Genomic DNA, 230,686 nt, shown 5'->3' with positions numbered 1-230,686 from the left:
CGGCCGCCGACTCGCGCCGAGCGCGGTCGGCCCCCACCGACCCCCGGTAAACCCCTACCCCCCCGTACCCCCACCCGAAGGCAGCAGCACCCCCGGCGACCCGGTCCCGCCATTGGCCGCGCCCTGGGATGTGCCCCCGGCCGCCCCATTGGTGGTCGCGCCCGCCGTACCCCCGCCGTCCGTGCCCCCGGTGGTGCCGCCGGCCGTCAGTCCGCCGATCGCGCCGTTCGTCGTACCCAGCGTCGTCACCCCGCCGATCTGGCCGCCGGGGTTGTTGCCCTTGTGGCCGTGGTGGCCGCCTTTGTTCCCGTCGTTGCCGCCATCGGCGGCGGGGCTGGCCGGCGGGCTGCTCGGCGGCGGCGTCTGACCCTTGTTCGGGATGTTCAGCGGCACGGTGACGAAGTCCAGCTTCGGCTTGCCGTCGAGGGAGGCGGTGATCGCGTCCTTCCAGATGGGCGCGGGGCCGGTGGCGCCCTGCACCTTCCCGTAGTACTGCCCGCCGATGGTCACGTCGATCATCTCCCGCTTGTGCTGCGGGTCGCCCATCCACACCGCGGCGGCCATGTTCGGCGTGTAGCCGGCGAACCACGCCGCCAGCCGGGAGTCGGTCGTACCGGTCTTTCCGGCCGTGTCCCGGTCGGTGAGACTGGCCGCCGTGCCCGTACCGTCCTCGACCACACCCTTCAGCATGGTGTTGACGGTGTCCGCGGTCTGCTGGGACATGGCCCGGTTGCAGATCGACTTCGGCACCGTCAGCGACTTGCCGGTCGCGGTCTTCACCGAGTTGATCACGACCGGCGTGCAGTAGACGCCGCGGTCGGCGAAGGCGGCGTAGGCGGCGGCCACGTTCAGCGGCGACACCTCGTTGGTGCCGAGCGTCAGGGAGGCGATCTGCTTCAGCGGCTTGCCGTCGGCCCGGACGATGCCGAGCTTGCCGGCCATGTTCACCACGGGGCACAGGCCGACGCTCTGCTCGAGCTGGAGGAAGTACGTGTTGATGGACTTCGCCAGCGCCTCGGGCATCGCGTACGGGCCGACCTCCGACTCACTCTCGTTGCCGGTCGGCTTCGGGTCGTGGACGGTCTGGCCCGAGCACGTGGTCACGTCGGGGTAGTCCATCTTGTTCGGCGCCGGGTACACCTGGTCCGGCTTGTAGCCCGCCTCCAGCGCCGCCGCGGCGGTGATCGGCTTGAACGTCGAACCGTTCTGGAAGCCGATGCCGCCACCCATGTTGGCGTTGACCGAGTAATTTATCTGGGTCTCGTTCTTGCCGAAGCCGTACGGCTTGCTCTGGCCCATCGCGACGATCTTGCCGGTGCCCGGCTCGACCAGGGTGACCGCCGCGGCGATGGTGTCGCTCTTGTAGACGTGCTTGCTGATCCCCCGGAGGACGCCGGCCTGTGCGCTGGGGTCCAGGGTGGTCTTGATCGTCAGACCACCGGTGTTCCAGAGCTTGGCGCGCGCCTCCTTGGTGGCGCCGAACGCGGCGTTCTGCAGGAAGGTCTCGCGTACGTAGTCGCAGTAGAAGCCGGCTCCGTTGACCGCGGTGATGCAGCCGTTCTTCGGGGTGCTGACCTTGAGGCCGAGCGGCGCCTTCTCGGCCGCGGCGGCCTGGGCCGGACTGATGTCCTTGAGCTGCGCCATCCGCGCGAGCACGGTGTTGCGCCGGTCGAGCGCCTTCTGCTCGTCGTCGATGGGGTCGTAGCGGCTCGGCGACTGCACCAGGCCGGCCAGCAGCGCGGCCTGGTCGAGGGTGAGGTCCTTGGCGTGCCGGCTGAAGTAGCGCTCGGAGGCGGCCTCGATGCCGTACGCCTGCTCACCGAAGAAGGTGATGTTGAGGTAGTTCTCCAGGATCTTCTTCTTGCCGAGTTCCTTCTCGACCTGTATCGCGTACTTCATCTCTTTGATCTTGCGGCCGACCGTCTGCTGGGTGGCCTGGGCGACCTTGTCGGGGTCGTCGCCGGCCTCCTCCACGAAGACGTTCTTCACGTACTGCTGGGTGAGCGTGGAGGCGCCCTGGGTGTTGCCGTCCGAGGCGTTGTTGCTCATCGCGCGCAGGATGCCCTTGACGTCGAGCGCGCCGTGCTCGTAATACCGCGCGTCCTCGATGTCGACGATGGCCTGGAGGATGTTGGGGCTCATCTGGCCGATCGGCACGACGGTACGGTCGCGCGAGTAGACCGTCGCGATCAGACCGCCCTTGGCGTCCAAGATCTTCGATGCCTGGCTGAGCGGCGGCTGCGTGAGTTCGCCCGGGAGGTCGTTGAAGCCGGCGGCGGTGCCTTTCGCGGACAGGCCGAGGGCTCCGGCGGCCGGCAGGGCTATTCCTGCCAGGACCACGCCGGCGAGCACGCTGACACCGAGGAACTTGGCGGCTTGCTGGGCCGTGGACAGCCCCCCGCCCGAACGCTTGTGAGCCATGGGAGGCAGCCTACGTTGCCATTCCCCGGACATGCGCCCAGGTGTTCACCTAGTCTGTAACAGACAGGACGCGATCGTCGTACGCGCCGCTGTCTCCCGTTGTCACTCTTGTGAGTGATGAGGGCTGTCCGAAATGCCGGCTTATCTGCCGGGCGATGTGCGGCTCTGCGCCGGTCGTCGCCGGTCGTCATCCGTCGTCGCGGTCGCCGCCACTCACTCCGGTGGGTGATCTGCCGCGTACCCATAGTCCATTCGGGCCATGCAAGATTGGGCCTGAAAGGGCTGTTGCGCCGCGCCTACCTTCCGTAACGTCCCAACTGGCAACGGTGAATATGCCGTTCGCCGCCGTGGGGGAGCCTCGATTCGGGAGAGGACGGCGCCAGCATGAGTAGCTGGGTAACCGACTGGAGCACGCAAGCCGCGTGCAGGACGACTGATCCGGACGAACTCTTCGTCCAGGGCGCGGCCCAGAACAGGGCCAAGGCGGTGTGCACCGGATGCCCGGTGCGGACCGAGTGCCTGGCAGACGCGCTCGACAATCGGGTGGAGTTCGGTGTGTGGGGGGGAATGACCGAGCGTGAACGCCGGGCGCTGCTGCGCCGCCGTCCCCTGGTGACCTCTTGGCGGAGGCTGCTGGAGACGGCACGGACGGAGTACGAGCGCAGCACGGGTTTGCTGCCGCTCGACGACGAGGACGACTACGCCGCGGCCGGCTGACCAGCCAGCCGTACGCCGATCACGCGCAGCCCGTCGAGGTCATGGACATCGCCGGGCAGCGCTGTGACGTCCACCATCGGAACCTCGGGGTGTACGGACACGAAGCGGTCCCGTGTGCGTCGTTCACGCGCGACCACCCGCATCCGTTCCGCGTGCAACCGCAGCAGTCCGGCGGCGAGCCTCTCGGTACGCGCCTGCCGGTCTCCTTCCGTACGGTCCTGGGTGTCCTGGGTGCCGTCGGCGGTACCTGAAGCAGCCTTCCCGTGCGCTTGATCGACAATGCGGGCGCCGGGAAGATTTTCTGACCGGTTGGCGGAGGGGGCGGCTGACGGGCCGGCCGGGTCCGCCTCGGACTCCGCGGCGTCCGCCCCAGACTCCGCCGCGGCTTCTGCCGCCGCCTCCGCCGCCGCCTCCTCAAGTGCCTCCGCCGCGGCCAGCGCGCGTTCCGCGGTGAGCTGGGCGGCGCCGCTGCCGTGCACCCGGTTGAGCACCAGACCGGCCAGCGGCATGTCCTCGGCGGCCAGCCGCTCCACGAAGTACGCCGCCTCGCGCAGCGCGTCCCGCTCCGGCGCGGCGACCACGAGGAAGGCCGTGCCCGGCGCCTGGAGCAGCCGGAAGGTGGCGTCCGCCCGGGTGCGGAAGCCGCCGAACATCGTGTCCATCGCCGCCACGAAGGTCTGGATGTCCCGCAGCAGGCCGGCCCCCATCACCTTGCTCAGGGTGCCGGTCATCATCGACATGCCGATGTTGAGCACCTTCACCCCGGCCCGGCCGCCCACCTTCGCCGGCGCCATCAGCAGCTTGATGAACCTGCCGTCGAGGAAGGAGCCGAGGCGCTTGGGCGCGTCGAGGAAGTCGAGCGCGCTACGGCTCGGCGGGGTGTCCACGATGATCAGGTCCCAGGCGTCCTGGGCGCGCAACTGGCCCAGCTTCTCCATCGCCATGTACTCCTGCGTGCCGGCGAATCCGGCGGACAGCGATTGGTAGAAAGGGTTCTCCAGGATCGCCCTGGCCCGTTCGGGGTCGGAGTGCTGGACCACGACCTCGTCGAACGTCCGTTTCATGTCCAGCATCATCGCGTGCAGCGAGCCGCCGGCGGAGCGATCGATTCCGGCCACCTCGCGCGGGGTGTTGTCGAGCTCGCTCAGACCCATCGACTGGGCGAGGCGCCGGGCCGGGTCGATGGTGAGGACGACGGCGACCCGGCCGCGCTCGGCCGCCCGTACCCCCAGGGCGGCGGCGGTGGTGGTCTTGCCGACGCCGCCGGAACCGCAGCACACGATGATGCGGGTCTTGGGGTCGTCGAGCAGCGGGTCGATGTCCAGCACGGGGCTCTCCAGGCTCACGGTCGGTCCTCGCCGTCGAGGTGCTCGCCGTCTCGGCCGGCGGCGTCGGGATCGCCGGTCACGGGGCCGGCGGTTGCGGGGCCGGCGGCGTCAGGATCGGGGTCCTCGGCCAGGTCGTGGAGGTCGCCGGAGTCCGCCGGGCCGCCGAGGTCCTCGAATCCGGGGCTCCCGCCGGAACCGGCCGCACCACCGGCCGGCGACGTGGGCCGGGTGAAGGTGCTCGCCTGCTTGCGCAGGCTTTCCGCGAGGCGGTAGAGGCCGCCGAGGTCCATGCCGTTGCCGAGCAGCTCCAGTTCCCGCACCGGCAGGCCGAGTCCGGCGATCTCGGCGCGCTGCTCGCGCTCGAGCACCACCCGCTCGGCGTGCTCGTGCGCCTGCTCGATCAGCGGGTCGACGAGCCGTTCGGCCACCCCGCCGCGGCGGGCGCCGCCGAGGCCGGCCTGGGAGAGCGCCTTGGCGACGGCCGTACGGCGTTTGGCCGCGGTGCCGTTGGTCTTGGCCGCGGTGCCGCGGGACCGGCCGGCCGCCTTTCCGCCGCCGCTGCTGCCAGACGTGCTAGACGTGCCAGACGTGCCCGCCGACCCGCCGGTGTCGCCGAACTCCGCCAGTTCCGCGTCTCCGAGCAGCACCGGGCGCACCATGTTGACGATCACCGCGCCCACCGGCAGACCGGCGGCCCGCAGGTCGGCCACCCCGTCCATCGTCTCCTGGACCGGCATCTCCTCAAGCAGGGTCACCAGGTGGATCGCGGTCTGCGCGGACTTCAGCACCCGCATCACCGCCTGCGCCTGGTTGTGTATGGGCCCGACCCTGGCCAGGCCCGCGACCTCGTCGTTGACGTTGAGGAAGCGGGTGATGCGGCCGGTGGGCGGGGCGTCGAGCACCACCGCGTCGTAGACCGGCCAGCCCGCCTTGTCCTTGCGCCGTACGGCCTCGCACACCTTGCCGGTGAGCAGCACGTCGCGGATGCCGGGGGCCACGGTGGTGGCGAAGTCGATCGCGCCGAACTTCTTCAGCGCCCGGCCGGCCCGGCCGAGCTTGTAGAACATGTCCAGGTAGTCGAGCATCGCCTGCTCGGCGTCGATCGCCAGGGCGTGCACCTCGCCGCCGCCGGAGGCGGAGGCGATGCGGCGCTCGGCGTACGGCAGCGCGTCGGTCTCGAAGAGCTGGGCGATGCCCTGGCGCTGCTCCACCTCGGCGAGCAGCACCCGCCGGCCCTCGGCGGCGAGGGCGAGGGCGAGGGCGGCGGCGACCGTGGTCTTACCCGTGCCGCCCTTGCCGGTCACGATGTGGAGCCTGACGGCGGATGACTGTTGAGGGCTCACCCTTGCGAGCCTAACCACTCGGCGGGCCCGCTACTCCGTTGACCGTCATGATCGGCCCCGGATGACGGGGCGGCCGGCGCCGACTGGCACGTCGTGGCGCGGCCGGTACGTCATGGCGCGGCCGGCACCGACCGGCACCGGCCGGCACGGCCTGGTATTGGCGGGTACCGGCTGGTGCTGACCGTCGGCGGCCACCGCCGGGGTTGTCCACAGGGTGGGGACAGGGGGCGGACGGGGCTGGGTCGGGAGGCACTACAGTCGGCGTATGGCGACGAAGTGGGAATACGCGACCGTGCCGCTGCTGGTGCACGCGACGAAGCAGATCCTGGACACCTGGGGCGAGGACGGCTGGGAGCTGGTGCAGGTCGTGCCGGGGCCCAACAACCCCGAGCAGTTGGTGGCGTACCTCAAGCGGGAGAAGCAGGCATGAGCGGCAAGGTGGCGGCGCGCCTCGCCGAGCTCGGCCTGACGCTGCCGGACGTGGTGCCGCCGCTGGCCGCCTATGCCCCGGCGGTACGGTCCGGGTCGCATGTCTTCACCGCGGGTCAGCTCCCCATGGTCGGCGGCAAGCTGACCGCCACCGGCAAGGTCGGCGCGGAGATCACCGCGGAGCAGGCGAAGGAGCTCGCCCGGATCTGCGCGCTCAACGCGCTGGCGGCGGTCCACTCCGTCGTCGGTGACCTCGACCGGATCGCGCGGGTCGTCAAGCTGGTCGGCTTCGTCGCCTCCACCCCCGACTTCACGGGTCAGCCCACGGTCGTCAACGGCGCGAGCGAGCTGCTCGGCGAGGTGCTGGGGGACAAGGGCGTGCACGCCCGCAGCGCGGTCGGCGTCGCCGTGCTCCCGCTGGACGCCCCGGTCGAGATCGAGATCCAGGTCGAACTGACGCCCTGACGGGCGGGCGCCTGCGGCGGGCTCCCACCGGGGTGGACGGCACCGTTCGAGGCCTCGAACAAAACCGGACGGCGCCGTAGAGTCCGGCCATGACCTCGATGAGCGGCGGGTCGCTGCCCCCGGCCTGGCCGGCCCGCATCCGCGCGCTGACCCGGGGCGAACTGACCCCGGTCCCCCCGCGCCGAGCGGCCACCGTCCTGCTCCTCCGCGACAGCGACGCGGAAGCGGTCGCCCCCGACGGCCCGGTGACCCCGAGCGGCTCGGCCCCCACCGCCGGCCCGCCAGTTCCGGCCCCGGCGGACGGCCCGATGGGTCCGCAAGCCCCGGAGCGCACGTCCCACGCCGCCGGTCCGGCCGTCTCGGGCGCCGCCGGTGGCTCGGCTGAGGCGGGCAGTCTGGGCGACGCCGGCAGGCGGGGGCCTGTGGGTAGCCCCGACTACGCCGACGGCACGGCAGATGTGGCCGCCGCCGGTGGCTCGGCTGAGGCGGGCAGTCTGGGCGGCGCCAGTAGGCGAGCGCGTGTGGGTAGCTCCGACGTTGTCGATGGCCGGGCCATCTACGAGGGCCTGGGCGGCGCCGCCGAAGCGGATGGCCGGGTCGTCTCGGCCGCCGCCGGTGGCCCGGCTGAGGTGGGCAGTCTGGGCGACGCCGGCAGTGAGGACGCGGTGGGTACCCCCGACGTCGCCGGTGGTCCGGGCGTCTCGGGTGGCGCCGATGTCGGCGGGAGCCGGGCCGGAGGGGTGGCTGTGCATTTGTTGCGGCGGCGGGCCTCGATGGCTTTTGCCGGCGGGATGTACGCCTATCCGGGGGGCGGGGTGGATCCTCGGGATGAGCGGGCGGTGGGGTGGGCCGGGCCTTCGCTCGACGTGTGGGGGGCCCTGCTCGGGGTGCCCGCCGCGCAGGCGCAGGCTGTGGTGTGCGCGGCTGTCCGGGAGACGTTCGAGGAGTCGGGCGTGCTGCTGGCCGGGCCGGACGCGGCCGGGGTCGTCGCGGACACCACCGGCGCGGACTGGGAGGCCGACCGCGTCGCCCTGGTCCGCCACGAGCTGGCCTTCGCCGACTTCCTGGCCCGCCGCGACCTCGTGCTCCGTTCCGACCTGCTCGCCCCGTGGGCACGCTGGATCACCCCCGAGTTCGAGGAGCGCCGCTACGACACCTGGTTCTTCCTCGCCCTGCTGCCGGCCGGCCAACGCACCCGGGACGTCTCCGGCGAAGCCGACCGCACCGCGTGGCTGCGCCCCGCTGACGCCGTGGCCGGCTACGACCGCGGCGAGATGCTGATGCTGCCACCCACGATCGCCACCCTCCGCGCCCTGCTGCCGTACGGCACCGCGGCCGAGGCCCTCGCCGCCGCCCCGGCCCGTGACCTCGCCCCGGTGCTCGCCCGGGCCGCTCTGGACGCGGACGGCACGGTTGTGTTGAGCTGGCCGGGTCATGACGAGTTCACCCAGGTCATCCCGGCCCGGCGGGACTCGCCCCGAGGGGAGGCCCGATGACCGCCCGGACCCCGGCGCCCGGGAGGCCGCAGACCACGATCGGCGGCCAGGCCACCGCGCGCGCCCGCTGCGTACTGGCCCCCAACCCGTCGCCGATGACGCTCGACGGCACCAACACCTGGATCGTCGCCGAACCGGACTCCCCGGTCGCCGTCGTCATCGACCCCGGCCCGCTGGACGAGGCGCATCTGGCCCAGGTGGTCGCCACCGCCGAGGAAGCGGGCCTGCGGATCGGGCTCACCCTGCTCACCCACGGCCACCCCGACCACGCCGAAGGCGCCGCCCGGTTCGCCGAGCTGACCGGTACCGCCGTCCGCGCCCTCGACCCGGCGCTGCGGCTCGGCGACGAGGGGCTGACGGCCGGGGACACGATCACCACCGGCGGCCTCGAACTGCGGGTGATCGGCACCCCCGGGCACACCGGCGACTCGCTCACCTTCCATCTGCCCGCCGACGGCGCGGTGCTGACCGGTGACACGGTGCTGGGCCGCGGTACGACCGTGGTCGCCCACCCCGACGGGCGGCTCGGCGACTACCTGGACTCGTTGCGGCGCCTGCAGGCCCTCACCGTGGACGACGGGGTGGAGACGGTGCTGCCGGGGCACGGCCCGGTGCTGGTCGACGCCCGGGGCGCCGTCGAGTTCTATCTCGCCCACCGCGCGCACCGCCTGGCGCAGGTGGAGACCGCGGTGGAGCTGGGGCTGCGGACCCCCGCCGAAGTCGTCACCCACGTCTACGCCGACGTGGACCGCGCGCTCTGGCCGGCCGCCGAGCTCTCGGTCCTCGCCCAACTCGACTACCTGCGCGAACACGGGATCATCGAAACGCCATGACCTCCAGCCCGTCCGCCCACCCGGCCCCCACGCCCGACCCGCGGCCCGCCGCGCCGCCCGCGCCGGCTGCACCGCCCGCGCCCGCCGCACCGCCGTCCCCCCTCGCCCCACCCTTCGACCCCTGGTCCCCCTCCTTCGTCGCCGACCCCTACCCCGCCTACGCGGCGCTGCGGGCGGCCGGCCGCGCGCACTTCTTCGAGCCGACCGGCCAGTGGCTGATCCCGCACTACGACGACGTGAGCGCGCTGCTGCGGGACCGCCGCCTCGGCCGTACGTACCTGCACCGCTTCAGCCACGAGGAGTTCGGCCGCCAGGCGCCGCCCGCCGCGTACGAGCCCTTCACCACCCTCAACGGCAACGGCCTGCTCGACCTGGAGGCCCCCGCGCACTCCCGGGTCCGGCGGCTGGTGGCCAAGGCGTTCACCCCGCGCACCGTGGCAGCCCTGGTGCCCACCGTGGAGCGGCTGGCCACCGAACTCGTCACCGCCTTCCACGCCGACGGCGGCGGCGACCTGCTGGCAAGGGTCGCCGAGCCGCTGCCGGTCGCGGTCATCGCCGAGATGCTGGGCATCCCGGCCGCCGACCGCCCGCTGCTGCGGCCCTGGTCGGCGGCGATCACCGGCATGTTCGAGCTGAACCCGACCCCGCGGGCCGCCGCCGCGGCGGTCCGGGCGAGCGAGGAGTTCTCCGGCTATCTGCGCGAGCTGATCGCCGTACGGCGCGCCGACCCCGGCGAGGATCTGATCAGCGCGCTGATCGCGGCCCGCGAGGACGAGGACGTGCTCAGCGAGCAGGAGATGGTCTCCACCGTCGTGCTGCTGCTCAACGCGGGCCACGAGGCCACCGTCAACACCACCACCGTCGGCTGGCTGACCCTCTTCCGCCACCCCGACCAGCTCCGGCTGCTGCACGAGGAGCCGGGCCGGCTGCGGGACGGTGTCGAGGAGATGCTGCGGTACGACACCCCGCTCCAGATGTTCGAGCGCTGGGTGCTCGACGACATCGAGGTCGGCGGCACGCTCATCCCGCGCGGCTCCGAGGTGGCGCTGCTCTTCGGCGCCGCCAACCGCGACCCGGCCCGCTTCGAGGCCCCCGACCGCTTCGACGTCACCCGCCCCGCCGAGGGCAACCGCCACCTGACCTTCGGCGCGGGACTCCACTACTGCCTGGGCGCCCCGCTGGCCCGCCTCGAACTCGCCGCCTCCTTCGGCGCCTTCCTCCGGCTGGCCCCGGGCCCGCGACTGCTCGCCGAGCCCACGTGGCGCCCCGGCTACGTCATCCGCGGCGTCGAGGAACTACGGGTCGGCTGGTGAGCAGCGGAAAGCCGGCGGCTCGCCGGCCCACGACCGGAACCGCCCGCACGACCGGAACCGTCCGCACGGCCAGAACCGCCCGGCGCACGACCGGAACCGTAGCGCCCGCCGAGCCGCTACCCGCCGGGCCGATATGCCTGGTCCGCCGCCTAGCGCGGCACCGTCAGGCGCCATGCCGAGGGCTGGACGGTCCAGGTGCGGGTACGGACCGGGCCGGTGATCGCGGAGTCCGCGCGGTAGCGGAAGTCGCGGCCGGAGACGGTGATCGTCCGGGCCCGGGTGCTCACCTGGGCCGCCGCGTCCTGGGTGCGGCGGACCGAGATCTCGGCGAGGCCGGTCGGCGCGCAGCGGACCGACACCTCGTGCACCGGCTCGTCCAGGTCGGCCAGCAGCACCCCGTCGGCCTCGACCCGCAACCGCTGGAGCCGCGGCGGCTGATGACCGTTGACCGGGATCGGCGCGGTCAGGGTGCGGACCAGCGAGCGGGCGGTCTTCTCCACCGGTGTCCACCAGTGGGCCGCGGTGTGCGAGGCGGGCAGCCCGCACGGGATGCTCAGCGCGCCCAGCACGATGCCGCCGCTGTCGTCCACCATCAGGTCCAGGTCGCGCACGATGCCGTCGAGCACCGCCCGCGCCGCGGCGGGGACTTGGCTCGGCACCCCGAGGGCCCGGGCCAGCGACGAGCGCGGGCCGATCGGCACCAGCGACACCGGCGCCTCGTGCAGCGACCGCTCGCGGTGCAGCGCCAGCACGGTGCGCAGCAGGGCCGCGTCGTCGCCGATGACGACCGGGTGCCTCTTGCCGCGGTGCGCCAGCGCCCGCTCCGCCTCCTCGGCGGACTCCGGGAAGACGATCTTCACGGAGACCGCGCCCGCGCACAGCACATCCTTGGCGATCCGGACGGATTCGCCATCGGCGGCGCGTGCCGCGGGGTCGATGACCACGAGCAGGGGATGCCCGGCCGGGGCTTGAGCCGACACCTTGGTCCTTCCTCAGGTAAAATCTCGGTGCAAGAGCCCCTTGCGCCTTTGCGTCAGGGGCTTCGTCTATTCCGGGGCAGGTTCGACGGCTCTCTGCACGTTGGACATGCCCCGCCCGGAAGGGGTGTACGCCTGTGCCCGCACTTGTGCTGCTCGGTGCTCAGTGGGGTGACGAGGGCAAGGGGAAGGCTACCGACCTGCTCGGTGGCTCTGTGGACTACGTGGTGCGTTACCAGGGCGGCAACAACGCCGGCCACACGGTCGTCGTCGGCGACCAGAAGTACGCGCTGCATCTCCTCCCCTCCGGAATCCTGTCACCGGAATGTGTCCCGGTGATCGGCAACGGTGTGGTGGTCGACCCCGCCGTCCTGCTCTCCGAGCTGAGCGGGCTGAACGAGCGCGGCGTCGACACCTCCAAGCTGTTGATCAGCGGCAACGCCCATCTGATCACGCCCTATCACCAGACCATCGACAAGGTGACCGAACGTTTCCTCGGCAAGCGCCGGATCGGCACCACCGGGCGCGGCATCGGTCCCGCCTACGCGGACAAGATCAACCGGGTCGGCGTCCGGGTGCAGGACCTCTTCGACGAGTCGATCCTCCGCCAGAAGGTCGAGGCGGCGCTCCAGGACAAGAACCAGATCCTGGTGAAGATCTTCAACCGGCGGGCGATCAGCACCGATCAGATCGTCGAGGAGTACCTCGGCTACGCGGAACAGATCAGGCCCTTCGTCAGCGACACCACCCTGGTGCTCAACAAGGCGCTCGACGAGGGCAAGGTCGTCCTCATGGAAGGCGGCCAGGGCACGCTGCTCGACGTCGACCACGGCACCTATCCCTTCGTCACCTCGTCCAACCCGACCTCCGGCGGCGCCTGCACCGGCAGCGGCATCGGCCCCACCAGGATCACCCGCGTGATCGGCATCCTCAAGGCATACACAACACGGGTCGGCTCCGGGCCCTTTCCCACCGAGCTGCTCGACGAGGACGGCGAGAAGCTGCGTACGATCGGCCATGAGTTCGGTGTGACCACTGGGCGCAACCGGCGCTGCGGCTGGTTCGACGCGGTCATCTCCCGGTACGCCACCCGGGTGAACGGCCTGACCGACTTCTTCCTCACCAAGCTGGACATCCTCACCGGCTGGGAGCAGATCCCGGTGTGCGTCGCCTACGACATCGACGGCCGCCGGGTCGAGGAACTCCCCTACAGCCAGACCGACTTCCACCACGCCAAGCCGATCTACGAGTTCCTGCCCGGCTGGTCGGAGGACATCAGCAAGGCGAAGAGCTTCGAGGACCTGCCGAAGAACGCGCAAGGCTATGTGAAGGCGCTGGAGGAGATGTCCGGGGCGCCCATCTCGGCGATCGGCGTCGGCCCCGGCCGTACGGAGACGATCGCGATCAACTCGTTCCTCTGAGGACGCGTCCGAGGGCGCCGACCGGGCGTCCGGGACCGCCGGCCCGGCGTCCGGGGCCGAGCGGTCCACCGGAAGAGGTGAGCCCTGCCCGAGCGGGCGGGGCTCACCTCTTCCGGTACGTCAACCGCTCTTCTGATACGTCAACTGGGCCCCGTTCACGCTGACCCGCCGCAGATGGGTCGAGTCCACCATCGTCAGGGTGGACGCCTGGCCGGCCGCGCAGGTGGCGGGCGGGCCGCTGGTGACCTGCGACGGGCTCAGCGTCACCGGCGGCCCCACGGTAGAGACCCGCATCGTCCAGGTGCAGCTGAACGCCTGTCCGCCGGAGCCCCAGCCGTCACCGAGCAGCTCCACCGAGCCGTCCGGGCGTACGGTCAGGGTCCTGGCGCTCCGCTCGCCCCTGTCGTCGGCGAAGGTCGTGTGCCAGGTCCCGATCATGGCGGGCGGCACGGCGCCATCGGAGGTCTGTGAGGGAGTCTGCGACGGGGTGGCCGAGCCGGTGGCCGCTGTCGCCACGGGTGCCACGGGTGCCAGGCCCGGGGAGGGCGGCCCCGATGAGCCGGTACGGTCCGTGTCGCCCGGCCGGCCCTCGTAGACGGCGACGAACGCCGTCGCGCCACCCGCGATCACCGCGAGCAGCGCCAGCACGGCGACGAGCGTCCAGCGCCGGCCCTTCCGTACCCCGCTCCCGGCACGCGGGTCGGGGTCAGGGTCGGGATCGGCCTCGGGCGGCTCCGGCTCGATGGGCCGCGCCGACAGGGGCGACACGGGCGACACATAGGTAGGGGTATAGGCCGGGTCGGCCGAGGTCCCGTCGGCGTCGGTGGACGGTATGCCACCCCGGCCCGCGCCGACCGCGCCGACCGCGCCGTTCGCGCCGGCCCTGTCGCCCGCCTCGGGCGGCAGCACCGGCAGCGAACCGGTCTCCGCCGCCTCCAGCTCCAGCAGCCGCACCACCTGCCGGCCCACCTGCGCGACGATCGCCCCCGGCAGCCACGGCTCGTCGGCTGCCGCGCCGCGCCGTACACCGGCCGCTTCGTCGGCTGCCGCGTCGCGGGCCTCCGACTCATGTGCCGCGCCCGCTTCGGCCGCCGCGCCCGCCTCGGGTGCCTCACCCAGCAGCTCCCGCACCTCCGCGAGCGACGGCCGCGCGGCCGGCTCCTTGGTCAGGCAGGCGGTCACCAGCGCGCGCAAGCCCTCCGGTACGCCGGTCAGGTCCGGTGGCTCCTGCGCGATCCGGAACATCTGCGCGTGCACCCCGCTGGCGGCGGCGCCGAAGGGTTGCAGCCCGGTGGCCGCGTAGGCGAGCACCGAGCCGAGGCAGAAGATGTCGCACGCCGGGGTGACCCGGTCGCCCCGTACCTGCTCCGGCGACATGAAGGCGGGGGAGCCGACCATCGCCCCCGTATGGGTGAGCGCGCCACCGTCGGCCACCGTCTCCAGGGCCCTGGCGATGCCGAAGTCGATGACCCGGGGACCGTCGATGGTGATCATCACATTGGACGGCTTGAGGTCCCGGTGGATCAGCCCCGCTCCGTGGATGTCGGCGAGCGCCAGTGCGAGACCCCGAGCCAGCACCCGGACGGAACGTTCCGGCAGTGGCCCGTACCCGGTCCCCACCACCTCCTGGAGCGACGGCCCCGCCACGTAGCCGGTGGCCACCCACGGCACCTCGGCCTCGGTGTCGGCGTCGAGCACCGGCGCCGTCCAGGCGCCGCCGACCCGCCGGGCGGCCAGCACCTCGCGCCGGAAGCGGCTGCGGAACTCCTCCTGCGCGGCCAGCTCAGCACGGACCAGCTTCACCGCGACCGTCCGACCGCGCTGGGAGCGGGCGAGGTAGACCCGGCCCATGCCGCCGGTGCCGAGCCGGCCGAGCAGCCGGTACTCGCCGATCCAGCGGGGGTCGTCCGCCCTCAGCTCGTCCATCGCACGCCCCGCCCCCGACTCCGCTCGCTCTTCCGGCGAACGCCCACGCGAAGAATATGCGGATGAACGCCGACCGGTCAGCCGGTCATGCCCGGCCGCGGTGGCGTCCGGATCGCGCCCCGCGCATATCCGTATGGCACTCGCCTATCGTGTGCGGGGGCCAGACGTATGTACGACAGGCGTACGGACGCCGACCCGGCCACGAGGAGACGGCATGCACGCCGGCGGAGCGCAGGTGCGACGCAGCAGCCTGCGTCAGCAGATCGCCGACGCCCTCAGGGACGAGGTGCTCACCGGACGCCTCGAAGCCGGCCGGCACTTCACCGTCAAGGAGATCGCCGAGACCTACGGGGTGTCCGCCACCCCCGTCCGGGAGGCGCTGGTCGACCTGGCGGCGCAAGGGCTCCTGGAGGTCGAGCAGCACCGCGGCTTCCAGGTGCGGCGGCTGACCGCCGCCGACTACCGCTCGCTCACCGAGGCCCGGATCTTCATCGTGGAGGCCGCCTTCCGCGGCATGGCGGAGCACGGCATGGGGGAGTTGCCGCCCGACGCCATCGCGTCGGTACGCCGCCGCGCCGAGGCCGCCTCCCGCGCCGCCAGGGCCGGGGTGCTCGACGTGCTGATCGGCTGTGACCTGCGTTTCTGGCGGGAGCTGACGGCCATCGGCGCCAACCCGCACATCTGCGAGTTCCTGGACCGGATCCGGATCCAGAGCTGGATCTACGCCGTCCCGCACCTGCGGGCGCTCGGCGAGCTGGCCGGCGTCTGCTGGGCGGGCCATGTGGCGCTCGTCGAAGCGGTCGCCGAGCGGGACACCGAAGCGGCGTACACGCTCACGCTGGAGTACAACGCCCATACCCGGGAGCTGATCGAGAAGCTCGCTCCCACGCGCTCCTGACGTGACAGCCACCGGCCAATTACGCTGTACGCCCCCGACCGGATGGAGCCTTTCGTGGCCTGCGACTTGTGGCTGGTGCCGCTCGTGGATGTGCTCTGCCACAGCCCGGAAAACCCTTTCTCCGAGGAACTCGCCCGCTACGACAAGGCGTTGAGCGACGCCGGGCAGCCGCCGATTCCCGTCTACAGCTACATGCCAGGACTGTCAGGGGACGTGGGTCCCGTCGCCTGCTTCGACTACGACGCGCTGCACTTCCTGCGCCGCGCCTATCTGCTCGGTCTCCAGGGGCTCGAAGTCACCCCCGTCGACGCGCTCGGCGGCGACTACGAGCAGCTCCTGGAGATGTTCGAGGCGACCGCACAGCACTCGCACCTGGTGTGGCACTACGACCACGCCGGCGCCTATGTGCCGCTCGACTTCCCGCACCCTGTCGTCAACGACGAGTTGCTGGAGAGCGGCGGACCGCTCGGCTCCAGCCACGGGCTGCTGCGCGAGCTCCAGTTCGTCGCCCCGGCGATCGGCATCGACCCGGCCAATCCGCCGGTCGCCCCCGCGCCGCCCGACCACCACACCACGCTCGAAGAACCCGCCCGGCTGCCGCCGACCGGCCTCACCGACAGCCCCTTCGCCCGCGAACACCACGTCTGGCTCGGCCTGCACGCGGCCGCGACACGGTCCCTGGGCCAGGGGTCGATGATCGTCTTCAGCTGAGGCCGACCGCCGCACGGGATTCGCCCGTCACCATTGCCGCCGGCCTGCCCGTCGTTCGCCCTATGCCTTGACGGGGCCCTATCGCGAAGTCTTGACGGGCCCTATCGCGGCCCGTCCGGGGGGCGCTGGCGTGGCATGTTCGGGCGGTTGTTGGGGTGGGGGAGGCGCGCCGGGATCGGCGAATCGGCGCGCGAGGGCCACCAGGCGGCGGACTGCGTACGCAGCGGACCGCCCGCCGTGCCCGCGCCGAAGTCGACCATCCAGTCGGACGTCTCCATCCGGACCAGATCGGCGATGTCCTCGCAGAAACGCCGCAGGATCGCCAGGCAGCGCTCGGCGGCCTCGGCGGCCGTCCCCTCGGTGGGGCCGAGGACTTCCCTGACACTCTCCGACGCCCAGTCGAACCGCAGCGTCTCCAGCCGGCGCTGCACCGCCTGCGCGGTCGCCACGTCCCGCATCCAGCCGGCGGTCAGCCCCAGCACCCGGTCGAAGCAGACGCACACCCCGGCGCCGAGCAGCCCGAGGAAGCCCCAGGTGGCGACGGAGTCCGCCGAGCCGGTCAACTGGATCAGCGGCAGCGCCGCGCCCCCGGCCGCCAGGACGGAGGCGGCGATCCGCAGTGCCCGCGCGCCCCGGCGCTTACGGAGCCGGTCGCGCAGATACCAGTCGGCGGTACGCAGCGCGCCGGTCTCCGCCCAGCGGTAGAGCTCCTCGAGCCGCTCGGCCGGCTCGCCCCAGTCGCCCAGCGGGAACGGCAGCGCCCGCAGATCCTGGCGCTGCTGGTGGAGCGCCCGCCGCGCGGGCTCCTCCGGCGGGGCCTCCTCGGGATGGATGTCCGGCTGGCTCACTGCACGCTCCTCGCACAACCCGCATAGATTTCTCGAACCCGTTGAACCCGTTGAAGCCGTCGAACCGGTTGACCCGTCGAACCTGGCCCGCCGGCCGGGTGCGAAGTTCCCTTCTTACCGCCGAACGGCCGGCCGTGCGGGGCGGATCGAAGGATTTACGGCCGGATGAGAGGGCGGTCAGGTAGAGCAGATATAGACCGTAGCCCCGCCGCTCGGTGAGCAGCCCCACAGATCGCCCGAATGAGTGAGCCGTGCCGAGCGATGGGTGAGCAACGCGGGAAACGGCGGGCGGTGCGCCGAGTGATCGCTCAGCGGGCGTGAGTGGGCAGCGCACGAACGGGGTCGCCGCCGCCCGCACCGGCCCGGCGGGTGGGCGCCCACTACCCTGGTGCGCGTGAAGGTCCTAGTCATCGGCGGCGGCGCCCGCGAACACGCCCTGTGCCGCTCCCTGTCCCTCGACCCCGAGGTCACCTCGCTGCACTGCGCCCCCGGCAACGCCGGAATCGCGGAGGTGGCCGAGTTGCACCCGGTCGACATCCTGGACGGCGCGTCCGTCGCCGGACTCGCCGAGTCCCTCGGCTCGGACCTCGTCATCGTGGGACCCGAGGCGCCGCTGGTCGCCGGGGTCGCCGACGCCGTACGGGCTCGCGGTATCGACTGCTTCGGCCCTAGCGGGGCCGCCGCCGCGCTGGAGGGGTCCAAGGCCTTCGCCAAGGAGGTGATGGCCGCGGCCGGGGTGCCCACCGGCCGGTCGTACGTCTGCACCACCCCCGAGGAGATCGACGAGGCGCTCGACGCCTTCGGCGCGCCCTATGTCGTCAAGGACGACGGGCTGGCGGCCGGCAAGGGCGTCGTTGTCACCGACGACCTGGCCGTCGCGCGGGCGCACGCGCTCGGCTGCGAGCAGGTGGTGATCGAGGAGTACCTCGACGGGCCCGAGGTGTCGCTCTTCGCGGTGACCGACGGCGAGACGGTCGTACCGCTCCAGCCCGCGCAGGACTTCAAGCGGGCGTTCGACGACGACCAGGGCCCCAACACCGGCGGCATGGGCGCGTACTCGCCGCTGCCGTGGGCCGACCCCGACCTCGTCGCCGAGGTCGAGCGGACCGTGCTCCAGCCGACCGTGGACGAAATGCGGCGCCGCGGCACGCCCTTCGCGGGGCTGCTCTACGCGGGCCTGGCGATCACCTCCCGCGGGGTGCGGGTCATCGAGTTCAACGCGCGCTTCGGCGACCCCGAGACGCAGGTGGTGCTGGCCCGGCTCAAGACCCCGCTGGGCGGGCTGCTGCGGGCCGCCGCGACCGGGCAGCTCGCCATCTTCCCCGCGCTGCGGTGGAGCGAGGGGGCCGCCGTCACGGTGGTCGTCGCCTCGCACAACTACCCCGACACGCCGCGCACCGGCGACCCCATCAGCGGCCTCGACGACGTCGCCGCCAAGGACGACCACGCCTACGTGCTGCACGCCGGCACCCGCCAGGACTCCACCGGCCGCGTCCTCTCCGCCGGCGGCCGCGTCCTCTCCATCACCGCGACCGGCCCCGACCTCACCAAGGCCCGCACCCGCGCGTACCGCGCCATCGCCCGCATCACCCTGCCGGGCGCCCACCACCGCACGGACATCGCCGCGGCGGCGGCGCAGGCCGCAGCGGGAGAGGCCGCAGGGGCCGCGGGGGCGGTCTGAGGGCGGGCTGATGGTAGGCGGGGGTGTCCCTGGGGCTGGGTGCCCCAGGGGCGACCGCTCGGAGCGAGGGAGCTCTGGGGCGCCGTCGAGGGTAAGGCGGGGGTGGGGGCGCCGTTGGGGGTGAGGTGCCCAGGAGTGGGCGCCGTTCGCCGGTAGGGGGCGGCCCCGGGGGAGGGGTGCCGGAGAGGGTGCCGTCGGCGGTGAGTGCGGCCCATGGGGGTGCCGTTCGCCGATGAGGGCGCCGGTGGGTGGGCACCCCCTTGGCGCATGGGTACCGCCCTGGCCCCTTATTGCCGCGCCCTCGCCTCCGGCCGCTCAGACCCGGTGTCGACGGTCGATCGTGCTCGTTCCTTCGTACCTCAGGACCTCCGCGCGTTCTCCCTTTCGACACCGGCGCGGCCTTCGGCTCGGTCGCTACCGGCGAACCGCCGGGCGCATAAGGCGCGGGTGGGTGGGAGCCGCCGAGCGCGTTGGTGCCGCCCGGGCCCTCGCCTCCGGCCGCTCAGACCCGGTGTCGACGGTCGATCGTGCTCGTTCCTTCGTACCTCAGGACCTCCGCGCGTTCTCCCTTTCGACACCGGCGCGGCCTTCGGCTCGGTCGCTACCGGCGAACCGCCGGGCGCATAAGGCGCGGGTGGGTGGGAGCCGCCGAGCGCGTTGGTGCCGCCCGGGCCCTCGCCGCCGGCCGCTCAGACCCGGTGTCGACGGTCGTTGGTGCTCGACTCCTCTCCCCCTACCTTCGGCGGGGGGACCCCCACTCAGGACCTCCGCGCGTTCTCTCCCCCAGACTCCGTCCGGGGGGACCCCCATTTCGACACCGGCGCGGCCTTCGGCTCGGTCGCTACCGGCGAACCGCCGGGCGCATAGCCCAGCCAGGGGGCGACCGGCGGCGCACGCCGTACCCCCCCACGGCGCCCACCTTCCGCCGCCGGGGAGGGAGACCACCACTCCATGGAGTGATGCGTGGGCCATATGGATGACTCCCCGGGGACGGCGGAACTATCGTGCCCCGCAGGGCGCACCGCGGGACATTGCGGCAATCAGCCGTACGGCATTGCGATGTCGGTGGGCGGTGCGACAGTGGGGTGAGGCCGTCGCCGGGGCGGTCACCGCTAGCGCAGGGGGTGAGCCGCCGATGGCCGGAGAAGTGGGAGAAGCCTTTGCGCGGGGTCGCGCCCTGGCCGTGCTGCGGGTGCGGTCCGCCGGGCTGGGGGCCGCGCTGTTGCCTGCCGCTGCCGCCGTGGTGCTGCACGCGGGGCGGGTCGGTGGGCGGATCGGCCCGGAGTGGGATGGGGTGTGCTGGGGCGTGACGGCCGCCGCGCTGGTGGTGCTCGCGGTGGCCGCCGGGGTCGGCGCGGTGATCGCGCGGGCCAGGCCGGCGGTCAGCCCGACCGTCCCGGTCCCGGAGAAGGCCGCGCCCGATCTCTACCGGCTGGTCAGAGAGCTCGCCGAGCGCCTCCAGGTGCCCGCGCCGTCGGCGATAGCCCTGACCCCGGACTGCGACAGCTGGCTGGAGGACCGCCGGCCGCCGGCCCATGACGGCGGCAGCCGCCCCGCCCCGGTGCTCGTGGTCGGCTCACCGTTCATGTGGTGGATGCGGATCGCCGAGCTGCGGGCGCTGCTCGCGCCGGTGGTGGCCGGCACCGGCGCCGCCGCCGACCGGGAGATATCCGCGGCCCGCCGCTTCGTCCGCGGGCTGGACGCCGCGGCGGCGGTGGCCGAGCAGGGCCGGCGCGGCGGACTGCTGCTGCGGCCGGTGTTCGGGCTGCTCGGCTGGGCGGTCCGGCTGATGCTGCGCTGCTGCCGTACGCGGGCGGCCGAGATGGAGCGCGGGGTGGCCGCGTCCGCCTCGGAGCGGGCGCTCGCGGTGGACTACGGGCTGCGGATCGTCGCCCAGGAGCAGGTCGGCCTCGCATACGCGGGCTGGGACCGGCTGCTGACCCGGGTGGCGCTGCCGGCCTGGCGGTCGGGGCGCTGGCCGTCGCGGCTGGACGCCGGGGTGGTCGCCGCGCTCACCGAGCTGTCCCGGCGGGACCGGCTGGCGGAGGGCTTCGAGACCCGGCTCGGCGAGCGGCCGGCCTGCGACCTGCTGGAGGAGCCCGGCACGATGGACGAGGCGGTGTCGCTGCTCGCGGCCCGGATCTTCCACGGCGGCCCGGCCCGGCCGGGTCCGGGCTGGGCGCCGGTGAGCTGGGCCCGTTACCCCGAGGAAGTGGTGGACGGGATCTGGCGGGACGAGGCGGACCGGCTGATGAGGCTGCTGGACGATGTCCGGCCGGCCACGGTCCGGGCCCGGGGCGGCCGGGTGCTGGTCGGCGGGCGGGCGGCGGGTCTCGACGAGGAGGCGGCGGGTTCGGGCGGCAGGACGCTGGGGCGGGTCATCGAGCGGCTGGCCGCGGGCGGCAGCGAGGAGCTGGCGGCGCGGCTGAGCGCGGCGGCGGAAGCGGAGGCCGAGGCGGCGGCCGGCCGGCCGGCGACGCTCGCGGTGCCCGGCGGTGAGGTGGCCGTCTGTCCGCTGCTGCCGCCCCGCTCCGGCCGTGAGCTGTTGCAAGACCATGTCACGGCGGTGGTCTGCTGCGCCGCGGTGGACACCGGCGGCGCCGCCCCCGGCCTCGACTGGCTCGACGGCCCGGCCCTGCTGGTCGGCGGCGCCCGCCGTACCGACCTGGCCTTCCCCGTCCTGCGCCTGGTGGAGAACGGCGATCCGACACCGCTGCGCGCCTGGCTCGCCGCGATGGGCATCAGCCCGGACACCCCGCTGCGGCTCACCTGACCCCGGCCCTCACGGGCGGGCGGCCCTCACGCGCGGGCGTCCCTCACCGGCAGCCGCGGGAAAGGCCGGCGGCGCCCCCACGTGCTCAAGGGGCCCCGGCCGACCAGGTGTTCCCATGCGCCGCCCTCCGCCGAACACGGCCGGAAAACGGCCTTGCCGTCTCCCGATGGTCTCTTCGTGGCAAGAAATACGCCACTAAGCGTAATCGCTCTGCCTCTTTCTGTGATGTGCTGAGGGAAGGCGACCGCGCCCCCGCACCGCGCTCCCAGCGGTCGGGGCGGGCCGCCGCACAGAGGCGGGAGGAGGCGGGGATGGGCATGGGCCAGATTCGGCGCTGGGAGTCGGGGGCGCTCGCGCACGGCGTGTCGGACCCCTTCGGGCAGGGACCGCTGCCGTGGTTGAGAGGTGAGCCGAAGTATCTCGACGATGACGGACAAGTGGTGCCGTGGTACGTCGACTTGGCCGTGAGCAGCGGAAAGGCCCCGCGCCGCTCGCGTCTGCTCGGCCCGCGGACGGCCGATGACGTGCACGGGCAGATCAAGGGCTTCGCCACCGAGGGCGGCGTCGAGCCGGGCGGCGCGATCGACTTCCGGATCACCGTGGACCCGCCGCAGGAGTTCACCGTCGACGTCTACCGGATCGGCCACTACGGCGGCGACGGCGCCGCCCAGGTCACCGCGAGCCCCCGGCTGTCCGGCATTGTCCAGCCGCTGCCGCTCGCCGCGGGCAGGACGGTTTCCTGCCACCACTGGTGGCAGTCCTGGCGGCTCCAGGTCCCGCCCTACTGGCGGACCGGCGCCTATGTGGCCGTGCTCACCACCGTCGACGGCTACCGCAGCCACATACCCTTCACCGTCCGGGACCCGGTCGACGCCCGCCCCGCCGATCTGCTGCTCCTGCTGCCCGACGTCACCTGGCAGGCGTACAACCTCTTCCCGGAGGACGGCCACACCGGCGCCAGCCTCTACCACGCCTGGGACGGCGAGGGCCGGCTGCTCGGCGAGGAGGAGGCCGCCTCGACGGTCTCCTTCGACCGCCCGTACGCGGGGGCCGGACTGCCGCTGCACATCGGCCACGCCTACGACTTCGTGCGCTTCGCCGAGCGCTACGGATACGACCTCGCCTACGCCGACGCCCGCGATCTGCACGCGGGGCGGGTGGACCCGACCCGCTACCGGGGCCTGATCTTCCCTGGCCATGACGAGTACTGGTCGGTGCCGATGCGCCGCGCCGCCGAGGCGGCCCGCGCGGCCGGCACCTCGCTGGTGTTCCTGTCCGCCAACACCATGTACTGGAAGGTGGAGCTGACCCCTTCGCCGTCCGGCGCCCCCGACCGGCTGCTGAAGTGCAGCAAGGGCCGTAAGGACGGCAGAAGCCGCAGCGCGCTCTGGCGGGACCAGGGCGAGCCGGAACAGGCGCTGCTCGGCGTGCAGTACGCGGGCCGGGTGCCGCAGCCGTCGCCGCTGGTGGTGCGGAACGCCGACCACTGGCTGTGGGAGGCGACCGGCGCCGGCGAGGGCGACCGGATCCCCGGCCTGGTGGCGGGTGAGGCCGATCACTACTACCCCCGGGTGCCGTTGCCGGAGTCCACCGAGCGCATCCTGCTCGCCCATTCGCCGTACGAGTCGGCCGACGGCCGCCGCCGCCATCAGGAGACATCGCTCTACCGGGCGCCGAGCGGCGCGTGGGTCTTCGCGGCCGGCACCTTCGCCTGGTCGCCGGCGCTCGACCGGCCGGGCCATGTGGATCGCCGGGTGCAGCGCGCCACCGCCAATCTGCTGGACCGTATCTGCAAGCGGGACTGATCCCGCGGCGCGCCCGGCGCGGGACGGGCCCGTGCGCGTCCGGCGGCCCGCTATGAGCGAGAATCGGTGGTCGAGTCACCGATTTGGGAGGACCATCCGTGTCCGGATTCGTCGAGAAGCCCGAACCCGTCCAGGTGCCGGGCCTGGTGCATCTGCACACCGGCAAGGTACGCGAGCTGTACCGGAACGGGGCCGGTGAGCTGGTGATGGTGGCCAGCGACCGCGTCTCCGCCTACGACTGGGTGCTGCCCACCGAGATCCCGGACAAGGGCCGTGTGCTGACCCAGCTCTCGCTCTGGTGGTTCGAGCTGCTGGGCGATCTGATGCCCAACCATGTGATCTCCACCGAGGTGCCCGAGGGCGCCCCCGCCGACTGGGCGGGCCGCACCATGGTGTGCAAGCCGCTGCGGATGCTCCCGGTGGAGTGCGTGGCCCGCGGCTATCTGGCCGGCTCCGGCCTGGCGGAGTACGAACGGGACCGTACGGTGTGCGGGATCGCGCTGCCCGAGGGCCTGGTGGACGGCTCCGCGCTGCCCGGTCCGATCTTCACCCCGGCGACCAAGGCGGCGGTCGGCGAGCACGACGAGAACGTGCCGTACGAGGAAGTGGCCCACCGGGTCGGTGTGGAGACCGCGGCGCACCTACGGCAGTCGACCATCGCGGTGTACTCCCGGGCGCGTGACATCGCGCACGAGCGCGGCTTCATCCTGGCGGACACCAAGTTCGAGTTCGGCTACGACGACCAGGAGACGCTCGTCCTCGCCGACGAGGTGCTGACCCCCGACTCCTCCCGCTTCTGGCCGCTCGACCAGTGGGAACCGGGCCACGCGCAGCCGGCCTTCGACAAGCAGTTCATCCGGGACTGGCTGACCTCGGACGCCTCCGGCTGGGACCGCGCGAGCGAACAGCCGCCGCCCCCGCTCCCCGAGGAGATCGTCACCCAGTCCAGGTCCCGCTACATCGAGGCGTACGAGCGCCTCACCGGCCTGCCCTGGGGGTAAGTGCCCGTCTGCCTGTCTGCCCGTCGTACGAGGCCGCCGGTCCCGGCCGTTCCCAGCCGGCGCCGGCCAACTGTCGGCCCCCGAAGATGCGGCGAAGGCCCCGGTCGTGGTGACCGGGGCCTTCGTTCTGCTGGAGCGGACGACGAGATTCGAACTCGCGACCCTCACCTTGGCAAGGTGATGCTCTACCAACTGAGCCACGTCCGCAGGGCGTGAAAACACTGTACCTGATCGTCCCGGCGGGGCAGAACCGGATTCTCCGGAGCCGGGGCCCGGGACGCCGCGGAGATCCGAACGACAGGCCCCGGGAGTACGGCGAAGGCCCCGGTCGTGGTGACCGGGGCCTTCGTTGCGCTGGAGCGGACGACGAGATTCGAACTCGCGACCCTCACCTTGGCAAGGTGATGCTCTACCAACTGAGCCACGTCCGCAGGGCTCGACCACTGCGCCGGGTCCACCGGAAACCGGTGAACCCGACAAGTGATCAGAGCGGGCGACAGGAATCGCACACTGCGCCTCCCCCCTGGAAGGGGGGCGCTCTACTACTGAGCTACGCCCGCGTGACCTCCGCTGACCTGGCCTTTCGGCCCTGCCCTCGGCGTGGTCCCCACATTAGCGGAAGACAGGGGGGCGATGTCCAATCCGCCACGGACGATGGGGCCGTGGCGGTTTCCGCGCGGGGCGGCGGACGGCCCGCCCGGTCGGCCGGGCGCGTCCGCCGACTGGTCAGCCGGCCTTGTTGAAGGCCTCGTAGACCTTCTTCGGGATGCGGCCGCGCGCCGGGACCTCGAAACCGTTCGACTGCGCCCAGGCGCGGACGGTCGCGGGGGTCGGGGCGATCGGCGTGCGCTTGTAGGCACGGCCGGAAAGGGTGCGCCGGCGGCCGGCCTCCACGTAGGGGGCGAGTTCCTTGCGCAACCGGTCCGCGTTCTTGGACGAGAGATCGATCTCGTACCACTGCCCGTCGACGCCGAATGCGATGGTTTCGGCGGCTTCGCCGCCGTCCAGGTCGTCGGCGAGTGTGACCAGTACGCGTTGCGCCATAGGGATCGGTCCTTTCTTACGCCATCGGCTCGTGGGCGCGAGGGCGGTGCGGGCGCGGTCGGGGCCGCGAGCCGTGGCGTGGCTGCGGCCGAGCCGACCAGTCGGTGTCGACAAGTTTCATTTTGGTGCGATGACGCACGTGCGCTGTCACGAAATGAGGCAGTGGGGGGATACCCGATGTCCGAGTTAATTCCCATCGCTGGGCCCCCGCAAGCCTTCTCGCACCCGGGACCCTATGTTTTCAGCCCCGGTTTTCCCATGCATTTCGTCAGCCGATACATAAACGTGATCCTCTGATCCGGTGGATCGGGCGAGGGTGATCTGGTATATCTACTCGCGTAGATTCCGCAACCCGGTACGCTGGGAGAACCTCACGCACCACACCACCGGGAGTGCCAGTGGCACGCGTCGTAGTCGACGTCATGCTCAAGCCGGAGATCCTCGACCCCCAGGGCCAGGCGGTGCAGCGCGCACTGCCGCGGCTGGGCTTCGACGGGATCTCCGACGTACGACAGGGAAAGCGCTTTGAACTGGAGGTCGACGGTCCGGTCGACGACGCGGCGCTCGCCCGCATTCGGGAGATGGCGGAAACGTTTCTCGCCAACACCGTGATCGAGGACTTCAATGTAAAGGTGGAGTCGTGACTGCACGCATTGGCGTCGTCACATTCCCGGGAACCCTCGACGATCGCGACACCCAGCGCGCGGTACGGGTCGCGGGCGCCGAACCCGTACCGCTGTGGCACCGCGACAAGGACCTCAAGCAGGTCGACGCCGTGGTGCTGCCCGGCGGGTTCAGTTACGGCGACTATCTCCGGGCCGGCGCGATCTCCCGTTTCTCCCCGGTCATGGAATCGATCATCGGACAGGCCAGGGCCGGAATGCCGGTACTGGGTATCTGCAACGGTTTCCAGGTGCTGACCGAGGCGCATCTGCTGCCGGGCGCGATGCTCCGCAACTACGACCTGCACTTCGTCTGCCGGGACCAGAAGCTGCTGGTCGAGACGAGCGCCACCGCCTGGACCGCCGACTTCGCCGCCGGGCAGCGGATCTCGATCCCGCTGAAGAACATCGACGGCCGCTACACCGCCGACGAGCGCACCCTCGACGAGCTGGAGGCCGAGGGCCGGGTGGTGTTCCGTTACGCGACCCACGGCGCCGACGGAGCTGACAGCGCTGCCGGTGCTGCCGGTGTTGCGAGCACTGACAGCTCAGCCGGCTTGCCGGCCGACGGCTTCGGCAACCCCAACGGGTCGCTGCGCGACATCGCCGGCATCAGCAACGCCGAGGGCAACGTCGTCGGCCTGATGCCGCACCCCGAGCACGCGGTCGAGTCGCTGATCGGCACCGGCCGCACCGACGGCCTGGGCTTCTTCACCTCGGTACTCAAGAAGTTGGTCAACGCCTGATGTCTCCCCTGGACACCGTCAAGCACGCCGAGCAGACCCCCGAGGCGTCGCAGCCCTGGAAGGACCTCGGTCTCAAGCAGGACGAGTACGAGCGCATCCGGGAGATCCTGGACCGCCGCCCGACCGGCGCCGAGCTGGCGATGTACTCGGTCATGTGGTCCGAGCACTGCTCGTACAAATCGAGCAAGGTGCACCTCAAGCAGTTCGGCGAGAAGGCACCGCGGACCGACGCGCTGCTCGTCGGCATCGGTGAGAACGCGGGCGTGGTCGACGTCGGCCAGGGCTACGCGGTCACCTTCAAGATCGAGTCGCACAACCACCCCTCGTACATCGAGCCCTACCAGGGCGCGGCCACCGGAGTCGGCGGCATCGTCCGCGACATCCTGGCGATGGGCGCCCGGCCGGTCGCGGTGATGGACCCGCTGCGCTTCGGCGCGGCCGACCACCCCGACACCAAGCGGGTGCTGCCCGGGGTCGTCGCGGGCGTCGGCGGCTACGGCAACTGCCTCGGCCTGCCCAACATCGGCGGCGAGGTCGTCTTCGACCCCTGCTACCAGGGAAACCCGCTGGTCAACGCGCTCTGTATCGGCGTGATGAAGCACGAGGACATCCACCTCGCCAAGGCGTCGGGTGCCGGCAACCGGGTGATCCTCTACGGCGCCAGGACCGGTGGCGACGGCATCGGCGGCGTCTCGGTGCTGGCCTCGGAGACCTTCGACGCGACCGGGCCCTCGCGGCGCCCGGCGGTCCAGGTCGGCGACCCCTTCCAGGAGAAGCTGCTCATCGAGTGCACCCTGGAGCTCTTCCGGGAGAAGCTGGTCACCGGCATCCAGGACCTCGGCGGCGCGGGCCTGTCCTGCGCCACCTCCGAGCTGGCCTCGGCCGGTTCCGGCGGTATGCGGGTCGAGCTGGACACGGTGCCGCTGCGCGACGCGACGCTCTCGCCCGAGGAGATCCTCATGAGCGAGTCGCAGGAGCGCATGTGCGCCATCGTCGAGCCGGACAAGGTCGACCGCTTCCTGGAGATCTGCGAGAAGTGGGACGTCATCGCCACCGTCATCGGTGAGGTGACCGAGGGCACCCGGCTGGAGATCTTCTGGCACGGCGAGCAGATCGTGGACGTACCGCCGCGGTCGGTCGCGCACGAGGGCCCCACCTACCAGCGTCCGTACGCCCGTCCCGCGTGGCAGGACGCCCTCCAGGCCGACGACGCGGGGAAGCTGGCCCGGCCGGCCGGCGGCGCCGAACTGCGCGAGCAGGTGCTGGCCGTGGTGGCCTCGCCGAACCAGGCGTCGAAGGCGTGGGTCACCAACCAGTACGACCGGTTCGTGCAGGGCAACACGGTGCTCGCGCAGCCCGAGGACTCCGGGATGATCCGGATCGACGAGGAGACCAACCTCGGGGTCGCGGTCGCCACCGACGGCAACGGCCGGTTCGCCAAGCTCGACCCCTACGCCGGCGCGCAGTTGGCGCTGGCGGAGGCGTATCGCAACGTGGCCGCCACCGGCGCCAAGCCGCTGGCCGTCTCCGACTGCCTCAACTTCGGCTCGCCCGAGGACCCGGCCGTCATGTGGCAGTTCGCCGAGGCCACCCGCGGTCTGGCCGACGGCTGCCTGGCGCTCGGCACCCCGGTCACCGGCGGCAATGTCTCGCTCTACAACCAGACCGGTGAGGCGGCGATCCACCCGACGCCCGTCGTCGCGGTCCTCGGCGTGATCGACGACGTGACCCGCCGCACCCCGATGGCCTTCAAGGACGAGGGGCAGCTGATCTTCCTGCTCGGCGACACCCGGGCGGAGTTCGGCGGCTCGGCCTGGTCCCAGGTCGTCCACGACCACCTCGGCGGGCTGCCCCCGGTGGTCGACCTGGACCGGGAGAAGCTGCTCGCCGAGATCCTGATCTCCGGCTCGCGGGACGGCATGATCGACGCCGCTCACGACCTGTCCGACGGCGGCCTCGTCCAGGCGGTGGCCGAGTCCTGCCTGCGGGGCGGGGTCGGCGCCCGGCTCGTCGTGCCGGACGGCCTGGACGCGTTCACCTTCCTCTTCTCGGAGTCCGCGGGCCGCGCGGTCGTGTCGGTGCCGCGCTCGGAGGAGCTGCGCTTCACCGACATGTGCGGCGCGCGCGGCCTTCCGGCGGCGCGGATCGGTGTGATCGACGGCACGGAGATCGACGTGCAGGGCGAGTTCAGCATCCCGCTGGCCGAACTGCGCGCCGCCCACGAGGCGACCATCCCGGCCCTGCTGTCCTGACCCCCGGCCCCGGCCGGCCGACTCGACGCAGGCCCGCTTCACCCGCCAAGGGCGCCCCCGGAGCACGATCCGGGGGCGCCCCGCTGTGTGATGACGTCACCTCAGGACCGCGGTGTCGGCCGACGGCCGCGCCCTGATCCATGGTTGGCTGTCCCCGCACGCGTACAACCCTATGAACAGGCAATAGCGAAGGGCCCGAGTATGTACGAGTACAAGGTCGTCACCTTCCGGGAAGCGTTGATCGGCGACGCCCTGGACGCCGGCAAGTTGGAGAAGACGCTCAACAAGCACGCCGAGGACGGCTGGGCGTTGAAGGACATCACCTCCGGCGACGTCAAGGGCCGGATAGGCCCCGGCGCCGTCGACGGCCTGCTGCTCACCTTCGAGCGGACCCGCCAGGTCTGAGCCCCGCGGCGGGCGGGCCTCGCTGTCGCAGGCACCGCATAGGCTCGGGACATGCCGCCAGGAAGCCGCCGCCCCCGCACGTACGACCCCGCCAGGACCTGGGGCGCGCTCACCGCGCAGGTCGACCACGTGCGGGTGGCGGTCCGGGGGCTGGCGGCCGAGCGGTGGGCGGCGCCGAGCGGGCTGCCGGGGTGGGACGTACGGCTGCTGGTGGTGCACATCGTGCGGCAGGTGGCGGCGCTGCGGATGATCCTGGCCGAGGATCCCGCGCCGTTCGGTACGAAGGTCATCGGCCTGGACACCTGGGCGCGCTCCACCGCGGGGATCGCCGACGAGCTGGACGCGTCCACCCGGGTGGCGGCGGAGCGGGCCGCGACCCCGGCGGACGTGCTGGCCGCGCTGGACGCGGAGGCGGAGCTGCTGCCGGACCTCCGGGCGGCGGCGCTGCGGGCCGACCGGCTGACCGCTCGCCCGTTCGGCGGCATGCGGGCCCTGGACTTCACGGTGACCCGGCTGGTGGAGCTGGTGGTGCACAGCGACGACCTGGCCCGGGCGACCGGCGTGGACGTACCGCTCGACCGGCAGGCGCTGGCCGCGGTCGTGCGGCTGCTGGCGGACGCGCTCGCCGCCAAGGCGCCGGGCAACAGCGTCGAGGTCCGGGTGCCCCCCTATGCGGCCGTGCAGTGCGTCGAGGGCCCCCGGCACACCCGCGGCACCCCGCCCAATGTGGTGGAGACCGACCCCCTGACCTGGATCCGCCTGGCCACCGGCCGCCTCTCCTGGTCCACCGCGCTGGCCACCGCCCGCGTCTCGGCCAGCGGCGAGCGCGCCGACCTGGATCCGTACCTCCCGGTGCTGGGGTGAGCGAAGCCGCGGCGGGCGGTTACGCAGGGTTTCCGGCGCCGCGCGGAAGCGCTGCGGACCGGGGCGCCCAGGCGGCCGAAACGGGCCCGCGCGGCGGCTCGCCGGGTGACCCGGGCGCACATCACATGCCCTTGTGGCACACGGGGTTACGCGCATAGACCGGGCCGCCGGGCGGTTCCCTCGTTCGGCCGATGGCCATTCCTGCCCTAGACTCGTAAATGTGCCTCGTGGTGACGGACGACTCAGCCACGACCTGCTCCCCGGTGAGAAAGGCCCCCAGGACGCTTGCGGCGTCTTCGGTGTCTGGGCCCCGGGTGAAGAGGTCGCCAAGCTCACCTATTTCGGGCTGTACGCACTGCAGCACCGCGGTCAGGAGTCCGCGGGCATCGCAGTGAGCAACGGCTCCCAAATCCTGGTCTTCAAGGACATGGGCCTGGTATCCCAGGTCTTCGACGAGACCTCCCTCGGCTCCCTGACCGGCCATATCGCCGTCGGACACGCCCGCTACTCCACCACCGGCGCCTCGGTGTGGGAGAACGCGCAGCCCACCTTCTACGCCACCGCCAACGGTTCCATCGCCCTCGGCCACAACGGCAACCTGGTCAACACCGCCGAGCTCGCCGAACTGGTCGCGGCCATGCCGCAGAGCAGCGCGGGCGGCCGGGCCACCAAGGTCGCGGCGACCAACGACACCGACCTGATCACCGCACTGCTCGCCGGGCAGGTCGACGACGACGGCACCCCGCTGTCCGTCGAGGACGCGGCCCGCAAGATCCTGCCCAAGGTCAAGGGCGCTTTCAGCCTCGTCTACATGGACGAGCACACCCTCTACGCCGCCCGCGACCCGCAGGGCATCCGCCCGCTGGTGCTCGGCCGGCTGGAGCGCGGCTGGGTGGTCGCCTCCGAGACCGCCGCCCTGGACATCTGCGGCGCCAGCTTCGTCCGGGAGATCGAGCCCGGCGAGCTGGTCGCCATCGACGAGCAGGGGCTGCGTACCTCCCGCTTCGCCGAGGCCCGCCCCAAGGGCTGCGTCTTCGAGTACGTCTATCTGGCCCGCCCCGACACCGACATAGCGGGCCGCAACGTCTACCTCTCCCGGGTCGAGATGGGCCGCAGGCTCGCCCATGAGGCCCCGGTCGACGCCGACCTGGTGATACCGACCCCCGAGTCCGGTACGCCGGCCGCCGTCGGTTACGCCGAGGCCAGCGGTATCCCGTACGGCTCGGGCCTGGTGAAGAACTCCTACGTCGGCCGGACCTTCATCCAGCCCTCGCAGACCATCAGGCAGCTCGGCATCCGGCTCAAGCTCAACCCGCTCAAGGAAGTCATCCGCGGCAAGCGGCTGGTGGTGGTGGACGACTCCATCGTCCGCGGCAACACCCAGCGCGCCCTGGTCCGGATGCTGCGCGAGGCCGGCGCCGCCGAGGTGCACGTACGGATCTCGTCGCCGCCGGTGAAGTGGCCCTGTTTCTTCGGCATAGACTTCGCCACCCGCGCGGAGCTGATCGCCAACGGGATGAGCGTGGCGGAGATCGGCACCTCGCTGGGCGCCGACTCGCTCGCGTACATCTCGCTCGACGCCATGGTGGAGGCGACCACCATCGCCAAGCCGGACCTCTGCCGGGCCTGCTTCGACGGCGAGTACCCGATGGATCTGCCCGACCCCGAGCTGCTCGGCAAGCAGCTCCTGGAGACCGAACTGGCCGGGGGCGCGGACGCCGCGGACGCGCTCCGCCGGCCGTGAGGCGGTGCGGGCGGTGAGGCGGGCCGGCGGTATCCCCATCGTTCCCCGTGACCTCGCCGTTCCCGCCGCCCCCGCCGTCCCAGTCATCATCGTGGCCACCGTCCCCGTGCATCCCCCCGTACCTCCCTCCGTGCCCGCCCCGCCGCGACCCCTGCCGGGGTCATCCGATCCCGCGGCCATCCGACACGAAAGCGTCAGCCATGCCTGAGACAACCGGTGCCAGTTACGCCGCCGCCGGCGTCGACATCGAGGCCGGCGACCTCGCCGTCAGCCTGATGAAGGAGTGGGTCCGCAAGGCCACCCGTCCCGAGGTGGTGGGCGGGATCGGCGGCTTCGCCGGGCTCTTCGACGCCTCCGCCCTCAAGCGCTACGAGCGTCCGCTGCTGGCGTCCGCCACCGACGGGGTGGGCACCAAGGTGGACATCGCCCGCCGGATGGGCGTCTACGACACCATCGGCCACGACCTGGTGGCCATGGTCGTGGACGACCTGGTGGTGTGCGGCGCGGAACCGCTCTTCATGACCGACTACATCTGTGTCGGCAAGGTCCAGCCGCTGCGGGTCGCCGCCATCGTCAAGGGCATCGCCGAGGGCTGTGTACTGGCCGGCTGCGCCCTGGTCGGCGGGGAGACCGCCGAGCACCCGGGGCTGCTGGGCGAGGACGACTTCGATGTGGCGGGCGCCGGCACCGGAGTGGTGGAGGCCGACGCGCTGTTGGGCGCGGACCGGGTCCGGCAGGGCGATGTGGTGATCGCCATCGGCTCCTCCGGACTTCACTCGAACGGGTACAGCCTGGTCCGTCATGTCTTCTTCGACCGGGCCGGCTGGGCGCTGGACCGCGAGGTGCCGGAGTTCGGCCGGACCCTGGGCGAGGAGCTGCTCGAACCCACCAGGATCTACTCGCTGGACTGCCTCGCGGTGACCCGCACCGCCGAGGTGCACGCCTTCTCGCACATCACCGGCGGCGGCCTCGCCAGCAATCTGGCCCGGGTCCTCCCCGAGGGGCTGCGCGCCGCGGTCGACCGCTCGACCTGGACGCCGGACCCGGTCTTCACCACCGTCGGCGACCTGGGCGGCGTCGCCCGGCCGGAGCTGGAGAAGACGCTGAACATGGGCGTGGGCATGATCGCCGTAGTGCCCGAGGAGTCCGTCGACGTCGCGCTCAGCGTGCTCGCCGACCGGGGCGCGGACGCCTGGGTGGCCGGCGACATCAAGGCACGCGAGAGCCACCACCCGGCCGTCGAGCTGACCGGGGACTATGCGAGCTGACGAAACCCGGTCCGGGCGGGCCCGGACCGGGTTTACACGATGTCCGCGTCGGCGGCGTCAAGCGTGACGACGCTGCGATGACGGCTGGGACTCGTCCTCGTCCTCTTCGTCATCGTCGTCGTTGTAGAGATCCGCGTACTGAGCGTACGGATCGTCGTCATCGGTCTCGTCGTCATCGTCCTCGACAGGCTCCGGATTAACCGGCCTCGACGGCGATGCGCCCAGCTCTTCGGCCAGACGGGAGAGATCTGTGCCGCCGCTGTTGTACTTCAGCTGGCGGGCGACCTTCGTCTGCTTGGCCTTGGCCCGGCCGCGCCCCATGGCTCGACCCCCTCAACGGCGGGGCTCAACGGCCCCGAGTCTTGACACGCGTTCATGAATCGGAGCGGTCTCCCGGGGGGAGACCGGTCCTTAGGCCCTCAACGGTACCTGCTTCCGAGGCCGCACGGTACGCCGCCCGCACGAAGCGCGTCGGATCCGGCACTGTTCACGGCCCTGTCCTGGCTGGTCAGGGCCGATTTTACCGGCTTCTAGCGCGAACTTGCTATCGGGTCGTGCTGTCGGTCACGCCGGGGGTCCAAACGGCTGGTCACCCGGTCACCCCGGTCGCCGGACGCAGCCAGTGCTCGGCCGGTGTACGGTCCGCGATCCGCTGCTCGGCGAGCCGGTCGGCGGCGACCGCCGGCGGCACGCCATCGGCCGCGGCCCGCTCGAAGATGGCCGCGGTGGTGTCGTAGATCTTCTCCGCCTTGGCCTTCGCCCGGTCGAATTCGAAACCGTGCAGTTCGTCGGCGACCTGGATGACACCGCCGGCGTTGACCACGTAGTCGGGCGCGTAGAGGATGCCGCGGTCGGCGAGGTCCTTCTCGACGCCCGGGTGGGCGAGCTGGTTGTTGGCCGCCCCGCAGACCACGGTCGCGGTCAGCGCGGCCACCGTCGGGTCGTCCAGGGCGCCGCCGAGCGCGCAGGGGGCGTACACGTCGAGCGGGGTGCGGACCAGCACATCAGCGTCGCGCACCGCGGTGACATCCGGGTGACGGGTGGTGATCCGGTCGACGGCGTCCTTGCGAACGTCGGTGATGACCACCTCGGCGCCGTCGTCCAGCAGGTGCTCGACGAGGTGGTGGCCGACCTTGCCGACGCCGGCGATACCGATCCGCCGGCCGCGCAGGGTGGGCTCACCCCACTGGGCCTCGGCGGCGGCCCGCATGCCCTGGAAGACGCCGAAGGCGGTGAGCACCGAGGAGTCGCCGGCGCCGCCCTGCTCGGGGGAGCGGCCGGTGGTCCAGCGGTTCTCCCGGGCGACGACGTCCATGTCCGCGACGTAGGTGCCGACGTCGCACGCGGTCACGTACCGCCCGCCGAGCGAGGCGACGAAGCGGCCGTAGGCGAGCAGCAGCTCTTCGGACCTGAGGATCTCCGGGTCACCGATGATGACGGCCTTGCCGCCGCCGTGGTCGAGACCGGCCAGCGCGTTCTTGTACGTCATGCCGCGGGCGAGGTTGAGCGCGTCCGCCACCGCCTCCTCGTCCGAGGCGTAGGGGAAGAAACGGGTACCGCCCAGGGCGGCGCCCAGGGCGGTGGAGTGGATCGCGATGACGGCCTTGAGGCCGGAGGCCCGGTCCTGGCACAGCACAACCTGCTCGTGTCCGCCCTGCTCCGATCGGAAGAGCTTGGCGAGGACACCCTCGGCCCCGACGCCTTCGTCGGGCCGGCCGGTCTGTCGTACGTCGGTCACGGTGGTGACTCCCATAGTCCGGTGGTCCCATGTGGTCCCAGAGATTCCCAGATGGTCGCTGAGGTGCGGTTCTTCCCAGCGTTTCGCAGTGCACTTGTGTCGCACCTGATCGCGCCTCCCGTAGGGGTGGCGGGCGGCGCCGATGGGCTCAGACTAGGCCCTGTCGGGCCGATCTTGGGGGGCATCCCGGGGGCGGACCGGCGCGCCACGGGCGCCGCGCGGGACGGACCGGGGACAGTGGCCGGGATCACCTCCGGGGGACCTTGCCGCGTGGGACGATCGGGGAGTCGATACGGCGGCGAGGGAGCAGGTGTGGGCGGTTCTCCTGGAGTGGTGCCGTACGCGGCGTATCTGCGGGTCTACGAGCCCCTGGCGGCCTTTCCCGAGCCCGAACGCACGCACTGGCACCGGTACGCGGCCGCGGGCGCCGTTCGCACCGCACAGGACGAACTGCGGCAGTCGCTCGCCGACCTCGTCCCGATGCCGCCGATCGCCGTACCGGTGCACGAGAGCCGGGACGCCTTCGTGGCGGTGATCGGCGGGGTGACCCACGTCTGCCCGTGGCGGACCAGGCTGCGCAGCTGGCTGGCCCTGGAGCACGCGGGGACACTGCTGCCGGAGCCGGTGTTCGACGCGATGCTGCCGCCGGTCGTACGGCTCCAGGCCGAGGCGGACCACGAGGCGTGGCGGGAGCGCAATCCGGACGCGCGGCCGTGGATCCGGTCGGCGACCTGGCATGTGCCGGTGCGCTGGTTCGCCCTCGTCGGCGAGGACGAGCGGGAGTACGAGCCGGCCGGCGCGGGCGAGTCCAAGGAGCCGCTGCTGCGGTACCGGACGCCGATGGTGCAGGCGCGGCGGCGGGTGGCGCGGGCGCTGCGGGTGCTCAAGGAGGCGCTGGACGAGGGCCCGTTGATCGACGGGCTGATCGATGTCGGGCGCTGGCTCGAGGAGTTCCATCCGCGTTCGATGGTCGAACTCGACTACGGGGGCCTGGTGCACGCGATGGGGCCCGACCGGCTGGCGGCGGACTACTCGGCTGCGGATGTGGCGGAGGGGCTCGCCGCGCTGCGCGAGGGCGACCCGGCGGCGGCCGGGGTGGCCTACGAACGGCTGACCGATCGCTGGCGGGCCGTGCGCGAACTCCAGTTCTCCAGTTAGTGGCTCGCCGATCCGCCGGGTGCGGGAGGATCCATCGGATCCGGCTGATCCCGAGGGGGCCCTTGGGCCAGGATTGGCCCAAGGGTGACGCAGAGCACATGACTTAACTCTTGTCTGCATCACCATCTGTCATGCCAAAATGGGACATCAAGTCCACCGTGGACTCGTTTCCTGGGTGGGGATGTGGCAGGTGATTGAGCTGTGACTGATCGTTACGTTGGGGTGACTGTCCGTTATGGCATGGTCCATCGGCTTCCGTCGAGGTTGAACACCTGAGAGCGCAAATCCATCGGTTTGGCCGACGAGGCTGGACGGATGGTGTAGTTGTAGTGCCGAGGACAAGCCGTTCGTCCTATTACCGACTCGGCCCGCGTCCGCCATTTCGGGCAACGCGGGTCAAGGTGCAGAATTTAGAGGAAAGAACCGCGTTGGTTCGGTTCTCTCGAGGAGGCCGCTCATGACCGCTCGCACCCCTGATGCCGAGCCGTTGCTTACCCCTGCCGAGGTCGCGACCATGTTCCGCGTCGACCCCAAGACGGTCACGCGGTGGGCCAAGGCCGGCAAGCTCACGTCCATCCGCACGCTCGGCGGCCACCGTCGGTACCGCGAGGCGGAGGTCCGCGCACTTCTGGCGGGCATTCCGCAGCAGCGGACCGAGGCCTGACAGCCCTTTTGGGCGGTTCGCGGGGCCCCCACCCCGTCTGACCGCCCGGCCCGACGGCCGGCCTGCCCCCATCAGGCACGCCGGAGGGTGAGTTCTTCAGCTTCACGGCTTTACAGCTTTACGGCTTCACTGGGACCGCATCGAACTCCGCCGGGTTCGATGCGGTCTCTTTTTTTGGGCGGTTCCGGAGGTTGGTGCGGGTTGGTGGGGGGTCGGTGCGGGTCGGCGAGGGCCGGCGAGGGCTCTGTGTGGGCGGGGCCGGGTCCTGGGGCGCCCTGCGGGGCGTGAGCGGCGGGGTCTGTGGGGTGGTGGGGGCTCCTGTTCGCCAACGCCGGAGTCGTCCCCCTGGTGGGTACCATTGCACATATTAAATCGCGACCCTTGCGGAGGGCCTCGGATTCCCCCGTTTTCGAACGAATTTCAGTGACTCCTGTCACATCTCCACGCGCTTGTGGATCTTCCGGGCGGTACGGTAATGAACTCCCGCGCGGGGTGCGGGTCCGTGGCCGGCCCCGCCTGGGTTCGCTGGGTGACGCCCCTTCAACTCTTGTCCCCAGCACGGCACTTGCGGTTTCAACCACCACCCCGCCGATCGCTCACCGTAAGGACCCCTTGGCGCCGCCAGACCCCGTCGCCGCCCCACCCGCCGCCGCAGCCCGCCACCCCGCCGCCCGGGGCATGCCGAAGGCCCGCGCCTTGCTCCCGCCGGGCGCCCCCCGGACCGGGCAGCCCGCTGCCCAGGCGCTCGGGGCACGGGGAAGTCCCGGCGCCCTGCCCACCGCGCCCCCTGAACCGCCCGCCTCGCGCCGCCCGGGGCCGCGCAGACCACTGCTCCGCTGCTCGGGGCATGCCGAGGGCCCGCAACCTGTTTGCCGCACCCCTTCAGGCCGCCCCACCTCGCGCCGCTCAGACCGCTGCCCCACCGCCCGGGGCATGCCGAGGGCCTGCACCCTTCGCCCGTGGCCCCCTGAACCGCCCGCCTCGCGCCGCCCGGGGCCGCGCACACCGCGCCCCGCCGCTCCGGGGCATGCCGAGGGCCCGCTGCCGGGGGTGGGGCGGGCCTTGGGGGAAAAGAAAAACCGTGCGGTCCTGACGGGATTTTCGTGTCTATTCGCGGCTGGCGCCGCGGGCGCGGCCTTGGTGGGGGCTGTGCATGGCGCAGCCCACTCGCGGGTGGTCGCCGCTCAGGGCATGGAGAAGGCCCGCTGCCGGGGGTGGGCTGCGGGTTGGGGGGAGGCGGGGGTGCGGTCCTGACGGGATTTTCGTGTCTATTCGCGGCTGGCGCCGCGGGCGCGGCCTTGGTGGAGGCCGGACATGCCGAAGGCCCGCTGCCGGGGGTGGGGCGGGCCTTGGTGGAAAAGAAAAACCGTGCGGTCCTGACGGGATTTGAACCCGCGGCCTCCACCTTGACAGGGTGGCGAGCACTCCAAACTGCTCCACAGGACCTTGCTTCGAGAGAGACTGTACAGCAGGTCAGGGGGTGGGGTCGAACTGGATGAAGAGGAGGCGCCTCAGGGGCGGGTGAGGGCCCACGCCTCGTCCAGCGCCTTGAAGAGCCGCTTGTCGGAGACGGGGAACGCCGTGCCCAGGGCGTGAGCGAAATAGCTGACCCGGAGTTCCTCGATCATCCAGCGGATGTCCCGGACCGCGGCCGGGAGGGGCCGGCCCGGCGGCTGCGCCGCCAGAAGATCGGCGTACTCCGCCTGGATCTCCCGCACCTTCTCCATGCGCGTGGTGTCCCGCGCCGCACCCCCCGGCATCTGCTGAAGGCGCCGGTCGATCGCCACGAGGTACCGCATCAGGTCCGGCAGCCGCTTCAGGCCCGTCCCCGTCACGAAACCGGGGTGCACGAGCGCCGCCAACTGCTCCTTGACGTCCTGGAGGTTGGGCACCAGCACCAGGCTCGTGGTGTCCTTCAGGCGCCGTTCGCAGGAGTGCCAGGCCGCCAGCACCTGCTGCACCCGCTCGACACCGCGCACCGTCAGCTCGACCAGCTCCGCCCGCACCGCCTCGTACAGCTTGCGGTACGACTCCTCGTCCCACGCGGGCCCGCCGTGCGCGGCGATCAGCCGGTCCGCCGCGGCGGTCGCGCAGTCCTCGAAGAGCGGCTGGACACCGCCGTGCGGATTCCGCGAGAGCGCCAGCTTCTGCTGGTTGGAGAGCCGGTCCGCGACGAACTTCGCCGGATTCACCGGCACATTGAGCAGAATCAGCCGCCGGGTGCCCCGCCACATCGCCTCGGCCTGCTCCGCCTCGGTGTCGAAGAGCCGCACCGCCACCGAGGCGCCCTCGTCCACCAGCGCCGGATACGCCTTGACCGGCTGCCCGGACCGCCGCGTCTCGAAGGTGCGCGGGAGGGCGCCGACCGTCCAGTCCTTGAGCCCGGTGCGCTGCTCGATGGTGGCGAGCGCGGGGTCCGAGACCCGTTCGAACGCCTTGGTGATCGCTTCCCGGGTCTTCGGCTTGAGCCGCAGCCGCAGCGCGTCCAGATCCTTGTCCTCGGCGATCTTGCGGCGCCGCTCGTCGACCACCCGGAAGGTGATCTTCAGATGCTCAGGAACCCGCCCGAGGTCGAAGTCCTCGGCGGCGACCGGCACACCGACCATCCGCTGCAACTCCCGTGCCAGCACCCACGGCAGCGGATCGGGTCCCGCCACCGCCCGGTCCAGGAACTTCTTCGCGTAGTTCGGCGCGGGCACGTAATGCCGGCGGATGGGCTTGGGCAGCGACCGGATCAGCTCGGTGACGACCTCCTCGCGCAGTCCGGGGATCTGCCAGTCGAAGCCGTCCGCGGTGACCTGGTTGAGCACCTGGAGCGGGATGTGGACGGTCACACCGTCCGCGTCCGCGCCCGGCTCGAACTGGTAGGTCACCCTGAACTTGAGCGCGCCCTGCCGCCAGGAGTCCGGGTAGTCGGCCTTGGTGACCGCCTCCGCGTTCTCGTTGATCAGCATGGACTGCTCGAAGTTGAGCAACTCCGGCTCGGTGCGCCGCCGGTCCTTCCACCACGTGTCGAAGTGGGCACCGGAGACCACGTTCTCCGGCAGCCGGGAGTCGTAGAAGTCGAAGAGCGTCTCGTCATCCACCAGGATGTCGCGGCGCCGGGCGCGGTGCTCCAACTCCTCGACCTCGCCGAGCAGTTTGCGGTTGTCGTGGAAGAACTGGTGGTGGGTGCGCCAGTCGCCCTCGACCAGGGCGTTGCGGATGAAGAGCTCGCGGGAGATCTCGGCGTCGATCCGGCCGTAGTTCACCTTGCGCTGGGCGATGAGCGGCACGCCGTAGAGCGTCACCTTCTCGTACGCCATCACGGCCGCCTGGTCCTTCTCCCAGTGCGGCTCGCTGTAGGTGCGCTTGACCAGGTGCTGGGCGAGCGGCTCGACCCACTCGGGTTCGATCCTGGCGTTGACCCGCGCCCACAGCCGGGAGGTCTCCACCAGCTCGGCCGACATGATCCAGCGCGGCGGCTTCTTGAAGAGCGCCGAGCCGGGGAAGATCGCGAACTTGGCGCTTCGGGCGCCCAGATACTCGTTCTTGTCGGTGTCCTTGAGCCCCAGATGGGACAGCAGCCCGGCCAGCAGCGAGCCGTGCACCCGCTGCGGGTCCACGGCCTGATCGGTCCGCTCGGCGTCCTTCACCGTGATGCCGAGCTGTTTGGCGACGGTCCGCAACTGGCTGTAGATGTCCTGCCATTCGCGGATCCGCAGATAGTTGAGGTACTCGCTCCTGCACATCCGGCGGAAGGCCGAGGACGACAGGTCCCGCTGCCGGTCCCGCACGTAGCCCCACAGATTGAGGAAGGCGAGGAAGTCGCTGGTCTCGTCGCGGAAGCGGGCGTGCTGCTGGTCGGCCTGCGCCTGCTTGTCGGCGGGGCGTTCGCGCGGGTCCTGGATGGACAGCGCGGCGGCGATCACCATCACCTCGCGGACACAGCCGTTGCGGTCGGCCTCGAGCACCATCCGGGCCAGCCGCGGGTCGACCGGCAACTGGGAGAGCTTGCGGCCGGTTTCGGTCAGCCGCTTGCGCGGGTCCTTCTGGAGCGGGTCGAGCGCGCCCAGCTCCTCCAGCAGTTGGATGCCGTCCTTGATGTTGCGGTTGTCCGGCGGGTCGATGAAGGGGAACTTGGCGATGTCGCCGAGGCCGGCCGCGGTCATCTGGAGGATCACCGACGCCAGGTTGGTGCGCAGGATCTCCGGGTCGGTGAACTCGGGCCGGGCGAGGAAGTCGTCCTCGTCGTAGAGCCGGATGCAGATGCCGTCGGAGGTACGGCCGCAGCGGCCCTTGCGCTGGTTGGCGCTGGCCTGGCTGATCCGCTCGATGGGCAGCCGCTGCACCTTGGTGCGGTGGCTGTAGCGGGAGATCCTGGCGGTGCCGGGGTCGATGACGTAGCGGATGCCGGGGACGGTCAGCGAGGTCTCGGCGACGTTGGTGGCCAGCACCACCCGGCGGTTGCCGTGCTGCTGGAAGACCCGGTGCTGCTCGGCCGAGGACAGGCGCGCGTAGAGCGGCAGGATCTCGGTGCTCGACCGTACGGCGCCGCCGCCGCGGGTGAGGTGCTTGTCGAGGGCGTCGGCGGTGTCGCGGATCTCCCGCTCGCCGGAGAGGAAGACCAGGATGTCGCCGGGGCCCGCCGCCTGGAGCTCGTCCACCGCGTCGCAGATGGCGCTGATCTGGTCCCGGTCGCTGTCGGCGGGGGTGTCGGCGCTGCCAGCGCCCCCACTGCCCTCGGTGACCTCTTCGAGCAGCGGCCGGTAGCGCACCTCGACCGGATACGTACGGCCGCTGACCTCGACGATCGGGGCGTCGCCGAAGTGCCGGGAGAAGCGCTGCGGGTCGATGGTCGCCGAGGTGATGACGACCTTCAGGTCCGGGCGCCGGGGCAGCAACTGGGCGAGGTAGCCGAGGATGAAGTCGATGTTGAGGCTGCGCTCATGGGCCTCGTCGATGATGATCGTGTCATAGGCGCGCAGCTCGCGGTCGGTCTGGATCTCGGCGAGCATGATGCCGTCGGTCATCAGCTTGACCAGGGTGGAGTCGCCGACCTGGTCGGTGAAGCGGACCTTCCAGCCGACCGCGCCGCCCAGCGGGGTGCGCAGCTCCTCCGCCACCCGCTCGGCGACGGTCCTGGCGGCGATCCGGCGCGGCTGGGTGTGGCCGATCAGACCGCGCACACCCCGGCCCAGCTCCAGGCAGATCTTCGGGATCTGGGTGGTCTTGCCGGAGCCGGTCTCGCCGGCGACGATCACCACCTGGTGGTCGCGGATCGCGGCCAGGATCTCGTCCTTCTTCTGGCTGACCGGGAGCTGCTCGGGGTAGCTGATCTCGGGCACGGCGGCGCGACGGGCGGCCAGCCGCACCTCGGCCCGGTCGATGTCCGCCGCGATCTCGGTGAGCACCGCCGCGTGGGCCTCGGGCTTGCGGATCCGGCGGGCGCCGTCGAGTCGGCGGCCGAGGCGCTGTTCGTCGCGCAGGGTCAGCGCGGAAAGGCGTCGGGCCAGCTCAGCGGAGGAGGGTTGGTTAGACATACGCGGTCCAGCATCGCACCCGGCGGCGCGCGGCGGCGAACCCATTTCCGAAGGCTTTGACCGGCGGGCCCTCTTTCGGGCCTTCCCATGGCCCGAGCGGCCCAACGAGCAAGACGACGTAGGGCCCGCCAAAGACGGCGGGCCCTACGTCGTGCGGTGGCTGGGGCCGGGGTCGAACCGGCGACCTACCGCTTTTCAGGCGGTCGCTCGTACCAACTGAGCTACCCAGCCGCAGCGGTCCTGACGGGATTTGAACCCGCGGCCTCCACCTTGACAGGGTGGCGAGCACTCCAAACTGCTCCACAGGACCTTGCTTGGCGCGATCCCAATTCTTGCACAGGATCCCACCTGCTCCGTACCGGTTTTCGCTGCCCCTGAGTGACCGGATGATCACGGTCAGGCAGCCCGACGTCGCTTGATCAGCGTAGCAGACCCCCGGCTTTGGCCTGGGTGTGGTCGGTGTGGGGGAGGTCTTGGGGGAGGTTGGGGGAGGTTGGGGGAGGAGGACGGTGAGGGCTTGGAAGCGTCTGTACTGGGCTTTTCGGGGAGGCGACGTTTCCCGTCGTATCGCCGAACCACGGCGAGGGGGGACAGCGCTAGCTTGGCGGCATGGACGTTCAGCGCTACGTGGCCTTCACCGTCGACCCCTCCGGCGGGAATCCCGCCGGGGTCGTACTGGACGCGGCGGGCGCCGCTGACGCCGAGTTGGCCGCCGTGGCCGCCGAAGTGGGTTACTCCGAGACCGCGTTCGTCGTGGCCAGGGCCGATGGGGAACTGGACGTCCGGTACTTCAGCCCGCTCGCCGAGGTGCCCTTCTGCGGACACGCCACCATCGCCACCGCGGTCGCGTACGCCCGGCGTTACGGCGTGGGGAAGTTGGCGATGCACACCCGGGCCGGTCTGGTGCGGGTCGGCACCGCGCTGGGGGAGGACGGGAACATCACCGCGGAGCTGGTGAGCGTAGCCCCGAGGACCGCGCCGCTCGACGCGTCCGACCTCGCCCGACTCCTCGCCGCGCTGCGGTGGTCGGCGGCCGACCTCGACCCCGCGCTGCCGCCCCGGGTCGCCTACGCGGGGGCCTGGCATCCCGTGATCGCCGTCACCAGCCGGGCCAGGCTGGCCGAACTCGACTACGACATGGCCGCGTTGGGCGAGCTGATGCGGGAGCGCGACTGGACGACCGTCGATCTGGTGCAGCGGGAGTCGGCCACCGTCTTCCACGCCCGCAACCCCTTCCCGCCCGGCGGCGTGGTGGAGGACCCCGCGACCGGAGCGGCGGCCGCGGCCTTCGGCGGATACCTGCGGGAGCTGGATCTCGTCACGCTTCCGGCGACGCTCACCGTCCACCAGGGCGACGACATGGGCCGGCCGAGTCTGATCACGGTCACCGTTCCGGCGGATCCAGGCAGCGGGATCGCGGTCCGCGGCACCGCCGTACCGCTCGACTGAGGCCCATCCGCCGGGCGTCCCTCCACGCCGGCCGCTCGCCCGGCCGGGCGCCTCCGCCCGTCCGCGTGATCCCCGTTTTCTCCGCCGGTTTGTCCCGCGCCGATGTCAGCACAGTGGAGTATTCCGGCACGAGGGCCTTTCGAATCCCACTGATCCGTTCGCGCGAGGGTTAATATGACCGGACGTATGGCGTGCCCCGTGTTCCGTATCCGGTGACCCGCGTGCAAGGGAGAAGCGCATGACCGAGCCACAGTCGGCCTCATCGTCACCGGCATCGCCCGTATCCCCGGTCCGGGCGGACCATTCCGGGGGAGTGCCCGATCTTCGGCGCACCGGAATCCATCCGGACTTCTGGTATCCGGTCGCGGTATCCGGCAGCGTGCGGAAGAAAAGCACGTTCGCGGCGAATTTCGCCGGTGAGCGGATCGCGTTGTACCGCGGCGAGAGCGGCGCGGTGCACGCGCTCGAAGACCGCTGCGCCCACCGACAGGTGCCGCTGAGTATGGGCGTTGTGGAGGGCGAGACGCTCCGCTGCTGCTACCACGCCTGGGCTTACCGCGGAAACGGCCGTATCTCGCAGATCCCATATCTGCCCAAGGGCGTCGACCGGCCGCCACGCGGTGTGCACGCCTATCCGGTCCGCGAGGCATACGGGCTGGTGTTCGTTTTCCCCGGCGACCCGGCGAAAGCGGCGACGACCCCGCTGCCCGATCTGCCGGAGTTCGCCTCTCCCCGGCACAAGACGATGACGTTCTCGCGCACGGTGCACTGTCATTACTCCTTCATGCACGAGAATCTGCTCGACATGAACCACCAGTTCCTGCACCGCGGCATCCTCGGCAAAATCCAGCCGAAGCTGCTCGGTTACGAGACCGGTCCGCAATTCGTCGAGGCCCGCTATCTCTTCACCCACGTCGGCGGGAAGAAGGACCGCGGCGCCGGAATGCTCGCCGCCGAGGGAATCGGCGGCAGCAAGTCACCGGACGTCATCACCATCCGTACCCAATACCCGTATCAGACGCTGCGATTGGTCGCCGAGGGCGCCGAGCACCCGGCCTTCTCCCTCTGGGTGGCGTACGTGCCGGAGGACGCCGAGCAGCGCACCAACCACGCCTACGGCCTGCTGATGATCGAGAAGCCCCCGATCCCGGGTGCCCTGCATATCGCCTGGCCGTTCATCCGGCGCTTCACCGAGCGGGTCTTCGCCGAGGACCGGACGGCGGTCGAGGCCGAGCAGCGGGCGTGGGACGAGCAGCGGCAGGACCGCAACCAGGAGATCTTCCCGGTCATCCGCGACGTCCGCGACGTCCTGCGCGCCAATGGCACCCCGATCCTCCCCGCCGCGGCCCTGGCCGATAGCGGCTTTTCGCGCCCTTGTCCGTAGTATCGGGAGCAGGCGAGGCGGACCCTCCGCGCGGATCGCGCAAGGTCACCGCCGGCCGTCCGCGATCGCACCGTACGGACGGTCCGGGCGGGTGCGGCCGGCCCGCCACCATGAGGACGTTTGGCCTCCGCTTTACGGAGAACGTGCAACCGCCGGGGTCGGGGTAGGCGTTGTACGTACGTAGGGCGTCAGCGGAACGGGATACGAGCGGAGCACACGCATGAGTCGGGTCAGGACCAGCATAGGCATCGCACTGTTGGCCGGTGCGGTGCTAGCCGGCACCAGTGCGTGCGGTGGGGACAAGAAGGCGAACTCGGCGTCCGCCGACGACGGGAAGGTGTCGGCGTCGGCCGGCGCCCCGGCGAAGCCGTCGGCCACCCCCAAGCCGACCCCGAAGCCGAAGCCCAAGCCGGCGATGCTGCTCGACACGATCACGCCGGCCACCGGGACCACGGTGGGCGTGGCGATGCCGGTGTCGGTGGTGTTCAGCAACCCGGTGGCCCAGTCGGCCCGGGCGGGCATCGAGCAGCACATGAAGATCAGCACGTCCGTGCCGGTGACCGGCGCGTGGCACTGGTTCAGCAGCACCCGGGTGGACTTCAGGCCCCAGACGTTCTGGAAGGCCGGCACGAAGGTCACCGTCGACGCGAACATGATCAATGTGCCGAACGGCAACGGCCGGTTCGGCGTCCACGACTACCACCACACGTTCTCGATCGGCGACGACAACGAGACCCTGGTGAACGCCAAGACGCACACCATGAAGGTCACGCACAACGGCGCGGTGATCAAGACGCTGCCGATCGACGCGGGCAGCCCCACCTGGCCGTCGTGGGACGGCACGATGGCCGTCATCGACAAGTCGGCCAAGGTCCGGATGACCTCGTGCAGCGTCGGCATCAGCTGTGACAAGGGCAGCCCCGACTACTACGACCTGACCCTGCCGTGGGATGTGCACCTGACCAATTCGGGCACGTACATCCACTACTCCACCGGTGACCCGTACCCGGGGCACAGCGTCGGCTCGCACGGTTGTGTGCACCTGTCGATGGCGGACGCCAAGTGGTACTACAACTTCGTCAAGCAGGGTGACCCGGTCACGATCACCGGCACCCCGCGCGGCAAGGCCCCCGGCGACAACGGCTACGCGGACTACAACCTGTCCTGGACGCAGTGGCTGAAGGACAGCGGCGCGGGGCAGATCACGACGGCCAGCGCGTGACGCTCGGCGCGTGAGGTTCTTGTGATGGTGTGATGACCGCACCACGACCGGCCCGGGGTACCTCCCCCGGGCCGGTTCGCGTTCCCGGCCGACGCTTTGCCGTAGCCGTAGCCGGGCCCTGCCCGTCACGGTCGAGGCCGATGTCGGACCCCGCCGGTAGCGTCTCTCCTGTTCGAGATCAGTTCGATCCGCGGGGGGATTTTGATGCGCTTCTCCAGAACCTCGGCCCTGACGGCTCTTGCCGTCCTGGCCGGGATCGCCCAGGGAGTCGGCAGTGCCGGGACAGCGTGGGCCGATGCCCCGCACCAACTCGATCTGCCCGGTTACTCGCATCTGGTGGTGGACGCCTCGCACGGCCACGTCTTCGTCAGCGGAGGTCCGGACAGCACCGATATCGCCGTCGCCGATCTCGACGGCGCCCAGGTGGGGACCGTCGATGACGAGAGCGGCGCCACCTCCATGGCGCTGTCGCCCGACGGCGGGACCCTCTATGTGGCGCTGCCCGGCAGCGACGCCGTGTCGGCGGTGGACACCGCCACCCTCACCGAGACCGCGCGCTACTCCACCGGGAGCGGTCCGCAGGACGACCCGCACTATCTGGCGTACGCGGGCGGTCTGCTCTGGTTCGGCTATGGATCCCAGGGGCAGGGCGGCATCGGCTCGATCGACGTCGAGGGACCGCGGCCGACCGTCTCGCTGGACGGCGGGCTCTGGTACGCGGCGCCGCTGCTGGCGAGCGATCCGGCGGTGCCCGGCACCCTGGTCGCGGGCGAGGTCGACACCTCCAGAGCCACGCTGAAGGTCTACGACGTCTCCTCGGGCGTCCCGGTGACCACCGCGTCCCAGGCCGACGGCGGCCCCGGCCTCGAAGACCTGGCGATCACCCCGGACGGCAAGGATGTCGTGGTGGCTGCCCACGCGCCCTACCACCAGGTGTTCAAGCTGACCGACCTGTCGCCGGACGGACAGCTCGCCACCGCGTACAGCGCCTCATCGGTGGCCGTGGCGCCCGACGGCACCATCGCCGCGGGGGTCTCGTACGCCACGCCGGACCTCTTCGTCTTCCGGCCGGGCACCACCACGCCGCTGCACAGCTTCGACGTCTCGTCCGATGACGGCTACCTCACCCTGCCCGACGCCGGACTGGCGTGGGATCCGGACGGCAGCCGGCTCTTCGGCGTCACCGACGACGCCTACAACGGCGTGGTCGAGCTGCACGTGGTCCCCGAGCCGCTCAAGGCGGCCAGCCGGCTCACCGTGCACGGCCCGGAGTACGGCTTCGGTTACCCGTATCTGCCGCTCACCCTCACCGGGCAGCTCACCTCCGACGATCCGTACGCCGCCGGGCAGGTGCTGCACGTCACCCGTACCGACCCGGCCGGCCCGGACGGCGTCCCGCTCGCGGACGTCGCCGTGGCGGCCGACGGCAGCTTCGAGGTCACCGACACGCCCACGGTGAGCGGTGATCACACCTACACGGTGACGTACGCGGGCGACTCCGGCCACGCCGAGGACACCGAGCGCGTCCTCATCCCGGTCGGCAAGGCGCCGGCCCAAGTGCCGCTCGACGGCCCCGCCGACGCGCCCCGCGGCTCCGTGGTGACGATCACCGGCTCGCTCACCTCCTCCCCCGACGCCCCCTTCGCCCCCGGCCAGAGCGTCAAGATCAGCCGGGTGGACGCCTCGGGGACGACCAGCCTGCCGGATGTCCGGGCGGCCGCCGACGGCACGTTCTCCTTCGCCGACACCCCGCAGATCGGCGGGATCAACAACTACAAGGCCGCGTACGCCGGGGATGTCAGCCATGTGGCCGCCGTCTCCAACCACGAGGTCGACGTCTCCCGCTCGGCGACGACCGTCACCGTGACCACCAACGCCACCCACTACCCCAACGGCGCCACCGCGAAGATCACCGCGCACCTCGGCACCACCTACAACGGCCGCACCCTGTCGGTCTACGCGCAGCCGGACGGCGGCATGAAGACGCTGCTGAAGACGGCCACGGTCGACGCGCACGGCAATCTGGCCGTCGGCTACCGGGTCACCGGGCGTACGGAGATATCCGCCGAGTTCACCGGCGACTACCGGTACGGACCCGCGACCGCCGCGACCACCATCTGGTAGTCGTGCATCTGGTTAGCGGCCGGCAGTCGGCTCTCGGGACGGCACCGCCGCGGGGCCGCGGATCTCCGCGGCCCCGCACCTCGGGTACGTCGGTGTCATGCCGCCGGTCGGTGCAGGTGGCGTAGCTTTCCCCGCCTGCCCGGCCGGTGCGCGGCCGCTCACCTACCATCCGCCCTATGAGGATCGGGGGACTTCTTGCGTCGCACATCGTCCATCACAGCCACCGAAGCCGCATCCACCACGGGGTGACGTCCCGCTCCGGCCGGGGCTATGGATCGAGTTCGGGGCTGGGGAGTCTCTGGCTGGGTCTGGGGATCACCGCGGTCGTGCTGGTGGTCATGATCACGCTGATCGTGGTGGTGAAGCGACGGATCTCCCGCGGGCTCCGTTCCTTCCTCCGCGACTGAGCCCGGCCGCCGCCCCGCGCGCTCGCCGCCACCCCGGGCGCCCGCCACCGGCCCGTACCGGCCGCCGAGCCCGCGCTCGCCGCCCTGCCGCGCCCCGGGCCCCGCGCGCCCGCCGCCGGTCAGCTCTCCTTGAGCCGGCTCCGGTAGGCCCGCATCGACATCCGCGAGCCGCACACCGACCCGCAGTAGAGACCGGAGGAGTTGCGGGTCTTGTCGAAGAACCCGCTGTAGCAGGTGGGGTTCTTGCACGTCTTCAGCCGGGACCAGGCCCCCCGGGCGGCGATATCGGCCACCGCCGCGAAGAGCGAGCCGAACGCGCCCGGCACCCCGGACTGGGATGGCACGAGAGTGCAGCCGTCGGCGTCGATCCGGGGGGTCAGCGGATAACGCTCGGCGGTACGCCACAGATACGCCTCGGCCTCGGCCGCCGGCCCGTCCTCGCAGCCGACATGAGATCGCAGCATCGTCACGAACGCGTCCCGCAGCTCACGCGCCGCCACCGCGTCCGCGTTGGTGGCCACCACGGCCGGGTCGGCGAGGCGGGCCGTGGTCAGCCACTCGGTCAGCCCGGCCTGGTCGCCCAGCAAATCGGGGTGCTTGTCCGTGAGCGGCCGAGTGTTGACGAAGCTCAGGATCAGGTCCGAGCTCTCGCACACACCGGGTGCGCACTGTTCCTCGTCCGCCATCCGTCCCCTCACCTCCCTCACGCCTCCGGTGCCTCTCGTGCCTTTCGTGCCCCTCGACGTATGCGTCGCAGGTGCCCGTGCGGCGATGCTACCTCACGGATCACGGTGAGGGATGTTGGCAGCAAAGTGAATACGGTCATCACATTGCCGCACCCTCAAGGCCAAAAGTTGTGATCTACGGTGCTACGCTCGCTGCATATTCATCTACAGGAGGAACCATGACCTCGGTACTCATCGTGTTGACCGGCGCCACCCGCTGGAGCCTGAAGGACGGCAGCCAGCACCCCACCGGCTTCTGGGGCGAGGAGTTCGTCGTGCCGCACCGGATCCTGGCCGGCGCCGGGACCGACCTCACCATCGCGACCCCCGGCGGGCGGGCGGCCGTCGTGGACGAGAACAGCCTCAACCCCGAGGCGAACGGCGGTGACACCGCCAAGGTGGCGGACCTGCGCGGCTACCTCGCCGAGGTGAAGGACCTGCTCGACTCCCCGGCCCGCCTGGAGGACATCGACCCCGCCGACTTCGACGCGGTCCTCATCCCCGGCGGCCATGGACCGATGCAGGACCTGGCGGTGAACGAGGATGTCGCCCGGATCCTCGCCGCGATGCTGCCCGACGCCGGCAAGGTGGTCGCGTCCCTCTGCCACGGCCCCGCGAGCTTCATGTCGGCCGGGAACCCCGACGGGAGCTGGCTCTTCAAGGGCCGCCGGCTCACCGCCTTCACCGATGAGGAGGAGCGGCAGGTGGGCCTGGACGCCAACGCGGTCTGGCTGCTCGAAGAGCGCCTGCGCCACTCGGGCGCCCAGTTCGAGTCCGGCCCCGCCTGGGCTCCCTATGTCGTGGTCGACGGCAACCTCGTCACCGGCCAGAACCCCGCTTCGGGCGAAGCCGCCGCCGAAGCTCTGCTGAAGGCGCTCGCCGCCCGCGTCTGAGGCGGCGACGCGAAGCCTCGGACGGAGGTGTGACCGGGGCAAACTGGCGCAAGGGACGTAACGGCAGCGCGCCGGCCCGAGGGCGGCGCGGAACGCGGTGGTACCCCCAACGGGATTCGAACCCGTGCTACCGCCTTGAAAGGGCGGCGTCCTGGGCCACTAGACGATGAGGGCGGGCGGCCGACCGTGGGCGCCGTCGGCGCACGTCGGGGACGCGTGAAGCATAGGGGATCGGCCGGAGGTTCGGCAAAACGGTTTCGCGGCTCCCCGGCAGGCGCCGGGCCGGGACGCCGCCCGGGCTTTGTCGGGGCATTACCGGGACAATGGTGAGGTGCTGGAGATGACCCGCGAGGAGTTCGAGGAACTGGTGGGCGAGGCGCTCGACCGGATCCCGGCCGAGCTGACCCGCCTGATGGACAACGTGGCCGTCTTCGTCGAGGACGAGCCCGCCCCCGGCGACCCCGACCTGCTGGGGCTTTACGAGGGGACGCCGTTGACGGAGCGCGGGGAGTGGTACGCCGGGGTGCTGCCCGACCGGATCACGATCTACCGCGGGCCCACCCTGCGGATGTGCGCGAGCCGGGAGGAGGCCGTCGCGGAGACGGAGATCACCGTCGTGCACGAGATCGCCCACCACTTCGGCATCGACGACGAGCGGCTGCACGGGCTGGGATACGGCTGAGGGGGCGGCCTGGGGTCCCCGCCTCGGCGGCGGGTGCCGGCCCGCCCGCCGCTCGACGCGCCGCCCCTCGTCAACCGCGCCCTCCGGTGGTCACCCGTACGCAGGTGCGACCACAGGCTTGGGCGTGTCCTGGCGGGTGGCGGCGGCGTTGGACAGCGCGAGACCGGCTGCGTACGCCCCGCGTAGGCATCCCCCACCGAGCCGCCCGAGGTCCCCGCACATGCCCGCACCGCAGAATGGCGACAGCAGTCGCAGCTCCCGTACCGCCCGAATCCGTACCGCCGGGGTCCGCTCCGCCATGCTCGTCGCCCTGGTGGCCACGGGGGTCGCCGCCTGCGTCAGCGCGGGGAGCGAGCCCGGGCCGAAGGCGCCGAGCCGTACCCCGGCCAGCGTCGGCAGCGTCGCGGACGGGTCGAGCACCGGCCGGTTCTTCCCCGCGGGTGCCCGCCCCGCCGGGAAGAACGGGATGTCGCCGTCGCCGACCGCGTCAGGTGTCCCGGCCTCGCCCGGCGCTTCCGCTTCCGCCTCGGCCAGCGCCGGCGCGACGGGGAAGCCGACCCGCCGGACCGTACCGCCGTCGCCGAGGGGCGGCGGCGCCACCGTGCCCCAGCCGACGGCTCAGGCTTCGCCCACCCAGGCGCCGCCCGCGAGCTCCGCGCCCGCGGAGCCGACCACCACCCCGCCCACCGACCCGCCGAGCCAGAGCGCCAGCCCCGACCCCGGCGGCGGTACGCCGGGTCCCGGTGCGGGCGAGGACTGAAGTTCGCCGAAACGCCTGGTCACGGGTGATCTACGGAGGTGATTGGCAAAAGTAGGACCGTATGCGTATACTGGTAGATCGTTCCTGTGTCCTGGCGCCTTAATTGATACGCGCCCCTGGCGCGTTCCTTTTCTCCTGTGGCTGACCGCATTGAGGCGGTTGTAAGCAACCTGCGGAGCTGGCGCGTGCCGTAAGTCTTCGAGAGGTTTAGCTTCCGCATGTCCCTTGACAGTGCCGACCGTTCCGCCATGCCCGTGAACGCCGCCGACGCCACCACCAGCGCTACCACCGACGCCATCGAGGCGACCGACGCCATTGAGGCGACCGATGTGATCGACGCCGCCGACGTGCTCGACCTGGCCGACGTGCTCGACCTGGGCGATGACGCGCTCGACGCCGAACTCGCCGACGCCACCACCGACGCTGAGACCGAGACCCCCGGCGTCACCTTCGCCGACCTCGGCCTGCGGGACGAGATCGTCCGCAAGCTCAGCCAGAACGGCGTGGTCACCCCCTTCCCGATCCAGGCCGCCACCATCCCGGACGCGCTGGCCGGCCGGGACATCCTGGGCCGCGGCCGTACCGGCTCCGGCAAGACCCTCGCCTTCGGTCTGCCGCTGCTGACCCTGCTCTCCGGCGGCCGTACCGAGCGCAAGCACCCCCGCGGCGTCATCCTCACCCCGACCCGCGAGCTGGCCATGCAGGTGGCCGACGCGCTCCAGCCCTACGGTGACGTGCTCGGCCTGAAGATGAAGGTCGTCTGCGGCGGCACCTCCATGCAGAACCAGATCTACGCCCTGGAGCGGGGCGTCGACGTGCTGGTCGCCACCCCGGGCCGGCTGCGCGACCTGATCAACCGGGGCGCCGCCTCGCTCGACCAGGTGCAGATCGCGGTGCTCGACGAGGCCGACCAGATGGCCGACATGGGCTTCCTGCCCGAGGTCACCGAGCTCCTCGACCTGATCCCGGCCGGTGGCCAGCGACTGCTCTTCTCCGCCACCCTGGAGAACGAGATCGACACCCTGGTCAGGCGTTACCTGGTCAAGCCGGTCACCCATGAAGTGGACGCCGCCCAGGGCGCGGTGACCACCATGAGCCACCACGTGCTGATCGTGAAGCCGAAGGACAAGGCCCCGGTCACCGCCGCCATCGCCGCCCGCAAGGGCCGCACGATCATCTTCGTCCGTACCCAGATGGGCGCGGACCGGGTGGCCGAGCAGCTCATCGAGTCCGGTGTGCGGGCCGACGCGCTGCACGGCGGGATGACCCAGGGCGCCCGCACCCGCACCCTTGAGGACTTCAAGGCGGGCCGGGTCAATGTCCTGGTCGCCACCGATGTGGCCGCCCGGGGTATCCACGTCGACAACATCGGCCTGGTGCTGAACGTGGACCCGGCCGCCGACCACAAGGACTACCTGCACCGCTCCGGCCGTACGGCCCGCGCGGGCGAGTCCGGCACGGTCGTCTCGCTGGCCCTGCCGCACCAGCGCAAGCAGATCTTCCGGCTGATGGAGGACGCGGGCGTGGACGCCTCGCGCCACATCATCGGCGGCGCGGGCGCCTTCGACGAGGATGTCTCGCGGATCACCGGCGCGCGTTCACTCACCGATGTCCAGGCCGACGCGCTCCAGAACGCCGCCGTCCAGGCCGAGCGGGAAGTCGCCGAGCTGACCCGGCAGTTGGAAAGGGTTCAGCGCCGTGCCGCCGAACTGCGGGAGGAAGCCGACCGGTTGACCGCCCGCTCGGCTCGCGAACGCGGCGAGGACCCGGAGGAGGCGGTGGCGGCGAAGGCCGCCGAGCTCGCGGCCGAGGTGGCCGCCGCTTCGGTGCCGCAGCCGCGCGAGGAGCAGCAGCCGGCGTACCAGCGCCGTGACGACCGTCCCTCGTACGGCGACCGTGACCGTGACCGCCGGGACGACCGGGGCAACTTCGACCGGCGCCGCGATGACCGGCCGTCGCACAACCGCGACGACCGGCCCGCGTACAACCGTGACGACCGTCCTTCGTACAACCGGGACGACCGCCGGGACAGCCGTCCGGCCTACAACCGTGACGACCGCCGTCCGTCCACCTCGGGTTCGTCCTACGCGGGCCGTGACGCGCGCCCGGCGTACAACCGCGATGACCGCCGTGACGCCCGGCCCGCGTACAACCGTGACGAGCGCCGCGACGCGCGTCCTTCGTACAACCGTGACGACCGCCGTCCGTCCACCTCGGGTACGTCCTCCTACGGTGGCCGCGACGACCGCCGCGACGCCCGTCCGGCCTACAACCGTGACGACCGCCGCGACAGCAGCCGCCCCTCGTACGCCAACCGGAACGACTCCCGGCCCGCGTACAACCGGAATGACGCCCGGCCCGCGTACAACCGTGACGACCGCCGGGACAGTAGCCGCCCCTCGTACGGCGACCGCGACCGTCCGGCGACGTCCTACAGCCGCGACAACGGCCCGTCCTCGTACGGCGCCGCCGCTGACCGCAAGCCGCGCTGGAAGCGCAACGGCTGACCGGTAGCACCGATTCGGGCAACGGGCCCGTGGCCTGCGGAAGTTCGCAGGCCACGGGCCCGTTTCGTCGTTCCTACGGCGCTGGGACAGCACCGGGCTGTGGCCGAAAGGACCCGAGTGCCCGACGCGGGCTCGCTCGCGGCTTCGCCGCCGCGGCCACCACCATCGCCGTGAGCCCCGGCCTCGTCCCGGCCGCCCTGTCGGGCTCCGCGCCCGCGGACACCGCTCCCGTACAGCCCGAGACCGTCGCCCCGGCGGCGCCGTGCTGCCAGCCCCGGCAGGAGGGCTGCTCACCCTCCTGGCGGCGCGGGGCACGGCGGGGGCGGCGCCTGGGGAGGGTCCCGCCGGCTGACAGCGGGGGGCGCGTGCGGACGAGGCGCTCACACCTGGCCGGGGCGCGGGGTAGTGATACGCATACGCAGAGTCCGCAGGCGAAGCCCGGGCGGGGGCATCCAGCCCGGACGGGAAACCCGGCCCCCACCGCTCTGCCCCCGACCCGCCCATCCCGCCCACCCGATACGGACTCGGCCCCACCCCCGGGTCCCAGCTATGCTGCGGTGTGCGGGCCGTTAGCTCAATTGGCAGAGCAGTGGACTTTTAATCCATTGGTTGTGGGTTCGAGTCCCACACGGCCTACCGCGTCAGCCCCCTCCGGGGGCCCCTGACCTGCGGTTATGGTGCCCCGGTAGCCTGAAGGCGGCCGGGGCACAGCCGTGTTCGGGCTCGTGCGTGAGCGCTGCGTGAGCGGGCGCGCGGCTGGTGGAGCGGCTCGTGACCTCAGCAGGGCGATGGCTCGACAGGACGTTTTCCGGTGAATCGCGGAACATTACACCAGGGAGCGGATCCACTCGACGATCGGCTACATCACGCCGTACCAGGCAAGGCTCCGCTGCCATCAACGACTGGACCTCGCGGCATAAATCGGAAGTGTCGGAACCCGAGGGGTCACTTCAGCCGGCCCCGACCCCGTATCGCACCGCGATGCCGGGTATGCCGAGATCGACCGGCGAGACTCTGGCGAGTGGGGGAGCGGAGGATGATCGGCGCGATGGGCGCCGAGGTGCTGCGGCTCGTTCCCGGCGGTGCCGCCGGTCCGAGGTCTCGGGCGTGGCATCTCACTCACCCGGGCGTCGGTCGGACCACACTCTATGCGTCCGGCCCCTGCCGGTTACGGGAGTGGCCGCCGGAGTCCCCTGAACGGCCGCGGAGGTCTTGCCCGGTTCTTCTCCCGAAGCCCGGAAGGGGCCGTCTCCCGGGCCCCGGAAGGGGTCGTCACTTCCAGTGGGGAGCGCAGAGCTGCTGCGCGACCAGGCTGTCCATGGCGTGCTCGGTCTTCAGACCCGCGAGGGTGCCGTCGCCGGTCTCCTCGACCACGACGCTCCGCTTCCCGTCGGGCGACACACCGTCGCGGGTGCTGTACCCGTTGACGTCGCCGCCGTGGCCCCAGTACCCGCCGCCGCACTTCAGCGGAATCCACATCAGGCCCAGCCCGTAGCGCGCGCCCGGCCAGACGGTGTTGAAGTCCTCGTTGACCGGCACCGTGGTCTGCATCTGCGCGAGCTGCGCGGGCGGCAGCAGCCGACCGCCCACGAGGGCCCGGTAGAACCGGGAGAGGTCGGCGGCGGTGCTGACCAGTTCGCCCGCCGCTCCACCCCGACTCATGTTCACGTCGGTGACGTTGATCGCCGGTCCGGAGCCGAAGTTCGAGTAGCCCTCCAGGTGCGGGCCGTGCAGGTAGGGGTCGTCGCCCGGCACCTTGGTGTGCCGAAGGCCGAGCGGCTCGATGATCCGCTGTTGCACCTCGTGCCCCCAGGTGTTGCCGGTGGCCCGCTGGATGATCATGCCGGCAAGGATGTAATCCGTGTTGGAGTAATGCCAGTTGGTGCCGGGCGCGAAGTACGGCTTGTGCCGCATGGCGATGGCCACGAGCTGTTCCGGATTGGTGTGCTTGAATCGGTCCGCCTGGAAGTTCGCCGTCGACGCGATCGCGGGGAGGTCGTCCGTGTAGTCGTACAACCCGCCGGTGTGCTGGAGCAGTTGCCGTACGGTGATATTGCGTCCGTCGTTCCCGTTTCCCGACACCACGCCCGGCAGCCAATGGTCCACCGTGTCGTTCAGCGACACCCGCCCCTCGCCGACGAGTTGCAGCATCACCGTGGCGACGAACGTCTTGGTCGAGCTGCCGATCCGGAACGTGTCGGCCGGGCGTACGGGTGCTCCGGTGGTGGGGTCGGCGGTTCCGGCCGTGGCGTACCGCCGTCCGCCGGGGCCGGTCGACTCGGCCAGCACGCCCACCGTGCCGGTACTCGATATCGCGTTCACCTGCCTCTGCAACGCGTTCGGCGTCCGTGCGTGTGCCGTCGACGCCTGCGCCGCGACCGGGGCGAGCGCGACACCCGCCAGTACGGCACTCGTTGTCACGACCTGAATGCACCGAAGTACGCTGCTTCGCATATCGGAGAGCCTCCTTGAAGTCCCATGGCGCGGTTGGTGTGCGCCGAGTTCCACGGTAGGAAGATCGACCACCGATCACCCTCCGGCGTCCCGGTGAATCGAGGATGGGGGTATCCCCCCAACCGCCCCGCGAGGGTGCCCTCTCGGCGCTTCGACAGGGTGGGACGGCTGGTCGGCAGTGCGCACGGAGGCGACGTCGTCTGTCCGGCATCGGCCCTTTCCTTTGCCGGCAGTCAGAAATCTCGACACGTCACTCGTGACGTCTCGTCATTCGCACACCGACAAGGAATTCCCACCTTGGAAAAGTCTCGTGTCCTGATTGTTGGCGCCGGAATCTCCGGGCTGGCGCTGGTCCGTGCCCGACCGACCGCGGGTTCGCGGTGGAGGTCGTGGAGCGCCGCGCCGATTGGCAGGCGTCGGGCGCCGGCCTGTACCTCCTGGCGAACGCGGTCCGCGCGCTCGCCGAGTTCGACGTCAGCCGGATCTGGGGCCACGGCGGCGACTGCCTGGCGATCGGCCGCAACGACCTGCATGAGGTGCTGTGTACGGCGACGGGCGGTACGGAGGTCCGTTTCAACGCCGAGGTGACCGGCGTGGACGCCGACGGGACGGTGACCTTCGCCGATTTCGCCGGACCGGTCGCCGAGTTGCTGGAGCAGGGCGCGGTCGCCTATTTCGCGGCGCTGTACGAGAGCGTCGGCGCGGACTGGACTCGCCCGCACACCGTCCTCGTCGGCGACGCCGCGCACGCCTGCTTCCCCAGCGCGACCAAGGGCGGAGCCATGGCGCTGGAGGACGCCGTGGTCCTCCAGGAACTGCTCGGCGAGAGCGAGAAGCAGGAAGTGGGGGGAGGAACGGGGGAGGGAGACCGCTTCACAGCGGCCCTCGCCGCCTTCCAGGCCCGCCGCGTGGACCGCGTCCAGTGGGTGCTGGACCAGAACCACCGCCGGGACAAGGCCCGTGATCTGCCGACTCCGCTGGGCAACCTCACCCTCCAATGCGCGGGTGAGCGGCTCTTCGAGACCACCCACGCCCCGCTGCACACCCAGCCGTAGTCAGCCGGTGCCGGTGAGCCGCCCGCCCGGGTTCGGTTGGGACGGCCGTCAAGTGACCATCGGAGCCCGGCCGTTGGCTCCGGCCGGTGCCGCCCGGGCCGATCCGCCGACCGATGTCAGGCCTGGTCTCCGCCCGGGGGCCGCCGCAGGGTGATGCCGTTGCCGGCCACGACGGCGGCTCACCCGAGCTAGTGTCCTGAGTCGCTAGTTTGCTTGCGGTTGTGGAGTGGGCCGGTGCCTGGTCCGAAGCCGTTGCCGCTGGAGCTGTCCGATCACGAACGCCGTATTTTGTGGGGCTGGTTGTGCAAGCAGACCGCCTCTCAGGCGCTGGTGTTGCGGTCGAGGATCGTGCTGGCGTGCGCGGAGGGCCTGTCGAATGCGCGGGTTGCGGATGATCTGGGTGTCTCTCGGGAGACGGTTCGTAAGTGGCGGTCCCGGTTCGACGCGGACCGGCTGGAGGGCCTGGTGGACCGGCCGCGTTCGGGGGCGCCGCGGAAGATCACGGATGAGCAGGTCGAAGCCCTGGTCGCCAGAACGCTCGGCCAGACGCCGGCGATAGGTGATTCGCACTGGTCGACGCGGTCGATGGCCCAGGCGGCCGGCATGTCGCAGTCGGCCGTCTCGCGGATCTGGCGGGCATTCGGCCTCAAGCCCCACATCGTCGAGACCTGGAAGCTGTCGACCGACCCGCAGTTCGTGACCAAGGTCCGCGACGTGGTGGGCATCTATCTGTCCCCGCCGGAGAACGCCCTGGTCCTGGCAGTGGACGAGACGTCGCAGATACAGGCCCTGGACCGGACCCAGCCCGTGCTGCCGATGTCCCCCACCGTGCCGGCAAAGATGACCCACGACTACGTCCGGCACGGCACGACCAGCCTGTTCGCCGCCCTGGACATCGCCTCCGGATCGGTCATAGCCCAGCACTAACGCCGCCACCGCCACCAGGAGTTCCTCCGCTTCCTGAAGGTCATCGACGCCGCCGTCCCCCAACACCTCGACCTCCACCTGGTCCTGGACAACTACGCCACCCACAAGACCGAGCCGGTCAAGAAATGGCTGCTGCGACACCCCCGCTTTCACCTGCACTTCACTCCCACCTCGGCATCCTGGCTCAACCTCGTCGAACGCTGGTTCGCCGAACTGACCTGCCGCAAACTCCGCCGCTCGGCCCACCGCAGCGTCACCGAACTGGAACGGGACATCCGCGGCTGGATCAACGAAGGGAACAAGAACCCCAAGCCGTTCGTCTGGACGAAGACCGCCGATGACATCCTCGACACCCTTGCCGCGTACTGCAGACGAATTAGCGACTCAGGACACCAGCCGGCTAGCGCGGGCCTTCATCGACCGCCCATGTCCCCTCGGCGCCCAGGGGATTCATATTGTCAGCGCTGGAAGAAAGAGCAAATTGATGCTTTGCCACGCAATTCTGCGCGCGCTGAACGTACGCTGCTACACGGTCTTCGATGGTGACGCCGGAATGGAGGAGCGGAAGCGAGAGGGACTGCAGCCGAACCTTGAAGATAAAGAGCTAGCAGACGCGCTGCGCAAGATCGACGGTGCCGTGCGGCGGAGCATGCTGGACAATACCAATCTGCTCGGCTACCTGGGCGGCACGCCCACCGGCACGCCAGCTGATGAGTCCACACGCGAGTACACCATCTTCCATGACCACTTGGAGGGGCACTTGACCTCTCATTGGCCAGCGTGGGTTGAACGGCAGCGGGAGATGGTCCGCGACGGAGACGGCTTCGCTGGCAAGAACGCCGCGACGTACCGCGAGGCGGCACGTACAACCACATCAGAGCCACCGCTGCTCCTCCAATCACTACTGCAGAACGTCCTGGCTCTTGCCGGATAGGTAGGCCACGAGAGTTCTGCTGGAAAGTCAGCGGCGGTACGTACCGAGTCGTCTCCCTGGCGGTACCTGCGTGAGCGATGCGTGAGCGGACGTGCTGGCACGCGGCTCTTCTCACCGGACCCGTCGACAATCTGCTGCCCTCTGAGCTGCGGCTTTCGGATGGCCGCCCACCATCCACCACCCCCTGGCATGCTCTGGCCGGGACTTTTCATCCATTGGTTGTGGGTTCGAGTCCCACACGGCCTACGGGGTCGATCCCTCTGAGGGGTCGCTGACCTGTGGTTTCGGTGCCCTGGTCGTCTTCGGATGGCCGGGGCACACCCATGCCGGGGGCACGGATGTGCTCGCGTCGCCAGGCGCCCCCGGCGAAGGGATCAGCCGTGGACGTGGGCCGTAGGGTCGTGCGCGGCTACCGGTTCGCGTCCAGGGCGCGTGCCAGCGTCGTCGCCTGGGCCGCCATCGCCCGCTTCCATGGAGTGTGGTCCTGTTCGGCGATCTCCCGCCACAGGGATGCGGTCGCCGTGCCGAACGCCGCGAGTGCTTCGGGCGGTGCGCTGCGCCACGACGGGAAGTGGCCGGCGTATTCGATCGCGGCCTCGACCAGGTGGCCGGCCTCCATAAGGCGGAGCGCCAGGGCGCCCGGGTCGATCCATGCGGCGCCGCGCGTCGGCCATGCCCAGTCGACGAGCCGGGCTTGCCCTTCGGTGATCAGGACGTTGTCCGGGGCGAAGTCCGTGTGCAGCAGAGCGTCAGCGTCGAAGTGCTGCAACGTGCCAGGTGGCGCGTACTCCGCCCAACGGTCCACGGCCCGCTTGATGTCGACGTCGGCCGGTGCCGTGATCCCTTGCAGCTCGGTGAGCGCTGCTTCCACGAGGGGCAGGTCCGGGGAGCCGGGGGTGTAGTCGGCGTGGCGGCCGTCGATCACCTCGTAGCCGAGGAGGCTCCAGCCGTCGAGTTCCAGGTGCCAGTAGAGGCGTGGGCAGGAGGAGGGCAGGTGCGCGGCCACCGCCGCCTCACGGCGCTGTGCACCCACTTGGGGATGGTCGGCCGGGATGCCCTTCACGAAGACCGGACCGCTATCCGTTTCGAGGACGGAGGCGATGCCGGAGTTCATGCCGCCGGGCGCGGTCACCGCCTGCTGGACAGTGCCGGCCTTGTCGCCGACGGCCCACCGGACCTCGGCGGGAAGCTGCTCGAAGGCGATACGGGACATGGACACGACGCGCGGTTCCTCGACTGCCTGGGGGAATGGGGTGCCGCCCAGGTCGGGGTATGACCGGGGCCGCACCCCGAAGAAAGGCTGCGAGCCGCCGGTGAGACGGGCCCGTCTCGGCTATGCCAGTGACCGGTCGGTGATGATGCTCACCCGCTCTTCGAAGACCTTCGCCGCGTCGGGGGTGAGGGTCGCCAACGCGACCATACTGCTGAGCACTACGTCGCACAGCTCGTTCTGGACGTCCTCCCACGTGTGGCTGCGTCCCTTGCGAGGGTTGGCGGAAACAGCGCCCATCGCGGCCTGTGCCACCTCGCCGACCTCCTCCTGGACCTTGAGCAGACGCAGCAGCCGCGCTTGTGCCGGCGTCGCGTTGTCCTTCTCGTCCAGCCACTGCACGAGCTGGTGGATCTTCGTCCAAATCTCGTCGTTCACGACGGTGGTGCTCCTTGCGTACGCGCGGATTCCGGATCAGGGGCGACGCTACCGAGCCCGGCGGTCACGTAGGCCGCTATCCGCTCAGCAATCACACCGGCGAGTGCGGTGGTTGTGCCGATAACGAGGAGGGGCACGCCCATGCCGCGCAGGATCACCACCACCTCCGCGTACAGTGCCGACTCGCGCGCGGGGAAGTCCGGCGTCCGGTTGAAGCGGTGGGCGGCACCGCGTGCGGCGATCCGGGCGGCGATGCTGTCCACGGGTGAGTTCGCGGATCGCGGAAGCGAGCCGGCGTACGAGTCGGGTACCGGCTTCGAGCTGGTAGCGGTCGTGATCGTCCTGGTCCGGTAGAAGATGGCCGACGTAGGGTTTGCCGGCCAGGGGCTGGCGATGCTCGGCGTTGTAGCGGGCCCGTGCTGCCTTTGCGTTGGTCTCGTGCTGGTGCGCTGACCTGCACCCTCGGGCAGCCGCGCTGCACGGCTGCCAGACCGTGATCGCCCAGAGCAGGCTGGGCCAACATCGCCGCCGCGGCCGATCACTACCGGTCACGCCCACAGCACGCCATCGCCATGCTCCGGCTCACAGCCACCAACCACCTCTGACCAACCGGGCGGTTCAAGGTGCGGCCGAGGCGGTAGATCCGCAGTCGGCCGTCGCGCCAGCACTCGGCCCGCTACCCGGCTCCGGCCGGCGTGCCCTCATCTCGATCGAGCTGGGGTGCTTGGCCGCGGTCACGCGCGCTCTCCAGGGGCGGGCGGTTGGGAGAGTTCAGGGCGGCCGGGGCCGTGACCTCGTCCGGCACGTTCAGCTTGTCCGGTCCTATGCGGGTGAGCTTGGCGGGGTTGGTGACGATGTAGACGCCGGAGACCTGGTCGCCGTCCGGGGTGAGATCCATGACCATGACCGCGTACGGGGAGTCACCGGTGAACAACACCGCGGCGTCATCGCCGTTGGCGCGGCGGTAGCGGATGTCCAGATCCTCGGTGCGCCGGGTGGCGTATCCGGCCAGCGTGCGGGCGGCCTTCTCCCGGCCGTGGACCGGGCGCACCCCGGCCGCCTGCCGCGCGCCTCCGCCGTCGATCCAGATGGTCACGTCCGGGGCGAGGATCTCCATGAGCGCGCGGATGTCGCCGCCGAGGGCGGCCGCGACGAACCGCTCGATGGCCTCCCGCCGGACGCGGGGGTGGGTGCGGTAGCGGGGGCGGCGGGCGCGGACATGGGAGCGGGCTCGGTGGGCGAGTTGACGTACGGTGGCGGGCTGCCGGTCGAGCATGCCGGCGATCTCGGTGTGGGGATAGCCGAACACCTCGTTCAGGACGAACACCGCCCGTTCCAGCGGGGTGAGGGTCTCCAGGACCACCAGCATCGCCATGGAGACCGAGTGGACGCGGACCGCGTGGTCGGCGGTGTCCGGGGCGAGGCCGGCGGTGGTGTCGGTGACCAGGGGTTCGGGCAGCCAGGGACCGACGTATGTCTCCCGGCGGGAGGCGATGGCGGTCTGCCGGGCGAGCGCGTGGTTCACCCCGATGCGTACGAGGTAGGCGCGCGGGTTGTCGATCTCCGCCAGCGGCGCCCGGCGGTTCTTGCCGGACCAGGACAGCCAGGTCTCCTGGAGCACGTCCTCGGTGTCGGCGACGCTGCCGAGCATGTTGTAGACGACGGAGAACAGCAGTTCGCGGTGGTCGACGAAGAGCCGGGTCACGGTGTGCGCCGGGCCGTCCCGCCGGTTTTCCGTACTCGGTCCGCGCGGCGCGTCCTGCGCCGGTCCTGCTCCGCCCGTCGCCGGGCTGTCCACGGGTGTGGCTGCCATGAGTTGCCCTCCTGTCACGCGCTCGCCCTTGAGAGGGACGGGGCGGCCGGAGTGTGACATCCACCCGGTGAGCGGGACACCTTGCGCGGACGCGCTCAACTCCGTTCCTCGTAGCTGATCTGGTGCTTGGCCGCGATGGGATTGATCTTGACGGGGTCCAGCCGCCCTTCGGTCAGCACAGCGGGCCCCGCCTCGATCAGGTCCTCGACATACCGCTCCCAGCCACCGGGCGAGGAGATCTGCAGAACCCGGGGCGGCGGGTCGGATGCCCTGCGCAGGGCGTGCGGGATACCGCGCGGGAGCAGCGCGAACGTCCCCTTGGGCGCCTGGTGGCTCCGGTCGTCGAACTCGATCTCGAGGACGCCGTCGAGCACGTAGACGCATTCGTCCGCGTGCCGATGGACATGCCGTGGGATGTCCTGGGCCACGGTCACCTCCAGCAGCGAGAAGCGTCCCTCGGTGTCGTCGGTCGTCGCCTTGACCGCGAACGTCGGCGGCAGCGGGATCCGCCCCGGTCTCGCAGCACCCGGCTCCAGCAGGATGAAACGGTCTTCAGCCACCGAACGCCTCCTTCCTGAGCACATCGAGAAAGCTCGGAACACCGTCCGTAGTACGGACGTCGATGAAGGCACGCACATGAAGATCGTCGACCGCCTCGCGCAGCAGCGCGTTCCCCAGATCCGCGCGCGACGTGAACCGGCCGGGCAGGCGCGAAGTGGCGACCCGGTAGTCACTGACGGCATCCGCGTCGAAGAGACCCGCGGGACGGATGACCGTCCACGCGTGATCACTGTCGCGCACGATCTCCTCCATGCGCCGCATGTCCTCGTACACCGTGCGCCCCATGGTGCGCGCGATGAACGGTTCAAGCACCTTCCGGAAGAAGAAGGTCTCGCCGGGGGCAGGCACGCCGAAGAGCACGGTTGAGCTCACGCAGACCAGGCGCCGGACGGCGTGGTTCGTCATGGCCTGCGTGATGTGGGTGATGCCCTCGGAGTACACCGTGACGGGGTTTCGGCCGTACGGCACCCCGAGCGTCGAGATCACCGCCTCCTGCCCGGCGACGGCGCGTTCCACGGCGGCCGGGTCGAGCACATCCGCGCCGGCCACCCGCAGCCGCGGATCGCTCAGCGGGAACCGCTCGGGGTGGCGTGTGACGGCGGTGACCGTGTGCCCCTCGGCGATCGCCTGCTCGGTGGCCCGTCGTCCGGTCGGTCCATTCGCCCCGAATATGACGAGTTTCACGTGTCGTCCTCTCTCCAGCGGACGACTCCGCCGGTGGGCTCGAGAGTGCACACGGCGTCGTCGTCCGGGTCGGCCTTGTCATGTGAGAGGAGCCCGACGGCGGCGGATGTGACACCCCGCACTCGGGTGAGACGTGGAACACACCTTCCGGGTGGCGGACACCTACGAGCAGGTGGCGTATCTCGGGGTCGGCGCGCCACGGAGGCGCGGCATGTCTGACAACTCGCCCTGAACCGCTCTTGTCCGTCGTCCACGACACGCTCGGCGGCGGCGCCGACGCCAGGGCTCGCCGAAGCGCATTCGCCGGCCGAAGCGTCGGGGCGGCGGACGGCGCGGTGAGGGGCAGCCCGGCCCTCGGCCGGGTCACCCTTGAGGCAGGCTCCGCTGAATCCCGACGAAGGATCGCTGCATGCGTGAGCGATGTGTGTTCGGCACGGCCTAGCGGCGGTTGCCGTGGTCAGAGAGCAAGTGGCCGGGGTTTCCGGGGGTTTTCCGGAGGTGTCCTCGCCCGTTGCTGGGCCGTTGCTTGCCCGCTGCTGGGCCGCTGCTGGGCCGAAGTGTCGGGAATCCCGCCGGCTCTCTGCCGATCGGGTCGCGCTATTCGGTCGCCCCGGTGCCCCCGGCCGGTGGGGTCAGGGGAGAACGGTGAAGGTGGCCTCGTAGATGTAGCCCGGCATGGCGGGGGTCCAGCCGAAGCCGTTCCCGACGGAGACGGTCCCGGTCTTGCCGTTGGGGTAATCGACTCCGGTCATGACGTAACTGATGGAGTAGGCGGCCGGAGCCGACCCCTCCCATTCGTAGCAGGACAGGTCCACCGGATTCTCGGCGAATTCCTCGGTCACCGAGGGGGTGTCCGTTGTGAGGTAAATGTAGCGGATGTACTGCGGAAGGACGCTGAAATCCTGGCAGATGACCTCGGACAGCCGTGTGTCGGCCGAGGCGGTCGCCGCAGGCGCCACCAGCGGGACGCTGAGGGCTGCGGCGGCGGCCAGTAAGAGGGCGGCTCTGCGCATGGTCGGCTCCCTGGAGTTATGGACGGGGTCACCATCGTCACAGTGGCGTATTGCTCGCGCACTACGCATTTGAGCCCTATTCGTGCGAGATCGCGTGCATGGCCGGATCGGTTTTGCGGTTACGTCGGACGTACGGGGCGGTTGTGGGCGCGCAGTGCACTGCTGCGGCCCAGGTGTCCTTGGGGCGTGCGGGACGGTGGCCGGTGGGCAGGGGAGAGAGTCGGGGCGAGCGGGGGGATTCCGTGGGTGACGCTGGGGCCCTCGGCGGTGACGGGGGTACGCCTCGCCAGTGATGGGCGCACGCTGATCCTTGACGCTCAGGTTCCCGCGGTGGTTCTTCCGGGCCCGGAGCACCGGCTGGACCCCGATCGTCGAAAGCGCGGCCGGCGGCTGCCGAGCGGTCCAGCGCGCGGAGCCCGCCTTCCCGACCCCGATATGTGCCTCGCTGGCTCCGCTCTCCTCCGCCCTGCACCCGCACTACCGCCCGCCTCCGCCTCCCCCCGGCGCGCAGTCCACCGCGACGGCGAACCCGTAACCCGGCTTCTGGGACGGCACCCATGGGTGGGCCCACGCCATCCGCACGTGTGGTTCCTGGCCTGTGAGGAGCCGATCACCGTCCGTACGATGGACGGGACAACAGCACGGGGTGATATCCCGCGGACGGGGAGGACGTGCCCAGCGTGGCGGTGGCCGATCGGCAGGACAGACAGCGGAGCTTAGGCCTGTGGGCGGCTGCCATCGCGGTCGCGGCCACGGTGCCCCTGGCGGTATCGCACCCGGCGGGCGACGACCGGGTGATGGGGTCGACGCAGGTCAGTGTGGCGTTCTTCGCCACCATCCTGACCGGCGAGGCCGTGATCTTCGCGTTGGCGTTCTCCGCGTCGAGTGCCTGGCCGTCGCTGCGGGAGATCGACGCCCACATCGCCTTTCGCATGTGGGTGGTGATCGGCTGGCTGGGGGCGATGCTCCTGGGCGCCGGGCTACTGGCCGGCGATCGGGCCCTGTCCACCAGCGGGGCGGTGCTGTTCCTCCTGGCCGACATGCTCGGCATCTTCTCCTTCGTCCGGCTCTTCGGTCTGGCCAGCGCGGGTGGTCGCAAGCGGCTGCTGAGCCGGGCGTTGGCACGGCGCCTGGCCGATATCCGCCGGCCGATCGCCGAGATGCCCCAACAGATCGCCGCCGACGACCTCTTGATCTCCTACATCCGCGAACTGGACGCGGCCGTGGTGGCCGACGACGGCAACGCCGTACGGGACCGCGTCGAGGAACTCACCGCGGTCCCGGCAGTCTCCCCCGGTGCGCAAGCCCGGGCCGGCCTCCATCTGGAAGTGCTGCACCGGCTCGCCAAAGCCGCCCTGTCAGGGCGGCTCGACAGCACGGTCGCGGCCACATCCGCCCAGGTGCTCGTCGACTCCCTCCTCGCCCAGGTCGAAGCCGCACGGGAACAAGGACGCGAGGGTGTCCTCACCTCCGAACAGGCCGCGGCCCTGGCCGGGCACCTCGGGCGCTATCTCGCCTGGCTGGCCGCCACCGCCTGGACCATGTCCGCGCGTCAGGTCACCACCCCGGCCGCAGCGCGCGACCTGGTGGCCTTCTGCGTCCGCGCACGCGACACCATCACCTTCACGCTGGATCCGGACCCGCCGTTCGCCGACACCGACAGCGCCCTGGGCACCGCGATCGACGGTCCGCTGGGCGTCCTGGTCTGGATCCGGCAGTTCGTCGAGTTCCACGGCTCGGCCCAGGCCAATGCCTTCTATCCGGTCTTCGAGCTGCTCACCGGGACGAAGTTCCAGGGCAACTACTGGGACGGAGCCTCGATACTCACCGAGTTGCGCGCGGCGCTGTTCGGCGCCGGGGCCGCGCTGGTGGACACTCCGCAAGCCGACCGCGCCCGGGCGGCGTTCGGCACCGTGGCAGAGTTCGACCGCACATGGACGCTGGTGTCGGTCAGCGCCCTGACAACCCTGCGGAATGCCGCCCTGCCCCACCCGCCGGCGCTGATCCGCCCCGAATTCACCCCTGACCGCCGCCTGCTGGCCGCATACGTGCGCACCTACGCCTCGCACCGGTACGTCTCCACCGCCGCCGAAGCCCACCTGGCATTGACGCGTCTGCTGGCACACAGCGAACACCCAGAATCCCCCTGGGCCCGCACCACGACGCTGCTGCGTGCGTGCAGCTACCCTGTGCCGCTGCCGCTGATCGAGCCCCGCCACCGGATCGCCGGCTGCGTCCTGGCCATGGCCTGCCGCCTGGCCCCCCTCCACCCGCAGGACAGCGCGCGCCAACTCCGTGTGTTCCTCTCGCGGCTGCCGGCCGACGTGACCGCGACCGTCCACCAACTCGCGGCGCGCACCCTGCCCCTCGGCCCTGATCAGCCTGCTTCCACCGATCCGGTGGAGGAGATCATCGCGCGGCTGGAGATCGTCAGACTCCCCACTCCCGCTGCGGCGGGGGCGGCATGACCGCTTCCCTCATCGATGCCGCCGCCTGGCGCCACGCACTGCCGCGCCAACGGAACCACCGCTTCGACCGCGTCCTGGTCGTGCAGTGCTCGGTGGACTGGCTGCGCCCCGGCCAACAGGCCCTGCGCGAGGAGATCGACGACTTCCTGCTCACCTTGTGCGCGCACCGCAGCGATCTGCGCGTCGACCGTCTCGTCCTGCACAGCCTGCCGACCGCGCACGCCGCACCGGACGGAGACCTGACCGCCCTCAACGCCGCGCATGCCGAGTGGATGTACGGTCTCAGCAGTGCCTCGATCCTCCTCGATCACCCCGCCCTGCACATTCACCGGCTGATCATCAGCGGCGACCAGGCCCGAGCGGGCGTCGACGACTTCATCGACATGCGCCGGGACGGATCCTGGATGACACCCGAACTGACCGTGCCCGTACTGGAACTGCTGTCACGGGCAAGAAGCACCACACCGCTCAGCGGATACGTCGACCTTCAGGGGCCGTTCGCGGACACGGACCCGTCGTTCTACCTGTAGGAGAAACAGCCATGCCGGACGGCCCTCTCAGTCAGACGGATCTGACGTACCTGCGGCGTGCCGTCGACGTCTCCCGCCACGCCCTGCAGGACGGCGGCAACACCCCGTTCGGTGCCCTGGTCGTGGTCGGCGGGGAGATCGTCGGCGAAGGAACCAGCTCCGTCGTCAGACTCAGCGACCCGACCGCACACGCCGAAGTGATGGCCCTGCGCGCGTCAGGGCAAGCGCTCGGGCGGCACCTGTTCGAAGATGGCGTGATGTACGCGAGCAGCGAGCCCTGCCCGATGTGCCTGGTCGCCTGCTACTGGGCCCGCATCCCCCGGCTCGTCTACGGCGCCGACAGCCGCGACGTCGCCCGGCACGGATTCGAGGACCTTCAGCTCTACCGCGAACTCACCCTGCCCCACGACCGGCGCGCCCTGCGTGAGGACGGCGCCGACGGCGCGCTCAAAGCGGACGCGGTCTCCGTACTCAAGGCGTGGTCCGACGCGCTGCCGGAACCCGTCGTCCCCAAGCTGTAGTCACCGCTCCCGCCGCCACAAGCGACGACCCGCGACCCCTCCGTGCGGAGGGTTCATGCTTGGGGACCGAGGTTCGATCAACTGGACGGGCGGCGGCGGTGTCAACGGGCTTCATAGCCTCGCGTCACGCCGCCCGGCGGCGCCGACGCAGGTGGGGTGGGTGTGTTGGATGGAGCCACCTCCTCGCGCGATCGTGCGTTCCGCCGGTCGTCCGGGGGCGGGCCCGGACGTCGGGGGGAGTGGGCCTACGGGGTGAAGGTGTAGGTGTACGTGCACAGGCTCGGCTTGATGTAGTCCGAGTGGACCGCCAACTGGGGGCAGCTGGCGACGGCGTTGTAGACCTTGTAGCTCAACGGCGGCGAGACGTAGCGCGCGAGCACGTACATGGTCGCGACATTGATCGTGTACGGCGCCCCCGAGTCGGTGAAGGAGCATCCCGACAACTCGGCGGTGAAGGTGCCGTACAACCAGCCCCTCTGGTAGCTGTCGGTCACTCCGATGGAGCACGACGACGTGGTGGCGGCCCCGGCGGCGGGAGCGGTGGCGAGGAGGCCGCCGACGAGGGCGGTGGCGGTCAACGCGGTGGCCAGGACATGGCGGGGCTGAGGTCTCACGGAGGCTCCAGGGGCTCGCGGGTGCTGGGCTCACGATTATCCGGTGGTTGCCCGTCCGGTTACAGGGCCGGATCCGGCCACAGCGGTGCCGGCGCGCCCGTCCGGGGCGCCCGGTCACCGGACCGGTCACCTCCGGGTGCCGCAGCACCAGCGCCTCCGCGTCGTCGAGCGTGTCGACCACCGCGCGGTCCGCCCGAGCACCGGACCGGTCGGTCGGCCGGCGTACGGGAGGTGGTGGGGCGTGGGCGGCGGCGCGCTGGTGGCGCGGCGCCGCATCAGGTGGCGGGGCAACCTTGGCGGCTGGGGATGGTGAATATTCGGGATTTGTCAGCCCGATAGCCCCTGGTCGCAATCAGCTTTTAACAAACAGGCGTTGACAGGTGATCATCAGGGATCGGTCAATTTGTCCAAGGCGATGACAAATTCATCGTCTGCTCGGGCGGACGGAACGATGCGGCCGAGCTGTGCACCACCCTGAGAGGCAAGACCTTTGTTCTCGTCGTCACGACACAGACCCGCGGGGAAGCGGCGGGCGATCCCCGCTGTCGTCTCCGCGTTGATCGCCGCGGCCGTGCTGGTGCTGGGACTTCAGGCCCCAGCGGCCCAGGCGGCAACCGCGAGTCAGCGGTCCGCGGGCCGGCCCGCCGCGTCCGGCGGCACCCACGCCGCCAAGGCCGGCACCCACGCCGCCAAGGCCGGCACCCCCACAGGCACCCACACCCCCACCGCCCAGGCCAACACCCCCACCGGCCGCCCCGACAGCGAGCCCGTCTGCCACGCCCCCCAACCCGGCACCTTCACCTGCTTCGCGCTCCGCCGCACCGACGTGACCGCCCACCGCGGTCTGGTGACCGGCGACACCGCGCCCGAAGGCTTCGGCGCCGGTGATCTCCAGGCCGCCTACGGCCTTCCCGCCGACGGCGGTTCGGGTCAGACCATCGCCATCGTGGACGCCTTCGACGACCCGAACGCGGCGGCGGACCTGGCGGTCTACCGGGCGCAGTACGGGCTGCCCGGCTGCGCGCAGGACACCGGCTGCTTCCGCAAGGTCGACCAGCGCGGCGGTGCCGACTACCCGACGCCGGACCCCGAGTGGTCCGGCGAGATATCGCTCGACCTGGACATGGTCTCCGCCGCCGCCCCCAACGCGCACATCCTGCTCGTCGAGGCCGACAGCAACTACCCGGACGACCTCGCCGCATCCGTCGACCAGGCGGTGGCGATGGGCGCCAAGTACGTCTCCAACTCCTATGGCGGCGACGAGGATCCGCGTGACTCGACGCTCCTCGACGCCTCCTACACCCACCCGGGCGTGGCCATCGTCGCCTCGACCGGCGACGAGTCGTACGGCGTGGAGTACCCGGCCGCCTCGCAGCATGTGACCGCGGTCGGCGGCACCTCCCTGACCAGGGACGCCGGTTCGGCCCGCGGCTGGTCGGAGTCGGCCTGGAGCGGCGCCGGTTCGGGCTGCTCGGCCTACCAGCCCAAGCCCGCCTTCCAGCACGACGGCGGCTGCGCCAACCGCACCGTGGCGGACGTCGCCGCGGTCGCCGACCCCGACACCGGTGTCTCGGTCTACCAGACCTACGGCGGCACCGGCTGGGACGTGTACGGCGGCACCAGTGCCTCGGCCCCGCTCATCGCCGGGGTGTACGCGGCGGCCGGCACCCCCACCGCGGGCACCGAGCCGAACGCGTACCCGTACCTCGCCCGCGGCTCGGGTCTGAACGACGTGACCAGCGGCAGCAACGGCACCTGCGCGGCCGGCGCCGACTACCTGTGCGACAGCGGTACGGGGTACGACGGCCCGACGGGGCTCGGCACGCCCGCCGGTGTGACCGCGTTCCGCAACCGCCCGCACGGCGTGATCAGCGGGACGGTCACCGACGCCAAGACGGGCGCGCCGATCGTCGGCGCCGCTGTTGGCGTGGACAGTGACACGGCGACCACCGACACGAGCGGCCGCTACCAACTGGTGCTGCCCACCGGGACGTACGCGGTGCTGGCGGCGGCCTTCGGCCACAAGTCGCTGAGCGCGACCGGCGTCACCCTCGCCGACGGGGCCGGCGTCCGGCAGGACTTCGCGCTGACCGCGGTCGCCACCAAGACGGTGTCCGGCACGGTCACCGACGGCTCAGGACACGGCTGGCCGCTGTACGCGAAGATCACCATCGACGGCGTGCCCGGCGGACCGCTCTGGACCGACCCGGTCACCGGCGCCTACAGCGTCGCCCTGCCCAAGGGCGCCGATTACACGCTGCACGTGACGAGCGCCTACCCCGGCTACGAGCCGGCCAGCCGGACGGTCAGCGTCGCCGCCACCGCCGTGACGGCGAACATCGCCCTGACGGTGGACGATTGGAACATCTCCGCGCCCGGCTACGCCGTCGACCAGGTCGGCCGCACCGAGACCTTCGACTCCACCACCTCCGCCCCCGCGGACTGGAGCGTTGTCAACGCCGAGGGCGACAGCACCGGTTGGGAGTTCGACGACCCGGGCGCGCGCGGCAACAACACCGGCGGTGACGGCTCCTTCGCCATCGTCGACAGCGACCACTACGGATACGGGCCCACCCAGGACTCCAGCCTGCTCAGCCCGGTCTTCGACCTGGCCGGTGACGACCACCCCGAGGTGGCCTTCGCCACCGACTACCGCGGTTCATTCGGCCAGACGGCGTCGGTCGACGTCAGCACCGACGGCGGGGCCAGTTGGGACAGCGTGTGGACGCCGCCGCCGGCCCCGATGGACCTGGCGGGACCCGCGAAGATCGAGGTCCCGCTGACGCCGTACGCGGGCCAGAAGGTCCAGGTCCGCTTCCACTACACCGGTAACTACAGCTACTGGTGGAAGATCGACGACGTCTTCGTCGGCGACCACCGCCTCAAGGCGCTGCCCGGCGGGCTGATCGCGGGCGCCGTCACCGACGCCAACACCGGCAAGGGCGTCACCGGGGTCTCACTCACCGGTGTCCCCCGTGACACGGCGACGACGGTGGCCACCCCCGACGACCCCACGGTCGCCGACGGGTTCTACTGGCTCTTCTCGCCCGCCGGGCAGCAGAAACTCACCGCCGCCAAGTACGCCTACACCACGGCCACCAAGAAGGTCACGGTGATCGGCGACTCGACCGTCGACGGATCGGTCAAGCTCAAGGCCGGCCAACTCGTGGTCACGCCAGGGGCCGTCACCGCCTCGGTCGGCTGGGGCAAGCAGGCCACCAAGACCCTGACGGTGAAGAACACCGGTGGGGCGCCCGCCACTTTGCGGCTCAAGGAGAACGCCGGCCGCACCACGATCGCCGCCTCGCAGGGCGCCGCCCTGAGCCGGGTCAAGGCGAGCGGCTGGCTGCTGTCCGCCAAGAAGGCGCCCAAGAGCGAAGGCCCCACGGTGACCCCCGCGGTCGGGGACGCCTGGCAGCCGGCCCCCGACCTGCCCGTCCCCGCCCAGGACAACGCGGTCGACAGCTTCAACGGAAAGCTCTACAGCGGTTTCGGCTTCACCGGCAGCGCCGACTCCAGCGCGCTCTACAGCTATGACCCGAAGGCGGGCGCCTGGAGCCGGTTGGCCCCCGCGACCGACACCCGGGAGGCGCCCGCCCACGGCTTCATCGACGGCAAGCTGTACGTCGTCGGCGGCTGGGCGGCGAGCGGCAACCCGGACAGCACCATGGAGGTGTACGACCCGGCCGCCAACACCTGGTCCACCGGTACGCCGAGCCCGGCCGCGTACGCCGGGGCCGGCAGCGCGGTGCTCGACGGCAAGCTCTATGTCGTCGGCGGCTGCACCGCGGGCAGTTGCGGCACCGACTCGGTGAGCGTCTACGACGCGGCGGCGGGCACCTGGTCGTTCGCGGCCGACTATCCGGTGCCGACCGCGTGGTCCTCCTGCGCGGGCATCGACGGCAAGCTCTACTGCGCCGGTGGCGCGACCGACGACGGCGACCTCTCGTCGGCGTACGTCTACGACCCCGCCGCCAACTCGTGGTCGGCGCTGCCCGATCTGCCCGAGGCGCTGTGGGGCTCCGCGTACACCTCGGCCAACGGGCTGCTGCTCATCAGCGGCGGTACGTCGGGCAACTTCGCCACCAACGAGGGTTTCGCGTACGACCCGGCCGCCAACTCCTGGTCCGCGCTGCCCAACGCGAGCCAGCCGGCCGCGCGCAGCGGTGGCGCCGCCGGCTTCTACAAGGTCGGCGGTGTGGTCAACTCGGGCGAGCCGCTTGCGACCGTCGAGCTGCTCCCCGGCTACGACCAGGTCGAGGGGGCGGACGCGAGCTGGCTGTCGGAGAGCACCCGGCAGCTCACCGTCCAGCCGGGGGCGGCGGCCACCGTCACGCTGACGCTGGACTCCTCGGTCGCCGAGGTCGGCCAGCCGGGCACGTACACGGCCGAGCTCCAGTTCAGCAATGACACGCCGTACCTGGTGGACAGCGTGCCGGTCACCCTGACCGTGGCGCCGCCGGCGAGCTGGGGCAAGCTCAGCGGCACCGTGCTGGGGTCCACGGCCGGGGTGGCCTCGCCGCTGGCGGGCGCGACCGTCGAGGTCGACTCGTGGACGGCCGAGTACACCCTGACCACCGGCAAGGACGGCGGGTACGAACTCTGGCTCGACCAGCGCAACAACCCGCTCACCGTGATCGTCGCCAAGGACGGCTACAAGCCGACGGTGGCGACCGTGAAGGTGGTGAAGGGCAAGACCGTCATCACCGACTTCACCCTGAAGAAGGCATAGCCGGGGCACCGGCGCGGCACGCCGGGGCGGGCCGTCACCACGACGGCCCGCCCCGGCGGTGTCAGGAGGAGCGGGTCGCGCGGCGGCGGGCCAGTTCCTCGTGGAAGACCCGGCCCACCAGGGGCCCGCCGTAGACGACGAAGCCGACGCCGACCAGCCAGGACTGGAGGACGAGCACGGTGCCGAAGGGTCCGTACGTCACCGCGTTCGAGGCGATCAGCGGGGAGAAGACGAGGCTGGAGAAGACGTGCAGGCCGAGCAGCCCGGCGGCGGTGGCCACCGAACTCGGCAGCAGGGCGCGCCAGCGGACCCGGCCGTTGAGCAGAAAGCGCTGCGACCACCAGAAGAAGAGCAGCGCGGTCACCGCCTCACCGGCGCCGGCGAACACCTGTACGGCATCGCTCTCGTTCTGCGCGTTGATCTTGATGGAGACGATGAGGAAGGCGATGAACATCGCCAGCCACAGCACATGGCGCCACGCGGACCGCAGACTGGCCGACGGGAGATTCCACGCCTTCTCGTAGCCGGTCTGCAATCCCGAGCCGAAGGACAGGCCGAAAACCGCGAGGACCACGAAGCCGAACACCGTGGTGCGCCGCAACGCCTCGGCCGGGCTGCCGAAAAGCTCCGCGATACGCCGGCGCGACGACGACGTGACCCCGAGCACCCGCACCAGCCACTGCCCCGCGTTCAGCCCGCTGCCCGGATCGAGGGCCGCGATGAGCAGCAGCAACGGCACCAGGGTGAGCAGCGCGAGGGCGGCGAAACCCAGCGAGCGCGACATCAGCTCCAGTTCGATGCCGCGCTGGACGACCAGCGCGACGGGCGAATCGGCCATACCGCGCCGCTTTTCGTTCCAGCGGTGCCATCGTTTCGACGCGCCAGCATATTTCCGATTCACATATCGCTTCATACCGCCCAGCGGCGCCCCGCTCCAGCACCGGGCGGCTGGCGTCGCGGGCGTCGGCCAACGGGACCGGACCGACACCCTGGGCGCCAAGCGGGTGACACGGCGGGACGAAGCGGGCACTCCGGCAGCGCCTGGGCCGCGTCGGTCCACCACCCCGCGTCCGATACGGTTTCGTCGCCTTCGACGGTGGCCGACCTCCACGGCGACCCGGCTTCCACCCGGGTCGTCAACGCCCGCGCCGTCGGCTGACCACCCTCGACCGACCCAGGAAAGCGGTGCGGAAATGGCCGAGATCGTGCTGTTCCACCATGCCCAGGGGCTGACGCCCGGCGTCGTCGCGTTCGCCGACGAGCTGCGCGGCGCCGGGCACGTCGTGCACACGCCCGACCTCTACGAGGGCCGTACCTTCGCGACCTTGGACGCGGGCGTCGCGTACGCCGGGAAGATCGGCTTCGGCGAGGTGGTCGAGCGGGGTGTCCGGGCCGCCGACGCGCTGCCCGCCGAACTGGTGTACGCCGGCTGCTCGCTCGGGGTTCTGCCGGCGCAGCGGCTGGCCCAGACCCGGGCCGGGGCTCGCGGCGCGGTGCTCCTGCACTCCTGCGTGCCGGTGACGGAGTTCTCCGCCGCCTGGCCGGCCGGGGTCCCGGTCCAGGTGCACGCGATGGACGCCGATCCGTACTTCGTGGGCGACGGCGACCTCGACGCCGCCCGCGCGCTCACCGGCGAGGCCGCCGACGGGCGGCTCTTCCTCTACCCGGGAGAGAGCCACCTCTTCGCCGACAACTCCCTCTCCTCGTACGCCCCGGAGGCCGCCGCGCTGCTGACCCGTCGGGTCATCGACTTCCTCGCCGCGCCCGGGACGGCCGGGCCGGCCTCCTGAGGCGGGCTCAAGCGGGCTCAGGCGGGCTCGGGCGGGCTCAGGCACTTTCAGGCACGGTCAGGAGCGTTCAGCGGGCGACGCGGAAGCCGATGTGCCCGGCGGCGCTGTCGGGGGTGTTGGAGCTGCGGGCGGCGACCCGGTAGCGGTTGCAGTAGGAGGCGTGGCACACGTGGGAGCCGCCCCGCATCGCGCGGGCGGTGCCGGTGGGCGGCCCGGCGGGGGACCGGCTCGGGGCGGTCCGGTGGAAGTACGGGCTGAACCAGTCGGCGCACCACTCCCAGACGTTGCCGACCATGTTGTAGAGGCCGTAGCCATTGGGGAGATGGGAGCGGACCGGCACGGTGCCGTTGGGGCTGCCGGGCTCGGGGTCGGGGAAGTCACCCCGCCAGATGGCGAGCATCTGATCGCCGTCCGGGGCGAGTTCGTCGCCCCACGGATAGCGCCTGCCGACCAGGCCGCCGCGGGCCGCGTACTCCCACTCGGCCTCGGTGGGCAGCCGGGTGCCCGACCAGGCGCAGTACGCGGCCGCGTCGTCCCAGGAGACGTGCACCGCCGGGTGGTTGAGCCAGGTGCGGTAGTGCGAGCCGGGGCCGCGCGGCGACCGCCAGCTCGCCCCGTTGACCGCACGCCACCAGGGGGCCGCGGGGACGGCGGGGGAGCGGGTGTGCAGGCCCGGCGGCAGGAACTCCTCGAAGACGAAGGAGAAACCGAGCCGTTCGGCGTCGGTCACGTACCCGGTCTCCTCGACGAAGGAGGCGAACTCGGCGTTGCTCACGGTGGTCGGCGAGATCTCGAAGGCGTCGAGTTCGACCTCGCGGACCGGGCCCTCACCGTCGGAGAGCACCCCCTCCGGATCGTCCGAGCCCATCAGGAACGTGCCGCCCGGCAGGGCGAGCAGGTCCTTGGTGGCCAGTTGGACGGCGGTGCTCACCGGCGGCGCCGCGGGGAGGGGATCGTCGAGCGATGGGTCCGTGGATCCCAGGCCGAAGTGACGGCGGAACGGACGCGGGGTGCTGGTCATGGGAGCCTTGGGTCTCCTGGGTCTGCGGGCGCTTGGGGGGATCGGGCCGGCCGGTGCTGCGGGCCGGGGATGCGCCTGCGGGCGGATGCGGGTGCGGAGGTGCCGATGACGGATTCTCGTGCGCGCGTGCCGATGAGGACAGGTGCCCAGGGGGACCCGGATCCATGCGGCCCGCCAGGTTAAATACCGGTGCCGAAATGGCGTCGGAGGCCGCCTGCGAGGCGGGTTACCGCCGGTTTTCCGAGGATGGGCGGGGGTCGGCGGATGGTCGGCGGATGGTCGGCGTGGGGCCGGTACGGGGTCGTGGGATGGCGATGGGACAGCGATGGGAGGCAGCTCTCCCTTGAGTCTCCGTCGAGCGTACCGAGCCGGGGACGGCCGCATTGGCCGGAATTGAGCGGCCGCGAAGAAGCCCGATTTCCGGATGATTCGCGAAGTTCTGAAACGGGGTCAGACCGCGTGTTAGCCTCGCTCCCCCGGTGACGGACGGCGCGGGTTTCACCGGGGGAACGGCGGGGGAAACCGGCGCCATGCGGCCTTTGGGGCGGCCGTCTCGGACAGGACCACGGGGGTGGGCGTGATGTCTTCGCACGGTGCGCCGACGCGGTGTCGGCTCGGATGACCTCGATGCCGGGTGCCCGCCGGGAGGCGGGGCGGCGGACGGGGCCGGGGACGCGGCGGGGGACGGGAACCGACGCCCCGCGGACCCGTCGGCCGCGGTGGATGAGGCTGGAGGAGGACTGGGTCCTCGTCCTGCTGGCGTTCGTCGTCGCCGTGCTCACGGTGGGCGTCGCGGTGACCGCGATCCGGACCGTGGACCAGCGGGAGAGCGCGCTGAGGGACGCGCGCGCCTCGGCCGCGCGGATCGACATCGGCGGCCTCGACGTCAAGCTCTACCAGGACCTCATCGTCATGCAGCAGAACGAGGTGGAGCTCTTCCAGCAGCGGATGGACACCTTGGGAACCGGCGCCACGGCGGTCGGACCGCACGCCGACGTCTCCACCGTCGAAGCCGATCTCGCATCGATCAGCGTCCAGTTGGGCGACCGGCCCGCCGTCCAGGACGACGTCACCCTGATCAGCCGCGAGGTGTCCCGCTACACCAACCTGATGTCCACCGCCATCGCCGACAACCGGCAGGGCCTGCCGGTCGGCGCGGGCTATCTGCGGATGGCGTCGCGCTATCTCACCCTCCAGACGCTGGCGAGCGCCGAGCGGATCCGGCAGGACGACCAGGACCGCGTCGCCGCCGACAACGCCACGGCCGCGGCCTTCCCGGTGCCACTCGCCGTCATCTGCGGGGTCGCGCTCACCGGCCTGATCGCCGCGCAGATCGTCACCGCGCGCTATACCCGCCGCCTGGTCAATCCGGGGCTGCTGCTGGCGACGCTGGCGACCGGGGCGCTCGCCGCCTGGTCGCTGACCGCGCTCTCCGTCAGCGTGCACATCGTCTCCCGGCAGGCGGCGCCGCACGCCCGGGCGGCCGGCGACATCGCGCAGGCCCGCATCCAGGCCTTCCAGGCGCATGTGGACGACCTGATCACCCGCGCCGGGCACAATGAGGACTGCCTGACCACGGTGTCGCCGCCGACGGGGGCCAGGACCACCTACGAATACCCGGTCAGATGTGCCTACCAGACCCAGGCCATGCAACTGCTCGGCGACACCTCACAGCTCACCCGACTGGACGCCGCCAAGGGAGAGTTGGACCCGGAGACGGCCCAGCAGGTCGTCTTGGCGAAGGCGCGGGCGGCGCGGTGGCTGGCGCACGAGGAGGAGTTGCCCACCCTCCAGAACCTGCCGAAGGCGCGGCCCGGCGCCGAGCAACCGCTGCGGTACGACGCGGACTTCCTCAAGCAGCTGCGCGACTTCACCAACCCCGCCACGTCGGGCGGCGGTGCCTTCGCCGCTGTCGAGGAGGACTTCAAGGCCGTGCAGAGCGCCCTCGACACGGCCACCCGCGGCGAGTGGGGGCAGTACGAGGGCCGGGGCGCGGCCGCGAGCGGCGCGCTGCACGGCCTGGTCGGCGGCGCGCTGCTGCTCGGCCTGCTGGCCGCCGCGGCGGGCACCGGCGGCATCGTACGGCGCATCGCCGAATACTGGTCGACCGGGCGGAGGAGCGCGTGAGAACCGTCAAGAACGTCAGCCCCGCCGAGCCGCCGCGGTCCGGCACCGCCGTAAAGCCCGGCAGGACCGTGAAGCCTGGCGGCTCCTGCAAGGCTGGCGGGACCGTCGAGCCCGCCGGGACCGTAAGGTCCGGCAGGAGCCTGCGGGCCGGCAGGACGGTAGAGTCCGGCGCCGCCGTAAAGTCCGGCGCCGCCGTAAAGCCCGGCGGGACCCTGAAAGCCCTCAAGACGCGCTCGCGGCTCCTGGCGGCCCTCATCGCCGTGGTCGTCGTGGCCGGGCTCGCGGGCGGTTGTGGGGCGCGGGGGACGGCCGGGGCTGGCGCCCCTACCGCGGAGGAGGTGCCCGCTCCGCTGCCCGCGACCTCCACCGCGGCCCCGGTCGGCACACCGGCCCCGGTCGAGTCCCCGGGGTGCCAGGCGAGCGAGCCGCCGATGGCGCCGATGCCGCAACCCGGCCGGATGCCCGCGAACTCCGTCATGGCGAAGATCCTCAAACGCGGCTACCTCATCGCGGGAGTCGACCAGGACTCCTACGGCTGGGGGTTTCCCAACCCGTCCCCGTCCGCCGCGCCCGGCGAGAGCTTCCAGGGCTTCGACGCCGACATGGTGCACGCCCTCGCCCACGCCGTCTTCGGCGACGCGGACGCCGTCCGCTTCGTGGCGGTGGGCCAGGACTACCGGCTCGGCGTGGCCAATCAGGGCATCGTCGACGTGGTGGCGAGCAGCATCACCATCACCTGCGACCGCAAGAAGCAGGTCGGCTTCTCGGTCAACTACATCGACGGCGGCGCGGCGTTGCTGGTGCCCCGGCAGGACACCTCCGCGAAGGTGGTCCTCGACGCGGACAACGTGCCCCACATCAAGGGGCTCGAAGGCCGCAAGGTGTGCACCGTCGGGTCCACCACCTCCGTCACCAACCTCAGCCCGCTGGCGAAGGAGGGTCGTTTCGGCATCGTGCTCGCCAACAACTGGTCGGACTGCCTGATCATGCTCCAGCAGGGCACCGTGCAGGCCTTCTCCACCGACAACACCATCCTCGGCGGCATGCAGGCCGAAGACCCCTATCTGAAGCTGGTCGACGGGCTGTTCTCCGACGAGCCGCACGGCCTCGCCTTCCCGCTCACCGACTCCGGCGGCGCGGCCAACAACCAGATCGTGGGCTTCGCCAACGGCGTCATCGCCCAAATGGAGGCGCGGTCACCGCGGGCCTCGTGGTGCCCGCAGCCCATGACGGCGAGCGACCGTAGCTGCTGGGACGCCGTCTACCGCAGGTGGGTGCAGCCCCAACTGGGCGACGCCGACCCGCCCGTCGCCTCGTACACGCGATGACGCGTCCCGGGGGAAGAGGAGGACGGCCATGACCGGTCCATGGCCCAGCCCGTTGACCTGGGAGCGGGCCACCGCGCTGGTCGAGGCCGAGACGCGGCAGATCGAGACGCGCCAGCACGCCATCCGCGAACTGCGCACCGACCACACGTTCGTGAGCCTCTCCAACGGTTCCCGGCGCGACTCCCTCGACGGGGTCACCAAACGCCGCTGGGACAGCGCCTACACCGCGCTCACCCTCGCCGAGTCCCGCTGCCGCAAGTGGAAGAACACCGTGGACAAGGCGGCGGACCTGGTCGAGCGGAACACCGCGCCGGGCCCGCCCGCCGCCAGCACGGCCCGCGCGGCACGCCAGCGACACCTGGAGCGGGTCGAGGACTTGATGTGCGGCGAGGCCATCACCCTGTCCAGGGACGAGATGCGCCCGGCGGACCGTCCCGCGCCCGGATCCCCCGCGCCGGAGCGGCGGTTCGGCCTCGCCTACGTCAAGGCTCTGATCACGGACGACCTGGACGAGGTACGGCGGCTGGTCGCGGAGGTCGCCGCCGTCTGGGACCCGCTGCTGCGGCAACTGGAGACCCTCACCAGAGGCGTGCACGACTGCGAACGGTTCCTTCCGGTGGCCGGCGGCATCGGTGACCGGGCCGCGCTGGCGGCGCTGACCGGGCGACTCGACCGGGTCCGCGCCGTGGTGGAGAACGACCCGCTGGCCACGGGGGCCGGCGGTGCGCACGAACACACGGCGCGACCGGCCGAGATCGACGCGATCAGCGGCGAACTCGACCGGATCCGCCGCCGGTTGACCGCCGCGCTCGGCCCGCGCGGCCAGCGCTCGCGCATCCTGCGCCAACGCCTCGACCTCTACCGGCGGCAGGCGCGCCACGGCGGCCACACCGACCACCCCGGACTCGGCGCGCTCTACGACGAGGCGCGGCGATTGATGCGGTCCGGCGCCGGACAGGATCTTGACGCGGTGGAGCGGGCGGTGCAGGCGTACGCCCGAGAGGTGTGGCGGCTGGACGGGCACGGGGTGGACGAGAGCGCCTACCAGCGCGGCCCCGACTCGGCCGGCCCGGATCCGGCGCGCCTGGACCGGCCGGATCCGTACCGAAAGGAACCCGAGCCGTACCGGAAGGAACCCGAGCCGCACCGCGAGGGAACCGGTCCGCACCATGAGGAACGCGGCCCGCACCACGACGGGCCCGATCCGTACCGCCGGGGAGACGAGCGATGAGAGGAGGCCGGGCGCGATGACCGCGTGTGTGCGGCCCGATTGCTCGGGCGGACAGATCGAGGCGGACGGCTTCTGCGCCACCTGCGGGCGGGCGCCGATCGCCCCCGGCCGGACGCTGGTCCTTCCGGACGCCGAGGTCGAGTGGACCAGAACGCCCTGGGACGACGGGACGGACACCGCGGTACCGCTCGCCCTGACCCTCCCGCGCGGGCCTGGCCGGGCCCTGGTCCGCGCCGCGCTCGGCTTCGGCGTGGTGGAGATCGCCGCGCTGCGCGCCCGCGACCCCGACGACATGCTGATGGACGAGGCGGAGATCGAGGAGGCGCCGCAGCGCTGCCTCAACCCGGAGTGCCCCTCGGTCCGCGCCCCCGCCGAGCGCGGCCGGGGCCCCCGGCGCGGCCGGGACCGGGCACCCGGCGCCGATCCGGGCCGCGGCCGCGCGCCCGCCCGCGGCAAGCCCGCCGGGCCGGCCGCCGGCCGCTGCCCGTACTGCGGTACGTCCTACGCCTTCCGCCGGCCGCTGCGCCCCGGCGAGATCGTCGGCCACCAGTACCGGGTGCGCGGCTGCATCGGCCGCGGCGGCCAGGGCTGGGTGTATCTGGCGAGCGACCTCAACCTGGACGACGACCCGGTCGCCATCAAGGGCCTGCGGGACACCGCGGAGCCCGGCAGCGAGGACGTGCCGGCCGAGGAACGCCGTACCCGGATCGCCGCCGAACGCCGCACCCTGATCGAGGTGAAGCACCCCGACATCGTCGACATCCGCAACTTCGTGCAGCGCCGGGACCCGGAGAGCGGCCGCTTCGACGACTACATCGTGCTGGAGTTCCTCGGCGGCGAGTCGCTGGCGCAGAAGGCCAAGCGCCGGGGCGTGCTGCCGGTCGCCGAGGCGATCGCGTACGTCCTCGCGGTGCTGCCCGCGCTCGGCTATCTGCACGACACGGGCCTGGCGTACTGCGACTTCAAGCCGGCCAACATCATGCACGTACGCGACCGGACCAAGCTGATCGACCTGGGCGGCGTACGGCCCATCGGCGGCCACTCGGTGCGGCAGTCGTGGATCACCACCGGCTTCACCGCGCCCGAGATATACCGGGGCGCGAGCCCGTCGGTCGCCTCCGACATCTACGCCGTCGGGCGGACCCTGGCCGTACTCACCGCGCTCTTCGACTACACCGGGGACCACCGGACGACCCTGCCGGCGGCCGGCGCGATCGCCGAGTTCGGCCGGTACGAGTCCTTCTACCGCTTTCTGCGCCGGGCCACCGCGACCCGTCCCGAACACCGCTTCACCTCGGTCGCGCACATGGCCGAGCAGCTCGTCGGGGTGCTGCGCGAGGTCGTCGCGCAGGACAGCGACCGGCCGCCCGCCCGGCCGTCGTCGCTCTTCAGCCAGGAGCGCGGACTCGAGGGGACCGATCCGCGGGCCCGGCTCAACCCGGTGGCCGCCGCGCTGGCCCTGCCGCTGCCGCTGGTCCAGGACTCCGACCCGGGCGCGGCATTCCTCGGCACGGTCACCGCCACCGAACCCGAGGAGCTGATCGCGGCGTTGCAAGGCGCGCCGCCCAACTCCGCTGAGGTGACGCTGCGGAGGGCGCTGGCCCAGATCGGCATCGGGCGCTTCGCCGAGGCGGCGGCCGAACTCGGCACGGTGGACCCGCGGGACTGGCGCTGGGTCTGGTACCGCGGGCTGCTCCATCTCGCGTCCGGCGAACCGGGCCGGGCCGGGCGCTGCTTCGCCGCCATACGGGACGCGCTGCCGGGTGAGCCGGCGCCGAAGCTCGCGCTCGCGGTGTGCGCCGAGTCGCTCGGCGAGACCGCGCTGGCCCGGCACTACTACCAGACGGTGTGGCGCACCGACGACGCCTTCGTGGGCGCGGCGTTCGGGGTGGCGAGGACCTATGTCACCGAGTCCAGCGGGGAGACCGATCACGCGGTCAAGGTGCTCGAATCGCTTCCCGAGACGCTCCACCACCATCTGGCCGCCCGGGTCGAGGCGTTGTATCTGCGGCTGTCGCGGACCGGCCTGGACGAAACCGGACTGCGCGCCGCGGCGTCCCGGTTACAGGATCTCGAACTCGCCGACCGCAAGGCGAAACTGGGGCTGAAGGAGGAGCAGAAGCTGGGGCTGCGGATCGAGTTGTGGAAGGCTGCCAGAAAGTGGCTCGACGACCATGGTTCACCGGCCGAACCCGGCATGCTGCTCAACATCGAGCTGACCCCCGAAGCCGTGGGCCGCGCCCTGGAACAGGACTACTTGGCGTGCCGGCCCTTCGCCAGGAACTGGCGGGGCCGCGCCGAACTGGTCAGACAAGCACACGCCGTGCGCCCCTGGACCCGCTGGTGACCCGTTCACCAGGCCGGTGGTCGACGGGTCGGCGCGCGCGGAGAGCACGTAACGGGAGGAACCCATGACGCCGGACGCGCTGCGCTTCACCGTGCGGGTCGATCACAACGAGCACATCCCGGTGGGCAGTCGCTCGGTCGGTGTGCTGCTCACGATCAGCGCGGAGGACCCCGGCACGGCGGCCGGCGACCGCCCGGTGGCGGCCGAGGTCATCGTCATCGACACGTCCGCGTCGATGACCGGCGCGAAGATCGACCGGGCCTGCCAGGCCGCGATCAGCGCCGTCGAGGTGCTGCGCGACGGCACGTACTTCGCCGTGGTGGCCGGCCAGAGCTTCGCCAGGTCCGTCTACCCGGCGCGCGGCCTGGCCGTCGCCTCCCCGGTCACCCGGGAGGAGGCGGCGCGGGCGCTGTCCCAGGTCACCGCGCGCGGCGGCACCAGCATGAGCACCTGGCTGACGCTCACCCGCGAGCTGATGGACAGCCGTCCGGACGCCGAGATACGGCACGCCATCATGCTCACCGACGGCCAGAACACCGAGGGCGAGGGCCCGCTCGCGGCCGCGCTCGAAGCGTGCAAGGGGCGGTTCGTCTGCGACTGGCGCGGCATCGGCGACGACTGGAGCTATCTCCAGCTCCGCCGGATCACCCGTGACCTGCTGGGTGACTGGAAGCCGGTGGCCGAACCCGACGAGCTGGCCCAGGACTTCCGGGCGGCGATGGCCGCCACCATGGCCAAACGGGCGGCGGGGGTGACGCTGAGCGTCTGGACGCCGGACGGCGCGAAGGTCGCCTATCTGGCGCGGGTGATGCCGGTGATCGAGGAGCTCACCGAGCTCGGGGTGGTCCGCGACGCGCACACCGAGGTGTTCCCGCTCGGGGACTGGGGGGCGCAGGTCGCCGACTACCACCTGACGATCGACGTGGGCCAGGAGGACCTCAACGTGGAGGTCGAGGGGAGGGCCAGGGCGGCCAGGATCGAGCTGGCGGTCACCCTGCCCGGCGGGGAGCGGAGCGTCGTCGCCACCGAGAGCATCGGGGTGAGCTGGACCGAGGACATCGCGCTGTCCAGCCGGATCGCGCCCCGGCTCGCCGGGTATCTCGGTCTCGAACGGCTGGCCGCCGCGGTCGACGAGGGCCTGGCCGCCTGGAAGAGCGGCGACCCGGGCGCGCGCGAGCAGCTCGGCGAGGCGGTCAGACTGGCCCACGAGCACCACCGCGAGGAGCTGCTGGAGCGGCTCTCGACGATCGTGGTGATCGAGGACCGGGCCGAGGGCCGGATCCAGCTCCGCCCGCGCGAGCAGGTGCCGCCCGGCAGCGTCAACTGGTCCAGCTACTTCGCCGGGATCTCGAAGTACGTCAAGAGCGAGGACGGGGAGGACGGGGAGGACGACGGGGCCGGTGAGCTGACCGAGGACCGGAGCGACGACAGTTGGTCGGACGCGCGCGGCTGGTCGGAGGAGCGGAGCTGGTCCGAGGACCGCGGCGGCTCCGAACTGCGCGGCGACCCGGACGACCGCCGCGGCCCCGCCCACGGCTGAGCGGGCGGCGCCTGGGTGAGCGGGGGGCGCACGGCGGGGTGGTGCGTCGCCCGACGCGGCGGGCTGCCGCGAGTGCTGCCGGTGCGGCGGGGTGCGGCGGGGGCGGTGGGCCTGAAACCTCTCCGTTGCCAGGCCCGTCGCCCCGCCGCCGGGGGGCGGGGCGTCAGCCGTCAGACAGCGGCAGCCGTCTCCGCGGCCTCGGCGGCCTCGGCGGCCTCCGGGCTCGCCGAGCCCTCCGCCCAGAGCGCGTCGATCGCCGCTTCCGCCGCCGCCAGGCTCTCCGCGGCCAGCGGGATGAGGCCCGCCATCGCCGGGTTCACCGTGGCCAGCGTGAGCTCCGCGGTGATGAAGCGCGGCTCCAGACCGGTGATGGCCAGGCCGTGCGGCAGCCAGGCCTCCGCGTGGTCCCAGCCCTCGCGCGGGGTGCCGGCGCCGTAGCCGCCGCCCCGGCTGGCGAGCACGATCAGCTCGCGGCCGGCGAAGAGTCCCTTCGAGGTCTCCGGGTCGTAGGAGAGGCCGGGGGCGATCAGGTGGTCGATCCAGGACTTGATGGTGCTCGGGGCGCCGTAGTTGTAGACGGGCAGGCCGAGCAGGACGACGTCGGCGTCCCGGATCTCGGCGGTGAGCTCCTCGGTGAGCTGCCACGAGGCGGCCTGTTCCGGGGTGTGCTGGTCCGGCGGGGTCATCCGGGCCAGACCGTTCGCCGTGTCGAGGTGCGGCACCGGGTTCGCCCCGAGGTCACGGTAGGTGACCGTGCCGCCGGGGTGGGCGGCCAGCCAGACCTTCGCGGCGCGCTCGGTCAGCTTGCGGCTCACGGATCGCTCGCCCTGAATGCTCGCATCGATGTGCAACAGATGAGGCATATGATTTGTCCTTCACAACTCGTTGGTGTTACGCCAATCATTTGTAGCATATCTATGGGCGAGACCTGCCTGGGTAGACTTCCGGAATGGACGAGATGCCCATCCTCAACCAACCGGTTCACCGTTCAGGTGCACTGCTCGAGTTCTTCGCCCGCCGCATCCGAGTGCGCTCCGAGACGGTGCTGACGCCGCTCGGGCTGCGGACACGGCACCTCCTCGCCCTCACCGTGCTCCGCGAGCACGGGGGAAGCTCGCAGCAGGCTCTGGCCGGCACGCTGGAGATGGACGGGACCAACATCGTCGGTCTGCTCAACGATCTGGAGACCGCGGGTCTGGTGGAGCGCAAGCGCGCCCCCGAGGACCGTCGCCGGCACATCGTCGAACTGACGGACGCGGGCAACAAGCTGCTGGCCAAGGCGGAGTTCGGACTCGCGGCGGCCGAGAACGAGGTGCTCTGCAATCTCGACGCGAAGCAGCGCGAGGAGCTCTACTCCCTCTTGCAGCATGCTTTCAACGGGGACGAGATGCAGGCCTGCACCGGAGCGGAGTGCTGAGCTCCGCCGGGCGGCTACCGGTGGAAAGCCACCGGTGACTTTGGGTTACGTCGCTGCGGGGGTCGGCTGCCCGGGCCGCCGGGTGGCCGCCCGCGGGGGCGGGCCACCCGGGCGGGCGCGGGACGCTCAGGCGGTGCCGGTCGCGGGCTTGGCGACGGGCGCCGCGGGAGCGGTGGTCGCCGCGCCGGATATCACGGCGGCCGGGACCTTCGCGGTGACCTGGGTACGGGTCCACATCGCGACCAGCGCCGAGGCGAGGCTGAGCACCGTGGACTGCTGCTCGGGGCTCCAGTGCAGACCGAAGCCGACGGCCAGGGCCAGCCCGGCCTGGACGAGGCCGAGCACCGCCGCGCTGATGCCGTCGTGCACGCTGACCGCCACGAGCAGGCCCGCAACCGCGGCGGCCACCGCGTTGATGACGGCCTGCTGACCGTTGGTGAGGTCGAGGCCGAAAGCGGTGGAGAGCTTCACCGCGACGGCGAAGAGGGCGAGCCAGAGTGCGGGTTCTCTGCCGAAGATCTTCATCTGAATCCGTTCCTGCCGTTTCTGCCGATCCCATGCGGCCGCAGTGCCGTTACGGCGGCCCATCGTCAACCAGACTGCCCCGGCGGCGCCTTGCTAGGCGGCCCGTCGGCAGGTCTTTCCGGCGGCGCGGATTGCGGATCGGATACGGCGGCGCCCCGGCTCGCGGTGGGCGGCGGGGCGGCGAAGCGGCGGGGCGGCGGGGCGGCGCACGGAAACCGACACGCGCCCCGCACGTACCCACCCGGTGCTCCTGACGCCCCCGGCGGCTCCGGCGCGCACGGCGGACACCCCGCACCGCTCACCGCCACTTCACCGTCCAGCAGTCGAAAAAGGAGATGCGCTGTCAGAGTCCCCTGGCATAGTCGCTGTCATGGAGACGGATTCCTTCTGGACTCTCATCACGGACTGCCGGCGACAGTCGCTCAGCGGCGAGCGGCGGGACGCCTGGCTCCGTGCCGCCCTCCGCCGCCTCTCCCCACCTGACCTCGTCACCTTCCAGGCGTCCCTCGACCTCGTCATCGGGAGAGCCTTCACCTGGAACGTCTGGGCGGCCGCCGACCGGATCTTCGGCGGCTGGTGCTCCGACGACACCTTCTGCTACTTCCAGCACTGGATGGTCGGCCTCGGCCGCCCGGCCTTCGAGGCGGCGGTCGCCGACGCCGACGTGCTCGCCTACGCGCCTGAGGTCCTGCGGCTGTCCGGCCGCCCCCGGGCCGCGTGGCCCGAGGACGCCTGGCCGCAGTGGGAGTCGCTCGGCTGGCTCGCCCCGGAGGCGTATCAGCAGCTCACCGGCGCCGGGGAGGAGAGCGGCGCGTCCTTCCGCGCCGCCGCCCGTACGCTGCTCGACTCCGCCGCGTGCCGCCCGCCCGGGCTCACCCCGGCCGGCCACCGCTGGTCGGTCCTCGACGAGCCGGAGTCGGTCCGCCGCCTTCCCCGGCTCACCGCGATGTTCCCGCTGGGCCCGGCGGACGACGCGGCGGCGTTGGTTCAGACGCCGTTGACCAGGCGGATATAGCGGACCCAGTCCCAGTTGGGACCGGGGTCGGTGTGGTCGGCGCCGGGCACCTGGGAGTGGCCGAGGATGTGATCGCGGTCCTTGGGGATGCCGTACTTGTCGCAGACGGCCGCGGTGAGGGCGGCGGAGGCGTGGTAGAGGGCGGTGGTGAAGTACGAGGGGTCGTCGACCCAGCCCTCGTGCTCGATGCCGATGCTGCGGGTGTTGTAGTCCCAGTTGCCCGCGTGCCAGGCCACGTCGTGCTCGCGGACGCACTGGGCGATGGCGCCGTCGGCCGAGCGGACGACGTAGTGCGCGGTGGCGGCGTGCTCGGGGTCCTGGAAGAGGCTGATGGTGTCGGTGAAGGTCTCCTGGGTCACATGGATCACCACCAGTTCGACCGGGTACGTCGAAGGGCGGTTGGCGGCCGTGTAGTTGGCGGTGCTGGCCGGCGCCCAGGCGGCGCCGGGGTAGTCGACCGCCGTCGCCGCGGACGCGGTGCCCGCTGCGACGGCCAGTCCGCCCGTGAGGGCCGCGCCGGCGCCGAGGGCGAGGCCGCGGCGGAGCAGGGAGCGGCGGTCGGGGTCTTCGGGGAGCGGGTGAGGCGCCGCGGCGGGGAGCGGACCGGAGGGCGCGGGACGGGCGTCGGGGTGCGCCTCGGGGTGTGTCCCGGGGTGTGTGCCGCTTCGTTGGGGTCGGTTGGCTCGTAGCATGGCGGGCTCCCGGTGGGGTCGGTCGTGGGGGTCGACTACTTGTACGGGTCCATGACAAGGGCGGAGCCTGCTCATCGTGGCGCCGGGACGCCCGGCCCGCCTAGGGCGTGTTTTAGAAGTCCCGTCTGTCTCACGGCGTCTGGCACGCACGCTCGCTGCGTTGTCGGGCTCATCCGAGTAGGCCCACTACGAGGACGACCCTCCGCCTTGCGATCGCACGCACCAGACGCCGTGAGCCCCGCCCTGCGGGCGGACGACGCTACTTCTAAAACACGCCCTAGCGATGCGCCCATGGTCAGAGGCCTGGACCTGTGGCGCCGATCGCATACGACCACCAAGCCCACCTCCTGTCGCCCCGTCACCGTGTCATTTCGTTGACATTCGCTCACTGAACGTAGCTGTCCGGTCAGCTTTACATAACAACTGACACACACTCACGTCACCGCTCGGCCACACCGAGTGCCCGCATTGCCCCGCTTGGGGGACTGATGCCGGATTGCTTCCGCAGCCCAACTCTCCGATTCGGCTTGGAAAACCTCTCCGGCTCTATTAACGTTCGATAACGCAGCGCGGTCGTCACCACCGCCGTAAGAGGCGGCACCGTGCGCTTGCCGAATCCCGTCCGCGGGAACCGGGGACCCAACACCTGGGGTGAATCGGGCAGCAGCCAGGCCCGTAGGAGACCTTCCTGCTCCGAACCCGTCAGCTAACCCGGTAGGCGAGAGGGAAGGAAAGGAGTGCGCCCACAGTGGCGTCGAACCAACCTGCCTACGCACCTGCCCGGCCCGAGAGTGGATCCGCCGGGGAGTGGGACGAGTTTCCCGCGGGCTTCCCCGTCGACTACCGGGCTGACTACCCGACAGATGGTTCGGCGGCCGGCTCGACCGAGCGGCCCGCTGCCGCCCCGCTGCCGCTGCCCCTTCCCGTCGCGGACCCCATGACCCTCACCGTGCCCGTACCCCGGCAGCGGACCCTTGCCCGTGGCTCCGCGGCCCTCGGCATAGCGGCGATGGCCGCCGTCGGGGCGGGCGGGGTGGCCGCCGCGGCGACCGGCACCGTAGCGGGACCCGGTCTCGCGCCGGCGCCGCTGCCCGTATCGGCGCCGGTCACCGTGCCGGACGCCGCGCCCGTCTCCGTACCTGATTCCGTACCGGATTTCGTGCCGCGGTCCGCGCCGCTCCCGGCGCCGGCCTCCGTACCGGAAACGCCGCCGGCGGCCCCCCGGTCCCGGCCGCAGCCGCTGCCGGAGCTGGCGCCGGTCAGCGCCCCCGCCCCCCTCAGCACTCCCGCCCCCCTCGACGCCCCCGCTTCCGACGAGCCCGCGACCGCGCTCCCCGACCCGGGCGCGGCGCTGCTGACCCGGATCGTCACCCAGGCCACCGAGGCCCGGGACGCCGTCGCCCGCGGCGAACGGGAAGCCGCCGACAAGGCCGCCGCGCAGCAGGCCGCTCGCGCCGCCGCCGAGCGGAAGGTGCGCGAGCAGGCCGCCGCCGCGAAGGCCGCCGCCGAGGCGAAGGCGAAGGCCGAGGTGGCAGCCGCCGCCCGCGCCGAGGCCGAGCGGGTCGCCCGGTTCGCCGCCTCCTACATCAAGCCGGTCTCCTGCTACACCCTCACCGCGGGCTTCGGCGAGTCCGACCCGTGGGGCAACATCCACGCCGGGCAGGACTTCAACGCCCCCACCGGCACCCCGGTCCACGCCGTCCACGGCGGTACGGTCACCTCGGCCGGCTGGGCGGGCGCGTACGGCTACCGGGTGGTCGTCGCCCTCGATGACGGTACGGAGCTGTGGTACTGCCACCTCTCCACGATGGTCGTCACCGCGGGCCGCGTCACCACGGGCGACACGATCGGCCGAGTGGGCGCGACCGGAAACGTCCCGGCGCCCCATCTCCACCTGGAGGTCCGCCCCTCGGGCGGCGACGCGGTCGACCCGCTGCCGTGGCTCGTGGCGCACGATGTGGCGGTCTGAGGCGGCGCGGTTCGCTCGATCGGGGCATCGGTTCGGCCGGTGGCCGGGCGGGGCGCCAGTGGACGCGCTACGGTGGCGGTGCGGCCGGGCGGGTCCCGGTCGTGAGGTGTACGACGGGGTGGGCGGGCAGGCGGGGTAGGACCCGATCGGCCCGTGTGACCCGTCGTCCCAAGAACGTTCCGAGGCCGCGTGTCGGGCCGGCGGGCCGCTCGCCCGAAGGTGGCCGCCCAGGCCATCCGTACGGGACGGGTACGGCTCACGGGCCCTACGAACGGCCCGGTCCGGCCCGCCGCGGCACCGTACGACCTGTGCTCAGCGGCGCGACATCCCCCATACGCCGGCGGTCCTGGCTACTCCCCCCCAGCCTGGGCCGCCGGTCCTTTTCCCGGCCGGCCGGCTACTCCCCGCCGCGCCCGGCCACGAGCCAGGACGCCGCCGCCATGCCGCCGGCCAGCGCGAACACCGCCGGCCACGAGCCGACCTTCTTGGCCAGCGGATGCGCTCCGGCGAAAGCGGCGACGTAAGCCCCGGTGAGTCCGGCCGCGGTCGCCACCCCCGCCTGCCGCTGCCAGGACCGCGCGGCCACCGCTCCGGCGGCGACCAGCGCCACCCCGCCCAGCTCCCGCCGCTTGGTCCACCGGGCCACTCCGTACCCGCCGACCAATCCGCCCGCGGCCACCAAGCTCGCCGACACCCCAGCCATCGTGTTCCTCCTTGTCAGCGCTTGTCGGCGCTCGTAAGCACCTGTCAGCGCGCGTCAGCGCGGTACGGCGCGGTGGGCTGCCCTGTGCGGCCCGGTACGCCGATCACCCCCGAGGCTAGCCCGCCGCTCTTCCCGCGGTGGGTCCGCGGTGGCTACGCGGTGCCGCCGTGGTTCAGCCGTGGCGCCGAAGCGGCGCCGCGGGCGCCCTGGGGCCCGCGGCGAGTCGTCGCCGTGCCGGAGCCGTGGCTCCTCCGGGGGGACGCGCTAGGCTCCAAACATGGACAAATGTGTCGTTGAGCGCGGTCGCTGATGGGGCGACCGGTGGCGGCCGGTCCGGCCGGGACGATGCTGGAACCGACCCCGCTGGGCGCGGCCGTGGCCCTGATCGACCGCGGCGGCAACGTGCTGGCCTGGACGGACGCCGCGCAGGCCCTCCTCGGGTACAGCTCGCGGGAGGTCGTCGGCCGCCCGGCGGAGAACCTGCTGACGCGGCACCGCACCGCCGCCGAAGTGTCGGAGGGCGCCGCGCGGGCCCGGGTGGGCGGGTCGTGGTCCGGGTCGGCCGAACTCCGCCGCAAGGACGGGCGGGCCGTTCGCGTCGCGATCCGGGCGACCCCGCTGTCCGGCGACGGCGGGGCCGACTGGTTCGTGGCGGCCACCGAGTCCGTGGCGGCCGTCCCCGCCTGGTCGCCGCAGCCGACGGTGGCCGCCGCCCTGCTGGAGCGGATCCCGATCGGGCTGTCCATCTGCGACGGCGACACCCGCTGCGTCTGGCGCAACCAGGCGACCGTGGAGTGGGACACGTCCATGGGCCGGGACCGGCTGGGACTGACGATGCGGGAGGTCTACCCCGGCTACCCCGGCCGGGAGATCGAGAGCGTGGTCCGCGGTGTGTTCGAGACCGGTGAGCCGGTGATCGAGCGGGAGTACCGGTGGATCCCGCCGGGTGCGGACGAGGAGCGGGTCTTCTCGTCCACCTACTTCCGCCTGGAGGGGGCCGAGGGGCGGCCGCTCGGGGTCTGCGCGATGGCCGCCGACATCAGTACGTCCCGGGGGCGGCGGCACTTCCTGCGGATCAACGAGGCGAGCCGGCGCATCGGCACCGCGCTCGAAGTCGGGCAGACCGCCCAGGAACTCGCCGACGTCGCCGTGCCGTTGCTCGCGGACTTCGTCATCGTCGACCTGGCGGAGTCGGCGATGATGGGCGAGGAGGAGCCCCTGGAGCGGCTCAAGTCCTCGGACGCCTGGATCCCGGTCTTCCGGCGGGCGGGCATGGCCTCGGTCCACGCGGGGATCCCGGAGGCGATCTGGCAGGTGGGCGAGGTGGTCTACGTGCCGCCTTCGTCCCCCTTCGCCCGCGCGCTGTTCTCCGGGGAGACCTATTACGAGCCGGTGCTCGACAGTTCGCCGGGCAGTTGGCTGCATCAGGACCCGGACCGGGCCCGCATCGCCGTGGCGAACCAGATCCACTCGCTGATCATCGTGCCGCTCCAGGCGCGCGGGGTGATCCTGGGCGAGGCGGTCTTCGTCCGCAACGAGAACCCGCTGGCGTTCTCCCGGGACGAACTGGTGCTGATCGAGGGGCTGGTCGGCCGGGCATCGCTGAGTCTGGACAACGCGCGGCGGTACGCGCGGGAGCGGGCGGCGGCGCTGGCCCTGCAACGCGATCTGCTGCCCCGGCACATCTCCGGCGGGGTCGCGCTCGAAGTGGCGTCGCGGTATCTGCCGGCCGACACGCACGAGGGAATCGGCGGCGACTGGTTCGATGTGATCCCGCTGTCCCGCGACCGGGTCGGCCTGGTGGTCGGCGACGTGGTCGGGCACGGCATCAACGCGGCCGCGCGGATGGGCCAACTCCGCACCGTCGTGCAGACGTTGGCGGACCTGGACCTGCCCCCCGACGTCCTGCTCGCCCGGCTGGACCGGCTCGTGCTGCGGCTGGGCGCGCAGGACAGCGGTGAGGACGGCGACCTGGACCTGCCGGCGTCGATGGTGATGGGTGGGACCTGCCTCTACGTGGTCTACGATCCCGTCACCCGGCAGTGCACGATGGCCCGCGCCGGCCATCCGCCGCCCGCGATCCTCTACCCGGACGGCGGCGTCTTCTTCCCGGAGATCCCGGCCGGGCCGCCGGTCGGACTGGGCACGATGGCCTACCAGTCCACCACGGTGGAACTGCCGGAGGGGAGCACGATCGCGCTCTACACCGACGGCCTCGTCGAAAGCCGCACCGCCGACCTCGGCAGGGGTATGGAGCGGTTGCGCGCCGCGCTGGCGGGGCCACGGGTGGCCGTGGAGGAGCTGTGCGAACGGGTGTTGACGGCGATGACCGCCCACCGGACCGCTCCGGGCCCGGAAGCCTCCCAGCAGGCCTCATCCGGCGACGACATCGCCCTCCTGCTGGCCCGCACCCGGCCGCCGATCCCCCGCCGCCCGGCCCCCGTCCCCGACGAGCCGGACGGCTTCCCCGCCGACCTCTAGTCTCGTTCGGTCTCGTTCGGTCTCGGTCCCCCCGGCCTGGCCCGGGTCCTGACGGGGTGCGGGGGCGGACTCGGGCGTCCGCCCCCCCACTTCGGTGCCGGTCCCGGCTACTGGCCGAAGACCTGGAACTCCCAGAGCGAGTAGCCGTACTGGGACGAGCGGGCGGTGCCGTACATCCGGATGTAGCGGCCGGAACCGGTGAGGTTCAGGGTCTGGGTGCCGCCGGTCGCGGTGGTGGTGGAGTAGATCGACGTCCACGTGGTGCCGTCGTTGGACGTCTGGATCTGGAACGCCTTCCCGTAGGCGGTCTCCCAGTTGAGGACGGCCTTGCAGATCGTGTGCGTCGCGCCGAGGTCCACCTGGAGCCACTGGGGATCGGAGAAGGCGGACGACCAGCGGGTGCCGTTGTCACCGTCCACCGCGCTGGACGCGGGGAAGGCGATGTTCTCCTGCGAGGAGGCCGTCGCGGTCTTGTTCAGGGCGAGATTGACGGTGCTGCCGGCGCTGCCGGTGCTGCTGCCGCAGGTGCCGCCGCCCGCGGTGACGGTCCAGGTGAAGCTGGTGGTTCCGGTGGTCCCCGCGGTGTCCTTGGCGGTGACGGTGACGGTCGAGGTGCCGGCCGCCGTCGGGGTGCCGGAGATCACGCCGGTGGTGGAGCTGATCGACAGCCCGGCGGGCAGGCCGGTCGCGCTGTAGCTGAGGGTCTGGCCCGGCGTGGAGTCGGTGGCGTGGATCTGCGTGCTCACCGCGGACCCGGTCGTGGAGCTCTGGTTGCCCGGGTTGGTGACGGTGACGGTGGGCGTGGGGGACGACCCCCCGCTGGGCGTCGTCCACAACTGGCTCGCGGCGCCGGTGCAGGTCTCGATGTCGAGCCGGGCACCGGTGTTGCCGCCCGGATCGGTCAGGCACAGGCCCGAGTTGGTGTTGACCAGTTCACCGTTGGCCTGGTGGGCCCACTTCTGCGCCCCGGTGCCGTTGCAGGCGTACCACTGGACGGTGGTGCCGCTGGCCGTTCCCGCGCTGGTCACGTCCAGACAGCCGCCCTGGACCCGTACCGTGCCGTCGGAGTACGGCGACCACTGCTGGCCCGCGCTGCCGTTGCAGCCCGCCAGACCGATCGGGTTGGCCTCGGTGTTGAGGCTGTTCTGGTTGGTCGCGCAGAGGCCGCCGGCGCCGGTGATGGTCCCGGTCGAGGTCGCCGTGCCGGTCGGCGTGGAGTTGCCGCCCTGCTCGTACACCGCCACGTAGCCGACGCTCAGCGTGCCGCCGGACGTGGTCGCCGCGGTGGGGGTGGTGGAACCCTGGATGCCGTCGGGGTAGTTCCCGCCCATGGCCAGGTCGAAGATGATGAAGAAGCCGTGGTCGATGGCCTGTTGCCAGGCCGCGGTGCCGACCGACGCCTCGGTGATGGTGCTCTCGACGGTGCCGTCCATCAGGAACTGGAGTGTCTCGGCACTGGTGTTGGTGCGGTCCACGATGACCGAGTACGTGTGGTAACCGGTCTGGCAGCTCGACCCGGTGCCAGGACAGGGGATCAGGTCGTGCCCGCTGCTGCCGGCCCCGTCGTGGAGCGTCTGGGACCCCTTGTTGAGGGCGTTGACGTCCTCCATCATGTCGATCTCACCGGACTGGGGCCAGCCGCCGCCGGTCCGCATCGTCGACCCGAGCGCCCAGAACGCCGGCCAGTAGCCGAGGCCGCCCGCCGGGTTGGGCTGCTGGAGGGAGGCGGTCATCTCCAGCTTGCCGCCGGGCGGTGCCTGGAAGTCACCCCGGGTGCTCTCGATCCGGCCCGAGGTCCAGGTCCCGCCGCTGTTGATCGCCTTGAGCGTCAGGTGGCCGTTGCCGTCCAGGTAGACATTGGAGGTCGAGTTGGTGGTGTGCTCGATCTCGCCGGTGCCGAAGCCGGATCCGATGTCGTAGAACCAGTTCGCCGAGGAGGGAGCGGACCCGGCCGAGCCCGCGAAGTTGTCCCCGAACACCGTGGTCCAGCCGGACGGCGCGGGCGGCACCGAGTCGGCGGACGCGGCCGGGGCCACCGCCAGCGTGGTGGCCGCGGCGCCGGTCAGCCCGGCGGCCAGCAGGGCGAGCGAGGTGACGACCGAACGCCCGCGCGGCCCTGCACGGCGGCTCGGGCTGCGGCGGATGATGCGCGGTATGGAGAACATGAGGGTGTCCCTTCGAGTGCGCTTTCCGGTGACGGACGGGTGGCAAACGGGGTGGCAAACGGTGCCGGGTGCGAGCGGGTGAAAGCGAGTGGTGGCGTGGTGACAGTTCGTTGCGACTGGTGACGTACGATCGCGGACGGCGATCAGGGCAGGCCGGCGTCGCCTCCCGCAACGGGGAGGACCGGCCGTGGAGTTGTCGCACGGGACCTTCGGAGAGCGCTCTCAGGGAGAGGTCTACGACGCGGCACCGACCGTGTCAAGGATTAGCGCAAGGGGCGGGGCGGGCTGCTGGGGTGCCTGTGTTCCGGCTGTGGGCCGGCCCTGAGCGGGGGGTGGAAACGGCGCCGGGTCGGTGCCGGGCCCGCCCCGGATCGCCTCCGGACCCGCGCTGAATCCTTGCCGACCTGGCGGCGAACCGGCTCAGCACCCGGGCGCGCCCGAACCGCCGGCCACCGGTGGTGGGTTGCTCGCGCGGCTGCGTCGACTTCGCGCTGGGCGGTGGCCCCAGGGGGCGCTGGGGGTCCCCCAGGCGAAGCTCTGGGGGCGGAACTGTGCTGCTCAGCTACGGCGCGTCCCGCGGGTCGGCACCGGCCGGGAGCGGCTGCCTCGGTCGTATCCGGCGCTGTCGTATCCGGTCCACCGGCCGGTGGCCGGTCGCCGGATCCGCGCGGCCCGGTGGCCGGTCACTCCCGGGCGCCGGCCCGGGCTGGCTACGATCGTCGGCGTGTGCGCAAACATCATGGTCGCCGAAGACGACGCGAAACAGGCCGAACTGGTGCGCCGCTATCTGGAGCACGAGGGGCACACGGTGACGGTCGTCGAGGACGGCCGGGCGGCTCTCGACGGGGTGCGCCGCGAGGATCCCGACCTGCTCGTCCTCGACGTGATGATGCCCAAGGCCGACGGCCTCGACGTGGTGCGGATCCTGCGCGCCGAGTTCCGGGAGGTGCCGGTGCTGATCCTGACCGCCCGCAGCGCCGAGGACGATCTGCTGCTCGGCCTGGATCTGGGCGCCGACGACTACATGACCAAGCCGTTCAGCCCGCGTGAGCTGATGGCCAGGGTCCGTACGCTGCTGCGCCGGGGCCGGCGTCCGGCCGGCCCGGCTCCCGGCGGCCCGCTCGCCGCCGCCGCCGAGGACGGGACGCTGGCGGTGGGCGCGCTCAGGGTCGACCCGGCCCGGCACGAGGTGTCGGTGGCGGGGACGCCGGTGGTGTGCACACCCGGCGAGTTCCGTATCCTCGCCGCGATGGCGACCGAGCCGGACCGGGTCTTCACCCGGCAGCGGCTGCTGGCCGAACTGCACGGCTTCGAGAAGTACATCAGCGACCGGACCGTCGATGTGCACATCCTGAATCTGCGCAAGAAGATCGAGCGCGTACCGCGGCGGCCGGCCCGGCTGCTCACCGTCTTCGGCGTCGGCTACAAGCTGACGGACCCGGCGAGGAACACCGGCCATGCGTCGTCGTAGCGGGCGAACGCGGCTGCCGCTCCGCAAGAGCCTGCTCGGCCGGCTGCTGACCATCTCGGCGCTGGTGGCCTCGTGTTCGGTAGCGGCCACCGCCTGGCTCGCCGTGCAGACCACGTCCGGCGCGATCCGTCAGGAGCAGGGGCAGAATCTCACCGCCGACGCCAAGATCTACAACGCGCTCATGGGTTACGCGGCCACCCACCCGAGTTGGGACGGCGTCGGCGCCACCGTACGGAAGCTGGCGCGGCAGTCACAGCGGCGGATCGCGCTGACCACGCAGGACCGGCGGCCGATCTTCGATTCGGCGGCTGACGCTGGGGCTGATGTGGGGGCTGACGGGGGTGTCGGCTCGGGTACGGATTCGGGTGCGGATTCGGGTGCCGCGTCGGCCGGGTCGGCCGGTGGTTCGCCCGGGTCAGCCGGACCGTCCGGCTCCTCTGCTGCGTCCGCCTCGTCGGCCTCAGCCACGGGTGCGGGCTCCACCGGCGCCGTACCCGCCGACCCGCTGCCCGCGCAGCCCTCGGCGGTGGTGGATCCGCTGACCGTCGACCCCGCGCTTGAGCCCGACGCCGCCTCGGTCGGTGCGGACCGCGTCGATCCGCGCGCTGTCGGGCCGTTCCAGCTCCCCCCGAAGGAGCAGGACGACCTGAAGCAGGCCGCCGGCCGGGCGGTGGCGTGCCTCAACAGCGCGGGCATCGCGGCGGACGCGGTCCGAAGTCCCAGCGGGCGCCCGCGGATCCAGTTCGTGAGCAGCTACGCCGACCAGTACGTGGGGGACAAGTGCATGGCGGGCGAGTTGGCCGAGCCGACACCGACCGAGGAGAAGGCCCTGCGCTCCCTCGACCAGTTGGCCGACTCCTGCCTGAAACGCCAGGGCCGTAACGGGGTGAAGCTGAACGCGGACCTGTCCTGGGACCGCGGCTACGGGCGGCTGGCCGATGAGATCACCCCGACGGCCGTACCCGCGGATTCCGCGCGGACGTCCGTGCCCGACCCCGAAGTGGTCAAGAAACAGATAGCCGAGCAGCGGATGGAGGCGGACAGGAGGGCCAAACTGCAAACGGCCGCGGTCCCGATGCCCACCTCGGACACCCGGGAGCCCCGGACCGGCGCGGACGACCGGGCCGTCGCCGCCTGCGTCGACACCGCGCGCCGTGAACAGCTCACGTCCTATGTCGCCGCGCCCGCGCTGCTGTTCATCGACTCACCCGCCGCCGTCAGCGTGCCCGGATTCGATCTGTCGCCGGCCAACACCACGCGGATCGCCGGGGTCACGGCGCTCGTACTGGCCCTCACCGTCGGCGCCTCGGTGATCGCCGGGGTCCGGCTGGTCAGGCCGCTGCACGCGCTCACCGGCGCCGCGCAGCGGATGCGGGACGGCCTGGACTCGGCGCCCGTGCCGGTCGGTTCTGACAACGAGATCGGACGGCTTGCGGCGACCTTCAACGACATGGCCTCGCACCGCGCCCGGTTGGAGGAGCAGCGCAAGGTCATGGCGAGCGATGTCGCCCATGAGCTGCGGACCCCGTTGAGCAATATCCGCGGCTGGCTGGAGGCGGCGCAGGACGGCCTGGCCGAGCCGGACCCGGCGTTCCTCTCGTCGCTGCTCGAGGAGGCGGTCCAGCTCCAGCACATCATCAACGACCTCCAGGACCTGGGAGCGGCCGACGCGGGCGCGCTGCGTCTGCATCCGGAGCCGGTGGACATCGGCCACCTCCTCGGCCAGGTCGCCGCAGCGCACCAGGCGACCGCCGAGGTCGCGGGTGTCACGCTGGCGGTCGCGGCCGCGGCGCCCGGGGCCCCTCGGCCGCCGCTGTTCGACGCCGATCCGGTCCGGCTGCGGCAGGCCGTCAGCAACCTGGTCTCCAACGCGATCCGCCACACCCCGGCCGGTGGCAGGGTGACGCTCCGCTCGTACGGCACCGGGGCGGGGGATGAGGTGATCGTGGAGGTGGCCGACACCGGGAGCGGTATCCCGGCGGACAGCCTGCCCCACGTGTTCGACCGCTTCTGGCGGGCGGAGAAGTCCCGTAACCGGAGCACGGGCGGCAGCGGCCTCGGCCTGGCGATCGTCCTCAAGCTCGCGGAGGCCCACGGGGGCACGGCGGGCGTGGTGAGCACGGAGGGGGAGGGGTCGGTGTTCACGGTACGGCTGCCGGTGGGGGGTGGGGGTGTGGGGCCTTCGGCTGGACCGGGTGGGAGTGTGGGGCCTTCGGCGGCTCGGGGTGGGAGTGCGGGGGCGCCGACCGCTCGGGGTAGGGGTGCGGGGGCGCCGACCGCTCGGGGTGGTGGCGCGGGGCCGGCCGCCGGGCCCCGGAGCGAACCCTGACCCGACCCGTCGCGGGCCGCCCCGGCCCGCCCTGACCCGCCCTGACGCGATGACCATGACTTCCTGACAGCTTCTTCATATGTGGTCGCCAGGCTTGGGCCATGCCCGGAACCTGGTGCGAATCGGCATCCAGGTACCACCAAGGCCGGGCCGGAACTGGAGCCATTTATGTCCCGCCATATCCGCGTGCGTCTCGCCGTTCTGACCGCCGTCGCGGCCGGCGCGATGCTCGTCCCCGCCGCCGCGGCCGTCGCCGACTCGACTCCGTCGCCGGTCCCGACGGCGACCACGGACAAGTCGCAGCAGGCGCCGAGCACGCGCGAAAAGCTCATCGCCGACAAGAGGGCGGCAGCCGCCAAGGAGGCCGCCCAGGAGAAGGCCAAGGCCGTGTCCGGCAAGACCGCTCCGCGCGGCGCCGTCGCCGCGGGTGAGGAGCCGGTCGCCCACAACGGCGGCGCGGGCGGCGCCACCGCTCTGGCCGGATCGGCCACCGGCGCGCTGCTGCTCGCGGGCGCCGGCACGTACGTGCTGCGCCGTCGCTCCGCCGTCCGACACAACGGCTGACCGCGTCCACCGTCCGACGTACCGGCTGACCGCTTACCGCGTCGGGCGTAACGGCTGAGCCCGTGCCGAGTCAGGACGTGCTGGCTGATCGCTTACCGCGTCCCGCGTGCCGGCGGAGCCGGTGCACCGTCCGAACGCGCTGGCCGGCGTGCCGGCTGACCTGGCACGGCATCCGGGCGTAACGGGCTGAGCCCGCTCACCGTCCGACGTACCGGCTGACCGCGTCCACCGTCCGACGTAACGGCTGATCGCGTACACCGTCCGGACGTGCCGACTGATCCCGCACCGCGTCCGGCGTGCCGGCCGGCCCGGCACAGCAACCGGACGTACCGGCTGATTCCGTACCGCGGCCGACCGTACAACCGTGGCGCCGCCCGCCGGCGGGCGGCGCCATCGGGTCACCACCTCGCCCTGCCCTGGAGCCCGTTGTGTTCCCAGCTCTGCGCCCCGCGCACCCTTCGGTACGGCGCTCGCGCATCCGGCCGGCCCTCGCCTGCCTCGCCCTTGCCGTACCCGCCGCCCTCACCGCGCTGGCCGGCTGCTCGTCCGCCCCCGACGCGGCCTCGGCGGCGGTCTCGGCCGCGACGAGCCCCCCGACGACTCCCCCGGCCACGTACGCTCCGGCCGCCGCCGGCACCCCCTCGCCCGGGGCGCCGAAACCGCCGCCACCCGCGCTGCCCACCAGGGTCACCATCCCCTCGGTCGGGATCTCCACCGCCCTGATGAAGCTCGGCCTCAACGTGGACGGAACCGTCGAAGTGCCGCCCGCGGACAAGGGGATGACGGCCGGCTGGTACACCGGCGCCGCGGTGCCGGGCGCGGTCGGCGCCGCCGTCATCATCGGCCACAACGACACCCGTTACGGCAGGGCCGTCTTCCACGACCTCAGGAAGATCGCCAAGGGCGCGGACATCACCGTCACCAACACCCGAGGCCAGAGCGAGCACTTCACCGTCACGGCCACCGAGAGCGTCAGCAAGAAGTCCTTCCCCACCCAGAAGGTCTACGGCCCGACCAGCCAGCACGCCCTCCGACTGATCACCTGCGACGGCGACTTCGACGCCAACGGCCACCCGGTGAACAACCTGATCGTCTACGCGACGCTGAACTGAGCAGCGCCCCGGCGGAGAAAGGCCGGGGTGCGGCCGGAGATCAGGGGCAGGCGCGTCCCGAGGGCGCTCGCCGACCGCCGGTTTCCCGGCCGGTTCGCGGTGCCGCGGAGCCGAGGAAGCAGGGGGACGTGTGAGCGGTCTGCGGGTGACCACGACAGCCGAGGTCTCGATGGAGCTGGGGACCTACGGTGCCGAGCGCCAAGAAGAGCTGCACGCAGCGCTCGACCGTCTGGCGGACGCCTCCGCGATAGGCGCCGGCACCCCGGACGGAGTCGGCTGGTACGCCGAACTGCTGCCGGGAATGGCCTTCCACTGGGTGGTCCTCGAACAACCTCGCCTGGCGATCGTCTGGCAGATAGTCCTCCGCAACTAACCCACCCCCCACCGCCCAGCCCCGCCCCCGCCGGGCCGCCCCACCGTCGGATCTTCGTGCGGGGGTGAGCGGGGTCCGGAAAGCCTCTCAGCCGGCCCGGCCCAAGGTCATGGTGCGGGATCCGGGCGTGAAGTCGCCGAAGGACTGTTGCCAGGACGCACCGGGCCAGTAGTACGTCACCAGGCCCTCGACGGGCCGGTAGTGGGCTGTGTAGAGCGTTCTCGACCCCTGCGCGTCGACGGATCGGTACAGTGGCGGCTTCAGCATCGCCGCCACGTCCGTACCCGCGGCGCGAATGGCGCGCAGCCGCTCCTGCGTCCGCGAGGCCCGCTCCTGCTCGTCGGTCACGGGCAGGTGCTGGTGATTGGCCGCGCAGGCATCCGGCGCCACCGTCGGCGACATGTCCGGCCCCAAAAACACCGTCACCGCCTTCGCCGGATCGACAAGGGTGAGGTTCTGTGGGACGGCGATCGGCAGGGACCGCAGCCTGCCGATCGCGTCATCGATGGTGTCGCACGTCTCCAGCAGGTAGCGCACCACGATGAGGATGGAAAATCCTGGTCCGTAGGCGGAACGTCCGCCCCAGGTGAGCGAGACCGCGAGACCGGCGTCGTTCATCCCGTCCTGCAAGCCCCACAGCATGTCCTGCATCCCGATCACGGGGCGCAGGAAGCAGGAGGAGACGATGGTGCCCTCGCACTGATCGGGCCGTAGGTCATAGTTGCGCAGCAGAGTGCCGTCCTGGCCGATCTGGGTGCAGGACTGGGAGAACGGCCGCAGTGCCGCGTGGGTGAGGAAGGCTTCCGCCTCGGGCCGGTCGAGTTGGCCGGCCAGGCGGTCCAGAGCCGGGACCAGTTCCGGCATGTGCGCACGGAACAGCGCCCCAACACGGGCGGCCCCGGCCGGAGTCCGGCCCTCCTCGGTCAAGAGGGCCGCCATTTCCTCCCACAGGACCCGGGCGTACGCGGCCCACCGCCCATCACCGCCGTCGCCGACCTCGATCGCCTGGAAGGTCTTGTGCTGTTCCCGCACGGCTGCCACTCCCACCGGTGAGAATCGGACGAGGTCAGGGAACCTAGCCAATTGCGCGGTGAATCACCAGGTGGCCGCCATCGACGACGGCTTGATCTAGGGGCGGCCCGAGAGAGAGCGGGGGCTTACCAGTTGACTGGGCCGGTGCGGTCGATGAAGCGGCCGGTGCCGGCGGACGGGGGTTCGGTTGCGAGGGTGACGATCGCGTCCGTGCCCTCCGTCACCGTCTGGCTGCCGTGGTGGCCGTTGAGGTCGGTCGCGGTGTAGCCGGGGTCCGCGGCGTTGACCCGGATGTCGGGGAGCGCCTTCGCGTACTGCGTGGTGAGCATCGTCACCGCGGCCTTCGAGGCGCTGTAGAGGGGCGAGACCACCTTCGACTCGACGCGGTCCGGATCGTGGGTGAGCGCGAAGGAGCCCATACCGCTGCTGACGTTGATGACCGCCGGGTGCGCCGACTTGCGGAGCAGCGGGAGGAACGCGCCGGTGACCCGGACGATGCCCACGATGTTCGTCTGGAGCACCTCGGCCGCGTCGGCGCCGGTCAGTTCCTCGGCGGGCTTCATGGGCGCGTTGATGCCGGCGTTGTTGATGAGCGTGTCGATCCGGCCCTCGTGGGCCTCGATGTCCGCGACGGCGGCCGTGACGGAGGTGTCGTCGGTCACGTCGATGCGGACGAAGCGCAGGCCGAGCGCCTCGGCGGCCGACCGGCCCCGCTCCGGGTCCCGGGCGCCGAGGACGACGGTCTGGCCGAGGTCGGTGAGGCGGCGGGCGGTCTCGTAGCCGAGGCCCTTGTTGGCCCCGGTGATGAAGGTGATGGTCATGCGTCAACCCTCGGCGCCGGCGGTACGGACAGCCAGGGACGGCTCCACGGTAGGACCCGCAGTACCACCCTGGACGGCCGGTGGCGGACGCACAATGGTCGTATGAGCACGGACGGGACCGACCTCGGCGCGACGATCCGTTCCTGGCGCGACCGGCTGACCCCCGAGGCGGTCGGCCTGCCGGCCGGGCGGGTGCGGCGCGCGGCCGGGCTGCGGCGCGAGGAGCTCGCGGAGCTGGCCGGCGTCTCGGTCGACTACCTGGTGCGCCTGGAACAGGGCCGGGCCACGACACCATCGCCGCAGGTCGCGGGGGCACTCGCTCGCGCGCTGCGGCTGACCGACGGGGAGCGCGACCACCTGTACCGGCTCGCGGGGCTCCAGCCCCCCTTCGACGGGCGGATCTGTGATCACATCCCGGCCGGCATGCGGCGCGTCCTGACCCGGCTCGGCGACGCGCCGGTCGCGGTCTTCGCCGCGGACTGGCGGCTGGTGTGGTGGAACCGCAGCTGGGCGGCGGTGCTCGGCGATCCGTCGAGGGTGGCGCCGGACGAACGCAGCCTCGTCCGCTCCCGGTTCCCCGTCGCCGGCCATCGGGGGTGGGCCGCAGACTGGCCGGTCGTCGTCGCCAACGCCGAGGCGTCGGACCGCGCGATCGTGTCGGACCTGCGCCGGGCCTCGGCGCGCTACCCGGACGACCCGCGCCTGACCGGCCTCATCCGCCGCACCCTCGACGGCAACGCCCACTTCGCCCGCATCTGGGCCGACGGCGCGGTCGGCCGCCACCCGGAGGACCGCAAGACGGTCCGGCATCCGGGCGTCGGCCCGATCACCATCGACTGCGATGTCCTCGCCGACGGCGACACCGACCTCAAGATCGTCATCTTCACGGCGGCCCCCGGCAGCGCGGACGAGTCCAAACTCGCCCGCGCCCTGACCGCGCACACCGTCCTCCCGCCCGCCCCCTGACCAGCCTCCGGCACCTCCGGCCGAACCGGCTCCCGCCGCGGCCACCGCGACCGGCCGCACCCCCGACCAGCCACCACTCCCTCCCGGAAGCGGTCGCCGAACGCGCGGCAGCGATCCGCACGCTGATCCACCACCGGGCGCGATGACTCGGGGGGACCAGATCTCCCCGCGAGGGCGCGGAAGCTCGTGGCCGGCGGGGGCTATTGGGGCCGGTCGCGGTTCGTGCGGCGGAAGGCGCGGGGTTGCTCACCGAGGAGGGTGGTGGGTAGGGCGCCGACGTGTGCAGGGGGATGCAGGGGGATGCAGGGGGATAGGGAAAGCGCAACGCTCCCCGAGCCGCGGACTTCGTCAGCCGCGCACACGGTTCTGCGCGTGCTGAGCCGGGTCCTCGGCTAGGGCACGCATGCGCTTGTAGTCCACGCACCCATCTTCCTAGAGGTGCTTGCCGTCTGCCCGTGGCGGGGCCCAGGCGTAGGGATGGGGGGCGGGGTACGGCGCGGGGCCGTAGGGCGGGGGTGGGGGGAAGAAGGGGGTGGGGGGTGGGTTGAGGGCGGTGAGGAGGGCCGGCTGGGCCCAGGACTTGCGGGACCAGAGGTGGTGGAGGAGTTCGGACTCGCGGGCGGCGAAATCTGCCGTGGGGGCGCCGCGGGTGGCGGCCGCGCGGAGGAAGGCCAGGTGGGTGGCGAAGGCGATGTAGTCGCGTACCGCCCGCGCCGCCGCCTCGCCGTGAAAGCGCCGGGTCTCGCGGCGGGCGATGCCGCGGACGCTCATGGAGCCGAGCGCCGTCGGCTCGGGGAGCGCGAGCCAGCCGGCCGCCGCGTAGACGGGCAAGTGCGTGCGGACCGTGCGCAGTTCGTTGGAGCGGGCCCAGAAGGCGACCCAGACGACCATGCCGAAGGTGGGCAGCATCACCGCCAGGTAGACCGTGAGGAAGGTCGCGGGCGAGGTGAGCGAGGAGCCGTTCCAGGCGCCGTGCAGCGTCATCGCCAGCAGCCACCCCACCAGCGGCGGCACCCAGCGCCAGCGCCAGCGTTGCCCGGGCCGGACGGTCGCCGCGATGGCGAAGCCGATGCCGGTCATCGAGGTGAAGAGGGGGTGCGCGAAAGGCGTCATCAGGACGCGTACGAAGAAGGTGCCGGCGGTCGTCGCGCCGAGCAGATGCGAGCCGAGGTCGCGGTCCTCGTTGACGGCCGTGCCGAGGTAGAGGATGTTCTCGGTGAACGCGAACCCCATCGCGGTCAGCCCGCTGAGGACGATCCCGTCCACGATCGACTCGATGGCGCGGCGCCGGAAGAGGAAGAGCAGCAGGACGGCCGCGCCCTTGGCGGTCTCCTCCACCAGGGGCGCCACGAAGGTCGCGCTCCAGTGGTCGGACTGCTTCGGCGTACCGGAGAAGGCCGAGGAGATCAGCTTCTCGCCGTACTCGTTGGCGAAGATCGCCACCAGCGTCGCCGCGCACGCGCCCCACGCGACGGCGAACACCACGTTCTGCCAGGGGCTCGGCGCGACATGGTCCAGCCACAGGAAGGCCCACAGCAGCAGCGGCACCGGCAGGATCGCCAGGACCAGGCCGATCAGGAACGGCTCGGTCCCTATGTGGTTGCGCACCAGCGCGAGGATGATCACACCGCAGACGGCGAGCGCGGTGAACAGGGCCCCGGTCCGTACGGCCTTGCTCTCCCGGAAGGAGCTGCGCGGCTTGTAGTGCCAGCTCGGGTCGACGGGGCCGGGCCGGGTGGGCAGACCGGCCGGGGGGCTCGTCGCCGGACCGGTGAGCCGGCCGCCCTGGGGGCCGATCGCCGGACCGGTGAGCGGGCGGGCCGGCAACTCGGCCGGTGCGAGGGCGACTTCCTGAGCCGCTACGGGCCCGGTCGCGTCCTCCGTTTCGCCGGCGGGGGCGACGGAGGTCGCCGTCCCATGCTCGTGGCGGGAATCGGACGAAGACGAGTACGTGGACACCTGTCGACAGTACGGGCACTCGCCGTCGGCGCGCGAGGGTACGTACGAGGTCGCCGCGGGGGCGGGCGGGGGCGGGCGGGGTACGGGCAGAGCACGCGTACACCGTGGTCAGAGCGCGGGCAGCGCGGCGGGCGGGGCGGCAGGCGGGGCGAAGAGCCTGGCGACGACCCCGGCATAAAATCCGGCAAAAAGCCCGCCGGTCAGGCGCGGGCGAAGAGCAGATCCCGTACGACGTGGCCCTTCGCCAGCCCCTGCCGCTCGAACTTGGTCATCGGCCGGAAGCCGGGCCGCGGCGCGAACCCCTCGTACTGGTTGACCAGACCCGGCGCCGCGCTGAGCACCTCCAGCATCTGCTCCGCGTACGGCTCCCAGTCGGTCGCGCAGTGCACGACCGCACCGGGCCGCAGCAGGGGGGTGACCAGGGCGAGGAAGGCGGGCTGGATCAGCCGCCGTTTGTGGTGCTTGGCCTTGGGCCAGGGGTCGGGGAAGTAGACGCGCAGGCCGGCCAGCGAGGCGGGCGGGAGCATGTCGCGCAGGAGTACGACGGCGTCGCCGTTGGCCACGCGTATGTTGGTCAGCCCCGCGCGGTCGGCGAGCGCGAGCAGATTGCCCTGGCCGGGCGTGTGGACGTCCACGGCGAGGATGCCGGTACGGGGGTCGGCGGCGGCCATCGCGGCGGTGGCGTCGCCCATGCCGAAGCCGATCTCCAGGATCACCGGGAGGCTGCGGAGGTCGGCGGAGGCCAGGGCCTGACGCTCGGCGGCCGGGTCGGGGGCGGCGTCCGCTCGGCCCTCGGTCCCACAGCCCCCGGCCCCGCGATCAGACCCGGCGAAGAGCGCCGCCAGGTCCAGCGGCTTGCCGTCCAGCTCCACGCCCCACCGCTCCCAGTGCCGCTCGATCGCGGCTGCCTGGGCCTGGGTGATACGGCCGCGCCGCGCGTGGAAGGAACGGATGCGGTGCTCACCCCGCGAACCGGCCGGGTCGGCGGCCGGACCTGCGGGGAACTTCACGGCGGCGGAGGTGGGGATGCTGGACACAGTGCCGTCGATTCTACGGTGCGGCGCGCGTGAACGGCGCGCGCGGTGGGGGCGCGCGCGGCGCACGGGGCCGCCCCGGCCCGGGGCCGCGCACCTGCCGGGGGCCGCGCACCTGCCGCCGGCTACCCCGCCCGCGCCGCCAGCGCCCGCCGGGCCACCTCCCGGCCGATCGGGAGCGCCGCCGTCGCCGCCGGGGAGGGTGCGTTCAGGACGTGGACGAAGGGTCCGGAGCCGCCGAAGAGGAAGTCGTCCACGAGGGTGCCGTCGGGCAGCACCGCCTGGGCCCGTACACCGGCCGGCGCCGGGACGAGGTCCGACGGGCGCAGGGCGGGCAGCAGGCGGCGGGCGTCGGCGGTGAAGGCGCGCTTCGACAGCGAGCGGCGGATCTCGCCGGCCTCGTGCCGCCAGTGGCGCCGGGCGATCCGCCAGGTGCCGGGGAAGGCGGCGGTGCCGGCGAGGTCGCGCAGCCGGATGTCGCGGCGCCGGTAGCCCTCGCGGGCCAGCGCGGGCACGGCGTTCGGGCCGAGGTGGACGCCGCCGTGGACGTCCCGGGTGAGGTGGACGCCGAGGAAGGGGAAATCGGGGTCGGGCACCGGATAGACCAACCCCCGCACCAGGCCGCGCCGTTCGGGCACCAGCTCGTAGAACTCGCCCCGGAACGGCAGGATCCGCATGCCGGGATCGGTGCCGGCGAGGCGGGCCACGCTGTCGCAGTGCAGACCCGCGCAGTTGATCAGTACCCGGGTGCGGTGGGGCGCGGCGGCGGGCTCGCCGGGGGCGGCCGTCGACGCGGGCCGCGCCGGGCCCTGCGACCCGACCGTACGCACGACGACCTCGGCCTCCGCCGTCTGCTCGATGGCGGTGACCCGCTCCCCGTAACGGATCGTGCCGCCCGCCCTGGTGACCAGGACGGCGAGGGCGGCGGTGAGCGCGCCGAAGTCGCAGATGCCGGTGGAGCCGACGTGGATCGCGGCCAGGCCGGCCACCTCCGGCTCGTACGCGGCGATCTGGGCCGGCCCGAGTTCGCTGACGGCCAGGCCGTGTTCGCGACCGCGCTGGACGAGCGCGTGCAGCCGGGGGAGTTCGGCGGCGGTGGTGGCGACGATCAGCTTGCCGGTGATCTCGTGCGGAACGCCGTGCTCGGCGGCGAACTTGGGCGTCTCGGCGGAACCGGCCAGCGCGTACTCGGCCTTGAGGCTGCCGGGCCGGTAGTAGATGCCGCTGTGGATGACCCCGCTGTTGCGGCCGGTCTGGTGGCGCGCGGGGGCGCGCTCCTTCTCGATGACGGTGACGGTCGCGGCGGGCTCGGCCCGGGTGAGCGCGTAGGCCGTGGCGAGGCCTACGATGCCGGCGCCGATCACGGTGAAGTCGGTGGTGGGGCTGGTCATCCTGGTGCGGCTCCTCCGTGGTCGACCGGAGGCCCATTCTCCCGCTGCGTCGGCTCCTTGTCCGTCAACTTGCCGGTCGACTCGCGCCCGGCCCCGCCCCCTGATGTCCCGGCCGCCGGCCCACCGCCCCGCTTCAGGCCGGACCCCCGCCCGCCTCAGGCCGGCGGCCCACCGCTTCAGGCTCGCGGCCCTCCGCTTCAGGCCGGCGCCGCCAGCAACGGCCGGGCCCGCTCGCGGAGTTCCAGCACGCGCGGCTCGTCGTTGTACGGCTCAAGCCGGTGCAGCAGGTCCCGTACGTACTCGGTGGTGCGGGCCGAGGAGATCCGGCCCGCGACCTCGACGGCCTTGACGCCGGCGGCGCAGCACGCGTCCAGGTTGCCCGATTCGAGTTCGGCGACGGCGGAGACCACCAGGCGCAGGCCGTGGGAGCGGACGAACTCCTCGGTGGGGCGGGCGAGCGCCTGCTCGGTGAAGCGCTGCACCTGCCGGGGCAGGCGCAGGTCGCGGTAGCACTCGGCGGCGTCGGCGGCGAGGCGGTCGTAGGAGTAGAAGCCGAGCCAGCTCGGGTCGGCGTCCCCTTCGCGGGCGCGCTCCAGCAGCGCCTCCGCTGCGGCGAGGGAGGCCCCGCAGGCCGCCGCCTCACCGGCTTTGGCGTGCGCGCGGGCCTCGACGAGGTGGAAGAAGCTCATCGTGCGGGTGGTGGCCAGGCCCCGGTTGCGTTCGAGGGCGGCCTGCGCGAGGTCCACCCCCTCGTCGGCGAAGTTGCGGTACGTGGCCTGGAGCGACATCGAGGCGAGGACGTAACCACCCAGCGGGACATCGGCGGCGGCCCTGGCGAGCCGCAGCGCCTGGATGTAATACCGCTGGGCGGCCTCCTGCTGGCCGGTGTCGAAGGCCATCCACCCGGCGAGGCGGGTGAGTTCGGCGGTGGCGCCGAAGAGCGAGCGGCCCACGTCGTCGCTGTAGGAGCCGAGCAGCAGCGGCGCCGCCTCGACCCGCAGGCACTCCGGGACCATGCCGGAACGCCAGTCGCCGCCACCGTACTTGGAGTCCCAGCGGCGCGCGTCCTCGGCGGCCTCACGCAACTTGGTCACATCGGTGTGGCCGACATGCGCCATCCCGGGGGCGGGGGCGTCCCGGGCCACCGTGGCGTCGGCGGGGGTGATCAGCCAACGGGAGGCCGGCGTGACGTAAGCGCTCACTGCGAAAGATCCGGCCAAGCTCTGCCAGATCCCCGCGCCGCCCGGGTTGCGCCGCCCGGCCAGGTCCAACCGCCACAGATCGGTGGCCGATTTCACCGCTTCGCTGACGTCCCGGGGGAAGGCGAGTCCCACCTCGGGCGCCGGATCGGCGTCGGCCAGGCCTATCTCGTGCAGCGGCACCGGACGGCCGAGCTTGCTGCCGATGGCGGCCGCGATGAGATGGGGGGCGGCGCCCTGCGGCACCATGCCCTTGGTGACCCAGCGGGCCACCGACGTCTTGTCATAACGCAGCGTCAGACCGCGTTGTGCGCCGAGGTCGTTGACCCGGCGGGCGAGTCCGGCGTTGCTGATGCCCGCCAGAGCGAGAAGGGTGCCGAGTTTCTCGTTCGGCCCGCGGTGTTCTCTGTTCACTGCGGTTCACCTCTGATGCCGCTGGGGGCAGGCCGGCCGGCCTGGTGATGACATGGGGGTCGGGGGTCGCCCTCCCCTGGAGCCCGATTCGGCCACCGCGACCACCGTGGCACGGCGGGCGCGACGGAAGGGCCGGGCAGCCGATCCGCGCGTAGATGTGCGAACCGGATGCACCCAGCGTAGTTCGCCGCCTCCCGACCGTTAAGGGGCTGGTGCCGGATGGCCGGAAACCAGTCCCTTACCGGCCAATGTGCGGGCGCTGTACAGAGGTTGTGAGGGCCGGATGTCGTCCTTGTGGCGAGCCCGGCGGGCGGTGCGGGGGACCGGTGGGGGCACGCGCACGGCTGGGCGTGTGCTCCCGGTATATGTGGCCGTGCGCCCGGCCGTGCGCTCTGGCCCGGCGGGTGCCGCCGACGCTTGCATAGTGCCCATAGGTCGGCCCGCACCCCCGGCAGGCGGCTTGCCGGGGTCGGGCGGGCCCAGGGGTTCCGCTGCCACAATCCCCGCGGGTGGCGGATCCGGCCCGGGAGGATGGGACATGCCTCCCGGGCCGTCGAACCCCTCGACGCACTTCCGTACGGCTTTCGTTGGGCTCCGATCAGGCTCCGCTCCGGTACGCCGGCCTCCCGTCGGTACTCCGGCATATCAACTGCGTAATGTGCCGCAGACTTTGGCGCGAATCAGACGTTTCGTCTCACGCGCGTTCCCCGCCCGCCTCCGGCGCGCGACCCGACACCTCTTGCTGCCCCCATGCGCCTCCTCGCGCGCTTTCACGTGGCAGCATGGTCTTCCGGGACATCAGACGTGGCGACGAGGCGGGGCGAGCGGCGATGGCGCCCGCGCACCGACTGTCCACAGCCTGTGGAGGCGGCGATGCGGTGGTTGGTGGGGTGGAGCAGTGCCACCGCGGGTTCCGTGCCCGGCTCGGGAAACCGCGCGCTCCAGCCCGTCGGCGCCCAACTCCTGTGGGACGACCCCGATCCGCTGTGGGCGGTGGGTGACTGGCGCCCCGACGAGATCCGGGTCGTGCACGCGGACCCGGCGGGGGCGCACAGCGGTCGCGCGGCGAACGGGGCGGCGGGCTACGACGGATACGGGAGCGGGTACGGGGCGTCGTCCTCGTACGGCTCGGGCTCGGGGTCCTCGTACGGCGCCGGCTCCGGCGCCGGCCCGGGTGCCGCCGGCCACGGATCCCCCGGCGGCCCCGGCTCCGACAGCTCGGGCGCCGCGGGATACGACGGCGGCGCGTACGGCGGCCCCTACGCCAACGGCCAGCCGTTCCGGCGCCCTTACGCTCGCGGCGGCTCGACCAACGGTTCGGGCGCGGCCGGTCCCGCCCGCCTCGCGGTGCTCGGCCGCTGCGGCGCCACCGACGCCGAACTGCGGCTCGGCCTCGTCGCGGCCCGCGGCGGCGCGCTGCGGCATGTGACCGCCTGGCCCGGCAGTTACACCGCCGTACTCCAACTCGGCCGCCGCATCACCGTACTGGGCGACCTCGCCGGCGCCCGGCCGGTCTTCCACACCCGCTGGGCCGGCGGTACGGCCTTCGCCACCGCCGCGCTGCCGCTCGCCGACCTGATCGAGGCCGGCCTCGACGTCACCCACCTCGCCGCCACCCTCGCCTGCCCGGACGCCCCCGAGGCGCTGGTCGACGGCACGCCCTACCTCGGGGTACGCCGGGTGCCGCCGGGCCACGCGCTGATCCTTCGCGACGGCGCCCCGGAGATCTCCAGCTACGAGCCGACCGTCTCCCTCGCCGTCGGCCACCAGCCGGCCGGCGCCGGAGACGCGGAAGCGGCCGTGGAAGGCGTACGGGACGCGCTGGTCGACGCGGTAAGGGCCCGGTTGTCGCAGCCGCGGTTCGTACCCGACGCCGATGAGGCGCCCGCGCCCGGCATCGGCGCCGACCTCTCCGGCGGCAGCGCCTCGGCGACCCTGGCGCTGCTCGCCGCGGGACTGCCCGGGATGCCCGGCACCCTGCCCGGCGCCCCCGGGTCGCTGGCCGGCGAACGACTGCTCGCCGTCACCTTCAACGACCTGGTCGGCGGCGGTTCCGGCGCCGGCCTGCCCGCCGCGCGCGAGGCCGAACTCGAACGGGCCCGCGCGATGGGCACCGACCCCCGGCTGCGGCACATCGTCGTCATCGGCGGCGAGGAGGCGCTGCCCTACGCCGAACTGACCGGCGGCGCGCTCGGCCCGCTCACCGACGAGCCGGGACTCTCCCTCGTCACCGCGGAACGCAACCGGCGGCGGCTCGCCGCGGGTGGCGCCGACCACCTCATCGGGTACGGCGCCCGCCAGGTCCTCGACGCGCACCCGGCGCGCCTCGCCGACCTGCTGATGGACCGCCGCCGGCGCAGTCTGCTGCGCCCGGTCGCCGCGCTGACCAGGGCGGACGGCGCGGTGTACGGCAACTCGCTGCTCCTGCCCTTCACCGTGCCGATCACCGTCTACCGCGCCGCCCGCCGGCTGGCCCGCACCTCTTACCGCCAGGGCGTCGAGGACGCGGCGGCCCGGCTGCTGCACCGGGACTTCGCGGAGGCGGGGCGCGAGGTCACCGGCGGGCCGCTCGGCGCGTCGCTCGCCGCCATGACCTGGGTACGGCCCGGCCCGGCGGCCCGCTGGCTCACCGGCGAGGCGCTCGCCGAGGTGTCGGTACGGCTCCAGGAAGCGGCCCGCCGCCCCTGGCCGCTCGAACGCCCCGGCGAACGGCGGGCCCGCGCCGCGCTCGCCCGGCAGGCCGCCGACTTCCGGGTACTCGAACAGGCCGCGGCCGTACCCTCGCAGCGGCTGCACGCCCCCTTCCTCGACAACCAGGTGGTCCGGGCCTCGCGCGCCCTGCCCGGCGCGCTGCGGGTACGGCCCGGCGCCCGTGCGGACGTGCTCCGCGAGGTCCTGGAGGGGGCCGGGGTGCGGCACCTGCCGCCGGGCTGGGGCGCCTCCTCCGCCTCCTGGTCGGTGGCCGGCGCCGCCGCCCGCCGGGGCCTGCGCGCCGCGCTCGATCCGCTGCTCGACCTCTTCGAGGCGCCCCTGCTCGCCGACGCCGGCCTCATCGAGGCCGGCGCCATCCGCGAGGCCCTCGAAGCCGCCGCCCGGGGGGAGCCGGTGTCGATCGAGGGCCTCGGAGAACTGGTTTCCGTGGAGCTGTGGCTGCGCCGGCTGCTCGCCCGCCGGGGCTCCTGCTGGACGGGCGGGGCGGGGGCGCCGGAGCAGCGGGCGGTGGCGTCGGGGGTGCAGCGGCTTTCGCTGTGAGGTGGGGTGAGGTGACGTGGGGCGAGGTGACGTGGGGCGGGGTGCGGTGGGGTGGGGTGCGGTGGGTCGCGCTCGGCCGGGCGGGCGGCGGTTTTGGAGTCGCGGGGCCTGGTGATCGCTGGGCGGCGGGGCGTTGTCAGTGGGGTGCCGCAGAATGGTCGGGACGGTGGGCGAGCGGGCGGTCGGGGTGGTGAGGCGGCCGTGGGCCGGGGTGTGGACCGGGGTGTGAGCCGGGCCGTGGTCGCGGCGGTGGGCGTGGCTGTGGTCGAGTTCGTGAGCAGGACGGGTGCGGAAGCGCACGAGGCGGGGCGAGGAGGAGTGCGATGACGGTATGGGATGACGTGGTGGGGCAGCCGCGGACGGTGGCCGAGCTGAGCGCTGCCGCCCAGGACGCGGATGCTCTCGTTGCGGTGACGGCTGGGGGTGGGGCTAGGACTGGGGCCGCGACCGGGGCTGTGGGTTCGGGGGAGGGGGCCGTCGGGTTCGGGGGTGCCGGCGCGTTCGGGGGGTCCGGCGGAGCCGGGGGGTCCGGCGCCGCTGACACGGCCGCGTCCCGTATGACGCACGCCTGGCTCTTCACCGGTCCGCCGGGCAGTGGCCGCTCCACCGCCGCGCGGGCCTTCGCGGCGGCCCTCCAGTGCACCAGCCCGGACAAGGCGCTCGGCGCAGCGCCCGGGTGCGGGTTCTGCGACGGCTGCCACACCGCCCTCGTCGGGACGCACGCCGACGTGGAGACCGTCCGCACCGACCTGCTCTCCATCGGCGTCAAGGAGACCCGGGAGCTGGTGCGCCGCGCCTGCCTCTCCCCGGCCGGCGGCCGCTGGCAGGTGATCCTCCTGGAGGACGCCGACCGGCTGACGGAAGGCGCGGCCAACGTGCTGCTGAAGGCGATCGAGGAGCCCGCTCCCCGTACGGTCTGGCTGCTGTGCGCCCCCTCGGTCGAGGACGCGCTGCCCACCATCCGCTCCCGCTGCCGGCTGCTGACGCTGCGGACGCCGTCGGTCGACGCGGTCGCCGACGTGCTGGTCCGCAGGGACGGCGTCGAGCCCGCGCTCGCCGCCGAGGTCGCGCGCGCCACCCAGGGCCATATCGGCCGGGCCCGCCGGCTGGCCGTCGACGCGTCCGCGCGAAGCCGGCGGGCGACCGTACTGCGGCTGCCGTTGCGCGTCGCCGACATCGGCGGTTGTCTGCGGGCGGCGCAGGAATTGGTCGACTCCGCGACCGACGACGCGAAGGCCGTGGCGGAGGGGACCGACGCCAAGGAGACCGAGGAGATGCGGGCCGCCCTGGGCGCGGCGGCGGGCGCGGGCAGCCGGATGCCGCGGGGCACCGCCGGTGTGATGAAGGAGCTGGCCGATCGGCAGAAGCGGCGCTCCACCCGTACCCAGCGGGACACCCTCGACCTCGCGCTGACCGACCTGGCCGGCTTCTACCGCGACGTGCTCGCCCTCCAGCTCGGCCGCGCCCCCGACACCGTCGCCAACGCCGAGGCGATGGACGGCATCCGCCAGATCGCCATCGCCTCCCGCCCCGAACACAGCCTGCGCCGCATAGAAGCGGTGCTCGCCTGCCGCGACGCCCTCGACCGCAACGTGGCGCCCCTCCTGGCGGTAGAGGCGATGACCCTCGCCCTCCGAGCGGGCTGACCGGCGCCGCCGGCCCGGGGGAGTTCGGGTTCGGGGCGGGCGTTTCCTCCGCGCGGAGGTAACCCATGCCCGAACCAGCTCCGGGCCGAGCCGGCGCCGGCGGCCAGGGGGCGACCCGCTAGCGGTGTCCGCGCCCCGCCTGCCGGGGGCTGGGGCCGGACTTCGGGGGACCTTGGCCGACCGGAGGGGTGCTGCTCCGGGGTGGTCCGCGCCTTTCCGGCTGGGGGTGGGGCTGCTGTTGGCCTTCGGGAGACGGGGCTGCGGGTCGCTTTGGGCCGGGAGACCTGGGCCCTCGGGGGAGTCCGGGGTCGCAGACTATTTCCGCCCGGATATCGCTGCTCGTGAGGGAGGTCGCGCCTTCCCTGCCGAGAGCCGGGCTGCTCTTGGCCTGCGTGGGGCCTTGGCTGGAGTGCCTGGCCTTCCGAGGAGTTCGGGGTCGCGGGGTCCGGTCGATCGGGGGCTCGTGGCTGGGCCGCCGGGGGCCTTGCCGGGGAGCCGGGCGGGGGTGCCCGGAGGGGGTCGGGTTGGTGCGTTTGGGTGGTCGGTGGGCGGCGGACGTAACGGCTTCCGGTCAGGCGGGGGGAGTCGTTGCAAGGTGGCGGGCAGCGTCCCCGTTTGCTCCGCCCTGTCCTCGCGGGGCCGCAGCCGTCCCGAAGGGGTCCGCCGTGGCCGACGCCGTACTCGCCCTCCTCCTGCTGCTGTCCGCGACCGCCGCCGTACGGCTCACGCTGCGGGCCCGGCGCTATTGGCGCGCGGAGCGAGCCGGCCAGGTCTACGAACTCTCCGTCGACCGCCGTGGCACCGCGCTGCGGGTGGGCGCGGCGGCGCTCGCCACGCTGGTGGCCGCGACCCTCGCCGTACCGTTCCTGCGCACCTCGCCGTTCTCCCCTTACTCCCCCTCCTCCGTCCACGCCGGCGCAACCATCACCCCCACCGCTTCGGCCGGGCACGCCGGACCACCCGCCCGGACCCTCCCGCCCATCCCGGCCACCCCGTACGCACCGCCATCGCCGACCCGCACCCCCGCGTCCACCCCGCCCCGTACCATCGGTCACCCGTCCGGTGGAACGCTGCAACTCCTTGGTGACGGCACCCGCGTATGGCTGCCGCCGTTCTACGACTCGCCGGGCGTGGCCGGCATCGCGTTCCCCGTGGTGCTGGCCCATGTGGACGGCGCCCAGGGCGATCCGGCGCTCTACGCCGGCTTCACCGCCGCCGTACGAAGCCACCTGGCGGACCCGTTCGTGCTGGTCATGCCGGCCGGCTGCGCCCGCGACCCCGGCGCGGTACTCGCCGAGGCGGCCCGCCGTTATCGCCTGCTGACCCCCGTCTCCGCCCACGGGGTGCTCGGCGTCGGCGGCCAGGCGGCCTGCGCGGTGCGGGAGGCGCTGGCCGCGCCGGGGCGTTACGGCGCCGGCGTCGGCATCTCCGGTACGTACCCGCCGCTCGCCCCCGCGACCCTGCCCCGCCACCCCCCGCTGCTGCTCGCGGTGGCCGACGGGGAGAGCGGGCCGCGTGCCTCGGCCGTCAAACTGCGCGCGGCGCTTCGCCCGCACGGCGACGACGTACGGCTGCTCGACGGCATGGGGAAGCGGCAGCAGGTGATGGGGATGGCGGCGGCGTACCTGACGGAGAAGCTGGACGGCCCGGCGAGGGTCACCCGGGCGGAGCCGGTGGCCGGTCCCGTAGCCGCCCCGGCCCCCTAGTACTGCAACGGCGTTTGGTGTGACTGGTGGCCAGGACAGTCGTTGATCCGATTATGGGTGGGGAACTCGGTGAGGTCAGGACGTGGGCAGCGGGTCTGGGCGAGTTGCACGAGCGGTTCGTGCACCGATTCGCTCGGTCGGAGCCGCGGGAGTCGGCACTGGCCTACATGCAGGGGCTGATCGCTCCGTTGGAGCGGAAAAACGGCTGGACGCTCGCGGAGGAGGCCGGCCACGCGGCTCCCGACCGCATGCACCGGCTGCTGAACCGGTGCGACTGGGACGCCGATGAGGTCCTCGACGACGTCCGCGATTACGTCGTGGAGCACCTCGGCGACCCGGACGCGGTGCTGATCGTGGACGACACCGGATTCCTGAAGAAGGGCGTCCGCTCGGCCGGCGTCCAACGCCAATATTCGGGCACCGCGGGGCGGACAGAAAATTGTCAGGTCGGTGTCTTCCTCGCCTATGCCGGAGAACGCGGCCGCACCTTGATCGACCGCCGCCTGTATCTGCCCACGTCATGGACGGACGACCGCGAACGCTGCCAGGCTGCCGGCGTCGGCGACGACGTCGCCTTCGAGACCAAAGTCGTCATCGCCAAAGCGATGGTCCGACGCGCGATCACCGAGAAGATCCCGTTCCGATGGGTGACCGCGGACGCCGCCTACGGCTTCTCCAAAGGCTGGCGGACCGAACTCGAGCAGGCTGATGTCTTCCACGTCATGGCCACCACCCGCCACGACACCGTCGTCACCCGCTGGGCCATGGACCACCCGGTCCACGACCTGTTTCCCCACCTGCCCCGGCAGAAGTGGAAACGCCGCTCCTGCGGCAACGGCGCCCACGGCCCACGCGTCTACGACTGGGCCAGGGTCGAGGTCCGTCCCTGGCACCGCGAGGACCGCCGGCACTGGGTCATCGCCCGCCGCAGCATCGCCAGGCCGCAGGAGATCTCCTACTACATCGCCTACTGCCCCGCCGAGACCACGCTCGATGAGCTGATCCGCGTCGCCGGCAGCCGGTGGGCCGTCGAGGAATGCTTCCAAACCGCCAAGCAGGAATGCGGCCTGGACGATTACCAGGTCCGCCGCTACCCCGGCTGGCACCGCCACATCACCCTCGCCATGGCAGCCCACGCCTGCCTGACCGTCCTGCGGGCCCGCGCGCTCGACACGGAGAAAGCAGAAACGGATCCTCCCAGCTCATCGGCCTGACCCTCCCCGAAATCCGGCGACTGACCACCCGCCTGACCCGGCCCCGCGCCAACCTCATCGACCACGTCCTGCACTGGTCACGCTGGCGCCGCCGACGACAATTCCAAGCCCGCATCAGCCACTACAAACGACGCGGCCACACACCACCAGAAACTGCCTACACATCAGAACAAAGACCGTTGCAGTACTAGGCCGTGTCTGACAAATCCCGCCTGCCCCGCGACGCCTGGCACGCACGCTCGCTGCGTTGTCGGAGTCGTCCGAGTAGGCCCACTACGAGGACGACCCTCCGCCTTGCGAGCGCACGCACCAGACGCCGCGGGCCCCGCCCTGCGGGCGGACGACGCTATTTGTCAGACACGGCCTAGCCACCCCTGGCCGGGTACCCCGCCCGGCCAGGTAGCCGCCGCGCACCCGTAGCCACCCCGGCCAGGTAGTCGCCGCGCACCCGTAGCCACCCCGGCCAGGTAGTCGCCGCGCACCCGTACCCCGCCCCGCCCGCGTAACGGCCCCGGTCGCCGCGACCGCCCCGCCCGCGGCGGCCCGCGCGGAAACCGCCCGCGGAAAACCGTAAACCACTCAAAAGGCGACAGCTCGGCCGATCACCGACGCCGTACGCCGGATACGCTCGCTGTCATCCGACGGGAGGACCGAGCCGCCGATGCACACGCCGAAGCGCGCCACGCACCTGCTCCGCATCCCGGCCACCGTGTTCGCGGTGACCGCGCTGCTGCTGTCCGCATGCTCATCCGGAGGGGCAGGCCACAACGCCGCGGCGTCGTCCGGCGCGCCGGACACCCTCACCTCGTCCGCCGTCACCTCGTCCGCCACCACCGGCGGCGCCGGCCCGGCCGGCACCCCGGGCGCCGCCGACCCCGACCCCGCATCCGCCACCTTGCAGCCGCTCGCCGCCGCGACCCCCGCGAACCTGGCGCCGTACTACGGACAGAAGCTGCGCTGGCACGACTGCGGCATCCCCGGCTTCGACTGCACCACCATGAAAGCCCCGCTGGACTACGCCCACCCCCGCTCCGCCGACGATCTCAAACTCGTCGTCACCCGTAAGAAGGCGGCCGGCCCCGGTAAGCGGCTCGGTTCGATGCTGGTCAACCCGGGCGGGCCCGGCGGCTCGGCCATCGACTACCTCCAGTACGCGGCGGTCGGCTACCCCGCCTCCGTCACCTCCCGCTACGACATGGTCGCCGTCGACCCCCGCGGCGTCGCCCGCAGCGAACCCGTCGAGTGCCTGAGCAACCAGCAGATGGACACCTTCACCGAGGTCGACACCACCCCGGACACCACCGCGGAGGTCGACAAACTCGTCGCCGCCGACAAGTCCTTCGACGCCGGCTGCGAGAAGCGCTCCGCCGCACTCCTCGGCCACGTCTCGACGATCGACTCGGCCCGCGACATGGACGTACTGCGCGCCCTGCTCGGCGACCAGAAGCTCACCTACGTCGGCAAGTCGTACGGCACCTTCCTCGGCGCCACCTACGCGGGCCTCTTCCCGCAGCGCGTCGGCCGGCTCGTCCTGGACGGGGCGATGGACCCCTCCGTCAGCTCCCTGGAGAGCAGCCGAGCCCAGGCGGGCGGCTTCGAGGTCGCCTTCGACGCCTTCGCCGCCGACTGCGTCAAGAAGTCCGACTGCCCGCTGGGCACCACCTCGGTGCCGGACGCGGGCAAGCGGCTCGACGCGTTCTTCCGGTCGCTCGACGCGCACCCGCTGCCCACCGGTACCTCCCGCCCGCTCACCGAATCGCTCGGCACCACCGGGGTCATCTCGGCGATGTACGACCAGTCCGCCTGGCCGTCCCTGCGCGACGCGCTGACCAGCGCGGAGAAGGGGAAGGGTGCCGACCTGCTGACGCTCTCCGACAGCTATTACGAGCGGGACGACTCGGGCAAGTACAGCAACCTCATGTTCGCCAACGCGGCCGTCAACTGCCTCGATCTGCCCCCGGCGCTCTCCTCCCCGGCGGACGTCACCCACGCCCTGGCCGCCTTCGACAAGGCATCCCCGCACTTCGGTACGACCTTGGCGTGGTCCTCCCTCACCTGCGGGTACTGGCCCCTCCCGGCCACCGGCCGCCCCGAACGCATCGAGGCGAAGGGCGCCGCCCCCATCCTCGTCGTCGGCACCACCCGCGACCCGGCCACCCCCTACGCCTGGGCCGTCTCCCTCGCCTCCCAACTCTCCTCCGGCCACCTCCTCACCTACGACGGCGACGGCCACACGGCGTACGCCCGCGGCTCTTCCTGCATCGACTCAGCGGTCAACGCGTATCTCCTCTCGGCGAAGCTCCCGCCACCGGCCAAAAAATGCGGCTAGCCCCGGCGGGGCCAGCGAGCGACCCGTCCCGTACGCCCTGACGGGGCCGAAGCAGTTGGCGGCCCGGCCGGAGCCGGGCGTGCGTCCTGTACCCCCCTGACCAGCCCTTCCCCATGATCCCGCCCGCGTCCCGACCACCCCCGCGAACCCTGTAGACTTTCCCCCGCTGCTGCTGCCACCCTGTGTCAGCACCCCAGCAAGCCGCCTTAGCTCAGTTGGCCAGAGCAACGCACTCGTAATGCGTAGGTCTCGGGTTCGAATCCCGAAGGCGGCTCCGGAAGACCCCAGGACTCACTCGCCGTGACCTGGGGTTTTTCCTTTGTGCGGTCGGCCGGGGCGACTCTTCGCGCCCCGGCGACGGCTGACGGTGGGACAGGTCGCGCCTAGGGGCTGTTCGAGGTTCGGATCTTGGTGAGGTCCGGTGGCCTGGTGGGGGTGGCTGGTAGAACTCGGGTGTGGCGCGTTTTGACGTGACGGATGCTGAATGGGCTTTGATCGAGCCGCTGTTGCCGGTGGCGGCTACCGGGCCGTTGCCGCGGCGGGTGCGGGACCAGTTCAACGGGGTGCTGTGGCGGTTTCGCACCGGCAGTGGCTGGCGTGATGTCCCGGAGCGGTACGGGCCCTGGTCCACGATCTACTCCCGGTTCAGTACCTGGGCCAAGGCCGGGGTGTTCCAGGACATGATGGACGCCTTGATCGCCGAGGCGGCCGGACGGGGGCAGGTCGGCCTGGAGCTGGTCAGCGTGGACTCCACGATCGTGCGGGCGCATCACGAATCGGCAGGTCTGGCCGTGGCCGGGGAGACCCTGGACGCCCTGGAACAGGCGCTGACCGAGGAAAAGGGGGCTCCGCCCCCGCACCAGCCGCCGGTACTGCGGGTGATCCGCAGGGGGCCGGCGCGGACACGTGTGACACGCGCGCGCCGGACCCGGAGCGGGCCGCAGCGCGACGGCGTCGCAGGGCCAGGGCTGATGCCGCCGGGCTCGGCCGGTCCAGAGGCGGACTGAGCAGCAAGATCCATGCCGCGGTCGACGCCTGCGGCCGGCCGCTGTCATTCGTGCTCACCCCCGGACAGGCCGGGGACAGCCCCCAGTTCCAGAACGTGCTGGACAAGATCCGCATCCCCGGCCCGGTCGGGCGCCCCCGCACCCGACCACAAGCCGTCGCGGCGGACAGGGCCTACTCCTCCAAGGCCAACCGGGCCTACTTACGCCGGCGTCGCATCACCGCTGTTATCCCGGAGAAGATCGACCAGCAGGCCAACCGCAAGAAGAGGGGCTCGACAGGCGGACGGCCGGTCACCTACGACAAGGAACGCTACAAACAGCGCAACACCGTCGAACGCTGCTTCCAGAAGATCAAGACCTGGCGCGGCCTGGCCACCCGCTACGACAAGTCCCCCACCAGCTACGAGGCCGGACTCCACCTCCGAGGATCGATCATGTGGTTGAAGCTCCTCACCTCAACCACATGATCCGAACCCCAAACAGGCCCTAGCGGCGGGAGTACATGGTCCCGCCGAGCGCCCAGTGTTCGCGGTCGACCTCGTCGATGATCACCCAGACGTCCTCCAGCTTGGCGTCGCAGGTGCGCACGATCGCCTCGCTCACCTCCTTGACGAGGGCTTCCTTCTGGTCGGCGGTGCGACCGGGGAACATCTGCACGCGGATCATGGGCATGTGGTTCTCCTCAAGGGGGTTGGGGATCGGTGGGTCAGCAGAGCGGAGCGACGAGGTAGGGCCTGCCGAGTCCGGCCGCGTACGCGAGCGTCTCCCAGGTGCCCGACCCGTCATCGGTGCCGGTCAGCGGGAAGCCGATGACGAGGTCGCTGTGGTCGACGAGCCAGCGGTTACGCGTGGTGAACGCGGCCGGGCCGACGCCCTCGGGGTGGTCGAGCTCGACGATCTGTTCGACGCGGCCCACGGCGCGCGCCTGCTCGATCGCCTCCCGCGCGTCCGCCGGCTGGTCGGCGCACCGTACGGGGACGGCCACGACCAGCCGGCCGGCGTCGCGACCGGCCAGGAAGCGCAACGCCGAGGTGTCGACGCCCGCCGCGCCGCCGAGCAGCCAGCCGCGCTCCGCGGCCGGTCCGTCGGCGAACGGCGCGAGCACCCGCTCGAACAGCTCGGCCAGGACGTCTCGTCGCGACTCGACCTGCCGCGTGCCGGTGATGGCGATCGTCAGGCCCCGGTGCGGGCCCCGGTGCACGGTGCGGCCCGCGCCGGTCACGCGTTCGCGTCGGTCAGGCGGCGCGGGTCGAACAGCGAGATGTCGTGGGTACTGGCGCCCTCGGTGGCCAGCTGCGCGATCACCTCGCCGAGCGCGGGGGCGAACTTGAAGGCGTGGCCCGAGGTGCCGGCGGCGACGGTGATCCGGTCGCTCTGGGCCGACGGGCCGATGATGAAGCCCAGGTCGGGCGAGTTGTCGTACATGCAGACGCGGCTGCGCAGGTAGCGGCCGGGCAGCGCCGGGATCCGCTTGGCCAGGAACTCCCGCACGGCCTCGACGTCCTGGGTGCTGACGTGGCGGTCGAGGGAGTCCGGGTCCGCGAGCTCGCCGCCGCTGTGGATGCCGGCCTTGACGCCGCCGGAGGGGCCGTCGACGGCCGGGTGGCCGTAGCCGACCGTGCCGTTCTCGCCCTCCCAGATCCAGTACGGCATCCGGCCGCTGTAGAAGTCCTCGGCCCGCGAGATCGGGTCGAACCAGAGCATCACCTTCCGCAGGACCTTGATGTGCGGCCGGAGTTCGGGGAGCAGCTGCGGGGCCCAGGCGCCGGCCGCGACCACCAGGCGGTCGGCCTCGTACACGCCGGTCTCCGTGCGCACCCGCACACCGCTGCCGGTGTCCGAGAAGTCCAGCACCTTCTCGTCGAACCGCAGGTCGGCGCCGTGCTTGCGGGCGAGGTCGAGGTGCGCGGTGACGACCTGCTCGGGACGCACGTAACCCGAGGACGGGTCCCACACGGCGACGTCGCCCGGCCCGGGCCTGAACTCCGGGAAGCGCGAGCGGATCTCGTCGCTCTCCAGGTACTCGAACTCCAGGCCCGCCTCCCGGGCCGAGGCGAGCGCGGCGGGCACGAGCGCGCCGCCGACCGGGCCGACACAGATGCCGCCGGTGCGGTGGAACAGCGTCTCGCCGCGGATCTCGCCGAGCTCGTCCCAGAGGTCGTAGGCGCGGTCGAGCAGGGGGACGTACCCGGCGCCCATGAAGTACGCCTTCCAGACCCCGCGGCTCTCGCCGTGGCTCGCACCGCGCGCGTGCGCGGGCCCGAACCGGTCGATGCCGATCACCCGGCTGCCGCGCGCGGCCAGGTGGTAGGCCGCGGCGCTGCCGAGCCCACCCAGGCCGACTACGAGGACATCAGCGGTTTCTGCCACGTTCTCTCTCACTCTCCGGTGGTGGCGGTCGGGGCGGCGGTCCTCATCAGGTGGCTGACCTCCCGGCGCAGCCCGACCGGGCTGGCGGCGAAGTGCGCGACCACCTTGTCCCTGGTGGGGTCGGCCTGTTCCTGGCTGAGCTTGAGCATCGTGTCGACCGACTCGACGGTGAAGCGGAAGGCCCCGACGCCGTCGACGATCTTGTCGAAGTAGTCGAGCGACGGGCCCGGGTCCCAGCCGAGGCCGTGCTCGGCCTCGAAGGCCGCCACCGTCCAGCGCACCACGTCGAGCGCGTCCTCCCGGGCGGGCATCGGGTGGACACGGCCGTGGACGTGGGTGGTGGCGAAGTTCCAGGTGGGGGCGGCCGGGGTCTGCTCGTAGACGGCGGCTGAGACGTAGGCGTTCGCGCCTTGGAAGACCAGGGTCGCGTGCTGCCCCTCGTACAGCGTCTCCCAGTGCGGGTTGACCCGGTTGAGGTGGCCGTAGAGCGTGACGCCGATCAGCGACTCGATCCCCTCGGGCTCGGTGGCCGGCGGGAAGATCACGGGCAGGTGCGTGGCGAACGGCGCCGCGGGTCCGTTGCTCAGCAGCAGGGCCAGCGGGTACTCGCGGATCAGCCGGACGGCTTCGGCGTCCGGGGACTGGTAGATCTTCGGAACGTACATCTCGTGCGTCTCCTTTCTCCTGGATGCCCGCCCGACCTCCCGGAAGCCGCCAGGACCCCGGTCATCGGGCGGACGCGCTGAGGGCCTGGGCGGGAACCGCGGCCGTCACGGCCGCGAGGATCTCGCCGGCGCGCACCGCGGTGACCGAGAGCAGCGTCGAGGCCAGGCCGTGGGTGTGCTCCGTCGCGCCTTGCAGGTAGATCCCGGCGCGAATCCGGTCGGTGGTGACGAACCGGTAGTCGCGGTCGAGGTGCGGGCGGGACTGGTCGTCCAGCTTGAGCTGGTCGGCCAACGACCCGAGCAGGGCGAGCGGATCGGCCGGGCGGTACCCGGTGCCGAACACGACCGCGTCCGTCTCGAACTCGGTCAGCTCCCCGGTGGGCAGGTGCTCCACGACGAGGCGTACCCCGTCGGCCTCCTGCGACAGCGAGGCGAGCCGGCTGACGTTCATCATGACCAGCCGCGGCCGGGTGCCCAGCACCTGCTCCCGATAGGACCGGGCGTACAGGTCCTGGATCAGTTCGAGGTCCACGACCGCGTAGTTGGTGTTGCGGTGGTAGTCGACCAGCCGGCGGCGGATGTGCTCGGGCGCCACGTAGTACGCGTCGACGGCGTCGGGGTCGAAGATCTGGTTCGCGAACGGGGAGTCGTCCGCCGGGCTGTACCCGTAGCGCCCGAACACCGCCCGCACCTCGGCCGCCGGGAACCTCCCGTGCAGGTGCGCCACCGCCTCGGCGGCACTCTGTCCGGCACCGACGACGGTGAGGCTGCGCGGCGCGACGGACTCGAACTCCGGTAGCCGGTGCAGCAGTTCCGAGGTGTGCCAGACCCGGTCCGACCGCTCGATGCCGTCCGGCAGCCAGGGCTGCAGGCCGGCGGCGATCACCACGTTCCGGGTGCGGTGCACCTCCTCGGCCCCGTCGCGACGCACGACGACGTCGAGCAGGTCGACGGCCCCGTCCGGGCCGGACACCGGACGGATGTCCACCACCCGCGTGCCGTAGCGCACCAGGTGTCCGACCCGCTCGGCGCACCACGCGAGGTAGTCGTGGAACTCGGTGCGCAGCGGGAACAGCGACTTCTGGTTGATGAACGCGGCGAGCCGGCCCCGGTCCCGCAGGTAGCACAGGTAGCTGTGCGGGCTGGTCGGATTCCGCATGGTGACCAGGTCCTTGAGGAACGAGACCTGCATCGTCGCCTCGTCCAGCAGCATTCCGGTGTGCCAGCCGAAGGCCGGCTGCCGCTCCAGGAACAGCGCGTCGCACCCGGCGGTCGCGCCCGCTTCGTCCAGCGCGAGCGCGACGGCCAGGTTCGACGGTCCGAATCCGACACCGACCAGGTCGAGCACCGCTTCCGGCATGGTGGGGCTCCTCTGACGAAGTGGGGAACGGGTTGTGTCCCGGCGTGTGCGATGCCTCCGTGGACCGTGGTGCAGTTGGGGCGGGACCGGGTTCATCCTTGATCGGGCCACCCGCTCAAACAAGGAGTGCTGTCGGTGATGGCCCGATCACGATCCGCTTTGGCCGGTTCGAACTCAGCCCCCGAGTGGCCTTGCCACCCTTCAGCTTGAGGGAGCACGTACACCCGGAAGGTGCCCGGGTGCGCGGGCCGCGTTGTGGACGGAGAAGCCGTACGGCGACTTGTCGCCCGCGCTACAGCAGGATCCCCGGCGCCTCCCGGGGGTCCGGGACGGCGCCGGGGAGCGCTGCTTCGAGCCGTGGTTCCAAGGGTGGTTCGAGCGGTGGGTCGAGCGCTGCTTCGGGCGGCGGGTCGGTGGGTGTTACCCGCGGCGGGAGGCCGTCACCCCTGGGTCCACTTGTAGGTGGCGATGGCGTGGGCGGCCAGCGAGTCGCTGTACCTCTCGCCGTTCCAGCTCGTGGTGAACGACTGGGTCGAGCCCGAGGTGTTGTACACGACCAGCGTGATCGAACCGTCGGGGTTCTTGAACGCCACGTTGTCCAGGTTGGCGGTGGTGGTCGAGGCGATGCGCTTGGCCCCGGGCACCACGAACTTGCTGAAGTGTCCGACCGAGTAGTAGGCCGCGTTGTAGGTGACGTTCCCGGTGCTCTGGTTGATCGTGACGAGCGGCGTGCAGCTGCTGCAACCGCCGGGAATCACCGGACCGTTGTTCTGGTCCTGGGCGATGTTCCACATCGTGGCGGCCCGTGCCCAGTTGCGGCTGCTCTGGATGAAGGTCTCGATCGCGTTCTGCGGGTCGATGCCGTCGGAGCACTCGGTCTCGTAGTTGTCCTTGGACGGCACGTCCGTGTGCATGGTGGACATGGCGCCGAGGTTGCCCGCGTAGCAGTGCCAGGAGGTGCCGGCCAGGTACCTGCCGGCGGCGGCGTCCTTGATCAGGGGCTCGGCGTAGCTGTTCAGCAGGTTGGTGTTGAAGTCGGTGCCCAGCACCTTCGGCGTCAGATTCGCCTGCGCCAGCGCCGGGCCGAGGTTGTTGGCGACGAAGCTCGCCTCGGCCGGCTCGCTGAACTCCATGCCGGGGTACGCGGTGGCGTACGTCGGCTCGTTCTGCGGGGTGATCGCGTAGATCGGGACGCCCTGGGCGTTGTAGGCCTGGAGGAACTTCACGAAGTACTGCGCCAGCGGGCCGTAGCTGGAGGAGAGCAGTGTCCCGGTGTTGTTGAGGTTGTTCATCTGGCCGTTGGCCTTCATCCAGCCCGGCGGGCTCCACGGATTGGCCATGATCTTGATGGCCGGGTTGAGCGCGGTGGCCTGCTTCAGGTCGGGGATGATGTTGGTGAGGTCGTGCGCGATCGAGAAGTTGGCGAGCGCGGGGTCGGGCCGCGTCCACTTCTGGTTGTTCGCGTTGCCGCACGTCCACAGCTGGACCAGGGTGCCGTTGGCCGTGGCCGCCCCGCTGGCGTCCAGACACAGGCCGGACTGCACCGCGGTGATGGTGCCGTTGACGTTGAGCTTCCACTTCTGGTTGTCCGCGCCGGTGCAGGTCCACAGGATCACCTTGGTACCCGGCGTGGTGCCCTGGCCGTTGGCGTCCAGGCACTTGCCGGCGATGCGCAACTCCGACGCACTGGTGTAGGAGTACTGCTGGTTGGCGTTGCCGGCCGTGCAGTCCCAGATGTACTGCTGCACACCGTTGGCGGTGTTGCCGGTGTCGTCCAGGCAGCGGCCCGAACCCACCCCGACCGTCGTGCCGGTGGAGACCGAGAGGTTGTCGTCGTACGAGTACGGCTGCGCGGTCGCCGAGAAGTCGGACGCGCCCATGGGAACGCGCAGCCAGCTGATCCCGATGCCCTGACTCGGGCTGAACAGCGCGTTCATCATGTTCGTGTGCGCGGTGCTGCTCAGCTTGGTGGACAGCAGCCAGGCCGAGGAGTCGGTCATCGCGGCGCCGAAACCGTCCATCGTCTGGTACGTCTGCGCGTCGTTGACGGTGATGGTCCCCGCCGCGGACGAGGCCGAGAAGGCGAGGTCGGGCTGCTGCGCCAGGTGCTGGCCGAGGTCCGAGGTGGTCAGCCACTTCTGGACCGGCTCATTGGCCGCCGACGCCGGAGATGCCGTCAGCGTCACCAGCGTCACGATCCCGAGCGCGCCCACCAGAAGGGCGCGGGGTGCTTTTCTTGACGACATCATGGAGCCTCTCTCGTATTCGGATGGCGGCGGGGTCCGCACGGGCCCTGCCCCGTTCGGTTGGCGGCGGGGACCGCATGGCCCTGCCCGGTTCGGTTGGCGCGGGGTCCGCACGGCCCTGCCTCGTCAGGTCCCCCCTGGCGGCGGACCGGTCGGGGAACATCGCGGCCGCGGGCCGGCGGGTCGCCGTCGCGTCAACCGGGCGCGCCCGCGCCACCCTGCGCGGCGGGTTCGCGTGCGGCGCCCGCGCTGCGGGCCGCCGTCCGTGACCCGCGCCGCAGCCGGTCGTTCCCCTTGGTGCGCGCGACGGTCAATTCCGCGCGGGGGTCGCGTCGGTTTCACCCCCGCGTTTCCCGCGGTGGGATGCGCCAGGCGTTCTGATGTTCACGCAGCTTCCTTGCGGTATGTGGGGGAGCAAGGTTTTCGGGTGAATGTTAGCGCTAACAAAATAGTCGGAGCGGATGCGGGTTTGCGACGGCGGATATGCTCCGGAACTGACTGCGGCAGCTTGCACCACCTCCTCTGTGCTGTCAATAGATCGCGCAGAGAGCCGAGTTGGCCCGTCGAACCTGCCCGTCGCGTGTGCCCGGCCTTCCGCCCGGCCGTGTCGAAGAGCGGTATCCGGCCTTTTGCCGACCGCTTTATTGACGTCGCGGGGCGGATTTGCTTATCCGGCGTTTCACGGCCCCTTTCCGGGCCGCCCGATTGCCGGATCGGGCTGGCTGCGCGAGCGGGCCTCCCCTGGCAGGACCCCTCATACGGCCCTTCTGCCGGCCCGGGGCGAAGTTGGCCTGGCCGCCGCTCATCAGCGATGCCTTGCCGCCGATGGGGCACGCCTGGGTACTGGCGGTCACCGTGTTCCCCGAGGCGGTCACGGTGATCCCCCCGCCCGCGAAGGCGGCCGGTGCGGTGAGGGGCGGGGGAATCGCGGCGGCGCTGACGGCCGGGTGACGCGATCCTTCATCCGGCCGAGAGCTGACCGATGCCTCCGTATGAGGGGGAGTTGATCCTTCGTGCGGAGGGGAGCTGACTGACCGTCACTCCGCGGCCGGTGCGGGCGGCGGGACGAGCCCGTCCGCGACGAGGCCCTCGAGCACGGCCTGCCCGAGCACCTCCGCCGCCGCCTGCGGGCGCACCATCGCGGTGAACTCCTTTATCAGGCCCGCCTCGTCGAAGTGCAGCAGGTCGATGCCGTGGAGCTCGTTGCCGCGGACGGTGGTCCGGAAGACCAGAACGGCGGACTCGGCCTCGCTCCCGTCCGCGCTGGTCTCGCAGGATCCGGTGTACGACCCGACGTATCGGAAGTCCTCGAGTGTCCGCACAAACACGCCGAACAGGCCCATGACCAGATCCCGGCCCTCGGTGGGCTGCAACCTCATGGAGCTGTAGAAGCGGATGTCCGGCGTGAGCAGCTCTTCGAAGCCGGCCAGGTCGCCCTTCTCCATGGCGGTGCGGAAGCGTTCAACGGTGGTGCTCGCGGTCATAACAGCTCCTTGTTCATAGCTCGTGGTTCCCAACTCATAGCTGGTGGTGGGTAGTTATGGAGGTGACTCGTCGAATTCGTGACCATGGCGAGGGGCCGGAACGCCAAAAGGGAAGCCGAAGAGTTGAAGAGCCGGGACGCGAGAAGGGCTGAGCTATGGCCTTACGGCAGGCGCTGCCCCAGCGGCTCCAAGCCGGGCTGACGAACCGGCGGCGCGGCCTCAGTCCTCGCCGCGCACCCGCTCGTACAGCCTGGTCATCCGCTCCCGGGTGGCCTCGTCCGACGGGGTGTACGTCACCAGTTGCGGTCCGATGCGCGGGCCCAGCCACAGCCGGGTGTACTCGAAGGTCATCAGGCCCAGGTCGCTGGTGAGGAACTTGGTGGTGGGCTGGTCCGGCTGCAGCACCTCGTGCCGGTCCCACACCTCGCAGAACTCCGGTGACTCCCGTTGCAGCCGCGCCACCAGGCCCTTCCACAGCGGGTCGGTCATGTGCTCGACCATCGCCGCGCGGTACTTCGCCACCACCTTGGTCACCGTATCGGTCACCGTCTCCTGGTCGACGAAGCCCTTGCGCCAGGCGGGGTAGAGGAAGCTGAGCACCAGGAAGTTACGGTCCTCCGGGGGGACTTGATCGAGGTCGATGATGAGATTGCCGTACGTGCGGTTGTACGCCAGCACGTCGAAGCGGCTGTTGATCACCGCGGCCGGATAGGGCTCGAGCCGGCGCAGGATCGTGTCGATCGCGGGCGAAAGCGCCGGACAGTGCGCGTCGGCATGCGGATTGGCCACACCGGCGAGCGCGAACAGATGGGTGCGCTCGGCCGAGTCGAGGAGCAGCGCCCTGGCGATCGAGTCGGCGACCTGTCCGGAGACCTGGATGTCCCGGGCCTGCTCGAGCCAGGTGTACCAGGTGACCCCGACCACGGCGAGCTGGGCGACCTCCTCGCGGCGCAGCCCCGGTGTGCGGCGCCTGCGGCCCGGCGGCAGGCCCACCTGCTCCGGGGTGATGCGCTCGCGACGGCTGCGCAGGAAGGACGCTAACTCGGCCCTGCGGGCGGCGGGTCCAGGCGCTTCGACGTCGGCACCCGGCCCGTTCCCGCTGGTCCGAGGGCTGCGCGCGGCGGCCTGGGACGCGCTCACCGGGCTGTGCGTCATCGTCGTCATACTCCCAAGGTGCCGGATGCCTCGACCCGTTGTCAGGTGTACTTCTTATACCAGGATAAAGACACGCTTAAGACACTCTGGTACCAGGCTAACGAGGCGAGGATCGTAGAGTCGTGAGTGAATCGACTGCGTCGCCCCGTCGTCCTGTCTCTCTTCCCACTACCCCTCTCCGTCCGCCCGAACGCGCCTCCGCAGCGCCCGAGTTAACCTCGCTCGGGCTGTTCACCGTGTTGCTCGGCGCCGCGTTGCCGCTTATCGACTTCTTCATTGTCAACGTCGCCCTGCCCTCCATCGACCAGGATCTCCAGGCGGGCCCCGCCCTGCTCGAACTCGTCGTCGCGGGCTACGGCGTCTCGTACGCCGTACTCCTCGTCCTGGGCGGCCGCCTCGGCGACACGGTCGGACGCCGCCGGCTCTTCCTGGCCGGCATGGCCGCCTTCGGCCTCACCTCGCTCGCCTGCGGTCTGGCCCCCGACGCCTGGACGCTGGTCGGGGCCCGGGTCGCCCAGGGCGCCGCGGCCGCGATGATGCTGCCGCAGGTGCTCGCCACCATCCAGTCCACCACCCAAGGTCCGCGCAAGGCACGGGCGATGGGCCTTTACGGTGCCACGATCGGGCTCTCGATGGTGGCCGGGCAGATCCTCGGCGGTGTACTCGTCGCGGCCGACATCGCCGGCACGAGCTGGCGTGCGGTGTTCCTGGTGAACGTGCCGGTGGCCCTGCTCGGTCTGATCCTCGCGGCGCGCTCCGTCCCGGAGACCCGCAGCGCACAGCCCGCGTCGGTGGACGTGGCGGGCACGCTGCTGCTCGCCGCCTCCCTGGTCACCCTGCTGCTGCCGCTGACCGAGGGCCGGGCGGCGGGCTGGCCGGTGTGGACCTGGGTCATGCTGGCGCTGTTCCCGGTCTCCGTGGCCGCCTTCTGCCAGGTCGAACTGCGCGCCGACCGGTCGGGCCGGACTCCGCTGGTACCACCGAGCCTGTTCCAATCGGTGTCGCTGCGTAGGGGACTTGTGCTGATCCTGCCGCTCATGCTCGGCTTCAGCGGCTTCATGTTCATCTTCGCCGTGGCGCTGCAACAGGGGCTGGGGATGGGGCCCGTCAAGGCGGGGCTCGCCCTGCTGCCGATGGCGCTGGCGTTCTTCTTCGGCTCCCTCGCGGGACCGCGGCTGACCGCACGGTTCGGCAGCCGGATCGTGTCGGTCGGCGGGCTGATCCAGGCGGTGGGCGTCGCGCTGGTCGCGGGGGCGGTCTGGCGGAACTGGCCGGGGCTCGGCATCGCGGACCTGGCCCCGGGGGTCGCGCTCGCCGGACTCGGCACGTCACTCCAACAGCCGGTGCTCTTCCGCATCGTGCTCTCGGACGTACCCGCGCACCGGGCCGGTGTGGGCAGCGGCGTGATGATCACCACCCAGCAGTCGGCCCTGGCGCTCGGGGTGGCGACGCTCGGCTCGCTCTTCCTCTCGCTGCTGCCCGGCTCGGGGATGCGGGACGCCCTGCTGATCACGCTCCTCGTCCAGCTCGGCACGATCGCGCTGACGGTGCTGCTGAGCCTGCGACTGCCGCGTATGACGGCCTGAGGGCGCGGGGCCCGCAGCCGGGCGGACAGGGTGAAGGCCCGCACTTCCTTGTGGAGTCACGGGCCTTCACCCCCTCCCGGCGTACGCGGCGACCTGGCCCGACCCCGGCACGGAGAGGGAGCCGGCCAATGTGTCAGACCAACTCGCCGCTGCGGGCTGCCAGGTGCGTGAGCTGGAGCTGGAGAAAAGATCCTGATGGGACGCCCTCGCCGCAGGGGCGCCCGGTGCGTTGATCGCCGGGGGTTTCGCCTGGCTTACCGGGTCAGCGTCGTCCGCCGTTGGGGCGCTGAGCGTTGACGGTGTGTTCCCGAACGCGGGCAGTGTCGTGCCCACCTCGCCGGCCGCCTGCCGCAAACTTCGGTTCAGGCGGCGGGCCTTCGCCCTACTGTGGCGGCATGGCGGATCGTGAAGGCGTCCGTATTGATCTCGACGGCATTCTGCGTCAGCTTGAGGCCAATGGCTTTGATGAGGTCCGGGTGGAGTTCGCTCCGGATGACGGTGGCGGTGCGGCGGCGGTCGTCGACGTGGTGCGTCAGGCGGTGAGGGTGGCCAATGACGTGGCCAATGAGGCGGCGCCGGACTCCATCTGGGGGTCCTTGCTGACAGCAAGCCTCGCGGGTTTCTCCGTGAGGCTGGGGTCGATGGAGAGTGAGGAGGCGCTGAATACCTGGCTGGAGGCGTTCGGCGGCCATGTGCGGGCGGGCGGGCTGTCGGGTGAGCTGCGGGCCACGAAGACCGTCAGGCTGCCGGCCTGGGATTCGGCTGATCCGATGATGACGGCGTACATCGCGCTGGGCGCGTTGTCCGCGCTGGGCGGTGCCGGTATGTCGGGCTGGGCCGAGCGGGCGGTGCGCTGGGCGGCCGAGGCCGGAGGGGACGCCTACGTCGGCAGTAGCGGGATGAGTCAGCTCGACGCCACCGGCGAGGTGACGGTGCACCTGGCGTCCATGCTGCACGTGGCTTCGTCCGGTGCGGTGCTGTACACGGATGAGCAGGCATCGCGGGCCGCCTTGGTTCAGATCCGCTCGGACGGTCAGGCGATCTATCAGATCCACGACGCGTCCGTCTCCCTGGCAGCTCAGGCCGACCGGGCTCGGACGGCGATCCTCGCCGAAGCGGCGTACGCGCATTACGCTTTCGTGGCGCCGACGCCGCGCCGCGCATACGGCTGGGATGCACGCGGCCGGGCCCTGCCGCCGCTACGGGAAGGGATCCCGGCCTACGCACCGCGCATGCACGCGGACCTGTGGAGCCGGTTCGTCCCGGACGTCCACTGCATCCAACTGCTCACCGACGAACACCTGGACCGGGTCACGGACCTTTCGCAGTGGACCGTGACGCACGTCGCCGACGGACGCACGCTCGTCGAGGCGCGGGATCTGGCCGAGTGGCTCCGTCCCGGCGGACCCGCGCCCTCGATCGTTGACCAGGCACGTACCGACTTCGGCCAGGCTCTGGTGCCCGCCGACGACGTCCGATAGCCGCCGCCCACCGTACCGAACCATGACCGCCGTCCTCCGGATGCCGCCGCGGTGGGGTCCTCGGCGGGGGACGGGCGGGGCAGGGGGCGGGCCGGGGCGGGGTGCTGCGTTATGGGGAGGTGCCGCTGTCGGGGCGGAGTGTGCTGACGTGCTGGGTGAGGGTGTCGATGGTCGCGGCGATGTCGGGGTGGTGGGTTCGCAGGTGGGGGTGGGCCGCGGTGAGGGGGGTGATGAGGGTGGCGGGATCGTCCGCGGCGAGGGCCTGGTCGAGCTGGTCGCGGGTGATGGCGGGGAGGTGGGGGAGCGTGGTGATCCGGGCGGCGAGGCGGCGCAGGTCGGCGGCGTTGGCGCGGGCCCAGGCGGTCACGGTCCGGTCGGCGGCGCGGCGGTCGCGGGTGGCCTGGACGCGCTGTTCTCCCGTGCTGCCGGGGGCTCCGGGGCGCACCCGCAGGTAGCGGCGTTCCGCGGCCTGGCGGCTGGCGACGCCCAGGGGCTGGGCGAGGTCGGCCCAACTGGCACCGGAGGTACGGGCGGTCTCGATCAGGCCGGGTTCCCATGCGGCGAGCTGTTCGCGCAGTTGGCGCAGCAGCAGCAGGGCGGCCAGTGCCTGGTCGGGGCCGGTCCGTGCGCTCTGGGGAGGAGGCGTGCCGACGGGTTGGCGGGCTGCGGCGAGGGCGTTGTTGATCGTGTCCAGGGCCGCCGCGGCGGCGAGGAAGGAGGCGGGGTCGTTGGGGTGGTCGGCTGTGGTCATGGGCTCCCTTTCGTGGGCGTCACCTTCCTGACGACACCGAGCTTGTCATCGGATGGATGACATGTTACAACGGTGTCCGTTGCAGCGCATTGGCAGTTTCTGCCTGATCCGACTGGAGGTGTTTCGCGATGTTGATGCGCACTGACCCGTTCCGCGAGCTCGACCGGTTCGCCCAGCAGTTGATGGGGGCACAGGGCACCTGGACCCGGCCGTCGGCGATGCCGATGGACGCCTACCGTGAAGGCGACCGGTACGTCGTGGCGTTCGATCTGCCCGGGGTGACCCCGGAGGCGATCGACATCCACGTGGAACGCAACATGCTGACGGTCAAGGCCGAGCGCCGGCCGGCCGAGCGGGCCGAGAACGCGCAGCTTGAGCTGTCCGAGCGGCCGCTGGGTGTCTTCTCCCGCCAGATCACCCTGGCCGACACCCTGGACACCGAGCACATCGAGGCGGACTACGACGCGGGTGTCCTGACCCTGCGCATCCCGATCGCCGAGCGCGCCAAGCCCCGCAAGATCTCCGTCACGGGCGCGTCGCAGCCCCAGCAGATCGCCGGCTGAAGCGGCCTTCCCGGCCCCCACCGGCCGCCGAGCCCCTCACCCGGGGCAGGTTATCTCCGCCTCGAACGCGGAAAAATCTATGGTGGCTGGAGTAGACATTGGGCCGCGGTGTGGGTATGGTTTCTCTCGTAGCCGAGATCAGCAGGGCGCGGCAGAGATGAACTGCCGGGCAGCAGTACCAGCAAGTGCAGTGCGCAGGACGGTACGGCGGTGGAGTTCCGAAGCCAGAGCGATTGCAGGACGGCGACGGGGCTGACGGCCGGACCGGGTGGCCCGCGGTGATCAGGGGCCGCCGTGAGCAGGATCGCGGTTGACGCGATGGCAGTACGTGCTAACACGTGTCAGTGCGGTCCGCGGTGATCAGCAGCGAAGTTGTGTGAGCAGCACCTCGGTAAAGGCGTCGGCTGCGGGCGCGCGTACCGGGAGGTTCGGCAGTGGGGTTCCAAGCCAGAGCGGACGCAGGACGGGCGACGGGGCTGGCTGCCGAAGAGTGGCCGCTTGTTTCGGGCCACCAGCGGTTTGCGTCACCGGCAGTACCGGCGGTGAGCAAGTCGGGCAGTACGCAGTTCATGTTTGGCAGGTAAGGCAAGTAGTCGATCCAGAGGGAAGAACGGAGGAGTCGGCGCCATCGGGATCGCCCGGGTGGATGTGTTGAACCCGGGTACCGCAGGACATCGATAGTGAGGTGGTCTCCGGTCAAGCAACCGCGATCCCCGCATTCCCGACAGTATTTCGGTCGGGTCGGCGGAAACAGTAGGCCGGCGCAGTCCTAGGGCCGGCAGATGGTGTTGCAGTTCCTTCGGGGCCCTGGTGCCGTAGCGCACCAGGGCCCCTCCACGTGTTCCACAGAGAGGTGCGATGACGGCAGAAGGCTCGTTCGGCCGACTGGATGACGACGATTTCCCCGCTTACACCATGGGCCGGGCGGCCGCGATGCTCGGCACCTCCCAGGGCTTCCTGCGCGCCCTCGGCGAAGCCCGCCTGATCACCCCGCTGCGCTCCGAGGGCGGCCACCGCCGCTACTCCCGCTACCAACTGCGCATAGCCGCCCGCGCCCGCGAACTCGTCGACCACGGCACCCCCATCGAGGCGGCCTGCCGCATCGTCATCCTCGAAGACCAACTCGACGAAGCGCAGCGCATCAACGAGGGCCTGCGCAGCGCGGCGTCCCGGCACCCGGCCGACGCCTGATCGGTCGTCTGCGGTGATCCGCCGGTGCCGGTGCCGGTGCCGGTGCCGGTGCCGGTGCCGGCGCTGTTCGCCGGCGGACGAGCGGGTGAAAACACGCCTTTCCGGGCGGGCGGGAGCAGGACGGAACCCCCCTTCCGTCGTGATCCGCGCGCCGCCCGGCAACCGCGCACGGCGGAGTCCTGCGCGGGGACCCTCATTCATCCGGATCGAGATGTATGGGACCGGCGATGAGGGGCAGTACTGGGCCTGGCAGGTCTACGAGTCGAGGAGTTGACATGACGGCATCCACTGAGCAGTTCGCAGCAGCGTCCCTTCGGCCCGCGCGGACGGAGATCACGGACCTGCCGTGGATCGAGGACGCGGGCAAGGTCGCCCCGAGCGACGCGCGAGAGCTGTCGAAGCTGTTCTTCGACCGGCTCCAGAGCCTGGAAGAGGGCACCCGGGAGTACTCCTACGCACGCGGCACCCTGATCGAGATGAACATGTCCCTGGTCCGCTTCGCCGCCCGCCGCTTCCGCGGCCGCGGACCGGAGGAGATGGAGGACATTCTCCAGGTCGGCACCGTCGGCCTGATCAAGGCCATCGACCGCTTCGACCTCAGCCGCGAGGTCGAGTTCACCACCTTCGCCGTCCCCTACATCGTCGGCGAGATGAAGCGCTTCTTCCGTGACACCTCCTGGGCGGTGCACGTACCCCGGCGCCTTCAAGAGCTGCGGGTGGAACTGGCCAAGGCCGGCGATCACCTCACGGCCGTGCTGGACACCCCGCCCACCGTCGCGGAACTGGCCGCTTACCTGGAGATCAGCGAGGAGGAGGTCATCGAGGGCCTCATCGCCGCCAACGGCTACACCGCCGGGTCCATCGACCAGCCGTCCGGCGACTCCGAGGAAGACGAAGGGCGCTCCTACGCCGACACCATCGGCGCCAAAGACCCTGCCATGGAACTCGTCGAGGACTTCCACGCCCTCGCCCCGCTGCTGGCCGAATTGACCGACCGCGAGCGGCTCCTCCTGCAAATGCGCTTCGGACAGGAGATGACCCAGGCCGAGATCGGCGCCGAACTCGGGTACTCCCAGATGCACGTCTCCCGCCTGCTGAACCGCCTGCTCGCCAAACTCCGCACCGGAATGCTCACCGAACGCTGAGCGGACGCCAGCCCAGACGTGCCTTCGCCGGATGCCGAACGTCGCTCCGACCTCGCCGCCGCCCACGTCACCGCCGACCAGCCCGCCGCCCACCACCGCGCCGCCGCGCCACCCACCGGCGGTTCGCGGGACGCGCACAGCACGGTCGAGGCCGAGTCGTACGACAGCGCCTCCGGCGCCACCACGGTCAGCGGTGACGGCGGCACGGTGGTCAAACTCAGCGGCGCCGGCAGCTATCTGGCCTCCCGCAACGTGCGGTTCGGACCCCCGGCGCCGCCGGCGTCCAGTTGCGGGTCTCCACCACCACGCCCGGCGTCAACGTCAACATCCACCTCGGCAGCGCCACCGCGAGCCCGGTCTGCACCGTTTACCCGGACGGCAACGGCACCTTCCAGCTCAAGGCGAACTCCTGCTACCCGGAACCCACGGGCGCGGCCACCATCTATCTGACCGTCACCGGCCCCGCCGTTCTCAACAGCCTCACCTTCACCCACTGAGCCGCGCTCTCCCGATTTTCGGAGCCGTGGCGGCCGTTTGTCCGGCTCCGGACCGGGAGAGCGGCACATGTCGGATCACCATCGGTGTCATTGCGGATGATTCGATATCACTGCCCCAGGACGCCCTCGAAGTACCCGAGTCGCGGGTCGTCGGGGGTACCGACGAGTAGGGCGCGGTCGAGCAGGATGTTGTTGTGCTCGCAACTCGTTTCCGGCAGCATCACGCAGGCGTGGCAGGCCGCCAGGTTGATTCCGCCGGCACCGGACGCCTCGGTCTCCATACAGAGCGGGTCCAAGGAACACCATTCGGCACGGCGAACGGCCGAACGCACCGTACGACCGAGAGCCTCCGGTTCACCTTGGGCGACCAGACCACCCAGGCTGCCCGCCGAGTCGCTCGTCGCCGTGTAGACGAGTATCCCGGCCATCTCGTCGGCGGCATACAGGCGTTCGCGCAGTGCCGCGGCGGGGTAACCCGCCTCCAGACTCCACTCGTTGATGAGAACGTGGGCCAGCGTGTGCAGCAGCACCATGCGAGGGGTTGCGGGGGAGGGTACGACCCTGCTCGGGTCATCGACCCGCTGTTCGAGCGCTCGCTGGTGGGCGCTACGCATCCGCTCGACCCGGACTGCCACCGGAGCGCTCTTCTCCCATGCGCCGAGTCGTTCCTCGTCCAATCTGAGAAAGACTCCCTCGCCCCTTACCTCCATGGCCGGGAGCCAGCGCAGGGGACGTGCCGACAGCGGCATCTCCGTGGAGTCGGTCCTCGACTCGGCATCGACGAGCCGGGTGAACGCCTTCAGGGCGCGCACCTCGCGAAGCTTCTTGACCAGCATCGGGCCGGTGACGCCGAGAGGGTCGAGCACGCTCTGTTCGCCCAGCGGGCCCTCACAGACGAACTGCTCGTTGCGGGAGTGCTCGCTCTCGTCGTTGCCCGCGCGGAGCCGCTCGTACTCCTTGTTGCGCAGGGCGCGATAGCGGACGTCGAGGACGGGGGAGGACTCGCTGCCCGGGTCCTCCAGGCGCTCCGCGTCGAGGAGCGCCATCACCTCGTCCAGCGGTACCGGGCACTCCCCCTTGAAAACGCCCCGGAGGTAGATCTCCACGTGGTCACGCTGGTCGTACGCGCGGAGCGCGTCCCAGTGCTCGGCGAGCGGGTCCGCGCGGCTGTCGCTCCAAGGTGGGATGGAGAGCGCCGACTTCAGCACCGGCTGCCAGACCGCCGACGAACCACGCTGCAACGTACGCAGCGGGAGTCTGCACTCCCGAGCGAGAGCGGACGTGCCGAGCCATGGGCGGGTGCCTCGGCACGTGAGACCGAGGTCCTTGAGCGCGCGCCTGCGGAAGGAACCTTCCATCGAGACCTCCGGGGCCCGCCCGCAGGTGCACGAGACGAGCACGGAGCGGAGTGATGAACTGCGCCCGGTTGTTCGCATCTTGAGCTTTCCTCCGCACTGTTCCGCAGTCGTGGCACCACGGTCCGCGGAGCGATGCACCCACTGCCAGTACGGAAACTCGTCGAGGTGTCCGGCCTCGCAGGCGACGACAAAACGAGAGGGGACCAGGTCGACCTCGCACGTACCGCAGACACTTCTCCCGGCAGGCGGATTGAAGTCGCGGTGCCGTTGCAGGTCGTTGCACTCGGGGCACGAGTGCATCAAGGGGAATCGCCGGACACGCAGGCCGTCCCTGCTGGTGTCGTCGCAAGCGGGTGGCAGCCGGAAATAGTCGACACCGAGTACCCGGGCCAGGCGCCGTTCGTAGATCCGCGGGGACTCGTCACGGCTCCAGCTCTGTTCGGCCTCGTCGAGGCCCGAGACGATGAAGGACTCGTGGTCGACGGCGATGAGAGAGCCCACGCCGTACGTGGTGATCGCCTGGGCGCGGCGGACCGCACCACGCCGCGGCAAGTTGTGGGCGGGGGCGGCTCCCTTCGAGCCGGTCCGGCGGCGGGCGGGGGGCGGGGTCATCGGGTTCCCTCCATGAACAGGGCGGTCTCGGCATCGACGTCGCGCAGGCTCCACAACGTGGCCCATGCCTCGGCGTCCTGGGACTCGTCGTCGTACGCCTTCAGAAGTGAAGGGATACGGCTGCTCTTCTGACGCTCGAACAGCAGGCAGTTGTGGACGTCGGCCTCCGCGCACCACCACTCGACGAACTCCTCGAAGGCCCGGGACACGGCGTCGGTCTCCTCCGGGGCGACGGCCTTCACGCGCTCCAGGAGAATCGCTCTGATACGCCCTCGGAGCACGTCTTCGTAGGACTCGACCTGGCCGGCGCCGTCGTTGGGGCGGGCGGCGGGGATCATGATGCGGGCGAGGGCGACGATCACCGCGTGCAGGCCCCGGTCGCGGGCGCGGGCGGAGAACGGGGTGACGGACGTGGACTCCACCTCGCGGTACAGGGCCGAGTGGAAATGCTGGAAGCTCTCGTAGTGGGAACGGTCCCGGGACCGCGTCGAATTGAACATGACCGCGACCAGGCCGGGGTGCGCGCGGCCGACCCGGCTGGTGGCCTGGATGTACTCGGCGGTTGTCTGCGGTTGGCCCATCACCGCCATGAGGCCGAGGCGGTCCACGTCCACGCCGACCGCGATCATGTTGGTGGCCAGGAGAACGTCCACGGTGTCGTCATCGGGCAGCCGCTTCTCGATGCGCCTGAGACGGGCGGGGATCTCGCTGGCGTCGACACGGCTCGTCAGCTCGGAGTAGTTGGCGACAGACCGGGCAGCCACTGCCTCGCGCTCCGCCAGCAGCTCCAGGTACGCCATCACGTCGTCATGGACCTGGAGTTCGGCCGCCGACAGCACCCGGAGGCTGTTGAAGTAACCGACGAGACTCCAGTACGCGTCGCGGACCTCATCATCGGCCTTCGCCTGCTTGGACCGGTGCAGCAGAGTGGCGTACGTGCGGATCAGGAGGGTGGACTGGCTGGTGCCGGGGGCCAGGAGGCCGACATAGCGGCGGCTCGCCTTTTCCTCGCGTGGTGTCTCCACCGCGAACCACGAGTCGCGGGCATCCAGTCCGGCGGGAGGAAACTGCCGAACGTCACGGGCGAAGAGGTAGCGTCCTTGATCGGCGGCGCGACGGATGGTTGCCGTGGAGGCGATCACCTTGGGGCGATCGGCGAGTGCGTCGATCGCAGTCTCATAAAGGCCGGTGAGGGTTCCCAATGGTCCGGAGATCAGGTGAAGTTCATCCTGGACGATCAGTTCCGGAGGAGGGGTGCCGCCGTCCGGGTTGTCGTCGCGGTTGAAGAGCGCGGAGGTAGCGGGACGCCAGGGCATCGACGCGAACTTGTCGACGGTGGCGATCACCAGGGTCGGCCGCGCGTCGTACACCGCCTCGTCGACCAGGTGGACGGGCAGGCCGTCCGCAAAGTCGCAGCCCGCGCCGGGGCAGCGCACACACATCCGCTTGGCGTCCTCGTCGACCTCGTAGTTCCGTGCGTCGAGACGGGTTCCGCACCAGGGGCAGGCGTGCAGTTGGACGGGATTCTCGGTGGCGAGGCGCTTGTCGAGACTCCTCCGCAACTCGTCGAGCTTCAGCCCTGCTACGGCCAGCGTGTTGGGGGTGGCCGATCGCCCCACCCACATGCCGACGGAGAACTCCTCACGGCCCAACTCGGGTGTACTGCGCCGCATGTGCTCCATGGCACAGAGCAGGATCGCGGCGCGTTCGAACTGCTGGAGGGTGAGCAGCCGCAGTGTGTACCGCATGAGGACGGTGACACCGCCGCCGTCCGCGCCCTTGCGGATACGGCGCAGGAACGATGTGAGGGCGATCAGACCGAGGTAGGCCTCCGTCTTGCCGCCACCGGTCGGGAACCACAGAAGGTCGGAGATCTGCCGGTCGGGATGTGCGCGGTCGTCGATGCCGGCCAGGCACAGGAGCACGAACGCGATCTGGAAGGGGCGCCAGCGACCGGCGGCCGGGTCGGGGGCGCCGACACGTCCGCCCTTCACCCAGGCGCTCCGGGCGCGTTGGTCGGCCATGGCCCGATTGGCGAGTCGGAAGGCCCTCATCAGATCGGGCTTGGTCCGCAGGAGCTCGATGCCCTCACAGAGACGGTCGAGCGCCTCGCGGCAGGCCGTCACCTGCTCCCGCGCGGGCTTCTCATCCCGACCGCCTGTCAGGGCGTCGGCCTCGACCGACTTGCGGTCGATCCAATGTTCGTAACCCGCAGCGAGCGCCTCCAGAGCGGACAGGACCTCGGCGTCGGACCGCTCGGCCAGTTCCAGCATGGACAGCGCCGAACTATCGATCTCCGGGTTGGAATCGGTGAGCAGCACCTCCACGGAGGGCACGAACTGGGTCCGCACCTCAGAGACGGCGGGCACTTCGACTTCCGTCATACCGATCGGCTGCGGAGTCCAGTCCCACTCGGCAGCGCAGCCGTGGCCGACCGCGAAAGTCGGGGCGTGGCGGTGCAGCAACCGACTCGTGGCCATCTCCGGGTCGTGATCGGCGGCGGGGGCGGGACGCTCGACGAACACGGTGGAGCCGTCGGCGGCCCGGACCGTCAGACCGCATTGGAACAGGGAGAAGGCGTCCTGAAGGTCCCACTCCCCGACCTTTTGCGTGTTGATCAACGTGACCGTGATCGTGACCGTGCCGTTGGCCTGGTCCAGACGCCGGACGTTGACGTGCAGCGCGGCTTCCGGGGCCGGCGTGATCACCATCCGCGGATCCGGCCGGGTCACGTCGATGGTCTGGTCAGGGAAAGCGATTTCCTTGCGTCGCCACAGCTCCCGTTGGTCGACGGTGGTACGGGCCTCGGCACGGCGGGCAGGGACACGTTTGCCTGCGGCGTCGGTGGGCTCGTAACGGGCTGCACGGGTCGAGACCACGATCGAACCGCTTATAGCCGGGCGGACTGCGAAGGTGAGGCCCATCGAGGAGGGACGCCTGTCTCCCGAGGTGCCGACATCCTGCGCGGCGCCGGACTCCTCGAAGTCCTCCCGGGCGATCAAGGGGGCGGCATCCAAGCCTTGCTGTCCGTCGGCGTCGTCGTTCTGCTGGTCCCTCGTGTCCCTGTCCGCGGCACGCGGATACAGCACACCGGTCAGATAGCGGTCGATCGGTGCATCCTGGGTGAGGATCTCATTCCGGTCCGCCGACTCGGAGTGCTCGGCAGGGCCCAGGAGTTCACGGCGGAGCCCGGCCAGAAGTTCCTCGTCCCGGACCCGGTAGTGCTCGGAGTGTCGGCCTGCCACCTGTGTCATGCTCGCTGCTCCTCGTGGTTGTCAGCTCTCCGATAACGGCCGATGCCGGTGATCCGTGGGACGATCCACACGCCTCGCTCCCCGAGACCGGCGTTGGCGCCGACGGCGGTGCTGCCTGTCACGGTCTCCAGGGTGTCGATCCGCAGGCCGTGGATCTCGTCGGGCCACCAAGGGTCCCAGGCGCGGTTCACCTTCTGCACCTGCAACAGCTCCTCGCGAAACCTCTGTGAGGCCTCGCCGATCTCCCGTCCTTCGTGCACCAGGGCGTACGGCGGGCTCTCCTGCTCGCCCATCGGCAGACTGTGACGCCTGCGCAGCAGCACCTCCTGACCGGGGCGAACCTGGTTCAGGAGATACGCCTGAGTGGCGACGGCATCCGTCGCCCGGCCGGGTGGGTCGTCCTGGCTCACGTCGCCCGGCTCCGCGACGATCCCGTACCTGTCGTACGACCGCCACGACCCGAGGTAGCGACGACCGCGGTGCCGGCCTCCCGCTCTCCTGAAGAGCGGCAGCTCGGGAGGGGCCACGTGGTAGAGGTCCTGACGGGCACGGGTCATCGCCACATACAGGGCGCACGCCTCGGCATGCAGGTCCAATTCGTTCCGGTATCGCTTGTGGAGTTCGGAGAGAGCAGGTGGTGTCAGGACGATCACCCGGTCGAACTCCAGGCCCTTGGCCCGGTGCACTGTCGAGACGACGACGTCGGACGTCTCCGGCTCGGCCGCCTCGTCGGGGAATCCGCCTTGGGCGACCGCCCGGCGCAACCCGTCCAGATCCAGCACGCCACGTCCGGCTCCGCGCGCGGCCCGACGCAGCACCGTCCACAGGGCGGTGACGTCCGGTTCGTACGGTAGCGGGATGTCCGCGAGGAGCCTACGGAACCGCTCCTCGGTGAGGGCGTTCGCCTCTGTGCGGCGCAGCAACTCGGCCACCCAGTAAGGCACTGGACGCTCCTCCAGCGGGCGTCGGAGTCGGTGGTCGATGCCGTGCGCGTGCAGCAGGTCGGAGACCACGAGGGCCTGCTGGTTGTCACGGGTGAGGATGGCGCATGTGTCGGAGAGGTCTCGGAGGCCGCCCAGGGTGAACTCGTCGTCGAGGCCGCCCATGCCGTTCGCCGGATCCAGGAGGAGGTCGCGCAGTTCCTCGTAGAGCTTTCCGACCTCGTCCGGATCGCCCGGTTGTTGGAGGCGGGGGCCGAGTGCCAGGGCGACCCGGGCCTCCGAGGTGGCGGCCCGGAAGTTCCGGGTGAGGTGCAACTCCACCAGGTCGTCGGGGTAGGAGCAGCGCAGCCATTCGAAGAAGCGGCCGGTCTCGTCAGCGCGTTCGCCCAGGTCATCGATCTGGAAGCCATAGACGGACTGGGCGGCGTCACCCACGAGGGTGAAGCCGCAACTGTCCTGGTACCGATCGAGAAGCGCCTCCACCAGCTCGCGGCGTCCACCCAGCAGATCCTGCACCTCGTCGATCACGACATGGGCCGGCGGGACCGCGTCGCCGATCTCCAGTGCGCCCACCTCGATCGCGCGGGTCGCGGTGGCGATCCGCTCGTCGAAGCCCACCGTTGCCCAGTCGGCGTCCGGATGCGCCTGGCGGAGCAACTCGTAGGCCCATCCGTCGAACGTACGGGCGCGCACTCGACGGGCTCGCTCTCCGTGCCGAGAGATTCGCTCGCGCAACTCCCGGGCGGCGGCCCGGGAGAAGGTGAGCACCAGGATCTCCACGGCCTCCAGGCCCTGTTCGGGGTCCTCATGACCACACAGCGCGTCGAGTCGGCGTACCAGGGTGTGGGTCTTTCCGGCACCGGCGCCTGCGGCGACCAGGACGCGAGCGTCCCAAGGCTGCTCGACCACGGCCAGTTGCTCGTCGGTGAGCGGGGGACTGTCGCGGTAGGCGTCGGTCACTTCCGGCTCCAGAGGTGTTCGAACTCATTGAAGGCGAGGTCGGTATCGAAGTTGGTGATGTTGTCACTGATGTTGAGGATCAGACAGCTTTCCTTGCCGCCGTTCCGTGGTCCGCGCAGTCCGCGACCGATCATCTGCTGGTACACGTTGGTGCTGTAGACCGGCCGGGCCACCACCACGGCACGCGTCGCCGGAGCGTCGAATCCCTGGGTGAGCACACCGTAGTTGGTGAGGACCCGAATACGTCCGCTTCGGAAGTTCTCGATGCGTGCACGACGGTCCTGTGCACTGGTCGTCGAGTCCACGGCTGCGGATCGGACACCCCGGTCGTTGAGCATGGCCGCCAGGTATTTGGCGTGGTCAACAGAGGTGGCGAAGAGCAACGTCGGCCAATCGTCGGGAAGGTCGGCCACCGAGTCGACGATGCGCCGACTGCGCGCGTGGTCGTCGGCGAGCCGCTGTTCGGCGGAGCGGGAGAGCATGGCCATGCGATCGGCGTGTGTCTTCTCGTCCCGTGTGAGTTCGATATGACCGCCCTCAAGGGTGCGGTGCTCGACCTGGGCGAGCATCCCCCAGTCCTGGAGGTCGCGATACGGGTCGCCCGACGGGAAGACTCCTTCGTCGAGTCGTCGATTGCCGAAGCGGCTGACCAGGCGTCGGGTCTCGGCTTCGTTGGTGTTCCGGAACGGGGTGGCGGTCAGACCGAGCAGATGCCGGCCGGTCTCGTACTGGGTGAGTCCCAACCGGCCGAGGATCTCGGTGTACCGCTTGGAGATGGCGGTGTGTGCCTCGTCCACGATCACCAGTGCGGCCTGGCGCAGCCAGATGTACTGGTCGGCACCCAGGCACCGCTCCAGCTTGGCGTCGGTGGCGATCACCAGGTGCGGGTGGTCAACGACGTTCCCGACCTCGTTGGTGCTCCATAGTCGACTGATCGTCAGTGTCCGTTCAGCGCCGACCTTGCTCCAGACGAACTTCCAGCTTTGGACGGCCTGTTCGCACAACTCCTCGGTCTGCGCGATCCACAGCAGCGGACCCTTGAGGTCACCGACACGTTTCACCCAGCGGATCACGGCCTCGGCGGCGACCCTGGTCTTGCCGGCACCGGTCGGCAGCGACAGCATGCCCCGCTGGGGCGCCAGTCGGTCGAGCATGGTGGAGATGTTCCGCACCAGGTCCTCCTGGTACTCATGGAGGCTCGGGAAGTCTCGAGGGCCCTCCACGGTCTCGAACGGGGCCGGAGAGGGGGTCCTCGAACCGGCGAACGCGACAGGCAGATTCAATTCCGAGACGAACCCGATGGCCGCCGACGAACCCCCGTACGCGACCGGGGCGTTGGGGAAGCGTGCCTGGATGTCCCGCACATGTTGCTGAAGCACCCCGTCACCGTGCGCGTTGAACGCCATCTGCGCGATCCGGAGCCCGGACGGCTCCACGCCATCGGTCGACAGCAGTTCGGCCTCCATCAATCCTTCGGGGAGGCCGGTTCGGAGTGCGTCGGCCCCGATCAGCAGCTCGATCTTGGCCACCACGTCCGCGGCCTCGCGTACCGCCTTCTGCGCTGCCTTCATCTCGCTGTCCCGAGCCATACGATCCTGGTGCTCCAGAACCGCACGGCAACCGGCTGTACCGAGGCCCAAGCCGAGTTCGCGGTCGATCAGTCGCAGCATCGGCTCCGGGTTTAGAGGAACTCGGACCTTGACCGTGCTGTCCTGGCGCACGGCGTCCAGAGGGGAGGCATGTGTGCCGTTAGGTGTCCGGGTAATCTCCTCCAGTTCGCTGCACAGTTGCACCATGCTGTTCCGGTACCCGCTGTTCAGACGCTGCCGTAGGGCAGGGAACAGCTCGACCAGCGGCACGGGGCCGCCCTCCGGCACTTCACGCGTCTCCATGCTGATCACGTCGGCATAGCGGAGCATGCCCCACTTCTCGATCATCAGCTCGGCGTCGTCGGCGGTCGGTACGAGCAGCGCAGGGAGCTCCTCGGCGCGCAGCGCCTGGTACTGAGCGGCTCCGACGGCGACCGTGATCTCACCGTCGGGCCGGGTTCCCCAGGCGTCGCCAATCCTGCAACGGGTCAGGGAGTCCTCGGGGAAGTCCGCACCGAACCGGGTCAGCATCACGTAGGTAGCGCCCACGAAGGAGTCGTCCTCACTGCGGGTCACCTCGTCGAGGAGCGTGTCCCATCGGTCGGCAGGAACTTCGTCAACGGTGGTCGGGAGTCGCAGCCTGCGGGCCTTCTCGGCAGAGATGTCGGCGACCGGCAGCACATCCCGGTAGTCCGCGAGCTGGGGCCCGACGGCCTCCTTGAGCGGCTTGATCCCCTGGGAGGTGGCGATCGTGCCGAACTTCCTCAGCATCCAGCGGATCGGTGAGGGAACGGCCTGTCGGGTGTTTGTCTGTGCGCCGATCTGGCGCGTCCAGTTGTCCACCACGGCGTCGTCGGGCAGCACTTTCAGGAAGGCGGCGCGGGATTCCTCGGAGAGGGCGCGGAAGAGGTGGAGCGGGCCGCCGATCGCGGCGCCCTCGACCTTCATCCGGTTCAGCGCGGGGCGGGGGGCGCGACTGTCCAAGCCGCGCAGGTAGGCGGCGTGGAGGGCTTCGCGGTACTCCACGAACCACGCTTCGTCTTCCTGGGGGCGGGCCCCACCGAACGGTCGTTCCTGCAGGCCGACCTGTGAGAAGAAGGGGGTGTCGTCGGAGTGGAACGCCATGTCGACTGCGATGCTTGGGTCGCGCTTCGCATCGACCACGACACCCGGCAGCATGCAGTACTCGACCGGCCGGAACCGACCGTCGGCGGTCCGCACCCGGAGCGTCGAGCGCGGAGTGGGTACCCTTTCCAGGACTTTGTGGCTCAGCCGACGCATCCCCGCCTGACGGAACAGCTCCCAGAACCGCTCCCAGTCCGAGTCGCCGTAGTGGCCGAAGCCCTGATCGAGGACGCTGACGAACCGGCCCTCGACATCGGCCTCCCGGATGCCCAGGACATTGAGCGCGTGAGCCAGCGATGGGTCCTGGGCGAGCTCGTCGACCACGTACACCAGGGCCTCGCGCAGGCCGCCCTGGTCGGCACGGCGGAACACCTTGCCGTGCACGGGTGCGACGAGACCGTGCTCCTCGGTGAGCACGACGTGGGCCTTGCGGGCCTCCTCGGCAAAGGGAGAGCCGTTCTCGACCATGTCCGCGAGGATGCGAACGGCCACTGCCGACGCCTCGGGGACGCCGCTCTCGACCAGAGCCTCCAACCATTCCCGGACATCGGTCCGCTCATGCCCGGCCGCGCTGATGATGTGCTCGACCTTTCCGGAGCGCAGGGTGTCCGCCTCGGCACTCGGGTGAAGCCAGTTCGAGGGGCGCCGGGGGCACTCATGCCACATCCGCAGCCAACGGGAGAGTTTTTTCAGGTCCTTGTCGAGGCGCGGGTGGATCCTCAGTGCCGTCGGGATGCGCAGGACGCCGTCCTGGTCGGGCAGCGACGGACGGTCCGCGATGTGGGCCCAGATCTCCCGGGTCAGGAACTCGTCGGCCCAGCTGATCGCCTCCTTGACTCTGCCGGGCAGCAGGGGGAGATAGGCGGCGGGGTCCTCCTCGGGCGCAAGAGAGTGGAGGGAGTCGACGACCAGCTTCGCCGACACCCGGATCATCTCCTGGTTGAGGGGAGAGGAGTCGAGGAGATTCTGGCGGTCCTCGTTCGTCTTCCAGGCGCCGTTGAGGATGCCGCTCAGCGACATCTCGTACTTGGTCGGGAAGAAAGACCAGAACGTGCCGCGTCCGCGCGATCGCGGGCTGACATACAGACCGCTCTCCGAGTCCTTCTCCAGGGCGGGGACGCCCCAGGCGAGGTCGAGGGAGAGCCGGCCGTGCAGTTCTCCGGCGTCTGCGCGGGCGCTCGGACCGGGTTCGTGGGTGGTGGTGAACACGCGCCACCGTTCGGTGGCGAAGGCCTTCCCGGTCCGCTCCTCGACCACGGTGTGCAAGTCGCCGGTCTGCTGGGCGGTCAGCGTCCGACGGGCCATGGGCCGTGGCCGACGGTCCTCCAGCACGACCTTCGCGACGTGCGGCGAGAAGAGTTGGAAGCCGACCGGGAATTCCTCGCGGAGCTCGCCGTGGTCCTTGGCACGTCCGCCGTGCATGTCCCGGCCCAGCCGGTCATCCGCCTTCGGGAGCAGGGGCAGGCGAACGACGGTGATGGCCCAGTTCAACAGCTCGTTCAGGACGTGATCGGAAGCGCGCTCGGCCCGCACGTCCAGAGGTCGAGCCATCCGCAGCACGGGGGCGTCGAACTCCGGACCGTAGCGCGCAGTCACGCCGGGTACGGCCTTGATCTGGTCGTACGACCAGGCGCGGTCGAATCCGAAACTTCCGGTGCTGCTGAAGAATTCCGGCGCGTCGGTCACCACGAGAACCGATTTGACGCCCACCCCGAAACGCCCGATCTGGCCGCCACGCTTCTTCGACATGCCCATCCGGAGAATTGTCTCCGTGCCTTGCGGGGTCACTGGGCTACCCTCGTTCGCGCAGTACAAGTGGGTTTCCGTGAGGACAACATAAACTCGCCCACCCGACTCGTCAGACATTTCGTCTGCCGCGTTCTGAACAAGCTCGAAAAGCTGACGATCGCCATATCCGCCCTGGGTGATACGACGCTCGCCATTGGCATGCTCGGCTACGAGACCAGGGTCCACAGCGTAAGTCTGCAGGACACGCGAGGACTGTTCGAGAACGGTTTCAACAACCGAAGAGGACGATGACGGCACTGCTTCTGCACTCCTGGGTTTCGAAGATCCGGACGAAAGAGCGAACGGCGGGCCGGCCAGCGGATCGTCGGCCGGCTCTTGTTCCTCGTGGCGCTGGGTTTTTCCATAGTGCCTTCGTGAGGCGGAGGGCTTACGGTGAAGTCTTCGGTTGTTGCAAGACTGAGACTTCGGGCCCGTGACGTGCTGAATCAACCCGGGGAAGCAGTCTCGTCCGGAACGTCTGGCAGCCCCTGGACCACCTTCGCCAGTACGGGGAACTTGTTGGTGAAGTTCTCCTCGGACAGGTTATATTCGTGAAGAATTCCCAGAACCTTGTCGTTGCTCTCCGCCGTCTTGATTGCCAGCTCGAATGCGCTCGACTCCCGAAGTGAGTCCAACGATTCACTGTCCTGCTCGTTCATCCGATCTACCCCTGTCGAGTCGCATCCTGCAGCTGCACAGGGGTGTATTTCGGGCACACGTCCCCCGTGTGAAAAGAAATTGATAAGTTGACGCCTTGAGTGAGCCTGTCTTCCCTCAAATAAAATTAGGGGATGGAGGTCTCGTGCAGCCAGTCCTTTTCGGAAGGCTTTTTTCTGTAAGCCTCTGCGGAGGTGTCGCGTGCCATGAGGGTCGGAATTTGGGCGGAGTTCTCTCCCGCCGCCCGACCTTCCCATTCTGGGTTTCGCAAGCGGGACGGGGTCCCCATCGTCAACGACCGTATCCTGAATTCGTCCGACTGTGCAATCAGAACTCCCGCCCGATTGAGACGAGTTGATGACTCGGCTTGTGGAAGTGTCCCATTTTGGGGTGAACTTGATCATTCGGAGCAAGTTGGACATCGAAGTGAACCGGCATCGGGAGATCGCGTTCGATCAACTGTTGGTTGACGCTGCCGTACTTGTCAACTTAGCCTCGTGGTCCACACCGTGCGATCGGCATGGGACGCCGAGGAGAGCAGGTGGAGCGTGGAGACAGGTGAAGAGTTCGGGCCTTGGTTGGCCCGACAGCTCAAGCTCGCAGGGAAGACGCAGGCTGAACTGGCCGACGAGCTCAGGCTGACTCGGGCCGCTGTGTCCGCGTGGATCACCGGTCGGTCGACGCCTCGCCCGACCGTCATGGCAGACATCGCCAAGGCGCTCGGCACGGATGTGGGAACGATGCACACCCGTACCACCGACACCCAAGACGGCCTCCCGGTCACCTGGTACCACCGCCCCGGCTACCCCGACGGCGGCCGTGACCTGGGCAATGCCGCAGCCTTCGCCTTCGACGCCGACGTGCAGGTTCTCGCGCGAGAGACGTGCCAGAACAGCCTGGACGAGCGGCTGACGGAGAACGGCCGTCCGGTCAAGGTCCGCTACACCCTGCACGAGCTCACCGGCGAAGCCCTGGACGCCTTCCGTGAGGCGATCCGCTGGAACGATCTCTTTCCGCACTACTCCGCCGTCTCGGAGACGGCCGGCAACCAGAAGGTCGGTCGAGTCGTGGACGCAGGTGTGCGCGACATGTACGAGAAGGGCCGCTTGGTTCTGCTGCGCATCGACGACTACAACGCCTCCGGGCTCATCGGCGACGACTACGGGAACGGCAAGTTCGCCGCCGTGGTCAGACGCCAGCTGGAGAGCCTCAAGTCCGGACCTGGTGCAGGTGGTTCGTACGGCTTGGGCAAGGCGACGCTGTGGGCCACCAGCGCCCTCGGCCTCGTGCTCATCAACTCCACCCTCTCCGTGCCGCACGAGGGACGTACCGAGCGTCGGGTCATCGGCCGTCTCGAACTGCCCTGGCGTGAGGTCGACGGTGAGTCGTACGCAGGGCCCGCCTGGTTCGGGCGCCCTGACCCTGACTCGCCCGGCGCAAGGGTAGCCCGTTCCTGGTGGGCGGACGAGGAGACCGTGGCGAGCCTTTACCTGACCCGGGAGAACGACGAACCCGGTACGTCCTTCCTCATCGTCGGTGCGCACGATGTGGCTGGCCTCGCGGCGAACTTCTCCGACCCTGACGACGTGCCCATCGGCGACGTGGAGGGCGATGAGGACACGCGCGATATCAACAGGATGCACGCGAGACTGGTCGAAGCACTGGGGCGTGACTTCTGGGCCGCGATGACCGGTGGGGGCAGCAGGCTCCCCCTCCTGGAGGTCGCCGTCCGTGCACTGCGGAACGGCAAGGAGGTGGTTGCGGAGCAACAGGTGGACCCGTCTGTCGCGCAGCCCTCCCGGACCCACGCCCTGAGGGCGTACTACGAGGGCACCACGGTGACTCGCCTCACCGAGGCCGGGCAGGTGGCATCCCGGAATGTCCCGCTGAAGCTGCCGTTGTCCGGAGGCGCCCATGGGACGTTCGGTACGCACCAAGCGGTTCTGCTCGTCACCGAGGCCGAGGGGGACAGGGACGGGGCGAAGAACCAGATGCACTCGCTGCGCGGCAACCGCATGACCGTCAAGAGAACCGTGGTTCCGAGGCTGCCGAACAGCACCAATCCTTTTCAAGCCGTTCTGCTGGTGGGGGAGGCGGCCGGAGAGACAGCCCCCTTCGCGAAGGAGGCCGAGGAGTTCCTGCGTGCGGCGGAACCTCCCGAGCACGACCGTTGGGGGCAGACGGAGGAGCTGACGCTGCGGTGGTCGCCGTCCGCGTACCGGCGGATCAACGCGCTGACCGCCGAGGCCAACAATGCGGTGAGAGAGCTTGTCGCACGGCCGAAGCGCAGCGGCGGCGAAGGCGGTGAGGCCTTGCGCAAGGCGTTGACGGTGCGGACGAGGCCCAAGGCCAAGACACCCACCGGCCCGGTGGTTCCGGTCCTGGACGGGCTCGACGCGACGGTCGGCGACGGCGGGGAGTGGCAGATCATCGGCGAAGTGAGCATCCCGCGGGGCGACGAGATCGTCCCGATGGTGCCGGTGGCCCAGCTGGACGTACGCTCGGGGGGCCGGCCCAGGCTGGACTGGGCGGAACTCGTAGGCGTCGAGGGCTGCGAAGCGGAGAATGGCACCCTGCGCTTCACACCCGGCGCGAGGCGAGCGAAGTTCCGAGGAACCACCGACGTCACCAGCCATCCGGTCAGGACCACTCTCACCCGTCTTGTTGTCGAACTCCGCGCCGGCAAGGGGGAGTGACGAGTGAAGTTCTACCCGTACAAGCGGCTCAACCGGCCGGTCACGCTCAGGGTGACCTCGGTCTCCCTCAAGCTCTCCGACGGTACCCGCGACCAGTTGGAGACAACGGCGTACTCGACCCAACAGCAGGCGGTCGCGTTCGGCATCGCGGGCCGCACGGACTGGGTGAGCGCCATGGTCGGTCTTTCGGCAACGCTGCCGCCCGGGTCGAACGCGCCGGACGCTCCTTGGTCGGATCTGTGCGTCCTCGCCGTACTGACGGACGGGGAGACCAATGTCCGTACTTCTGCGAATCTCACGCTCGTCGCGGAGGGCGGCCGGGACTGGTCCGGCTCGCTGGAGGTGTTTCGTGACGATCACCTGGGTCGGGCCTCCCTCGCCGTGTACGCAGTCGGGACGGTGGACGGGGTGCGTGGACGGTCGATCGCCGAGACCGACCGGAGCTGGATCATCGACACGGTTTCCGACGAGCCGGTCCGTGGGCTTCAACTGGACGTCCAGAAGGCGTCGTTCAAGAGAAGCTCCCGGGAGTGGCTCCAGGCTTACGCCGACGCTCCTTGGATCGTGGACACCTCGGCCAGAGTCCCCACCGTGTTCGTGAACACCGATGTCGAAGGTGTGGTCGACCTGCTGGACAGCAGTGGCTCGGATGTGGACAGCAAGGTGCGTGACCTTCTGGTCGCTCAGATGGCCACCGACGTCTGGACCGCGGTGTTTCACGGCGCCATCGGTGATCTGGAGGTGGAGCCCGGTGGCGGGCCGGTCTTCCCCACCGACTGGCAGGGTGAGGTGCTGCGGGAGATGCTCCCGGACGTAATTCCCAACGTCCATGTCGAAGAGGCCCTACGGCAGGTCCATCGCCGGCGCACCGGTGACTCGGGCTGGGTGGAACTGCAGACGCGTATCCATTACGCGGCGGTCCGCCGCGCCGATGCCACCAAGGCGCTTGCCTTTGTCATCCGCCGTCTCGAACAGATGAACCGCGAGAGTGAGACGTGATCACCCAACCGAACCACGTACCGGAGCGCCTGGGGCTGCTCGCCACCTCCGCCGTCGATCCGTTCCTCACCGAGGAACTGCTCAAGGGCGAACAGGTACACGGTGGCATCGATCTTGCCAAGGTCGTCGAGCCGCTCCCCGAAGTCGACGCCAGGTGGTGGGTCGAGCCGATCCGGAGTCTGGTGGACGACGCCATGTTCGAGTTCCGGGAGGACCGCACCCGAGCCGACGCATGGCTCGCGCCACGGCTCCATGCCACGCTGCGCCTGACGCGACGAGAAGCGGCGGACAAGCGTCTGTGGAACCACCTCGCCCTGGCCGTGGCCCCGGATTATGTGGCCTGGCGGCACCTGTCGGAGCCGACGGCGAACAGGCCGGGAAGGCGTGTCGCTGCAGAGCGCTTCCGTGGCCCCGCGGACCGTCAGTGTTTCTCCCGCCTGTGGTGGGCGGCCGAACTCTTTAGAAATGGGTCGGACTACGAGCCGGTCGAGGTCGCCTGCGGCAATCAGGACCTCATCCACACCGTTCTCCGGAGCGAATTGATCGATCACCGTCCCACCGCTCAGGCGTTGGTCCGTCTTCTGAAGACCGGACAGGTCTCCGGCGGGCGAGAGATCAACGGCCTCAGCGTCGCGATCAACGCAGCGGGAGCGACCTTGACCTACGACGTCCTCGCGCCGGACAAGCCCCGCGACCCCGCCCGTCTGCGGGACTGGATCGCGGAAGCGGAATCGGCGCCACCGGTCCAGCGGTACGAACTCCCGAACGGGCCAGACGAGGACCCTGTCTCAGAGGAGGCCGTGGCCGCGCTCACCGGCTACTTCGCGGAGCTGTTCGAGACTGCGCCGGTCAGGGGTAGGAAGAGCGGGGATTGACCTGTGCCACGCTCGGGCTACTTCGCCGACGCTTCCTTGTTCTTGCTCTTACGAGGGCGCACGGAGGAAGGGGGCGGCACCTGGTCCTTGGGGCGTGGGCACCTGTCGGTGCAGGCATCGGCGGCCCCGCAGCCGTTGCCGCGCAGCTTGGCCTGCTGTTCCTTCGTGGCCGGCTGCCACGGCTTCCTCAATGCCTCCGGGTCCGGCTTGGGGAGCCCTAGAGCAGCGCTCAGCAGGTATGTGCCGAACAAGGGCGGTACGGCGTTGCCCACTTGCTGGGACTGCGCCGTACCGGACCATGGATAGTCCGGCGGGAAGCTCTGCAACATCCCCGCCTCGTTCATGCTGAACCGCGGGCCCTCGTAGACGATTTTCTCGTCGAGGTGCTCGAAGACCACGAAGCGGGAGATGCGGCCGGTGACAGTGGTGGCCGGCTGCTGGTCGGTCCGGACTCCACGCCTCCCCGGGTTCCCGGAACTCCCGTAGTTCGAGCGGACCAGGAAGGGGGTGCGACGCCCCGGATGCGAGCCCACCGGTTTCGCGAGGGCATCCCGCATCGATCGCCAGGGCAACAGGTCCGCGTCCCTCTTCGACGTGGTGGTGTCCTCGTCGAGAGTCGGCTGATGGACCTGGTCCGCAACCTGGTCGGGTTCGCTCGTTCCGTTCTTCCGATTCCATTCCTTCGCTTCATAGGCGCGGTGGGTCGGGGCGGGAACCGAGGGACTGCCGAGCCCCTCACGCCGAGCGATCAGTACCGCGCGGGATCGTGTCTGAGGCACCCCGTAGGTCTCGGTGTCGAGGGTATCGACGACGACCCTGTACTTGGTCTTGTCTGGGAGCCCTGTCTCCTCGAGCACCTTGGCGTAGTGCTCCCAGAGCGGGGCCACCGCGGGGACCTGTTCCAGGACGATGACGTCGTAGGGGCGGTGCTCCCGACGGGGGCTCCGGGTCGCTTGGATCGCGTAACGGAGAGGTTCGAGGACCAACGCGGTGCGCGGATCGGTGAGGGTCTTCAGGTCCTCGTCGATGTCCTGGTCGGACTCACCTTCCATCAGCCTCTCGATGTACCTCTTGACCCCGTCCAAGGCTTGGCGTCCGGCACCGTGCCCGGCCACCGAGTACGTCTGGCACGGAGGGCCGCCTGCGAGCACGTTGATCTCCGGCGGTAGCGTCTCGAAGGAATTCCTGCGTACCGCGCTCACGTCGGCGTGAAGGGTGTCCAGCCCGGCCGCGTATCGCGTGAGGCACGCACTTCTGTCCCACTCGATGCCGAGACTCGGGATGTCGAGCGCGTGCCCGGCGACATCCAGCCCTCCGGGTCCTGCGAAGAGGTCCAGGACAAAGGGATTGTCGAGGATGGGCTGGTGGTGCGCCGAACTGGTCATGTGGCCGAAGTCTAGCCGGCCGCGGGGACTCCCGGATCCGCGTTCAAGGCTTCGGCGACGGCTCGTCCCAACGACTCTCCCACCGGCGGCGGGGTCGCGTGCCCGATCTGACGGTACCGGGCGGTCTTGAGTCCGGAGATCCGCCACGCTTCGGGGAAGCCTTGGAGCAGGGCGGTCTGGTCCACCGTGATCCTTACCAGGCCGTCGTCCCCGAGGGACGGATCCCACGTGAAGTCGGGGCCCGGCGGCTCGTTCCCGAACGACTTCGTGTAGACCCCCATGCGTCGCCACTTGGCCTTTGTGCCACTCGGCCCGAAGTCAGGACCTCCGTGCGTCTTGGATCCGCCCACCAAGGTCGGCGCCACACTCGTCGCCTGGGCAACCCAACGGTCGGCGTCCGGCCAGCCGCAGGAACGCATCGACGGTGACAGCGCCTCTCCGACCGATACGTGCTCGTGGACGGTGGGGCGGGGCGGTTGGAATACAGTCGCCCACTGCTCCTTCACGGCCACGAGGATGCCTTGCATCCGGTCCTGGGGCACTCCGAAGTCGGAGGCGTTCAGGATGAACCAGGTCAGCTTGTAGCCGAGGTGTTCCAGCTCTTTGTGGAGGAATTCCCTTACCGGCGCCAGGGCTTCCTGGTCGACCAAGGTGGGCACGTTCTCGATGATCAGTGCGCGTGGCTGGACGGCGTGGACCAGGTAGGCGGTCGCTTCGATGAGACGCAACTCGGTGTCCGACGACTGACGCGTCACTGTCGCACTCGACTTCACCCTGGGTAGCCCGGCGGCCAGCAGATCGACGTCGTAGACCTCAGGGTGGTCCACGGGGTCGAAGTCGAGAAGGTCCGCTTTCAGTACGTTCCAATGCGGCCGGTTGGCTTTGAGCGTGTCGCAGGCGGACGACTCGTTGTCCAGGAGGAGTCGCGGCGTGAAGCCCGCTCGCTCCAGTCCCAGAGCGAGTCCACCCGCCCCCGAGCACACGTCGACAAAGCTCAGTCCGCTCATCGATTCCTCCCCCGTCCCCGCTGGACCTTCCGCCGCTCCACCGCCGCCGCGATACGGAGAGCCACGTCATCCGGTGCTTCATGCTCCCAGAAGCGCAGTACCTCCCAGCCGGCCGCTACGAGGTGCTCGGTGGTCTCTCTATCACGCGCCATGTTGCGGTTCAACTTCTGCCGCCACCACTCTGCGTTCGACCTCGGCTGCGTTGCGTGTTCGGGGCAGCCGTGCCAGAAGCATCCGTCGATCAGGACAGCTACGTTGACCGAGGTGAACGCCACGTCGATCCGGCGCCGTGCCATGCCTGGCACCGGGTACTCCACGCGGTAGCGAAGGCCGGCCGCGTGCAGGAGGCGTCGGACCAGCAGTTCGGCAGCCGTGTCCTTGGTCGCCTGCCTACTCATGCGTGACGAGACGGAGGGCGACGACGGTTTCATTGTGTTCAAGGCGGCTGTGCCTCACGATCGTGGCTCGGTCCTGACGACAGTCGATCCGTACGGTCGAGCCGCCGGGCTACGGCTGTCGTGTCGATTCCATCACGGGGCCGAGCACTGCGGCACCGGATTCCGGCGAGCAGGCTGCGGATGAGGCTGAGGCCGTTGCGGGGTGGCTCGTGGCGGAGGAATCACTGCGGGGACGGTACGGCTGGCAGATGGGGCACCGTAGGAGGGCACCCTCGGGGCCGGGCGCGGATGCCCTGGCGATAGCCCTCGGGAACGGCGGGGCTGCTTTGCCGGTGACCTGGTCGCCCAGGGGCGGTCGCTTCCCCTGCCGGCGCCCGGCAACCTGGTTGCCCTGCCCGACACCGGAGCCGTTCACGTCGTCGTCCGATCCCGCCGACCGTCCCGGGACCGTCCGACCGCCACGTCCGCCCCGTGGACCAGATCGTCGTGATCGTGATCCTCCTGATCGCCGCCGCGCCGGCCGTGGCGGGCGTCCCCACCGCCATGACGCTCGAACTGCTCACCGGAGTTCGAGGGCGTCGAGCAGGAGGTTTCGTCCGGTGGACCCGGACCGCGTGGTCGGACACCGCCAACGACGAACGAACCGCAGCCCCGGCAGACTTCCTCCACACCTACAACGACCACCGCGGCCACACCGCAATCGCAGGCCAGCCCCCGATCAGCCGAGTCAACAACGCTGCGGGTCAACACCTAGGCCCGGTGGTCATGGGGCAGGTGGCGGGCAACGGTGTTGCCGGACTCTGCGTCTGCGGGGTGGGGGCGAGAGGCTGTGATGGTCGGGCGGGACGCTGAGCGGGGATGCGGCGGCCGGTCAGAGGCCGGCTTGGAGGCGGAGGCCGGTCAGGGTGAGGTCCAGGGCGGAGCGGAACTGGTCGGCGTCGTCGTGGCCGTCGAACTCGTCGACGATCTCGTGCACGAACGGGAAGTCGCCGGGGTCGAGTTCCCGCCAGGTCTGCGCGTAGCGGCCGAGGAACTCCTCGCGGTTCACGGCGCCGTCCAGGATCTCCTGGGGCGGCTCCTGCCCCATGTCGACCGCGGAGCCGATGACGACCCCGACGACCGCGGACACGGCGTGGAACCGCTGGCGCGCGGTGAGGTCGAGGCGGAGGGTCTGCCGGCCGAGCGTCTCGTACAGGCGCAAGGAGTTGCCCTGGACGTCGGTGTCGCGCATGAAGTAGGCGCCCAGCCAGGGCCGGGTCACGATCGCGTCGAAGAGGGTCACGGCCATCGCGCGAAGGTCGGCGATCGGGTCGTCGCTGGCCGGAAGCGCTTGGATGTCGGCCAGCGCGGCGCCGATCACGTGGTCGGTGGCGCGGTCGAGCAGTTCTTCCTTGCTCGCCACGTACCAGTAGATGCTGGCGACGCCGCCGCCGAGGCGCTGGGCGAGCGCCCGGAAGGTCAGCGCCGGCGCCCCGGCCTCGTCGAGCAGGGCCACCGCCTCGGTGAGCACGGACTCCATCGAGTGCGAGGCCCGTCGACGTCCCTCGCGCGGGCGGTCTTGCAGGCGTGCCATGGCTCACCTCTCCATCACTGCCTTGCACACTATCGAACGATGTTCTACTGTACCTCATCGTACGTTGTTCGATAGCCGAACGGCGTTCGATCGGAGGACTGTCATGACCACCACCACGCTTCAGAAGCCGACCCACACCTACCCGTCCCTGCTCGCGGCGTGGATCCCGCTGGCCGCCCTCTGCCTGGCCTTCTTCGTCGAGATGGTCGACAACACGCTGCTGTCCATCGCGCTGCCCACGATCGGCCGCGACCTCGGCAGCGGGACGACCGCGCTCCAGTGGGCCACCGGGGCGTACTCGCTGACCTTCGGCGGGCTGCTGCTCACCGCCGGGTCGATGGCCGACCGGCTCGGGCGCCGCCGGGTGCTGCTGGTGGGACTCGCCGTCTTCGGCGCGCTGAGCCTGTGCGTCATCCTCGTCACCACGGCGGGCGAGCTCATCGCCCTGCGGGCCGCGCTCGGCGTCGCCGCCGCGGCGATGGCACCGATCACCAACTCGCTGGTCTTCCGTCTCTTCGACGGCAAGGCCCTGCGGATGCGCGCCATGACGGTGATGATCGTCGTCGGCATGTCCGGCTTCGTCCTCGGCCCACTGCTCGGCGGCACCGCACTCGCCCACGTGCGGTGGGAGTGGCTGCTGGTCGTCAACGCCCCGATCGCGGCGCTCGCCTGCGTCGGCGTCCGGCTCGGCGTCCCGGCCGACCGGCCGGAGGACCTGACCGACGACGCGCTCGACCTGCCGGGCGCCGCCCTGAGCGTCAGCGCCATCGGGCTCGCCTGCTACTCGCTGACCAGCGGTGTCGACCGGGGCTGGCTCTCCGCGATCACGCTGGCGTCGATCGTGGGCGCCGTCGCGGCCGCGATCGTGTTCGTGCGGCACGAGCGGCGCAGCGCGGCGCCCATGCTGGATCTGGGCCTCTTCTCCAACGGCACCGTCCGCGGCGCCGTCATCGCGCAGGTCGGCACGTCCATAGCGATGGCCAGCGTGATGTTCGGGCTGATCCTGCACTTCCAGTACGCGTACGGATGGAGTCCGGTACGGGCCGGCCTGGCCAACCTGCCGATCATCGTGACGATGCTCGCCGCGACGCCCCTGTCCGAGTGGCTCGCCCGCCGGTTCGGCCACCGCGTCGCGTGCCTGATCGGCGCGGGCTGCCTGGCCGGCGCGCTGGCGGGGCTCTCCTGGGGCGTCGACCACGGGTACGCCGCCATCGCGGTCTGCATGGTCCTGATGACGGTGGGACTGCGGACCGTGATGACGATCTGCGCGGTCGCGCTCGTCGACGCCATGCCGGGCAACCGCACCTCCATCGGCGCGGCCCTCAACGACACCGCCCAGGAGGTCGGTTCCAGCGCGGGCACCGCCGTGGTCGGCACCCTGATCGCCGCGCTCGTCACCACCCGGCTCCCGGCCGGTACCTGGAGCGGCGACCTCGTCGCGTCGTTCTTCCACGGCGAACGGATCACCTACGCCCTCCTCGCGGCCGTCGTCGGGCTGATCGCCGCGGGTGGCGCGCTGAGCCTCACCGACTCCCGGACCATCGAGGAGCACGCGGCGGAGGAACCCGCGGCCGAGGGACCGGGCGCCGAGGAACCCGCAGCCGAGGAACCCGCGGCCGAGCAACGCGTCTGACGGCGGGGGCCGACGAGGGGGCCGCGGGTTCCCGGGACGGGCGGATCAGTCGGTGACGAGGGTGAACTTCTCCCAGGGTCCGATGGCGGTCCGGTTGGCGACCAGGGCGGCCGCGCCGGCGTTCTCCGCGGTGACGTACTGGTTGTTGGCGATCGCGAGCAGGCTCACGGTGCCGTCGGTGTTGTGGACGAGGGTGAAGGTCTGGGCGCGGCCGACGGTGGTGCTGTCGGCGATCAGCGGCGACGAACCGGCGGTGACGTAACGGCTGTTGGCGTGCGAGCGCAGGGCTGTGTTGCCGCTGCCGGCGTCGAGGAGGTCGAACTGCTCCCACTGGCCGATGGCGGTGCGGTTGGCGATGAGGGCCGCCGCGCCCGCGTTGTCGGCGGTGACGTAGTCGTTGTTGATCCCCGCGCGAAGAGTTCCGGCGGCGTCACCCTCAACCCCGCCTCCGGCAACACCGCGACCCTGACCTTCACCGCCGCCAGCGCCCGCTACGTCCGGCTGAACGTCACCGCCAACACCGGCTGGCCCGCCGCCCAGCTCGCCGAGTTCCAGGTGTTCAGCTCCTGACCCCGCCCCGGCCCCGGCCGCACCCCTGATCGCTCAGCAACCGGCTGCCGCCCCGCCCTTCGCGGTGCGGCAGCCGCGACGTTCCCGGAGGTGGCGTTGCCGGAGGTGGCGTGGCTGACCTTGGTATCGTCGGGGATCTTGGGTTGACCACTGGGGCGAACACGTCGGGCAGTGGTCTGGCGCCGCCGGATGTGAAGGATGCTCGGATGCTCACGTCGGGCGCGGCCTCGCCGCCGGATCGATGGCCGTCATCCGTCGCGGAGGCGTTCCTGATCCAGGAACGGCTCAGGGGCGCGGCGGTCCTCGACGTGCCGGGACCGTCCGTCGGCGAGGTCCGGTGGATTGCCGGTGTGGACGTGTCGTACGGCAAGGACAGCGATCAACTGGTCGCGGCGGCCGTCGTGCTCGACACGGAGACACTGGACCCGGTCGAGGTCGCGGTCGTCGACGGAGTGAGCACCTTCCCGTACACCCCCGGCCTGTTGGCGTTCCGTGAACTGCCCTCGGTGATCGAGGCGTTGGAGAAGCTGACCCGCACCCCCGACATCGTGGTGTGCGACGGCTACGGGATCGCTCACCCGAGGCGGGCGGGACTCGCCGTCCATCTGGGAGTTCTGACCGGCCTGCCCTGCTTCGGAGTCGCGAAATCCCCGTTCACCGGCACCTTTCAGCCCCCTGGACCCCGGCGTGGGGACAGCACGCCCTTGGTGGACGGTGACGATATCGTCGGCCGGGCGCTGCGGACCCAGGACGGGGTGAAACCGGTTTTCGTCTCCGTGGGCAACGCCATGGGCATCGACCGTGCCTGCGCCCACACGCTCCACCTCGCCCCGCGGTACCGACTGCCGGAGACGACGCGATGGGCCGACCGCGTCAGCCGCAGCCGGCTGCGGGAGCGGACGGGGCGGCCGACGTAGCACGCCGTCGGGCGCGCGGTTCATCTGCGAAGGCGACGTCGGTCCGGGGGCGGTTTCCGGGTGCGGGGTGGGAAGGGCAGATCAGGGGGTCTGCGGGGCACAGTCGTGGGCCTGGGTGTCGTCTTCGACGTGCCGGTGGGCCGGCCCGGCTGGCGGGGCGGGTCAGTAGTCGTAGCGGCGCCTGGGGGCGGACTGGCTGTAGACCGGTTCGTCGTCGTAGTTGCCGGAGCCGTAGTCGTAGCTGCCCGTGACGTCGAAGTCGACGCTGCTCGGGCCGCCGTACTGGCGGGCCACCCGGCTCTGGGACCGCTGCCGGCCGCGGGAACGCGACCGGGAGCGGCCGCGCGGCAGCTCCGTGGCGTTGTCGTCGAGGTAGCTGTAGGCGTCGGAGATGCTCGGGGCGGTGCTGCTGGCGCGGGTGCGGGTGCGGGAGCGGCTGACGGCCCGGCTCTGGGACCGTCGCCGGCTGCGGGAGCGGCCGCGGGGCAGTTCGGTGGCGTTGTCGTCGAGGTAGCTGTAGGCGTCGGAGATGCTCGGGGCGGTGCTGCTGGCGCGGGTGCGGGTGCGGGAGCGGCTGAGAGCACGGCTCTGTGCGCGCTGCCGGCTGCGGGAGCGGCCGCGTGACAGCTCCGAGTCGGCTACGGACGTGGCACCGCCGCCGTACGAGAAGCTGTCGGAGCCGACCGTGACGTCCCGCCCGCGGGCCAGCCTGCGGAGCTGTTCACGCTGGCTCACCGGGCCGCGTGAGCGGCTGCGGGCGCGGGAGCGGCTGCGCTGCCGGTACGAGGTGTCGAGTTCATGGGGGCTTTGACTGCGGTCGCTTCCCAGGTCGGGATAGTCGGAGAGGGCGGCCAAGCCGCCGGATCCCTGCGAACGCAGTTGGTGTGAGCGGGCGCCGAATCGCCGCATCACCCTGTCCTGTTGGGCCGCGTCGGGGTACGGCTCGCCGCGGGCGACCCGCCGTCCCGCGTAGAGGTCGGCGCGCTCCTGCGGGATCAGGGACCGCGTCGTGCGTACGCTGCCGGCCGAGTCGAAGTACGGCGACCTTCCCGAGCCGCTCAGCATCCGCTCGTAGCTGGCGTCCGACTGCCGAATGGCCGTGGTGGGGGCGGGGTTGCGGAAGCTGCGCTGGTTGGCGTACCCGATCATGTTCATGTGCATCGCGGTGGCCGGGTTGTTCGCCTCCTCCAGCGCCCTGCGCTGGGAGTCGCGGTATTCGCTCTGCCGCAGACCGGTGGTGCCGATCGCGTCGGCGGGACGCGTGCCGGTTCCGTCGTGGTCGCGGTGCTCCCGGAACGTCTCGTAGTAGGCGGGCAGGTTGTTCTCGACGTACCGGGCGGAGCCGCCGGCTTGGCCGCTCTGGCCCCTGCGCACCCCCGTACGGTTGCTGGGTGCGGCGGCGGAGTAGAGAATCGGGTGCTCGGCCTGGTGCGTCCGGTTGCCGTCGATGTCCTCGTCGTACTCGGTTTCCAGGTAATGGCGTTCACGGTTACGGGCGCCGTAGGTACCGTCCTCGTACTTGCTCTGCCGGCCGCCCGCGCGTTGCACCGTCAGGGGCGCCTGCTGCCCCCGGCTCGACAGGCTGCGGGAGACGGCGGCGTTGCCCGCGGTGCGTTGCAGGTCCAGCATCGAGGCCGCTGCGGACGACATGGCGCCGGTGGCGGGGCGGGGCCGGGCCGGAGCTGTCCTTCCCTTGGTCCTGCCTGCTTCTTCGCGTGCGTGCACCGGTCGCTCCCTGGGTCCCGCCGAAGATGATCCGATCGACGGTCGAACCTACCGCGCGGCCGGTCCGCTGCCGAGAGGTGAGCGGGCACTTCCGGCTGCCCCCGGGGGCAGCCGTGTGGGCCGGTGCGATCCTCCATGACGGCCACCCCTCGGCGGGTTGAACGTTGGGGCCAGGTGGGTCAGGCTCCGCCGGCCGGCGGGGCCGCCGCTGTGCGGTAGGGGCGGAAGAACGTACGGAGTTCCTCGGCGTACAGCTCGGGTTCCTCGAACGGGGCGAAGTGGCCGCCGCGCTCGGGTTCGTTGAGGTAGACGAGGTTCGTCGCGCGCTCCAGCCAGGCCCGCGGCGGGCGGAGGACGTCGCCCCGGAAGAGGGAGAAGCCGGAGGGCACCTCGACCCGGCGGGCCAACTGGGCCGGCGGGATCGCCGCGTTCGCCTGGTACATGCGCATCGACGAGCCGATCGTGCCGGTGAGCCAGTAGAGCGTGACGTTGGTCAGGATCTCGTCCTTGGTGAAGGCGCGTTCGATGTCGCCGCCGCAGTCGCTCCACGCGCGGAGCTTCTCGACGATCCACGCGGCGAGCCCGGCGGGGGAGTCGGTGAGCCCGACGGCGGCGGTCTGGGGCTTGGTGCGGTGCATGGCCCCGTAGCCGCCCTCGCTCGCGCCCCAGGCCGCGATGTCCGCGAACCACGCGCGCTCCTCGGGCGTGAGATCGGCCTGGTCGCCGGTGAAGAGGGGCAGGCCCGCGTCCATCCGGTGGACGGCCACGACCCGGTCGGGGTGGTCGAGCGCGAGGTAGCGGCTCACGTGGCTGCCGATGTCCCCGCCCGTCGCGCCGAACCGCGGATAGCCGAGGACGCACATCAGTTCGGCCCACAGACCGGCGACGGCGACGGAACTGAGGGGCGGGCCCGCGGGCCGGTCGGAGTACCCGTAGCCCGGCACGTCGGGCACGACCACGTCGAAGGCGTCGGCCGGGTCGGCGCCGTGCGCGCCGGGATCGGTCAGCAGCGGGACGACCTTCGAGTAGCGCCAGAAGGAGTCCGGCCAGCCGTGGTTGAGGATCAGCGGCAGGACCGGGCCGGTCGGCGCGACGGCCCTGGCGTGTACGTAGTGGATCCCCAGATCACCGAGCCGGACGCGGAAACGGGGCAGTTGGGCGAGCGCCGCCTCCTGCGCCGGCCAGTCGAACCCGTCCGCCCAGTAGGCGACGAGTTCACGCAGGTAGGCGAGGTCGGTCCCGAGCGACCACCCGGCGTCCTCGGGCGCGTCCGGCCAGCGGGTCGCGCGCAGCCGGGTCCGTAGATCATCGAGCGCCGCGGGCTCGGCCCGCGGGGTGAACGGTTCCAGGTGGGGCGGCACGTCCGGCATGGCACGCATGCTAACGCGCGGGGCCCGGCGGCCGGGCCGGGATCCGTACGGCTCGGCGCACGTGGCGCGACTGACCCGTGCGGGCGGGAAAAAAAGGGGTTGAGCGGCCGAGGACCGCGCTGATAGCTTCCAGGCGATCGTGACACCGCCCGAGGAGGTGAGACCCGTGAACGCTGTATCGACATGGGCGCTCCCCCTTTCCGTCACGGCCGGGCGGCTGACGTAACCGCCGCCGGGAGCGCCTCGACACCACGGCACTCCCGAAAGGCCTCACCCATGCACCCTCCGCGCTTCACCGCCGAGTCGTCCTCGCACGGCATCGTCGAACGCGACTTCACCGTGGACGGGATCCCCGGCGTCCTCTGGTCGCCGGCCGCCGGCGCCGATCGCGCGCCCCTGGTCCTGATGGGCCACGGCGGCGGTACACACAAGAAGGCACCGGCCATGACGGGCCGGGCGCAGCGCCTGGTGACCGGCTGCGGCTGCCACGTCGCCGTCATCGACGCGCCCGGACACGGCGACCGGCCGCGTACCGCGCACGACGAGCGGGAGATCGCCGCGCTGTACCGCGCGCGGGCGGCGGGCGAGCCGGAAGGCCCGATCGTCGTCCGCTACAACGCCCACCTGGCGGACATCGCCGTGCCCGAGTGGCGGACGACCCTGGACGCCCTCCAGGAGCTTCCGGAGATCGGCGCCGACGGGCCGGTCGGCTACTTCGGCATCAACATGGGCACCGCGATCGGGGTGCCGCTGGTGGCGGTCGAACCCAGGATCACCGCCGCGGTCTTCGGCCAGCACTGGCCGGACGCGCTGGCCGAGACGGCGCGGCGGATCACCGTGCCGATCGAGTTCGACCTGCAATGGGACGACGAGCACATCCCCCGCGAGGCGGGCCTGGCGCTCTTCGACGCCTTCGCCTCGCGGGAGAAGTCGCTGCACGCCAACGCGGGCAAGCACAAGGAACTGCCCAGGTTCGAGGCTGACAGCGCGGTCCGCTTCTTCGCCCGCCACTTCGACCGGATGACCACCTCGCGAGCCTGACGCGGGCGGTGCCGCGGCCCGGTGGCACGTAGGGGAGGGCCGGGCCTCTTACCACGGCAATGTCGCGGGTCTGGGGCTTGCTCGCGCGGGGCACACGCACATCAGTACCCATGCGGCAAGGGTCGGTTCCGCCATCAGTACGTACACCAATTTTTGGCCGATCCGCTCACCCGCGAGGGTGAAGGCAAAGAGCGGGCAGAAGTTACCACGCGCCACCGTCCCTGTCGGAAAGATCTACGCTCCTGTCGGAAACCTCTGACACCATCCCTCGGAATCCCTCGGAATCCCTCGGACCTCCACCAGCAACCGGGGCACGCGCCCGAAGCCTGCCAGCCCGGCGCGCGCCCCGCACACCCACCAAGGAGCGCACCACTCATGATCCTCATGTCACGTACCACTGACCAGTCCTCAGCCGCCGGCACCGACGAGTCCACGGACCGGTCCGCCGCCGCGACAACCCCCGACGTGGTCAGCGCGGGTGAGATCGCCCGCCAGATCCGCCGTGAGGTCGCCACCACCCTCCAGAACCTGCACGGCATCTGACCACCCCGGCACCCCCGTACCCCCACGTCACCCGAGGGCCGGCTCCGTACCCGAGGCCGTACCCGAGGCCGGGCCCAGAGCTTGGCCGCCGCGGCGCCGCCACGTTTGCCTTGGCAGGCAGCGGCGTTGTAAGACGGCGTGCTGATCAGGCACGGGGTGACGGGAGTTACGGGATGACGCGACAAGGGCTGGCTGCCCCCGGCACGTTGGGGAGTGGCGCGGGAAGTGACGCGGCTCGGGGGAAGAATCCGCTCAACGGGATACGGCCGGCGGGCTCGACGACCGCTTATCTGCGGGCGGGGGTGGAGGGGACTCTGCCTGGCCGTGGTGGGGCGGTGCTCGTTGAACTGGCCCCGGTCGGGCGGCGGTTCGCGGCCATGGTGGTCGACCTGGTGATAGCCGGGGTGAGTCTGCTCGTGCCGGCGTTCCTCGCGTCCGGGTTGCAGAGCGCCATCGCGCCGGACAGTGACGGGTTTTTCCTGCTGGGTGTGTGGCTGCTCGGCTCCGGATGGCTGGTTCTTTACGGCACGGTGTGGGTGGCGCGGTGGGGCGGGACGCCTGGTCTGCTGATGTGCGGGCTGCGGGTGGCGCGGGTGTGGGAGGGGTTCGAGCGCCCGACGTGGGCGCAGGCGTACCGGCGGGCCCGGTTCCTGGCCGTGACGGGGTGGCTGATTCCGCTGCTGAACGCGGTGGTCGTGCTGGTCAGGGTGGTGAACCTGGTCAAGGAGCGCCCGTATCACCACAGCACGTACGACACCATCGCCGGCACGGTCATCATCCGGAGTGCGCCGGCCGGCGGGTAAAGCGCGTTAAGCGCGTAAAGCGGGTAACGGGTGGGCCCGGGGCATCGGCCCGCGTCGTACGCCCGGGCAGCCAGGAGCATCTCGCCGGCGGGGCGGGACCCGGCGAGGGTGCGGGGGCTTCGGCCGGCGCGGGGGAGGTCAGGCGGTGGCGCCGTAGGTCCAGTTGCCGGCCAGGAGCGTGGCGTGGACCGGCAGGTGGCGGAGGGTGGGGGTGTCCGCGGTGAGCGGGTCGGCGTCGAGGATGACGAGGTCGGCCGGGTCGCCGACGCGGATCAGGCGGCGCCCCCGGGCCGAAGCGGCGAGGGCGGCCCGGACCGGGATCCGCTGCTCGGGGTGCCAGGCGGGGCGCTCGTCGCCGGTGCGGGCGACCGCGGCGGCTATGCCGAGCCACGGGTCCAGCGGTGACACCGGCGCGTCGGAACCCAGCTCCAACGTTGCCCCGGCGGCTAGCAGTTCGGCGAACGCGTACGCCCGGTGGGTGCGGCCCGCCCAGTAGCGGTCGGCCACGTCCCGGTCGTCCACCGCGTGAGCCGGCTGTACGCCGACGGTGACGCCGAGCGCGGCGAAGCGCGGGATGTCCTCGGGCGCGAGGAGTTGGCCGTGCTCGATCCGGCCGGGACAGCGCACCTCCTCGAAGGCGTCCAGCGCGATCTGGTTGGCCCGGTCGCCGATCGCGTGCACCGCGGGCATGATGCCGTGCGAGGCGGCCCGCCGCATCAGGGCGACAAGGTCGCCGGGGCGCACCTGCCCGAGACCGTGCGCGCCCGGCGCACCGGCGGCCGCTCCGGGATACGGGTCGTGGCACAGCGCGGTCCGGGTGTTGAGCGAGCCGTCGGTGAACAGCTTCAACGGCCCCACCGCCAGCAACCCGCCGGGTACGTCGAGCAGTTGACCCGTACGCAGCCCGCGCTCGATCGCCGCGTCCAGATACGCCGGCCGGATGGACGCGTGTACCCGCAGCGGTACGGTGCCGCCGCGCATCCGGCGGGTCCAGTCCGTGACGTTGTCGGCGTACTCGAAGTCGATGACGCCGGTGACCCCGCGCGCTGCCGCCGCCGCGCACGCCTCCCGCACCCGCTCGTCGGTCGCTTCCACCGACGCCTCGGGGAGCCGCGCCACCGCGTCGTTGGCCTCGTCCTCGCGCAGTAGCCCGGTGGGGTGGCCGCGGCGGCCTATCGCGGCGAGTCCGGCCGAGTTGGACCAGACGCAGTGCAGATCCATGCTGATGAGTACGGCGGGGCGGTCGGGGACGAGGGCGTCCAGCAGGTCCTTGTGCGGGGTGTCCGGCCACAGGCCGTCCCGGAAGCCGGCGCCGATCAGCGGCTCGCCGGGCGGCAGCAGGGCGGCGGCCCGGCCGACGGTGTCCGCCGCCGCCCGGGCCGACCCGGCGGCCGAGAGGTCGAGCCGGTGCCGCAGGCGCGCCCACTGCGTCATGTGCACGTGGGAGTCCCACAGGCCGGGGAGCAGGGTGCGGCCGTCGAGCCGCACGTCCTCGCTGGGCTTGCCCGGCTCCCCGGGCTCCCCCGACGTCCCTGACTTCCCGGACCCTTCGGGCCCGGCCGGCGCCTGCCCGGCCGGGAAGACGGCGGCGACGCGCGAGCCCTCGATGACGACGTCGCTCAACGGCCCGCCCGCGCCCAGCCGGACCTGCCGCAGCGTGATGGTCGGGGCGGTGGCTCCGGTCGCGGGAGGCGTGAGGGAGGTGGCGGACGTGGCGGGCGTACGAGGCGTGGCGGGCGTGGGGGGTGTAGCGGGTGTGGGGGGCACCGATTCCTCCGGGTCTCGATGGGAAGGCGACCGGGCTCTGGCCGCCGCGTGCGCACCGTACTGCCTTGACCGCGCGAGGTTTAGTTAGGATAACCTAACCTAACTTCGTAGGGCTGGTTCCGGAGAGGTGCACCGGTGGGAGCAGAGGTACCGCGGCCGCGGGACGTGTTGACGCGGACGGTCGGAGGGCAATGGCGCGACGTGTCCCTCGGCGCTGTGCTCGGCGCCGGGCACCAACTCGGCGAGGTCATGGTGCCGGTGCTGATCGGTGTCCTGATCGACCGCGCCGTCGCGGCGGGCGACACCGGGGCGCTGGTGCGCTGGCTGGCCGTCCTCGCCGCGGTCTACGTCGGCCTGTCCCTCAGCTTCCGGTTCGGGGCCCGGGCCGGGGAGCGGGCGTCGGAAGAGGCCGCGCACCTGCTGCGGGTGGCCGTGGTGCGGCGCGTGCTCGACCCGCGGGGCGGCGCGGACCGCGACCGGCTGCCGGGCGAGCTGGCCACCATCGCCACCGAGGACGCCAAGCGGGTCGGGGCGGTCACCATGGCCGTGACCACCGGCGTCGCGGCCCTCGTCGGGCTGGCGGTGACGGCGGTGGTGCTGCTGGTGGTCTCGGTGCCGCTCGGTCTGACGGTGCTGCTGGGATCACCCGTGCTGCTGTATCTCGGGCACCTGCTCAGCAAACCGCTCGAAGCGCGGAGCGAGGCGGAACAGGAGCAGGCGGCCCACGCCTCCGGCATAGCCGCCGACTTGGTGGCCGGGCTGCGGGTGCTCAAGGGCATCGGGGCGCAGCGCGCGGCCGTCGACCGCTACCGGACCACCAGCCGCGACTCGCTGGCCGCCACCCTCCGCGCCGCCAGGGCCGAGGCGTGGCAGAGCGGCGTGGTGCTCGCGCTGACCGGCGGCTTCATCGCGCTGGTGGCGCTGGTCGGGGGCCGGCTGGCGGTCCACGGCGAGGTCACGCTCGGCCAGTTGGTGTCGGCCGTGGGGCTGGCGCTCTTTCTGCTCGGGCCGCTTGAGGTGCTGGCGTGGGTCAACGCCGAGTTGGCGCAGGGCCGGGCGTCGGCGGCGCGGATCGCGGCGGTGCTGGGCGCGCCGGCTGGTGTCCGGGCGGCTGTCCCGGCCGGTGCCTTGGCCGGTGGCGCGGACTTGCCGGGTGCCGGCCTGCCCGGCGCCGTCCGGGGGGCGTTGCGGCTCAGCGGGGTCAGCCTGGGCGCGTTGCGGGAAGTGGACCTGGTGGTCGCGCCGGGGGAGTTGCTGGGCGTCGCCAGTACGGAACCGGCCTGCTGCGAGGCCTTGTTGCGGGTCCTGGGCCGTACCGAGGACCCCGAGGCGGGGCAAGTGGAGCTCGACGGGGTGCCGTTGTCCGCGCTCGACCCGGCTCAGGTCCGGCTGGCGGTGCTGGTCGCCTCGCACGACGCCGACCTCTTCGAGGGGACGCTGGGCGACAACGTCGGTCCCGGCGAGCACGCCGAGCGGGCGATGGCCGCGGCGGCGGCCGACGAGGTGGCCCGCGCGCTGCCGCTGGGCGCGGCCACCGGGATCGGCGACGGCGGGCGCGCGCTGTCCGGGGGGCAGCGTCAACGCGTGGCGCTGGCCCGCGCGTTGAACGCGGACCGGCCGGTGCTGGTGGTCCACGACCCGACCACCGCCGTCGACGCGGTCACCGAGGCCCGTATCGCCCGCGGTGTCCGCGACTTCCGCCAGGGCCGCACCACGCTGCTGGTCACCAACAGCCCGGCCCTGCTCGCGGTGACCGACCGCGTGATCTTCCTCGACGCCGGCCGCATCACCGCCACCGGCCCCCACACCACCCTCCTCCACGACACCCCGCCCTACCGCCGAACGGTCCTCTCATGACCCCCAACCCCCCACCCCCCGCGGACCTCCCCGACCCGAACGCCGGCCCGGACGCGGTGGCCGAAGCCGCACCCGGCGCCGAACCGGTCGCCGTCACCCCGGCTGGGGCGCGCGAGACGTCTGCTCTCGCCGAGCCGGCCTGTACGGCGGCGGCACGCGAGGCCGCACCCGGCGCCGGGCTGGCCGCCCCCACCCCGGCCGGGGTGGGCGAAGGCCCCGCGGTCGCCGAGCCCGCCGGTACGGAACCTGCGGTACGCGAAACCGGGCCCGGCGTTGGGCTGGTTGCCGTCACCCCGGCGGCGGTGGGCGGGCCCCCTGTCCTCGCCGAACCCGTCGGCAAGGATGCCGCGTTGGGCGAAACCGCACCCGGCGCGGAACCGGCCGCCGTCACCCCGGTCGCCGGAGAAAGCGGTGGTTTCGGACCCGGGGCGGGGCGGGAGCTGTTGCCGACTGCGGCGTCCGCTCGTACTTGGGCCGTGGTGCGGGAAATGCTGGGGTCCCATCGGAAGCTTGCCGTGGGCGGGGTCGGGGTGATGGTCGCCGCTACCGGCGTTGGGCTGCTGACGCAGCCGCTGCTTGGGCGGATCATCGATCTGGTCACCGAGCACCGGGCGGCCGGGGCGCTTACGTTGCCCGTGGTGCTGCTCGTACTGGTGGGCGCCGGGCAGGGGGTCGCGACGGCGTTCGGGATGTCGCTGGTGTCGAAGCTGGGCGAGACCGTACTGGCCGAGCTGCGGGAGCGGTTTCTCGAGCGGGCGCTGCTGCTGCCGCTCGACCGGCTGGAGAAGGCGGGCTCGGGGGACCTGACCGCACGGGTCACCCAGGACGTGTCCCGGGTCGCGGAGGCCGTACGGTCCGCGCTGCCCGAACTGGCCCGCTCCGGACTGGCCATCCTGCTCACGCTCGGCGCGCTCGCGCTCCTCGACTGGCGGTTCCTGCTTGCCGCACTGCTCGCGGTGCCGCTCCAGGCGCACACCGCGCGCTGGTACACCGCGCGGGCCACGCCGCTGTACGCCACGGAGCGGGTCGCCACCGGCGCCCAGCAGCAGCAGTTGCTGGACAGCATCGGCGGGGCCGCGACGGTGCGGGCGTACCGGATGGAGGCCGAGCACACCCGCCGGGTCACCGAACGCTCCCGGGCCGCGGTCGACCTGACGCTGCGCGGGGTACGGCTGGTGCTCGGCTTCTACAGCCGGCTGCACGTCGGCGAGTACACCGGGCTCGCGGCCGTGCTCGTGGTCGGCTTTCTGCTGGTCAGGGACGGATCCGCGTCGATCGGTACGGCGACGGCGGCCGCCCTCTACTTCCACAGCCTCTTCGGGCCGATCAACACCGCCCTGGTGCTGCTCGACGACGCCCAGGCCGCCTCCGCCGGGCTGGCCCGGCTGGTCGGCGTCATCGACGAGCCGGTGCCGGTTCCGGACCCGGCGCACCCGCGATCGGCGGCGCCGGGCGAGCCCGGCGGCACCGCGCCCGAGGCCCACCCGCCCATCCCGGTCGTCCCGCTCGTCACCCTCACCGGCGTCGGCCACGCCTACGCCCCCGGCCGCCCCGTGCTGCACGACGTGAACCTGGTGCTGCGCCCGAAGGAGCGCGTCGCCCTGGTCGGCGCGAGCGGCGCGGGCAAGACCACGCTGGCCAAACTCATCGCCGGCCTCCACCAGCCCACGACCGGCCGGATCGACATCGGCGGCGCGGCCCCGGTCGAGTCGGGCCGTACGGTCGCGCTGGTCACCCAGGAAGTGCACGTCTTCGCCGGCTCGCTCGCCGACAACCTGCGGCTGGCCCGGCCCGACGCCGACGAACCGGAGCTTCTCGACGCCCTGGACCGGGTCGGCGCCCTCGACTGGGCGCGGGCGCTGCCCGACGGGACCGCCACCGTGCTGGGGGACGGCGGACACCGCCTCACCCCCGACCGGGCCCAGCAACTCGCGCTGGCCCGGCTGGTGCTGGCCGATCCACCGATCGCCGTACTCGACGAGGCCACCGCGGAGGCGGGCAGCGCCGGCGCCCACCTGCTGGAGCGCGCGGCCGACCGGGCGCTCGAAGGCCGTACCGCGCTGGTGGTGGCGCACCGGCTCAGTCAGGCCGCCGCCGCCGACCGGGTGGTGGTGCTGGCGGACGGCCGGGTGGTCGAGAGCGGCACCCATGACGAACTGCGCGCCGCCGGGGGGCCGTACGCGGCCCTGTGGCGGGCCTGGTCGGACAGCCGCCGCACCGCGTGGTGAGACCCCGGCCGGACGCCGGACCCCGATCATCAGCCCCAACGAACAGAAGGATCATGTGATGTACCGCGCTCGGAGAGCCGGCCGGATCGCCGGCCTGCTCGCTTCCGTAACCCTGCTCCTCGGCGGGGTGGCCGCCTGCGGCTCGACCGATTCCCGTACCGACTCCACCACCGACTCCACCACCGGCACCGCCGGCGCCACCGCCGGCCCCTCCGACGCCGGGAAGAACCCGTCGGACGCCTTCCCCGTCACCATCGCCCACAAGTACGGCAGTACGACGATCACCTCGCAGCCCCAGCGCATCGTCACCGTCGGCCTCACCGACCAGGACGCCGTCCTGGCCCTAGGCAAGGTGCCCGTCGGGACGACCGAGTGGGTCGGCGGCTATAAGGGCGCCATCGGCCCCTGGGCGCGGGACAAGCTGGGCGGGGCCGCCGCGCCGACCGTCCTCAAGGACACCGGCACCGGACCCCAGATGGAGAAGATCGCCGCCCTGCGGCCCGACCTCATCCTCGCCGTCTACTCCGGCCTGACGAAGGACCAATACCAGACGCTGTCGAAGTTCGCCCCGGTCATCGCCCAGCCCAAGCAGTACAACGACTACGGCGTGCCCTGGCAGCAGCAGACCGAGACCATCGGCAAGGCGCTCGGCAAGGCGCAAGAGGCGGCGACCCTGGTCCAGGGCGTGGAGGCGAAGATCGACGCGGCCAAGCAGGCGCACCCGGAGTTCGCCGGCGCCACCGCCGTGATGGCCACGCCCTACGAAGGCACCTTCGTCTACGGCAGCGAGGACGTACGCTCCCGGCTGCTGACCGGCCTCGGCTTCACCCTGCCGAAAGGCCTGGACAAGGTGATCGGCGACTCCTTCGGCGCCAACATCAGCAAGGAGCGGACGGACCTGCTCGACCAGGACGTGGCGGTGTGGATCGTGCCCGACACCACCGCCGCCGTCGCCAAGCTGCACGCCGACAAGCTCTACGGCGACCTCGACGTGGTCAAGCAGGGCCGTGAGGTGTTCATCAAGGAGACCAGCGACTACGGAAACGCCGTGTCCCTGTCCACCGTGCTCAGCATCCCCTACGTCCTCGACCGGCTGGTGCCGCAGCTCGCGGCGGCGGTCGACGGCAAGACCGCGACGAAGGTGGCGCAGCCCGCCTCCTGACCCGGCGGCGACATGTGTGAGGGGGACGGCCCGCCGGGCCGTCCCCCTCACACATGTGTCTGCCCGCCGCTGTGCCGGCCGGTGCCCTCGCCGGTCAGCCGAGCAGGCTCTTGGGGCGCAGGTCCGTCCAGTTGGCCTCGACGTAGTCCAGGCACTCCTGGCGGCCGGCCGGTCCGTACGCGGTCGTCCAGCCGGCCGGCACCTCGGCGAAGTCGGGCCACAGGCTGTGCTGGCCCTCGTCGTTGACCAGGATCTGGTAGACGCCCTCGGCGTTCTCGAACGGGTTGCTCATCTCTCTCTTCCTTCCCTTCGGGGGTTCAGGTCTGCTGCGGTTCTCCAGCGGGCCGGCGTCGGCCCGCGTCGGCCCGCACAGCGCTTCCTCACCGGTGAAGCCGCCCGGCGCGAGCCACCAAGGCGCGCAGCGCCAGGAACCAGGTCCGCGCCAGGTCCCCGACCGCCTCCTCGGTCACCAGCCCGGCGGCGAAGCCCCAGTGGGCGCTCAGCTCGGGTCCTTCCGGCCGGTCCTCGGTGAGGGCGTTGACGGTCAGCGCGTGCGACATCGGCATCCCGGGGTCCGCGTCGAGGTCGGCCGCGTCGCTCTCCTCGGCGTACGACCAGTCGGCGCCCTCGGGGTGGTCGAAGCGGCCCATGTAGTTGAACTCGATCTGCGGTTCGCCGAGCCGGGCCACCCCAGGACCGGTCAGCGGGTTGAGGTGGCGCAGCAGGCCGTGGCCGACACCCGCCACGGGCAGCGCGGCCAGGTGCGCCCCGATCCGGGCGACCGCCGCGTCCAGCGCCGGGCCGCCGGCGAAGGCGTCCGCCAGATCGACGGTGCCCGGGTCGAGCCTGACCGGCACCACGCTGGTGAACCAGCCGACCGTACGGGACAGATCGGCCTCGCCGGTGGCCACCAGCTCCTCCTCCCGCCCGTGGCCCTCCAGGTCCACCAGTACGGCGTTGCCCGTGGCGGTCCCGGTCAGCCGGGGCCGCCACTGCGCGACGGCGAGCGCGAAAGCGGTCAGCAGCACGTCGTTGACGGTCGCGCCGAAAGCCGCCGGGACCCGGCTCAGCAGCGGGGCGGTGACCTCGGCCGGCAGGGTCAGCGACAGATAGCGGGTGGTTTCGACGGTGTCCCGGCTGGGGTCGAGCGGTCGGGCGAGCGGCAGGGTGGCGCCGTCGGCCAGCACCGAACGCCACAGCGGCAGTTCGTCCTCGGTGACCGGCGCGGCGGCCCGCGCGGCGAGTTGCCGCGACCAGCGCCGGAACGAGAGGTCGACGGGGGCGAGCTCGGGCGTCCGGCCGGCCGCCGCCTGCTCCCAGGCGGCGGCGAGGTCGGGCAGCAGGATCCGCCACGACACACCGTCCACGACCAGGTGGTGGACGAGCAGCAGCAGCCGCCCGGGACGCCCGGGACCCGCGTCGAACCAGACGGCCCGCACCATGGCGCCCCCGTCCGGGTCGAGTCGGTCGCGGGCGGCGGCGGCCCGCTCGGCGATGGCCGCCCGCAGGCCCGCGTCGTCCAGACCGGTCACGTCGGCCCGGCTCAGCCAGTCCGCCACGTCGACCGCGCCCGGCGGCGGCACCCGCAGCGTCCACGACTCGCCGCTCCCGCCCGCCGGGGACGCCGGGGACGCCGGGGACGCCGGGGACGGCGGGGACGGCGAGGTGGGCGCGGCGTCGAGGCGGGTGCCCTTGAGGGCGGTCGGGCCGGTGCCGTCGGACCGGTCGCGTACGAGCCGGGCCCGCAGCATGTCGTGCCGGTCGGCGACCGCCCGCAGTACGGCCAGCAGCCGGATCTCGTCCAGCGCCGCCGGGGTCCGCAGCAGGGCGGCCTGGTGGTAGCCGCCGATCGGGCCGCCGCGTTCGCGCAGCGCGTGCATGATCGGGGTGAGCGGCACGTCGCCGGTGCCGTCATCGTGGGTCCTGGTCCGTTCCGCGGCGTCCAGCGGCACGGCGACCCCGGCCAGCGCGGCGGCGTCACGGTGCTGGAAGACCTGGCGCGGGGTGATCCGCAGCCCCGCCGTGCGGGCCCGGCTGACCAGCCGCATCGCCACGATGCTGTCGCCGCCGAGGGCGAAGAAGTCGTCGTCGGCGCCGACGGCTTCCACGGGCAGCCCGAGGACGTCGGCGACGACCGCGCACAGGGCCCGTTCGGTGTCCGTCCGGGGCGGACGCCCGCCGGCGGCCGCGGTGAAGTCCGGGGCGGGCAGCGCCTTGCGGTCCAGCTTGCCGTTGGAGAGCAGCGGAAGCCGGTCGAGGACCACCACGGCGGCCGGCACCATGTACTCCGGCAGCACGCCCGCCACGTGGGCGCGCAGCGCGGCCGGGTCCGCGCCACGGCCGTCGGCGGCCACCACGTAACCGACCAGCCGCTTGACGCCCGGCCGGTCCTCGCGGGCCAGGACCACGACCTCGGCCACCGACGGATGGGCGGCCAACGCGGCCTCCACCTCGCCGAGTTCGACCCGGTAGCCGCGGATCTTGACCTGGTCGTCGGAGCGGCCCGCGTACTCCAGCAGGCCGTCCTCGGTCCAGCGGGCCAGGTCGCCGCTGCGGTACATCCGGCCGCCGGCCGGGCCGTACGGGTCGGCGACGAACCGCTCGGCGGTCAGGTCGGGGCGGCCGAGGTAGCCGCGGGCCAGTCCTGGACCGGCCAGATACAGCTCGCCGGTGACACCGGGCGGCACCGGCCGCAGCGCCGCGTCGAGCACGTAAGCGCGGGAGTTGTGCACCGGGCGCCCGATGACCGGCCGCCGGCTGTCCCGGACCCGGCCGACGAGGGCGTCCACCGTGGCCTCGGTCGGGCCGTACAGGTTGAACGCCTCGGTCGGTGCCAGGGCGCCCAGTTGGGACCAGAGGGAGTCGGGTACGGCCTCGCCGCCGACACCGACGACGGCCAGCGGGCAGTGGCCGTCGCGGATCAGGCCGGCCTCGGCCATCCGCGCCAGCAGCGACGGGGTGACCTCGATGAAGTCCAGCCGCCGGTCGCGGACGAAGGCGGCGAGCGACTCCGCGTCCCGGCGGGTCTCGTCGTCCACGATGTGCAGCGCGTGGCCGTCGAGCAGCCACAGTTGGGGCTGCCAGGACGCGTCGAAGGAGAACGACCAGGCGTGGCCGACCCGAAGATGGCGCCTGCCGGTCAGCTCCTTGGCCCGGTCGTACAGGTCGTGGCGGTGGCTGCGGAAGAGGTTGGCGAGGCCGCGATGGGTGACGACCACGCCCTTCGGTTTTCCGGTCGATCCCGAGGTGTAGATGACGTAGGCCGGGTGGTCGGGGGCGGGCGGCCGGGGTTCTCGCTGCGGCAGGTCCTCGGTCCGCTCGATCAGCAGCCGGCGGACCCCGGACCCGGCGAAGGCGGCCTCGTGCGCCGCGGTGGTGAGGATCAGCACCGGGCGGGCGTCGGCGAGCACGCCGCGCAGCCGTTCCGCGGGCAGTTCGGCGTCCAGCGGCAGACAGGCGGCGCCTGCCGCCAGCACCGCCAGGATCGCGGTGATGTGGTCGGCCGTCCGCGGCAGCGACAGCGCCACGACGCGCTCGGGCCCCGCGCCGTGGGCGGCCAGCACCCGCGCCAACCGGTCGACACGCTCGGCCAGTTCGGCGAAGGTCCGGCTGACGGCCTGGTCGGTGACGGCCGTCGCGTCGGGGGTGACCGCCGCCTGGGCGGCGAAGAGCGCCGGGACGGTGCCGGGGTCGGCGGATGCACCGGGATCACCGGGGTCAGCGGGTCCTGCGGGCAGCGCGGTGTCGTTCCAGGTGTGCAGGACGCTGTGCCGGTCGGCGGGGGTGAGGATGTCGAGGCGCCCCAACGGCAGTTCGGGGGTCGCGCACATCGCCGCGAAGAGGGCGGCCATCGAGTCGGCCAGCCGGGCGGCGGTCGCCGGGGAGAACAGGTCGGGCCTGAACTCGGCGGTCAGCCGCAGCCGTTCGGCCGGTTCCACGGCCCAGGCGAAGGGGTAGTGGGTGGAGTCCTGGTGGTCGCGGACGGTCATCGTCAGCCCGGTCGCGTCGCGGTCGTCGTCGGCGACGGGGTAGGACTCGAACACCACCAGGGTGTCGAAGAGTTCGCCGAGCCCCGCCCGGCGCTGGATGTCGGCGAGCCCGAGGTGTTGGTGGTCGATGAGCCGTGACTGCTCGTCCTGGAGCCGGTCCAGGAACGCGGCGACGGGTTCCTCGTCGCGGATCAGCACCCGCACCGGGACGGTGTTGATGAACAGGCCGATCATCGACTCGACGCCGTCGAGCTCCGGCGGACGCCCGGCGACGGTCGCCCCGAAGACCACGTCGTCACGGCCGGTGAGCCGGGACAGCAGGATCCCCCAGGCACCCTGCACCAGGGTGTTGACGGTCAGGCCGCGGCGCCGGGCGAGCGCGGTGAGCGCGTCGGTCAGCTCCGCCGCCAACTCCACGGTGTGGGTGCTCGGTACGACCGGGGCGCGGTTCGGATCCGCCGGCGCGAGGTGGGTCGGCTCGGCCAGGCCGTCGAGGGCCGCCGCCCACGCCGCCCGCGAGGCCGCGGTGTCCCGGCGGGCGAGCCAGCGCAGGTAGTCGCGGTAGGGAACGGGGACGGGGGCGGGCGGCTCGGCCCCGCCGTCGTAGAGCCGCGCCAGCTCGGCCGTCACCAGGGGTACGGACCAGCCGTCGAGCAGCAGGTGCTGGTGGGAGAGGACCAGGCGGTGCCGCCCGTCGCCGAGCCGGGCGAGCAGCAGCCGCAGCAGCGGCGGTTCGGCCGGGTCGAAGCGGCGCCGCTCCTGGCGCAGCAGCCGCTCCCATCCGGCGTCGCCGCCGGTGAGGTCGACGTGCCGCCAGGGCAGCCGCACCGACCGGGGGGCCACTGCCACCGGGCGGCCGCTGGACAGATAGCGGAAGCCTGACCTGAGGCTCTCGTGCCGGTCGAGCAGGGTCTGCCCGGCGGCGCGCAGCCGGTCGGCGTCCAGCGGTCCCTCGATGTCGTAGGAGACCTGGACGGTGTAGACGTCCGGGCCCTGGTCGCCGGAGTCGAAGGAGGCGTGGAAGAGCAGGCCGGCCTGGAGCGCCGACAGCGGCAGCAGGGCGGCGCCCGAGGTGTCGCGCAGTTCGGCCCGTTCGTCCTCGGTGAGGTCGAGCAGCCCGGCGCGCGCGTCGCGGTCGCCCCGGCCGTCGCGGCCGTCGTGCTCGGCGGTCTCGGCGGTCTCGGCGTGCTCGCCGTGGATGGCGGGCCCGGCGGCCGGGACGAAGTCCGTTGCCACCGTGGCCAGTCCGGCGGCCGTCTTGTGCCGGAAGACATCGCGCGGCGTGATCGCCAGCCCCGCCGCGCGGCTGCGGCCGACCAGTTGCAGGGCGATGATGCTGTCGCCGCCGAGGGCGAAGAAGTCGTCGCCGGGTCCGACCCGTTCCAGGCCGAGGACGGCGGCGATCAGCTCGCACAGCCGCGCCTCGCGCGGCGTCGCCGGCCGCGCCGGCGTCACCTCGGCGGCGAAGTCGGGGGCCGGCAGCGCGCGGCGGTCCAGCTTGCCGCTGGCGGTGAGCGGCAGGGCGGCCAGCACGACGACGGCGGCCGGCACCATGTGTCCCGGCAGCGCGGTGGCGGCGTGGGCGCGCAGCTCGGCCGGGTCGGGGGCCGCGCCCCCGACCGGGACCACGTACGCCACCAGGCGCTCGTCCCGCAGGACGACGGTGGCGTGGGCTACGGCCGGGTGGCCCGCCAGCGCGGCCTCGACCTCGCCGGGTTCGACCCGGAACCCGCGCAGCTTCACCTGGTCGTCCGCCCGGCCCAGGTACTCCAGCTCGCCGTGCCGCGTCCAGCGCGCCAGGTCGCCCGTCCGGTACATCCGGGTGCCGGCCGGGCCGTACGGGTCGGCGGTGAACCGCTCCGCGGTCAGCGCCGCCCGGCCCAGGTAGCCCCGGGCCAACTGGACGCCGGCCAGGTACAACTCGCCCGGCACACCGGGCGGCACCGGGCGCAGCGCGCCATCCAGCACGTAGGCGCGGGTGTTCCACACCGGGCGGCCGATGGGCGCGGCGGGCGCGCCGGGTACCACCTCGTGGGCGGTGACGTCGACGGACGCCTCGGTGGGACCGTAGAGGTTGTGCAGCCGCGCCGTGCCGAGCACCTCGTGGAAGCGGCGGGCGAGCGGGGCGGGCAGGGCCTCGCCGCTGCACATCACCCGGCGCAGCCCGGTGCGGCGGGCGCCGGCCGGTTCGTCGAGGAACGCCCGGAGCATCGAGGGCACGAAGTGCGCGGTGGTCACCGCGTGTTCGCGGATCAGGGCGGCGAGGTAGGCGGGGTCGCGGTGCCCGTCGGGCCGGGCCACCACCAGGGTCGCCCCGGTCACCAGCGGCCAGAAGAACTCCCACACGGACACGTCGAAGCTCGACACGGTCTTCTGGAGCACCCGTTCCCCGGCGGTCAGTCCGTACCGCCCCTGCATCCAGGCGATCCGGTTGACGATGCCCGCCTGCGGGACGACGACGCCCTTGGGACGGCCGGTGGAGCCCGAGGTGTAGATCACGTACGCCGGGTGGCGCGGATCGTAGGACCCGGGCAGCGGCGCCTCCGGGGTGCCGGGGCGCGCCGCACCCGCCTCGTCGACCTCCAGGCGCGGGATGCCGGGGTGCGGGAGCGCGACGCCCTCGGCGGTGACGACGCACACGGGGCGGGCGTCGGCGAGCATGAAGCCGAGGCGGGGCGCCGGGTCGCCCGGCTCCAGCGGCAGGTAGGCGCCGCCGGCCCGGTGCACCGCGAGCAGCGCGACGACCAGGGCCGCCGAGCGCGGCAGGACGACGGCGCAGGTGCGCTCCGGGCCGACCCCGGCCGCGGCCAGCGCGTGCGCCAACCGCTCGACCCGGGCGTCGAGTTCGGTGTAGCTCAGGGTGGTGCCCTCGAAGACCAGGGCGGTGGCATCGGGGGTGCGCGCGGCCTGGGCGCTGAACAGCTCCGGCAGGGTGCCGGCCGGGACCTCGTGGGCGGTGTCGTTCCACTCGGTGACGACCGTCGCCCGCTCCTCCGCGTCGAGGATGTCGAGTTGCGCCAGTGGGCGCCGCGGGTCTTCGGTGACCTGGTCGAGCAGGCTCACCAGCCGCTGTCCCAACCGCTCGGCGGTACCGCGGTCGAAGAGGTCGGCGCTGTATTCGAGCCAGCCCTGGATGCCGCCGCCCTCGCCCTGCTCCACGAAGTCGAAGCTGAGGTCGAACTTGGCGGACTCCTGGCCGACCGGTTCTGGGCGCGCGGTCAGCCCGGGGAAGGCGGGCAGGCCGGCCGGACCGGCCAGATGGACGACCATCACCTGGAACAACGGGTGCCTGGACAGGTGGCGTTCGGGATTGAGCGCCTCCACCAGCCGGTCGAACGGCAGGTCCTGGTGCTCGTACGCGGCCAGGTCGGTGGCCCGGACCCGGCGCAGCAGGGTGGCGAAGTCCGGGTCGCCGGACAGATCGGTGCGCAGCACCAGGGAGTTGACGAAGAAGCCGACGAGGTCGTCGAGTTGCTCGTCGGTGCGGCCCGAGACGGGCGCGCCGAGGGGGATGTCGTCGCCGGCGCCGAGGCGGTGCAGCAGGGCGGCCACCGCCGCCTGGAGGACCATGAACATGCTGGCGCCCTCGCGCCGGGCCAGTGCGCGCAGCGCCCGCTCCACCGCGGGCCGGACGGTGAAGCCCACGGTGCCGCCGCCGTGCGCGGGCTCCTGCGGGCGCGGCCGGTCGGTGGGCAGCGCCAGCTCCGCCGGCAGGTCACGCAGCGCCCCGGTCCAGTAGGCGAGCAGGTCGTCGCCGCTGTCCGCGAGCAGTTCGCGCTGCCACAGCGTGTAGTCGGCGTAACTCACCGGCAGCGGCGCCCAGTCGGGCGCACTTCCGGCGGTGCGGGCCGCGTAGGCCGCGCTCAGGTCGGCCAGCAGCGGCCGGTCGGACCACTCGTCGGTGGCGATGTGGTGGAGCAGGAGGAGTAGTACGTGCTCGTCGGGGCCGGCCGCGAAGAGCGTGACGCGCAACGGGAGTTCGCGGGCCAGGTCGAAGGCGTACGTGGCGGCCGCGCCGAGGTCTTCGAGGGGCGCGGTGGTGATCTCGGTACGGGCCTGCTCGGGGGTGAGGATCCGCTGGTGGGGCAGGCCGTCCTCGACGGGGAAGAGGGTGCGCAAGGTGGCGTGGCGGGTGACGAGGTCGTGCACCGCGGCCGCCAGCGCCTGCCGGTCGAGCCGGCCGGTGAGCCGCCAGGCCGCCGGGATGGTGTAGGCGGGGTGGGGGCCCTCCACCTGGTGCAGCACCCACAGCCGCGTCTGGGCGGCGGACAGCGGCAGCCGCTCCAGACCCGGCTGGCCTGGCTGGTCCGGCTGCCCGAGTCGCCCGGCCCGCCCGGCGGTGAGGGCGCGCCGGGCGGGGCCGTCCGCGTCCAGGCGGGCGGCGAGCCGGGCCACGGTGGGGGTGTCGAAGACCGCGCGCAGCGGCACCTCGGCGCCCAGGACCGTACGGATCCGGCTGATCAGCCGCATCGCGAGCAGCGAGTGGCCGCCGAGCGCGAAGAAGTCGTCGTCGATGCCGATCCCGTCGACGCCGAGCACGGCGGCGAACTGCTCGCAGAGCACCTCCTCGCGCGGGGTGCGCGGCCGGCGTCCGCCGGCCGCCGCCGCGAAGTCCGGTGCGGGCAGGGCCTCCTGGTCGAGTTTGCCGTTGACGGTACGCGGCAGCCGGTCGAGGGTGACGAAGGCCGCGGGCACCATGTGCCCGGGCAGCGCGGCCCCGGCGTGGGCGCGCAGCGCGGCGGCGTCCGGCGCGCGGCCGGACACGGGCACCACGTAAGCGACCAGCCGCGGGATGCCGGGGGAGTCCTCGCGGACCACCACCGCGGCGGCCGAGACGTCCGGGTGCGCGGTCACGACGGCCTCGGTCTCGCCCGGTTCGATCCGGAAGCCGCGCAGCTTGACCTGGTCGTCGGCCCGGCCGAGGAAGACCAGGGTGCCGTCGGGGCGGCGCCGCACCAGGTCCCCGGTGCGGTACATGCGCGCGCCGGGCGCGTCGTAGGGGCTGGCCACGAAGCGGCCGGCGGTGAGTCCGGGGCGGTTGTGGTAGCCGCGGGCGAGCCCTTCGCCGGCCAGGTAGAGCTCGCCGGGCACCCCGACGGGCGCGGGCCGCAGCCGTTCGTCCAGCACGTGGGCGCGGATGTTGTCGAGCGGGGCGGCCCAGGGCGCCCGGCCGGTGTCGCCGCCGTGCCAGCCGTAGGCGTCGACCGCGCACTCGGTGGGCCCGTACAGGTCGTGGACGGCGGTGCCGGGCAGTGCGGTGAGCCGCTGCCACAGGGCGGCCGGGGTGGCCTCGCCGCCGACGGCGATGACGGCGGGTGTGCGGCTGCCGGGCGTGAGGAAGCCGTGGTGCAGCAGTTCCCGCAGATAGCTCGGGGTGAGGTCGACGAAATCGATGGCCTGAGCGTCGAGATACGCCAGCAGCGCGGCCGGGTCCACCTGGGTGGCCTCGTCCACGACATGCAGTTCATGGCCGGCCAGCAGCCACAGCAGCGGCTCCCAGGAGCCGTCGAAGCTGAAGGAGGCCGCGTGCACGGCGCGCAGCGTGTCCCGTCCGGTGGCACGGACGGCGGGGTCGAGCAGGTCGCGGCGGTGGGCGGCGTAGAGATTGCTCAGGCCCCGGTGGGTGCCGACGACACCCTTGGGGGTGCCGGTGGAGCCGGAGGTGTAGATCGTGTACGCGGCCGACTGACTCCGATACGTGCGCGGTTCGGGGCGCGGGGCGGCCGGGAGCGGCCCGTCGAGCGCCACCGTGCCGAACGCGCTCGACGCGGGCAGCCGGCCGCCCAGGGCGGTGGTGGTCAGCACGAGCGCGGGCGCCGCGTCGGCGAGCATGAACGCCAGCCGGTGGGCGGGGAGGTCGGGGTCGAGCGGCAGATAGGCCGCGCCCGCGGTGAGCACGCCCAGCACGGCCGGCACCATCTCGTGCCGGGGCAGGGCCAGGCCGACCACCGCGCCGTCGCCGGCGCCGCGGCCCCGCAGCAGGGCCGCCACGTCGTCGACGCGGGCGGCGAGTTCGGCGAAGGTCAGCCGCCCGGCGGCGGTGACCAGGGCCGTCCGGTCGGGGTGGGCGCGCGCGGTGGCCGCGAGGATCTCCGGTACGGCGCGGGTCTCGACCGGCCGGTCGGTGGCGTTCCAGGCCCCGGCGGCGGCCGCGCGCTCGGCGGGGGTCAGCACGTCGATGGCGGCCAGCGGCAGGTCAGGGGTCGCGGCGGCCTGCCGCAGCAGCAGCACCAGGCGTTCGGCGAGGAGTCCGGCCGTGTCCGGGTCGAACAGGTCGGCGGCGTATTCGAGGAGCAGGGTGAGCCGGCCGGCCGCCTCGCCCTCGTCCACGAAGGTGAAGTCGAGGTCGAACTTGGCCGTGCCGTGCGCCAGGACGGGCCACTCGGTGGGCAGCCCGAGCAGGTCGGGGTCGCCGGCCGGGCGGAAGTGGTAGCCGAGCATCACCTGGAAGAGCGGGTTGCGCCCGGCGACGCGCGGCGGGTTGACCGCCTCGACCACCCGGTCGAAGGGCAGGTCCTGGTGTTCGTAGGCGGCCAGCGCCGACTCCCGTACCCGGCCGAGCAGTCGGCGGAAGGTGAGTCCGTCGCCGGACAGATCGGCGCGCAGCACCAGGGTGTTGACGAAGAAGCCGACCAGGTCGTCCAGCGCGCTGTCGGTACGGCCGGCGATGGGCGCGCCCAGCGGGATGTCCTCCCCGGCGCCCAGCCGGTGCAACAGGGCGGCGGTGGCCGCCTGGAGCACCATGAACATGCTGCTGCCGGTCGCCGCGGACAGCTCGCGCAGCGCCGCCGCCACCTCGCGGGGCAGCTCGCGGCTCACCGTGCCGCCGCGTCCGGTGGGCTCGGCGGGGCGCGGCCGGTCCAGCGGCAGGGCGAGTTCGTCGGGCAGGTCGCGCAGGGCGGTGGTCCAGTAGGCGCGTTGCGCCGCGCCGACCTCGTCGAGCAGCCGCTCCTGCCAGAGCGTGTAGTCGGTGTAACTCACCGGCAGCGGGGCCCAGTCGGGGGCCTTCCCGGCGGCGCGGGCCGCGTAGGCGGTGTCGAGGTCGGCGAGGAAGGGCCGGTCGGACCACTCGTCGGTGGTGATGTGGTGCAGGACGACGGCGATCACGTGGTCGGCCGGGCCGAGCCTGAACACCTCGATTCGCAGCGGCAGTTGGCGTGACAGGTCGAAGGGGCGCCGCGCCGCGACCTCGATCAGCGGCTTCAGCCCGTCCAGCGCGTCCGGGTCCTCCAGCACGCCCGTGCCGTCCGGCGCGTCCGGCCGATCCGGCGTGCGGTCGGTCACGGTGAAGTCCGGTACGGCCTCGGCGGCGGCCAGCACCCGCTGGTACGGCTCCCCTTCGTGCTCCGCGAAGACCGTCCGCAGCGCCTCGTGCCGGCCGGTCACATCGCGCAGCGCCCGGCGCAGCGCGTCCGTGTCCAGTTCACCGCGCAGCCGGAAGACCAGCGGGAAGTTGTACGCGGCCGCGCCGTCGTCGAGCCGGCCGATCAGCCAGAGCCGGCGCTGGGCCGCCGACAGCGGGATCCGGGCGGGGCGCTCGGCGGCCGGAACCGGGGTGAGGGCGGGGCGGGCGGCGCGGCCGGTGTCCGTCCGGCCGGCCAGCAGGGCGGGAGTGGGCGCCTCGAAGAGGTCACGGATGGCGAGTTCGGCGCCGAGTTCCACGCGCGCCCGGCTGACCAGCCGGGTGGCGAGCAGGGAGTGGCCGCCCAGCTCGAAGAAGTCGTCCTCGGCGCCGACCGCGGGCAGCCCGAGCACATCGGCGAAGAGCCCGCACAGAGCCTCTTCCCGCGGCGTCCGGGGGCCGCGCCCGCCGCCCAGTGCGACCGCGGGTTCGGCGTCGGGCAGCGCCCGCAGGTCCAGCTTGCCGTTGTCGTTCATGGGCAGCCGGTCGAGGGTGACGAAGGCGGCCGGCACCATGTATTCGGGCAGTTGCCGCTTGAGGTCCTCGCGCAACCGCCGGACCAGGGCGCTCGCGTCCCGCGCGCCGGCCGGGTCGTTGGCGTACGGTTCGGCGCCGCCGCCCGGAACGTAGAGGCCGGCCGTCACCCGCAGGTCGCCGGTGGGGACGAACACGGCGTCATAGGTGCCCGGTTCGCGTGACCAGGTGGTCAGCGTCCGGTAGCCGAAGGCGGCGGACAGGTCGTGCAGCGCCTCGGGGTCGACGCCCGCGGGGTCGAGCCGGCCGTCCGGGAGTGCGGTGAGCCGCAGCCGCTCCGGGCGCGCCGCGCCCAGCACTTCGGCCAGGTCGAGCCCCGCCCGCCAGCGGGTGGCCGGCGCGTCGCCGAGCGGCGCGTCCGGGGCGCCCCGGTACAGCACCGCGTCGTAGCGGTGGCGGGTCAGCTCGTTGTGGTGGCGGCCGCGCTTGGTGCGCAGATCCAGGCCGTAGCCCAGGTGCGCGAAGTAGTCCGGGTCCAGCAGGAGTTCCTTCTCAAGCCGCAGTCCGCGCTCGACCGCCCGGCCGAGTTCGGCTCCGGACAGGCCCTGCGCCAGGGCGATCTCGGTGTGGAAGGCGCGGGCCAGCCGCAGGTTGCGCACGTCGCCGACGAAGAGCGCGCCGCCCGGCGCGAGCAGGTCCATCGCACCGCGCAGCACCGTGGTGAGGTAGTCGGCGCTCGGGAAGTACTGGATGACGGAGTTGATGACGACGGTGTCGAAGTAGCCCGTGGGCAGCCCGCCGAGGTCGTCCGCCGGGCGGCAGCGCAGCTCCACCTTGGCGGCCAGCGCGGGGTCGCGGCGCAGTTCCGCGCCGATCTTGCGGATCACCGGGGCGGCGAAGTCGGTCGCCCAGTACGCCTCGGCGTCCGGCGCCAGCCGGGAGAGCAGCAGCCCGGAGCCGACACCGATCTCCAGCACCCGGCGGGGCCGCAGTTCGCGGATGCGCGCGACCGTTGCCTCCCGCCACTCGTGCATGTGGTCGAAGGGGATGGGGCGGCCGTCGTAGGAGCTGTCCCAGCCCGCGTACTCCTCGGTGAAGACGGCGGTGCCGATCTCCTCGTACTCGTCGGAGTAGATCTCCTGCCACTCCTCGACCTGCGCCCGCTCCGCGGACTCCCGCCGCGCGCCGGAGAGCCGGGCCGGTACGACATAGCCGACCAGCCGCTCCTCGCGGACCGCCACCGCGGCCTGGGACACCGCGGGATGGCGGCTGAGCGCCGCCTCGATCTCGCCCAACTCCACCCGGTAGCCGCGGATCTTGACCTGGTCGTCGGTGCGGCCGAGGAAGTCCAGGGCGCCGTCGGGGCGGCGGCGCACCAGGTCCCCGGTGCGGTACATGCGCTCGCCCGGCAGACCCGCCGGATCGGCGACGAACCGCTCGGCGGTCAGCGCGGGACGGTCGAGGTAGCCGCGGGCGAGTCCGACGCCGGCGATGTACAACTCACCGGCCACGCCCCGCGGTACGGGGCGCAGCCAGGCGTCCAGGATGTGCGCGCGGGTGCCGCGGATCGGGCGGCCGACGGTCGGGGTGGCGCTGTCGTGCGTACCGCCGCCGAGGGTGTTGATGGTGTACTCGGTGGGGCCGTACAGGTTGTAGCCGTAGGTGCCCTCGGTGTCGCGCAGCCGCGACCAGACCGTCTCGGGGACGGCCTCGCCGCCGAGCAGCACCAGCGCCGGCACATGGCCTTCGAGCAGCCCTTCCTCGATGAGGAGCCGGGCGTAGGTCGGGGTGACGTTGACGACGTCGACGCGGTGGTCCGCGCAGTACGCCACCAACGCCTCGGCGTCCCTGCGCAGTTCCTCGTCGCACACGTGCACCTCGTGGCCCTCGACCAGCCAGAGCAGTTCCTCCCAGGACATGTCGAAGGCGAAGGAGACGGTGTGCGCGATCCGCAGCCGGCGCCCGCCGGCCGCGGCGACGGCGGGCGCGAAGATCTCCTTCCGGTGGTTGAGCCGCATGTTGGTCAGCCCCCGGTAGGGCGTGACGACACCCTTGGGGCGGCCGGTCGAGCCGGAGGTGTAGATGACGTAGGCGGGGTGGTCGAGGCTGAAGCGTTCGGTGACGCGGTCGGCCGGGAGCGCGGCCAACTCGGCGATGACGGCCGGGTCGTCGAGCAGCAGCCGCGGCATGTCGCCCGCCAGGCGCGCGGAGACGGCGGCGGTGGTCAGCAGCAGCAGCGGCCGGGCGTCCGCGAGCATCAGCGCGAGACGGTCGGCGGGATGGTCCAGCTCCAGCGGCAGGTAGGCGGCGCCGGTGCGCAGCACCGCGAAGAGCGCCACCACCGTGTCGATGGACCGCGGCAGCCCGAGGGCGACGACCCGCTCCGGACCCGCGCCCCTGGCCAGCAGCAGCCGGGCGGTCCGGTTCACGGCGGCGTCGAGTTCCGCGTAGCTGAGGACGCGGTCCCCGAAGACGAGGGCGGTGGCGTCCGGGGTACGGGCGGCCTGCGCCGCGAGGAGGTCGGCGACGGTCTCCTCGGGGACGGGCACCCGGGCGGCCGTGTGCTCCCGCGCCAGCGCGGCGCGTTCGCCGGCCAGCAGCGGGTCGAGACGGCCGACCGGCGCGGTCAGGTCGTGGGAGAGGCGCTCCAGCAGATGACCGAAGCGGTCCAGCAGGCCGCCCGCCAGGTCGTGACCGATGACGTCGGCGCGGTGGGTGAGGGTGACGGTGATGCGCCGCCCCGGCGTCACGATCAGGTTGACCGGGTAGTGGGTGGCGTCGACATTGGCGACGGCGGTCACCGCGTACCGCGCGCGCAGCCGCGCCAGCCGTTCCTCGGTGTCGTTGTCACGCAGGACGAACAGCGTGTCGAACAGCCGCCGGTGGCCGGTCTCGGCCTGGAGCACACCGAGGCCCAGATACTCGTACGGCATCAGGGCCAGCCGCTCGCGCTGGATCCGGCGGAGCAGGTCGAGCACGGACTCGGCCGGGTCGTACGCGATCCGGGCCGGCACGGTGTTGAGGAACATGCCGATGACGTTCTCGACGTCGGGCACCTGGCTGGGCCGTCCGGCGACGGTCGTGCCGAACACCACGTCGGTCCGGCCGGTGGCGGCGGCGAGGGTGAGCCCCCAGGCCGCGTTGAGCAGGGTGTTGAGGGTGAGGCCATTCCCCCGGGCGGTGTCGCGGAGCCGGTCGGACAGTTCGGCGGGCAGCCGCGTGCCGATTTCTTCCGGGATGACCGGCACCAGGCCCTGCTCGACGGCGCCGGGGGCGATCAGCGTCGGCTCGGCCGGCCCGGTCAGGGCGGTGCGCCAGGCGGCGGCGGCCTCGTCGTCGTCCTGGCCGTCGAGCCAGGTCAGATAGTCGCGGTAGGAGCCGGGGCTGGGCAGCGCCGCGTCGTCGCCACCGGACGCGTACAGCGCGAAGAGCTGGTCGAGGAAGAGCCACGCCGACCAGCCGTCCCACAGGATGAGGTGCCGGCCGATCACCAGCCGGTCGCCGCGCTCGGCGCCGAGGTGTACCAGCAGCATGCGCAGCAGCGGCGGCGCCGCCAGGTCGAAGCGGCGGGTCCGCTCGGCGGCCGTCAACTCGGCCAGCCGCACGTCCTGTTCGGCGGCGGGCAGCGCGGACAGGTCCACCTCGTCGAGGGGGACCTCGGGGTCGCGGACGATGAACTGGACCGGCCGGCGCAGCCCGTCGCTGGTGAATCCGGCGCGCAGGCTGGGGTTGCGGGCCAGCAGGGTCCGGGCGGCGGCGCGCAGCCGGCCGGTGTCCACGGGTTCGGCGAGGTCGAAGGACTCGTGGACGGTGTAGACGTCGAGGGTGCCGGCGGCGGGGGAGCTGTGGGAGTCGTAGGAGTCGTAGGAGGAGTGGAAGAACAGGCCCTCCTGGAGCGGCGCGAGCGGCCAGACGTCCACCACCTCGCCGCCGCCGAGGCGGTGGATCCGGGCGGTCTCCTCGGCGGTGAGGTCCAGGGAGGGCGCGGCGGGGCGAACCGCCGGCCGGGGTACGGCGGTGGCGGCGGCAGTGGCCGCGGCTTCGGCGAGAGCGGCGGGCGTACGGTGCTCGAACACATCGCGCGGGTCGAGCCGAAGCCCCGCGGCCCGGGCCCGGCTCGACACGCTGATCGAGCTGATGCTGTCGCCGCCCAGCAGGAAGAAGTCGTCCTCGACGCCCGCCTCCGCCAGGTCGAGCACCGCCGCGAAGATCGCGGCGAGCACCCGTTCCGGCTCGGTGCGCGGGCCGCGTGACGGGGTCCGGTCCAGGTCGGGCGCTGGCAGCGCGGCGTGGTCCAGCTTGCCGCTCGGCGTGAGCGGCAGCGCCGCCAGGACGACGTAGGCGTCCGGCACCATGGGGGCGGGCAGCGCCGCCGCCATCGCCGCGCGCAGGGCCGATGTGTCGGTCAGGCCGCCGTCAGCGGCCGGCACCACATAGGCGGTCAGCCGGCCGCCGACGACGGTCACCGCCGCCTGGCCGACGGCCGGCAGACCGGCCAACGCGGCCTCGATCTCCCCCGGTTCCACCCGGTTGCCCCGCAGCTTGAGCTGCCGGTCGGTGCGGCCGAGGTATTCGACCGTGCCGTCCGCCCGGCGCCGCACCAGGTCACCGGTGCGGTACATACGGGTACCGGGCGCGCCGAACGGGTCGGCGACGAACCGCTCGGCGGTCAGCGACGGGCGGGCGTGATAGCCGCGGGCCAGTTGCACACCGGTCACGTACAGCTCGCCGGGCACGTCGGCGGGTACCGGGCGCAGGCAGCCGTCGAGCACGCGCAGCCCGGTGTTCCAGACCGGGCGGCCGATGGGCACGGGGGTGGCGGAACCGCCGTCATAGGGGTGGTGGGTGACGTCGACGGCGGCCTCGGTCGGGCCGTAGAGGTTGTGCGGGGGGACGCCGGTCAGCGCCAGCCAGCGGGCGGCGGCGGCCGCGGGCAGCGCCTCGCCGCTGCTGAACACGTGGCGCAGGGTCGCCGCCCATCCCGGGTCGCCGGTGACCGCGTCGACCCGCAGAAAGGCTTCGAGCATCGACGGTACGAAGTGCAGGGTGGTGACGGCCTGTTCGCGGACCAGCGCGGCCAGGTACGCCGGGTCGCGATGCCCGTCAGGCGCGGCCAGTACGACGGTCGCGCCCTCGATCAGCGGCCAGAAGAACTCCCAGACGCTCACGTCGAAGCTGGCCGGGGTCTTCTGGAGCACCCGGTCCGCCGGGGTCAGCCGGTATTCGCCCTGCATCCAGGCGAGGCGGTTGACGATGGCCCGGTGGGTGACGACCACGCCTTTGGGCCGGCCGCTGGAGCCGGAGGTGTAGATCAGGTACGCGGGGTGGTCGGGACCGGCCGCCGCTTCGGGGGTGGCGGGGGCGGTGGTCGGGGTGTCGGCGTCGGCCGGGGCTTCTTTGGCAGCGGTCTGGGCTTCTTTGCCGGCGGTCTCGTCGGACGGCCCGTCCATGACCAGGACCGAGAGGCCGGCCACGGCGGGGATACGGGACGCGTGCGCCGCGGTGGTGACCACCGTGCCGACACCGGAGTCGGTGAGCATGTGGGCCACCCGGTCCGCCGGGTAGTCCAGATCGACCGGCAGATACGCGGCGCCGGACCGCAGGACGCCGAGGAGGGCGACCATCAGCTCGGTGGAACGCGGCACGGCGACGGCGACGAACCGCTCAGGGCCCGCACCCCGGGCCCGCAGTCTGCGCGCCAAGGCGGCGGCGTGGTCGGCGAGTTCCCGGTAGCTGAGGGTCCGCGCGCCGAAGACCACGGCGGTGGCGTCCGGGGTACGGGCCGCCCGCTCGGCGAAGGCCGCGGTGAGCGTGGTCGCGGCGACGGGTCGGGCGGCGCCTTCGAGGTGCGCGGCGGCCCTCTCCCGCGGCGACAGCAGGTCGAGGGCGGCCACGGTGCCGGCGGGATCGTCGGCGATCGCGTGCAGGACACGGATCAGCCGGTCCGCCAACGCCCTTACGGTGGCCGCGTCGACGCGGTGCGCGTGGTGCTTGAGCCGCAGGTCGAGCCGGTGGCCGGGCTTGGCGATCAGGGCGAGCGGGTAGTGGACGGCGTCCTGGAAGGTGTGCCCGGTGATCCGTACGCCGCCGGACGGGTCGGTGAGGCCCGGTTCCGCGGGGTAGTTCTCGAACACCACGAAGGTGTCGAAGAGTTCGCCGGCGCCGGCCAGTCCGGCGACGCGCTGCACCTCGGCGAGCCCGATGTGCTGGTGGTCCAGCAGGGCGCTCTGTTCGAGCTGGAGGCGGGCGAGCAGCCCGGCGAGGGTGTCGGCCGGGTCCCAGCGCAGCCGCGTCGGAAGGGTGTTGATGAACAGCCCGACCATCGACTCGACGCCGTCGACCGCCGCGTCGCGGCCGGAGACCGTGGTGCCGAAGACCACGTCCTGACGGCCCGTCAGCCGGCCGAGCAGCAGACCCCACGCGCCCTGCACGACCGTGCCCAGGGTCAGGCCGTGCTCCCGGGCGCGGGCGGCCAGCCGCGCGGTCGCCCGCTCGGACAACGCGACCTGGACCTGGGCGGGTTCGGTCACCGCGCCGTCGGGGGTGGCGTGCGCGGGGGCGTCGACGAACCGGGTGGGCTCGTCGACACCGGCCAGCGCGGTACGCCAGGCGGCGCGGGCGGCGTCCCGGTCGGCGGCGGCGAGCCGGCGCAGATGGGCGCGGTAGGGGGTGACGTCGGGCAGGCCGACCGGGGTGTCCGCGTAGCAGGCCATCAGCTCGCGGTGCAGGATCGGCAGCGACCAGCCGTCGGCCACGATGTGGTGGAAGGTCAGCAGCAGCCGGCTGTGCCCGTCGCCGAGCCGTATCAGCGCGCAGCGCAGCAGCGGGGGTTCGGCCAGGTCGAAGCCCTGGGTGCGCTCGTCGGCCGCGACGGCGTCGGCGAGCGGGTCGCGGATGGCCGCCGCCTGGACGGAGAGGTCGACCTCGCGCCAGGGGAGTTCGAGCCCGTCGGCGATGATCTGGATCGGGCGGCCGCCGGCGAGCTGCCGGAAGCAGGCGCGCAGCGGGGCGTGCCGTGCCAGGAGGCGGCCCGCGGCGCGGCGCAGGGTGTCGCCGTCGACCGCGCCGGACAGTTCGACGGCCTGCTGGACGACGTACTCCCGCTGGTCGGAGCCGTCGACCAGGGCGTGGAAGAAGAAGCCTTCCTGGAGCGGGCTGAGCGGCAGGACGTCGGCGATGGCGACCGGGTACTCGCCCTGGAGGGCTCCTAGTTCGGCGTCGGTCAGCCGCAGCAGCGGGGCGTCGTCGTCCGGTGCCGCGGGGTCGGCGCCGGTGGTTTGCACGACGTGGGCGAGGGCGGCGACGGTGCGGTGCCGGAAGATATCGCGCGGGGTGAGGCCGAGGCCCGCCCGGCGGGCCAGGACCAGGAAGCGGATGGCGAGGATGCTGTCGCCGCCGAGCGCGAAGAAGTCGTCGTCGACGGAGACCGAGCGCAGGCCGAGCGCCTGCGCGTACAGCCCGCAGAGCACCTCCTCGCGGGCGTCGCCCGGGGGCCGCCCCGAGCTGAGGGCGGCGTAATCGGGCACGGGGAGGGCGGCGGCGTCCAGCTTGCCGCTGGCGGTGACCGGCAGCGCGTCGAGCGGCACCAGGGCGGCGGGCACCATATAAGCGGGCAACGACCCCTCGGCGTGCGCGCGCAGCGTCCGCATCAGCGCGGTGACGTCACGGAACGGCGCGGGCCGGTTGGCGTACGGGCGCCCGCCTCCGGGCCGGTACAGCGTGCCGAACGGGGTGTCGCCGAGCGCGAACACGACGTCCAGACTCCCGTCGTCGGCCCCGCCGTCCCAGGTGACGGCACACCGGTACCCCCGACGAGCGGCCAGCCCGTACAACGCCTCAGGATCAACCCCGACGCCCACCCCCGCCACCGGCCGCCCGCGGTCATCCACGTCCCTCCAAGCCGCCAGATCCTCCCCCAGCCGCCCATTCGGCACCCCCCTCACCCGCAGCCGCCCGGGCCGATCGACCCCGCCCAGCAGCCCATCCAGCCCATCCAGTGTGCTCCCGCCCGACCAGACCAGCTCCCGCTCGTCCAGGGCAGCCCCGGCGCCACCCGCATGTCCCGCGGGGGCGCCGGGTGCGTCGGGGTCCGTGCCGGTGGCCCCGGTCGGTTCTTGCTCGGGCGCTTGCGGGTGGGTGCCACCCGCATGGCCCGTCGCGCGGCCGACAGGCGGGGTCACCGGAGCGGCCCCGGACCGCTCGGCTGCCCGGGCGTCGGCGGCGTTTCCTGCGGCGCAGCCCAGCGCTTCCGGGGCCGGGCCCGCGGATTGGGCCGGGACGCGGTCGGCTGGCGCCGCGTCGGGGGTCGTCGTGCTGGGAACGGCGCCCGGGGCGGTCGGGTGGAGGATGACGTCGTAGCGGTAGCGGGTGAGTTCGTTGTGGTGGGTGCCGCGTTTGACGTGGATGGTGGGGGTGAAGGCGGGGAGGGAGGTGAAGTAGTCGGGGTCGAGAAGGAGTTCGCCTTCCCAGGTGACGGCGCGGTCGACGGCGGCGCGCAGCGCGTCCTTGTCGGCGGGCTCAGCCGCGGCGCCGCCCGTCAGGGCGACCGCCGCTCGCAGCGTCCGCAGCAGCCGGAGGTTGCGGATGTCGCCGAGGAAGAGCTTTCCGCCGGGGGCCAGCAGGGCCGCCGCCGCGTGCAGGACGTCGGTGAGATAGTCGACGCTCGGGAAGTACTGCGCGACCGAGTTGATGATCACCGTGTCGAAGTGGCCCCGGGGCAGCCCCGAAGTGTCGTGCGCCGGGCGGACGCGCAGCTCGACGCGGTCCGCGAGACCGGGGACGCCCCGGACCTGCTCCGCCAACGCGCCGATCGCCGCCGCCGAAAGGTCCGTCCCCCAGTAGCTCTCGCAGTCCGGGGCGAGCCGGGACAGCAACAGCCCACTGCCGACCCCGATCTCCAGCACCCGGCGCGGCCGCAACCCAGCGATCCGGTCCACCGTGGCCCCGCGCCACTCCCGCATGTCGGCGAGCGGGATCGGCAGCCCGTCGTACATGCTGTTCCAGCCCGCGAAGTTCTCCTGGAACCCGTCGGAGCCGGCCGCCGCGTAGAGGAGTTCGTGCAGGTCCTTCCACTCGGCGACATCCGCCTCGCGGTCGAGCGACGGGACGACGTACGCGGCGAGCCGCCGGTCGCCGGGGCGGTCCTCGCGGACCACGACGGCGGCCTGGGCGACGCCGGGGTGGGCACGCAGCACGGACTCGATCTCGCCCGGCTCGATCCGGAAGCCGCGGATCTTGACCTGGTCGTCGGCCCGGCCGAGGAACTCCAGCCGGCCGTCGGCCCGCCAACACACCAGGTCACCGGTGCGATAGAGCCGTTCGCCCGGCGCGCCGAACGGATCGGCGACGAAGCGTTCCGCGGTCAGCGCGGGCCGGCCGAGGTAGCCGCGGGCGAGCCCGGCGCCGCCGAGATAGAGCTCGCCGGGAACGCCCGCGGGCACCGGTCGCAGCCGCCCGTCGAGCACGTACGCCCGCGTACCGGGATCGGGCACGCCGATGGGCACGACGGTGCCGGGCGCGGTGTCCGGATCGCACCGCCCGAGCGTGGAGTTGGTGGTCGCCTCGGTGGGGCCGTACGCGTTGAACATCATCCGGCCGCGCGCGTACCGCCGCACGAGCTCGGGGGAGACCCGCTCGGTCCCGGCCAACAGCGTCGCCGAGGGCGGAAGCTCGACGTCATCGGGCATGGCGGCGAGCAGCGCGGGCGGCAGGATCATGAAGGTGATCCCGTTGGCCGCGGCGTAGTCGGCGAGCGGCGCGCCGGGCACGCGGCGCTCGGCGGGGACGACCACGAGCCGGCCGCCGGAGAGCAGGCCGAGGCACAGGTCCCAGAAGGCGACGTCGAAGCTGGGCGAGGCGAATTGAAGCACCCGGCTGTGGGGTCCGATGCCGAAGCGCTCGCGCTGGGTGGCGACGAGTCCGGCCACCCCGGCGTGCGACAGCACGACGCCCTTGGGCCGCCCGGTCGAGCCCGAGGTGTAGATCACGTAGGCGGCGTTGGCCGTCGACAAACCCCCGCGGTCGGGATCCTCGGCCGGGTGGCCCGCCAGTTCGGCGACGGTGCCGGGCGCGTCGAGGACCAGCAGGTCGGCGCCGGTGTCCGGCGGCAGTTCCGCGACCATCCCGGAGGTCGTGACGAGGCAGACCGGGGCCGCGTCGGCGAGGGTGTACGCGATGCGGTCGGCCGGGTAATCCGTGTCGATCGGCAGATACGCCGCACCGGACTTGAGTACGGCCACCTCGGCGACGATCAGCTCGGCGGAGCGCGGCACCGCGAGGGCCACCACGCGCTCGGGACCGGCGCCGCGGGCGACCAGCGCGTGCGCCAACCGACTTGCCCGCGCGTCGAGTTCGGCGTACGTGAGGCGGGTGTCCTCGAAGACCAGCGCGATCGCGTCCGGCCGCGTCCTGACCTGCTCGGCGAACATCTCCGGCCAGGTCGCGAGCGGCACGTCGTGCTCGGTGGCGTTCCACTCGACGAGCAGGCGGTGCCGCTCGTCGTCGCCGAGGAGCGCCAGGTCGCCGACCGGGGTCAGGGGGTGTGCCACGGCGTCGGCGAGCAGCCGCGCGTAGTGGTCCAACAGCCGGTCGACGGTGGCGGGTCGGAAGAGGCCGGGCCGGTAGGTGAGCCGCGCCCGCGCCGCCGTCGCCGCCAGGACGAGGTCGAGCGGGGCGGCGGCGCCGTCCAGGGCGCCGGGCCCGGCACCCCCAGCCACGTCGCCGCCGGGACCGCCGCCGGAGTCGCCGCCCAGGCCGCCCTCGGACCCGCCGCCGGGACCGTGGCCGAAGTCGTCCGACCCGCCACTCACCGCGCTGAACGCCGTATTGAAGAACAGCCCCCCGCCCCGCGTCGGTTCCGGCCGCAGCCTTGCCGCGAGCGCGTCGAGCGGCACCCGGCGGGCCGCCGCCGACTCGACCGCCGCGGCGACTTGGGCCCGCAGCTCGGCGAACGAAGCGGCGGGGTCGACGGTGATCCGCAGCGGCAGCCCGTCATGTCCCACGGTGATGTCGTCGGAACCGCTCGCGTAGCGGTGCAACAGCGCGACATAGGCGGCCAGTTGGGTCACGGCGTCGGTGTGGAGGGTCAGCGCCGTCCCGCGCGTCAGGAAACCGGCGAAACGGGCGTCCGCGGGCCGCGCCGGGTACGGGAAGTCGACGGGGAGCGGAGTCTCCCGCGGCAGCGGGACCAGCCGTTCCTGCCAGTAGTCCGCCACCGTCACCGCCACCGCCTTCGCCTCCGTCGCCGGCACCTCCGCCGCACGCCAAAAAGCCGAAGTACCCGAACCAGCAGAGATATCCGACACAGGGTCCGTGCCTCCCAGGACGTGCGGAACCGGCTCCGGTGAGCCGCGACCGGCCGCCATACTAAGGTAAGGATTACCTAACTAGGTAGTGCTCCTCCACGGCGGGTCCCGACAGGCCGGCGGCGGAGGTAAGGTCTGCCTAACCTCATGACGTTGACCAGGGAGACAGGCCCGTGATCCGGCAGCGAAACCTCCGCCCGGCCCTGCTCGTCGTGCTGCTCGCCGCCCTGTTGACCGTGCTGTGCCTGCTCTCCATCGCGCTGGGCGCGCTGAGCATCCCGCTGGATCAGGTCGCCGAGGCGCTGCTCGGCCACCCGCCGGGCCGGCTGGTGGACAACATCGTGTGGTCCGTCCGCGTACCGCGGACCCTCCTCGGCCTCGCGGCGGGCGCCGCCCTCGGTCTGTCAGGGGCGCTGATGCAGGCGCTGACCCGCAACCCGCTCGCCGACCCCGGGGTGCTGGGCGTCAGCGCCGGCGCCTCCTTCGGGATCGTCGTGGCCGTCGCGGTCTTCGGGGCCGGCTCGCTCTACGGCTACGTCTGGTTCGCCTTCGCCGGGGCGCTCGCCACCAGCGTGGTGGTCTTCCTGCTCGGCCGCACCGGGCGCTCGGGGGCCACCCCGGTCAAACTCGCGCTGGCCGGCGTGGCAGTGACGTTCCTGCTCTTCTCGCTCACCAACGCCATCGTGCTCACCGACCCCGACGCCCTGAACCGCTACCGCTTCTGGTCCGCCGGCACCCTCGCCGACCAGGACAGCGGGGTGGTGCTGAGCATCCTGCCCTTCCTCGCCGTCGGCGCGGTGCTCGCGCTCACCACCGCGCCCGCCCTCAACAGCCTGGCGCTCGGGGACGACGTGGCGGCCTCGCTCGGCCGGCGCACCGGCCTGGTACGGCTCCAGGGCGTGACCGCCGTGATGCTGCTCACCGGCGCGTCGGTCGCCGTCATCGGCCCGGTCGTCTTCCTCGGCCTCGTGGTGCCGCACATCGCCCGCATCCTCGCCCAGTACGCCGGGCTCGGCCCCGACCACCGCTGGCTGCTGCCGCTCTCGGCCGTCCTCGCGCCGTGCCTGCTGCTCACCGCCGACATCCTCGGCCGGGTGGTGGCCCGGCCGACGGAGATCCAGGCCGGTGTCCTCGTCGCCTTCATCGGCGGCCCGTTCTTCATCGCGCTGGTCCGCCGGCGCAAGCTGACGGAGGTGTGAACCATGACCGCGGCCCCCTCCGTACGGGACCGGCTGCCGTTCAGGACCGCCGCGCCGCCGGTCTCCGGGATCCTGCGGCCCCGGCTCATCGCGGTCTGCGCCGCCCTGACCGTCGCGGTGTTCCTGCTCTTCTGCTGGGGCGTCGCGATCGGCGACTACCGGGTGAGCCTCACCGGTGTGGTGAAGGCCCTGGCGGGCTCGGGCGATCCCGGAACGGTGCTGGTGGTAAGGCAGTTGCGGCTGCCGCGGGCGCTGACCGGGCTGCTGGTGGGCATCGCCTTCGGCATCTCGGGGGCGCTCTACCAGACCATGACCCGCAATCCGCTGGCCAGCCCGGACATGATCGGCCTCACCGAGGGCGCGGGCACCGCCGTCGTGGCGGGCATCGTGCTCGGCTGGGGCGGCGGTCTCGGCACCCAGGCGCTCGGCCTGTTCGGCGCCTTCGCCACCGCCCTGATCGTCTACGCGCTCGCGCTCAGGCACGGCGCGAGCGGCTACCGCATCATCCTGGTCGGCATCGGCGTGTCCTGGATGTGCACCAGCGCCACCGACTATCTGCTCGCCCGCGGCCAGCGGTTCGAGGCCGAGGCCGCGCTCGGCTGGCTGGTCGGGAACCTCAACGGCCGTACGTGGAGCCAGGTGACGCTGCTCGGCTCCGCGATGGCGGTGCTGGTGCCCGCGGCGCTGGCGATGAGCCGCTGGCTGCGCACCCTGCAACTCGGCGACGACGTGGCGGCGGGTCTCGGCACCCCGGTACGGTCAGCCCGGTTTCTGCTGATGCTCGTCGGTGTGGCGCTGATCGCCTTCGGTACGGCGGCGGCCGGACCGGTCGCCTTCGTGGCGCTGGCGGCGCCGCAGATCGCCCAGCGGCTGGCCGGCACCGCGTATCCGCCGCCGGCCGCCTCGGGACTCACCGGGGCGCTGGTCGTGCTCGGCTCCGACCTCATCGCACGTGAGGCGATCCCCGGCACCGAACTGCCGGTCGGCATCGTCACCGGCGTCATCGGCGCGCCGGTCCTGCTCTGGCTGCTCATCCGCGCCAACCGCGCGGGCTCAGGAGGCTGAACGCATGACGACCGCGGAACCCGACAAGCGGCCGGGCCCCGAACTGCGGGCCGAGGGCCTGCACCTCGGCTACGACCACCGGGTGGTCGTCGAGGACCTCGACCTGGTGGTGCCGCCGGGCCGGATCACCGCCATCGTCGGCGCCAACGCGTGCGGCAAGTCCACCCTGCTGCGCGCCCTGGCCCGGCTGCTGGCGCCCCGGCGGGGAAGCGTGCGGCTCGACGGGCGGGCGCTGCGGTCCATCCCCACCCGGGAGTTGGCGCAGCGGCTCGGCATCCTGCCGCAGACACCGGTGGCCCCGGAGGGCCTGACCGTCATCGACCTGGTGAGCAGGGGCCGTTCACCGCACCAGACCTGGTGGCGGCAGTGGTCGGAGTCCGATGAAGCGGCCGTCCGCGAGGCGCTGGCGGCGACCGGCCTGACCGGGCTCGCCGACCGCGCGGTGGACGAGTTGTCCGGCGGTCAGCGGCAGCGCGCCTGGATCGCCATGGCCGTCGCCCAGGGCACACCGGTGCTGCTGCTCGACGAGCCCACCACGTATCTCGACCTCGCCCACCAGATCGATGTCCTCGATCTGATCACCGACCTCAACCGGCGGGAGAACCGTACGGTGGTGATGGTGCTGCACGACCTCAACCACGCCTGCCGGTACGCCGATCACGTGATCGCCATGAAGTCCGGCCGGATCGTGGCGCAGGGCCGGCCGGCCGAGGTGATCACCGCCGCCACGGTCGAGGACGTGTTCGACCTGCGCTGCCAGGTCACCACCGACCCGGTCAGCGGCACCCCGCTGGTCATCCCCATGGGCCGGCACCACACCGGGGTGGCGGCCGGCACGGACTGACGGGCGCGGACCGACCGGCACCGGGGCGGCCCCGCCACCGCCGCCCCCACCGCCGCCCGGTACCCCGGCGGCTCGCGGTCCACCACCCGCCGCCGCCAGAGCCGCTCACCCCGGCAGCACCGTCGTCCCGCCGCCCCCCGCCCGCCCCGCCGCGGTCAGTCCCCGCAGCAGGGCGTGCGGCGCGCGCCCGTCGAGCACCCGGGCCATCCGTACCCCGGCCCGCACCGCGAGCAGGCAGCTCTCCATCTTCGGCGCCATACCCCCGCCCAACGCAGGCAGCAGCGACTCCAGTTGGTCGGCGGTGAGCCGGTCGAGCACCCGCTCGCGGCGCGGCCAGTCGGCGTAGAGACCGGGCACGTCGGTCAGCACGACCAGCGCCTCGGCGCCCAGGGCGGCGGCGAGCGCGCCGGCCGCCGCGTCCGCGTTGACGTTGTAGACCTGCCCGTCGGCGCCCCGGCCGACCGACGACACGACGGGGATGTGGCCGTTCGCCAACAGCAGGTCCACCACAGCCGTGTTGACCTCGGCCACCGCGCCCACCAGCCCGATGTCGACCGGTGCGCCGTCGACATGGGCCGGGCGCCGCACCACCGTCAGCGTGTGCGCGTCCTCGCCGGTGAGCCCGACCGCGTACGGACCATGGGCGTTGAGCAGACCGACGAGTTCGCGCTGCACCTTGCCGGCGAGCACCATGCGCACCACGTCGAGGGTTTCCGGGGTGGTGACCCGCAGCCCGGCCACGAAGACCGGTTCGATGCCGAGCCGGTCCAGTTGGGCGTCGATCTGCGGGCCGCCGCCGTGCACCACGACCATGCGCACGCCCGCCTGCCGCAGCCGTACCACGTCCTCGGCGAAGGCCCGCCGCAGCGCCTCGTCCGCCATGGCGTGTCCGCCGTACTTGGCGACGACCGTGTGCCCGCGCAGCCCGTCGAGCCGCCGGCGCGGCTCCTGGCCGGCGAGGACGGCGCTCACGGCCTGGCCGTGAGATAGCCGCCCATGGTGCGGAACCAGTCGGTCGCCGCGTACTCGGTGCCGTCCTCGGTGCGCAGCCGGCGGATGACGAGCCCGGGACGCGCGCCGTTGCGGGCGTCCGCGCCGGCCACGATGACGACCCCGTCGCCCTCCCGGATGAAGACCCGGCCCGGCGTGCCGCCGTAGTGGGCCTCGGACACGGCCGCGGCGACGATGCTGATCCGCTTCCCCCGGTGGTGGGTGAAGGCGCTGGGATACGGGTCGGACTGGGCCCTGACCAGCCGTTCCAGGTCCTCGGCCGGCCAGCTCCAGTCGATCCGGCCGTCCTCGACCGAGCGCTTGTGGAAGAAGCTGGCCCGGCCGCGGTCCTGGGCCGTCCAGCGGGCCTCGCCGGAGGCGATCAGGTCGAGCGACTCGCGGACCAGGGGCGCGATCAGATCGACCGTGCGGTGGAAGAGGTCGGTCGCGGTGTCGGCCGGCCCGACCGGCACCGACCGCTGCGACAGGATGTCGCCCGCGTCGAGTTCGGCGGTCATCCGGTGGGCGGTCACGCCGACCTCCCGCTCGCCGTTGATGAGCGCCCAGATGATCGGGGAGAAGCCCGCGTAGGCCGGCAGCAGCGAGTCGTGCACGTTGAGCGTGCCGTGCGGCGGCAGGTCGAAGATCTCCGGCGGCAGCCAGGTGCGCCAGTTGTTGGCCACGATGATGTCGGGGGCCGCCGAGCGGAGGGCGTCGATCAGTTCGCCGTCGTCGGGGCGGCTGCGCAGCAGCACCGGAACGCCGTGTTCGTCCGCCAGGTCGGCGACCGAGTCGTCCCAGATCTTTTCGTACGCGTGATCGCTCTTCGGGTGGGTGACGACGAGGACGACCTCGTGGGCGGAGTCCAGCAGTGCCTGTAGCGTGCGATGGCCCCAGGTCTGATAGCCGAACACGGCGACCCGCATGGCGGTTGTCCCTTCGACGACGTGATTGCAAGGTAAGGCTAACCTTATCTAGGATGAGCCTCGCTGAGGGAGGCGATGCGACGGTGAAAGCACCGGACAGTGGGCCGCGGATCATCCATGACGTGCTCGGAATCGGTTTCGGCCCGTCAAATCTGGCGCTCGCCATAGCCGTTGAGGAGCACAACGCGGATCAGCCGGCCGCGGGCGGGATCGACGCCCTGTTCCTGGAGCGGCAGCCGGGCTTCGGCTGGCACCGGGGCATGCTGATCGACGACGCGACGATGCAGGTGTCCTTCCTCAAGGACCTGGTCACGATGCGCAACCCGACCAGCGACTTCAGTTTCCTGTGCTTCCTGCGCGAGCGCGGCAGGATGGTGGACTTCCTCAACCAGAAGACGCTCTTCCCGCTGCGGGTGGAGTTCCACGCGTACTTCGAGTGGGCGGCGGCGCGGGTCGCGCACCTGGTCTCCTACTCCTCCGAGGTGCTGTCGGTGACACCGGTGCGCGACGAGGACGGCGGGGTCCAGCACTTCGACGTGACCTGCCGCACGCCGGGCGGCCTGTCGGCGACGGTGACCCACCGGGCGCGCAACATCAGCGTCGCGGTCGGCCTCGAACCACACCTGCCGCCGGGCACCGCGCTGTCCGAACGCGTCTGGCACAACAGCCAGTTGCTCCCCCGCGTGGCCGAACTCACCGCCGCGGGGACGCCGGTCCGCCGGGCGGTCGTGCTCGGCGCGGGGCAGAGCGCCGCGGAAGCGGTCGACTATCTGCACCGCACCTTCCCCGACGCGGAGATCTGCGGTGTCTTCGCCAAGTACGGCTACACACCGGCCGACGACAGCCCCTTCGCCAACCGGATCTTCGACCCGGAGGCGGTGGACGTCTACTTCGACTCCCCGTCCGAGGTGAAGCAGTCGCTCTTCGACTACCACCGGTCCACCAACTACTCCGTCGTCGACATGGACCTGATCGAGGCGCTGTACGCGACGGCGTACCGCGAGAAGGTGCAGGGCCGGGAACGGCTGCGCTTCCTCAACGTCTCCCGGATCCGCGAGGTGGGGATCGGGGACGAGGGGCTCGAGGTCGCGGTGGAGTTCCTGCCCACCGGTGAGCGGCAGGTGCTGGCGACGGACATCCTCGTGCACGCCACCGGCTATCGCGCGCGGGACATCGGCACGCTGCTCGGCGAGGCCGCCAAGATCTGCCTGCGCGACGACGGTGACGCGGTCCGGGTCGGCCGCGACCACCGGGTGGAGGTCACCGCCGACGTGCACGCGGGCATCTACCTCCAGGGCGGCACCGAGCACACCCACGGACTCGCCTCGACCCTGCTGTCCACCACGGCCGTGCGGGCCGGCGAGATCCGCGACTCCCTCGTCTCGCGGCTCGTCGCGAGCTGACCGCGGCTGCCCCGGCCGTCCCGGGGCGGCGTCGTCCGGTCCCGCCGGCCGGTCCGGTACCGCTTGCCCGGAGCGGGGGCGAGGCGGGGAGGTACGGTGAAGGGCGTGACGGACGAATCCACACGCGCGGCGCGACTGCTCGACGCCCAGGCCAAGGCGGCGGTGCTGTTCGGCGAGATCGAGAAGCGCCGGCTGGTCGCCGTGGGCCAGGGCGAGCGGGCGGTCAGCGACCGGATCCGCGACCTGGCCAACGAGCTGTTCGGGACCACGCACTACTGGCACAAGCGGATCGTGCGGTCCGGCCCCAACACCCTGCTGCCCTACCGGGAGAACCCGCCGGACCGGGTCATCGGCGCGGACGACATCGCCTTCGCCGACTTCGGGCCGGTCTTCGAGGAGTTCGAGGCCGACTTCGGGCGGACCTTCGTCCTCGGCGACGACCCCGTCAAGCACCGGCTGCGCGACGACCTGGCGCGTGTCTTCGCGGCCGGCCGCCGCGCCTTCGAGGCGGACCAGGGCATCACCGGCGAGCAGCTCTACGCCGAGGTGGAGCGGCTGGCGGCGGAAGCGGGCTGGCAGCTCGGCGGCTGGCACGTCGGGCATCTGGTGGGCGAGTTCCCGCCCGAGTACGCCGACTGGGAGGACGTCGAATCCCACATCGTGCCGGCCAACGACAAGCCGCTGCGCCGTACGGACGAGGCGGGACAGCTCGTGCACTGGATCCTGGAGATCCATCTCGTCGACCGCGACCGGGGCTTCGGCGGCTTCTACGAGGAACTGCTCGACCTCTGAGGCGCGCGTAGGCCGGGTGTTGTCGGTGGACGGAGGCGAGGAGCCCGGTCTCGTTGGGGGCCGGGCTCCGCACCGATCGGTCCGCCGGTCGGGAGTCGGCCGGTCAGGAGCGCGCGGACCGGCCGCGCAGGAGGGCGAACGCCGCCGCGGCCAGGCCGAGGACGCCGACGGCGAGGCCGGCGACACCGATGCGGCGGGCGGTGGAGTCGTCGGACGACGCCTTGGCGGTGGACGCGGCCGGCGCCGGGGCCGCCGGGGGCGGGGGTCAGTCGCTCGGCTGGTCCGCGGTGCGCAGGCCCGCGCTCCACTTCTCCTCGATGTTGCCGAACTTCCAGACCGCGAAGGCGATCGCCCAGGTGGCGAAGAAGAGGCCGACGATGACGTAGCCGACGATGTTGAGGTCGAGGCCGCCGACCCAGTCCCAGAAGGCGCCGTGCAGGTTCGCCTTCTCGCTGACGAGGCCGAGGAGTTCCACGGTGCCGATGATGAGCGCGACGGCGACCGACAGGCCGGTGATGGTGAGGTTGTAGTAGACCTTGCGGACGGGCTTGGAGAAGGCCCATTCGTAGGCGAAGTTCATGAACGAGCCGTCGATGGTGTCGAGCAGGCACATGCCGGCGGCGAAGAGGACCGGCAGGCAGAGGATCGCGTACCAGGGCAGTCCTGAGGCGGCGCCGGAGCCGGCCAGCACGAGCAGCGCGATCTCGGTGGCGGTGTCGAAGCCGAGGCCGAAGAGCAGGCCGATCGGGTACATCTGCCAGGGGCTGGTGACGGACTTCATCAGCCGGCCGAGGATCCGGTTCATGAAGCCGCGGTTGTTGAGCTGTTCCTCCAGCGCGGCCTCGTCGAAGTGTCCTTCGCGCATCCGGCGGAAGACCTTCCAGATCCCGGCGAGGATGAGCAGATTGACGAAGGCGATGGCGTAGAGGAACGTCCCCGAGACGGTGGTGCCGATCCAGCCGGTGACGCTGTGCAGGCCGGAGTTGTCGTCCTCGACCGGGCTGGCCAGCGACTTCACGCCCATCGAGAGCAGGAAGGCCAGGGCGAAGACGATGCTGGAGTGGCCGAGCGAGAACCAGAAACCGACCGACAGGGGCCGCTTGCCCTCACCCATCAGCTTGCGGGTGGTGTTGTCGATGGCGGCGATGTGGTCGGCGTCGAAGGCGTGCCGCATCCCGAGGGTGTAGGCGGTGACACCGATGCCGATGCCGAAGGACTTGGTGCCCAGGCTGTAGTGGTTGGGGGCGACGATCGCGACGAGGGTGAACCAGCCGATCACGTGCAGTGCCACGATGAAGGCGGCCATCCCGCCCAGGCGGCTCCATTCGGCTCTGGTCATCGCGCCGGATATCCGTCGCCAGCGGGAGCCTGCGGCCGGCTCGGCGGGTGCGGTGATGGTCATGTGGTCGTCCTTCGTCTTCGTGGCCTGGGACAAGCTAGACGCGCACTCCTACTAGTTGCAAGCTACTGGCAATAAGGGGTGCACGTCACGCACCCCCGCTGTGAACGGCGGAAACGGAGATGTGAAAAGGTGCATCCGCCGAGACAACGCGCCCCCCGGCGCGCCCCCGCCCCCACCACCGCCACGAACCGCCCCCGTCGGCGGGCTGGGTCTGCCCCCTGGGCCCGCGCCCCCCGGCGGTCGGAGCGCCGTACCGGTCAGATCTTGAAGACCTGGGGACCCGGTCCACAGAGCACGAGGAGATCGTCGGGGTCCGACGACAGGATGGTGACCGGAGCAGGCGAGGCCAAGGCGGTGGCCGCCACAATCGCGTCGATCGCGTACTTGTGGCCGTGCAGCCCTGGGGTATTGGCGTGGGGTTGGGCCGGGAGAGACCGGTGAGCGCGTAGATTCGTGCTATGGATCCGCTTTTGCCCCTTGTGGCCGATGTGAACGGGCTGGCTGTCGAGTACGTGCGGGCCGGGGAGGGGCCGACGCTGGTGCTGCTGCACGGCTACCCGCAGACCTGGTACGAGTACCGGGCGGTCGTGCCCGCGCTCGCCGAGCACTTCACGGTGATCGTGCCGGCGCTGCGGGGCGCGGGCGGGTCAGGCGCGCCCGACGGGGGTTATGACAAGAAGACGATGGCGCGGGACCTGCGCGGGCTGCTCGGCGGTCTCGGGCTGGACCGGCGGATCAACCTGGTCGGGCACGACATCGGCAGCATGGTGGCGTACGCGTACGCGGCGCAGTACCGGGACGACGTGGCCAGGCTCGTGTTGAGCGAGGCGCCGATCCCCGACGCGAGCCTCTACCAGTTCCCCACCCTCACCCCCGGCGGACCCGGCCTGTGGAACATCGGGTTCTTCAACCTCGCCAACGGGCTGCCGGAGGCGGTGATCCAGGGGCGCGAGGCGGTGTGGGTGGAGAAGTTCATCGGCTCCATGGCGGTCCAGCGGGAGCGGGCGGTCGCCCCCGACGCCGTACGCGCGTACGCCCGCGCGCTCGCCGACCCGGACCATCTGCGCGGCAGCCTCGCCTGGTTCAGGGCGCTGGCCCAGGACGTCGCCGACAACCACGGCTTCGCCGAGCGGCCCCTGCCCATGCCGGTGCTCGCCGTCGGCGCCGCGGCCAGCCTCGGCGAGGTGGTCGCCGACCAGGCGCGCCGCTACGCCACCGACGTCAGACGCGAGGTGATCGCCGACAGCGGCCACTGGATCTTCGAGGAGCACCCCGAGGAGATGACCCGCCTCCTCCTCGACTTTCTCCACTGACCCGCGCCGCGGCAGGCGTTCGCGACAACGGTCCGTACACGTAGCCGCCGGCCTCATCCGACCGGCCGTTTCGACGGTCCGGCGGGTCGCGGGGGCCGGCTCCGCGGCGGACGGGCGGTCCGCCGCGGAGCCGGGCCCGGCCGGGTCGTGCCGGGTCGGGTTGGGTTGGGTCAAGAAGGCAGGTTCCACACCTGGTTGGCGCCACCCGTGCAGTCCCAGATCTCCACCTGGGTGCCGGCCGTGGTCGACCAACCCGTGTCGTCCAGGCACTTGTTGGACTGCGGGTTGTACAACGAGCCGTTGGACTGCGGTATCCAGACCTGGGACCCGGTGCTGTTGCAGTCGTAGAGGTCCACCAGCGTGCCGTTGGCGGTGCCGCCGGCGCTCACGTCGAGGCATTTGCCCAGTACGTGCAGGGTGCTGCCGGCCTGGACGACCGTCCACTGCTGCGCGCTGCTCCCGTTGCACGTGTAGACCTGAACGGGGTTGTAGTTGGCGGTGCTCGCCGCGCGGTCGTCAAGGCAGAGGCCCGCGTAGCCGGTGATGGCGTGGCCACCGCTCGGCGGCGGAGTGGTGCCGCCCCCGCCGCTGGTGCTGTACGCGGCGACCCAGCCGACGCTCATCGTGCCGCCCGAAGTGGTGGCGGAACTGGGCGAGTTGCAGCCGCAGACACCGTTGGGGAAGCCGCCGCCCATGGCCAGGTCGAAGATGATGTTCAGGTTGTGGTCGAAGGCCTGCTGCCAGGTCGACGTGCCGATCTGGCCCTCGGTGACGGTGAAGTACGAGGCGCCGTCGAGGTAGAAGGTGATCGACTCGGCGGAGGTGTTGGTCCGGTCGAGGATCATCGAGTACGTGTGGTAGCCGGTCTGACAGCCACCGCAGCCGCGCAGCCCGCTGCCGACGCCGTTGCCCTCGTTGCAGACGCCGCCGGGGTACGTACCGCAGTGCACGGTGCCGGCCACCTGGGAGAGGGCGTTGACGTCCTCCATGATGTCGATCTCGCCGTTCTCCGGCCACTGGCCGGGGCCGAGCATCCAGAAGGCGGGCCAGTAGCCGAGCCCGTTGCCGGGGTTGGGCTGCTGGATCGACGCGGAGACCTGCAACTTGCCGCCGGCCGGGGCGCCGACGACCGCGCTCGGGGTGTGGATCCGGCCCGAGGTCCAGTTGCTGCCGCTGCCGAGGGCGGTGATGTTCAGATGACCGTTGCCGTCGAGGTGGACGTTGCTGGTCGAGTTGGTCATGGTCTCGATCTCACCGGTGCCGAAGTTCGAGCCCGGACCGGTGTCGTACGTCCACTTGGCGCCGTTCGGCGCGCTGCCGGCTCCCCCGGCGAAGTCGTCACTGAACACGGTGCTCCAGCCGGAGGGCGCGCCGGGCACGGTGACGGCGTCGGCGGCCGGCGCCTCGGTCGCCAGGACGGCGAGCGCGCCGAGCGCCACCGGCAGGGCGAGGCGGCGCCACCGCCGGATCAGCCGCGAGAGCCGCGGCAGGGGACGGCCAGGCGAGGAATGATCAGTCACGTTCAAGCTCCTGACGTTCCGTCATGACGGGTGGGGGGAGAGCGGGTGCGGCCGGTCCGGGCCGCGGGGGTCCCTTGGTGTTGAACTCTGATCGGTAGCGATTGAACTGGTGTACATGTCATGTCGTCAAGGCCTGCCCCCGCCATCGACCCGCACCTCTTGGGCGCCCCGGCTCCCAGCGCCACCCCCGACGCCACCCAGCCCCCGCGGCGCCCTCGTCCGCTCCGTCAGAGCGTGGTGTGGCCCGTGACGAGGGCGGTTGCCAGCAGGGAGAGCTGGGAGCGTTGGCCGGGGGTGAGGTGGGCGGCGAGGGCGTGAATGCGGGGGTTGCCGTCGGCCTCGATGGTGCGGGCCAGGTCGTGGCCCTGGTCGGTCAGCGCGACCAGCACCGCGCGGCCGTCGTGGGGTGAGGGGGTGCGGCGGACCAGGCCGCGGCGCTCCGCCCGGTCGACCAGACCCGTCATGCTGGATTTGTCGAGCCCGAGGTGGCGGGCGAGCTCCTGCATGCCGGGCTCGCGATCGCGCAGCACGCCGAGCAGGCGGAGCTGGATGACCGAGAGGCCGTACTCCGCGGCGAGCTTGCCCAAGGTGGCCTGCACCAGGAACGAGAGCTGGGCAAGGCCGTCCACGATCCCGAGGTCGCCGGCCTCGGCGGACGCCTCCGACGCGCCCGCTTCCTCCTCGCCGGACGCCTCCGGCGCCCCCTCCCGTACCGAAGCGCCGACGGCGGCGTCGGCGTCGGGGGCGGGGGCCGAGGCGGGAGTGGCGGCTGGACGGCGAGGCATGCCCCCATTGTACGCGAGGTAGTACGTGCCACCAATCACTTGACTTGGTACGTGGCACGAATTAATTTGGTTCGTGTCACCAACTACCTGCTTCCCGGTGCTCCGCCGACGGCCTGACCTGCCGCCCAGGACGCCCAACGCACACCCACCGAAGGAGAGTCGAGCCATGGCACACACCACCGACACCGAGGTGATCATCTGCGGCACCGGCGCGGCGGGGCTGACCCTCGCCATCGATCTCGCCCGCCGCCAGGTCGATTTCCTGCTGATCGACAAGGCCCCGCACCCCTTCATCGGCTCGCGCGGCAAGGGCATCCAGCCCCGGAGCCAGGAGCTGTTCGAGGACCTCGGGGTGCTGGACCGGCTCGTCGCCTCGGGCGGCTGGTATCCCCTTGAGCGCGTCTACGCCGAGGACGGCGGCGCGGTCGATAAAGCCGCCGTCGTGACGGCGGACCCGACACCGGCCGAGCCGTACCAACGTCCCCTGCTCGTCCCGCAGTTCCTTACCGAGCGCCGGCTGCGCGAGCGGCTTGCCGAACTCGGCCACGCCCCGCTCTACGGCCACGAACTCGTCGGCTTCGACCAGGACGCCGACGCCGTGTCCGCGCGAATCACCACCCCGGACGGGGAGTTGGCCGTCCGGGCCCGGTATCTGATCGGCGCGGACGGCGGATCGAGCTTCGTCCGCAAGAGCCTCGGCATCGACTTCCCCGGAAAGACCCTAGGGGTGCGGGCGATGGTGGCCGATGTGCTGGTCGACGGTGTCTCGGCGGACGTCTGGCACCGCTGGGGCCAGGGCAGCGCCGCGCAGATATCGCTGTGCCCGCTCTACGGCACGGACATGTTCCAGCTCCAGGGCCCGGTCCCCTTCGGCGTCGACGTCGATCTCTCGGCCGAAGGGCTCACCGCGCTGCTCCGCGAACGCACCGGCCGGCAGGACGTGGTGGTCCGCTCGGTCTCCTGGGCCTCCGCGTTCACCATGAACTCCCGGCTGGCGGCGACCTATCGGCGCGGGCGGGTGTTCCTGGCCGGCGACGCGGCGCACTGCCACCCGCCGACCGGCGGCCAGGGCCTCAACACGAGCGTCCAGGACGCGTACAACCTCGGCTGGAAGCTGGCCGCCGTGCTCGACGGCGCGCCGGAATCACTGCTCGCGACGTACGAGCAGGAGCGGCGGCCGATCGCCGAGGCGGTGCTCGGCCTCTCCGAGAAGCTGCTCGAAGCGGCCAAGAACCGCGACAACCGGCGGGGCCGCGAGGTGAGCCAGCTCGATCTCGGCTACCCGGACTCGCCGCTGTCGCTGCCCGGCGGCCCGGACGGCCGGTCGGGCGTCCTGCCCGGCGATCGCGCGCCCGACGCGCCCGTGACCGGCGCGGGCGGGCTCGGCACCCGGCTGTTCACCCTCTTCCAGGGGCCGCACTGGACGCTGCTCGGCTACGAGGTCGACGCGGCCACGGCGCCAACTCCGCGGGCGGGCCTGCGTATCCACATCGTCGGGGCCCGGGGTGACCTCGCCGACAGCGGCGGGCACGTCGGCCGCGCGTACGGGGCGGCGGCCGGGCAGTGGGTGCTCGTCCGGCCGGACGGCTACGTGGCGGCGGTCCGCGCGGCGGCGGACCTCGACGCCATCGGGACCTACCTCGACACGGTGGGCGTAGGGCCGGCGCGGCGGCGTGTTACGGGAGCGGGCGGTGACACGCCCGTACCGGCCGCGCCGGAACGCGGCGCCCCCGCCACCCGCCGCGAACACCGCGACGCCCGCGAAGCCGCCGAACGCCGCCGCGCCACCGCTGAGCGCGAGCTGCACCGCCTCCAACGCCAGGTCACCCGCGACCTGCGGGCCGTCCGCCGGGAAGCCGAAACCGCCGTGACCGCCTCCCGCGCCGAACTCGCCGTCCTCGGCGCCCAGGCCCTCGCCAAACTCGCCGCGAGCCTCCGCCTCCCGGCGGCTTCCCGGGTTCACCAGGGCAGCGGGCCGTTGACGTCGAAGTAGCCGCCGGTCGGGCCGTCGGGGGCGACCCCTGCCATCCGGACGATGATCTCCGCGCCCTCCTCAACCGTCTGCGTGCCCGTGTTGGCGTTCAGGTCGGTCCTGGTGAAGCCCGGTTCGACCACGTTGATCCGGATCCGCGGGAAGGCCTTCGCGTACTGCACGGTGACCATGTTCAGCGCGATCTTGGACGCCGGGTAGGCGACGCCCGGGTACGCGTACGTCGGCGTGCCGGGCGTGGCGACGTGGGCCAGGGAGCCGAGGCCGCTGCCCACGTTCACCACGACCGGGGCGGCGGAGCGCAGCAGCAGCGGCAGGAACGCGTGGGTGACGCGCACCACACCGAAGACGTTCGTCTCGAAGAGCGGCCGTATCGTGTCGGCGGTCTCCGCCGCCGCGTCCACCACGGACCCGTCCGGCCCGCGACCCTCGATCCCGGCGTTGTTGACCAGGACGTCGAGGCCCCCCTCGGCCTCGATGGTGGCCGCCGCCGATACCACGGACGCCTCGTCGGTGACGTCCAGCAGGACCGTACGCGCGCCGACCCGCTCGGCGGCCCGGCGGCCGCGCTCGGCGTCCCTGCTGCCGATGTAGACGGTGTGGCCAGCGGCGACGAGCCGGCGGGCGGTCTCCAGGCCGAGGCCCTTGTTGGCCCCGGTGATCAGTGTTCTGGTCGGTCCGGTGTTTCCGGCCGTGCCGGCGGCTGCGGTCAGTTCGGTGGCTCCGGTGGTGTCGGTCAGTTCATTGGTTCCGGTCGTTTTCGTCATGCCTCACAGACTCCGGCCCACCCCGTACGGCCAGCCAGTCGTCCCCTCTTCCTGGGACTGTCCGTACCAGGCTCGGCCGCGCCCGGCGAGGCACACTGGGAGCATGGCTTCGGCGGAGTTCGGCAAGGCGGTGCGCCGGTGGCGCGATCGGATCGCGCCCGACGCGGCGGGGCTGCCCGCCGACCGGCACCGGCGCGCCGCCGGGCTGCGCCGCGAGGAAGTGGCCATGCTGGCCGGCATCTCCGTCGACTACGTCACCCGCCTCGAACAGGGCCGCGCCTCCAACCCGTCCGCGCAAGTCGTCGAGGCCCTGGCCAGGGCGCTGCGGCTGTCGCGGACCGAGCGGGACCACCTCTTCCAGCTCGCCGGGCTCGCGACGCCGAGCCGGGACACCGTACCCGCGTACGTCACCCCGAGCGTGCAGCGCATGCTGGACCGGCTGGCCGGGACACCGGTCGCGGTCTACGACGCGATGTTGACGCTGCTCGTCGCCAACCCGCCGTACGCGGCGCTGATGGGCGATCCGTCCGGCTGGCGCGGCAACGAGCGCAACGCGGTGTGGCGGAACTTCACCGGTCTCGCCGGCCGGGTCCGGCATACGCCGCAGTCGCGGCGCGCGCTGGAGTCGGTGCAGGTCACCGACCTGCGCTCGGCCAGCGCCCGCTACCCCGCCGACCAGCGGCTGCGGCGGCTGATCGCCGAGCTGAACGCGACGAGTGAGCGGTTCGCCGAACTCTGGGAGTCCGGCACCGTCAGCGAGGAGCGGGCCGCCCGCAAGACCATCGAGCACCCGCACGTGGGTGCGCTGACGCTGGACTGCGACATCCTCACCGTCGCCGGCAGCGACCTGCGCGTCATCGTCTACACGGCCGAGCCCGCCACCGAGGACGCCGACCGACTCGCCCTGCTCACCGTCCTGGGCACCCAGTCCCTCGTCGGCTGACCCCCTGACCGGGTAGAGACGCGCCACCCCGCGCGCCCGTCGACCCGGGCCGGACGGTGCTGGGCCGTTCGGGTGGTAGTTGGGTTGTGTGCTGGTCTGGTGAGCTGGTGAATGGGTTACTTGGGCGGCATAGGAACCCCGGTCGGCTGCCCACCTCTCCCCGGGGGACCGGTAATCGCCGCACGTGCCGCAGGACGGCCGGCGGCGGACCGACGGGCACCTCTGGGAAGGCCGGCCACCGTGACGCCCCATGGACACACCGGACGTGAGACCCCCTCTGGACGCCCGTCGCGACCACACGGAAGTCCACGATGAGAGGCACTCATGTCCGAAGGAATCACATCGCAGTGGCGTCAGCTCATCAGGTTCCGCACCTTCGACCGTCCACAGCTCACCACGCTCGCCGACCCGGCCATCGCGGTCGGCGGCTTCCCCACCTCGGTGGCGGTCACTCCGAGCGGCCTGTCCGGCTACGTCACCAATGAGGACGACAACACCGTCAGCGTGATCAGCACCGCGACCAACACCGTCATCGCCACGATCCCGGTCGGCTCCGTACCGTTCTGGGCGGCCGTCTCCCCCGACGGCCTGTCCGTCTATGTGACCAACTCCGGCGGCAACACGGTCAGCGTGATCAGTACGGCGACCAACACCGTCACCACCACCATCCCCGTCGGGTCGGTTCCCCTCGGGATCGCCGTCGCGCCCAGCGGCCTGCTCGCTTACGTCGCCAACTCGGCCGACGGCACCGTCAGCGTGATCAGCACCGTGACCAACACGCTCACCGCCACCATCCCGGTCGGCACCGCCCCCTTCGGCGTGGCCATCGCGCCCAACGGCCTGCTCGTTTACGTGACCAACTCCGGTGGCAACACGGTCAGCGTGATCAGTACCGCGACCAACACCGTCACCGCCACCATCCCGGTCGGCACCGCCCCCTTCGGTGTGGCGGTGACCCCCGACGGCCTGTACGCCTATGTGGCAAACAACGGCGACAACACCGTCAGCGTGATCAGCACCGCGACCAACACGGTCACCGCCACCGTCCCGGTGGGTTCCGCCCCGCTCGGGGTGGCCATCGCGCCCAGCGGCCTGTCCGCCTATGTGACCAACAACGGCGACAACACGGTCAGCGTCATCGACACCACGACCCATACGATCAGCGGCTCGATCCCGGTCGGCGCCGCGCCCTTCGGGGTGGCCATCGCGCCCAGCGGCCTGTCCGCCTACGTGGCCAACAACGGCGACAACACCGTGAGCGTCACCACCACCGCGCCCTTCCCGACCACCACCGCCCTCACCTCCGCCCCCGACCCCTCGGCCCTCGGCCAGCCGAAGACGCTCACCGCCACGGTCACTCCGGTGCCCCCGGGAGGCGGCACCCCCACCGGGACCGTCAGCTTCTTCGACGGCGTCATCCTGCTCGGCGCCGGGATCCTGACCGGCGGCGTGGCGACCCTGACCACGTCCGTCCTCACCGTGGGCTCGCACCCCCTGACGGCCGTCTACACCGGTGACACGAACTTCACCGGCTCCACTTCGCCGGTGGACACCCAGACCGTCACCCAGGCCGCGACCACCACCGCCCTGACGTCGGCGCCCGACCCGTCGGTGTTCGGTCAGCCGAAGACGCTCACCGCCACCGTCACCCCGGTTCCGCCCGGACTCGGCATCCCGATCGGGACGGTCAGCTTCTTCGACGGCGCCACCTTCCTCGGCACCGGGATCGTGATCGGCGGCGTCGCGACGTTCATCACCTCGACGCTCACCGTGGGGTCGCACGCGCTGACCGCCGTGTACTCCGGTGACGTCAACTTCACCGGCTCTACGTCACCGGTGGACACCCAGACCGTCACGCAGGCGGCGACCACGACCACGCTCACCTCGGCGCCCGACCCGTCACTCTTCGGTCAGCCGAAGATCCTCACCGCCACCGTCACCCCGGTCCCGCCCGGACTCGGCCTCCCCACCGGCGCGGTCAGCTTCTTCGACGGCGCGACCCTCCTCGGCACTGGGACGCTCGTCGCCGGCATCGCCGTCCTCACCACGTCCGCCCTCGCCGTGGGGTCGCACGCGCTGACCGCCGTCTACTCCGGCAGCGGCAGCTTCACCGGGTCCACCTCGCCCGTGGACACCCAGACCGTCACGCAGGCGGCGACCGCCACCGTCCTGACCTCGGCGCCTGATCCCGCCGTCTTCGGCCAGACCAAGACCCTGACCGCCACGGTCACTCCGGTGCTCCCGGGAGGCGGCACCCCGACGGGAACGGTCAGTTTCTTCGACGGCGTCACCCTGCTCGGAACGGCGACGGTGATCGGCGGCGTGGCGACGCTGATCACGTCGGCCCTGACCGTGGGGTCGCACGCGCTGACCGCCGTCTACTCCGGCAGCGGCAGCTTCACCGCCTCCACCTCGCCGGTGGACACCCAGACCGTCACGCAGGCGGCGACCGCCACCGTCCTGACCTCGGCGCCTGATCCCGCCGTCTTCGGCCAGACCAAGACGCTCACTGCCACGGTCACTCCGGTGCTCCCGGGAGGCGGCACCCCGACGGGAACGGTCAGTTTCTTCGACGGCGTCACCCTGCTCGGAACGGCGACGGTGATCGGCGGCGTGGCGACGCTGATCACGTCGGCCCTGACCGTGGGGTCGCACGCGCTGACCGCCGTCTACTCCGGCAGCGGCAGCTTCACCGCCTCCACCTCGCCGGTGGACACCCAGACCGTCACGCAGGCGGCGACCGCCACCGTCCTGACCTCGGCGCCTGATCCCGCCGTCTTCGGCCAGACCAAGACGCTCACTGCCACGGTCACTCCGGTGCTCCCGGGAGGCGGCACCCCGACGGGAACGGTCAGTTTCTTCGACGGCGTCACCCTGCTCGGAACGGCGACGGTGATCGGCGGCGTCGCGACGCTGACCACGTCCGCCCTGACCGTGGGGTCGCACGCGCTGACCGCCGTCTACAGCGGCAGCGGCAGCTTCACCGCCTCCACCTCGCCGGTGGATGTCCAGACGGTGAGCAAGGCGAACACCACCACTTCGCTCACCTCGGCGCCGGACCCGTCGACCTTCGGCCAGCCGAAGACCCTGACCGCCACCGTGATGGCGGCGGCCCCGGCCACTGGCACCCCGATCGGGACCGTCAGCTTCTTCGACGGCGCCATCCTGCTGGGGACCGCGAGCCTTATCGGCGGTACGGCGACGCTGAACACCGCCGCCCTGACCGTGGGGTCGCATTCGCTGACGGCCGTCTACTCGGGCAGTGGCAGCTTCAACGCCTCCACGTCGCCGGTGGACGTGCAGACGGTGAGCAAGGCGAACACCACCACCGCGCTCACCTCGGCGCCCGATCCCTCCGTCTTCGGCCAGCCGAAGACACTGACCGCCACCGTCACCCCCGTACTCCCGGCCACCGGCACCCCGATCGGGACCGTCAGCTTCTTCGACGGCATCACCCTGCTGGGGACCGCGAGCCTCGTCGGCGGCGTCGCGACGCTGAACACCGCCGCACTGACCGTGGGGTCGCACTCCCTGACCGCCGTCTACTCGGGCAGTGGCAGCTTCAACCCCTCCACCTCGCCGGTGGACATCCAGACGGTAAGCAAGGCGAACACCACCACCGCCCTGACCTCCGGCCCTGACCCCTCGGCCTTCGGCCAAGCGAAAACCCTCACCGCCACGGTCGCCCCGGTGGCGCCCGGATCCGGTGCCCCGAGCGGCACGGTCAGCTTCTTCGACGGCGCCACCCTCCTCGGCACCGGCACTCTGACCGGGGGCGTGGCGACGCTGACCACCGCAGCCCTCGCCGTCGGCGCGCACGCGCTGACCGCCGTCTACAACGGCAGCGTCGGCTTCACCGCCTCCACCTCGCCGGTGGACATCCAGACGGTCAACAAGGCGAACACCACCACCGCCCTCACCTCGGCGCCCAACCCGTCCACCGTCGGCCAGCCCGTCGTCCTCACCGCCGCGGTAGCCCCGGTGGCGCCCGGATCCGGCGCCCCCACCGGCACGGTCAGTTTCTTCGACGGCGCCACCCTGCTCGGCACCGGCACTCTGACCGGCGGCGTGGCCACGCTGACCACCTCCGCCCTCGCCCTGGGCCCGCACGCGCTGACCGCCGTCTACAGCGGCAGCGCGAGCTACAACGCCTCGACGTCCCCCGCCATCACCCAGACCGTGACGAATACGTCTCCGGTGGCGACCAAACTCACCGCCACCCCGGCCAGCGCGACCATCGGGCTCGACGGACTGGCCCACATCGGCACGCTCAAGGCGACCCTCACCGTGCTGAGTTCGGGCGTACCGGTGCCCGGACAGACGATCACCTTCAAGGTGGGCACCACGACGCTGGGCACCGGAGTGACCAACGCCAGTGGTGTGGCCCAGCTCAGCAACACCACCATCAGTCCGCAAGCGATCATCCTCGCGGGCAGCCGCTTCACGGCGACCTTCGCCGGGACCGCGGGCTTCGGACCGGCCACGACCACGGCACCTCTCGTCCTCGCCTGACGAGTCCGGCACCTGACGGGGCGCGGCGCGGCGCTCCGGACGCGCAACAACATCCACCGGACCGGTTATTGACCCATTCCGGTCAGCTTCCGGTCAGCGGATCGCGCCGACCGCCTGTCATTCCTCCTTCCCCGCTCCATCAATGGGACAAATCCTCTCGGGAGAAACCATGTTGCGCACCAACAAGGGGCCGACGAAACAGATGACCTTCAGCCGCGGCTCCACGAAACCCCAGCTGCCGACCGCCAGAAGCACCAGGACCCCCCACGGCGAGCGCGGTACGCGCTCGCTCGGACCCGCGGCCGTCCTGCTCTCCGTGCTCATGGCGTTCCTGTCGTTCCTGTCGTTCCTGGCATTGGCACCGGCCGCCGCCGCGCGGGACTGGGACGATCCCGGCTGGGACCAGTGCGGCGGATGGTCGCACGGCTCGCAGTGGGACTGCTCGCGCCAGGCGTACGTGGTGAACCAGGGCGCCAACACCGTGTCCGTCATCGACACGAGCACCAACAACACGACCCGGACCATTCCGGTGGGCGCGTCCCCCTTCGGTGTGGCCGTCGACCACCCGCGTGATCGCGCCTTCGTCACCAACCACGGCGCCAACAGTGTGTCCGTCATCAACACGGACACCAACCGGGTGACCGCCACGATCCCCGTCGGCGCCGGTCCCTTCGGTGTCGCCGTCGACGAACAGCGCAGGCGTGCGTACGTGGCCAATGACACCGCCGGTACGGTCTCGGTGATCGACACGGCCGCCAACACACTGACCGACACCGTGACCACCGGCGGCAACCCGTTCGGTGTCGCGGTGGACGAGAGCAGGCGGCGGGCGTACGTCACCGACATCGCCGCCGGTACGGTCTCGGTGATCAACACCGCCACCGACCAGATCACCGCGACCATCACGGTCGGCGCCGGCCCGGTGGCGGTCGCCGTGGACGAGGACCGCGGCCGCGCCTACGTCAGCAATCAGGGGTCGGACAGCGTCTCCGTGATCAACACGGCGAGCAACACGGTGATCGCCACGATCGCGGTGCAGCCGGCGCCGTTCGGTGTCGCCCTCGATCCGCGGAACAACCGCGCGTACGTGGCGGGACAGGGCACGGACCGGCTGTCCGTGATCAACACGGCGGCCAACACCGTACTGACCACCGTCCCGGTCGGCCAGGCCCCGGTCGGTGTGGCCACCGATCCCAGCCGCGGCCGGGTCTACGTGACCAACCTGCTCTCCAACAACCTGTCGGTGGTCAACTCCAGCACCAACCAGGTGGTGTCCACCGTTCCGGTGGGCGCGGCTCCGACCGGAGTGGCGATCGACTAGCCAACACCTCTTCATACCGTCGAGCGCGGGCGACCGACGGCCGCCGCCGTTGCCACGGCGGCGGCCGTTTCCGCGGCACGGAGCAATAGGCGGCGGGATGCCGGGCAGTCGTCGCTGGAAGCTGGTAACGGGCAAAAAAGGTCATAGGCAACCGAGTTACCGGCGCGGTCCATCGGCCCCGCCGGAAGGCAGAAGGAGATCTCACCATGTGTCGTCTGTTCGGCATGAGCAGCGGTCCGCGCCGTACACACGCGACGTTCTGGCTGCTGGACGCGCCGGACAGCCTCAGCGACCAGAGCCGGCGCAACCCCGACGGCACGGGTATCGGCTACTTCGGCGCCGACGGCAAACCGGAGATCCACAAGGCGGCGATCGCCGCGTACCAGGACCGCTCCTTCGCCGAGGAGGCCAAACGTGTCGAGTCCTCGACCTTCCTCGCGCACATCCGCTTCGCCTCCACCGGCGCGCTGACCGACCGCAACACCCACCCGTTCGAGCAGGACGGCCGGGTGTTCGCGCACAACGGGGTGATCGAGGAGCTGGAAGCGCTCGACGCGGAGCTCGGCGAGGACCTGTCCCTGGTGCGGGGCGACACGGACTCCGAGCGGTTCTTCGCCCTGATCACCCGCCAGACCCGGGCGCACGGCGGCGATGTCACCGCGGGCATCCGGGACGCGGCCGGCTGGGTGGCGGCACACCTGCCCGTCTACGCCCTGAACCTGATCCTCGCCACCCCGCACGAGCTGTGGGCGCTGCGCTACCCCGACACACACGAGCTGTACGTGCTGAACCGTCCCGGCGGCGGCCGGCACGGCGACCGCCATCTCGACCACTGCGGCAGCGACGGCCATATGCGGGTCAGGTCGCAGCAGCTCGCCGCGGTCCCCGCGGTGGTGGTCGCCAGCGAACGGCTGGACGACAACCCGGACTGGCGGCTGATGGCGCCGGGCGAACTCCTCCATGTCGGCCCCGACCTCGCCGTCACCAGCCAGATCCTGCTCGACGCCGCGCCCCGCCACCCCATGTCCCTCGCCGACCTCCGCCCCGAGGCCGCCGCCTCCCAGCGGCCGAGCTGATCCCCGCTCGGCGGACGTACCGCGAAGTGCCTCTGCGGACGTACCGCGAAGTGCCTCTGCGGACGTGCCTCGGCGGACGTGCCTCAGCGGAAGTAGTGGCCCGCTTCGAGGTCGGCGATGAGTCCCGGCTGGGTCGGGTGCCAGTCGAGCAGTTCGCGGGTGAGGGCGCTCGACGTCGGGACGTCGGCGCCGAGGGCACCGCCCAGCCAGCCGAAGTGTCCGGCCGCGTCCGCCGGGGAGACGGAGACGGCCGGGACGCCGAGGTGGCGGCCGATGAGCTCGGCGATGTCCCGGGTGGGGACGCCCTCGTCATCGACCCCGTGCAGCACCGAGCCGGCCGGGGCCTTCTCCAGCGACAGCCGGAAGAGCCGGGCGGCGTCCAGACGGTGCACCGCGGGCCAGCGGCTGGATCCGTCGGCTATGTAGCCGGAGACACCCTTGTCGCGGGCGATACCGATCAGCGCCGGCACGAATCCGTGGTCGCCCTCGCCGTGCACCGTCGGGGACAGGCGGACGACGGACGAGCGGACGCCGCGCTCGGCGAAGGAGAGGGCCACGACCGCGTTGGCGGATCGGTGCGAGAAGGGTGCGTTCGGGTCGGGCGCGTCCTGCTCGGTGGCCGTCCGCCCGGACCCCGAGGTGAGCCCGAGCGTCCCGCCGGTGATGACCAGCGGCCGGTCGGTCCCCTCCAGCGCGGCGCCGAGCGTTTCGATGGCGCGCAGGTCGGCCCGCGCCGCCGCCTCGTACTGCGAGAAGTCGTGGATGTAGGCGAGGTGGATCACCCCGTCGGACGCGGCGGCGCCGGCCCGCAGGCTGTCGAGGTCGCCGAGAGCGCCGCGCTGCACCTCCGCTCCGGCCGCGGCCAGGGCGTCGGCGGAGGCGTCCGAGCGGGCGAGCCCGAGGACCTTGTGGCCGGCGTCGATGAGTTCGGGCACCACGGCGGAGCCGATGAAGCCGGACGCGCCGGTGACGAATACACGCATGGAAGAACTCCGAATTCCAGGGGGCGGACCGGGTCCGCGCGCGACAGGGCAGGCGCGCCCGGGCCGATCGATGTCAGTTACTGTCATCAACCATAGCAGTTGATGTCAGCGACTGTCATCAAGTAGGATCTCAGCCATGAGCCGATGGGAGCCAGACGCACGCGGGCGGCTCGAACAGGCCGCGCTCCAGCTCTACAGCGAGCGCGGGTTCGACCAGACCACGGTGGCGGAGATCGCCAAGCGGGCGGGGCTCACGGAGCGGACGTTCTTCCGGCATTACGCCGACAAGCGGGAGGTCCTGTTCGGGGGAGCCGGCCCGTTGCAGGAGCTGTTCGTGAGCACCCTGGCCGGCGCGCCGGAAGGCGCCACTCCCATCGAGGCGGTGGCCGAGGCCCTTGAGGCCGCCGCGGCGCCGTTCCGGGAGCGCCGCGCCTTCGCCCGGCAGCGCCAGGCCGTCATCGCCGCCAACGCGGAGCTGCGGGAGCGCGAGCTGATCAAGCTCGCGTCCTTGGCCGCGGCGCTCGCCGACACGTTGCGCCGGCGCGGTGTCGGCGAGCCGGCCGCGAGTCTGGCCGCGGAGGCGGGGATCGCCGTCTTCAAGGTGGCGTTCGAGCGGTGGACCGCCGACACCGGCCAGCACGACCTGCCGTACCACCTGCGAGAGTCGCTCGATGAGCTGAAAGCCGTGACCGCGGGCGGCTGATCCCCCCGGCCGGCCGGGCCGTCGCGTCAAGCCGCCGCGCCGCTGCCATGCCGTACAACGCACGGTTCCGCCGCCCGGCCCGAGGCCCGGCGGCGGAACCGTCCCTGCGACGAGCTACTGGTTCCAGACCTGGAACTCGGAGATCTGGCCGGCCGGCCAGCCGGTGTTGGCGGTGATGTTGAGCCGCAGATAGCGCTGGGTTGTGGCCGAGAAGGTGAGGGTGACGGTGTTGTTGGCCGACGGGTTGAAGGTGTAGGCCGCGGCGGACTTCACGGTGGTGAAGGTGCCCCCGTCCGTCGAGCCGAGCAGTGACAGCGTCTCGTCCCGGGCGCCCCAGCCGGCGGGCAGCTGGAGCACCACCCGGCTCACCGACTGCGCGGAGCCCAGATCCACCTGGACCCACTGCGGGAAGGCGTTGTTGCCGCTCTCCCAGTACGAACTCTGGTTGCCGTCGGTCACGTTGCCCGAGCCGTACACATCGGCGTGCGCGGACTCGCTGGTCGGCCGGCCCGCGGCGAGGTTGGTGCCGGCCGCGGCCGTACCGGTGCCGGTGAGCGCGACCGTGGTCGGGCTGTTGGACGCGTTGCCGGTGATCGTCAGCGACCCCGTCCTGGTACCGGAAGCGGTCGGCGTGAAGCGGACGCTGACCGTGCAGGCGGCCTTCGCGGCGATCGAGGTGCCGCAGGTGTTGGTCTGGCCGAAGTCACCGGAGGTGGCGATCGAGGTGACCGAGGCGGCGGCCGTTCCGGTGTTGGTCACCGTGACGGCCTGGGTCGCGCTGCTCGTGCCGACGCTCTGGCTGCCGAAGCTCAGCGTGGTCGGTCCCGCGGTCAGCGTCGCCGTACCGCCACCGCCGCCCGCCGCGGCGAAGCCCAGACTGTTGAGGTTCCAGCCGCCGTTGTCCTGGTTGAGCGTCAGCACCTGCTGTCCGGCCGGCAGCGTCACCTGGGCGGTCGCGGTGCCCCAGGTCTGCCAGTCGCCGGTCGCCGGGAGGTTGACCGCGCCGCTGAGGCTGGCGCCGGCCGCGTTGGACAGGTGCAGGGCGCCGGTGACCGCGCTGGGCGAGGCGACCCGCAGGCTGACGGTGTAGGTGCCCGCGGTGGCGACGTTGACGGTGTAGCGGAACCACTGACCGCCGGTGGTCCAGCCGAGGTTGTAGCCGCCGCCGGTGTCCGAGGTGGCCTCCAGGTCGACGCCGTCGGCGCGGTATCCGTTGGCGTTTCCGTTGACCGTCGAGACGTTGTAGCCGAGGCCCTGGCCGCCGATGTCGTAGTTCTCGGCCTGGACGACACCGGGGACGGCCGCGGCGGTGCCGCCGTACGGTCCCTCGACGGGACCGCCGCCGCCGGTCTGCCAACTGTTGCCGCTCGTGATGGCGGTGAAGCCGGCCGAGTTGTTGATGAACGGCTGCGCCCCGCCGGTGAGCCCGGTGACGGTGTTGCCGGTGATGGTCGCGGAGCCGGTCGGCGCGGGGTAGAACGGCGGGGCGATGACGATGCCGTTGCGCCACGGCGAGGTGACCGTGTTGTTCTGGAGCAGTGTGTTGGTGGAGGTGGAGAAACCCACCCCGTCGTACAGGGCGTTCAGCACCGTGTTGTTGGTGACCGTCACATGGTCGACCACACCGACGTTCTGGCCGTCGCCGCCGTTGCCCACCTGAAGGGCCGGCTGGCCCTGGTTGTAACCGTTGCCGCCGGAGCGGACGACGACGTTGCCGTTGACGGTGGCGGTGAGCAGATCGCTGCCGTTGACGCCGAACCGGCCGGCGCCGAGGCCGATGTAGCGGGCGGTGTCCGCGATGTAGTTGTTCTCGACGTCCTGGTTGCTGCCGCCGTAGATGCCGATGCCCTTGCCGCCCCAGGGCGCGATGACGGTGTTGTGGGTCATCGTGATGTGCGACATCGCGGTGTAGTACGTCTTGTTGCCGCTGGAGTCGGTGTTGTAGTTCACCGAGTTGATGGCCATGCCGTCGTCGCCGGTGCCGCGCACGAAGTTGTTGGTCGCGGTGATGTTGTTGCCGACGGAGTTGTTCAGCGACACGTTGTTGAGGTTGATGCCGTCGGCCCACACCGCGGTGACGCGGGCGTTCTCGACCGTGCCGCCGGTGCCGGAGGCCCAGTAGCCGGACTCGACGTGCTGGCTCCAGATCCCGTTGGCGACCCAGTTGGTCCCGGAGGTGTCCATCGCGCCGCCGCCGCCGTCGACCATCTCGCGGCTGGTGGAGTTGGAGTCGAGGTGGAAGTTCTGCACGGTGCACGAGGTGACCTCGAACAGCGCGGCGAGCGGGGTGTTGTTGGGCAGCGGGATGTCACGGTAGATCGTGCTGTACCACATGCCGGCGCCGGCGATGGTGATGCCCTGGGCCCGTATACCGGTCGTGCCCTTGAGGTAGAAGGTGCCGGCCGGGATCCACAGCACCTTGTTCTGCGACTGGGCCTGGTTGACGCAGTTCTGGATGGCGGTGGTGCTGTCGACCGCGCCGCTGTCGGCGGTTCCGTTGGTCGGGGCGTTGTCCGCCACCGCGCCGCAACTGGTGATGGAGATGGAGCCGGCGGGCTGGGTCAGCGCGGGCGGCGGATTCTCCACGTCGACGACGTCGATGTAGTAGAACGCGGCCGTGTTCGCGGCGTCCTTCTTCAGCGTGATCGTGCTGCCGGCCGCGATCGGCGAGCCGGTGACGAAGGTGTGCGCCTCGTCGAAGAACTCGCGGGGGTTGCCGTCGGCCGGGTTCTGGTCGCTGCCGTTGTAGTGGTTGCTGCCGCCCTCGTAGAACCAGCTCTGCCGCGAGTTGAGGTTCAGCGCCTGCCGGAACACCCCGTCGACGTAGAGGTCGAGGGTGGCGGTGGTGCCGCCGCCGGTCGCCGAATCCGGGATGCTCGCCCGGAGGTTGAGCGCGCTGATCGAGCCGCCGGTGGTGTTGGTCCACTGAACACCCTGGCCGGTGCCGGTGAGTTGCACATAGGCGTGCCCGGAGGCCTCCACCGCGGCGCTCGAGTACTGGGTGGTCGGCGCGGCGGTCAGCGACACGGCGGTGGCGCCGCCGCTGAGCGTGCCGGCTTCGGCCTCGTAGCTGGTGAACGGCACGGTGGCGCCGGCGCCACCGGTGGCGGCGGGCGCGGCCGTCGCCGACGACGCGGTTCGCGTCGCGCTCGCCGCCTTGACGGGCGCCGCCGTCGCGGTCGCCGCGATGACGGTCGGTACCAGGGCGGAAGCCGCCAGCATCGCCGTGACGACCAGCCCGGTCCAGGGACGTCGGGCGGCGTTCGGTAGGTGTCTCATGGGGTCCCTCCCAGGGACGAGCAGTACGCCGGGGGGAACGTAGTCGCATCGACAGCAGCGCGCAATGCTTTGATGCGGTCATGTAAATTCTTGACTTCCTGGTCGTCGCCGCCTCATGCGTCACGCCCGTTGGGGGAGTTGGGCGGCCGGCGGTCCGGCGCGGCGGGCCGCGGGGGCAGGGGCGGGCCGCCCCGCGACGGGGCGGCCGGCCCCCGACCTCCGGGGCCCACCGCCGTGTCCCGCGCGTCGCCACGACGGCTGTCCGAGGGCTTCGCCGAGCCCGGCCGAAAGGCATGGTCGGACGGCATATCCGATTGCCGGCTCACCCCGCGATCACGTTCATGTGATGGAATCGATAGGAAACGGAACTCCCGGCGCCGGTTAGAAAGTGGTCGTGCGTGGCACACTTCGACTTAGCGTGAGCACCAGGGGGGCAGCGACATGCAAGCGGAATCAGCGATCTTCGGAGTCGAGTTACGTCGGTTGCGAGTTGAGGCGGGATACTCCTTGGGGGAGTTCGCGACCTTGATCAACTATACCAAGGGTTACCTGAGCAAGGTCGAGCACGGAAAAAGAAACCCGAGCGGCGATCTCGCCCAGATCTGCGATACCGCCTTGCGGGCCGACGGCCGGCTCAGCACGCTGATATCTTCCGGCGACGCCGAGACCCCGGAAGTGACGGACTTCGGGCCCGACGCCCAGATGTCGTGGTCATGGCGCACGGATGTCGATGGGACCAGCGAGTTCATCGCTTTCGACCCCGCCACGTTCAGCGCCGGGCGGGGCCCCGTGACCGCCGTGAACTGGCTGATTACGCCGACTTTCCGGGACCATGTCGAAGTGGGGCTCGCGCTCCCGCATTTCCGCATGATGTTCCATCAGTTGCGGCGCTTGGGGCAACTGCTCGACCCCGCGGTGGTGGCCGGTCCCGCGGTCGCCGCGACGAGCGCGCTGCGCGGGATGGCCAGGACCGCCAGGCCGGCACACCGCGACGACGTGCTCCGGCTCGCCTCGCGTTTCGCCGAGTACACCGGCTGGATGGCCCAGGAGGCGGGGGACAACGCGGCGACGCTCTGGTGGACGGAGCAGGCCGTCCGGCTCGCGGCGGCCGGCGGGGACGACGAGCTGGCCGCGTACGCCCTGGTCCGCCAGGCGGAACTGGCGCTCTACGGCGGGGATTCGCTGAGCACCGTGGCCCTGGCCCGGCGGGCCGCCGAGCACGCCCGCAGCGAGCGGATCCAGGGGCTCGCCGCGCAACGCGAGGCACAGGGACACGCCCTGCTCGGCGACCGTGACGAGTGCCGTCGCGCGCTGGACCGGGGGGTCGCGCTGGCGGCCGGGAGCGCGCCGCCGGACGCCGAGGACCCGGTGCTCGGCAGCGTTCACCTGCCCGACCTCTCCGCGTTCGTGGCGGGCTGGTGCATGGACGAACTCGGTTCCCCGGGCGAAGCGGTGACCCTCTTCGGCGGCGGTCTCGACGCCATCGATCCGCAGGCGCAACGGGCTCGTGCCCGCTACGGGGCCCGGCTGGCCCTGGCGTTGGCGCATGACGGGGAGATCGAGCAGGCGTGCGCGGTCGCCGAATCCGTGGCGTCCACGGTGGCCCTCATCGACTCCGCGACCATTCGCTCCGACCTGTTGCGGCTGAGCCGCGTGCTCAATCGATGGCCGAAGAATTCCTCGGTCAGCCGCACCGTCCCGCTCATCGCGGCAAGCCTGCGTACCGGTCGCGTACGGCCGGAAAAATCCCACTGACGGTATTCGCCGACTCACCCTTTGTGTGCGCCGGATCGCGCACACCCGCCTGTACACCGGTGCGCCGCGGCGGTTTCCCGTTTCCCGGCGAAGCGGCCTCGGGCAACAGTTGACCCCTCTTCCGGCCGCTGTAATCGTCGAGTTGACGATGTGCGGTCGGACCACCGCCGCGCGCCCTCTCATTCTTTCGCGTTCCGCGACTTCCGCGCGCCTCCGAAGAAGGGCAGACACCATGACCGGAGCATTCATCAACTACCGAACCGGCGACGGAGAAAAAGAAGCGGCCTTGCTCGACGAGGTGCTGCGGCAGGAATTCGGTAACAAGAGGGTCTTCCGGGACCAGCGGGCGCTGGAGCCGGGCGAGGACTTTCCGGCGAAGCTGTGGCAGCGGCTGCGGGAAAGCAACGTCGTCCTGGTACTCGTGGGGCCGAACTGGCTCACCGCGCGCAATGAGGCGGGCGAGCTCAAATTGCTCGTCAAGGGGGACTACGTGCACGACGAGATCGCCGCCGCCCTCCAGCAGTCGCCCACCCGGGTCATCACGATCCTGCTCAACGGCACGCCGCACCTCGTGGCCGCCCAACTTCCGCCCGAGATCAAGAAGCTGGCGGACCGGCAGGTCATGTACCTGCGGACGCCGCTGGCCCATCTCGACCTTCCGCTCGTCGTCAAGGAGGTGCGCAAGTACCTGCCGCCCGCCGGCGGGAAGCGGGCCAAGGACCGCGGACCGGGCCGGGGACCGAACGGCGGCACCTCGCTCACGGGGATCAAGGGGAGCGCGGTCGTGATCGGCAATGGCAACGCAACCAACGGCAAGAATTGACGGGGAGCACGTCGTGAGCAGTGTCGATGACGAAGCCGGTGTGCCGCGCGAGCCGTCCGGCGAGGAGCCGGCCCCGGCGCGGCCGGGTCCCGGCGAGGCAACGGACCGGCCCGAGCAGCGCACGGGCGTGGCCGACGAGGTCGCGGCACCGGAGGCGCGCGCCTCGGGTACGGCGGATCCCGGGCCGACCGCCACTGCCGCCGCCGAGCGGCCGGACGATCCGCTGACCGACTCCGGCTCGGTCGCCGCCGCCGAGCGGCCGGAGCCCGAGGCGACCGATCCCGGCGAGTTCTACTCCTCCTTGCAGGAGGGCCGGGTGATCAAGCTGCGACGGACCAACGACAGCGCGATCGTCGTCGGCACCGGCAGCGCCTACAACATCGGCCAGGCGTTCATCGGCGCGGAGCGAGACGTCGATGTCCAGGCGGTGCCGTGCGAACCGCAGCTCGTCGCACGGATCGTGACGCCGCATCAGCTTGTCGACGGGGAAGGGGAGATGGAGTCGGGACTGCGCGAGGAGCATCTCGTCGTCCTGTGCGGGCAGCCGGGCAGCGGCCGCCAGTCCACCGCGATGACGCTGCTCGAGAAGGTCTGCGCCAAGGAGCGCATGGGCATCGTGCACAGCGACGCGTCGAGCATCGCGCAGGCCCTCACCGGTCGGGCGGACAGCGTGCTGACCGCCGGCCACGGTTATCTGGTGGACCTGGGCGACCAGCCGCTGAACCTCTCGACGGTCGAGACGCTCGGCCACCAGGCCAAGGCACGCCGGGCCCACCTCGTGCTGATGGCCCAGCGCGACACGGTGGATCCGGAGCAGCTCAGGCCCTACGCCTTCACCCATGTGCGGCCCGACGTGCGGGCCGTCTTCACCAGGCACCTCTCGATCGCGATGGCCGGCCGCCACCCCGGCACCTGCGGGGAGGAGGGCTGCTCGGCCGAGCAGAGCCGCGCCTTCATCGCCCGGATGCCGGACGACCCGCAGGTACGTCATGTCCTGGAGCGTGCTCCCTCGATGCGCGCGGTGGTGGACTTCGCGCTGCTGCTCGCCGCACACGCCCACTCCGGGCAGG

The 230,686-nt window shown here is 71.7% G+C and carries 158 protein-coding genes, 9 tRNA genes, 4 pseudogenes and 1 riboswitch (1 of these 172 running past the window's edge); of the genes and pseudogenes, 96 read left to right on the top strand and 75 right to left on the bottom strand.

What is annotated here, in order from left to right; translation table 11 throughout:
- Positions 1 to 54: 54 nt before the first annotated feature.
- Positions 55 to 2,421, bottom strand: coding sequence for a transglycosylase domain-containing protein (locus tag OG519_RS14535; protein ID WP_405583297.1), 2,367 nt, complete (start codon positions 2,419 to 2,421; stop codon positions 55 to 57).
- 384 nt (positions 2,422 to 2,805) lie between these two features.
- Here OG519_RS14535 and OG519_RS14530 point away from each other — a divergent pair, with 384 nt between their 5' ends.
- Entirely contained in the window at positions 2,806 to 3,138 is a 333-nt protein-coding gene (locus OG519_RS14530) for a WhiB family transcriptional regulator (RefSeq protein WP_405583296.1), read from the top strand.
- Here the strand turns inward: OG519_RS14530 and OG519_RS14525 are convergent.
- Entirely contained in the window at positions 3,120 to 4,484 is a 1,365-nt protein-coding gene (locus tag OG519_RS14525; RefSeq protein WP_405583294.1) for an ArsA family ATPase, read from the bottom strand. The two genes, OG519_RS14530 and OG519_RS14525, sit on opposite strands and share 19 nt — an antisense overlap.
- Entirely contained in the window at positions 4,481 to 5,809 is a 1,329-nt protein-coding gene (locus OG519_RS14520) for an ArsA-related P-loop ATPase (protein WP_405583292.1), read from the bottom strand. The genes OG519_RS14525 and OG519_RS14520 overlap by 4 nt, the downstream gene beginning before the upstream one ends.
- Before the next feature lie 265 nt (positions 5,810 to 6,074).
- On the opposite strand from OG519_RS14520, the gene OG519_RS14515 reads away from it, so the two are divergent.
- From OG519_RS14515 to OG519_RS14495, 5 genes are all read left to right on the top strand, one after another.
- Positions 6,075 to 6,239 (top strand): DUF4177 domain-containing protein, encoded by a 165-nt coding sequence (locus OG519_RS14515; RefSeq protein ID WP_405583290.1) that lies wholly within the window; start codon positions 6,075 to 6,077, stop codon positions 6,237 to 6,239.
- Positions 6,236 to 6,703, top strand: coding sequence for a RidA family protein (locus tag OG519_RS14510; RefSeq protein WP_405583288.1), 468 nt, complete (start codon positions 6,236 to 6,238; stop codon positions 6,701 to 6,703). Before OG519_RS14515 ends, OG519_RS14510 begins: the two co-directional genes overlap by 4 nt.
- Before the next feature lie 665 nt (positions 6,704 to 7,368).
- Positions 7,369 to 8,199 carry an NUDIX hydrolase gene (locus tag OG519_RS14505; RefSeq protein WP_405592728.1) on the top strand — a complete coding sequence of 277 codons (831 nt, stop codon included), beginning with the start codon at positions 7,369 to 7,371 and terminating at the stop codon, positions 8,197 to 8,199.
- Positions 8,196 to 9,032 carry an MBL fold metallo-hydrolase gene (locus OG519_RS14500; RefSeq protein ID WP_405583286.1) on the top strand — a complete coding sequence of 279 codons (837 nt, stop codon included), beginning with the start codon at positions 8,196 to 8,198 and terminating at the stop codon, positions 9,030 to 9,032. Before OG519_RS14505 ends, OG519_RS14500 begins: the two co-directional genes overlap by 4 nt.
- Positions 9,029 to 10,345 carry a cytochrome P450 gene (locus tag OG519_RS14495; RefSeq protein ID WP_405583285.1) on the top strand — a complete coding sequence of 439 codons (1,317 nt, stop codon included), beginning with the start codon at positions 9,029 to 9,031 and terminating at the stop codon, positions 10,343 to 10,345. Before OG519_RS14500 ends, OG519_RS14495 begins: the two co-directional genes overlap by 4 nt.
- A gap of 149 nt (positions 10,346 to 10,494) precedes the next feature.
- Here the strand turns inward: OG519_RS14495 and OG519_RS14490 are convergent, their stop codons facing one another.
- Positions 10,495 to 11,325, bottom strand: a complete 831-nt coding sequence (locus tag OG519_RS14490) for a diacylglycerol kinase family protein (protein ID WP_405583283.1) — start codon at positions 11,323 to 11,325, stop codon at positions 10,495 to 10,497.
- Between the two features lie 134 nt (positions 11,326 to 11,459).
- Here OG519_RS14490 and OG519_RS14485 point away from each other — a divergent pair, with 134 nt between their 5' ends.
- Positions 11,460 to 12,743, top strand: coding sequence for an adenylosuccinate synthase (locus tag OG519_RS14485; protein WP_405583281.1), 1,284 nt, complete (start codon positions 11,460 to 11,462; stop codon positions 12,741 to 12,743).
- A gap of 120 nt (positions 12,744 to 12,863) precedes the next feature.
- Here the strand turns inward: OG519_RS14485 and OG519_RS14480 are convergent, their stop codons facing one another.
- On the bottom strand, positions 12,864 to 14,669 hold the full coding sequence (locus OG519_RS14480) for a serine/threonine-protein kinase (protein WP_405583279.1): 1,806 nt from the start codon (positions 14,667 to 14,669) through the stop codon (positions 12,864 to 12,866).
- A gap of 214 nt (positions 14,670 to 14,883) precedes the next feature.
- On the opposite strand from OG519_RS14480, the gene OG519_RS14475 reads away from it, so the two are divergent.
- Together OG519_RS14475 and OG519_RS14470 are read left to right on the top strand one after the other, a co-directional pair.
- On the top strand, positions 14,884 to 15,567 hold the full coding sequence (locus OG519_RS14475) for a GntR family transcriptional regulator (protein WP_405583277.1): 684 nt from the start codon (positions 14,884 to 14,886) through the stop codon (positions 15,565 to 15,567).
- A 54-nt stretch (positions 15,568 to 15,621) separates the two neighbouring features.
- Positions 15,622 to 16,278, top strand: coding sequence for a hypothetical protein (locus tag OG519_RS14470; protein ID WP_405583275.1), 657 nt, complete (start codon positions 15,622 to 15,624; stop codon positions 16,276 to 16,278).
- A 101-nt stretch (positions 16,279 to 16,379) separates the two neighbouring features.
- On the opposite strand, the gene OG519_RS14465 is transcribed toward OG519_RS14470, so the two are convergent.
- Positions 16,380 to 17,126, bottom strand: coding sequence for an SLATT domain-containing protein (locus OG519_RS14465; protein WP_405583273.1), 747 nt, complete (start codon positions 17,124 to 17,126; stop codon positions 16,380 to 16,382).
- A 394-nt stretch (positions 17,127 to 17,520) separates the two neighbouring features.
- On the opposite strand from OG519_RS14465, the gene purD reads away from it, so the two are divergent.
- The 4 genes from purD to OG519_RS14445 all read left to right on the top strand — a co-directional run bounded on the left by purD (position 17,521) and on the right by OG519_RS14445 (position 24,386).
- On the top strand, positions 17,521 to 18,807 hold the full coding sequence (purD, locus tag OG519_RS14460) for a phosphoribosylamine--glycine ligase (RefSeq protein ID WP_405583271.1): 1,287 nt from the start codon (positions 17,521 to 17,523) through the stop codon (positions 18,805 to 18,807).
- A gap of 1,135 nt (positions 18,808 to 19,942) precedes the next feature.
- Positions 19,943 to 21,580, top strand: coding sequence for a hypothetical protein (locus tag OG519_RS14455; RefSeq protein WP_405583269.1), 1,638 nt, complete (start codon positions 19,943 to 19,945; stop codon positions 21,578 to 21,580).
- A 311-nt stretch (positions 21,581 to 21,891) separates the two neighbouring features.
- Positions 21,892 to 23,385 carry a N,N-dimethylformamidase beta subunit family domain-containing protein gene (locus tag OG519_RS14450; RefSeq protein WP_405583267.1) on the top strand — a complete coding sequence of 498 codons (1,494 nt, stop codon included), beginning with the start codon at positions 21,892 to 21,894 and terminating at the stop codon, positions 23,383 to 23,385.
- Positions 23,386 to 23,483: 98 nt separating this feature from the next.
- Positions 23,484 to 24,386: a phosphoribosylaminoimidazolesuccinocarboxamide synthase gene (locus tag OG519_RS14445; protein ID WP_405583265.1), complete on the top strand. Its 903-nt coding sequence runs from the start codon at positions 23,484 to 23,486 to the stop codon at positions 24,384 to 24,386.
- 131 nt (positions 24,387 to 24,517) lie between these two features.
- Here the strand turns inward: OG519_RS14445 and OG519_RS14440 are convergent.
- From OG519_RS14440 to OG519_RS14425, 4 genes are all read right to left on the bottom strand, one after another.
- Positions 24,518 to 24,593, bottom strand: a tRNA-Gly gene (locus OG519_RS14440).
- Positions 24,594 to 24,741: 148 nt separating this feature from the next.
- Positions 24,742 to 24,817, bottom strand: a tRNA-Gly gene (locus tag OG519_RS14435).
- Positions 24,818 to 24,874: 57 nt separating this feature from the next.
- Positions 24,875 to 24,946: transfer RNA gene (locus OG519_RS14430), tRNA-Gly, on the bottom strand.
- A 166-nt stretch (positions 24,947 to 25,112) separates the two neighbouring features.
- Positions 25,113 to 25,430, bottom strand: a complete 318-nt coding sequence (locus OG519_RS14425) for an Lsr2 family protein (RefSeq protein WP_093736980.1) — start codon at positions 25,428 to 25,430, stop codon at positions 25,113 to 25,115.
- Between the two features lie 398 nt (positions 25,431 to 25,828).
- On the opposite strand from OG519_RS14425, the gene purS reads away from it, so the two are divergent.
- The 7 genes from purS to purM all read left to right on the top strand — a co-directional run bounded on the left by purS (position 25,829) and on the right by purM (position 33,371).
- Entirely contained in the window at positions 25,829 to 26,074 is a 246-nt protein-coding gene (gene purS / locus OG519_RS14420) for a phosphoribosylformylglycinamidine synthase subunit PurS (protein WP_330797758.1), read from the top strand.
- On the top strand, positions 26,071 to 26,838 hold the full coding sequence (gene purQ, locus OG519_RS14415) for a phosphoribosylformylglycinamidine synthase subunit PurQ (RefSeq protein ID WP_405583262.1): 768 nt from the start codon (positions 26,071 to 26,073) through the stop codon (positions 26,836 to 26,838). Before purS ends, purQ begins: the two co-directional genes overlap by 4 nt.
- On the top strand, positions 26,838 to 29,090 hold the full coding sequence (gene purL, locus OG519_RS14410; RefSeq protein WP_405583260.1) for a phosphoribosylformylglycinamidine synthase subunit PurL: 2,253 nt from the start codon (positions 26,838 to 26,840) through the stop codon (positions 29,088 to 29,090). The genes purQ and purL overlap by 1 nt, the downstream gene beginning before the upstream one ends.
- Before the next feature lie 201 nt (positions 29,091 to 29,291).
- Positions 29,292 to 29,495, top strand: a complete 204-nt coding sequence (locus OG519_RS14405) for a DUF4177 domain-containing protein (RefSeq protein WP_405583258.1) — start codon at positions 29,292 to 29,294, stop codon at positions 29,493 to 29,495.
- A gap of 51 nt (positions 29,496 to 29,546) precedes the next feature.
- The gene (locus OG519_RS14400; RefSeq protein ID WP_405583256.1) at positions 29,547 to 30,359 is read left to right on the top strand and encodes a sterol carrier family protein; all 813 of its coding nucleotides are present in this window, start codon (positions 29,547 to 29,549) and stop codon (positions 30,357 to 30,359) included.
- A 220-nt stretch (positions 30,360 to 30,579) separates the two neighbouring features.
- Positions 30,580 to 32,103, top strand: a complete 1,524-nt coding sequence (gene purF, locus OG519_RS14395; RefSeq protein WP_405583254.1) for an amidophosphoribosyltransferase — start codon at positions 30,580 to 30,582, stop codon at positions 32,101 to 32,103.
- A gap of 200 nt (positions 32,104 to 32,303) precedes the next feature.
- Positions 32,304 to 33,371 (top strand): phosphoribosylformylglycinamidine cyclo-ligase, encoded by a 1,068-nt coding sequence (gene purM, locus OG519_RS14390; protein ID WP_405583252.1) that lies wholly within the window; start codon positions 32,304 to 32,306, stop codon positions 33,369 to 33,371.
- Between the two features lie 57 nt (positions 33,372 to 33,428).
- Here the strand turns inward: purM and OG519_RS14385 are convergent, their stop codons facing one another.
- Both OG519_RS14385 and OG519_RS14380 read right to left on the bottom strand, forming a co-directional pair.
- The gene (locus OG519_RS14385; RefSeq protein WP_405583250.1) at positions 33,429 to 33,692 is read right to left on the bottom strand and encodes a DUF3073 domain-containing protein; all 264 of its coding nucleotides are present in this window, start codon (positions 33,690 to 33,692) and stop codon (positions 33,429 to 33,431) included.
- Positions 33,693 to 33,960: 268 nt separating this feature from the next.
- Positions 33,961 to 35,124 (bottom strand): Leu/Phe/Val dehydrogenase, encoded by a 1,164-nt coding sequence (locus tag OG519_RS14380; protein ID WP_405583248.1) that lies wholly within the window; start codon positions 35,122 to 35,124, stop codon positions 33,961 to 33,963.
- A 297-nt stretch (positions 35,125 to 35,421) separates the two neighbouring features.
- Between OG519_RS14380 and OG519_RS14375 the strand changes: the two genes are divergently transcribed.
- Complete coding sequence (locus tag OG519_RS14375) at positions 35,422 to 36,267, top strand: hypothetical protein (RefSeq protein WP_405583246.1); 846 nt, start codon at positions 35,422 to 35,424, stop codon at positions 36,265 to 36,267.
- Positions 36,268 to 36,724: 457 nt separating this feature from the next.
- The gene (gene bldC / locus OG519_RS14370; protein ID WP_033321412.1) at positions 36,725 to 36,931 is read left to right on the top strand and encodes a developmental transcriptional regulator BldC; all 207 of its coding nucleotides are present in this window, start codon (positions 36,725 to 36,727) and stop codon (positions 36,929 to 36,931) included.
- Positions 36,932 to 38,302: 1,371 nt separating this feature from the next.
- Here bldC and OG519_RS14365 read toward each other — a convergent pair.
- The 4 genes from OG519_RS14365 to OG519_RS14350 form a co-directional block, all read right to left on the bottom strand.
- Positions 38,303 to 38,377 (bottom strand) — tRNA-Asp (locus OG519_RS14365).
- Positions 38,378 to 38,442: 65 nt separating this feature from the next.
- Positions 38,443 to 42,453 (bottom strand): ATP-dependent RNA helicase HrpA, encoded by a 4,011-nt coding sequence (gene hrpA, locus OG519_RS14360; RefSeq protein ID WP_405583243.1) that lies wholly within the window; start codon positions 42,451 to 42,453, stop codon positions 38,443 to 38,445.
- A gap of 157 nt (positions 42,454 to 42,610) precedes the next feature.
- Positions 42,611 to 42,684: transfer RNA gene (locus tag OG519_RS14355), tRNA-Phe, on the bottom strand.
- A gap of 4 nt (positions 42,685 to 42,688) precedes the next feature.
- A tRNA-Asp gene (locus OG519_RS14350) sits at positions 42,689 to 42,763 on the bottom strand.
- 299 nt (positions 42,764 to 43,062) lie between these two features.
- Here OG519_RS14350 and OG519_RS14345 point away from each other — a divergent pair.
- The 5 genes from OG519_RS14345 to OG519_RS14325 all read left to right on the top strand — a co-directional run bounded on the left by OG519_RS14345 (position 43,063) and on the right by OG519_RS14325 (position 49,039).
- Positions 43,063 to 43,902 carry a PhzF family phenazine biosynthesis protein gene (locus OG519_RS14345; RefSeq protein WP_405583241.1) on the top strand — a complete coding sequence of 280 codons (840 nt, stop codon included), beginning with the start codon at positions 43,063 to 43,065 and terminating at the stop codon, positions 43,900 to 43,902.
- Between the two features lie 238 nt (positions 43,903 to 44,140).
- On the top strand, positions 44,141 to 45,286 hold the full coding sequence (locus OG519_RS14340; RefSeq protein ID WP_405583239.1) for a Rieske 2Fe-2S domain-containing protein: 1,146 nt from the start codon (positions 44,141 to 44,143) through the stop codon (positions 45,284 to 45,286).
- Between the two features lie 220 nt (positions 45,287 to 45,506).
- Entirely contained in the window at positions 45,507 to 46,508 is a 1,002-nt protein-coding gene (locus OG519_RS14335; RefSeq protein ID WP_405583237.1) for an Ig-like domain-containing protein, read from the top strand.
- 204 nt (positions 46,509 to 46,712) lie between these two features.
- On the top strand, positions 46,713 to 48,632 hold the full coding sequence (locus OG519_RS14330) for an Ig-like domain repeat protein (RefSeq protein WP_405583235.1): 1,920 nt from the start codon (positions 46,713 to 46,715) through the stop codon (positions 48,630 to 48,632).
- Between the two features lie 176 nt (positions 48,633 to 48,808).
- The gene (locus OG519_RS14325; RefSeq protein ID WP_405583233.1) at positions 48,809 to 49,039 is read left to right on the top strand and encodes a hypothetical protein; all 231 of its coding nucleotides are present in this window, start codon (positions 48,809 to 48,811) and stop codon (positions 49,037 to 49,039) included.
- 119 nt (positions 49,040 to 49,158) lie between these two features.
- Here OG519_RS14325 and OG519_RS14320 read toward each other — a convergent pair whose 3' ends face one another.
- Positions 49,159 to 49,725, bottom strand: a complete 567-nt coding sequence (locus tag OG519_RS14320) for a CGNR zinc finger domain-containing protein (protein WP_405583231.1) — start codon at positions 49,723 to 49,725, stop codon at positions 49,159 to 49,161.
- 218 nt (positions 49,726 to 49,943) lie between these two features.
- On the opposite strand from OG519_RS14320, the gene OG519_RS14315 reads away from it, so the two are divergent.
- On the top strand, positions 49,944 to 50,657 hold the full coding sequence (locus OG519_RS14315) for a type 1 glutamine amidotransferase domain-containing protein (protein ID WP_405583229.1): 714 nt from the start codon (positions 49,944 to 49,946) through the stop codon (positions 50,655 to 50,657).
- 98 nt (positions 50,658 to 50,755) lie between these two features.
- On the opposite strand, the gene OG519_RS14310 is transcribed toward OG519_RS14315, so the two are convergent.
- A tRNA-Glu gene (locus OG519_RS14310) sits at positions 50,756 to 50,831 on the bottom strand.
- A 157-nt stretch (positions 50,832 to 50,988) separates the two neighbouring features.
- Here OG519_RS14310 and OG519_RS14305 point away from each other — a divergent pair.
- Complete coding sequence (locus OG519_RS14305) at positions 50,989 to 51,339, top strand: metallopeptidase family protein (RefSeq protein ID WP_405583227.1); 351 nt, start codon at positions 50,989 to 50,991, stop codon at positions 51,337 to 51,339.
- Between the two features lie 90 nt (positions 51,340 to 51,429).
- Here OG519_RS14305 and OG519_RS14300 read toward each other — a convergent pair whose 3' ends face one another.
- Both OG519_RS14300 and OG519_RS14295 read right to left on the bottom strand, forming a co-directional pair.
- The gene (locus OG519_RS14300; protein ID WP_405583225.1) at positions 51,430 to 51,939 is read right to left on the bottom strand and encodes a hypothetical protein; all 510 of its coding nucleotides are present in this window, start codon (positions 51,937 to 51,939) and stop codon (positions 51,430 to 51,432) included.
- An 18-nt stretch (positions 51,940 to 51,957) separates the two neighbouring features.
- The gene (locus OG519_RS14295; RefSeq protein WP_405583223.1) at positions 51,958 to 52,122 is read right to left on the bottom strand and encodes a hypothetical protein; all 165 of its coding nucleotides are present in this window, start codon (positions 52,120 to 52,122) and stop codon (positions 51,958 to 51,960) included.
- 225 nt (positions 52,123 to 52,347) lie between these two features.
- Between OG519_RS14295 and OG519_RS14290 the strand changes: the two genes are divergently transcribed.
- Together OG519_RS14290 and OG519_RS14285 are read left to right on the top strand one after the other, a co-directional pair.
- Positions 52,348 to 54,606, top strand: coding sequence for a DEAD/DEAH box helicase (locus OG519_RS14290; RefSeq protein WP_405583221.1), 2,259 nt, complete (start codon positions 52,348 to 52,350; stop codon positions 54,604 to 54,606).
- A gap of 563 nt (positions 54,607 to 55,169) precedes the next feature.
- Positions 55,170 to 55,242: transfer RNA gene (locus OG519_RS14285), tRNA-Lys, on the top strand.
- A 636-nt stretch (positions 55,243 to 55,878) separates the two neighbouring features.
- Here the strand turns inward: OG519_RS14285 and OG519_RS14280 are convergent.
- Positions 55,879 to 57,027, bottom strand: coding sequence for a serine hydrolase domain-containing protein (locus OG519_RS14280; protein ID WP_405583219.1), 1,149 nt, complete (start codon positions 57,025 to 57,027; stop codon positions 55,879 to 55,881).
- A gap of 422 nt (positions 57,028 to 57,449) precedes the next feature.
- Here OG519_RS14280 and OG519_RS14275 point away from each other — a divergent pair, with 422 nt between their 5' ends.
- From OG519_RS14275 to OG519_RS14265, 3 genes and pseudogenes are all read left to right on the top strand, one after another.
- Entirely contained in the window at positions 57,450 to 58,115 is a 666-nt protein-coding gene (locus tag OG519_RS14275) for a hypothetical protein (RefSeq protein WP_405583217.1), read from the top strand.
- Positions 58,116 to 58,349: 234 nt separating this feature from the next.
- A pseudogene (locus OG519_RS14270) lies at positions 58,350 to 59,408 on the top strand (IS630 family transposase); the annotation flags it as partial.
- Positions 59,380 to 59,976, top strand: a complete 597-nt coding sequence (locus OG519_RS14265) for a TOPRIM nucleotidyl transferase/hydrolase domain-containing protein (protein ID WP_405583216.1) — start codon at positions 59,380 to 59,382, stop codon at positions 59,974 to 59,976. The pseudogene OG519_RS14270 and the gene OG519_RS14265, both read left to right, overlap by 29 nt.
- Positions 59,977 to 60,385: 409 nt before the next feature.
- Here the strand turns inward: OG519_RS14265 and OG519_RS14260 are convergent, their stop codons facing one another.
- The 7 genes from OG519_RS14260 to OG519_RS14230 all read right to left on the bottom strand — a co-directional run bounded on the left by OG519_RS14260 (position 60,386) and on the right by OG519_RS14230 (position 65,695).
- Positions 60,386 to 61,189 carry an aminoglycoside phosphotransferase gene (locus OG519_RS14260; RefSeq protein ID WP_405592726.1) on the bottom strand — a complete coding sequence of 268 codons (804 nt, stop codon included), beginning with the start codon at positions 61,187 to 61,189 and terminating at the stop codon, positions 60,386 to 60,388.
- 120 nt (positions 61,190 to 61,309) lie between these two features.
- The gene (locus OG519_RS14255; RefSeq protein ID WP_405583214.1) at positions 61,310 to 61,624 is read right to left on the bottom strand and encodes a MazG-like family protein; all 315 of its coding nucleotides are present in this window, start codon (positions 61,622 to 61,624) and stop codon (positions 61,310 to 61,312) included.
- A complete protein-coding gene (locus tag OG519_RS14250) occupies positions 61,621 to 61,887 on the bottom strand; it encodes a hypothetical protein (protein ID WP_405583212.1) in 267 nt (88 codons plus the stop codon). The genes OG519_RS14255 and OG519_RS14250 overlap by 4 nt, the downstream gene beginning before the upstream one ends.
- Before the next feature lie 413 nt (positions 61,888 to 62,300).
- Positions 62,301 to 63,437: a sigma-70 family RNA polymerase sigma factor gene (locus OG519_RS14245; protein ID WP_405583210.1), complete on the bottom strand. Its 1,137-nt coding sequence runs from the start codon at positions 63,435 to 63,437 to the stop codon at positions 62,301 to 62,303.
- A 95-nt stretch (positions 63,438 to 63,532) separates the two neighbouring features.
- Positions 63,533 to 63,997, bottom strand: a complete 465-nt coding sequence (locus OG519_RS14240; protein ID WP_405583208.1) for a cupin domain-containing protein — start codon at positions 63,995 to 63,997, stop codon at positions 63,533 to 63,535.
- Positions 63,990 to 64,682: an NAD(P)-dependent oxidoreductase gene (locus tag OG519_RS14235; RefSeq protein WP_405583206.1), complete on the bottom strand. Its 693-nt coding sequence runs from the start codon at positions 64,680 to 64,682 to the stop codon at positions 63,990 to 63,992. Before OG519_RS14235 ends, OG519_RS14240 begins: the two co-directional genes overlap by 8 nt.
- A 632-nt stretch (positions 64,683 to 65,314) precedes the next feature.
- Complete coding sequence (locus OG519_RS14230; RefSeq protein ID WP_405583204.1) at positions 65,315 to 65,695, bottom strand: hypothetical protein; 381 nt, start codon at positions 65,693 to 65,695, stop codon at positions 65,315 to 65,317.
- A 797-nt stretch (positions 65,696 to 66,492) separates the two neighbouring features.
- On the opposite strand from OG519_RS14230, the gene OG519_RS14225 reads away from it, so the two are divergent.
- Genes OG519_RS14225 through OG519_RS14215 form a run of 3 tightly spaced genes read left to right on the top strand, consistent with a single transcriptional unit; the run spans position 66,493 to position 69,214 of the window.
- Entirely contained in the window at positions 66,493 to 68,163 is a 1,671-nt protein-coding gene (locus OG519_RS14225) for a hypothetical protein (protein WP_405583202.1), read from the top strand.
- The gene (locus OG519_RS14220; protein ID WP_405583200.1) at positions 68,160 to 68,693 is read left to right on the top strand and encodes a hypothetical protein; all 534 of its coding nucleotides are present in this window, start codon (positions 68,160 to 68,162) and stop codon (positions 68,691 to 68,693) included. Before OG519_RS14225 ends, OG519_RS14220 begins: the two co-directional genes overlap by 4 nt.
- An 11-nt stretch (positions 68,694 to 68,704) precedes the next feature.
- On the top strand, positions 68,705 to 69,214 hold the full coding sequence (locus OG519_RS14215; RefSeq protein WP_405583198.1) for a nucleoside deaminase: 510 nt from the start codon (positions 68,705 to 68,707) through the stop codon (positions 69,212 to 69,214).
- Positions 69,215 to 69,459: 245 nt separating this feature from the next.
- Here the strand turns inward: OG519_RS14215 and OG519_RS14210 are convergent, their stop codons facing one another.
- Positions 69,460 to 69,828, bottom strand: a complete 369-nt coding sequence (locus tag OG519_RS14210; protein ID WP_405583196.1) for a hypothetical protein — start codon at positions 69,826 to 69,828, stop codon at positions 69,460 to 69,462.
- A gap of 556 nt (positions 69,829 to 70,384) precedes the next feature.
- Between OG519_RS14210 and OG519_RS14205 the strand changes: the two genes are divergently transcribed.
- Entirely contained in the window at positions 70,385 to 74,560 is a 4,176-nt protein-coding gene (locus OG519_RS14205; protein ID WP_405583194.1) for a carboxypeptidase regulatory-like domain-containing protein, read from the top strand.
- A gap of 61 nt (positions 74,561 to 74,621) precedes the next feature.
- Here OG519_RS14205 and OG519_RS14200 read toward each other — a convergent pair whose 3' ends face one another.
- Positions 74,622 to 75,398 carry a YhjD/YihY/BrkB family envelope integrity protein gene (locus OG519_RS14200; RefSeq protein WP_405583192.1) on the bottom strand — a complete coding sequence of 259 codons (777 nt, stop codon included), beginning with the start codon at positions 75,396 to 75,398 and terminating at the stop codon, positions 74,622 to 74,624.
- Positions 75,399 to 75,753: 355 nt separating this feature from the next.
- Between OG519_RS14200 and OG519_RS14195 the strand changes: the two genes are divergently transcribed.
- A complete protein-coding gene (locus OG519_RS14195) occupies positions 75,754 to 76,350 on the top strand; it encodes a dienelactone hydrolase family protein (protein ID WP_405583190.1) in 597 nt (198 codons plus the stop codon).
- 67 nt (positions 76,351 to 76,417) lie between these two features.
- On the opposite strand, the gene OG519_RS14190 is transcribed toward OG519_RS14195, so the two are convergent.
- Positions 76,418 to 77,371: a formylglycine-generating enzyme family protein gene (locus OG519_RS14190; RefSeq protein WP_405583188.1), complete on the bottom strand. Its 954-nt coding sequence runs from the start codon at positions 77,369 to 77,371 to the stop codon at positions 76,418 to 76,420.
- Between the two features lie 723 nt (positions 77,372 to 78,094).
- On the opposite strand from OG519_RS14190, the gene OG519_RS14185 reads away from it, so the two are divergent.
- The 5 genes from OG519_RS14185 (at position 78,095) to OG519_RS14165 (ending at position 85,944) form a co-directional block, all read left to right on the top strand.
- Positions 78,095 to 79,498 (top strand): hypothetical protein, encoded by a 1,404-nt coding sequence (locus OG519_RS14185; RefSeq protein WP_405583186.1) that lies wholly within the window; start codon positions 78,095 to 78,097, stop codon positions 79,496 to 79,498.
- A 338-nt stretch (positions 79,499 to 79,836) separates the two neighbouring features.
- Positions 79,837 to 80,826, top strand: coding sequence for a transporter substrate-binding domain-containing protein (locus OG519_RS14180; protein ID WP_405583184.1), 990 nt, complete (start codon positions 79,837 to 79,839; stop codon positions 80,824 to 80,826).
- A gap of 28 nt (positions 80,827 to 80,854) precedes the next feature.
- The gene (locus tag OG519_RS14175; RefSeq protein WP_405583182.1) at positions 80,855 to 82,057 is read left to right on the top strand and encodes a hypothetical protein; all 1,203 of its coding nucleotides are present in this window, start codon (positions 80,855 to 80,857) and stop codon (positions 82,055 to 82,057) included.
- A gap of 16 nt (positions 82,058 to 82,073) precedes the next feature.
- Positions 82,074 to 84,404, top strand: coding sequence for a tetratricopeptide repeat protein (locus tag OG519_RS14170; RefSeq protein WP_405583180.1), 2,331 nt, complete (start codon positions 82,074 to 82,076; stop codon positions 84,402 to 84,404).
- A 64-nt stretch (positions 84,405 to 84,468) separates the two neighbouring features.
- Positions 84,469 to 85,944 (top strand): vWA domain-containing protein, encoded by a 1,476-nt coding sequence (locus tag OG519_RS14165; protein WP_405583178.1) that lies wholly within the window; start codon positions 84,469 to 84,471, stop codon positions 85,942 to 85,944.
- 170 nt (positions 85,945 to 86,114) lie between these two features.
- Here OG519_RS14165 and OG519_RS14160 read toward each other — a convergent pair whose 3' ends face one another.
- Positions 86,115 to 86,807 (bottom strand): FMN-dependent NADH-azoreductase, encoded by a 693-nt coding sequence (locus tag OG519_RS14160; protein WP_405583176.1) that lies wholly within the window; start codon positions 86,805 to 86,807, stop codon positions 86,115 to 86,117.
- Positions 86,808 to 86,893: 86 nt separating this feature from the next.
- Between OG519_RS14160 and OG519_RS14155 the strand changes: the two genes are divergently transcribed.
- A complete protein-coding gene (locus OG519_RS14155) occupies positions 86,894 to 87,361 on the top strand; it encodes a MarR family winged helix-turn-helix transcriptional regulator (RefSeq protein WP_405583174.1) in 468 nt (155 codons plus the stop codon).
- A 126-nt stretch (positions 87,362 to 87,487) separates the two neighbouring features.
- Here OG519_RS14155 and OG519_RS14150 read toward each other — a convergent pair whose 3' ends face one another.
- Positions 87,488 to 87,886 (bottom strand): hypothetical protein, encoded by a 399-nt coding sequence (locus OG519_RS14150; protein WP_405583172.1) that lies wholly within the window; start codon positions 87,884 to 87,886, stop codon positions 87,488 to 87,490.
- A 370-nt stretch (positions 87,887 to 88,256) separates the two neighbouring features.
- Here OG519_RS14150 and OG519_RS14145 point away from each other — a divergent pair, with 370 nt between their 5' ends.
- Positions 88,257 to 88,901, top strand: coding sequence for a DUF4240 domain-containing protein (locus OG519_RS14145; protein ID WP_405583171.1), 645 nt, complete (start codon positions 88,257 to 88,259; stop codon positions 88,899 to 88,901).
- Here the strand turns inward: OG519_RS14145 and OG519_RS14140 are convergent.
- Positions 88,874 to 89,593 (bottom strand): N-acetylmuramoyl-L-alanine amidase, encoded by a 720-nt coding sequence (locus OG519_RS14140; RefSeq protein ID WP_405583169.1) that lies wholly within the window; start codon positions 89,591 to 89,593, stop codon positions 88,874 to 88,876. The two genes, OG519_RS14145 and OG519_RS14140, sit on opposite strands and share 28 nt — an antisense overlap.
- 599 nt (positions 89,594 to 90,192) lie before the next feature.
- A riboswitch (cyclic di-AMP (ydaO/yuaA leader) is annotated at positions 90,193 to 90,329 on the top strand.
- 12 nt (positions 90,330 to 90,341) lie between these two features.
- On the opposite strand from OG519_RS14140, the gene OG519_RS14135 reads away from it, so the two are divergent.
- Positions 90,342 to 91,562, top strand: a complete 1,221-nt coding sequence (locus OG519_RS14135) for a peptidoglycan DD-metalloendopeptidase family protein (protein WP_405583167.1) — start codon at positions 90,342 to 90,344, stop codon at positions 91,560 to 91,562.
- A 397-nt stretch (positions 91,563 to 91,959) separates the two neighbouring features.
- On the opposite strand, the gene OG519_RS14130 is transcribed toward OG519_RS14135, so the two are convergent.
- On the bottom strand, positions 91,960 to 92,265 hold the full coding sequence (locus OG519_RS14130; protein ID WP_405583165.1) for a hypothetical protein: 306 nt from the start codon (positions 92,263 to 92,265) through the stop codon (positions 91,960 to 91,962).
- Positions 92,266 to 92,574: 309 nt separating this feature from the next.
- Here OG519_RS14130 and OG519_RS14125 point away from each other — a divergent pair, with 309 nt between their 5' ends.
- Positions 92,575 to 94,746, top strand: a complete 2,172-nt coding sequence (locus OG519_RS14125) for a SpoIIE family protein phosphatase (RefSeq protein ID WP_405583163.1) — start codon at positions 92,575 to 92,577, stop codon at positions 94,744 to 94,746.
- Positions 94,747 to 94,853: 107 nt separating this feature from the next.
- Here the strand turns inward: OG519_RS14125 and OG519_RS14120 are convergent, their stop codons facing one another.
- Positions 94,854 to 96,911: a discoidin domain-containing protein gene (locus OG519_RS14120; protein ID WP_405583161.1), complete on the bottom strand. Its 2,058-nt coding sequence runs from the start codon at positions 96,909 to 96,911 to the stop codon at positions 94,854 to 94,856.
- A 739-nt stretch (positions 96,912 to 97,650) separates the two neighbouring features.
- On the opposite strand from OG519_RS14120, the gene OG519_RS14115 reads away from it, so the two are divergent.
- From OG519_RS14115 to OG519_RS14095, 5 genes are all read left to right on the top strand, one after another.
- Entirely contained in the window at positions 97,651 to 98,382 is a 732-nt protein-coding gene (locus tag OG519_RS14115) for a response regulator transcription factor (protein ID WP_405592724.1), read from the top strand.
- A complete protein-coding gene (locus OG519_RS14110; RefSeq protein WP_405583159.1) occupies positions 98,369 to 100,711 on the top strand; it encodes a sensor histidine kinase in 2,343 nt (780 codons plus the stop codon). Before OG519_RS14115 ends, OG519_RS14110 begins: the two co-directional genes overlap by 14 nt.
- 186 nt (positions 100,712 to 100,897) lie before the next feature.
- Positions 100,898 to 101,275: a hypothetical protein gene (locus OG519_RS14105; RefSeq protein ID WP_405583157.1), complete on the top strand. Its 378-nt coding sequence runs from the start codon at positions 100,898 to 100,900 to the stop codon at positions 101,273 to 101,275.
- 428 nt (positions 101,276 to 101,703) lie between these two features.
- Positions 101,704 to 102,387, top strand: coding sequence for a class F sortase (locus tag OG519_RS14100; RefSeq protein WP_405583155.1), 684 nt, complete (start codon positions 101,704 to 101,706; stop codon positions 102,385 to 102,387).
- A 130-nt stretch (positions 102,388 to 102,517) separates the two neighbouring features.
- Entirely contained in the window at positions 102,518 to 102,760 is a 243-nt protein-coding gene (locus OG519_RS14095; protein ID WP_405583153.1) for a hypothetical protein, read from the top strand.
- Between the two features lie 87 nt (positions 102,761 to 102,847).
- On the opposite strand, the gene OG519_RS14090 is transcribed toward OG519_RS14095, so the two are convergent.
- Positions 102,848 to 103,792: a C45 family autoproteolytic acyltransferase/hydolase gene (locus OG519_RS14090; protein WP_405583151.1), complete on the bottom strand. Its 945-nt coding sequence runs from the start codon at positions 103,790 to 103,792 to the stop codon at positions 102,848 to 102,850.
- 125 nt (positions 103,793 to 103,917) lie between these two features.
- Positions 103,918 to 104,613: an SDR family NAD(P)-dependent oxidoreductase gene (locus OG519_RS14085; RefSeq protein WP_405583149.1), complete on the bottom strand. Its 696-nt coding sequence runs from the start codon at positions 104,611 to 104,613 to the stop codon at positions 103,918 to 103,920.
- A 102-nt stretch (positions 104,614 to 104,715) separates the two neighbouring features.
- Here OG519_RS14085 and OG519_RS14080 point away from each other — a divergent pair, with 102 nt between their 5' ends.
- A complete protein-coding gene (locus OG519_RS14080) occupies positions 104,716 to 105,579 on the top strand; it encodes a helix-turn-helix domain-containing protein (protein WP_405583147.1) in 864 nt (287 codons plus the stop codon).
- Positions 105,580 to 106,011: 432 nt separating this feature from the next.
- On the opposite strand, the gene OG519_RS14075 is transcribed toward OG519_RS14080, so the two are convergent.
- The 4 genes from OG519_RS14075 to OG519_RS14060 form a co-directional block, all read right to left on the bottom strand.
- On the bottom strand, positions 106,012 to 107,538 hold the full coding sequence (locus OG519_RS14075) for a PrsW family intramembrane metalloprotease (RefSeq protein WP_405583145.1): 1,527 nt from the start codon (positions 107,536 to 107,538) through the stop codon (positions 106,012 to 106,014).
- 200 nt (positions 107,539 to 107,738) lie between these two features.
- Positions 107,739 to 108,575: a tRNA (guanosine(46)-N7)-methyltransferase TrmB gene (gene trmB / locus OG519_RS14070; RefSeq protein WP_405583143.1), complete on the bottom strand. Its 837-nt coding sequence runs from the start codon at positions 108,573 to 108,575 to the stop codon at positions 107,739 to 107,741.
- A gap of 122 nt (positions 108,576 to 108,697) precedes the next feature.
- Positions 108,698 to 109,963, bottom strand: coding sequence for an L-2-hydroxyglutarate oxidase (gene lhgO, locus OG519_RS14065; protein WP_405583141.1), 1,266 nt, complete (start codon positions 109,961 to 109,963; stop codon positions 108,698 to 108,700).
- 197 nt (positions 109,964 to 110,160) lie between these two features.
- Positions 110,161 to 111,576: an MFS transporter gene (locus OG519_RS14060; protein ID WP_405583139.1), complete on the bottom strand. Its 1,416-nt coding sequence runs from the start codon at positions 111,574 to 111,576 to the stop codon at positions 110,161 to 110,163.
- A gap of 873 nt (positions 111,577 to 112,449) precedes the next feature.
- Here OG519_RS14060 and OG519_RS14055 point away from each other — a divergent pair.
- The 7 genes and pseudogenes from OG519_RS14055 to OG519_RS14025 all read left to right on the top strand — a co-directional run bounded on the left by OG519_RS14055 (position 112,450) and on the right by OG519_RS14025 (position 123,197).
- Positions 112,450 to 114,828 (top strand): asparagine synthase-related protein, encoded by a 2,379-nt coding sequence (locus OG519_RS14055; protein WP_405583137.1) that lies wholly within the window; start codon positions 112,450 to 112,452, stop codon positions 114,826 to 114,828.
- A gap of 323 nt (positions 114,829 to 115,151) precedes the next feature.
- A complete protein-coding gene (locus OG519_RS14050) occupies positions 115,152 to 116,474 on the top strand; it encodes a DNA polymerase III subunit delta' (RefSeq protein ID WP_405583135.1) in 1,323 nt (440 codons plus the stop codon).
- A gap of 665 nt (positions 116,475 to 117,139) precedes the next feature.
- The gene (locus OG519_RS14045) at positions 117,140 to 118,180 is read left to right on the top strand and encodes a hypothetical protein (RefSeq protein WP_405583133.1); all 1,041 of its coding nucleotides are present in this window, start codon (positions 117,140 to 117,142) and stop codon (positions 118,178 to 118,180) included.
- Between the two features lie 53 nt (positions 118,181 to 118,233).
- Positions 118,234 to 119,394, top strand: coding sequence for an IS701 family transposase (locus OG519_RS14040; protein ID WP_405583131.1), 1,161 nt, complete (start codon positions 118,234 to 118,236; stop codon positions 119,392 to 119,394).
- Between the two features lie 661 nt (positions 119,395 to 120,055).
- Positions 120,056 to 121,723, top strand: a complete 1,668-nt coding sequence (locus tag OG519_RS14035; RefSeq protein ID WP_405583129.1) for an alpha/beta hydrolase — start codon at positions 120,056 to 120,058, stop codon at positions 121,721 to 121,723.
- Between the two features lie 200 nt (positions 121,724 to 121,923).
- A tRNA-Thr gene (locus OG519_RS14030) sits at positions 121,924 to 121,997 on the top strand.
- 181 nt (positions 121,998 to 122,178) lie between these two features.
- Positions 122,179 to 123,197: pseudogene (locus tag OG519_RS14025) on the top strand (IS5 family transposase).
- A 19-nt stretch (positions 123,198 to 123,216) separates the two neighbouring features.
- On the opposite strand, the gene OG519_RS14020 reads toward OG519_RS14025, so the two are convergent.
- From OG519_RS14020 to OG519_RS13985, 8 genes are all read right to left on the bottom strand, one after another.
- A complete protein-coding gene (locus OG519_RS14020; protein ID WP_405583127.1) occupies positions 123,217 to 123,402 on the bottom strand; it encodes a 2-hydroxymuconate tautomerase in 186 nt (61 codons plus the stop codon).
- Positions 123,403 to 123,436: 34 nt separating this feature from the next.
- The gene (locus OG519_RS14015; protein WP_405583125.1) at positions 123,437 to 123,952 is read right to left on the bottom strand and encodes a hypothetical protein; all 516 of its coding nucleotides are present in this window, start codon (positions 123,950 to 123,952) and stop codon (positions 123,437 to 123,439) included.
- A complete protein-coding gene (solA, locus tag OG519_RS14010) occupies positions 123,949 to 125,100 on the bottom strand; it encodes an N-methyl-L-tryptophan oxidase (protein WP_405583123.1) in 1,152 nt (383 codons plus the stop codon). Before solA ends, OG519_RS14015 begins: the two co-directional genes overlap by 4 nt.
- A gap of 8 nt (positions 125,101 to 125,108) precedes the next feature.
- Entirely contained in the window at positions 125,109 to 125,765 is a 657-nt protein-coding gene (locus OG519_RS14005; RefSeq protein WP_405583121.1) for an FMN-binding negative transcriptional regulator, read from the bottom strand.
- Between the two features lie 61 nt (positions 125,766 to 125,826).
- Entirely contained in the window at positions 125,827 to 127,125 is a 1,299-nt protein-coding gene (locus tag OG519_RS14000; RefSeq protein WP_405583119.1) for a lysine N(6)-hydroxylase/L-ornithine N(5)-oxygenase family protein, read from the bottom strand.
- 440 nt (positions 127,126 to 127,565) lie between these two features.
- The gene (locus OG519_RS13995) at positions 127,566 to 129,374 is read right to left on the bottom strand and encodes a ricin-type beta-trefoil lectin domain protein (protein ID WP_405583117.1); all 1,809 of its coding nucleotides are present in this window, start codon (positions 129,372 to 129,374) and stop codon (positions 127,566 to 127,568) included.
- Positions 129,375 to 130,408: 1,034 nt separating this feature from the next.
- Positions 130,409 to 130,855, bottom strand: coding sequence for a nuclear transport factor 2 family protein (locus tag OG519_RS13990; protein WP_405583115.1), 447 nt, complete (start codon positions 130,853 to 130,855; stop codon positions 130,409 to 130,411).
- Positions 130,856 to 131,074: 219 nt separating this feature from the next.
- Positions 131,075 to 132,019 (bottom strand): helix-turn-helix transcriptional regulator, encoded by a 945-nt coding sequence (locus tag OG519_RS13985; RefSeq protein ID WP_405583113.1) that lies wholly within the window; start codon positions 132,017 to 132,019, stop codon positions 131,075 to 131,077.
- Between the two features lie 218 nt (positions 132,020 to 132,237).
- Here OG519_RS13985 and OG519_RS13980 point away from each other — a divergent pair, with 218 nt between their 5' ends.
- On the top strand, positions 132,238 to 133,596 hold the full coding sequence (locus tag OG519_RS13980) for an MFS transporter (RefSeq protein ID WP_405592722.1): 1,359 nt from the start codon (positions 132,238 to 132,240) through the stop codon (positions 133,594 to 133,596).
- A gap of 395 nt (positions 133,597 to 133,991) precedes the next feature.
- Positions 133,992 to 135,077: a hypothetical protein gene (locus OG519_RS13975; protein ID WP_405583111.1), complete on the top strand. Its 1,086-nt coding sequence runs from the start codon at positions 133,992 to 133,994 to the stop codon at positions 135,075 to 135,077.
- Between the two features lie 109 nt (positions 135,078 to 135,186).
- Here OG519_RS13975 and OG519_RS13970 read toward each other — a convergent pair whose 3' ends face one another.
- Positions 135,187 to 135,828 (bottom strand): type III effector protein, encoded by a 642-nt coding sequence (locus OG519_RS13970; protein ID WP_405583109.1) that lies wholly within the window; start codon positions 135,826 to 135,828, stop codon positions 135,187 to 135,189.
- Between the two features lie 128 nt (positions 135,829 to 135,956).
- Between OG519_RS13970 and OG519_RS13965 the strand changes: the two genes are divergently transcribed.
- The 4 genes from OG519_RS13965 to OG519_RS13950 all read left to right on the top strand — a co-directional run bounded on the left by OG519_RS13965 (position 135,957) and on the right by OG519_RS13950 (position 139,224).
- Entirely contained in the window at positions 135,957 to 136,391 is a 435-nt protein-coding gene (locus OG519_RS13965) for an Hsp20/alpha crystallin family protein (RefSeq protein ID WP_405583108.1), read from the top strand.
- A gap of 858 nt (positions 136,392 to 137,249) precedes the next feature.
- Positions 137,250 to 137,582 carry a MerR family transcriptional regulator gene (locus OG519_RS13960; protein WP_405583106.1) on the top strand — a complete coding sequence of 111 codons (333 nt, stop codon included), beginning with the start codon at positions 137,250 to 137,252 and terminating at the stop codon, positions 137,580 to 137,582.
- A gap of 275 nt (positions 137,583 to 137,857) precedes the next feature.
- The gene (locus OG519_RS13955) at positions 137,858 to 138,727 is read left to right on the top strand and encodes a SigB/SigF/SigG family RNA polymerase sigma factor (protein WP_405583104.1); all 870 of its coding nucleotides are present in this window, start codon (positions 137,858 to 137,860) and stop codon (positions 138,725 to 138,727) included.
- Between the two features lie 287 nt (positions 138,728 to 139,014).
- Complete coding sequence (locus tag OG519_RS13950; RefSeq protein WP_405583103.1) at positions 139,015 to 139,224, top strand: hypothetical protein; 210 nt, start codon at positions 139,015 to 139,017, stop codon at positions 139,222 to 139,224.
- Between the two features lie 107 nt (positions 139,225 to 139,331).
- Here OG519_RS13950 and drmB read toward each other — a convergent pair whose 3' ends face one another.
- From drmB to OG519_RS13925, 5 genes are all read right to left on the bottom strand, one after another.
- Positions 139,332 to 141,194, bottom strand: coding sequence for a DrmB family protein (gene drmB / locus OG519_RS13945; protein ID WP_405583101.1), 1,863 nt, complete (start codon positions 141,192 to 141,194; stop codon positions 139,332 to 139,334).
- Positions 141,191 to 144,448: a helicase-related protein gene (locus OG519_RS13940; RefSeq protein WP_405583099.1), complete on the bottom strand. Its 3,258-nt coding sequence runs from the start codon at positions 144,446 to 144,448 to the stop codon at positions 141,191 to 141,193. Before OG519_RS13940 ends, drmB begins: the two co-directional genes overlap by 4 nt.
- Positions 144,445 to 146,349, bottom strand: coding sequence for a UvrD-helicase domain-containing protein (locus OG519_RS13935; protein WP_405583097.1), 1,905 nt, complete (start codon positions 146,347 to 146,349; stop codon positions 144,445 to 144,447). Before OG519_RS13935 ends, OG519_RS13940 begins: the two co-directional genes overlap by 4 nt.
- The gene (locus OG519_RS13930; protein ID WP_405583095.1) at positions 146,346 to 151,109 is read right to left on the bottom strand and encodes a sacsin N-terminal ATP-binding-like domain-containing protein; all 4,764 of its coding nucleotides are present in this window, start codon (positions 151,107 to 151,109) and stop codon (positions 146,346 to 146,348) included. The genes OG519_RS13935 and OG519_RS13930 overlap by 4 nt, the downstream gene beginning before the upstream one ends.
- A 188-nt stretch (positions 151,110 to 151,297) precedes the next feature.
- Positions 151,298 to 151,510 (bottom strand): hypothetical protein, encoded by a 213-nt coding sequence (locus tag OG519_RS13925; protein ID WP_405583093.1) that lies wholly within the window; start codon positions 151,508 to 151,510, stop codon positions 151,298 to 151,300.
- Between the two features lie 546 nt (positions 151,511 to 152,056).
- Here OG519_RS13925 and OG519_RS13920 point away from each other — a divergent pair.
- Genes OG519_RS13920 through OG519_RS13910 form a run of 3 tightly spaced genes read left to right on the top strand, consistent with a single transcriptional unit; the run spans position 152,057 to position 156,078 of the window.
- A complete protein-coding gene (locus tag OG519_RS13920; protein ID WP_405583091.1) occupies positions 152,057 to 154,204 on the top strand; it encodes a helix-turn-helix transcriptional regulator in 2,148 nt (715 codons plus the stop codon).
- A 3-nt stretch (positions 154,205 to 154,207) separates the two neighbouring features.
- A complete protein-coding gene (locus tag OG519_RS13915) occupies positions 154,208 to 155,203 on the top strand; it encodes a hypothetical protein (protein ID WP_405583089.1) in 996 nt (331 codons plus the stop codon).
- The gene (locus OG519_RS13910) at positions 155,200 to 156,078 is read left to right on the top strand and encodes a DUF6339 family protein (protein ID WP_405583087.1); all 879 of its coding nucleotides are present in this window, start codon (positions 155,200 to 155,202) and stop codon (positions 156,076 to 156,078) included. The genes OG519_RS13915 and OG519_RS13910 overlap by 4 nt, the downstream gene beginning before the upstream one ends.
- A gap of 17 nt (positions 156,079 to 156,095) precedes the next feature.
- Here OG519_RS13910 and OG519_RS13905 read toward each other — a convergent pair whose 3' ends face one another.
- The 3 genes from OG519_RS13905 to OG519_RS13895 are packed head-to-tail and all read right to left on the bottom strand — an operon-like array spanning position 156,096 to position 158,868.
- On the bottom strand, positions 156,096 to 157,463 hold the full coding sequence (locus tag OG519_RS13905; protein WP_405583085.1) for a DNA cytosine methyltransferase: 1,368 nt from the start codon (positions 157,461 to 157,463) through the stop codon (positions 156,096 to 156,098).
- 11 nt (positions 157,464 to 157,474) lie between these two features.
- Positions 157,475 to 158,470 (bottom strand): DNA cytosine methyltransferase, encoded by a 996-nt coding sequence (locus tag OG519_RS13900; RefSeq protein WP_405583083.1) that lies wholly within the window; start codon positions 158,468 to 158,470, stop codon positions 157,475 to 157,477.
- Positions 158,467 to 158,868 (bottom strand): very short patch repair endonuclease, encoded by a 402-nt coding sequence (locus OG519_RS13895; protein ID WP_405583081.1) that lies wholly within the window; start codon positions 158,866 to 158,868, stop codon positions 158,467 to 158,469. The genes OG519_RS13900 and OG519_RS13895 overlap by 4 nt, the downstream gene beginning before the upstream one ends.
- 86 nt (positions 158,869 to 158,954) lie before the next feature.
- Between OG519_RS13895 and OG519_RS13890 the strand changes: the two are divergent.
- Together OG519_RS13890 and OG519_RS13885 are read left to right on the top strand one after the other, a co-directional pair.
- Positions 158,955 to 159,185: pseudogene (locus OG519_RS13890) on the top strand (hypothetical protein); the annotation flags it as partial.
- A gap of 154 nt (positions 159,186 to 159,339) precedes the next feature.
- Complete coding sequence (locus tag OG519_RS13885) at positions 159,340 to 159,720, top strand: hypothetical protein (protein WP_405593203.1); 381 nt, start codon at positions 159,340 to 159,342, stop codon at positions 159,718 to 159,720.
- Positions 159,721 to 159,739: 19 nt separating this feature from the next.
- On the opposite strand, the gene OG519_RS13880 is transcribed toward OG519_RS13885, so the two are convergent.
- Positions 159,740 to 160,387 carry a TetR/AcrR family transcriptional regulator gene (locus OG519_RS13880; protein ID WP_405592720.1) on the bottom strand — a complete coding sequence of 216 codons (648 nt, stop codon included), beginning with the start codon at positions 160,385 to 160,387 and terminating at the stop codon, positions 159,740 to 159,742.
- A 157-nt stretch (positions 160,388 to 160,544) separates the two neighbouring features.
- Here OG519_RS13880 and OG519_RS13875 point away from each other — a divergent pair, with 157 nt between their 5' ends.
- Entirely contained in the window at positions 160,545 to 162,074 is a 1,530-nt protein-coding gene (locus tag OG519_RS13875; protein WP_405583079.1) for an MFS transporter, read from the top strand.
- A 45-nt stretch (positions 162,075 to 162,119) separates the two neighbouring features.
- Here the strand turns inward: OG519_RS13875 and OG519_RS13870 are convergent, their stop codons facing one another.
- Entirely contained in the window at positions 162,120 to 162,242 is a 123-nt protein-coding gene (locus tag OG519_RS13870; protein ID WP_405583077.1) for a fascin domain-containing protein, read from the bottom strand.
- 15 nt (positions 162,243 to 162,257) lie between these two features.
- On the opposite strand from OG519_RS13870, the gene OG519_RS13865 reads away from it, so the two are divergent.
- Together OG519_RS13865 and OG519_RS13860 are read left to right on the top strand one after the other, a co-directional pair.
- The gene (locus OG519_RS13865) at positions 162,258 to 162,644 is read left to right on the top strand and encodes a hypothetical protein (protein WP_405583075.1); all 387 of its coding nucleotides are present in this window, start codon (positions 162,258 to 162,260) and stop codon (positions 162,642 to 162,644) included.
- A gap of 206 nt (positions 162,645 to 162,850) precedes the next feature.
- Positions 162,851 to 163,561 (top strand): endonuclease V, encoded by a 711-nt coding sequence (locus tag OG519_RS13860; protein WP_405583073.1) that lies wholly within the window; start codon positions 162,851 to 162,853, stop codon positions 163,559 to 163,561.
- 162 nt (positions 163,562 to 163,723) lie between these two features.
- On the opposite strand, the gene OG519_RS13855 is transcribed toward OG519_RS13860, so the two are convergent.
- Positions 163,724 to 165,286, bottom strand: coding sequence for a hypothetical protein (locus tag OG519_RS13855; protein WP_405583071.1), 1,563 nt, complete (start codon positions 165,284 to 165,286; stop codon positions 163,724 to 163,726).
- A gap of 179 nt (positions 165,287 to 165,465) precedes the next feature.
- Positions 165,466 to 166,656, bottom strand: a complete 1,191-nt coding sequence (locus OG519_RS13850) for an epoxide hydrolase family protein (protein WP_405583069.1) — start codon at positions 166,654 to 166,656, stop codon at positions 165,466 to 165,468.
- Between the two features lie 276 nt (positions 166,657 to 166,932).
- Here OG519_RS13850 and OG519_RS13845 point away from each other — a divergent pair, with 276 nt between their 5' ends.
- From OG519_RS13845 to OG519_RS13835, 3 genes are all read left to right on the top strand, one after another.
- Entirely contained in the window at positions 166,933 to 167,697 is a 765-nt protein-coding gene (locus tag OG519_RS13845) for an alpha/beta hydrolase (protein ID WP_405583067.1), read from the top strand.
- 375 nt (positions 167,698 to 168,072) lie between these two features.
- Complete coding sequence (locus tag OG519_RS13840; protein ID WP_405583065.1) at positions 168,073 to 168,240, top strand: hypothetical protein; 168 nt, start codon at positions 168,073 to 168,075, stop codon at positions 168,238 to 168,240.
- Between the two features lie 335 nt (positions 168,241 to 168,575).
- Positions 168,576 to 169,043, top strand: a complete 468-nt coding sequence (locus OG519_RS13835) for an RDD family protein (protein WP_405583063.1) — start codon at positions 168,576 to 168,578, stop codon at positions 169,041 to 169,043.
- A gap of 138 nt (positions 169,044 to 169,181) precedes the next feature.
- Here OG519_RS13835 and OG519_RS13830 read toward each other — a convergent pair whose 3' ends face one another.
- The gene (locus OG519_RS13830; protein WP_405583061.1) at positions 169,182 to 170,810 is read right to left on the bottom strand and encodes an amidohydrolase family protein; all 1,629 of its coding nucleotides are present in this window, start codon (positions 170,808 to 170,810) and stop codon (positions 169,182 to 169,184) included.
- A 135-nt stretch (positions 170,811 to 170,945) separates the two neighbouring features.
- Between OG519_RS13830 and OG519_RS13825 the strand changes: the two genes are divergently transcribed.
- The 3 genes from OG519_RS13825 to OG519_RS13815 all read left to right on the top strand — a co-directional run bounded on the left by OG519_RS13825 (position 170,946) and on the right by OG519_RS13815 (position 176,057).
- Positions 170,946 to 172,667 (top strand): ABC transporter ATP-binding protein, encoded by a 1,722-nt coding sequence (locus OG519_RS13825; RefSeq protein WP_405583059.1) that lies wholly within the window; start codon positions 170,946 to 170,948, stop codon positions 172,665 to 172,667.
- Between the two features lie 488 nt (positions 172,668 to 173,155).
- On the top strand, positions 173,156 to 174,895 hold the full coding sequence (locus OG519_RS13820) for an ABC transporter ATP-binding protein (RefSeq protein WP_405592718.1): 1,740 nt from the start codon (positions 173,156 to 173,158) through the stop codon (positions 174,893 to 174,895).
- 58 nt (positions 174,896 to 174,953) lie between these two features.
- On the top strand, positions 174,954 to 176,057 hold the full coding sequence (locus tag OG519_RS13815) for an iron-siderophore ABC transporter substrate-binding protein (protein WP_405583057.1): 1,104 nt from the start codon (positions 174,954 to 174,956) through the stop codon (positions 176,055 to 176,057).
- A 94-nt stretch (positions 176,058 to 176,151) separates the two neighbouring features.
- On the opposite strand, the gene OG519_RS13810 is transcribed toward OG519_RS13815, so the two are convergent.
- Both OG519_RS13810 and OG519_RS13805 read right to left on the bottom strand, forming a co-directional pair.
- Positions 176,152 to 176,349, bottom strand: coding sequence for an MbtH family protein (locus tag OG519_RS13810; protein ID WP_405583055.1), 198 nt, complete (start codon positions 176,347 to 176,349; stop codon positions 176,152 to 176,154).
- A gap of 88 nt (positions 176,350 to 176,437) precedes the next feature.
- Complete coding sequence (locus OG519_RS13805) at positions 176,438 to 199,171, bottom strand: non-ribosomal peptide synthase/polyketide synthase (RefSeq protein WP_405583053.1); 22,734 nt, start codon at positions 199,169 to 199,171, stop codon at positions 176,438 to 176,440.
- 257 nt (positions 199,172 to 199,428) lie between these two features.
- Between OG519_RS13805 and OG519_RS13800 the strand changes: the two genes are divergently transcribed.
- Genes OG519_RS13800 through OG519_RS13790 form a run of 3 tightly spaced genes read left to right on the top strand, consistent with a single transcriptional unit; the run spans position 199,429 to position 202,333 of the window.
- Positions 199,429 to 200,424 (top strand): FecCD family ABC transporter permease, encoded by a 996-nt coding sequence (locus OG519_RS13800; protein WP_405592716.1) that lies wholly within the window; start codon positions 199,429 to 199,431, stop codon positions 200,422 to 200,424.
- Between the two features lie 3 nt (positions 200,425 to 200,427).
- A complete protein-coding gene (locus tag OG519_RS13795) occupies positions 200,428 to 201,489 on the top strand; it encodes a FecCD family ABC transporter permease (protein ID WP_405583051.1) in 1,062 nt (353 codons plus the stop codon).
- A 4-nt stretch (positions 201,490 to 201,493) separates the two neighbouring features.
- On the top strand, positions 201,494 to 202,333 hold the full coding sequence (locus tag OG519_RS13790) for an ABC transporter ATP-binding protein (protein ID WP_405583049.1): 840 nt from the start codon (positions 201,494 to 201,496) through the stop codon (positions 202,331 to 202,333).
- A gap of 105 nt (positions 202,334 to 202,438) precedes the next feature.
- Here OG519_RS13790 and argB read toward each other — a convergent pair whose 3' ends face one another.
- Together argB and OG519_RS13780 are read right to left on the bottom strand one after the other, a co-directional pair.
- Positions 202,439 to 203,305, bottom strand: coding sequence for an acetylglutamate kinase (gene argB, locus OG519_RS13785; protein ID WP_405583047.1), 867 nt, complete (start codon positions 203,303 to 203,305; stop codon positions 202,439 to 202,441).
- A complete protein-coding gene (locus tag OG519_RS13780) occupies positions 203,302 to 204,249 on the bottom strand; it encodes a methionyl-tRNA formyltransferase (protein ID WP_405583045.1) in 948 nt (315 codons plus the stop codon). The genes argB and OG519_RS13780 overlap by 4 nt, the downstream gene beginning before the upstream one ends.
- 53 nt (positions 204,250 to 204,302) lie before the next feature.
- Here OG519_RS13780 and OG519_RS13775 point away from each other — a divergent pair, with 53 nt between their 5' ends.
- Together OG519_RS13775 and OG519_RS13770 are read left to right on the top strand one after the other, a co-directional pair.
- Positions 204,303 to 205,652: a lysine N(6)-hydroxylase/L-ornithine N(5)-oxygenase family protein gene (locus tag OG519_RS13775; RefSeq protein ID WP_405583043.1), complete on the top strand. Its 1,350-nt coding sequence runs from the start codon at positions 204,303 to 204,305 to the stop codon at positions 205,650 to 205,652.
- 105 nt (positions 205,653 to 205,757) lie between these two features.
- Positions 205,758 to 206,444 carry a M24 family metallopeptidase gene (locus OG519_RS13770; protein WP_405583041.1) on the top strand — a complete coding sequence of 229 codons (687 nt, stop codon included), beginning with the start codon at positions 205,758 to 205,760 and terminating at the stop codon, positions 206,442 to 206,444.
- A gap of 265 nt (positions 206,445 to 206,709) precedes the next feature.
- Here the strand turns inward: OG519_RS13770 and OG519_RS13765 are convergent, their stop codons facing one another.
- Both OG519_RS13765 and OG519_RS13760 read right to left on the bottom strand, forming a co-directional pair.
- Entirely contained in the window at positions 206,710 to 207,783 is a 1,074-nt protein-coding gene (locus OG519_RS13765; RefSeq protein ID WP_405592714.1) for a HoxN/HupN/NixA family nickel/cobalt transporter, read from the bottom strand.
- 320 nt (positions 207,784 to 208,103) lie between these two features.
- Positions 208,104 to 208,247: pseudogene (locus OG519_RS13760) on the bottom strand (DNA-binding protein); the annotation flags it as partial.
- Between the two features lie 57 nt (positions 208,248 to 208,304).
- On the opposite strand from OG519_RS13760, the gene OG519_RS13755 reads away from it, so the two are divergent.
- Positions 208,305 to 209,159, top strand: coding sequence for an alpha/beta fold hydrolase (locus OG519_RS13755; RefSeq protein ID WP_405583039.1), 855 nt, complete (start codon positions 208,305 to 208,307; stop codon positions 209,157 to 209,159).
- A gap of 170 nt (positions 209,160 to 209,329) precedes the next feature.
- Here OG519_RS13755 and OG519_RS13750 read toward each other — a convergent pair whose 3' ends face one another.
- Positions 209,330 to 210,679 carry a ricin-type beta-trefoil lectin domain protein gene (locus OG519_RS13750; protein ID WP_405583037.1) on the bottom strand — a complete coding sequence of 450 codons (1,350 nt, stop codon included), beginning with the start codon at positions 210,677 to 210,679 and terminating at the stop codon, positions 209,330 to 209,332.
- 227 nt (positions 210,680 to 210,906) lie between these two features.
- Positions 210,907 to 211,464, bottom strand: coding sequence for a MarR family winged helix-turn-helix transcriptional regulator (locus OG519_RS13745; protein WP_405583035.1), 558 nt, complete (start codon positions 211,462 to 211,464; stop codon positions 210,907 to 210,909).
- Positions 211,465 to 211,630: 166 nt separating this feature from the next.
- Here OG519_RS13745 and OG519_RS13740 point away from each other — a divergent pair, with 166 nt between their 5' ends.
- On the top strand, positions 211,631 to 213,457 hold the full coding sequence (locus tag OG519_RS13740) for an FAD-dependent oxidoreductase (RefSeq protein WP_405583033.1): 1,827 nt from the start codon (positions 211,631 to 211,633) through the stop codon (positions 213,455 to 213,457).
- Here the strand turns inward: OG519_RS13740 and OG519_RS13735 are convergent.
- Positions 213,424 to 214,221, bottom strand: a complete 798-nt coding sequence (locus OG519_RS13735; protein WP_405583031.1) for an SDR family NAD(P)-dependent oxidoreductase — start codon at positions 214,219 to 214,221, stop codon at positions 213,424 to 213,426. The two genes, OG519_RS13740 and OG519_RS13735, sit on opposite strands and share 34 nt — an antisense overlap.
- A 103-nt stretch (positions 214,222 to 214,324) precedes the next feature.
- On the opposite strand from OG519_RS13735, the gene OG519_RS13730 reads away from it, so the two are divergent.
- The 4 genes from OG519_RS13730 (at position 214,325) to OG519_RS13715 (ending at position 222,073) form a co-directional block, all read left to right on the top strand.
- A complete protein-coding gene (locus OG519_RS13730) occupies positions 214,325 to 215,164 on the top strand; it encodes a helix-turn-helix transcriptional regulator (RefSeq protein WP_405583029.1) in 840 nt (279 codons plus the stop codon).
- Between the two features lie 324 nt (positions 215,165 to 215,488).
- Entirely contained in the window at positions 215,489 to 219,676 is a 4,188-nt protein-coding gene (locus OG519_RS13725; protein ID WP_405583027.1) for an Ig-like domain repeat protein, read from the top strand.
- 169 nt (positions 219,677 to 219,845) lie between these two features.
- Entirely contained in the window at positions 219,846 to 220,997 is a 1,152-nt protein-coding gene (locus tag OG519_RS13720; protein ID WP_405583025.1) for a beta-propeller fold lactonase family protein, read from the top strand.
- A gap of 206 nt (positions 220,998 to 221,203) precedes the next feature.
- Positions 221,204 to 222,073 carry a class II glutamine amidotransferase gene (locus OG519_RS13715; protein WP_405583023.1) on the top strand — a complete coding sequence of 290 codons (870 nt, stop codon included), beginning with the start codon at positions 221,204 to 221,206 and terminating at the stop codon, positions 222,071 to 222,073.
- Between the two features lie 83 nt (positions 222,074 to 222,156).
- On the opposite strand, the gene OG519_RS13710 is transcribed toward OG519_RS13715, so the two are convergent.
- Positions 222,157 to 223,056: an SDR family oxidoreductase gene (locus OG519_RS13710; RefSeq protein WP_405583021.1), complete on the bottom strand. Its 900-nt coding sequence runs from the start codon at positions 223,054 to 223,056 to the stop codon at positions 222,157 to 222,159.
- Positions 223,057 to 223,192: 136 nt separating this feature from the next.
- Between OG519_RS13710 and OG519_RS13705 the strand changes: the two genes are divergently transcribed.
- The gene (locus OG519_RS13705) at positions 223,193 to 223,759 is read left to right on the top strand and encodes a TetR family transcriptional regulator (protein ID WP_405583019.1); all 567 of its coding nucleotides are present in this window, start codon (positions 223,193 to 223,195) and stop codon (positions 223,757 to 223,759) included.
- 114 nt (positions 223,760 to 223,873) lie between these two features.
- On the opposite strand, the gene OG519_RS13700 is transcribed toward OG519_RS13705, so the two are convergent.
- A complete protein-coding gene (locus OG519_RS13700) occupies positions 223,874 to 227,038 on the bottom strand; it encodes a discoidin domain-containing protein (protein ID WP_405583017.1) in 3,165 nt (1,054 codons plus the stop codon).
- Positions 227,039 to 227,479: 441 nt separating this feature from the next.
- Between OG519_RS13700 and OG519_RS13695 the strand changes: the two genes are divergently transcribed.
- The 3 genes from OG519_RS13695 to OG519_RS13685 all read left to right on the top strand — a co-directional run.
- Positions 227,480 to 228,793, top strand: coding sequence for a helix-turn-helix domain-containing protein (locus tag OG519_RS13695; protein ID WP_405583016.1), 1,314 nt, complete (start codon positions 227,480 to 227,482; stop codon positions 228,791 to 228,793).
- Between the two features lie 232 nt (positions 228,794 to 229,025).
- Positions 229,026 to 229,616: a toll/interleukin-1 receptor domain-containing protein gene (locus OG519_RS13690; RefSeq protein ID WP_405583014.1), complete on the top strand. Its 591-nt coding sequence runs from the start codon at positions 229,026 to 229,028 to the stop codon at positions 229,614 to 229,616.
- A 13-nt stretch (positions 229,617 to 229,629) separates the two neighbouring features.
- Positions 229,630 to 230,686, top strand: the start of a protein-coding gene (locus OG519_RS13685) for a hypothetical protein (RefSeq protein ID WP_405583012.1). 1,268 nt of this gene lie beyond the right edge of the window; 1,057 of the gene's 2,325 nt are visible here — the first part of the coding sequence; its start codon is at positions 229,630 to 229,632; its stop codon lies beyond the right edge, outside the window.

Source organism: Streptomyces sp. NBC_01190 (assembly GCF_045039895.1).
Classification (GTDB): Bacteria; Actinomycetota; Actinomycetes; order Streptomycetales; family Streptomycetaceae; genus Actinacidiphila.
Note: the sequence above shows the minus strand (reverse complement) of the source record. Positions and strands in the feature narration are given on the sequence as shown.

Excerpts from the sequence above, each read along its gene's own strand:
- OG519_RS14535 (WP_405583297.1), bottom strand. The coding sequence starts at position 2,421 with ATGGCTCACAAGCGTTCGGGCGGGGGGCTGTCCACGGCCCAGCAAGCC.
- OG519_RS14530 (WP_405583296.1), top strand. The coding sequence starts at position 2,806 with ATGAGTAGCTGGGTAACCGACTGGAGCACGCAAGCCGCGTGCAGGACG.
- OG519_RS14515 (WP_405583290.1), top strand. The coding sequence starts at position 6,075 with ATGGCGACGAAGTGGGAATACGCGACCGTGCCGCTGCTGGTGCACGCG.
- OG519_RS14510 (WP_405583288.1), top strand. The coding sequence starts at position 6,236 with ATGAGCGGCAAGGTGGCGGCGCGCCTCGCCGAGCTCGGCCTGACGCTG.
- OG519_RS14500 (WP_405583286.1), top strand. The coding sequence starts at position 8,196 with ATGACCGCCCGGACCCCGGCGCCCGGGAGGCCGCAGACCACGATCGGC.
- OG519_RS14495 (WP_405583285.1), top strand. The coding sequence starts at position 9,029 with ATGACCTCCAGCCCGTCCGCCCACCCGGCCCCCACGCCCGACCCGCGG.
- OG519_RS14480 (WP_405583279.1), bottom strand. The coding sequence starts at position 14,669 with ATGGACGAGCTGAGGGCGGACGACCCCCGCTGGATCGGCGAGTACCGG.
- OG519_RS14475 (WP_405583277.1), top strand. The coding sequence starts at position 14,884 with ATGCACGCCGGCGGAGCGCAGGTGCGACGCAGCAGCCTGCGTCAGCAG.
- OG519_RS14455 (WP_405583269.1), top strand. The coding sequence starts at position 19,943 with ATGGCCGGAGAAGTGGGAGAAGCCTTTGCGCGGGGTCGCGCCCTGGCC.
- OG519_RS14450 (WP_405583267.1), top strand. The coding sequence starts at position 21,892 with ATGGGCATGGGCCAGATTCGGCGCTGGGAGTCGGGGGCGCTCGCGCAC.
- OG519_RS14425 (WP_093736980.1), bottom strand. The coding sequence starts at position 25,430 with ATGGCGCAACGCGTACTGGTCACACTCGCCGACGACCTGGACGGCGGC.
- purL (WP_405583260.1), top strand. The coding sequence starts at position 26,838 with ATGTCTCCCCTGGACACCGTCAAGCACGCCGAGCAGACCCCCGAGGCG.
- OG519_RS14405 (WP_405583258.1), top strand. The coding sequence starts at position 29,292 with ATGTACGAGTACAAGGTCGTCACCTTCCGGGAAGCGTTGATCGGCGAC.
- OG519_RS14400 (WP_405583256.1), top strand. The coding sequence starts at position 29,547 with ATGCCGCCAGGAAGCCGCCGCCCCCGCACGTACGACCCCGCCAGGACC.
- purM (WP_405583252.1), top strand. The coding sequence starts at position 32,304 with ATGCCTGAGACAACCGGTGCCAGTTACGCCGCCGCCGGCGTCGACATC.
- OG519_RS14385 (WP_405583250.1), bottom strand. The coding sequence starts at position 33,692 with ATGGGGCGCGGCCGGGCCAAGGCCAAGCAGACGAAGGTCGCCCGCCAG.
- OG519_RS14380 (WP_405583248.1), bottom strand. The coding sequence starts at position 35,124 with ATGGGAGTCACCACCGTGACCGACGTACGACAGACCGGCCGGCCCGAC.
- bldC (WP_033321412.1), top strand. The coding sequence starts at position 36,725 with ATGACCGCTCGCACCCCTGATGCCGAGCCGTTGCTTACCCCTGCCGAG.
- hrpA (WP_405583243.1), bottom strand. The coding sequence starts at position 42,453 with ATGTCTAACCAACCCTCCTCCGCTGAGCTGGCCCGACGCCTTTCCGCG.
- OG519_RS14345 (WP_405583241.1), top strand. The coding sequence starts at position 43,063 with ATGGACGTTCAGCGCTACGTGGCCTTCACCGTCGACCCCTCCGGCGGG.
- OG519_RS14340 (WP_405583239.1), top strand. The coding sequence starts at position 44,141 with ATGACCGAGCCACAGTCGGCCTCATCGTCACCGGCATCGCCCGTATCC.
- OG519_RS14335 (WP_405583237.1), top strand. The coding sequence starts at position 45,507 with ATGAGTCGGGTCAGGACCAGCATAGGCATCGCACTGTTGGCCGGTGCG.
- OG519_RS14330 (WP_405583235.1), top strand. The coding sequence starts at position 46,713 with ATGCGCTTCTCCAGAACCTCGGCCCTGACGGCTCTTGCCGTCCTGGCC.
- OG519_RS14325 (WP_405583233.1), top strand. The coding sequence starts at position 48,809 with ATGAGGATCGGGGGACTTCTTGCGTCGCACATCGTCCATCACAGCCAC.
- OG519_RS14320 (WP_405583231.1), bottom strand. The coding sequence starts at position 49,725 with ATGGCGGACGAGGAACAGTGCGCACCCGGTGTGTGCGAGAGCTCGGAC.
- OG519_RS14315 (WP_405583229.1), top strand. The coding sequence starts at position 49,944 with ATGACCTCGGTACTCATCGTGTTGACCGGCGCCACCCGCTGGAGCCTG.
- OG519_RS14290 (WP_405583221.1), top strand. The coding sequence starts at position 52,348 with ATGCCCGTGAACGCCGCCGACGCCACCACCAGCGCTACCACCGACGCC.
- OG519_RS14265 (WP_405583216.1), top strand. The coding sequence starts at position 59,380 with ATGACATCCTCGACACCCTTGCCGCGTACTGCAGACGAATTAGCGACT.
- OG519_RS14260 (WP_405592726.1), bottom strand. The coding sequence starts at position 61,189 with ATGTCCCGTATCGCCTTCGAGCAGCTTCCCGCCGAGGTCCGGTGGGCC.
- OG519_RS14245 (WP_405583210.1), bottom strand. The coding sequence starts at position 63,437 with ATGGCAGCCACACCCGTGGACAGCCCGGCGACGGGCGGAGCAGGACCG.
- OG519_RS14230 (WP_405583204.1), bottom strand. The coding sequence starts at position 65,695 with ATGCGCAGAGCCGCCCTCTTACTGGCCGCCGCCGCAGCCCTCAGCGTC.
- OG519_RS14225 (WP_405583202.1), top strand. The coding sequence starts at position 66,493 with ATGGGGTCGACGCAGGTCAGTGTGGCGTTCTTCGCCACCATCCTGACC.
- OG519_RS14220 (WP_405583200.1), top strand. The coding sequence starts at position 68,160 with ATGACCGCTTCCCTCATCGATGCCGCCGCCTGGCGCCACGCACTGCCG.
- OG519_RS14215 (WP_405583198.1), top strand. The coding sequence starts at position 68,705 with ATGCCGGACGGCCCTCTCAGTCAGACGGATCTGACGTACCTGCGGCGT.
- OG519_RS14200 (WP_405583192.1), bottom strand. The coding sequence starts at position 75,398 with ATGGCCGATTCGCCCGTCGCGCTGGTCGTCCAGCGCGGCATCGAACTG.
- OG519_RS14195 (WP_405583190.1), top strand. The coding sequence starts at position 75,754 with ATGGCCGAGATCGTGCTGTTCCACCATGCCCAGGGGCTGACGCCCGGC.
- OG519_RS14190 (WP_405583188.1), bottom strand. The coding sequence starts at position 77,371 with ATGACCAGCACCCCGCGTCCGTTCCGCCGTCACTTCGGCCTGGGATCC.
- OG519_RS14185 (WP_405583186.1), top strand. The coding sequence starts at position 78,095 with ATGAGGCTGGAGGAGGACTGGGTCCTCGTCCTGCTGGCGTTCGTCGTC.
- OG519_RS14175 (WP_405583182.1), top strand. The coding sequence starts at position 80,855 with ATGACCGGTCCATGGCCCAGCCCGTTGACCTGGGAGCGGGCCACCGCG.
- OG519_RS14170 (WP_405583180.1), top strand. The coding sequence starts at position 82,074 with ATGACCGCGTGTGTGCGGCCCGATTGCTCGGGCGGACAGATCGAGGCG.
- OG519_RS14165 (WP_405583178.1), top strand. The coding sequence starts at position 84,469 with ATGACGCCGGACGCGCTGCGCTTCACCGTGCGGGTCGATCACAACGAG.
- OG519_RS14160 (WP_405583176.1), bottom strand. The coding sequence starts at position 86,807 with ATGCCTCATCTGTTGCACATCGATGCGAGCATTCAGGGCGAGCGATCC.
- OG519_RS14155 (WP_405583174.1), top strand. The coding sequence starts at position 86,894 with ATGGACGAGATGCCCATCCTCAACCAACCGGTTCACCGTTCAGGTGCA.
- OG519_RS14150 (WP_405583172.1), bottom strand. The coding sequence starts at position 87,886 with ATGAAGATCTTCGGCAGAGAACCCGCACTCTGGCTCGCCCTCTTCGCC.
- OG519_RS14145 (WP_405583171.1), top strand. The coding sequence starts at position 88,257 with ATGGAGACGGATTCCTTCTGGACTCTCATCACGGACTGCCGGCGACAG.
- OG519_RS14140 (WP_405583169.1), bottom strand. The coding sequence starts at position 89,593 with ATGCTACGAGCCAACCGACCCCAACGAAGCGGCACACACCCCGGGACA.
- OG519_RS14130 (WP_405583165.1), bottom strand. The coding sequence starts at position 92,265 with ATGGCTGGGGTGTCGGCGAGCTTGGTGGCCGCGGGCGGATTGGTCGGC.
- OG519_RS14125 (WP_405583163.1), top strand. The coding sequence starts at position 92,575 with ATGGGGCGACCGGTGGCGGCCGGTCCGGCCGGGACGATGCTGGAACCG.
- OG519_RS14120 (WP_405583161.1), bottom strand. The coding sequence starts at position 96,911 with ATGTTCTCCATACCGCGCATCATCCGCCGCAGCCCGAGCCGCCGTGCA.
- OG519_RS14115 (WP_405592724.1), top strand. The coding sequence starts at position 97,651 with ATGGTCGCCGAAGACGACGCGAAACAGGCCGAACTGGTGCGCCGCTAT.
- OG519_RS14110 (WP_405583159.1), top strand. The coding sequence starts at position 98,369 with ATGCGTCGTCGTAGCGGGCGAACGCGGCTGCCGCTCCGCAAGAGCCTG.
- OG519_RS14085 (WP_405583149.1), bottom strand. The coding sequence starts at position 104,613 with ATGACCATCACCTTCATCACCGGGGCCAACAAGGGCCTCGGCTACGAG.
- OG519_RS14080 (WP_405583147.1), top strand. The coding sequence starts at position 104,716 with ATGAGCACGGACGGGACCGACCTCGGCGCGACGATCCGTTCCTGGCGC.
- lhgO (WP_405583141.1), bottom strand. The coding sequence starts at position 109,963 with ATGACCAGCCCCACCACCGACTTCACCGTGATCGGCGCCGGCATCGTA.
- OG519_RS14055 (WP_405583137.1), top strand. The coding sequence starts at position 112,450 with ATGCGGTGGTTGGTGGGGTGGAGCAGTGCCACCGCGGGTTCCGTGCCC.
- OG519_RS14050 (WP_405583135.1), top strand. The coding sequence starts at position 115,152 with ATGACGGTATGGGATGACGTGGTGGGGCAGCCGCGGACGGTGGCCGAG.
- OG519_RS14040 (WP_405583131.1), top strand. The coding sequence starts at position 118,234 with ATGGGTGGGGAACTCGGTGAGGTCAGGACGTGGGCAGCGGGTCTGGGC.
- OG519_RS14035 (WP_405583129.1), top strand. The coding sequence starts at position 120,056 with ATGCACACGCCGAAGCGCGCCACGCACCTGCTCCGCATCCCGGCCACC.
- OG519_RS14020 (WP_405583127.1), bottom strand. The coding sequence starts at position 123,402 with ATGCCCATGATCCGCGTGCAGATGTTCCCCGGTCGCACCGCCGACCAG.
- OG519_RS14005 (WP_405583121.1), bottom strand. The coding sequence starts at position 125,765 with ATGTACGTTCCGAAGATCTACCAGTCCCCGGACGCCGAAGCCGTCCGG.
- OG519_RS14000 (WP_405583119.1), bottom strand. The coding sequence starts at position 127,125 with ATGCCGGAAGCGGTGCTCGACCTGGTCGGTGTCGGATTCGGACCGTCG.
- OG519_RS13995 (WP_405583117.1), bottom strand. The coding sequence starts at position 129,374 with ATGATGTCGTCAAGAAAAGCACCCCGCGCCCTTCTGGTGGGCGCGCTC.
- OG519_RS13990 (WP_405583115.1), bottom strand. The coding sequence starts at position 130,855 with ATGACCGCGAGCACCACCGTTGAACGCTTCCGCACCGCCATGGAGAAG.
- OG519_RS13985 (WP_405583113.1), bottom strand. The coding sequence starts at position 132,019 with ATGACGACGATGACGCACAGCCCGGTGAGCGCGTCCCAGGCCGCCGCG.
- OG519_RS13975 (WP_405583111.1), top strand. The coding sequence starts at position 133,992 with ATGGCGGATCGTGAAGGCGTCCGTATTGATCTCGACGGCATTCTGCGT.
- OG519_RS13970 (WP_405583109.1), bottom strand. The coding sequence starts at position 135,828 with ATGACCACAGCCGACCACCCCAACGACCCCGCCTCCTTCCTCGCCGCC.
- OG519_RS13965 (WP_405583108.1), top strand. The coding sequence starts at position 135,957 with ATGTTGATGCGCACTGACCCGTTCCGCGAGCTCGACCGGTTCGCCCAG.
- OG519_RS13960 (WP_405583106.1), top strand. The coding sequence starts at position 137,250 with ATGACGGCAGAAGGCTCGTTCGGCCGACTGGATGACGACGATTTCCCC.
- OG519_RS13955 (WP_405583104.1), top strand. The coding sequence starts at position 137,858 with ATGACGGCATCCACTGAGCAGTTCGCAGCAGCGTCCCTTCGGCCCGCG.
- drmB (WP_405583101.1), bottom strand. The coding sequence starts at position 141,194 with ATGACCCCGCCCCCCGCCCGCCGCCGGACCGGCTCGAAGGGAGCCGCC.
- OG519_RS13940 (WP_405583099.1), bottom strand. The coding sequence starts at position 144,448 with ATGACACAGGTGGCAGGCCGACACTCCGAGCACTACCGGGTCCGGGAC.
- OG519_RS13925 (WP_405583093.1), bottom strand. The coding sequence starts at position 151,510 with ATGAACGAGCAGGACAGTGAATCGTTGGACTCACTTCGGGAGTCGAGC.
- OG519_RS13905 (WP_405583085.1), bottom strand. The coding sequence starts at position 157,463 with ATGACCAGTTCGGCGCACCACCAGCCCATCCTCGACAATCCCTTTGTC.
- OG519_RS13900 (WP_405583083.1), bottom strand. The coding sequence starts at position 158,470 with ATGAGCGGACTGAGCTTTGTCGACGTGTGCTCGGGGGCGGGTGGACTC.
- OG519_RS13895 (WP_405583081.1), bottom strand. The coding sequence starts at position 158,868 with ATGAGTAGGCAGGCGACCAAGGACACGGCTGCCGAACTGCTGGTCCGA.
- OG519_RS13880 (WP_405592720.1), bottom strand. The coding sequence starts at position 160,387 with ATGGAGTCCGTGCTCACCGAGGCGGTGGCCCTGCTCGACGAGGCCGGG.
- OG519_RS13875 (WP_405583079.1), top strand. The coding sequence starts at position 160,545 with ATGACCACCACCACGCTTCAGAAGCCGACCCACACCTACCCGTCCCTG.
- OG519_RS13860 (WP_405583073.1), top strand. The coding sequence starts at position 162,851 with ATGCTCACGTCGGGCGCGGCCTCGCCGCCGGATCGATGGCCGTCATCC.
- OG519_RS13850 (WP_405583069.1), bottom strand. The coding sequence starts at position 166,656 with ATGCCGGACGTGCCGCCCCACCTGGAACCGTTCACCCCGCGGGCCGAG.
- OG519_RS13845 (WP_405583067.1), top strand. The coding sequence starts at position 166,933 with ATGCACCCTCCGCGCTTCACCGCCGAGTCGTCCTCGCACGGCATCGTC.
- OG519_RS13840 (WP_405583065.1), top strand. The coding sequence starts at position 168,073 with ATGATCCTCATGTCACGTACCACTGACCAGTCCTCAGCCGCCGGCACC.
- OG519_RS13820 (WP_405592718.1), top strand. The coding sequence starts at position 173,156 with ATGCTGGGGTCCCATCGGAAGCTTGCCGTGGGCGGGGTCGGGGTGATG.
- OG519_RS13815 (WP_405583057.1), top strand. The coding sequence starts at position 174,954 with ATGTACCGCGCTCGGAGAGCCGGCCGGATCGCCGGCCTGCTCGCTTCC.
- OG519_RS13810 (WP_405583055.1), bottom strand. The coding sequence starts at position 176,349 with ATGAGCAACCCGTTCGAGAACGCCGAGGGCGTCTACCAGATCCTGGTC.
- OG519_RS13795 (WP_405583051.1), top strand. The coding sequence starts at position 200,428 with ATGACCGCGGCCCCCTCCGTACGGGACCGGCTGCCGTTCAGGACCGCC.
- OG519_RS13790 (WP_405583049.1), top strand. The coding sequence starts at position 201,494 with ATGACGACCGCGGAACCCGACAAGCGGCCGGGCCCCGAACTGCGGGCC.
- OG519_RS13780 (WP_405583045.1), bottom strand. The coding sequence starts at position 204,249 with ATGCGGGTCGCCGTGTTCGGCTATCAGACCTGGGGCCATCGCACGCTA.
- OG519_RS13775 (WP_405583043.1), top strand. The coding sequence starts at position 204,303 with ATGAGCCTCGCTGAGGGAGGCGATGCGACGGTGAAAGCACCGGACAGT.
- OG519_RS13765 (WP_405592714.1), bottom strand. The coding sequence starts at position 207,783 with ATGACCAGAGCCGAATGGAGCCGCCTGGGCGGGATGGCCGCCTTCATC.
- OG519_RS13755 (WP_405583039.1), top strand. The coding sequence starts at position 208,305 with ATGGATCCGCTTTTGCCCCTTGTGGCCGATGTGAACGGGCTGGCTGTC.
- OG519_RS13745 (WP_405583035.1), bottom strand. The coding sequence starts at position 211,464 with ATGCCTCGCCGTCCAGCCGCCACTCCCGCCTCGGCCCCCGCCCCCGAC.
- OG519_RS13740 (WP_405583033.1), top strand. The coding sequence starts at position 211,631 with ATGGCACACACCACCGACACCGAGGTGATCATCTGCGGCACCGGCGCG.
- OG519_RS13735 (WP_405583031.1), bottom strand. The coding sequence starts at position 214,221 with ATGACGAAAACGACCGGAACCAATGAACTGACCGACACCACCGGAGCC.
- OG519_RS13730 (WP_405583029.1), top strand. The coding sequence starts at position 214,325 with ATGGCTTCGGCGGAGTTCGGCAAGGCGGTGCGCCGGTGGCGCGATCGG.
- OG519_RS13725 (WP_405583027.1), top strand. The coding sequence starts at position 215,489 with ATGTCCGAAGGAATCACATCGCAGTGGCGTCAGCTCATCAGGTTCCGC.
- OG519_RS13720 (WP_405583025.1), top strand. The coding sequence starts at position 219,846 with ATGTTGCGCACCAACAAGGGGCCGACGAAACAGATGACCTTCAGCCGC.
- OG519_RS13715 (WP_405583023.1), top strand. The coding sequence starts at position 221,204 with ATGTGTCGTCTGTTCGGCATGAGCAGCGGTCCGCGCCGTACACACGCG.
- OG519_RS13710 (WP_405583021.1), bottom strand. The coding sequence starts at position 223,056 with ATGCGTGTATTCGTCACCGGCGCGTCCGGCTTCATCGGCTCCGCCGTG.
- OG519_RS13705 (WP_405583019.1), top strand. The coding sequence starts at position 223,193 with ATGAGCCGATGGGAGCCAGACGCACGCGGGCGGCTCGAACAGGCCGCG.
- OG519_RS13700 (WP_405583017.1), bottom strand. The coding sequence starts at position 227,038 with ATGAGACACCTACCGAACGCCGCCCGACGTCCCTGGACCGGGCTGGTC.
- OG519_RS13695 (WP_405583016.1), top strand. The coding sequence starts at position 227,480 with ATGCAAGCGGAATCAGCGATCTTCGGAGTCGAGTTACGTCGGTTGCGA.
- OG519_RS13690 (WP_405583014.1), top strand. The coding sequence starts at position 229,026 with ATGACCGGAGCATTCATCAACTACCGAACCGGCGACGGAGAAAAAGAA.